General features: G+C 69.3%; 214 protein-coding genes, 1 tRNA gene, 4 pseudogenes and 1 riboswitch (1 of these 220 running past the window's edge). Of the genes and pseudogenes, 80 read left to right on the top strand and 139 right to left on the bottom strand.

The window, feature by feature from the left end:
* Positions 1 to 365: 365 nt before the first annotated feature.
* The 18 genes from murA to EBN03_RS15650 form a co-directional block, all read right to left on the bottom strand.
* Complete coding sequence (gene murA, locus EBN03_RS15565) at positions 366 to 1,637, bottom strand: UDP-N-acetylglucosamine 1-carboxyvinyltransferase (RefSeq protein ID WP_122188770.1); 1,272 nt, start codon at positions 1,635 to 1,637, stop codon at positions 366 to 368.
* Positions 1,638 to 1,647: 10 nt separating this feature from the next.
* A complete protein-coding gene (locus EBN03_RS15570) occupies positions 1,648 to 2,265 on the bottom strand; it encodes a cob(I)yrinic acid a,c-diamide adenosyltransferase (RefSeq protein WP_122188771.1) in 618 nt (205 codons plus the stop codon).
* Between the two features lie 27 nt (positions 2,266 to 2,292).
* Positions 2,293 to 2,712, bottom strand: a complete 420-nt coding sequence (locus EBN03_RS15575; protein WP_199742795.1) for a DUF2550 domain-containing protein — start codon at positions 2,710 to 2,712, stop codon at positions 2,293 to 2,295.
* A 253-nt stretch (positions 2,713 to 2,965) separates the two neighbouring features.
* A complete protein-coding gene (locus EBN03_RS15580; protein ID WP_122188773.1) occupies positions 2,966 to 3,343 on the bottom strand; it encodes a F0F1 ATP synthase subunit epsilon in 378 nt (125 codons plus the stop codon).
* A 6-nt stretch (positions 3,344 to 3,349) separates the two neighbouring features.
* Positions 3,350 to 4,798 (bottom strand): F0F1 ATP synthase subunit beta, encoded by a 1,449-nt coding sequence (atpD, locus tag EBN03_RS15585; RefSeq protein WP_122188774.1) that lies wholly within the window; start codon positions 4,796 to 4,798, stop codon positions 3,350 to 3,352.
* A 28-nt stretch (positions 4,799 to 4,826) separates the two neighbouring features.
* Positions 4,827 to 5,792: a F0F1 ATP synthase subunit gamma gene (locus EBN03_RS15590; protein ID WP_122188775.1), complete on the bottom strand. Its 966-nt coding sequence runs from the start codon at positions 5,790 to 5,792 to the stop codon at positions 4,827 to 4,829.
* A 56-nt stretch (positions 5,793 to 5,848) separates the two neighbouring features.
* Complete coding sequence (atpA, locus tag EBN03_RS15595) at positions 5,849 to 7,483, bottom strand: F0F1 ATP synthase subunit alpha (protein WP_122188776.1); 1,635 nt, start codon at positions 7,481 to 7,483, stop codon at positions 5,849 to 5,851.
* Positions 7,484 to 7,531: 48 nt separating this feature from the next.
* Positions 7,532 to 8,341 (bottom strand): F0F1 ATP synthase subunit delta, encoded by an 810-nt coding sequence (locus EBN03_RS15600; protein ID WP_122188777.1) that lies wholly within the window; start codon positions 8,339 to 8,341, stop codon positions 7,532 to 7,534.
* A 14-nt stretch (positions 8,342 to 8,355) separates the two neighbouring features.
* Positions 8,356 to 8,913 (bottom strand): F0F1 ATP synthase subunit B, encoded by a 558-nt coding sequence (locus tag EBN03_RS15605; protein ID WP_122188778.1) that lies wholly within the window; start codon positions 8,911 to 8,913, stop codon positions 8,356 to 8,358.
* Complete coding sequence (locus EBN03_RS15610) at positions 8,913 to 9,164, bottom strand: ATP synthase F0 subunit C (protein WP_122188779.1); 252 nt, start codon at positions 9,162 to 9,164, stop codon at positions 8,913 to 8,915. The genes EBN03_RS15605 and EBN03_RS15610 overlap by 1 nt, the downstream gene beginning before the upstream one ends.
* Positions 9,165 to 9,236: 72 nt before the next feature.
* Entirely contained in the window at positions 9,237 to 10,088 is an 852-nt protein-coding gene (gene atpB, locus EBN03_RS15615) for a F0F1 ATP synthase subunit A (RefSeq protein WP_199742797.1), read from the bottom strand.
* A gap of 252 nt (positions 10,089 to 10,340) precedes the next feature.
* Complete coding sequence (locus EBN03_RS15620) at positions 10,341 to 10,799, bottom strand: hypothetical protein (protein ID WP_199742798.1); 459 nt, start codon at positions 10,797 to 10,799, stop codon at positions 10,341 to 10,343.
* A 63-nt stretch (positions 10,800 to 10,862) separates the two neighbouring features.
* On the bottom strand, positions 10,863 to 12,065 hold the full coding sequence (locus tag EBN03_RS15625; RefSeq protein WP_122188780.1) for an MraY family glycosyltransferase: 1,203 nt from the start codon (positions 12,063 to 12,065) through the stop codon (positions 10,863 to 10,865).
* A gap of 11 nt (positions 12,066 to 12,076) precedes the next feature.
* Positions 12,077 to 12,742 carry an L-threonylcarbamoyladenylate synthase gene (locus EBN03_RS15630; protein WP_122188781.1) on the bottom strand — a complete coding sequence of 222 codons (666 nt, stop codon included), beginning with the start codon at positions 12,740 to 12,742 and terminating at the stop codon, positions 12,077 to 12,079.
* A 138-nt stretch (positions 12,743 to 12,880) separates the two neighbouring features.
* Positions 12,881 to 13,723, bottom strand: a complete 843-nt coding sequence (locus EBN03_RS15635) for an ABC transporter permease (protein WP_122188782.1) — start codon at positions 13,721 to 13,723, stop codon at positions 12,881 to 12,883.
* The gene (locus EBN03_RS15640) at positions 13,683 to 14,501 is read right to left on the bottom strand and encodes an ABC transporter ATP-binding protein (protein ID WP_122188783.1); all 819 of its coding nucleotides are present in this window, start codon (positions 14,499 to 14,501) and stop codon (positions 13,683 to 13,685) included. The genes EBN03_RS15635 and EBN03_RS15640 overlap by 41 nt, the downstream gene beginning before the upstream one ends.
* Complete coding sequence (locus tag EBN03_RS15645; protein ID WP_122188784.1) at positions 14,498 to 14,968, bottom strand: MarR family winged helix-turn-helix transcriptional regulator; 471 nt, start codon at positions 14,966 to 14,968, stop codon at positions 14,498 to 14,500. The genes EBN03_RS15640 and EBN03_RS15645 overlap by 4 nt, the downstream gene beginning before the upstream one ends.
* A 97-nt stretch (positions 14,969 to 15,065) precedes the next feature.
* A complete protein-coding gene (locus EBN03_RS15650) occupies positions 15,066 to 15,704 on the bottom strand; it encodes a TetR/AcrR family transcriptional regulator (protein ID WP_158675632.1) in 639 nt (212 codons plus the stop codon).
* Between the two features lie 78 nt (positions 15,705 to 15,782).
* Between EBN03_RS15650 and EBN03_RS15655 the strand changes: the two genes are divergently transcribed.
* Positions 15,783 to 17,180 (top strand): amidase, encoded by a 1,398-nt coding sequence (locus tag EBN03_RS15655; protein ID WP_122188786.1) that lies wholly within the window; start codon positions 15,783 to 15,785, stop codon positions 17,178 to 17,180.
* Between the two features lie 178 nt (positions 17,181 to 17,358).
* Here EBN03_RS15655 and prmC read toward each other — a convergent pair whose 3' ends face one another.
* The 9 genes from prmC to argS form a co-directional block, all read right to left on the bottom strand.
* Positions 17,359 to 18,270 (bottom strand): peptide chain release factor N(5)-glutamine methyltransferase, encoded by a 912-nt coding sequence (gene prmC / locus EBN03_RS15660; protein ID WP_122188787.1) that lies wholly within the window; start codon positions 18,268 to 18,270, stop codon positions 17,359 to 17,361.
* 2 nt (positions 18,271 to 18,272) lie between these two features.
* Positions 18,273 to 19,352, bottom strand: coding sequence for a peptide chain release factor 1 (gene prfA, locus EBN03_RS15665; protein ID WP_122188788.1), 1,080 nt, complete (start codon positions 19,350 to 19,352; stop codon positions 18,273 to 18,275).
* An 87-nt stretch (positions 19,353 to 19,439) separates the two neighbouring features.
* Entirely contained in the window at positions 19,440 to 19,673 is a 234-nt protein-coding gene (gene rpmE, locus EBN03_RS15670) for a 50S ribosomal protein L31 (RefSeq protein ID WP_122188789.1), read from the bottom strand.
* 188 nt (positions 19,674 to 19,861) lie between these two features.
* Positions 19,862 to 21,889, bottom strand: coding sequence for a transcription termination factor Rho (gene rho, locus EBN03_RS15675; protein WP_122188790.1), 2,028 nt, complete (start codon positions 21,887 to 21,889; stop codon positions 19,862 to 19,864).
* A 319-nt stretch (positions 21,890 to 22,208) separates the two neighbouring features.
* Positions 22,209 to 23,156, bottom strand: coding sequence for a homoserine kinase (gene thrB / locus EBN03_RS15680; protein WP_199742799.1), 948 nt, complete (start codon positions 23,154 to 23,156; stop codon positions 22,209 to 22,211).
* A 22-nt stretch (positions 23,157 to 23,178) separates the two neighbouring features.
* Positions 23,179 to 24,255, bottom strand: a complete 1,077-nt coding sequence (gene thrC, locus EBN03_RS15685; protein WP_122188792.1) for a threonine synthase — start codon at positions 24,253 to 24,255, stop codon at positions 23,179 to 23,181.
* Between the two features lie 28 nt (positions 24,256 to 24,283).
* Complete coding sequence (locus EBN03_RS15690) at positions 24,284 to 25,603, bottom strand: homoserine dehydrogenase (protein ID WP_122188793.1); 1,320 nt, start codon at positions 25,601 to 25,603, stop codon at positions 24,284 to 24,286.
* Between the two features lie 38 nt (positions 25,604 to 25,641).
* A complete protein-coding gene (gene lysA / locus EBN03_RS15695; protein ID WP_122188794.1) occupies positions 25,642 to 27,063 on the bottom strand; it encodes a diaminopimelate decarboxylase in 1,422 nt (473 codons plus the stop codon).
* A 4-nt stretch (positions 27,064 to 27,067) separates the two neighbouring features.
* Positions 27,068 to 28,726, bottom strand: coding sequence for an arginine--tRNA ligase (gene argS / locus EBN03_RS15700; protein WP_122188795.1), 1,659 nt, complete (start codon positions 28,724 to 28,726; stop codon positions 27,068 to 27,070).
* 112 nt (positions 28,727 to 28,838) lie between these two features.
* Here argS and EBN03_RS15705 point away from each other — a divergent pair, with 112 nt between their 5' ends.
* From EBN03_RS15705 to EBN03_RS15720, 4 genes are all read left to right on the top strand, one after another.
* Positions 28,839 to 29,855 (top strand): DUF3105 domain-containing protein, encoded by a 1,017-nt coding sequence (locus EBN03_RS15705; RefSeq protein ID WP_122188796.1) that lies wholly within the window; start codon positions 28,839 to 28,841, stop codon positions 29,853 to 29,855.
* On the top strand, positions 29,856 to 30,566 hold the full coding sequence (locus EBN03_RS15710) for a DUF305 domain-containing protein (protein WP_122188797.1): 711 nt from the start codon (positions 29,856 to 29,858) through the stop codon (positions 30,564 to 30,566).
* Positions 30,567 to 30,631: 65 nt separating this feature from the next.
* Positions 30,632 to 30,707: transfer RNA gene (locus EBN03_RS15715), tRNA-Arg, on the top strand.
* A 185-nt stretch (positions 30,708 to 30,892) separates the two neighbouring features.
* Complete coding sequence (locus tag EBN03_RS15720; RefSeq protein WP_158675633.1) at positions 30,893 to 31,360, top strand: gamma-glutamylcyclotransferase family protein; 468 nt, start codon at positions 30,893 to 30,895, stop codon at positions 31,358 to 31,360.
* Between the two features lie 734 nt (positions 31,361 to 32,094).
* On the opposite strand, the gene EBN03_RS15725 is transcribed toward EBN03_RS15720, so the two are convergent.
* Positions 32,095 to 32,358 carry a hypothetical protein gene (locus tag EBN03_RS15725; RefSeq protein WP_122188799.1) on the bottom strand — a complete coding sequence of 88 codons (264 nt, stop codon included), beginning with the start codon at positions 32,356 to 32,358 and terminating at the stop codon, positions 32,095 to 32,097.
* A 305-nt stretch (positions 32,359 to 32,663) separates the two neighbouring features.
* Positions 32,664 to 33,068: a nuclear transport factor 2 family protein gene (locus tag EBN03_RS15735; protein WP_122188800.1), complete on the bottom strand. Its 405-nt coding sequence runs from the start codon at positions 33,066 to 33,068 to the stop codon at positions 32,664 to 32,666.
* A gap of 71 nt (positions 33,069 to 33,139) precedes the next feature.
* Between EBN03_RS15735 and EBN03_RS35845 the strand changes: the two genes are divergently transcribed.
* Positions 33,140 to 33,385 carry a helix-turn-helix domain-containing protein gene (locus EBN03_RS35845; protein ID WP_122188801.1) on the top strand — a complete coding sequence of 82 codons (246 nt, stop codon included), beginning with the start codon at positions 33,140 to 33,142 and terminating at the stop codon, positions 33,383 to 33,385.
* Here the strand turns inward: EBN03_RS35845 and EBN03_RS15745 are convergent.
* On the bottom strand, positions 33,376 to 34,548 hold the full coding sequence (locus EBN03_RS15745) for an FAD-dependent oxidoreductase (RefSeq protein ID WP_122188802.1): 1,173 nt from the start codon (positions 34,546 to 34,548) through the stop codon (positions 33,376 to 33,378). The genes EBN03_RS35845 and EBN03_RS15745 overlap by 10 nt on opposite strands.
* Positions 34,549 to 34,653: 105 nt before the next feature.
* Here EBN03_RS15745 and EBN03_RS15750 point away from each other — a divergent pair, with 105 nt between their 5' ends.
* From EBN03_RS15750 to EBN03_RS15765, 4 genes are all read left to right on the top strand, one after another.
* On the top strand, positions 34,654 to 35,232 hold the full coding sequence (locus EBN03_RS15750) for a TetR/AcrR family transcriptional regulator (protein ID WP_122188803.1): 579 nt from the start codon (positions 34,654 to 34,656) through the stop codon (positions 35,230 to 35,232).
* Positions 35,233 to 35,438: 206 nt separating this feature from the next.
* The gene (locus tag EBN03_RS15755; RefSeq protein ID WP_122188804.1) at positions 35,439 to 36,407 is read left to right on the top strand and encodes an AraC family transcriptional regulator ligand-binding domain-containing protein; all 969 of its coding nucleotides are present in this window, start codon (positions 35,439 to 35,441) and stop codon (positions 36,405 to 36,407) included.
* A 10-nt stretch (positions 36,408 to 36,417) separates the two neighbouring features.
* Complete coding sequence (locus tag EBN03_RS15760) at positions 36,418 to 36,954, top strand: MarR family winged helix-turn-helix transcriptional regulator (protein ID WP_122188805.1); 537 nt, start codon at positions 36,418 to 36,420, stop codon at positions 36,952 to 36,954.
* A 96-nt stretch (positions 36,955 to 37,050) separates the two neighbouring features.
* Entirely contained in the window at positions 37,051 to 38,130 is a 1,080-nt protein-coding gene (locus EBN03_RS15765) for an acetate and sugar kinases/Hsc70/actin family protein (protein ID WP_122188806.1), read from the top strand.
* A gap of 46 nt (positions 38,131 to 38,176) precedes the next feature.
* Here EBN03_RS15765 and EBN03_RS15770 read toward each other — a convergent pair whose 3' ends face one another.
* From EBN03_RS15770 to EBN03_RS15790, 5 genes are all read right to left on the bottom strand, one after another.
* Positions 38,177 to 38,683 carry a DUF3558 family protein gene (locus tag EBN03_RS15770; RefSeq protein WP_158675634.1) on the bottom strand — a complete coding sequence of 169 codons (507 nt, stop codon included), beginning with the start codon at positions 38,681 to 38,683 and terminating at the stop codon, positions 38,177 to 38,179.
* Between the two features lie 4 nt (positions 38,684 to 38,687).
* Positions 38,688 to 39,200: a DUF3558 family protein gene (locus EBN03_RS15775; protein WP_158675635.1), complete on the bottom strand. Its 513-nt coding sequence runs from the start codon at positions 39,198 to 39,200 to the stop codon at positions 38,688 to 38,690.
* A gap of 16 nt (positions 39,201 to 39,216) precedes the next feature.
* A complete protein-coding gene (locus tag EBN03_RS15780) occupies positions 39,217 to 39,993 on the bottom strand; it encodes an enoyl-CoA hydratase (RefSeq protein WP_122188809.1) in 777 nt (258 codons plus the stop codon).
* 144 nt (positions 39,994 to 40,137) lie between these two features.
* Complete coding sequence (locus tag EBN03_RS15785; RefSeq protein ID WP_122188810.1) at positions 40,138 to 41,202, bottom strand: enoyl-CoA hydratase/isomerase family protein; 1,065 nt, start codon at positions 41,200 to 41,202, stop codon at positions 40,138 to 40,140.
* Positions 41,202 to 42,347, bottom strand: a complete 1,146-nt coding sequence (locus EBN03_RS15790) for an acyl-CoA dehydrogenase family protein (RefSeq protein WP_122188811.1) — start codon at positions 42,345 to 42,347, stop codon at positions 41,202 to 41,204. Before EBN03_RS15790 ends, EBN03_RS15785 begins: the two co-directional genes overlap by 1 nt.
* Before the next feature lie 232 nt (positions 42,348 to 42,579).
* On the opposite strand from EBN03_RS15790, the gene icmF reads away from it, so the two are divergent.
* Positions 42,580 to 45,804, top strand: a complete 3,225-nt coding sequence (gene icmF / locus EBN03_RS15795) for a fused isobutyryl-CoA mutase/GTPase IcmF (RefSeq protein ID WP_122188812.1) — start codon at positions 42,580 to 42,582, stop codon at positions 45,802 to 45,804.
* A 134-nt stretch (positions 45,805 to 45,938) separates the two neighbouring features.
* The gene (locus tag EBN03_RS15800) at positions 45,939 to 46,697 is read left to right on the top strand and encodes an SDR family NAD(P)-dependent oxidoreductase (protein WP_122188813.1); all 759 of its coding nucleotides are present in this window, start codon (positions 45,939 to 45,941) and stop codon (positions 46,695 to 46,697) included.
* A gap of 66 nt (positions 46,698 to 46,763) precedes the next feature.
* On the opposite strand, the gene EBN03_RS15805 is transcribed toward EBN03_RS15800, so the two are convergent.
* From EBN03_RS15805 to EBN03_RS15820, 4 genes are all read right to left on the bottom strand, one after another.
* Positions 46,764 to 47,201: a hypothetical protein gene (locus EBN03_RS15805; RefSeq protein WP_122188814.1), complete on the bottom strand. Its 438-nt coding sequence runs from the start codon at positions 47,199 to 47,201 to the stop codon at positions 46,764 to 46,766.
* Between the two features lie 13 nt (positions 47,202 to 47,214).
* Positions 47,215 to 47,964 carry a hypothetical protein gene (locus tag EBN03_RS34150; RefSeq protein ID WP_158675636.1) on the bottom strand — a complete coding sequence of 250 codons (750 nt, stop codon included), beginning with the start codon at positions 47,962 to 47,964 and terminating at the stop codon, positions 47,215 to 47,217.
* A gap of 462 nt (positions 47,965 to 48,426) precedes the next feature.
* Positions 48,427 to 49,200, bottom strand: coding sequence for an SWIM zinc finger family protein (locus EBN03_RS15815; RefSeq protein ID WP_122188815.1), 774 nt, complete (start codon positions 49,198 to 49,200; stop codon positions 48,427 to 48,429).
* Complete coding sequence (locus EBN03_RS15820) at positions 49,197 to 52,073, bottom strand: DEAD/DEAH box helicase (protein WP_122188816.1); 2,877 nt, start codon at positions 52,071 to 52,073, stop codon at positions 49,197 to 49,199. The genes EBN03_RS15815 and EBN03_RS15820 overlap by 4 nt, the downstream gene beginning before the upstream one ends.
* A 117-nt stretch (positions 52,074 to 52,190) precedes the next feature.
* Between EBN03_RS15820 and EBN03_RS15825 the strand changes: the two genes are divergently transcribed.
* From EBN03_RS15825 to EBN03_RS15835, 3 genes are all read left to right on the top strand, one after another.
* Positions 52,191 to 52,553: a hypothetical protein gene (locus EBN03_RS15825; protein ID WP_122188817.1), complete on the top strand. Its 363-nt coding sequence runs from the start codon at positions 52,191 to 52,193 to the stop codon at positions 52,551 to 52,553.
* Between the two features lie 44 nt (positions 52,554 to 52,597).
* Positions 52,598 to 53,317, top strand: coding sequence for an HNH endonuclease family protein (locus EBN03_RS15830; protein ID WP_407671157.1), 720 nt, complete (start codon positions 52,598 to 52,600; stop codon positions 53,315 to 53,317).
* Positions 53,318 to 53,479: 162 nt separating this feature from the next.
* Positions 53,480 to 55,213 (top strand): DUF3556 domain-containing protein, encoded by a 1,734-nt coding sequence (locus tag EBN03_RS15835; RefSeq protein WP_122188818.1) that lies wholly within the window; start codon positions 53,480 to 53,482, stop codon positions 55,211 to 55,213.
* A 21-nt stretch (positions 55,214 to 55,234) separates the two neighbouring features.
* Here EBN03_RS15835 and EBN03_RS15840 read toward each other — a convergent pair whose 3' ends face one another.
* The gene (locus EBN03_RS15840) at positions 55,235 to 56,044 is read right to left on the bottom strand and encodes a sulfurtransferase (protein WP_199742837.1); all 810 of its coding nucleotides are present in this window, start codon (positions 56,042 to 56,044) and stop codon (positions 55,235 to 55,237) included.
* Between the two features lie 182 nt (positions 56,045 to 56,226).
* Here EBN03_RS15840 and EBN03_RS15845 point away from each other — a divergent pair, with 182 nt between their 5' ends.
* Positions 56,227 to 56,673: an SgcJ/EcaC family oxidoreductase gene (locus EBN03_RS15845; protein ID WP_122188819.1), complete on the top strand. Its 447-nt coding sequence runs from the start codon at positions 56,227 to 56,229 to the stop codon at positions 56,671 to 56,673.
* A 450-nt stretch (positions 56,674 to 57,123) separates the two neighbouring features.
* Here the strand turns inward: EBN03_RS15845 and EBN03_RS15850 are convergent, their stop codons facing one another.
* From EBN03_RS15850 to EBN03_RS15865, 3 genes are all read right to left on the bottom strand, one after another.
* The gene (locus tag EBN03_RS15850) at positions 57,124 to 57,378 is read right to left on the bottom strand and encodes an IPT/TIG domain-containing protein (protein WP_122188820.1); all 255 of its coding nucleotides are present in this window, start codon (positions 57,376 to 57,378) and stop codon (positions 57,124 to 57,126) included.
* 618 nt (positions 57,379 to 57,996) lie between these two features.
* On the bottom strand, positions 57,997 to 59,211 hold the full coding sequence (locus EBN03_RS15855) for a benzoate/H(+) symporter BenE family transporter (RefSeq protein WP_233608439.1): 1,215 nt from the start codon (positions 59,209 to 59,211) through the stop codon (positions 57,997 to 57,999).
* Positions 59,212 to 59,769: 558 nt separating this feature from the next.
* Positions 59,770 to 60,264, bottom strand: a complete 495-nt coding sequence (locus EBN03_RS15865) for an Lrp/AsnC family transcriptional regulator (protein WP_122188823.1) — start codon at positions 60,262 to 60,264, stop codon at positions 59,770 to 59,772.
* Positions 60,265 to 60,430: 166 nt separating this feature from the next.
* Between EBN03_RS15865 and pdhA the strand changes: the two genes are divergently transcribed.
* Genes pdhA through EBN03_RS15880 form a run of 3 tightly spaced genes read left to right on the top strand, consistent with a single transcriptional unit; the run spans position 60,431 to position 63,896 of the window.
* Positions 60,431 to 61,501 (top strand): pyruvate dehydrogenase (acetyl-transferring) E1 component subunit alpha, encoded by a 1,071-nt coding sequence (pdhA, locus tag EBN03_RS15870; RefSeq protein ID WP_122188824.1) that lies wholly within the window; start codon positions 60,431 to 60,433, stop codon positions 61,499 to 61,501.
* Positions 61,498 to 62,478 (top strand): alpha-ketoacid dehydrogenase subunit beta, encoded by a 981-nt coding sequence (locus tag EBN03_RS15875; protein WP_122188825.1) that lies wholly within the window; start codon positions 61,498 to 61,500, stop codon positions 62,476 to 62,478. The genes pdhA and EBN03_RS15875 overlap by 4 nt, the downstream gene beginning before the upstream one ends.
* Before the next feature lie 53 nt (positions 62,479 to 62,531).
* Complete coding sequence (locus EBN03_RS15880) at positions 62,532 to 63,896, top strand: dihydrolipoamide acetyltransferase family protein (protein WP_199742800.1); 1,365 nt, start codon at positions 62,532 to 62,534, stop codon at positions 63,894 to 63,896.
* 96 nt (positions 63,897 to 63,992) lie between these two features.
* Here the strand turns inward: EBN03_RS15880 and EBN03_RS15885 are convergent, their stop codons facing one another.
* Positions 63,993 to 64,397, bottom strand: coding sequence for an acyl-CoA thioesterase (locus EBN03_RS15885; RefSeq protein WP_233608440.1), 405 nt, complete (start codon positions 64,395 to 64,397; stop codon positions 63,993 to 63,995).
* Between the two features lie 106 nt (positions 64,398 to 64,503).
* Here EBN03_RS15885 and EBN03_RS15890 point away from each other — a divergent pair, with 106 nt between their 5' ends.
* Positions 64,504 to 65,976 (top strand): MFS transporter, encoded by a 1,473-nt coding sequence (locus tag EBN03_RS15890; protein WP_122188826.1) that lies wholly within the window; start codon positions 64,504 to 64,506, stop codon positions 65,974 to 65,976.
* A gap of 54 nt (positions 65,977 to 66,030) precedes the next feature.
* On the opposite strand, the gene EBN03_RS15895 is transcribed toward EBN03_RS15890, so the two are convergent.
* The 4 genes and pseudogenes from EBN03_RS15895 to EBN03_RS15910 all read right to left on the bottom strand — a co-directional run.
* Positions 66,031 to 66,357 (bottom strand): hypothetical protein, encoded by a 327-nt coding sequence (locus EBN03_RS15895; protein WP_122188827.1) that lies wholly within the window; start codon positions 66,355 to 66,357, stop codon positions 66,031 to 66,033.
* A gap of 193 nt (positions 66,358 to 66,550) precedes the next feature.
* Positions 66,551 to 67,963 carry an NAD(P)(+) transhydrogenase (Re/Si-specific) subunit beta gene (locus EBN03_RS15900; protein ID WP_122189069.1) on the bottom strand — a complete coding sequence of 471 codons (1,413 nt, stop codon included), beginning with the start codon at positions 67,961 to 67,963 and terminating at the stop codon, positions 66,551 to 66,553.
* A gap of 17 nt (positions 67,964 to 67,980) precedes the next feature.
* A complete protein-coding gene (locus tag EBN03_RS15905) occupies positions 67,981 to 68,280 on the bottom strand; it encodes an NAD(P) transhydrogenase subunit alpha (protein WP_122188828.1) in 300 nt (99 codons plus the stop codon).
* A 23-nt stretch (positions 68,281 to 68,303) separates the two neighbouring features.
* Positions 68,304 to 69,518, bottom strand: a pseudogene (locus EBN03_RS15910) (Re/Si-specific NAD(P)(+) transhydrogenase subunit alpha); the annotation flags it as partial.
* A 236-nt stretch (positions 69,519 to 69,754) separates the two neighbouring features.
* On the opposite strand from EBN03_RS15910, the gene EBN03_RS15915 reads away from it, so the two are divergent.
* The 5 genes from EBN03_RS15915 (at position 69,755) to EBN03_RS33765 (ending at position 73,235) form a co-directional block, all read left to right on the top strand.
* On the top strand, positions 69,755 to 70,201 hold the full coding sequence (locus tag EBN03_RS15915; protein ID WP_199742801.1) for an HIT family protein: 447 nt from the start codon (positions 69,755 to 69,757) through the stop codon (positions 70,199 to 70,201).
* 55 nt (positions 70,202 to 70,256) lie between these two features.
* Positions 70,257 to 71,078: a maleylpyruvate isomerase family mycothiol-dependent enzyme gene (locus EBN03_RS15920; RefSeq protein WP_122188830.1), complete on the top strand. Its 822-nt coding sequence runs from the start codon at positions 70,257 to 70,259 to the stop codon at positions 71,076 to 71,078.
* A gap of 6 nt (positions 71,079 to 71,084) precedes the next feature.
* Positions 71,085 to 71,735, top strand: coding sequence for a Type 1 glutamine amidotransferase-like domain-containing protein (locus EBN03_RS15925; RefSeq protein ID WP_122188831.1), 651 nt, complete (start codon positions 71,085 to 71,087; stop codon positions 71,733 to 71,735).
* A gap of 281 nt (positions 71,736 to 72,016) precedes the next feature.
* Positions 72,017 to 72,967, top strand: coding sequence for a LysR family transcriptional regulator (locus tag EBN03_RS15930; RefSeq protein ID WP_122188832.1), 951 nt, complete (start codon positions 72,017 to 72,019; stop codon positions 72,965 to 72,967).
* Between the two features lie 82 nt (positions 72,968 to 73,049).
* Entirely contained in the window at positions 73,050 to 73,235 is a 186-nt protein-coding gene (locus EBN03_RS33765; RefSeq protein WP_147471603.1) for a hypothetical protein, read from the top strand.
* A 147-nt stretch (positions 73,236 to 73,382) separates the two neighbouring features.
* Here the strand turns inward: EBN03_RS33765 and EBN03_RS15935 are convergent, their stop codons facing one another.
* A complete protein-coding gene (locus tag EBN03_RS15935; protein WP_122188833.1) occupies positions 73,383 to 73,964 on the bottom strand; it encodes a TetR family transcriptional regulator in 582 nt (193 codons plus the stop codon).
* A 131-nt stretch (positions 73,965 to 74,095) separates the two neighbouring features.
* Here EBN03_RS15935 and EBN03_RS15940 point away from each other — a divergent pair, with 131 nt between their 5' ends.
* Complete coding sequence (locus EBN03_RS15940) at positions 74,096 to 75,547, top strand: MFS transporter (protein ID WP_122188834.1); 1,452 nt, start codon at positions 74,096 to 74,098, stop codon at positions 75,545 to 75,547.
* A 106-nt stretch (positions 75,548 to 75,653) separates the two neighbouring features.
* Here the strand turns inward: EBN03_RS15940 and EBN03_RS15945 are convergent, their stop codons facing one another.
* From EBN03_RS15945 to EBN03_RS15950, 3 genes are all read right to left on the bottom strand, one after another.
* Positions 75,654 to 75,854, bottom strand: coding sequence for a hypothetical protein (locus EBN03_RS15945; RefSeq protein WP_122188835.1), 201 nt, complete (start codon positions 75,852 to 75,854; stop codon positions 75,654 to 75,656).
* A gap of 80 nt (positions 75,855 to 75,934) precedes the next feature.
* Positions 75,935 to 76,093 (bottom strand): hypothetical protein, encoded by a 159-nt coding sequence (locus tag EBN03_RS34155; RefSeq protein WP_158675637.1) that lies wholly within the window; start codon positions 76,091 to 76,093, stop codon positions 75,935 to 75,937.
* Positions 76,094 to 76,515: 422 nt separating this feature from the next.
* Entirely contained in the window at positions 76,516 to 76,836 is a 321-nt protein-coding gene (locus tag EBN03_RS15950; RefSeq protein ID WP_122188836.1) for a GroES family chaperonin, read from the bottom strand.
* Positions 76,837 to 76,890: 54 nt separating this feature from the next.
* Between EBN03_RS15950 and EBN03_RS15955 the strand changes: the two genes are divergently transcribed.
* Together EBN03_RS15955 and EBN03_RS15960 are read left to right on the top strand one after the other, a co-directional pair.
* Positions 76,891 to 78,249 carry an FAD-binding oxidoreductase gene (locus EBN03_RS15955; RefSeq protein ID WP_122188837.1) on the top strand — a complete coding sequence of 453 codons (1,359 nt, stop codon included), beginning with the start codon at positions 76,891 to 76,893 and terminating at the stop codon, positions 78,247 to 78,249.
* A 55-nt stretch (positions 78,250 to 78,304) separates the two neighbouring features.
* Complete coding sequence (locus tag EBN03_RS15960; RefSeq protein WP_122188838.1) at positions 78,305 to 78,592, top strand: GNAT family N-acetyltransferase; 288 nt, start codon at positions 78,305 to 78,307, stop codon at positions 78,590 to 78,592.
* Between the two features lie 34 nt (positions 78,593 to 78,626).
* Here the strand turns inward: EBN03_RS15960 and EBN03_RS15965 are convergent, their stop codons facing one another.
* From EBN03_RS15965 to EBN03_RS15980, 4 genes are all read right to left on the bottom strand, one after another.
* Positions 78,627 to 78,950, bottom strand: coding sequence for a hypothetical protein (locus EBN03_RS15965; protein WP_122188839.1), 324 nt, complete (start codon positions 78,948 to 78,950; stop codon positions 78,627 to 78,629).
* 271 nt (positions 78,951 to 79,221) lie between these two features.
* Positions 79,222 to 79,677, bottom strand: coding sequence for a hypothetical protein (locus tag EBN03_RS15970; protein WP_147471604.1), 456 nt, complete (start codon positions 79,675 to 79,677; stop codon positions 79,222 to 79,224).
* A gap of 223 nt (positions 79,678 to 79,900) precedes the next feature.
* The gene (locus EBN03_RS15975) at positions 79,901 to 80,536 is read right to left on the bottom strand and encodes a hypothetical protein (protein WP_122188841.1); all 636 of its coding nucleotides are present in this window, start codon (positions 80,534 to 80,536) and stop codon (positions 79,901 to 79,903) included.
* 252 nt (positions 80,537 to 80,788) lie between these two features.
* Entirely contained in the window at positions 80,789 to 81,325 is a 537-nt protein-coding gene (locus EBN03_RS15980; protein WP_122188842.1) for a hypothetical protein, read from the bottom strand.
* 424 nt (positions 81,326 to 81,749) lie between these two features.
* On the opposite strand from EBN03_RS15980, the gene EBN03_RS15985 reads away from it, so the two are divergent.
* Positions 81,750 to 82,049 carry a hypothetical protein gene (locus EBN03_RS15985; protein WP_147471605.1) on the top strand — a complete coding sequence of 100 codons (300 nt, stop codon included), beginning with the start codon at positions 81,750 to 81,752 and terminating at the stop codon, positions 82,047 to 82,049.
* Between the two features lie 244 nt (positions 82,050 to 82,293).
* Here EBN03_RS15985 and EBN03_RS15990 read toward each other — a convergent pair whose 3' ends face one another.
* From EBN03_RS15990 to EBN03_RS16015, 6 genes are all read right to left on the bottom strand, one after another.
* A complete protein-coding gene (locus EBN03_RS15990; protein ID WP_122188844.1) occupies positions 82,294 to 83,454 on the bottom strand; it encodes an acyl-CoA dehydrogenase in 1,161 nt (386 codons plus the stop codon).
* A gap of 167 nt (positions 83,455 to 83,621) precedes the next feature.
* Positions 83,622 to 84,290: a TetR family transcriptional regulator gene (locus EBN03_RS15995; protein ID WP_233608412.1), complete on the bottom strand. Its 669-nt coding sequence runs from the start codon at positions 84,288 to 84,290 to the stop codon at positions 83,622 to 83,624.
* Positions 84,291 to 84,434: 144 nt separating this feature from the next.
* Complete coding sequence (locus EBN03_RS16000) at positions 84,435 to 85,811, bottom strand: trypsin-like peptidase domain-containing protein (protein ID WP_122188845.1); 1,377 nt, start codon at positions 85,809 to 85,811, stop codon at positions 84,435 to 84,437.
* A gap of 457 nt (positions 85,812 to 86,268) precedes the next feature.
* Entirely contained in the window at positions 86,269 to 86,475 is a 207-nt protein-coding gene (locus EBN03_RS16005; RefSeq protein ID WP_122188846.1) for a hypothetical protein, read from the bottom strand.
* On the bottom strand, positions 86,468 to 86,980 hold the full coding sequence (gene purE, locus EBN03_RS16010; protein WP_122188847.1) for a 5-(carboxyamino)imidazole ribonucleotide mutase: 513 nt from the start codon (positions 86,978 to 86,980) through the stop codon (positions 86,468 to 86,470). The genes EBN03_RS16005 and purE overlap by 8 nt, the downstream gene beginning before the upstream one ends.
* Positions 86,973 to 88,178, bottom strand: a complete 1,206-nt coding sequence (locus tag EBN03_RS16015; protein ID WP_325052083.1) for a 5-(carboxyamino)imidazole ribonucleotide synthase — start codon at positions 88,176 to 88,178, stop codon at positions 86,973 to 86,975. The genes purE and EBN03_RS16015 overlap by 8 nt, the downstream gene beginning before the upstream one ends.
* A gap of 208 nt (positions 88,179 to 88,386) precedes the next feature.
* Between EBN03_RS16015 and EBN03_RS16020 the strand changes: the two genes are divergently transcribed.
* Complete coding sequence (locus EBN03_RS16020) at positions 88,387 to 88,953, top strand: GtrA family protein (protein WP_122188849.1); 567 nt, start codon at positions 88,387 to 88,389, stop codon at positions 88,951 to 88,953.
* Between the two features lies 1 nt (position 88,954).
* On the opposite strand, the gene EBN03_RS16025 is transcribed toward EBN03_RS16020, so the two are convergent.
* The 7 genes from EBN03_RS16025 to EBN03_RS16050 all read right to left on the bottom strand — a co-directional run bounded on the left by EBN03_RS16025 (position 88,955) and on the right by EBN03_RS16050 (position 93,720).
* The gene (locus EBN03_RS16025; protein ID WP_122188850.1) at positions 88,955 to 90,262 is read right to left on the bottom strand and encodes a HAMP domain-containing sensor histidine kinase; all 1,308 of its coding nucleotides are present in this window, start codon (positions 90,260 to 90,262) and stop codon (positions 88,955 to 88,957) included.
* Positions 90,263 to 90,268: 6 nt separating this feature from the next.
* A complete protein-coding gene (locus tag EBN03_RS16030; protein ID WP_122188851.1) occupies positions 90,269 to 90,946 on the bottom strand; it encodes a response regulator transcription factor in 678 nt (225 codons plus the stop codon).
* 9 nt (positions 90,947 to 90,955) lie between these two features.
* A complete protein-coding gene (locus EBN03_RS16035) occupies positions 90,956 to 91,567 on the bottom strand; it encodes a PH domain-containing protein (protein ID WP_122188852.1) in 612 nt (203 codons plus the stop codon).
* A 94-nt stretch (positions 91,568 to 91,661) separates the two neighbouring features.
* Positions 91,662 to 92,462: a biotin--[acetyl-CoA-carboxylase] ligase gene (locus tag EBN03_RS16040; RefSeq protein ID WP_233608413.1), complete on the bottom strand. Its 801-nt coding sequence runs from the start codon at positions 92,460 to 92,462 to the stop codon at positions 91,662 to 91,664.
* A gap of 105 nt (positions 92,463 to 92,567) precedes the next feature.
* Positions 92,568 to 92,735 carry a hypothetical protein gene (locus EBN03_RS34160; RefSeq protein WP_158675638.1) on the bottom strand — a complete coding sequence of 56 codons (168 nt, stop codon included), beginning with the start codon at positions 92,733 to 92,735 and terminating at the stop codon, positions 92,568 to 92,570.
* 218 nt (positions 92,736 to 92,953) lie between these two features.
* Positions 92,954 to 93,292, bottom strand: coding sequence for a hypothetical protein (locus EBN03_RS16045; protein WP_122188853.1), 339 nt, complete (start codon positions 93,290 to 93,292; stop codon positions 92,954 to 92,956).
* Between the two features lie 2 nt (positions 93,293 to 93,294).
* On the bottom strand, positions 93,295 to 93,720 hold the full coding sequence (locus EBN03_RS16050) for a DUF1707 SHOCT-like domain-containing protein (protein ID WP_122188854.1): 426 nt from the start codon (positions 93,718 to 93,720) through the stop codon (positions 93,295 to 93,297).
* Positions 93,721 to 93,896: 176 nt separating this feature from the next.
* Here EBN03_RS16050 and EBN03_RS16055 point away from each other — a divergent pair, with 176 nt between their 5' ends.
* Both EBN03_RS16055 and EBN03_RS16060 read left to right on the top strand, forming a co-directional pair.
* Positions 93,897 to 95,699, top strand: a complete 1,803-nt coding sequence (locus EBN03_RS16055) for a serine/threonine-protein kinase (protein ID WP_158675639.1) — start codon at positions 93,897 to 93,899, stop codon at positions 95,697 to 95,699.
* Between the two features lie 214 nt (positions 95,700 to 95,913).
* Positions 95,914 to 100,293: a serine/threonine-protein kinase gene (locus EBN03_RS16060; RefSeq protein ID WP_122188856.1), complete on the top strand. Its 4,380-nt coding sequence runs from the start codon at positions 95,914 to 95,916 to the stop codon at positions 100,291 to 100,293.
* A 107-nt stretch (positions 100,294 to 100,400) separates the two neighbouring features.
* Here EBN03_RS16060 and EBN03_RS16065 read toward each other — a convergent pair whose 3' ends face one another.
* Positions 100,401 to 102,191 carry an acetyl/propionyl/methylcrotonyl-CoA carboxylase subunit alpha gene (locus tag EBN03_RS16065; RefSeq protein ID WP_122188857.1) on the bottom strand — a complete coding sequence of 597 codons (1,791 nt, stop codon included), beginning with the start codon at positions 102,189 to 102,191 and terminating at the stop codon, positions 100,401 to 100,403.
* 107 nt (positions 102,192 to 102,298) lie between these two features.
* Complete coding sequence (locus EBN03_RS16070; RefSeq protein WP_122189073.1) at positions 102,299 to 103,234, bottom strand: sulfurtransferase; 936 nt, start codon at positions 103,232 to 103,234, stop codon at positions 102,299 to 102,301.
* A 157-nt stretch (positions 103,235 to 103,391) separates the two neighbouring features.
* Between EBN03_RS16070 and EBN03_RS16075 the strand changes: the two genes are divergently transcribed.
* Complete coding sequence (locus tag EBN03_RS16075) at positions 103,392 to 104,207, top strand: helix-turn-helix transcriptional regulator (protein WP_122188858.1); 816 nt, start codon at positions 103,392 to 103,394, stop codon at positions 104,205 to 104,207.
* Here the strand turns inward: EBN03_RS16075 and EBN03_RS16080 are convergent.
* From EBN03_RS16080 to EBN03_RS16100, 5 genes are all read right to left on the bottom strand, one after another.
* Positions 104,094 to 104,786: a Maf family protein gene (locus EBN03_RS16080; protein WP_122188859.1), complete on the bottom strand. Its 693-nt coding sequence runs from the start codon at positions 104,784 to 104,786 to the stop codon at positions 104,094 to 104,096. The genes EBN03_RS16075 and EBN03_RS16080 overlap by 114 nt on opposite strands.
* A 3-nt stretch (positions 104,787 to 104,789) precedes the next feature.
* A complete protein-coding gene (locus tag EBN03_RS16085) occupies positions 104,790 to 105,104 on the bottom strand; it encodes an acyl-CoA carboxylase subunit epsilon (RefSeq protein ID WP_122188860.1) in 315 nt (104 codons plus the stop codon).
* A gap of 228 nt (positions 105,105 to 105,332) precedes the next feature.
* Positions 105,333 to 106,967 (bottom strand): acyl-CoA carboxylase subunit beta, encoded by a 1,635-nt coding sequence (locus EBN03_RS16090; protein ID WP_122188861.1) that lies wholly within the window; start codon positions 106,965 to 106,967, stop codon positions 105,333 to 105,335.
* A 123-nt stretch (positions 106,968 to 107,090) separates the two neighbouring features.
* Positions 107,091 to 108,443, bottom strand: coding sequence for an L-lysine 6-transaminase (gene lat / locus EBN03_RS16095; RefSeq protein WP_122188862.1), 1,353 nt, complete (start codon positions 108,441 to 108,443; stop codon positions 107,091 to 107,093).
* 65 nt (positions 108,444 to 108,508) lie between these two features.
* Positions 108,509 to 108,961 (bottom strand): Lrp/AsnC family transcriptional regulator, encoded by a 453-nt coding sequence (locus tag EBN03_RS16100; protein ID WP_122188863.1) that lies wholly within the window; start codon positions 108,959 to 108,961, stop codon positions 108,509 to 108,511.
* A 91-nt stretch (positions 108,962 to 109,052) separates the two neighbouring features.
* On the opposite strand from EBN03_RS16100, the gene amaB reads away from it, so the two are divergent.
* The 4 genes and pseudogenes from amaB to EBN03_RS16120 all read left to right on the top strand — a co-directional run bounded on the left by amaB (position 109,053) and on the right by EBN03_RS16120 (position 116,335).
* Entirely contained in the window at positions 109,053 to 110,582 is a 1,530-nt protein-coding gene (amaB, locus tag EBN03_RS16105) for an L-piperidine-6-carboxylate dehydrogenase (protein WP_122188864.1), read from the top strand.
* A gap of 82 nt (positions 110,583 to 110,664) precedes the next feature.
* Positions 110,665 to 112,491: pseudogene (locus EBN03_RS35995) on the top strand (DEAD/DEAH box helicase); the annotation flags it as partial.
* A gap of 363 nt (positions 112,492 to 112,854) precedes the next feature.
* A pseudogene (locus EBN03_RS36000) lies at positions 112,855 to 115,551 on the top strand (Lhr family ATP-dependent helicase); the annotation flags it as partial.
* A gap of 31 nt (positions 115,552 to 115,582) precedes the next feature.
* Complete coding sequence (locus EBN03_RS16120) at positions 115,583 to 116,335, top strand: DNA-formamidopyrimidine glycosylase family protein (protein WP_122189074.1); 753 nt, start codon at positions 115,583 to 115,585, stop codon at positions 116,333 to 116,335.
* Between the two features lie 14 nt (positions 116,336 to 116,349).
* Here EBN03_RS16120 and EBN03_RS16125 read toward each other — a convergent pair whose 3' ends face one another.
* Together EBN03_RS16125 and EBN03_RS16130 are read right to left on the bottom strand one after the other, a co-directional pair.
* Positions 116,350 to 117,132, bottom strand: coding sequence for a hypothetical protein (locus EBN03_RS16125; protein ID WP_147471606.1), 783 nt, complete (start codon positions 117,130 to 117,132; stop codon positions 116,350 to 116,352).
* Positions 117,129 to 117,428 (bottom strand): PadR family transcriptional regulator, encoded by a 300-nt coding sequence (locus EBN03_RS16130; protein WP_122188866.1) that lies wholly within the window; start codon positions 117,426 to 117,428, stop codon positions 117,129 to 117,131. Before EBN03_RS16130 ends, EBN03_RS16125 begins: the two co-directional genes overlap by 4 nt.
* 125 nt (positions 117,429 to 117,553) lie before the next feature.
* On the opposite strand from EBN03_RS16130, the gene EBN03_RS16135 reads away from it, so the two are divergent.
* Positions 117,554 to 118,552, top strand: a complete 999-nt coding sequence (locus EBN03_RS16135) for a hypothetical protein (RefSeq protein ID WP_122188867.1) — start codon at positions 117,554 to 117,556, stop codon at positions 118,550 to 118,552.
* A 19-nt stretch (positions 118,553 to 118,571) separates the two neighbouring features.
* Here the strand turns inward: EBN03_RS16135 and EBN03_RS16140 are convergent, their stop codons facing one another.
* From EBN03_RS16140 to glpD, 3 genes are all read right to left on the bottom strand, one after another.
* Positions 118,572 to 119,546: a quinone oxidoreductase family protein gene (locus tag EBN03_RS16140; RefSeq protein WP_122189075.1), complete on the bottom strand. Its 975-nt coding sequence runs from the start codon at positions 119,544 to 119,546 to the stop codon at positions 118,572 to 118,574.
* 183 nt (positions 119,547 to 119,729) lie between these two features.
* A complete protein-coding gene (locus EBN03_RS16145) occupies positions 119,730 to 121,010 on the bottom strand; it encodes a COG4705 family protein (protein WP_122189076.1) in 1,281 nt (426 codons plus the stop codon).
* A gap of 123 nt (positions 121,011 to 121,133) precedes the next feature.
* On the bottom strand, positions 121,134 to 122,879 hold the full coding sequence (gene glpD / locus EBN03_RS16150) for a glycerol-3-phosphate dehydrogenase (protein ID WP_122188868.1): 1,746 nt from the start codon (positions 122,877 to 122,879) through the stop codon (positions 121,134 to 121,136).
* Positions 122,880 to 123,154: 275 nt separating this feature from the next.
* Between glpD and glpK the strand changes: the two genes are divergently transcribed.
* On the top strand, positions 123,155 to 124,651 hold the full coding sequence (glpK, locus tag EBN03_RS16155) for a glycerol kinase GlpK (protein ID WP_122188869.1): 1,497 nt from the start codon (positions 123,155 to 123,157) through the stop codon (positions 124,649 to 124,651).
* On the opposite strand, the gene EBN03_RS16160 is transcribed toward glpK, so the two are convergent.
* The 4 genes from EBN03_RS16160 to EBN03_RS16175 form a co-directional block, all read right to left on the bottom strand.
* A complete protein-coding gene (locus tag EBN03_RS16160) occupies positions 124,636 to 125,826 on the bottom strand; it encodes an aminotransferase-like domain-containing protein (protein WP_122188870.1) in 1,191 nt (396 codons plus the stop codon). The genes glpK and EBN03_RS16160 overlap by 16 nt on opposite strands.
* Before the next feature lie 109 nt (positions 125,827 to 125,935).
* Positions 125,936 to 127,144, bottom strand: coding sequence for a hypothetical protein (locus EBN03_RS16165; RefSeq protein ID WP_122188871.1), 1,209 nt, complete (start codon positions 127,142 to 127,144; stop codon positions 125,936 to 125,938).
* Positions 127,145 to 127,233: 89 nt separating this feature from the next.
* Positions 127,234 to 128,520: a hypothetical protein gene (locus tag EBN03_RS34565; RefSeq protein WP_199742802.1), complete on the bottom strand. Its 1,287-nt coding sequence runs from the start codon at positions 128,518 to 128,520 to the stop codon at positions 127,234 to 127,236.
* A gap of 213 nt (positions 128,521 to 128,733) precedes the next feature.
* On the bottom strand, positions 128,734 to 130,134 hold the full coding sequence (locus tag EBN03_RS16175; protein WP_122188872.1) for an NAD(P)H-quinone dehydrogenase: 1,401 nt from the start codon (positions 130,132 to 130,134) through the stop codon (positions 128,734 to 128,736).
* A gap of 321 nt (positions 130,135 to 130,455) precedes the next feature.
* Here EBN03_RS16175 and EBN03_RS16180 point away from each other — a divergent pair, with 321 nt between their 5' ends.
* Positions 130,456 to 130,926: a gamma-glutamylcyclotransferase gene (locus tag EBN03_RS16180; protein WP_122188873.1), complete on the top strand. Its 471-nt coding sequence runs from the start codon at positions 130,456 to 130,458 to the stop codon at positions 130,924 to 130,926.
* 66 nt (positions 130,927 to 130,992) lie between these two features.
* Here the strand turns inward: EBN03_RS16180 and EBN03_RS16185 are convergent, their stop codons facing one another.
* The 4 genes from EBN03_RS16185 to EBN03_RS16200 all read right to left on the bottom strand — a co-directional run bounded on the left by EBN03_RS16185 (position 130,993) and on the right by EBN03_RS16200 (position 135,216).
* Positions 130,993 to 132,138, bottom strand: coding sequence for a M20 family metallopeptidase (locus EBN03_RS16185; protein WP_199742840.1), 1,146 nt, complete (start codon positions 132,136 to 132,138; stop codon positions 130,993 to 130,995).
* 155 nt (positions 132,139 to 132,293) lie between these two features.
* Positions 132,294 to 133,523 carry a M20 family metallopeptidase gene (locus tag EBN03_RS16190; RefSeq protein ID WP_122188874.1) on the bottom strand — a complete coding sequence of 410 codons (1,230 nt, stop codon included), beginning with the start codon at positions 133,521 to 133,523 and terminating at the stop codon, positions 132,294 to 132,296.
* Between the two features lie 41 nt (positions 133,524 to 133,564).
* On the bottom strand, positions 133,565 to 134,278 hold the full coding sequence (locus tag EBN03_RS16195; RefSeq protein ID WP_122188875.1) for an enoyl-CoA hydratase-related protein: 714 nt from the start codon (positions 134,276 to 134,278) through the stop codon (positions 133,565 to 133,567).
* A gap of 20 nt (positions 134,279 to 134,298) precedes the next feature.
* Positions 134,299 to 135,216, bottom strand: a complete 918-nt coding sequence (locus tag EBN03_RS16200) for a ribonuclease Z (protein WP_122188876.1) — start codon at positions 135,214 to 135,216, stop codon at positions 134,299 to 134,301.
* A gap of 232 nt (positions 135,217 to 135,448) precedes the next feature.
* On the opposite strand from EBN03_RS16200, the gene EBN03_RS16205 reads away from it, so the two are divergent.
* Both EBN03_RS16205 and EBN03_RS35095 read left to right on the top strand, forming a co-directional pair.
* Complete coding sequence (locus EBN03_RS16205; protein ID WP_122189078.1) at positions 135,449 to 136,228, top strand: purine-nucleoside phosphorylase; 780 nt, start codon at positions 135,449 to 135,451, stop codon at positions 136,226 to 136,228.
* A gap of 113 nt (positions 136,229 to 136,341) precedes the next feature.
* Positions 136,342 to 138,057, top strand: a complete 1,716-nt coding sequence (locus tag EBN03_RS35095) for a phospho-sugar mutase (RefSeq protein ID WP_233608441.1) — start codon at positions 136,342 to 136,344, stop codon at positions 138,055 to 138,057.
* Positions 138,058 to 138,065: 8 nt separating this feature from the next.
* Here EBN03_RS35095 and EBN03_RS16220 read toward each other — a convergent pair whose 3' ends face one another.
* Together EBN03_RS16220 and upp are read right to left on the bottom strand one after the other, a co-directional pair.
* Positions 138,066 to 138,338: an EamA/DMT transporter family protein gene (locus tag EBN03_RS16220; RefSeq protein ID WP_199742803.1), complete on the bottom strand. Its 273-nt coding sequence runs from the start codon at positions 138,336 to 138,338 to the stop codon at positions 138,066 to 138,068.
* 38 nt (positions 138,339 to 138,376) lie between these two features.
* Positions 138,377 to 139,000 (bottom strand): uracil phosphoribosyltransferase, encoded by a 624-nt coding sequence (gene upp / locus EBN03_RS16225; RefSeq protein WP_122188877.1) that lies wholly within the window; start codon positions 138,998 to 139,000, stop codon positions 138,377 to 138,379.
* A 150-nt stretch (positions 139,001 to 139,150) separates the two neighbouring features.
* On the opposite strand from upp, the gene EBN03_RS16230 reads away from it, so the two are divergent.
* The 5 genes from EBN03_RS16230 to EBN03_RS16250 are packed head-to-tail and all read left to right on the top strand — an operon-like array spanning position 139,151 to position 142,541.
* Positions 139,151 to 139,477 carry a type VII secretion target gene (locus tag EBN03_RS16230; RefSeq protein ID WP_233608415.1) on the top strand — a complete coding sequence of 109 codons (327 nt, stop codon included), beginning with the start codon at positions 139,151 to 139,153 and terminating at the stop codon, positions 139,475 to 139,477.
* Positions 139,474 to 140,583 (top strand): bifunctional WXG100 family type VII secretion target/C40 family peptidase, encoded by a 1,110-nt coding sequence (locus tag EBN03_RS16235; protein WP_122188878.1) that lies wholly within the window; start codon positions 139,474 to 139,476, stop codon positions 140,581 to 140,583. Before EBN03_RS16230 ends, EBN03_RS16235 begins: the two co-directional genes overlap by 4 nt.
* Complete coding sequence (locus EBN03_RS16240) at positions 140,580 to 140,924, top strand: hypothetical protein (RefSeq protein WP_122188879.1); 345 nt, start codon at positions 140,580 to 140,582, stop codon at positions 140,922 to 140,924. The genes EBN03_RS16235 and EBN03_RS16240 overlap by 4 nt, the downstream gene beginning before the upstream one ends.
* A gap of 4 nt (positions 140,925 to 140,928) precedes the next feature.
* Positions 140,929 to 141,276: a YbaB/EbfC family DNA-binding protein gene (locus tag EBN03_RS16245; RefSeq protein WP_122188880.1), complete on the top strand. Its 348-nt coding sequence runs from the start codon at positions 140,929 to 140,931 to the stop codon at positions 141,274 to 141,276.
* A gap of 14 nt (positions 141,277 to 141,290) precedes the next feature.
* Entirely contained in the window at positions 141,291 to 142,541 is a 1,251-nt protein-coding gene (locus tag EBN03_RS16250; RefSeq protein ID WP_122188881.1) for a primosomal protein, read from the top strand.
* A 60-nt stretch (positions 142,542 to 142,601) separates the two neighbouring features.
* Here EBN03_RS16250 and EBN03_RS16255 read toward each other — a convergent pair whose 3' ends face one another.
* The 3 genes from EBN03_RS16255 to EBN03_RS16265 form a co-directional block, all read right to left on the bottom strand.
* Positions 142,602 to 143,696, bottom strand: coding sequence for an adenosine deaminase (locus tag EBN03_RS16255; protein ID WP_122188882.1), 1,095 nt, complete (start codon positions 143,694 to 143,696; stop codon positions 142,602 to 142,604).
* 152 nt (positions 143,697 to 143,848) lie between these two features.
* Positions 143,849 to 145,141, bottom strand: a complete 1,293-nt coding sequence (locus tag EBN03_RS16260; RefSeq protein WP_122188883.1) for a thymidine phosphorylase — start codon at positions 145,139 to 145,141, stop codon at positions 143,849 to 143,851.
* Between the two features lie 105 nt (positions 145,142 to 145,246).
* Positions 145,247 to 145,654: a cytidine deaminase gene (locus tag EBN03_RS16265; RefSeq protein ID WP_122188884.1), complete on the bottom strand. Its 408-nt coding sequence runs from the start codon at positions 145,652 to 145,654 to the stop codon at positions 145,247 to 145,249.
* 335 nt (positions 145,655 to 145,989) lie between these two features.
* Here EBN03_RS16265 and sdhC point away from each other — a divergent pair, with 335 nt between their 5' ends.
* The 7 genes from sdhC to EBN03_RS16290 all read left to right on the top strand — a co-directional run bounded on the left by sdhC (position 145,990) and on the right by EBN03_RS16290 (position 151,122).
* Complete coding sequence (gene sdhC, locus EBN03_RS16270; protein ID WP_122188885.1) at positions 145,990 to 146,391, top strand: succinate dehydrogenase, cytochrome b556 subunit; 402 nt, start codon at positions 145,990 to 145,992, stop codon at positions 146,389 to 146,391.
* A 7-nt stretch (positions 146,392 to 146,398) separates the two neighbouring features.
* A complete protein-coding gene (locus EBN03_RS16275; RefSeq protein ID WP_122188886.1) occupies positions 146,399 to 146,833 on the top strand; it encodes a succinate dehydrogenase hydrophobic membrane anchor subunit in 435 nt (144 codons plus the stop codon).
* Between the two features lie 34 nt (positions 146,834 to 146,867).
* A complete protein-coding gene (sdhA, locus tag EBN03_RS16280) occupies positions 146,868 to 148,637 on the top strand; it encodes a succinate dehydrogenase flavoprotein subunit (RefSeq protein WP_199742841.1) in 1,770 nt (589 codons plus the stop codon).
* Positions 148,637 to 149,410, top strand: a complete 774-nt coding sequence (locus EBN03_RS16285; protein ID WP_122188888.1) for a succinate dehydrogenase iron-sulfur subunit — start codon at positions 148,637 to 148,639, stop codon at positions 149,408 to 149,410. The genes sdhA and EBN03_RS16285 overlap by 1 nt, the downstream gene beginning before the upstream one ends.
* Before the next feature lie 143 nt (positions 149,411 to 149,553).
* On the top strand, positions 149,554 to 149,694 hold the full coding sequence (locus EBN03_RS34165; protein ID WP_158675640.1) for a hypothetical protein: 141 nt from the start codon (positions 149,554 to 149,556) through the stop codon (positions 149,692 to 149,694).
* Between the two features lie 156 nt (positions 149,695 to 149,850).
* The gene (locus tag EBN03_RS34170) at positions 149,851 to 150,027 is read left to right on the top strand and encodes a hypothetical protein (protein WP_158675641.1); all 177 of its coding nucleotides are present in this window, start codon (positions 149,851 to 149,853) and stop codon (positions 150,025 to 150,027) included.
* A gap of 210 nt (positions 150,028 to 150,237) precedes the next feature.
* The gene (locus tag EBN03_RS16290; RefSeq protein WP_122188889.1) at positions 150,238 to 151,122 is read left to right on the top strand and encodes a phenylalanine 4-monooxygenase; all 885 of its coding nucleotides are present in this window, start codon (positions 150,238 to 150,240) and stop codon (positions 151,120 to 151,122) included.
* A gap of 16 nt (positions 151,123 to 151,138) precedes the next feature.
* Here EBN03_RS16290 and EBN03_RS16295 read toward each other — a convergent pair whose 3' ends face one another.
* The 7 genes from EBN03_RS16295 to EBN03_RS16325 form a co-directional block, all read right to left on the bottom strand.
* On the bottom strand, positions 151,139 to 151,573 hold the full coding sequence (locus EBN03_RS16295) for a hypothetical protein (RefSeq protein WP_158675642.1): 435 nt from the start codon (positions 151,571 to 151,573) through the stop codon (positions 151,139 to 151,141).
* Positions 151,570 to 153,636: a galactose oxidase early set domain-containing protein gene (locus EBN03_RS16300; protein ID WP_199742804.1), complete on the bottom strand. Its 2,067-nt coding sequence runs from the start codon at positions 153,634 to 153,636 to the stop codon at positions 151,570 to 151,572. The genes EBN03_RS16295 and EBN03_RS16300 overlap by 4 nt, the downstream gene beginning before the upstream one ends.
* Positions 153,633 to 155,468, bottom strand: coding sequence for an ArnT family glycosyltransferase (locus tag EBN03_RS16305; RefSeq protein WP_122188891.1), 1,836 nt, complete (start codon positions 155,466 to 155,468; stop codon positions 153,633 to 153,635). Before EBN03_RS16305 ends, EBN03_RS16300 begins: the two co-directional genes overlap by 4 nt.
* Positions 155,465 to 157,060 carry a glycosyltransferase gene (locus EBN03_RS16310; protein ID WP_122188892.1) on the bottom strand — a complete coding sequence of 532 codons (1,596 nt, stop codon included), beginning with the start codon at positions 157,058 to 157,060 and terminating at the stop codon, positions 155,465 to 155,467. The genes EBN03_RS16305 and EBN03_RS16310 overlap by 4 nt, the downstream gene beginning before the upstream one ends.
* Before the next feature lie 289 nt (positions 157,061 to 157,349).
* Entirely contained in the window at positions 157,350 to 158,297 is a 948-nt protein-coding gene (locus EBN03_RS16315) for a glycoside hydrolase family 6 protein (protein ID WP_122188893.1), read from the bottom strand.
* A gap of 65 nt (positions 158,298 to 158,362) precedes the next feature.
* Positions 158,363 to 158,995, bottom strand: a complete 633-nt coding sequence (locus tag EBN03_RS16320) for an acyl-CoA-like ligand-binding transcription factor (protein ID WP_233608416.1) — start codon at positions 158,993 to 158,995, stop codon at positions 158,363 to 158,365.
* Complete coding sequence (locus tag EBN03_RS16325; protein ID WP_122188895.1) at positions 158,985 to 160,511, bottom strand: MFS transporter; 1,527 nt, start codon at positions 160,509 to 160,511, stop codon at positions 158,985 to 158,987. The genes EBN03_RS16320 and EBN03_RS16325 overlap by 11 nt, the downstream gene beginning before the upstream one ends.
* Positions 160,512 to 160,661: 150 nt before the next feature.
* Between EBN03_RS16325 and EBN03_RS16330 the strand changes: the two genes are divergently transcribed.
* Positions 160,662 to 161,972: a D-alanyl-D-alanine carboxypeptidase family protein gene (locus tag EBN03_RS16330; RefSeq protein WP_122188896.1), complete on the top strand. Its 1,311-nt coding sequence runs from the start codon at positions 160,662 to 160,664 to the stop codon at positions 161,970 to 161,972.
* A gap of 17 nt (positions 161,973 to 161,989) precedes the next feature.
* On the opposite strand, the gene EBN03_RS16335 is transcribed toward EBN03_RS16330, so the two are convergent.
* Positions 161,990 to 162,544: a phosphatase PAP2 family protein gene (locus EBN03_RS16335; RefSeq protein WP_158675643.1), complete on the bottom strand. Its 555-nt coding sequence runs from the start codon at positions 162,542 to 162,544 to the stop codon at positions 161,990 to 161,992.
* Between the two features lie 123 nt (positions 162,545 to 162,667).
* Here EBN03_RS16335 and EBN03_RS16340 point away from each other — a divergent pair, with 123 nt between their 5' ends.
* Positions 162,668 to 163,108: a hypothetical protein gene (locus EBN03_RS16340; protein WP_122188898.1), complete on the top strand. Its 441-nt coding sequence runs from the start codon at positions 162,668 to 162,670 to the stop codon at positions 163,106 to 163,108.
* 61 nt (positions 163,109 to 163,169) lie between these two features.
* Positions 163,170 to 163,364 (top strand): hypothetical protein, encoded by a 195-nt coding sequence (locus EBN03_RS33770; RefSeq protein WP_147471608.1) that lies wholly within the window; start codon positions 163,170 to 163,172, stop codon positions 163,362 to 163,364.
* Between the two features lie 99 nt (positions 163,365 to 163,463).
* Here the strand turns inward: EBN03_RS33770 and yhjD are convergent, their stop codons facing one another.
* The 3 genes from yhjD to EBN03_RS34175 all read right to left on the bottom strand — a co-directional run bounded on the left by yhjD (position 163,464) and on the right by EBN03_RS34175 (position 165,879).
* Entirely contained in the window at positions 163,464 to 164,483 is a 1,020-nt protein-coding gene (gene yhjD / locus EBN03_RS16345) for an inner membrane protein YhjD (RefSeq protein ID WP_122188899.1), read from the bottom strand.
* Between the two features lie 37 nt (positions 164,484 to 164,520).
* Complete coding sequence (trpS, locus tag EBN03_RS16350; RefSeq protein ID WP_122188900.1) at positions 164,521 to 165,546, bottom strand: tryptophan--tRNA ligase; 1,026 nt, start codon at positions 165,544 to 165,546, stop codon at positions 164,521 to 164,523.
* A gap of 162 nt (positions 165,547 to 165,708) precedes the next feature.
* Positions 165,709 to 165,879 (bottom strand): hypothetical protein, encoded by a 171-nt coding sequence (locus EBN03_RS34175; RefSeq protein WP_158675644.1) that lies wholly within the window; start codon positions 165,877 to 165,879, stop codon positions 165,709 to 165,711.
* A 717-nt stretch (positions 165,880 to 166,596) separates the two neighbouring features.
* On the opposite strand from EBN03_RS34175, the gene EBN03_RS34180 reads away from it, so the two are divergent.
* Complete coding sequence (locus EBN03_RS34180) at positions 166,597 to 166,740, top strand: hypothetical protein (RefSeq protein ID WP_158675645.1); 144 nt, start codon at positions 166,597 to 166,599, stop codon at positions 166,738 to 166,740.
* Between the two features lie 266 nt (positions 166,741 to 167,006).
* Here EBN03_RS34180 and EBN03_RS34185 read toward each other — a convergent pair whose 3' ends face one another.
* Both EBN03_RS34185 and EBN03_RS16355 read right to left on the bottom strand, forming a co-directional pair.
* The gene (locus EBN03_RS34185; RefSeq protein WP_158675646.1) at positions 167,007 to 167,180 is read right to left on the bottom strand and encodes a hypothetical protein; all 174 of its coding nucleotides are present in this window, start codon (positions 167,178 to 167,180) and stop codon (positions 167,007 to 167,009) included.
* A gap of 322 nt (positions 167,181 to 167,502) precedes the next feature.
* Entirely contained in the window at positions 167,503 to 168,435 is a 933-nt protein-coding gene (locus EBN03_RS16355; RefSeq protein ID WP_122188901.1) for an oxygenase MpaB family protein, read from the bottom strand.
* A gap of 240 nt (positions 168,436 to 168,675) precedes the next feature.
* Here EBN03_RS16355 and EBN03_RS16360 point away from each other — a divergent pair, with 240 nt between their 5' ends.
* Positions 168,676 to 169,311: a TetR/AcrR family transcriptional regulator gene (locus tag EBN03_RS16360; RefSeq protein ID WP_233608418.1), complete on the top strand. Its 636-nt coding sequence runs from the start codon at positions 168,676 to 168,678 to the stop codon at positions 169,309 to 169,311.
* Positions 169,312 to 169,479: 168 nt separating this feature from the next.
* Here EBN03_RS16360 and EBN03_RS34190 read toward each other — a convergent pair whose 3' ends face one another.
* The 3 genes from EBN03_RS34190 to EBN03_RS16370 are packed head-to-tail and all read right to left on the bottom strand — an operon-like array spanning position 169,480 to position 170,945.
* Positions 169,480 to 169,650 carry a hypothetical protein gene (locus EBN03_RS34190; protein ID WP_158675647.1) on the bottom strand — a complete coding sequence of 57 codons (171 nt, stop codon included), beginning with the start codon at positions 169,648 to 169,650 and terminating at the stop codon, positions 169,480 to 169,482.
* 39 nt (positions 169,651 to 169,689) lie between these two features.
* Positions 169,690 to 170,160: a ribonuclease domain-containing protein gene (locus tag EBN03_RS16365; RefSeq protein ID WP_122188903.1), complete on the bottom strand. Its 471-nt coding sequence runs from the start codon at positions 170,158 to 170,160 to the stop codon at positions 169,690 to 169,692.
* Complete coding sequence (locus tag EBN03_RS16370) at positions 170,157 to 170,945, bottom strand: exodeoxyribonuclease III (RefSeq protein ID WP_122188904.1); 789 nt, start codon at positions 170,943 to 170,945, stop codon at positions 170,157 to 170,159. The genes EBN03_RS16365 and EBN03_RS16370 overlap by 4 nt, the downstream gene beginning before the upstream one ends.
* 102 nt (positions 170,946 to 171,047) lie before the next feature.
* On the opposite strand from EBN03_RS16370, the gene EBN03_RS16375 reads away from it, so the two are divergent.
* Both EBN03_RS16375 and EBN03_RS16380 read left to right on the top strand, forming a co-directional pair.
* The gene (locus tag EBN03_RS16375; protein WP_122189081.1) at positions 171,048 to 171,890 is read left to right on the top strand and encodes an alpha/beta fold hydrolase; all 843 of its coding nucleotides are present in this window, start codon (positions 171,048 to 171,050) and stop codon (positions 171,888 to 171,890) included.
* A 454-nt stretch (positions 171,891 to 172,344) separates the two neighbouring features.
* On the top strand, positions 172,345 to 172,587 hold the full coding sequence (locus EBN03_RS16380; protein ID WP_147471609.1) for a hypothetical protein: 243 nt from the start codon (positions 172,345 to 172,347) through the stop codon (positions 172,585 to 172,587).
* 95 nt (positions 172,588 to 172,682) lie between these two features.
* On the opposite strand, the gene EBN03_RS16385 is transcribed toward EBN03_RS16380, so the two are convergent.
* Together EBN03_RS16385 and EBN03_RS16390 are read right to left on the bottom strand one after the other, a co-directional pair.
* The gene (locus EBN03_RS16385) at positions 172,683 to 173,900 is read right to left on the bottom strand and encodes an NADP-dependent isocitrate dehydrogenase (RefSeq protein ID WP_122188906.1); all 1,218 of its coding nucleotides are present in this window, start codon (positions 173,898 to 173,900) and stop codon (positions 172,683 to 172,685) included.
* Positions 173,901 to 174,156: 256 nt separating this feature from the next.
* Entirely contained in the window at positions 174,157 to 175,683 is a 1,527-nt protein-coding gene (locus tag EBN03_RS16390; protein ID WP_122188907.1) for an MFS transporter, read from the bottom strand.
* 181 nt (positions 175,684 to 175,864) lie between these two features.
* On the opposite strand from EBN03_RS16390, the gene EBN03_RS16395 reads away from it, so the two are divergent.
* Together EBN03_RS16395 and metX are read left to right on the top strand one after the other, a co-directional pair.
* Positions 175,865 to 176,599, top strand: a complete 735-nt coding sequence (locus EBN03_RS16395) for a TetR/AcrR family transcriptional regulator (RefSeq protein ID WP_122188908.1) — start codon at positions 175,865 to 175,867, stop codon at positions 176,597 to 176,599.
* Positions 176,600 to 176,636: 37 nt separating this feature from the next.
* Positions 176,637 to 176,748: riboswitch (SAM riboswitch) on the top strand.
* Between the two features lie 167 nt (positions 176,749 to 176,915).
* Positions 176,916 to 178,076 carry a homoserine O-acetyltransferase MetX gene (metX, locus tag EBN03_RS16400; RefSeq protein WP_199742805.1) on the top strand — a complete coding sequence of 387 codons (1,161 nt, stop codon included), beginning with the start codon at positions 176,916 to 176,918 and terminating at the stop codon, positions 178,074 to 178,076.
* A 15-nt stretch (positions 178,077 to 178,091) separates the two neighbouring features.
* Here the strand turns inward: metX and EBN03_RS16405 are convergent, their stop codons facing one another.
* Complete coding sequence (locus EBN03_RS16405; RefSeq protein ID WP_122188909.1) at positions 178,092 to 178,337, bottom strand: DUF3017 domain-containing protein; 246 nt, start codon at positions 178,335 to 178,337, stop codon at positions 178,092 to 178,094.
* A 121-nt stretch (positions 178,338 to 178,458) separates the two neighbouring features.
* Here EBN03_RS16405 and EBN03_RS16410 point away from each other — a divergent pair, with 121 nt between their 5' ends.
* Positions 178,459 to 178,923 (top strand): tRNA (cytidine(34)-2'-O)-methyltransferase, encoded by a 465-nt coding sequence (locus EBN03_RS16410; RefSeq protein WP_122188910.1) that lies wholly within the window; start codon positions 178,459 to 178,461, stop codon positions 178,921 to 178,923.
* A gap of 16 nt (positions 178,924 to 178,939) precedes the next feature.
* Here EBN03_RS16410 and EBN03_RS16415 read toward each other — a convergent pair whose 3' ends face one another.
* The 3 genes from EBN03_RS16415 to EBN03_RS16425 form a co-directional block, all read right to left on the bottom strand.
* The gene (locus tag EBN03_RS16415; RefSeq protein ID WP_122189083.1) at positions 178,940 to 179,170 is read right to left on the bottom strand and encodes a DUF167 domain-containing protein; all 231 of its coding nucleotides are present in this window, start codon (positions 179,168 to 179,170) and stop codon (positions 178,940 to 178,942) included.
* Between the two features lie 201 nt (positions 179,171 to 179,371).
* On the bottom strand, positions 179,372 to 180,070 hold the full coding sequence (locus EBN03_RS16420; RefSeq protein ID WP_122188911.1) for a hypothetical protein: 699 nt from the start codon (positions 180,068 to 180,070) through the stop codon (positions 179,372 to 179,374).
* Positions 180,067 to 180,348, bottom strand: coding sequence for a hypothetical protein (locus tag EBN03_RS16425; protein WP_122188912.1), 282 nt, complete (start codon positions 180,346 to 180,348; stop codon positions 180,067 to 180,069). Before EBN03_RS16425 ends, EBN03_RS16420 begins: the two co-directional genes overlap by 4 nt.
* 602 nt (positions 180,349 to 180,950) lie before the next feature.
* Between EBN03_RS16425 and EBN03_RS34195 the strand changes: the two genes are divergently transcribed.
* Complete coding sequence (locus EBN03_RS34195) at positions 180,951 to 181,922, top strand: hypothetical protein (RefSeq protein ID WP_158675648.1); 972 nt, start codon at positions 180,951 to 180,953, stop codon at positions 181,920 to 181,922.
* On the opposite strand, the gene EBN03_RS16440 is transcribed toward EBN03_RS34195, so the two are convergent.
* Together EBN03_RS16440 and EBN03_RS16445 are read right to left on the bottom strand one after the other, a co-directional pair.
* Entirely contained in the window at positions 181,923 to 185,282 is a 3,360-nt protein-coding gene (locus tag EBN03_RS16440) for an error-prone DNA polymerase (RefSeq protein WP_122188914.1), read from the bottom strand. It abuts the gene before it with no gap.
* Between the two features lie 116 nt (positions 185,283 to 185,398).
* A complete protein-coding gene (locus EBN03_RS16445) occupies positions 185,399 to 186,760 on the bottom strand; it encodes a flavin monoamine oxidase family protein (RefSeq protein WP_122188915.1) in 1,362 nt (453 codons plus the stop codon).
* Between the two features lie 287 nt (positions 186,761 to 187,047).
* Here EBN03_RS16445 and EBN03_RS16450 point away from each other — a divergent pair.
* Positions 187,048 to 188,031, top strand: a pseudogene (locus tag EBN03_RS16450) (SDR family NAD(P)-dependent oxidoreductase); the annotation flags it as partial.
* Between the two features lie 210 nt (positions 188,032 to 188,241).
* On the opposite strand, the gene EBN03_RS16455 reads toward EBN03_RS16450, so the two are convergent.
* Positions 188,242 to 189,162: a sucrase ferredoxin gene (locus EBN03_RS16455; RefSeq protein WP_407671163.1), complete on the bottom strand. Its 921-nt coding sequence runs from the start codon at positions 189,160 to 189,162 to the stop codon at positions 188,242 to 188,244.
* Between the two features lie 114 nt (positions 189,163 to 189,276).
* Between EBN03_RS16455 and EBN03_RS16460 the strand changes: the two genes are divergently transcribed.
* Positions 189,277 to 189,939 (top strand): hypothetical protein, encoded by a 663-nt coding sequence (locus EBN03_RS16460; protein WP_122188917.1) that lies wholly within the window; start codon positions 189,277 to 189,279, stop codon positions 189,937 to 189,939.
* Between the two features lies 1 nt (position 189,940).
* On the opposite strand, the gene EBN03_RS16465 is transcribed toward EBN03_RS16460, so the two are convergent.
* On the bottom strand, positions 189,941 to 190,708 hold the full coding sequence (locus tag EBN03_RS16465; RefSeq protein ID WP_233608420.1) for an alpha/beta fold hydrolase: 768 nt from the start codon (positions 190,706 to 190,708) through the stop codon (positions 189,941 to 189,943).
* A 129-nt stretch (positions 190,709 to 190,837) separates the two neighbouring features.
* On the opposite strand from EBN03_RS16465, the gene EBN03_RS16470 reads away from it, so the two are divergent.
* Positions 190,838 to 191,713, top strand: a complete 876-nt coding sequence (locus tag EBN03_RS16470; RefSeq protein WP_122188919.1) for a hypothetical protein — start codon at positions 190,838 to 190,840, stop codon at positions 191,711 to 191,713.
* On the opposite strand, the gene EBN03_RS16475 is transcribed toward EBN03_RS16470, so the two are convergent.
* The 4 genes from EBN03_RS16475 to EBN03_RS16490 all read right to left on the bottom strand — a co-directional run bounded on the left by EBN03_RS16475 (position 191,704) and on the right by EBN03_RS16490 (position 196,392).
* Positions 191,704 to 192,549, bottom strand: coding sequence for a DUF1266 domain-containing protein (locus EBN03_RS16475; protein ID WP_158675649.1), 846 nt, complete (start codon positions 192,547 to 192,549; stop codon positions 191,704 to 191,706). The two genes, EBN03_RS16470 and EBN03_RS16475, sit on opposite strands and share 10 nt — an antisense overlap.
* Positions 192,550 to 192,639: 90 nt before the next feature.
* On the bottom strand, positions 192,640 to 193,653 hold the full coding sequence (locus EBN03_RS16480) for a TIGR03617 family F420-dependent LLM class oxidoreductase (RefSeq protein ID WP_122188921.1): 1,014 nt from the start codon (positions 193,651 to 193,653) through the stop codon (positions 192,640 to 192,642).
* 116 nt (positions 193,654 to 193,769) lie between these two features.
* On the bottom strand, positions 193,770 to 195,392 hold the full coding sequence (locus tag EBN03_RS16485; RefSeq protein WP_233608421.1) for a DNA polymerase Y family protein: 1,623 nt from the start codon (positions 195,390 to 195,392) through the stop codon (positions 193,770 to 193,772).
* Positions 195,379 to 196,392, bottom strand: a complete 1,014-nt coding sequence (locus EBN03_RS16490) for a hypothetical protein (RefSeq protein WP_199742806.1) — start codon at positions 196,390 to 196,392, stop codon at positions 195,379 to 195,381. Before EBN03_RS16490 ends, EBN03_RS16485 begins: the two co-directional genes overlap by 14 nt.
* 194 nt (positions 196,393 to 196,586) lie before the next feature.
* On the opposite strand from EBN03_RS16490, the gene EBN03_RS16495 reads away from it, so the two are divergent.
* On the top strand, positions 196,587 to 197,726 hold the full coding sequence (locus EBN03_RS16495) for a serine/threonine-protein kinase (RefSeq protein ID WP_233608422.1): 1,140 nt from the start codon (positions 196,587 to 196,589) through the stop codon (positions 197,724 to 197,726).
* Here EBN03_RS16495 and EBN03_RS16500 read toward each other — a convergent pair.
* The 3 genes from EBN03_RS16500 to EBN03_RS16510 form a co-directional block, all read right to left on the bottom strand.
* Complete coding sequence (locus EBN03_RS16500; RefSeq protein ID WP_122188924.1) at positions 197,723 to 197,962, bottom strand: hypothetical protein; 240 nt, start codon at positions 197,960 to 197,962, stop codon at positions 197,723 to 197,725. The genes EBN03_RS16495 and EBN03_RS16500 overlap by 4 nt on opposite strands.
* 179 nt (positions 197,963 to 198,141) lie before the next feature.
* Positions 198,142 to 198,789 (bottom strand): response regulator, encoded by a 648-nt coding sequence (locus EBN03_RS16505; RefSeq protein WP_122189085.1) that lies wholly within the window; start codon positions 198,787 to 198,789, stop codon positions 198,142 to 198,144.
* Positions 198,790 to 198,949: 160 nt separating this feature from the next.
* Positions 198,950 to 200,260 (bottom strand): ATP-binding protein, encoded by a 1,311-nt coding sequence (locus EBN03_RS16510; RefSeq protein WP_122188925.1) that lies wholly within the window; start codon positions 200,258 to 200,260, stop codon positions 198,950 to 198,952.
* Between the two features lie 354 nt (positions 200,261 to 200,614).
* On the opposite strand from EBN03_RS16510, the gene EBN03_RS16515 reads away from it, so the two are divergent.
* Both EBN03_RS16515 and EBN03_RS16520 read left to right on the top strand, forming a co-directional pair.
* On the top strand, positions 200,615 to 201,223 hold the full coding sequence (locus tag EBN03_RS16515; RefSeq protein WP_122188926.1) for an MspA family porin: 609 nt from the start codon (positions 200,615 to 200,617) through the stop codon (positions 201,221 to 201,223).
* A 62-nt stretch (positions 201,224 to 201,285) separates the two neighbouring features.
* Positions 201,286 to 205,488, top strand: coding sequence for a WD40 repeat domain-containing protein (locus tag EBN03_RS16520; protein WP_147471610.1), 4,203 nt, complete (start codon positions 201,286 to 201,288; stop codon positions 205,486 to 205,488).
* 73 nt (positions 205,489 to 205,561) lie between these two features.
* Here the strand turns inward: EBN03_RS16520 and EBN03_RS16525 are convergent, their stop codons facing one another.
* Positions 205,562 to 206,101, bottom strand: coding sequence for a YaeQ family protein (locus tag EBN03_RS16525; RefSeq protein WP_122188928.1), 540 nt, complete (start codon positions 206,099 to 206,101; stop codon positions 205,562 to 205,564).
* Between the two features lie 52 nt (positions 206,102 to 206,153).
* Positions 206,154 to 206,702, bottom strand: a complete 549-nt coding sequence (locus EBN03_RS16530; protein WP_122188929.1) for a TetR/AcrR family transcriptional regulator — start codon at positions 206,700 to 206,702, stop codon at positions 206,154 to 206,156.
* A 90-nt stretch (positions 206,703 to 206,792) separates the two neighbouring features.
* Here EBN03_RS16530 and EBN03_RS16535 point away from each other — a divergent pair, with 90 nt between their 5' ends.
* Positions 206,793 to 207,971: an FAD-dependent monooxygenase gene (locus EBN03_RS16535; protein ID WP_122188930.1), complete on the top strand. Its 1,179-nt coding sequence runs from the start codon at positions 206,793 to 206,795 to the stop codon at positions 207,969 to 207,971.
* 31 nt (positions 207,972 to 208,002) lie between these two features.
* Here the strand turns inward: EBN03_RS16535 and EBN03_RS16540 are convergent, their stop codons facing one another.
* A complete protein-coding gene (locus EBN03_RS16540) occupies positions 208,003 to 208,524 on the bottom strand; it encodes a pyridoxamine 5'-phosphate oxidase family protein (RefSeq protein ID WP_122188931.1) in 522 nt (173 codons plus the stop codon).
* A gap of 251 nt (positions 208,525 to 208,775) precedes the next feature.
* Between EBN03_RS16540 and EBN03_RS16545 the strand changes: the two genes are divergently transcribed.
* Positions 208,776 to 210,281 carry a PspC domain-containing protein gene (locus EBN03_RS16545; RefSeq protein ID WP_122188932.1) on the top strand — a complete coding sequence of 502 codons (1,506 nt, stop codon included), beginning with the start codon at positions 208,776 to 208,778 and terminating at the stop codon, positions 210,279 to 210,281.
* Positions 210,274 to 210,507, top strand: coding sequence for a hypothetical protein (locus tag EBN03_RS16550; protein ID WP_122188933.1), 234 nt, complete (start codon positions 210,274 to 210,276; stop codon positions 210,505 to 210,507). Before EBN03_RS16545 ends, EBN03_RS16550 begins: the two co-directional genes overlap by 8 nt.
* 277 nt (positions 210,508 to 210,784) lie before the next feature.
* On the opposite strand, the gene guaA is transcribed toward EBN03_RS16550, so the two are convergent.
* Positions 210,785 to 212,350: a glutamine-hydrolyzing GMP synthase gene (gene guaA, locus EBN03_RS16555; RefSeq protein ID WP_122188934.1), complete on the bottom strand. Its 1,566-nt coding sequence runs from the start codon at positions 212,348 to 212,350 to the stop codon at positions 210,785 to 210,787.
* A gap of 208 nt (positions 212,351 to 212,558) precedes the next feature.
* Here guaA and EBN03_RS16560 point away from each other — a divergent pair, with 208 nt between their 5' ends.
* Positions 212,559 to 213,401, top strand: a complete 843-nt coding sequence (locus tag EBN03_RS16560) for an alpha/beta fold hydrolase (protein WP_122188935.1) — start codon at positions 212,559 to 212,561, stop codon at positions 213,399 to 213,401.
* Positions 213,402 to 213,564: 163 nt separating this feature from the next.
* On the opposite strand, the gene EBN03_RS16565 is transcribed toward EBN03_RS16560, so the two are convergent.
* Positions 213,565 to 214,698, bottom strand: coding sequence for a GuaB3 family IMP dehydrogenase-related protein (locus EBN03_RS16565; protein WP_122189086.1), 1,134 nt, complete (start codon positions 214,696 to 214,698; stop codon positions 213,565 to 213,567).
* 244 nt (positions 214,699 to 214,942) lie between these two features.
* Complete coding sequence (gene guaB / locus EBN03_RS16570) at positions 214,943 to 216,484, bottom strand: IMP dehydrogenase (RefSeq protein ID WP_122188936.1); 1,542 nt, start codon at positions 216,482 to 216,484, stop codon at positions 214,943 to 214,945.
* Positions 216,485 to 216,886: 402 nt separating this feature from the next.
* Between guaB and EBN03_RS16575 the strand changes: the two genes are divergently transcribed.
* Entirely contained in the window at positions 216,887 to 217,300 is a 414-nt protein-coding gene (locus EBN03_RS16575; protein ID WP_122188937.1) for a DUF5319 domain-containing protein, read from the top strand.
* Positions 217,301 to 217,391: 91 nt separating this feature from the next.
* Here EBN03_RS16575 and EBN03_RS34570 read toward each other — a convergent pair whose 3' ends face one another.
* From EBN03_RS34570 to EBN03_RS16590, 3 genes are all read right to left on the bottom strand, one after another.
* Positions 217,392 to 218,525 carry an anti-sigma-D factor RsdA gene (locus EBN03_RS34570; protein WP_199742807.1) on the bottom strand — a complete coding sequence of 378 codons (1,134 nt, stop codon included), beginning with the start codon at positions 218,523 to 218,525 and terminating at the stop codon, positions 217,392 to 217,394.
* Positions 218,518 to 219,096 carry a sigma-70 family RNA polymerase sigma factor gene (locus tag EBN03_RS16585; RefSeq protein ID WP_122188938.1) on the bottom strand — a complete coding sequence of 193 codons (579 nt, stop codon included), beginning with the start codon at positions 219,094 to 219,096 and terminating at the stop codon, positions 218,518 to 218,520. The genes EBN03_RS34570 and EBN03_RS16585 overlap by 8 nt, the downstream gene beginning before the upstream one ends.
* Positions 219,097 to 219,219: 123 nt before the next feature.
* Entirely contained in the window at positions 219,220 to 220,098 is an 879-nt protein-coding gene (locus EBN03_RS16590) for a hypothetical protein (RefSeq protein WP_122188939.1), read from the bottom strand.
* Positions 220,099 to 220,758: 660 nt separating this feature from the next.
* Here EBN03_RS16590 and EBN03_RS16595 point away from each other — a divergent pair.
* The 3 genes from EBN03_RS16595 (at position 220,759) to EBN03_RS16605 (ending at position 222,311) form a co-directional block, all read left to right on the top strand.
* Positions 220,759 to 221,052, top strand: a complete 294-nt coding sequence (locus EBN03_RS16595) for a WhiB family transcriptional regulator (RefSeq protein ID WP_122188940.1) — start codon at positions 220,759 to 220,761, stop codon at positions 221,050 to 221,052.
* Positions 221,053 to 221,407: 355 nt separating this feature from the next.
* Positions 221,408 to 222,001 carry a sigma-70 family RNA polymerase sigma factor gene (locus tag EBN03_RS16600; protein ID WP_122188941.1) on the top strand — a complete coding sequence of 198 codons (594 nt, stop codon included), beginning with the start codon at positions 221,408 to 221,410 and terminating at the stop codon, positions 221,999 to 222,001.
* A 1-nt stretch (position 222,002) separates the two neighbouring features.
* Entirely contained in the window at positions 222,003 to 222,311 is a 309-nt protein-coding gene (locus tag EBN03_RS16605; protein WP_199742809.1) for an RskA family anti-sigma factor, read from the top strand.
* A 69-nt stretch (positions 222,312 to 222,380) separates the two neighbouring features.
* Here EBN03_RS16605 and groL read toward each other — a convergent pair whose 3' ends face one another.
* On the bottom strand, positions 222,381 to 223,988 hold the full coding sequence (groL, locus tag EBN03_RS16610; protein ID WP_122188942.1) for a chaperonin GroEL: 1,608 nt from the start codon (positions 223,986 to 223,988) through the stop codon (positions 222,381 to 222,383).
* Between the two features lie 124 nt (positions 223,989 to 224,112).
* Positions 224,113 to 224,415, bottom strand: coding sequence for a co-chaperone GroES (gene groES, locus EBN03_RS16615; protein ID WP_122188943.1), 303 nt, complete (start codon positions 224,413 to 224,415; stop codon positions 224,113 to 224,115).
* Between the two features lie 589 nt (positions 224,416 to 225,004).
* Between groES and EBN03_RS16620 the strand changes: the two genes are divergently transcribed.
* On the top strand, positions 225,005 to 226,444 hold the full coding sequence (locus EBN03_RS16620; protein WP_122189087.1) for an Hsp70 family protein: 1,440 nt from the start codon (positions 225,005 to 225,007) through the stop codon (positions 226,442 to 226,444).
* A gap of 144 nt (positions 226,445 to 226,588) precedes the next feature.
* Here the strand turns inward: EBN03_RS16620 and tsaD are convergent, their stop codons facing one another.
* A protein-coding gene (gene tsaD, locus EBN03_RS16625) for a tRNA (adenosine(37)-N6)-threonylcarbamoyltransferase complex transferase subunit TsaD (protein ID WP_122189088.1) crosses the window boundary here: on the bottom strand, positions 226,589 to 227,486 show its 3' portion. It continues 137 nt past the right edge of the window; the window shows 898 of its 1,035 coding nt (coding positions 138–1,035); the start codon falls outside the window, past its right edge; it ends in the stop codon at positions 226,589 to 226,591.

Here is a 227,486-nt window from a genome sequence, read left to right on the forward strand (position 1 = left end):
ACGCCAGCAAAAGTATTTGCTGACTAAATGTCCGACACCCTCACGGGGGTGAAAGGTATCGGAACCAATAAATTATTGGCACTGACATTCATCGACACACTGTTGAGTTCTCAAAGAACACACGCACACACCATCTCGCCGGAGTGAATCCGGTAGATCGGTGAGGCAACTTCCAAAGCTTAGCTCAGCGGCTCGCTCCGAACCAAATCGGTGCTCTACCAGCTGAACCAGTGTGATCGTCAGGCGCTCTTCGTCCTACCTCGTTTCCCTTGGCCGCTGGCCCCGGGTTGGTGTCCGTGTCGCTCTGACTTGGATAAAGTTACGCAGGCATTGATCAGAAGTCAAATCGGCTGGTCACAGCGTGTTTACCCCGCCTTCACCGCAGCGCCGACTCGCTCCACATCCGCACCGAGTCCGCGCAGACTCTCCACGAAATCCGGATAGCCCCGGTCGATGTGGAAGACATCGTGCACTTCGGTCACCCCGTCGGCGACCAGACCGGCCAGCACCAGGCCGGCGCCGGCGCGGATGTCCGACGACCACACCGGCGCACTCGACAACCGCGGAATACCGCGCACCACAGCGTGATGCCCGTCGGTGCGTGCGTCGGCACCCAACCGGATCATCTCCTCGACGAACCGGAAGCGCGCCTCGAAGACGTTCTCGGTGATCATCGAGGTGCCCTCGGCGATGGTCGCCAGGCCGATCGCCATCGGCTGCAGGTCGGTCGGGAACCCCGGGTACGGCAGCGTCGAGAAGTTCACCGCGCGTGGGCGTTCCGCCTGCACGACCCGGAAACCCTCGGCCTCGAACGAGATCCGCGCGCCGGCCGAGCGCAGCTTGTCCAGCACCAGGGACAGGTGCGACGGGTTCACGCCCTGCACGGTCACGTCGCCCATGGTCATCGCCGCGGCGATCCCCCAGGTGGCGCCGACGATCCGGTCGCCGATCACCCGGTGCGTGGTCGGCGACAGCTTCGACACCCCGGAGATGGTCAGCACCGAGGTGCCGGCGCCCTGGATGCGCGCGCCCATCTCGTTGAGCATCGTGCACAGGTCGACGATCTCCGGCTCGCGGGCGGCGTTGTCGATCACGGTCTCGCCCTCGGCGAGCACCGCGGCCATCAGGATGTTCTCGGTCGCGCCCACCGACGGGAAGTCGAGCCGGATCCGCGCGCCCTCCAGCTTCTCGGCGCGCGCCACCAGGCAGCCGTGCTCGATCTCGCTGGTCGCGCCCAGCAACCGCAGCCCGGCCTGATGCATGTCCAGCGGACGCGAACCGATCGCATCGCCACCGGGCAACGCCACCACCGCGCGCTTGCACCGCGCCATCAACGGGCCGAGCACACACACCGACGCCCGGAACTGGGTCACCGCCGGGAAATCCGCGTGGAACTCGGGCTCGGCGGGCGTCGTGATCGCCACCTCGGTGCCGTCGATCCGGACGTCACAACCAAGGCCGCGCAGGACGTCACCCATCAGGGGTACGTCGAGGATGTCGGGGCAGTTGGTGATGACCGTCGTGCCCTCGGCCAGCAGGGCGGCTGCCATCAGCTTGAGCACGCTGTTCTTGGCACCGCCCACAGTGACCTCACCGACCAGCCGACTTCCCCCGGTCACCAGAAACCGTTCACTCACGGGGGTCAGCCTAGTGGTCCGGGTCGGCGATCGCGGACTCTCCACCCGGGTCTGTTGCGCCACCCGCACCCGGCTGCCACAGCACATCACCGCCGGGGTTGGCGACCCGACCCAGAATGAACAGCAGATCCGACAGGCGATTCAGGTATTTGGCCGGCAGCACCGAGGTGTCGTCGGGGTGCGCCTCGACCGCGGCCCACGCCGCCCGTTCGGCGCGGCGCACCACCGTGCGTGCGGTGTGCAGCAGCGCCGCGAGCGGCGTGCCACCGGGCAGGATGAACGAATTCAGCGGCGCCAGTTCGGAATTGAACTCGTCGCACCAACCTTCGAGGCGGTCGATATAGGCCTGGGTGATCCGCAGCGGCGGATACTTCGGCTCGGCCACGACCGGCGTGGACAGATCGGCGCCCGCGTCGAAAAGGTCGTTCTGCACCTGGCGCAATACCGCCAGCAGCGCCGGCGCCGGGTCGCCCAGCGCGACCGCCACACCCAGCGCGGCATTCGCCTCGTCACAGTCGGCATACGCGATCAGCCGCGGGTCGGTCTTGGACACCCGGGAGAAGTCGCTCAGCCCGGTGGTGCCGTCGTCCCCGGTCCGGGTATAGATCCGGGTCAAATGCACACTCATGATCGGCTGCTCACCTTCGTGTCGCGATCACACCGGCCGCCGGCGGATCCGTTCGGAGGGGCGCGACTCCACCCAGGACTGGAACGCGGCCAGCGCGCCGCGGTCGAGCGCGAGCTCGTAGTGCGCGTCCCCGTCGGTGATCGCCAGCACGACGATCCCGTCGGTCATGATGTCGTGTTCGTCGCCGATCGGGGTGCGGCGGACACCGACCTCGGTGCCCAGCCGGCGTATCGTCGCGTCGGCACCCAGGCGCAGGCTCGTCAATTTGAAGAAGACCAAACGATCTTCCCCGTAGCGGATCAATCCGTGCCGCCAACCCTGGCCACCATTGGCAGGTAGTACCCGCAACAGCGCCGCGGTGCCACCACGACGCAGCATCATGAAGCGGTATATCGACACCAACGCCAGGGCCACGAGCAGCAACACCAGAATGATCAGAAGCACCATCCCGGTCTGCAATCCAGGTCCGTCCCTTCGCTAAGCCCCTGTGCTGTCGCAAAAGCGCCGTGCCATCCCGAACAAAGCGACTTTCGGGCGAGTCTACAAACCTTTGCCCGGAACGCCGCGCCCGCGGTTCGATCTCGGGCCCGTACTCGATGGTAACCGCGGCCCGCCCATCCGGAAAGGAAAAGCACGACCGGCGGCCTCCCCACTGGGAGACCGCCGGTCGTGTTCGTGAATATCGTCGGCTACGGCGCGATTACGCCTTCGCCGCGTCCACCGCCCGCAGGCGGCCGCGAGCCGCGAGCACGCGCCGCTCGTCGGACGCCGCCCCCTCGGCCAGCACGGCCTGCTCGGCGGCGACGTCCACATCCTGCGCGAAATCGGCTGTCTCGGCCAGGATCCGCACGGTGGTCGCGGTCACGGAGAAGAAACCGCCGTGCACCGCGGCGACGATGCGCTCGTCGTCGGTGCTGACGATCGTCACCGTGCCACCCTCGACCAGCTGACCCAGCACGGGCTCGTGCCCGGGCAGGATACCGATCTCACCCTCGGTGGTCTGGGCGCGGACGAAACTCGCCTGCCCCGACCACAACCGCCGCTCGATGGCGACCAGGTCCACTGACATCTCAGCCATGGTGGACTACTTTCCGGCGATCTTCTTGGCAGCAGCCTCGACGTCGTCCAGGCCACCGCAGGAGTTGAACGCCTGCTCGGGCAGGTGGTCGAACTCGCCCTTGCAGACGCGGTCGAAGTCGTCGATGGTCTGCTCCAGCGGCACGACCGAACCCGGCTGACCGGTGAACTTCTCGGCCACGATGAAGTTCTGGCCGAGGAACTTCTCCAGCCGGCGCGCACGGCCGACGAGGACCTTGTCGCCTTCGGAGAGCTCGTCCATACCGAGGATGGCGATGATGTCCTGCAGCTCCTTGTACTTCTGCAGGATCCGCTTGACCTCGTTGGCCACCTGGAAGTGCCGGTCACCGACGATCGAAGCCTCGAGGATCCGAGAAGTCGAGGTCAGCGGGTCGACGGCGGGGTAGATACCCTTCTGCGAGATCGGGCGGGAAAGCTCGGTCGTCGCGTCCAGGTGGGCGAAGGTGGTCGCCGGCGCCGGGTCGGTGTAGTCGTCGGCGGGAACGTAGATCGCCTGCATCGAGGTGATCGAACGACCACGGGTCGAGGTGATCCGCTCCTGCAGCTGACCCATCTCGTCGGCCAGGGTCGGCTGGTAACCGACGGCCGAGGGCATACGACCCAGCAGGGTCGAGACCTCGGAACCGGCCTGGGTGAACCGGAAGATGTTGTCGATGAAGAGCAGCACGTCCTGGTTCTGCACGTCACGGAAGTACTCGGCCATGGTCAGGGCCGAGAGGGCGACGCGCATACGCGTCCCCGGCGGCTCGTCCATCTGGCCGAAGACGAGGGCGGTGTCCTGGAGGACGCCCATCTCTTCCATTTCCAGGTGCAGGTCGGTGCCCTCACGCGTGCGCTCACCGACGCCGGCGAACACCGACGTACCGGAGAACTCACGCGCGATACGGGTGATCATCTCCTGGATCAGAACGGTCTTGCCGACACCGGCACCACCGAACAGACCGATCTTTCCACCCTTGACGTACGGGGTCAGCAGGTCGATGACCTTGACACCGGTCTCCAGGATCTCGGTCTTACCCTCGAGCTGGTCGAAGGCGGGCGGCTGGCGGTGGATGCCCCACTGCTCGCCGTCGCGGCCCAGGCCGGGGGTGTCGAGGCAGTCGCCGAGGGCGTTGAACACGTGGCCCTTGACGACGTCACCGACGGGCACCGAGATCGGCTTGCCGGTGTCGCGCACCTCGACGCCACGCACCAGACCGTCGGTCGGCTGCATGGAGATGGTGCGAACGATGTTGTCGCCCAGGTGCTGAGCGACCTCGAGGGTCAGGGTCTTGGCGACCGACGGCAGCACGATGTCGGCGTGCAGCGCGTTGTACAGCTCGGGAATCGAGCCCCGCGGGAACTCGATGTCGACGACGGGGCCGATGACCCGGGCGACGCGGCCAGTGCCAGCGCCCGCCCGGCTCGTGTTTTCAGTAGTGACAGCAGAGGTCATTATTTCTCTCCGAGTAATGGGCTGGGGGCTAGTCCGACTCCGCCGCCAGCGCGTTCGCGCCACCGACGATTTCCGTGATTTCCTGCGTGATCTGCGCCTGCCGCAACGAGTTCGCGATACGCGTCAGGTTGCGCTGCATCTCGTTGGCGTTGTCCGTGGCCGCCTTCATGGCGGTACGGCGCGCGGCCGACTCGGAGGCGGCGGCCTCCAGCAGCGAGGAGTAGATCCGGGCGCTGACATACTTCGGCAGCAGCGAGCCCAGCAGCTTCTCCGCGTCGGGCTCGAACTCGTAGAGCGGGTGCACGTCGGCGTCCGGAGAATCCGAGAACGCGTCCTCACCCTGCTTGAAGTTCTCGTCCACGTAGGTGACCTGGATCGGAGCCAGGCGGCGAACCTCAGGCTGCTGCGACAGCATCGACACGAAGCGGGTGTAGACGATGTGGAGCTCGTCCACACCCTCCATCGTCCCGACCCCGTTCGGCGCCGCGACCTCACCCTCCGAGCCGGCCATGAAGGCCTCCACCAGGTGGTTGCACGCACCCGACGCATCGGTGTAGTTCGGCTGCTGCGAGAAGCCGGTCCACGCCGTCTGCACCGACCGCTTGCGGAAGGTGTAGTACGTCAGGCCCTTGGCACCCATCACGTACAGCAGGGGCTCCTTGCCCTCGCTGCGCAGGGTGGTCAGCAGCTCCTCGGTGCGCTTGAGCACGTTGGAGTTGTAACCACCACACATCCCGCGGTCACTGGTGATGACCAGGACCGCGGCACGACGGGCGTTCGGCCGCTCGGTCAGCAGCGGGTGGTTCAGGTTCGCCGAGGCGGAGGCCAGCTCACTCAGGACCTTGGTGATCTCCTCGGCGTACGGCTTGGCCGCGGCGACGCGGGCCTGAGCCTTGGAGATACGCGAGGTCGCGATCAGCTCCTGAGCCTTGGTGATCTTCTTGATCGAACTCACCGAACGAATGCGGGAGCGAAGTTCACGCACACTTGCCATGTCACTCTCCCTTCATTCGCTCGTTCTCAGTGATTGCTCGCATCAGATACGGCCGATCACTTCTCGACGTGCTTGCGCGACACCGAAACCGACTCGACCTCTTCGTGGTCGAGCGGGCCGGCCTCGGCCTCGACGACGGGCTTGCCCTCCGACGTCAGGAAGCCCTGCTTGAACGCCTCGGTCTGCGTCTTGATGTCCTCGGCGGCGTCGTCCTTGAGGACCTTGCCACCGGCGATCGCGACGAAAGCCGACGCCGCGGTGCGGTGCAGGTGCTCGAGCAGTTCGGTATTGAACTTGCGGATGTCCTCGACCGGGACCGAGTCGTAGTAGCCGGCGTCGACCAGGAAGATCGAGACGATCTGGTCCTCGACGGCGACCGGGGCGTACTGGTCCTGCTTGAGCAGCTCGACCCAGCGGGCACCGCGCTCCAGCTGCGCCAGCGAGGCGGCGTCCAGGTCGGAGGCGAAGGCGGAGAACGCCTCCAGCTCACGGAAGGAAGCCATCTCCAGACGCAGCGAACCGGCGACCGCCTTCATGCCCTTGGTCTGCGCGGCACCACCGACACGGGAGACCGAGGTACCGACGTTGATCGCCGGGCGGACACCCTTGTTGAACAGGTCGGACTCGAGGAAGACCTGACCGTCGGTGATCGAGATGACGTTGGTCGGGATGAACGCCGAGACGTCGTTGGCCTTGGTCTCGATGATCGGCAGACCGGTCATCGAGCCCGCGCCCATCGCGTCGGACAGCTTCGCGCAACGCTCCAGCAGACGGGAGTGCAGGTAGAAGACGTCACCCGGGTACGCCTCGCGGCCCGGCGGGCGACGCAGCAGCAGCGAGATCGCGCGGTACGCCTCGGCCTGCTTGGTCAGGTCGTCGAACACGATCAGGACGTGCTTGCCCTGGTACATCCAGTGCTGGCCGATGGCCGAACCGGTGTAGGGGGCCAGCCACTTGAAACCGGCCGAGTCGGAGGCCGGGGCCGCGACGATGGTGGTGTACTCCATCGCGCCGTGCGCCTCGAGGGCGGCCTTCACGCCGGCGATGGTGGAACCCTTCTGACCGATCGCGACGTAGATGCAGCGCACCTGCTTCGACGGGTCACCGGTGGCCCAGTTCGCCTTCTGGTTCAGGATGGTGTCGACGCAGACCGCGGTCTTACCGGTCTTACGGTCACCGATGACCAGCTGACGCTGACCACGGCCGATGGCGGTCAGGGCGTCGATGGCGGTGATACCGGTGGCCATCGGCTCCTCGACCGGCTGGCGCTCCAGCACGGTGGCGGCCTGCAGCTCGAGCACGCGACGCTCGTCGGCGACGATCTCGCCGAGGCCGTCGATCGCCTGACCCAGCGGGTTGACCACGCGGCCCAGGAAGTTGTCACCGACGGGAACCGAGAGCACGTCGCCGGTGCGGCGGACCTGCTGGCCCTCCTCGATGGTGTCGAACTCACCCAGGATGACCGCACCGATCTCGGTGTCCTCGAGGTTCAGCGCGACGCCGAGGACGCCGCCGGGGAACTCGAGCAGTTCGTTGGCCATCGCGGAGGGCAGGCCACTGATGTGGGCGATGCCGTCGCCGGTGTCGGTGACGACACCGATCTCTTCGATGGAGGTCTCGGGGGTGTAGGCCTGGGTGTAGCTCTCGATAGCGCTACGGATCTCATCGGGGGAGATCGTCAGCTCCGCCATGTTGTTCCTGCTCTCGCTGTGGTCTGGAATGTCGGGGTGGTAGGCCGGTCAGGCCAGGGTCTGGCGCAGGCGCTGCAACCGGCCCAGTGCGCTGCCGTCGATGACGTCGTCGCCCACTCGGACGACAACGCCTGCCAGCAGGCTCGGGTCCACCTGAACGTGCACCGTGATCGGCCGGTCGTAGAGGCGCTGCAGCGAGCCGGCCAGGCTCTCCCGCTGCTGCGGTGTCAGGTCGATCGCGGCACGCACGTGCGCGACGATCTGCTTGCGCAGCGACGCCGCCAGGTCGGACAGGTGATCGAAGACCACGCTCACGTCGCCGTGCGACCGCGTGACGGCCTGTTCGACGAGTTGCGCGGTAACGTCCTCGACCTTCCCGGCGAGCAGGCGCGCGACCAGCGCGCGCTTGGCGTCCGCGGGCTTGCCGCGATCGGCCAGGGACTGCTCGAGGTCCGGGTTGTCCTCGATGATGCGGCCGAGCCGGAAGAGCTCGTCCTCGACAGCGGTGATGCGGCCACGGTCGGCGGCGGCGCGCAGTAGCGCCTCCCGTCCGAGCAGCTCCAGCGTGTCGACCAGGTCCCGGGTCCGGGACCAGTCCTGCGCCACCGCGGTGGTCAGCACGGCCTGGGTGGCCGCGCTGACCTTGCCGCCGAAGACACGTTCGGCGAGTTCGGCGCGCGCCGAACTCGACACCGACTTGTCCGCGAGCGCTACACGCAGCGAACGCTGGTCGTCGAGGACGGCGACAACGGCGAACAGTTCGGAACCCGTCGCCGCGGCGACGGTGTCACTTCCGGTCAGAGCGGCCGAAAGAGCCTCCCGCGCACGGGAACTCGCCTCACGGCTCGCTGCGTACATGCTTCGCACAGTGGTTACCTTCCGACCCCGATGCCGGCCTGCTCGTCCAGTTCCGCGAGGAACCGGTCGATAGACGCGGCCTGCTTGGCCTGATCCGACACGGACTGGCCGATGATCTTCTCGGCCAGGTCGACAGCGGTCCGGCCGACCTGCGACCGCAGCTCGGTCACGATCTGCTGGCGCTGGGCCTCGAGCTGGGTGTGGCCGGCGGCCACGATGCGGTCCGCCTCGGCCTGAGCCTCGGAACGGAGCTGAGCCAGGATCTGCTGACCCTGGGTGCGTGCCTCTTCCCGGATGCGCGCGGCTTCCAGGCGGGCGTCGGCCAGCTGCTGCTGGTACTGCTGCAGCGTCTCCTGCGCCTCGGCCTGCGCGGCCTCGGCGTTGGCGATACCGCCCTCGATCTTCTCCGAACGCTCGTTCAACACCTGGGTGAGGCGCGGAATGACGTACTTGTAGAAGACCGCGGCGATGATCACGAAGCAGACGGCCGACCAGACCAAGTCGTAGGACTCGGGAATGAGCGGGTTGTGGTCGCTGCCTTCGGCGAGCAAAGTCATGGCGGTCATCGTCATCAGAAGATGAAGCCGGCGACGATACCGATCAGGGCCAGCGCCTCGGTGAAGGCGATACCCAGGAACATGTTGGTCCGCAGCTGACCGGCCAGCTCGGGCTGACGGGCGATGCCCTCGATGGCCTTACCGACCACGATGCCGATACCGATACCCGGGCCGATGGCGGCCAGACCGTAACCGATGGCACCGTAACCCTTGGAGGTGGTGGTGACGTTATCGGCCAGGAACTGGGTAGCCGCAGTGAGGCTCATGAGATTTCTTCCCTTTCTGTTGCCCACTCGCGGAAGCGTGTGGGGCAGTTCTTGTTCGGTAGTGCGTGAGGTCTAGTGCGAGTCGGCGTGCTGCGACTGGCCGATGTAGACGGCCGTCAGCAGCGTGAAGACGTAGGCCTGCAGGAAGATCACCAGCAACTCGAAGAGGGTGAAGGCGAATCCACCGAGCAGCGAGAAGGGCGACAGACCCTTCATCCAGGACGCGTCGGCGTCGAGGAGGAAGAAGCTGGTGGCGCTGAAGAACAGCACGAGCATGATGTGCCCGGCCAGCATGTTGGCCATGAGACGGACGGTCAGCGTGAACGGCCGCAGGATGAAGGTCGAGAGAAACTCGATCGGGATCAGCATCACGTGCATGGCGGCCGGCACATTCGGCACCACAGTGCTGTGGCGGACGAAACTGAAGAATCCGTACTTCTTGATACCGACGCCCACGAATGCGACGTAGGCGACTGCGGCGAGCACGATCGGCATACCGATTCGCGCGTTCGGCGAGATGTTCAGGCCGGGAATGACACTGCTCAGGTTCATGAACAGCACCGCGAAGAAGATCGTGGACAGCAGCGGCAGGAACTTCTTTCCGGATTCCTTGCCCAGGATCTCGTCGGCGATCTGCTCACGGACGAACTGCACGCCGATCTCGGCGACGTTCTGCAGGCCACGCGGAATGATCTTGGGAGCGCGGAAAGCGACCACCATCACCAGGCACAGCACCAGCGTCATCAGGATACGAATCAGCATGACGCGGTCGAGTTCGAAGGGCGTCCCCTGGAAGAGCACGGCCTTCGGGAAGAAGTCATCCAGTGACGGCGGCGTGAAATCGGCCGCCAGTACGTTGACGCTCAGCGTTCTCTCCCGTGTTCGGGCCACAAGCCCGGGGTGGCTTGCGGTTCGATCGGACATTGACGATCTGGGGGTCGACTGAGTCGGCTCGATGTTCGTCAGCAGCTGCGCGGGGAAACCCGCCGTGGCGTCTGTACGTCGGCGACATCGTCGACGGTGCAGAGCCGGAAGTGTCCTCACGGAGACTCCGGCACGGCTGCAAGCATAACCTGCCCTGGGGTGATCCTTGCACCTACCCCATGACTCGTCGGCTTACGGTAAAGAGTTTACCAAGCCATCTACGACACCGTGTAGGGGGTACCGGAATTCGATTCAGCGATCTTGATCAGTGGGCTCGACAGGCAAATCGACGATCGGAACTCGTTGCCGCAGCAGACCGTAAGTCTCCGCGCCGAGGACGATCAGCAGAGCACCGACAACCGTGCAGAACAGGGTCGGCCGGCTGTAGAAATCGAAGTGCTTGATCGCGGCAACCACGATCATCACGACCAGAAGTTTGCCGACCCAGCTGGCGAGCATCACCATGCCCTGGATTCCGGTATCCAATTTCGCGGTGAACAGCACCAACATGACCGTGGTCAGAATGAAGAACCCGCCGATTGCGGCACCGATCAGCGCGCCCCACACGCCCGGCCCGCCGGCGAAGATCCCACCGGCCACGGTCGCCACGATCACCAGCACGACCAGGCCCGCGATCCCCCAGCGCAGGGCGGCGCGCAGCGCCTCGTCGGCGGCCGTGCGGGGTGCGGGTTGCTGCGAAGACGTGCTCACGGCCCCGAACTCTACCGACCGCGATCTCGCCCGGAACGGGCGGCCCGCGGCGTCACATCCGGGTCAGGCCGCGTGCTCGGCGTCGTCGGCCGGTGCCTTGACGGGCCGGCGCCGCAACGCCGGCACCGCGGTGACCACCAGCGCGACGATCAGTCCGGCACCGAACATGAGCAACACCACCCGCCGGTCCATCAGCGAACTGCCGACCGCCCCGAAGGCCAGCACACCGACCCAGAGATAGATCAACAACGCGACGCGACGCTGGGAATGACCGATCTGCAGCAGCCGGTGATGCAGGTGCATCTTGTCCGGCGTCGAGAAACTCACGCCCGCGCGCAGCCGGCGGATCACCGCCAGCACGAGATCCAGCACCGGAATGAACATCACCGCGCCCACCAGCAGCAGCGGCGAGAGCAGGCCGACGATGTCGCGCGGACCGTAACCGGTGAGCGGGATCCGGCCCGACGCGCCCGTGGAACACGCGGCCAGCATCAGGCCGATCAGCATGGAACCGGTGTCGCCCATGAAGATTCGCGCCGGATGGAAATTGTGCGGCAGGAATCCCAGGCATGCGCCGGCCATCGCGGCGGCCAGCATCGCCGGCGGATAGGTGTTGACGTCACCGGACTGGCTGTAGAGCAGGCCGATGGTGAACACCAGGACCGCGGTACTGGCGATCAAGCCCAGGCCGGCGGCCAGTCCGTCGAGGCCGTCGACGAAGTTCATGGCGTTGATCATCACGACCGTGAAGGCGATGGTCCCCACCACGCCCTGCACCGTGTCGAGCACGACGGTGGTCTGGCTGAACGGGTTGTAGATCACCACCCAGCTCAGGCCCAGCAACGCCATGACCAGGGCGGCGGTCACCTGACCGCTCAGTTTGGTGAGCGCGTCCAGCCCCCAGCGGTCGTCGATCATGCCGACCAGCACGATGATCGTCCCCGCGATCAGCACGGCGGGAATGTCGGCACCGAATTCGAAGCCGCGGCGCAGCGCGGGCAGCTGGTGCGCGAACAGCACCGCCACCATCACACCGAAGTACATGCCCAGGCCGCCCCAGCGCGGAATCGGCTTCACGTGCACGTCACGTTGCCGTGGCACGGCCACGGCACCGACCTTGATGGCCAGCACCCGGACTCCGCCGGTGGACAGCAATGTCACCACCGCCGATACCAGCAGCACGAGCATCAGCTCGCGCAGCGGTACCACCGCGCCCTGACTGAACACGGCGTTCTGTTGGGCCAGTACGGCCGTGTGGTCGAACATCTAGCAGGCCGTCACCGAGCGGTCTGCGGGGACAGGTCCGCCGGATCGATCCCCAGCACCTCCGAGATCTGCGCGGTGGTGACGGCACCCTCGCGCAGGATCCGCGGCACGTCGCCGGTGAGATCCACGATGGTGGAGGCGACGCCGTGCTCTGCGACACCGCCGTCGAGGTAGACGCTCACCAGGTCGCCGAGCTGGTCGCGGGCCGCGGCGGCCGTGGTGGCGGGCGGCTGTCCGGAGACGTTGGCGCTGGACACCGCCAGCGGGCCGACCTCGCGCAGCAGTTCGAGTGCGATGGGGTGCAACGGCATGCGCAACATCACCGTGCCGCGAGCGTCACCGAGGTCCCAGGCCAGCGACGGCGCCTGCTGCACGACCAGGCTGAGCCCGCCCGGCCAGAACGCGCTGATCAGGTCGCGGGCGTTGCCCGGCACCGAGAACACGAGCCCGTCGATCGTGGTCCAGGATCCGACCAGTACCGGCACCGGCATATCGCGACCGCGGCGCTTCGCGGCCAGCAGCGAGGCGACCGCGGCGGAATCGAACGCGTCGGCCGCCAGGCCGTACAGCGTGTCGGTCGGGATGACGGCCAGCCGTCCGGATTTCAGCGCGGTGCGCGCGGCCGTCAGGCCGGCGGCACGGGAATCGGGATCGGAGCAGTCGTAGACGGTACTCACGCGGCAGAGTCTAGCCTGGGCCGGTCAGCGGCCGAAGGCGGCGGCGGAGGGTGAGCGCGCAGGCCGCCCGGTCCGGGCTCGTTCTTTCCGGCCGGTCGCGGGACCGCGGTCGCCGCCGCCCGGTGGCGGCTCGCGTTCTCATCGGGTCAGGCGACCCAGAACCGATGCGGCGCAGGCGATTCCGATCGCGGCGGCCGCGGTCAGCACGCCCAGGTCCAGCCCCAGCCGGTAGCTGCCGCCGACCAGGAGCCCGCGCAGTGCCTCCACCTCGTAGCTGAGCGGATTCACGTGACTGATCACCTTCAGCCAGCCCGGCATGACCGCGATCGGGTACAGCGCGTTGGAGGCGAAGAACAGCGGCATCATTATCGCCTGGCCGATACCCATCAGGCGGTCCCGCTTCACCACCAGCCCGGCGATCGTCATGGACAGGCAGGCGAAGAACGAGGTGCCCAGCACGACCGCGAGGATCGCGGCCAGCAGTTTCAGCGGATTCGGGGTGATGTGCACGCCCATCAGCACCGCCAGCACCACGATGATCAGCACCTGCGCGATCGCCCGGACCCCGGCGGCGAAACATTTGCCGGTGATCAGGGCGGCGCGCGGGGTCGGCGTCACCATGAGCTTGTTGAGGATGCCGGCGTCGCGGTCCCAGATCAGCAGGATGCCGTAGAAGATCGCGATGAACAGCGCGGATTGCGCGATGATGCCCGGCGCCAGGAAGTCCAGGTACGGCATGGACCCGGTGGGGATCGAGCGCAGCCGCGAGAACGTGGTGCCGAAGATCAGCAGCCACAGCGCGGGCTGGATGGTCCGGGTGACCAGTTCGCTGCGGTCGGCGCGCAGTTTCTGCAGCTCGACCAGGGCGAACGTGGCGATGCTCGAGCCCAGGGCGCCGATCCGGGCGAGCCCGGTAGGCGCCAGGCGCAGCGGCGGGTACTCAGCCGGCGCGCTGAGCGGTTCGACGGGTGTTGCGGACACCGGTCAGTCCTCCCTCGGTGGCGTTGTCGTCGGTGAGGGCGGCTCCGGCGTGGTGGCGGAACACGTCCTCGAGGGTCGCGTCGGGTCCGATCGCGGCCTTCAGTTCGGCGGGCGCGCCGACCGCGCGCAGTACTCCCTTGTGCAGCAATGCGATTCGATCGCAGAGCACGTCGGCCTCGTCCATGTAGTGGGTGGTGAGCAGCACCGTGGTGCCGTATTCGGCACGCAGCCGGGCCACTCGGGCCCAGACGCTGTCGCGGGCGATCGGGTCCAGGCCGACGGTGGGTTCGTCCAGGATCAGCAGCGCCGGGCGGTTGACCAGGGCCTGCGCGAGTTCCAGGCGCCGGACCATGCCGCCGGAATAGGCGGCGGCGGGCCGGTCGGCGACGTCGAGCAGGTCCATGGCGTCGAGTGCCTCGTCGACGCGGGCGGCCCGTTCCCGGCGCGGCACGTCGAGCAGCCGCGCGAACCAGGCCACGTTCTGCCGCCCGGTCAGCGCGCCTTCGATGGACAGCTGCTGCGGGACGTACCCGAGGTTGTAGCGAATGTCGGTGTCGCGCTGCCCGACCGGGAAGCCGAAGACGCGGACCGTGCCCTGCTGCACCGGGGTGAGGGTGGCGAGCAGGCGGATGGTGGTGGTCTTGCCCGCGCCGTTGGGCCCGAGCAGCCCGAACGCCTCGCCGCGTTCGATGCGCAGGTCGAGGTGGTCGAGGACGGTGTGCTCGCCGTAGCGATGGGTGAGGCCGTGACACTCCACGGCCGCTACGGGTTCGTTCACGCGGTACTCCCCTGTTCGTGCCGGTGCAGCCGGTCGGTCAGTTCGCTGACCACGGCCAGACCGCGTTCCAGTTCGGTTCGTTGCTGTGGAGTCAGTTCGGCCAGCGCGGCACCCAGGGCGGTGTGCCGGACCTGCCGGCGTTCGTCGACCGTGCGTTGCACGGCCGGTGGCAGGCTGAGCCGGCCGACCCGCCGGTCCTGCGGATCCGGTTCGCGGACCAGCAATTCGGCTTGGACCAGCGCGGTGACGAAGGTCGACACCGAGTTGGGAACCAGTCCGAGTTCGGCCGCGGCCGCCTTCACCGAGATGCCGGGGTTGCGGCCGACGAGCCGCAGGAACTCCGCCTGCGCCCCGCTGATGCCGGGCTGCTCGAAGGATCGCCCGGCCAACCGGGTCAACTGCCGACGGAACCGGCCGAACACCCGGACCAGCGTGAGGGCGAGTTCCGCGTCGGTCGTTTCTTCCACCCTGACAGAATACCTCTGAATCAGAGGTATCTCACGAGTTGCGATCGCCCTGATCGCAACGGCCGGCAGCCGATCGGGCGAGGAGTCGCGGACCGGGTTACGCCTCGGGCGCGGGTTGGCGGCGTAGTTCCATGGCCAGGTCCACGTGGCCCGCGTCCAGCAGGAATCCGAGGAACAGGGCCCGGAACGCCGAGTCGAAGTACTCCGGCGGCACGGAACCGGGCACCGCGAGTTCGTGCAGCGCGAATCCGTGGGCGACCGCGGCGAAGGCGGGCGCGACCGCTTCCGGATCGGGCGCGCCGGCGGCGCGCACCGCCGCGGCCGACACCTGCCGGCTCATGGCGAGGGCGTCGGCGACCGCGTCGCGGAATTCGGGGTGCCGCGCGGCGTGCAGGTACGCCTCGAGCATCGCGAGGGTGTCCGGGAATCGGGGTGCCACGGCCGGAGTGAAGGCCGCGACCACTTCTTCCGGCGAGCTGTGGGCTTCGGCGAGCGCCTCGGCCAGTTCCTCCTGGACGGCGGCGTCGGCGGCGACCGAGTCCCGCAGCGCCTCCTCGATCAAGGCGCCGATCGAGTCGAAGAAGTAGCTGACCGTGGCCAGCGGCAGGCCGGCCCGTTCGGTGACGGCGCGGTGCGTGATTCCGGCGACCCCCTCGGCCGCCGCGACCTCGACGGTCGCCCGCAGCAACGCGGCACGCCGCGCCTGAGCGCTGGGGCGATGGCGGCGTTCGGTCACAGCGCCCATCCTACGAGTCTGGAAGATCTTCCAGAGATTCCTGCCCAAAGTCTGGAAGACCTTCTAGACTTTTCGCTCATGAAGTCTGTGCACGCGTTCCGCGACGACGCTCTCGGCGACCACGACGCGGTCGCCCTCGCCCGCCTGATCCGCACCGGCGAGCTGAGCCCGCAGGAGCTCGCGACCGCGGCCATCGCCCGCGCCCGCACCGTCGACCCCGAACTGAACGCAGTCGAACTGCCCGCCTACGACACGCCGCGCTACGCGCACAGCCCCGCCGGCGGCCTCTACGGCGTGCCCACCTTCATCAAGGACAACACCGACGTCGCCGGCCTGCCCACCACCCACGGCAGCGAGGCGTTCCGCGCCCGGCCCGCCGCGAAAGACGGCCAGTACACGGCCCAATACCTCGGCACCGGAATGACATTCATCGGCAAGACCCGGATGCCGGAGTTCGGGCTCAGCGCCTCGACCGAGTTCATGACCGGCCTGCCCACCCGCAACCCGTGGAACACCGAGTACTCGATCGGCGCCTCGTCCGGCGGGTCGGCCGCGCTGGTGGCGGCCGGCGTCGTGCCGATCGCGCACGCCAACGACGGCGGCGGCTCGATCCGGATCCCCGCCGCCTGCGGTGGGCTGGTCGGCCTCAAACCCAGCCACGGCCGCCACATCGACGGCGAACAGGTCCGGCAGTTGCCGATCAAGATGATCTCCGAGGGTGTGGTGACCCGCACCGTGCGCGACACCGCCGCGTTCGTGGCCGCCATGGAAGACCGTTGGCGCAACCCGAAACTCGCGCCCATCGGGCTGGTCCAAGGCCCCGCCCAGCGGCAGCTGCGGGTCGGCCTGATGATGGAATCGGTCAACGACGCCACCGTGGACGCGCCCACCCGCGACGCCGTGGAACGCACCGCCGCACTACTGGAACAGGCCGGACACATCGTCGAGCCGGTCGCGCCGCCGGTCACCCCGCAGTTCGCCGAGGACTTCGTCCAATACTGGGGTCTGCTGGCCGATCTCGCGGTCAGCACCGGAAAGCTGATCCTGGACAAGTCCTACGACGCCGGCAAATCCGACGGCCTGGCGCTGGGCCTGCGCGCCCACCACCGCCGCAACCTGAGCCGCACCCCCGGCGCGTTGCTGCGCCTGAACCGGGCCGCGGCCGCCTACGCGCGGCTGTTCACCCGCCACGAGGTCGTGCTCTCCCCCGTGCTGAGCCACACCACCCCGAAGCTCGGTCACCTCGCACCGACCCAGCCCTACGACCAGCTGATGGACCGCCTCCTGCGCTACTGCGGCTACACGCCGCTGCACAACATCACCAAGACCCCCGCCATCTCGCTGCCGATGGGCCGCACCCCCGAGGGCCTTCCGGTCGGCGTGATGCTGTCGGGCGCCTACGGCGACGAGCGCACCCTGCTGGAGGTGTCGTTCCTGCTGGAGGAAGCGCAGCCCTTCGCCCGCATCCAGGACTGAGCGCGGCCGATCCGCGCCGGGCTGCCCTTCGCCGGCGGCCCGGACAGTTCGCCCGTTCCGGGATGCGCTGCGGTGGAACAGAATTCATCGCAGCTCGGCAGGCAACAAGTGTGGAGCCGTCGCCCGCATCCGGGGCCGACGGGTCCACGAGAGGCCCGGGCCGGTAGGGGGCCCGGGCCTACCAGGCCGTTCGGCCGGAACCGCCGCAGCCGGACGTACGGCGGACGGTGACGAAGCGCGGCTTTCCGGCGAGGTCGGGATGTTCTGTCACCGAACCGAATTCACCGCGATCACGGAACAGTGCCGCGACCCCGGAACCGTTGGTGTCGTCGTGTTCGACCGCGGCCACCCCGCCCGGGCGCAGCAGGCGGGCGATCGTGCCGACCATCGGGCGGATCACATCCAGGCCGTCGACGCCGCCGAACAGCGCGAGATGCGGATCATGGTCGGCCACTTCGGGATCCAGGACGGCGTCCACCGGAATATAGGGCGGGTTGGCCACCACGATGTCGACCTGACCGGACAGCGCGGCGAGAACCTCCGGGTCGGTGACGTCGCCCGCGTGCACGGTGATCGGCGTATCACCTTCGGCGGCTTGCCGATCCGCGTTGCGCCGGGCCCAGCTCAGCGCGTCCGGGTCCAGTTCGACGGCGTGCACCTGCGCATCCGGGCGCGCGTGCGCGATCGCCAGCGCCAAAGCGCCCGAACCGGTACACAGATCCACCACCACCGGCTGCGGATGCCACACGGCCGCGACTTGTTCCAGCGCCCAAGCGAATACGAGCTCGGTCTCGGGTCGCGGCACGAAGACACCGGGGCCGACCTCGAGGTCGATCTCGCCCATCCCGGCCACCCCGGTCAAGTGCTGCAACGGAATTCGTGTAGCCCGCTGCGCCACCAGAGCCCGGAACCGTTCCAGCTGATCGGGTTCGAAGCTCGGGGTCATCGCCAGCCAGCCCCGTGCGACACCGAGCACATGCGCCGCGAGCAGTTCCGCGTCGGTCTGCGGACTGTGCACGCCGGCCGCGGCCAGCCGGGCGGCCGCCGCCACCACCTCGGCCCGCACCCGGGCCGGTTCCGCCGCACCCACGATTACTCCGCGGCCATCCGGGCGGCTCGGTCGGCCTGGCCGAGGGCGTCCAGCAGCGCGTCCAGGTCGCCGTCGAGCACCGAGTCCAAGTTGTGCGCCTTGAACCCGATGCGGTGGTCGGCGATCCGGTTCTCCGGGAAGTTGTAGGTGCGGATCCGCTCGGACCGGTCCACCGTGCGGATCTGCGAGGCGCGCCCGGCGGCCGCGTCCTGGTCGGCCTGCTCCTCGGCGAGCGCCTGCAACCGAGCCGCCAGCACCTGCTTGGCACGAATCTTGTTCTGCAACTGGGACCGCTCGTTCTGGCAGGTCACCACCAGACCGGTGGGCAAGTGCGTGATGCGCACCGCGGAGTCGGTGGTGTTGACGCCCTGACCGCCCTTACCGGAGGACCGGTACACGTCGATCCGCAGATCCTTCTCGTCGATCTCGACCTCGGCGACCTCGTCGGGCTCCGGGTAGACCAGCACGCCGGCCGCGGAGGTGTGGATGCGGCCCTGCGATTCGGTCACCGGCACCCGCTGCACGCGGTGCACGCCGCCCTCGAACTTCAGCCGCGACCACACCCCGTCGCGGGTGGGTTCCTTCGCCTTGATCGAGAAGCTGGCTTCCTTGTAACCGTCGAGGTCGGAGTAGGTGACGCCGAGCACCTCGACCTTCCAGCCGTGCCGCTCCGCGTACCGGATGTACATGCGGGCCAGATCGGAGGCGAACAATGCCGACTCCTCGCCGCCCTCCCCCGACTTCACCTCGAGGACGACGTCGTCGGCGTCGTGCGGGTCGCGCGGGGCCAGCAGGTCGGTCAGCTGCTTCTCCAGCTCGGTGACCTGCTCCTCGAGCACCGGCACCTCGGCCGCGAACGTGGCATCGTCACCGGCCAGTTCGCGCGCGGCCTCCAGATCGTCGCGCGCGCTCACCAGCTTGGTGTAGGTCGACATCACCGGCGCCAGCTCCGCGAACCGCTTACCCACCCGCCGGGCCTCGCCCGGGTTGTTGTGCAGCGCGGGATCCGACAGCTGCAGCTCGAGTCCGGCGTGCTCGGCCAGGATGTCGTCGATGGCGGAAGGGGCGTTGTGGTCGGCCATCTGGGCGGGGCTCCTCGGGTAAGTCAGGCGGTCACATAAACGCGCCGACGCCCGGCCTGCGCTGCAGGACGGGCGTCGGGAAACCAGCTACTTGGCTTCGTCGCTCTTCTTGGCCGGGCGCTTGCCGTACCGGGCCTCGAAGCGGGCGACGCGGCCGCCAGTGTCGAGGATCTTCTGCTTGCCCGTGTAGAACGGGTGGCACTGGGAGCACACCTCGACCACGATGTGGCCGGACTCCTTGGTGCTGCGCGTCTGGAACGTGTTGCCACAACCGCAGACCACGGTGGTGTCAACGTAGGTGGGGTGAATCCCTGCCTTCATGGGTGTCCTTTCGATGGCGCCGGGTCGCCCGCACAGCGGACGTGAACCGGAACCGACTCAGGCATTGTTGCCGACGGACCAGTATAAGCGCAGTCCACGCGGCAATTATTCCGGGGGTTACACGACGACGGCGGCCCTGCCGAAGCAGGACCGCCGTTTCCGAATGCTCAGGGAATTACCCCCGGGCATCACTCGTCGCTGCCGCCCAGGGCGGTCTTGGAGACCGTCATGAGGAACTCGAGGTTGTTCTTCGACTTCTTCAGCCGGTCGATCAGCAGGTCGATCGCCTGGTGCGAGTCGAGGCCGGACAGCACACGCCGCAGCTTGTGCACGACCGCCATCTCGTCGGGCGACATGAGCAGCTCGTCGTGCCGCGTGCTGGACGGGTTGATGTCGACCGCGGGGAACACCCGGCGTTCGGCGATCTTGCGGTCCAGCTTCAGCTCGGCGTTACCCGTGCCCTTGAACTCCTCGAAGATGACCGTGTCACCGGTGGAACCGGTCTCGACCATCGCCGTGGCGATGATGGTCAGCGAGCCACCGTTCTCGATGTTGCGCGCCGCGCCCAGGAACCGCTTCGGCGGGTACAGCGCGGTCGAGTCGACACCACCGGAGAGGATGCGGCCCGACGCCGGCGAGGAGTTGTTGTACGCACGACCCAGACGGGTGATCGAGTCGAGCAGCACCACGACGTCCTGGCCCATCTCGACCAGGCGCTTGGCCCGCTCGATGGCGAGCTCGGCGACCGAGGTGTGGTCCCCCGGCGGCCGGTCGAACGTGGACGCGATCACCTCGCCGCGCACGGAGCGCTGCATGTCGGTGACCTCTTCCGGACGCTCGTCGACCAACACGACCATGAGGTAGCACTCGGGGTTGTTGGTCGCGATCGCGTTGGCGATGTCCTGCAGGATCGTGGTCTTACCGGCCTTCGGCGGCGACACGATCAGCGCACGCTGACCCTTACCGATCGGCATGATCAGGTCGATGATCCGGCCGGTCAGCTTGTTCTGCGTGGTCTCGAGCCGCAGTCTCTGGTTCGGGTACAGCGGGGTGAGCTTGCCGAAATCGGGCCGGTTCTTGGCGGATTCGACCTCGGCGCCGTTCACGGTGTCCAGGCGCACCAGCGGGTCGAACTTCTGCCGCTGGCTGCCGGCCTCGCCCTCGCGGGGCGCGCGGACCGCACCGGTGATGGCGTCACCGCGGCGCAGACCGTTCTTGCGGACCAGGTTCATCGACACGTACACGTCGTTCTGCCCGGCCAGGTAGCCGGAGGTGCGCACGAACGCGTAGTTGTCGAGCACGTCCAGGATGCCGGCCACCGGCTGCAGGACGTCGTCCTCGCGGATCTCGACGTCACCGCCGCGGGCGTCGGACATGCCGTCGCGGTCGCGGCCGCGGCGACGCTCACGGAAGCGGCGGCCCCGACGGCCACCACGCTCGTCGTCGTCACCGGCGTTGTCGCGGTTGTCGCGGCGGGCCGAGCCGTTCTGCTGGCCACCCTGCTGACGCTCGCCCTGCTGGCGGTCGCCCTGCTGGCGGTCGCCCTGCTGGTTGCGCTCGCGGCGACGCTCGCCGCCCTCGGATTCGGGCTTGGCCTCACCGGTGGCCTCCGCCGACCGGGATTCGTCGCTGCCGCCACCACGCTGGTCGCGGCCACGGCGCTGCCGGCCGCGGTCGCCGCGGTTGCGCTCGCCGCGCTGCTGACCCTGCTCCTCGCCGGAATCGCCACTGCGCGCAGGGGATTCGGCACCCTCACGGGCGGGCTGCTCGGTGCGGGGCTCGTCGGTGCGGACGGATGCGGTCTCGGTCTTGGCCGGCTGCTTCTGCGTCTCGCGCGCGGACTGCTTGGGCGCCTCACGCTTCGGCTCGGCCGGCGCCTCGGCGGGCGCGGTCGCCGCCGCAGCGGGCGCGGCCGGGGCGCTCACCTCGGCCTTGGGCTCGTCGCCCTTGCCGCGGGCCGGCTTACCGGCCGCTGCGGACTGATTCTCCTTGATGGCGGCAATCAGATCGCCTTTGCGCATCCCCGAGGTGCCCCGGATACCGAGTTCCCCGGCGAGCGCACGCAATTGCGGCAACAACATTCCAGTCAGCCCCGATCGTGCGACGTCGGTGTGTTCGCTCATCTTCGAAATCTGTCCGGATTCACTTTCGCGTCGGCCCGAGGGACTGGCGTCGGATTCCACCCCGGGTGTCGCGAGCAGGTCCGTATCTGTCACGGAAATCCTTTCCTTCCCTCGAGTGCCGTGTGCATTGTTCGAGGGTTTTGTTCCGACGTTCGGTCACTGTGCCGAACTCGGATGCCGTACGCCTGCCCCCTGCCGGACCGGCCGCTTCATACGCTTGGTCACTGCCACCAGTGCACAAGAGTGGGAGAGATCATTCCAGTCGCTGTTCGCGGGAACTCGAGCCTGAGCGGGAGCTGCTGGAGCGAAATGCCCTGATGAAGCACCGGCGTCTGACGCGCACGATGTACGGACTCGCTCAGGATAGCCGCCCGATCTCAGGTCAGCAAGACTGGCACGCCCGGCACACCACTCACAACACCTGGACGCCGGCGGAAATTTCCGGCTCCAGCACGCGCAGGCCGTCGGCTTCGGCGAGTTTCCGCAGCTCGGCTGGGAAATCGCCGGTGCTCAGGGCCAGCACGGTCGGTCCCGCACCGGACACCGTCGCGGCGATTCCGGCGGACCGCAGGCGCTCGATCCAGGTGGTGGTCAGCGGCAGCGCCGAGGCCCGATAGCCCTGATGCAGCCGGTCGGCCGTCGCCGGGATCAGCAAGTCGGGGCGCTGGGTGAGCGCCACGACGGCCAGCGCCGCACGGCTGGCGTTGAAGGCCGCGTCACCGTGCGGCACCAGCTCGGGGAGCAGGCCGCGGGTGTGCGCGGTCGACGAACGTTCCTGCGGGATCAGGACCGTCGCGCGCAGCGCCGGATGCGGTTCCAGCCGGACCGCGCGGTACTCGCGCACCGGGCCGGTCGCTTCGGCGTCGAGATCGCCGGTGTCGGTCCAGGACACGACGATGCCGCCCAACACGCTGGCCGCCGCGTTGTCCGGGTGACCCTCGAATTCCGAAGCGAGCTGCACCAATTCGGCGTCGGTGCCGGAGAGCGCCGAGTCGAACCGGGCCGCCAGACCGCGCCCGGCCGCCAGACCGCCGACCACCGCCGAGGCCGAGGAACCCAGGCCCCGCGAGTGCGGGATCACGTTGCGGCACACCACGTCCAGGCCGTCGGACCAGACACCGGCCGACTCCAGGCCACGTTCCACCGCCCGCACCACGAGATGCGAGGGGCCCCAAGGCACGTCGTCCGCGCCCTCCCCCTCGACGCGCACCGTGAGCCCGGAATCGGTAGTGGTGACCACGATCTCGTCGTAGAGCCCCAGCGCGATACCCAGGGAGTCGAAACCGGGACCCAGGTTCGCGCTGGACGCCGGCACCCGGGCCGTCACCGTGATCCCGGGCGGCAGGGTACGGGTCTTCACCTGCCCGTCGCTCTGGTTCAACTCAGGCCAGCTCGAGTTCACGGGCCACCGCGACCGGGTCCACAGCGATCGCCTGCACCTCGCCGATACCGAGCAGCGCGGTATCGGGGTCCTTGAGACCGTTGCCGGTGACCGTGCACACCACGGTCAGGCCCGGTTCCATCCAGCCCTCGGCGCGCGCGGCCAGCAGACCGGCGACGCTCGCGGCGGACGCGGGCTCGACGAACACCGACTCCTTGCTCGCGACCAGGCGGTACGCGGCCAGAATCTCGTCGTCGGTGGCGGCCCGGAAGGCCCCACCGGACTCCTCCTTGGCGGCCACGGCCTGGTTCCACGACGCCGGGGCGCCGATCCGGATGGCGGTGGCGATGGTCTCCGGGTTCTTCACCGGAGCACCGTTTACCAGCGGCGCGGCACCGGCGGCCTGCACACCCAGCATGCGCGGGCGCACCGTGGTGATGCCGTCGGCGTAGTACTCGCTGTAGCCCCGCCAGTAGGCGGTGATGTTGCCCGCGTTGCCGACCGGCAGCACGTGCACGTCGGGCGCCTTGCCCAGCGCGTCGGCGATCTCGAAGGCGGCGGTCTTCTGGCCCTCGATGCGGGCCGGGTTGACCGAGTTCACGAGCCCGACCTCGGGGAATTCGGCGGTGACCTTGCGGGCCAGCTCGAGGCAGTCGTCGAAGTTGCCGTCGACCTGGATGATCTCGGCGCCGAGCATGACGGCCTGGGCGAGCTTGCCCATCGCGATCTTGCCCTGCGGGATCAGCACCGCGCAGCGCAGGCCGGCGCGGGTGGCGTAGGCGGCGGCCGAGGCGGAGGTGTTACCGGTGGAGGCGCACAGCACCGCCTTCTTGCCCTGGTACTTGGCGTCGGTCATGGCCACGGTCATGCCGCGGTCCTTGAACGAGCCGGTCGGGTTGGCGCCTTCGACCTTCAGGTACACCTCGCAGCCGGTCAGCTCGGACAGGTGGTGTGCCGGGACCAGCGGGGTTCCCCCCTCGAACAGCGTGACCGGCTCCCAGTCGCCGGCGCCCGCGATGCGGTCGCGGTAGGCCGCGATCAGCCCCGGCCAGGGGGTGTGAACAGCGGTCGTGCTCATTGCTGGGTCCCTTTCGAATACCGGCCGCTCATTCGGCCGTTCCTTCCAATCGCAAAACGCTGGTCACAGCGGTGACAGCCTCGAGTTCGGTGACCGCGGCCACCGTATCGGCCAGCGCCGACTCGTTCGCCAGATGGGTCACCACGACCAGACGGGCGCCCTCGCCATGGCCCTCCTGGCGGACCGTGGAGATGCTGACCCCGTGGTTGGCGAACTCGCTCGCCACCGCCGCGAGGACACCCGGACGGTCGGCGACCTGCAGGTTCACGTGGTAGCGGGTCGGTGTGTCACCGATCGGGGCCACCGGCAGCTCAGCATAGACGGATTCGCCCGGCGCGCGCCCACCGTAGAACTTGTTGCGCGCGGCCATGACCAGGTCGCCCATCACCGCGGACGCGGTGGGGGCGCCGCCGGCGCCCTGGCCGTAGAACATGAGCCGGCCGGCGTTCTCGGCCTCGACCACGACCGCGTTGAACGCGCCGGTCACCGCGGACAGCGGGTGCTTGCGTGGGATGAGCGCCGGGTACACCCGCACCGAGACGCGGTCCTTCTCGCCGTCGCCGTCGACGCGCTCGCAGATGGCGAGCAGCTTGACCGTGCAGCCCAACGCGGACGCGGTCTCCAGGTCCTCGGCGGTGATCTTGGAGATGCCCTCGCGGAACACGTCCGCGGCGGTGACGCGGGTGTGGAAGGCCAGCGACGCCAGGATCGCGGCCTTCGCGGCGGCGTCGTAGCCCTCGACGTCGGCGGTCGGGTCGGCTTCGGCGTAGCCCAGGCGGGTCGCCTCCTTCAGCGTCACCTCGTAGTCGGCGCCGGTCTCGTCCATCGCGGAGAGGATGAAGTTCGTGGTGCCGTTCACGATGCCGACGACCTTGTTCACCCGGTCGCCCGACAGCGACTGGATCAGCGGCCGCACCACCGGGATCGCACCGGCCACCGCGGCCTCGAAGTACAGGTCGGCGCGGTTGGCCTCGGCGGCGGCGGCCAGTTCACCGGTGTAGTCGGCGAGCAGCGCCTTGTTCGCGGTCACCACCGACTTGCCGGCTTCGAGCGCCGTACGGATCAGTTGCCGGGCCGGGTCGATCCCGCCCATGACCTCGACGACCAGGTCGACGTCGTCACGGGCGACCAGCCCGGCGGCGTCGGTGGTCAACAGTTCCGCCGGGATCCCGCGGTCGATGTCGGTGCGGCGGACCGCGACCCCGCGCAGCACCACGGGCGCGCCGACCCGCTGCCGCAGGTCGTCGGCCTGGTTCTGCAGGATCCGCACCACCTCGGTCCCGACATTGCCCATTCCGAGCACGGCGACACCGATCGGGTGATCGGTGTCGAATCCGGCCTTGGTCATGCTGGTTCCTTTCGCTACCGCCCCGGCACCCGACCCCGTCATGCGGTCACTTCCAGGCTCACTAGATCCTCGACTGTCTCACGCCGCAGAATCAGCCGCGCAGACCCGTCCCGAACAGCGACCACGGCCGGCCGGGTCAGCATGTTGTAGCGACTGGACATCGAATAGCAGTACGCGCCGGTCGCGGCCACGGCTACCAGGTCACCGGGCCCGACGTCGGCGGGCAGCCAGGTGTCGCGGATGACGATGTCGCCGGATTCACAGTGCTTACCGACGATGCGGGCGACGACCGGACCGGCGGTGCTGCCGCGCGAGACCAGCCGGCAGTCGTAGTCGGCCTGGTACAGCGCGGGCCGGATGTTGTCGCTCATCCCGCCGTCGATGCTGACGTAGCGGCGCTGCGCGCCGGCGTCGAGCGAGACGTCCTTGATCGTGCCGACCTCGTACACGGTGACCGTGCCGGGTCCGGCGATGGCGCGGCCGGGCTCGATGGCCAGGGTCGGCATCGGCAGTCCGGCGCGGGCCGCCTCCTCCGCCACGATGGTGCGCATCCCGGCCGCGAATTCGTCCAGCGTCGGCGGGTCGTCGCTCGGCAGATACGAAATGCCCAGGCCGCCACCGAGATCCAGGGTGTGGATGGCGGCGGTGCGTTCGGCGCCGAACTTGTCGACCGCTTCGCGCAGCAACCCGAGCAGGCGGCGGGCGGCGATCTCGAAGCCGGCGACGTCGAAGATCTGCGAGCCGATGTGGCTGTGCAGGCCTACCAGGCGCAGGTGCTCGGCCTCGAGGACGCGGGCCAGTGCCTGCATGGCGTCGCCACCGGCCAGCGAGAAGCCGAACTTCTGGTCCTCGTGCGCGGTCGAAATGTATTCGTGGGTATGGGCTTCCACGCCGACGGTGATCCGGATCAGCACGTCGGTGACCACGCCGGCCGCGGCGGCGACCGCTTCGAGGCGCTCGATCTCGATCAGCGAGTCGATCACGATGTGCCCGACGCCCGCGGCGACCGCCTGCTCCAGCTCGGCGACCGATTTGTTGTTGCCGTGCAAGGCGATTCGCTCGGCCGGGAAGCCGGCGCGCAACGCGACGACCAGCTCGCCGCCGGAACAGACGTCCAGCGACAGGCCCTCGTCGCGCACCCAGCGCGCGACCTCGCCGCACAGAAAAGCCTTGGAGGCGTAGTGGACTCGCGTCTCGGCGCCGAAGGCGCGCACCATGTCCCGGCAGCGGGACCGGAAGTCGTCCTCGTCGACCACGAACAGTGGGGTGCCGTATTCGGCGGCCAGCTCGGTGACCGGCACCCCGGCCACGGTGACCACGTCCCCGGCGTCGCGGGCGGCGTTGCGCGGCCACACGTGGGCGGGCAGGTCGATCAGCTGGCGCGGATCTGCCGGGCGCTCCGGCAGATTCGGCGCGTGCGCGATATCCGCGTGGCGCGGACCAGCGGGATGGGCGTTCATATTGTCACATCCGTTCCGGGGCCGAGACACCCAGCAAGCCGAGGCCGTTGGCCAGGACCTGCCGGGTGGCGCGGACCAGTTCGAGGCGCGCCGCGTGCAGCGGGGTGACCGGCTCGTCGCCCTTGGGCAGCACGCGCATGTCGTCGTCGGACTGGAACGGGTGGTAGGCACCGGCCAGTTCCTCGAGGTAGCGCACCACACGGTGCGGCTCGCGCAGTTGCGCGGCGAGCGCCACCACGCGCGGGTATTCGCCGAGGGTGCGGATCAGTTCGCCCTCACGGGCGGAGTTCATCAGCGACAGGTCGGGAGTCACCGCGGCGAAGTCGAAGGCCGCGGAGTTCTCCATGATCCGGCAGGCGCGCGCGTGCGCGTACTGGACGTAGTAGATCGGGTTCTCGCTGTCGGCGCGGGTCCACAGATCCAGGTCGATGTCGATGCTGGAGTTGACCGAGGACCGCACCAGGGAATACCGGGCCGCGTCGACACCGATCGCCTCGACCAGGTCGTCGAGGGTGACCACGGTGCCCGCCCGCTTGGACATCTTCACGGCTTCCCCGTCGCGGACGAGGTTCACCATCTGGCCGATCAGCACCTCGACGGTGGCCGGGTCGTCGCCGAAGGCCGCGGCGGCGGCCTTGAGCCGGCCGATGTAGCCGTGGTGGTCGGCGCCCAGCATGTAGATGCACAGGTCGAAGCCGCGCGAGCGCTTGTTCTGGAAGTAGGCGATGTCACCGCCGATGTAGGCGGAGTTGCCGTCGCGCTTGATGACGACCCGGTCCTTGTCGTCCCCGTACTCGGTGCTGGCGATCCACCAGGCGCCGTCCTTCTCGTACAGGTTCCCCGAGGCCTTGAGCGTGGCCAGGGCCTCCTCGACGGCACCGGAGGCGAACAGGGCGCTCTCGTTGAAGTACACGTCGAAGTCGGTGCCGAACTCGTGCAGGGTGCGCTTGATGTGCGCGAACATCAGCTCGACGCCCTCGGCCCGGAACAGTTCGTGGCGGGCCTCGGGTGCGAGTTCCTTGGCTTCGGGGTGCGCGGCGACGATGGTGTCCGCGATCTCGACGATGTAGGCGCCGGCGTACCCGTCCTCGGGCGTCGGCTCACCGAGCGCGGCGGCGACCAGGGAGTTCGCGAAGCGGTCGATCTGGGCGCCGTGGTCGTTGAAGTAGTACTCGCGGGTGACGTCGCCACCCTGTGCGAGCAGGATGCGGCCCAGGGCGTCACCGACGGAGGCCCAGCGGGCACCGCCCAGGTGGATCGGTCCGGTCGGGTTCGCGGACACGAACTCCAGGTTGATCTTGGTGCCGGCGAGGGTGTCCGCGGTGCCGTAGGCGGTGCCGGCGGCCAGGATCTTCTCGACGATCGCGGCCTGCGCGGCGGCGGCGAGCCGGATGTTCAGGAAGCCCGGGCCGGCCACCTCGGCGGCGTCGATCCCGTCGGTGGCGGTGAGCGCGGCAGCCAGGCCCTCGGCGAGATTCCGCGGGTTCAGTCCGGCCTTCTTGCCCACCTGCATGGCCAGGTTCGTGGCATAGTCGCCGTGTTCGGGGTTGCGGGGCCGCTCGACCTTGACCTCGTCGGGCAGGATCGCGGGGTCGCATCCACGTTCGACAAGCACCTTCGCCGCAGTGGCGCGAAGGAGATCTGCAAGGTCAGCTGGAGTCACAGGTATCTATCCTATGGTCTGAACAGGCGCCCGCTCCCAGTGGGCACCTGCGGGCAGCACTCCAGCTTCCACGCCAGGACCATCCGACACGTCGATAGAGAGCACATCCAGGATGCCGAACACCAGCGCCGAAACTCCGCCGGCCCGGCCACAACGGTCCGCACAATCGGCGAAGGCGATCCGCGCCGCCGCCAAATCGTCGCCTGCCCGCAAGGGTGGCCGGGGCGGCAAGCTGCCGCAGAAGCGCCAGATTCCGTGGATGACGATCGCCGCCTTCGCGGTGATCGTGGCGCTGATCGGTGCCCTGGCCATCTATCTGGTACCGCTGTACCAGAAGAAGGCGGATGCCGAGAAGTACACCCCGAGTTCGACGAACAAGGACCCGTCGCTGGCCATCCCCGGCGTCGTGCACAAGGAGTTCCCCGCGGGTCTGCACGTGCAGGCCTCGCAGCGGGTCGCCTACGACTCGTTCCCGCCGATGGGCGGCCCGCACGATGCCAGCTGGGCGGTGTGCAACGGCGTCGTCTATCCGAAGGCGGTGCGCAACGAGAACATGGTGCACGCGCTCGAGCACGGCGCGGTGTGGATCGCGTACAACCCGGACAAGGTGAGCGGTTCGGCCCTGGACACGCTGAAGGACAAGGTCACCGGCCAGCCCGCGATGATGCTGTCGCCGTACCCGAACCTGGACCAGCCGATCTCGCTGCAGTCGTGGGGGCACCAGCTCAAGCTGTCCGACGCGGACGACAAGCGGATCGACGAGTTCATCACCTCGCTGCGGCTGAACTCCAACGGCGTGTACCCCGAGGTCGGCGCCGACTGCGCGAACCCGACGTTCGACACCAAGAACCCGCCGGCCTTCGACCCGAGCACGCCGGGTCCGGACGCGATCCCGATGGACGGTAAGGGCCTGCAGCAGGACACCTCGGAGACCATGGGTGGTGGTCTGCCCGGCGGTGGCCTGCCTGGTGGTATCCCGGGTCTGCCGGGCATGCCCGGTCAGCCGGTTCCGGGTCAGCCCGGCCAGATCGCTCCCGGGGAGCCGGCGCCGGGTGAGCCCGTGCCGGGTTCGCCGGACCAGTCCGGGGCCACGGTTCCGGGCGGCGAGCAGCCCTCGGCGGGGCAGTAGATGGCGGCCGACGCCACCGCGGCGGTTCCCGAGCCCGATCCGGTCGCGGGCGCGCTGCGCCGCAAGCGACTGCTCATGGCGGCCCTGGCCTTGATCGCGGTGCTGTGCACCGGCATCGCGATCGGGCTGATGCTGCGAGTTCCGTTGCAGGACAGCAGTGCCGCGCCGAACGCGGTGGATGTCGGCTTCTGCCAGGACATGTCGATCCACCACACCCAGGCGGTTCAGATGTCGGCGTTCGAATTCGCCGGTGGCAGTGACCCGGACGTGAAACGGCTGGCCTACGACATCATGACCACGCAGGCCAACCAGGCCGGGCGGATGCAGGGCTGGCTGCAGCAGTGGAACAAGCCGGTGGCCGCGGTGGGCGGCTACATGGGCTGGATGACGGTCCCCATGAGCGGGCACGACATGAGTGGCATGTCCGGGACCGGCACCCACCCGGTTCCGCGCATGCCGGGCATGGCCTCCGACGCCGAGATGGAGCAGTTGCAGAAGCTGACCGGCCCGGCCCAGGACACGCTGTTCCTGCAGCTCATGCTGCGCCACCATCAGGGCGGCCTGCCGATGATCACCGACGCCACCGACCACGCCGACACCGATGTGGTGCGCTCGCTGGCGGCCAGCATGGCCAAGACCCAGGCGGGCGAGATGCAGACCATGACCCAGATGCTCACCCAGCGCGGCGCAGCCCCCCTGCCCATGAACTGATCCGACCAGGTCCGACCCGCTTTTTGGTGCTCGCGGTGTGATGCGATAGGCTTTCCGCATTCCCCGCCTTCGTAGCTCAGGGGATAGAGCGTCTGCCTCCGGAGCAGAAGGTCGCAGGTTCGAATCCTGCCGAGGGCACCACCGAGAAAGGCCCCCAGACCAGCGATTTCGCGGTCGGGGGCCTTTCTGGTTCTCGAAATCAACTGGCCTCGGTGTCACCGAATGTCACAACCTCGGCCAAAGTCGTTGCCGCCTCACGCAGAACGTCGCCCTGCGGTGGGATGTTGAACATATCGAGCGACAGAGCTAGCCCAGGAGGAACCCGCATGTCTTCAACCGCCTCCCGCGGGCACGAGGACCGCTCGGACATCTTCGGGCCCGATGGCCAATCCTCCATGCCCCTGTTCGCATATGGCACGCTCCAGGCCAGCGAGGTGATGAAGACGCTCATCGGGAGGGTTCCAGACCATCGGCCGGCCGAACTCGAGGGCTGGACAGCTGCCCGTCTCCCAGATCGGGTGTATCCCGGTCTAGTCCGCCGTGCCGGTCAGCGCATATCGGGACAGCTTGTCACCGGCCTGACCCCCGCCGAATGGATGCTCCTCGACCGATTCGAAGACACCGACTACGTCCGTGAGCTTCTGCAGCTCACGGACGGCACCAAGGCGTGGACGTACGTCTGGCAGCGCGACACGGAGGCCGCGGTGTGGGACCTTGACGAGTTCCTGCGCTCGGATCTGCCCGACTACGTTGTGCGCTGCTCCGCGTGGCTCACCCGGGACCGAGCCCGATAGACCGTCCCCACCTACTCCTTTCCGCCCAGTCTCTGAATCGCTCACTCTTGCAACGACGAAGCCGTTCCCGACTTGCTCTCCCGCGGCCTCGCATCCGATCCGCCGGCACCAGCTTTCGGCCTGGCCGTGGTCCGGGCTACCGAACCGCGGTCCCAAGCCGGCCGGGGGTCTTCACCATCGAGATAGCGCAAGCGTGGCGGTATCGGTGAGCCGATAATGACGGACTATCCAGCCGGTGCCGTCCGGCATAGGCTTGAAGCAGCGTTCTTGCCGTTTCAAGTGGTTACCTGATCCATCCCCGACTTTGGTGGTGTGTGATGACGGATCCTGAAGATCCCGAGGTAAAAGCCGGACTGCACGAGGGGCGCCCGAAACACTGGTGGCAGCGACTCAACCTGGCCAGTCTGGGGAGCTTCCCCAATCCGAAAGGGTCGGGGCGGACGAGGGGGTCGGGCTGGAGGCCGCCACGTGGCTACCCCGACCCGCCACGCCGAAACGTCCCCCCGTCCCAGCAGGAAGATCGCTGGCACAGGGAGCACGAAGGGTAGCCTGTCCCGCTCACCAGTCCCGATAGCGCTTACTCGCTGGTCGGCGCTGGTGGGGTTCGCCCAGCTCGATCAGGACATCACCGTGGCACGGCCCGTGCAGTCCGCAGGAACACGTCTCGGCTGCAGGGCAGGGGCCCCAGGAGAAGAGCAGTCGGGTTTCGTGTTGTCCTGGTGACGCAGGACCAGCTACCCGGCTGACAGGGAAGCGCCCTGGATCAGAAACGCGGCACTTCCGCTCGGGTGGCATGGAGAGGCGGCCGGGCCATCTCCCAGGCACCCACCAGGCAGGTTCATGGCCAGTACGGCCGAACCGACTCGCGCGATCGAGAGGACGTCGATTGTGGCGCTGCCGGTCGACGTGTCGGCGGATGCGGTGCCCGAGAGCGCGGTAGTGATGGCGACCCCGGCCAGGATGCCGAGGGTGGTGCGAATGTGGACGGATCGGGTCATTGCGGGGACGGTAATTCGGTCCAGGCGTGCCTGCATGCCCCCAAAAGTGGGGGCCACCTATGCCTCCCAAGCGGGGCGTGCTGGCATCGCTCGATGTCACCGCGATGTCACAAGTGACATGGACAGGCCCGGACAACCGGATACCTGGCCACATGGTTTCGCCAGGTCGGTGACCGGTCTCAGGTTCCCGAAGACGGCCCCGGGCCGCCTCCGGAGCAGAAGGTCGCAGGTTCGAATCCTGCCGAGGGAACCACCGAGAAAGGCCCCCAGACCAGCGTTTTCGCGGTCGGGGGCCTTTGTCGTGTTCAGCGCAAGGGTTGCAGGACGCGTTCCACCAGGGCGGTGTCGCAGTATTCGACGATTTCGGTGATGCGGCCGGCGGCGAGGCGCATGATCAGGCAATAGGTTTGCGGGTAGAGGGTGCCGGCGAGGGTGGTGCCGGTGGCGTGGGCTCGGACGACGACGCGGTCACCGGTGGCGAGGATATCGTCGGCGGTCATGCGGTAGTCGCCGGCGAACTGGGCCAGCAGAGGGCGCAGGAGGCCCTGTACCACAGCCGATTTCGGCCCCCAGGTGCCTGCCCACGACCAGCTGCCGGGGAAGGTCCAGGTGCAGTCGTCGGCCATGGCGTCGGTGAGGGCGCGGCCGTTGCCGCGGGCCAGTTCGGCGAAGACGGCGGTGATCAGCGCGTGATCGGTATCGGTGCTCATATCCGCGAAACTACGAGTCCGGCAGGCATGCGACCAGCGAGTATCTCGCATGCCCGGTATCGGTTTCTCGCATGGGTGAGTTCACCGTCGTCGGGTTGCGCGTCGTGCGGGCGGCGGCGCGGACCGGATCGTCCACCCGGGCCGCCGAACGGTTGCGCTACACCCAGTCGGCGGAATCGCGGCAGGTCACGCTCGTGGAGCACGACTGTACGGGCCGCAGCCCTAGCCGACACAGCCACGAAAGGCCCCCGAGCGGTGAATTCGCTGTCGGGGGCCTGGCATTCGGGTGCGAGAACGGCTGTCCGGTTCAGCGGTAGCCGAGTTCGGAGAGGACGAAGGCGAGCTTTTCGCGGACGGCCGGGATGCGGGTCACGGTGGACAGCACCAGGTTTCGGACGGCGCGGGCGGGGGCGGCGCTGAGGGTGGCCATCTTGGTCATGCGGTCGGTCATGGCGACCACGCTCTCCGCGACGGGGCGGCGGGTGGTCTCGTAGTCGTCGAGGAGGGCGGGGTCGGCGCCGCGGGTGACCTGGGCGAGCAGGCCGCCCAGGTAGGCGGCGTCCTGGATACCGGTGTTCATGCCCTGGCCGCCGGCGGGGCTGTGGACGTGGGCGGCGTCGCCGGCGACGAAGACGCGGCCGGCGCGGTAGCTGGTGGCGAGGCGGTGGTGGACGCGGAAGCGGCTGCTCCACAGCACCTCTCGCACCTCGCCGCCGCCGGCGGGACGGCGCTCGTCCAGAATCGCCTGTACCGCAGCGAGATCCGGCTTCTCCGGCGCCTCGGCCACCTGGGCGACGATCCGGTACCGGTCGTGTTGCTCGTTGGGCAGCGGGGCGACGAGCATGAAGCCCTCGGGCGAGAGGTTCAGCGAGACCTCGTCGCGCGGTGCGGGCCATGCCATCCGGACGTCGGCGAGCACGAACGACTCCGGGTACTGGGCGCCCTCGAATCCGATACCGACGGCGTCGCGCACGGTGCTGTACATGCCGTCGGCGCCGATCACGTAGTCGGCGCGGATCGAACCGGCGGTGCCGTCGGGGCCGGTGTAGCCGACGGTCACACCCGACTCGTCCTGGGTCAGCGACGCGACCGCGTACGGCCGCAGCACGTCGCCGCCGGCGGCCCGCAGCCGCGCCAGCAGGATCGATTCGGTGACCTCCTGGCCGACCATCACCGTGTAGGGGAATTCGGTGGGCAGGTCGCCGAAGGAGACCCGCGCGAGTTCCCGGTCGCCGTCGAGGGCCACGAAGGTCGGCACGATCAGGCCCTGGTCGCGCAGTTGCGCGGTGACACCGAAGGTGTCGAGTACCTCGAGCGTGCGGGCGTGGATGACCACGGCCCGGGAGGTGTTGGCCCCTTCGGCCTGCCGGTCGAGCACCACGACGTCGACACCCGCGTCGGCGAGGGCGATGCCGGCGGTGAGGCCGACCGGGCCGGCACCCACGACGACGACGGAAGCGGTGGTGGGAACGGTGGTCATGACAACTCCCTCGATCTTGCCAACATTCGTTGGCCAACAACTGTTGACTTAAAGATAGGCTCGCCGCGATGGCATGTCAACACTTGTTGGCCTACAGTTGTTGACATGACCGACGCACCCCGCCGTTCCGACGCGACCCGCGCCGCGATCCTCGACGCCGCCCGCAAACGATTCGCCGAGGACGGCTTCCGCAAGGCCACGATCCGGGCGATCGCCGCCGACGCCGGTATCGATCCGTCGATGGTGATGCGGTACTACGGCAACAAGGACGGCCTGTTCGCTGCCGCCGTCGACGTCCGCCTCGACCTGCCGCAACTCGACCCGGCGAACGGTTCGATGGGTGAGGTCCTGGTCGGCCACTTCCTGCGCCTCTGGGAACAGCCCCCCACCGACGAGATCGTGCTGACCCTGCTGCGCACCGCGGTGATCGACGATTCGGCGACCGAACGAGTCCGCACCCTGTTCGCCGAACAGGTGCTGCCGGCCGCACTGAGCGTCGGCGACCCCCGCGACGCACCCCATCGCGCCGGGCTCGTGGCCAGCCAGCTGCTCGGAATCGCGTTGTGCCGCTATATCTTGCGACTGCCACCCGTGGTGGCCCTCACCGCCGAGCAATTGATCGCCGACATCGGACCGACCATCCAGCGCTATCTGACCGACTCGCCGGCCACAGCCGGCGCTTGAACCCGCCCGCCCGAGCGCGGCGCCGCTCGGCGCGCCGGACCCGAGATCCCGCGCGCCGGACCTGGCGCACATGAGCCGGAATATGAGTCGCGCGAGCCGCTGTCATCGGTCAAGATCTACCGCACCGGGCAACCGGCACGACAGGACCGAATGCGACTTTCCGGAGCGATATCCGGCGCATCCAGTGCTCGAGAGGAGAGCGCGCCGTGTACAGCACCCTGCTGGCGAACATGGTGATCGCGGCCGGCGGCGAGACCGGCGGGCGGCGGATCGCAACCGCGGCTGGCATCCCCGGCACCCTGCCGTCCAAGCAGATGATCACCAGCGAGCAGTACCACCGGCTGTGGGAGCTGGCCGAATACGAGTACGACGTACCGGATCTCGCCTGGCACGTGGCGAACAGCCACCGCCCGGGCCTACTCGGCATGCAGGACTACCTGTTTCGCACCGGATCCACGATCCGCAGCGGATTGGCCGCCTGCGTAAGGCATTCCAGAGTGCTGACCACCAATCACGCTGCGCTGCAAGAGACCTACGCCGGCACCGAACCGGGTCAGACGACGGGCTATCGGCTGGTCGACGGCGGCGGGCACGGCACCGATCTGGCGGCGGAGTTCTGGATCGGCCTGGCGGTGAAGCGATTACGGGAGGCGACCGGGGAACCGATCGTGCCCATGCACGTCACGCTGCGCAAGCGGCCGCCCCGTCGTCACCGCTACCTGTTCGACATCCTCGGCGACTGCCGGATCGACTTCGACGCTCCGGCAATCACTTTCACCATCAAAGCCGAGGATCTCGACCGACCGCTGGTGACGGCCGATCCGATGCTGGCCGCCATTCTCGACAAGGCCGCCGCGGCGGTGCCGCCGGCCCCGGAGCGAGCGGTCGCCACGAATTGGCCCGACCGAGTGCAGGAGATCCTGTCGCACACCCTCGGAACCGGCGACTCCTCCCTGGAGGCGGTGGCCCGTCGGCTCGCGGTCGGACCCCGCACACTGCAACGCCGGCTCGCCGCGTCCGGTACGTCCTGGCGCTGCGAACTCGATCGCGCCCGCCGACTGCGCTGGGCCGAGAACGCCGACCGCAGTGGCGATGTCCGGGCCCGGCAACTCGGATATTCCGACGCCCGCGCCCTGCGCCGCGCCACCCGCCGCTGGACCGGCGCGGGAACATAGAATCCACCGCATGCCACCTTCTCACCCGCTGCGGCTCGACCCGATCGCGGAGGCCCATCGCCAGTGGACCGCGCACGGTTGGGACGAGGTAGCCGACGGGATGGCGGCGGTGACGTCGCTGGTGCGGGCGCAGCAGATCGTGATGGCACGGGTGGACGAGGCCCTGCGGCCCTCGGGTCTGACGTTTTCCCGCTACGAGTTGCTCATGCTGCTGAATTTCAGCAAGTCGGGCGCGCTGCCGATGGCGGTGGCGAGCGCCCGGCTGCAGGTGCACCCGACCAGTGTCACCAATACGGTCGACCGGCTAGAGGCCGCGGAACTGGTTCGGCGCGTACCGCACCCCAGCGACCGGCGAGCCACCCTGATCGAAATCACCGATACCGGACGGGAGCTCGCGGCCACCACGACCGAGCAGCTCAATGCGCGGGTGTTCGCGAATCCGGGCCTGCCCCCGGCACGACTGCGGCTGCTGCTCGACCTGCTGGCGGAATTCCGCGCCGGCGCCGGCGACTTCGATTCGGGCGAATCACCCACGCACTGGGCGTGATACACGTCACATTCGCGTCCGGCAGGTGGCCGAACAGCATCCACTCGGCGACATTCCAGCGCAACCGTCTTGGCATCGGCGGCCAAAAGGTTCACCATGGAACGCATGGTGCTGGTCCTGGGGGTTTCCGCGGGCGCGGGAGGCGCGCGCGCGATGCTCACCCATTCCGATCAGCCCCACCTGCCCCCGATCGATCTGTGCGCGATTCCCAGGCGTGCCGGAGCGGGGGTGGAGGAACCGGTGTTCCAGGCCGTGCGGATGATGCGCCGCGCCGCCGCGCATCGAGACGAGTGCATCACCGGTATCGCCGTCACCACCCGCAGTTCGCTGCATGCCGACGCGATCCGCGACGCGGCCGGCCGTAGCCGCCTCACCATCGTCGACGAACCGCTCGCCCAGCTGCGCTACCTGCGCTTTTCGGGTCGGCTGCCCGATTCCGGCTCGGTCCTGCTCTACGATCTCGGCTCCTCGGGCCTCACCATCACCCAGGCCGACTGCCGCACCGACGCCATCCTGGGCAGCCGGCACAGCACGGTCCTCGGCGGCGACGGGCACGACGCGCTGCTGCGCTGGATGCTCGCCCGCGACGAGATCGAGATCGACAAGCCGCACAGCCGGCAACTGAAGGAGGCGCTGAGCTCCTCCCCCGTGCAGACCGTGATCGATCCGGTCACCGGCCGCCGGCGGGTGGTGACCCGCTGCGACTTCGACGATCTGGTGTCCGCGGGCCTGCACCATTCGGCGTCCTTCGTCCGGCAGCTCCTGGAGGAGACCGGTACGGCACCGGAGGCGGTGGTGTTCCTCGGCGGCTGTGTCCGCAACCCCGGCATCCGCAGCGCCCTCACCGATCTGCTCGATCTGCCGGTGATCTACGACCAGGAACCGGAAGTGGTGTCCGCCCGCGGCGCGGTCCTGATGGCGACGCCGCAGCCGACCGCCGCCCGGCTGATCCGAGGTGTACGGCTGGCGCCCATGTCGGCGCTGCGGGTCCGCCGTGCCGAGCCGGTCTCGCGCCGAAAGGTGGTGGCGGCCTTGGCTGTTACCGCTTCACTGGGCGCCACGGTCGCGGGATTGCTACTGACGGAACAGAATCCGGATCGTGCCGGACACCACGGCCAGATGCCGGCACCGGTGGAGATCGCCGGGACCCCGTCGAACCCCGAGGGCCCCAAGTAGATCCGCGTCCCGTCGATCCACGACGGCAGCCGCATCCGAGTCGCGCTCAGACGCCGTCGATGTCGAGGGTGGCCTGGAGCAGGGCCAGCGCCGCGGCGCACGGCTCGGGCGTCGCGCTGTGGTCGCGATTCTGCACCCACCAGGTGAGGGTGCCGGAGTCGGCGGCGGTGACCGCGCAGCTGCCCGGGTCGCGCGGATCCCGCCAGTACATCGCCCCGAATCGCTTCAGGATCAGTTTGTCGGTCCGATAACCTTGCGCGGCAGCGACTTCGGAGTCGCGCAGCAGGGTGTCGTGCTGCAGCCAGGCATAGGTGAGGTCGGCGGTGCCGCCACCGGTGAAGGTGACCCGCCAGGTGCACACGGTGGGCGAGGTCTGCGGCGCGACGGTCGCGGCGAGCGCGGCGCCGATGTGGCTGTCGTCCAAGGGACCACAGCCGGACAGCAGGTTCGGGTCGACGGCGGCCCGCACCGGCGCCGGCGCGGACCCACCGGAACAGCCGGCGACCAGGCCGGCCGCCAGCAACGCGACCACTGCCGTGACTACGCTTCGCACGATGTCAGCCTGCCTTGGCCAGGGTCGCCGCGGCGAGCCGGGGCAGCGCCGCGCACGGGGAGCCCGCAGCCGCCGCACCCGCGGTGACGGTCCAGTCGATGAAGTCCCCGCCGCCGGAACCGGCCGCGATCTCACAGCCCTGCGCACCGGACCAGGTGAACCCCGGGTGCCCGGCGATCCGCACGTCGACGGCCGGTCCGAGCGTGACCTGGTCCCGGCGTTCGGTCAGCGAGCTGCCGCGGAACCAGGCGAACACCACGGCGTAGCCGCCACCGCCGGTCTCCCAGCCGCAGCGCAGCGGATTGGCCGCCACCTGCCGCAGCCCGGGCAGCCCCAACATGCCGGACAGATCGTCCTCGGTCATGGCCGCACACTGCGGAAAGTTCAGCGGCGCACCGGAATCCGCCGGCGCGGGCGCCGCCGAGGTGGCGGCCGGCCGATCCGCCGTACCGCCGCACCCGGCCGCCGTCACCCCGACCGCGAAGGTGGCCGTCGCCACCGCAACCCGCTTCCACACCCGGCCCACGCTACCGTCAGCGGTGCTTGAACTCCGGTGCCCGCTTGCCGACGAACGCGGCCATGCCTTCCTTCTGGTCCTCGGTCGCGAACAGCGAGTGGAACACCCGGCGCTCGAAGCGCAGGCCCTCGCTCAGCGTCAGTTCGTAGGACCGCTCGACCGCCTCCTTGGCGATCATCACGGCGGGCAGCGAGTAGCCGGCGATGGTCTCGGCCACTTCGAGCGCGGTGGCGATCAGTTCGGCGGCGGGCACGATGCGCGCGACCAGACCGGCCCGTTCTGCCTCCTCGGCGCCCATGTTGCGGCCGGTGAGGATCAGGTCCATGGCCTTGGCCTTGCCGATCGCGCGGGTGAGCCGCTGGGAGCCGCCCATGCCGGGGATGACACCGAGCTTGATCTCGGGCTGCCCGAAGGTGGCGTTGTCGGCGGCGATCAGGATGTCGCACATCATGGCCAGTTCGCAGCCACCGCCGAGCGCGTAGCCCGCGACGGCCGCGATCAGCGGCTTGCGGAACGCGGCGACCTGCTCGTAGCCGGCGAAGAAGTCGGCCAGGAACATGTCCATGTAGGACTTGTCGGCCATCTCCTTGATGTCGGCGCCGGCCGCGAAGGCCCGCTCGGATCCGGTGAGCACGACCGCGCCGACCCCGTCGTCACTCTCCAACTCCTGCAGCGCTGCCCGAAGGTCGGCCAGGACCTGCGAGTTCAGTGCGTTGAGCGCCTTCGGCCGGTTCAGCGTGATCAGCGCGACGCGCCCCTTGCGCTCGAGCAGAATGGTCTCGAAGTCGGTCACAGTGGGTGTCCCTTTCTCACATGTTTCGCCGGCCGTACACCGGTGACGATAGCGGAGACCGGGCCCGTACCCGCCGTAGCGGACGCGGCCCCGGGACCCGGAACCGCAGCTGATCGGCGGGCCGGGCGCGTGCTGCGGGGCAGGTCAGCCGAGGTTCAGTTCGTCCGGTCCGAGATCGGCGAAATAGGGGGCGATGTCGGATTCGGTGACGTCGGCCAGGGTGCGGGGGGACCATTGCGGGTTGCGGTCCTTGTCGATCACCTGGGCGCGGATGCCCTCGACCAGGTCGTGGGTACGCAGGGCGGCGACCGAGGTGCGGTACTCCTGGTTCAGGACCGCTTCCAGGGTGGGCAGTTCGCGGGCGGCGCGCAGGGCGCGCAGCGTGACCTTCAGTGCCACCGGGGATTTCGACAGCACGTCGGCGGCGGCCTGGCGCGCCGCGGGGTTCTCGTGCGCACGCAGCCGGGCGACGATCTCCTCCACGGTGTCGGCGTTGTAGCAGGCGTCGATCCAATCCTGCTGGGCGACAAGGTCGGAGGCGGGGGCGGTGGTGGCGAACTTGGCGATCGCGATATCGGGTTCGGTGGTGGCCAGTGCCTCGATCAGCGCCGGAATGTGTTCCGCCGGAACGAAATAGTCGGCGAAGCCGGCCGCGATGGCGTCACCGGCGGACATCCGCGCGGTGGTCAGGGCGACGTGGGTGCCGATCTCGTTGTGGCCGTCCGGGCCGCCGGTGCGCGCGAGCAGATAGGTCCCGCCGACGTCGGGGACGAAACCGATTCCGGTCTCGGGCATTCCGACCTTCGAGCGTTCGGTGACGATGCGGTGGCTGCCGTGTCCGGACAGGCCCACACCGCCACCCATCACGATGCCGTCCATGACCACCACGTACGGCTTCGGGTAGCCGCCGATCAGCGCATTGAGGATGTACTCGTCGCGCCAGAACTCGCCGGACGGCGAATGCGCGCCGCCCACACCGCTTTTCGCGTCATTATGGATGGCGACGATATCGCCGCCGGCGCACAGACCGCGCTCCCCCGCTCCGGTCACCACGACGGTGCGGACCGCGTCGTCGTCCGCCCACGCGCGCAGCGCGGCCAGAATCGCCAGCGCCATCGGATGATTGAGCGCGTTGATGGCCTTGGGCCGGTTCAGGGTGATCAACCCCAGCCCGTCGCGGGTCTCGATCAAGACTTCGGCGTCGCTCATCAGGATGCTCCTACCACTGCGCGGGCGACGACCACCCGCATGATCTCGTTGGTGCCTTCGAGGATCTGGTGCACACGCAGATCCCGGACGATCTTCTCCAAGCCGTATTCGGTCAGGTAGCCGTACCCACCGTGCAACTGCAGCGCCTGGTTCGCCACCTCGAACCCGGCGTCGGTGCCGAACCGCTTCGCCATGGCACACAGTTCGACCGCGTCGGGTGCGCCGGCGTCGAGCGCGGCGGCGGCCCGCCACAGCAGGGTGCGTGCCGCTTCCAGCGACGTGCGCATGTCGGCGAGCCGGAACTGCAGAGCTTGGTTGTCCAGCAACGGTTTTCCGAACGCGGCGCGTTCCCGCAGGTAGGGCACGGTCCGTTCGAGCGCTGCCTGCGCGCCGCCGACCGAGCAGGCGGCGATGTTGAGCCGGCCGCCGTTGAGGCCGTGCATGGCGATCCGGAAGCCGTCACCCTCGGCGCCGAGCCGGTTGGCGACCGGCACCCGGGCACCGGTGAGGATCACCTGCCGGGTGGGTTGGGCGTTCCAGCCCATCTTCTTCTCGTTCGGCCCCACCGTCAGGCCGGGGGTGTCGGCGGGCACGATCAGCGCGGAGATGCCGCGGGCACCGGACGCGTCGTCGCCGGTGCGGACCATCATGACGTAGACGTCGGTCGAGCCGGCACCGGAGATGAACTGTTTGGTCCCGTCGAGGATGTAGTCCTCGCCGTCGCGGATCGCGCGGGTGGTCAGGGCCGCCGCGTCGGATCCGGCGCCCGGTTCGGTGAGGGCGTAGGAGGCCAGCAGGTCCATCGAGGTGAGGCCGAGCAGCCAGCGTTCGCGCTGCGCGTCGGTGCCGTAGGCGTCGATCATCCAGGTGGCCATGTTGTGGATGGAGATGTAGGCGGCGATCGCGGGGCAGCCGGTGGCGAGTTGTTCGAAGATCCGTACCGCGTCCAGCCGGCGCAGCCCGGAGCCGCCGCCGTCCTCGCGGACGTAGATGCCGCCCAGGCCGAGACCGCCGGCCTTGCGCAGGACGTCGATCGGGAAGTGTTTGCGCTCGTCCCAGTCCAGCGCGTTCGGTGCGAGGTACTCGTCGGCGAACCCGCGGGCGGTGTCGCGGATCGCGGCCTCGACCTCGTCGAGTACGAACATGCTCAGTCCAGATCTTGTCGGGCGCGGTACGGAGACCGCACGGTACGCGGTCATCATAATGTCGGACATCCAACTATCTCGACTCGGGCAAGTGTGATTGCGGCCACCGATCACGAGCCACGTGCCGGGGATCACAGTAGAATGGTTGGACGTCCAAATATTGGGCGACAATCCATTATGTCCGGATCTCCGGCCGAGCCCGGAACCGGCGTCGCTGCGGCGGAGGGCAATCATGGCCGACCTGCACGTACCCGTTCACCCGGTCCGGCTGGTGACCGCGGCCGCACTCTTCGACGGCCACGACGCGGCCATCAACATCATGCGGCGCATCCTGCAGGCCCAGGGCGCGGAAGTCATCCACCTCGGGCACAACCGATCGGTCCGCGAGGTCGTCGACGCGGTCGTCACCGAGGACGTCCAGGGCGTCGCGATCAGCTCGTACCAGGGCGGGCACATCGAATACTTCGAGTACCTGGCCGCCGCGCTCGCCGAGGCCGGCGCCGGGCACGTCCGCATCTTCGGCGGTGGCGGCGGCGTCATCGTCGCCCCCGAGATCGCCCGCCTCGCCGAATCCGGGATCACCATCTTCTCCCCCGAGGACGGTCAGCGCCTCGGCCTGCCCGGCATGATCAACCAGCTCATCCGCGCCTGCGACACCGACCTCACCGCGCACCCGGCCACCCCCGAGGCGGTACTGGCCGGTGACCGGAACGCCTTGGCCCGCACCCTCACCTGCCTGCAAGCCGGCACCCTGCCCGAACCCGATCTGGCTACGCTGCGCGCCGCCGCGGCCGCCCGCACCGTGCCGGTCCTCGGCATCACCGGCACCGGCGGTTCCGGAAAGTCCTCGCTCACCGACGAATTGGTGCGCCGGCTGCGCACCGACCAGCAGGACAAGCTGCGGGTGGCGATCCTCGCGGTGGACCCGAGCCGGCGCCGTGGCGGCGGCGCGCTGCTGGGCGACCGGATCCGGATGAACACCCTCGACGGCGACCGGGTGTTCCTGCGCTCGCTGGCCACCCGCACCGGACACGAACTGCCCGCGGGCATCGACGATATGGTGGCGGCCTGCCGGGCCGCCGGCTACGACCTGATCATCCTGGAGACCCCCGGCATCGGCCAGGGCGATGCGGGCATCGTCGACCACGTCGACATCGCAATGTATGTCATGACACCGGAATTCGGCGCCGCCTCACAGCTGGAGAAGATCGACATGCTCGACTTCGCGGATGTGGTGGCGATCAACAAGTTCGAGCGGCGCGGCGCGGAGGACGCGTTGCGCGACGTCTCCCGCCAACTGATCCGCAACCGGGAGGCGTTCGGTGCCGCACCCGAGGACATGCCGGTATTCGGCACCAGCGCAGCCACTTTCGACGACGACGGGGTCACCGCGCTCTACCAGCACCTGATCGGCGCGCTCGGCGAGCGCGGACTGCCGCTGGTCCAGGGCGTGCTGCCGCGGGTGGACACCAAGGTTTCGACCCGGTTCTCCCAGCTGGTCACGCCGGCCCGCAGCCGCTATCTGGCCGAGATCGCCGACACCGTACGCGCCTACCACCGCGAGACCGAACGACAGGCCGACGCCGCGCGGCGGGTGCAGCGACTCGACGCCGTCATCGCCGAACTACCCGCCGAAACCGGTGACACCGCAGCAATACTCACCACACAGCTCGATGCCGCCCGCCGCGAACTGAGCCCGGACGCGGCCGCCCTGCTCGACGACTGGCCCGCGCTCGCCGAGTCCTATCGCGGCGAGGAACAGGTGGTCCGGATCCGCGACCGCGAACTGCACACTCCGCTGCGGCGAACGACCCTGTCGGGCAGTTCGATTCCCCGCGTCGCCCTCCCCCGGTACACCGATCACGGTGAGCTGCTGCGTTTCCTGCGCGCGGAGCACCTGCCCGGCCGCTTCCCGTTCACCGCCGGGGTGTTCCCGTTCAAGCGGGACAACGAGGACCCGGCCCGCATGTTCGCCGGTGAGGGCGACGCCTTCCGCACCAACCGCCGCTTCAAGGTCCTGTCCGAGCACGCCGAGGCCACCCGGCTGTCCACCGCCTTCGACTCGGTGACCCTGTACGGCCACGACCCCGACGAGAGTCCCGACATCTACGGAAAGGTCGGTACCTCAGGCGTTTCCATCGCCACCGTCGACGACATGCGAGCGCTGTACGACGGATTCGACCTGACCGCGCCGGACACCTCGGTGTCGATGACCATCAACGGCCCCGCGCCCACGGTGCTGGCCTTCTTCCTCAATACCGCGATCGACCAGGCCACCGACCGGTTCCGCGCCACCAACGGCCGCGACCCCGACCCAGCCGAAGCGGAACAGCTTCGGGCACAGACACTCTCGACCGTGCGCGGCACGGTGCAGGCCGACATCCTCAAGGAGGACCAGGGCCAGAACACCTGCCTGTTCTCCACCGAATTCAGTCTGCGGATGATGTGCGACGTCCAGGAATGGTTCGTGCGCAACAACGTCCGCAACTTCTACTCGGTGTCGATCTCCGGATATCACATCGCCGAGGCGGGCGCGAACCCGATCAGCCAGCTGGCGTTCACCCTGGCCAACGGATTCACCTATGTCGAGGCGTATCTCGCGCGCGGCATGCTGATCGACGACTTCGCGCCCAACCTGTCGTTCTTCTTCTCCAACGGCATGGACGCCGAATACTCGGTGATCGGCCGGGTGGCCCGCCGGATCTGGGCGATCGCCATGCGCGACCGCTACGGCGCGAGCGAACGCTCACAGAAACTCAAGTACCACGTGCAGACCTCCGGCCGCTCGCTGCACGCACAGGAGATGAGCTTCAACGACATTCGCACCACCCTGCAGGCCTTGATCGCGATCTACGACAACTGCAACAGCCTGCACACCAACGCCTACGACGAGGCGGTGACCACCCCGACCAGCGAATCGGTGCGCCGCGCCCTGGCCATCCAGCTCATCATCAACCGGGAATGGGGAGTGGCCATGAACGAGAATCCGCTGCAGGGCAGCTTCCTGTTCGACGAACTCACCGATCTGGTCGAGGCGGCCGTGCTCACCGAGTTCGAGCGGCTGTCCGAACGCGGCGGTGTGCTGGGGGCCATGGAGACCGGCTACCAGCGTGGGCGTATCCAGGACGAGTCCATGCGCTACGAGCAGCGCAAACACGACGGCACCCTGCCGATCATCGGCGTGAACACCTTCCGCAACCCGAACACCGAGCCCGAACCCGAGCCCGAACTGGCACGCGGCACCGAGGCCGAACGCAGCTCCCAGTTGCGCCGCACCCGCGCCTTCCGCGAACTGCACCGCGACGAATCCACCGCGGCGCTGCGCCGGCTGGAGGCGGCGGCCCGCAACGGCGACAACATGTTCGAGGTGCTGATGGACGCCGCGCGGGTGTGCACGCTGCAGCAGATCACCGACACCTGTTTCGCGGTCGGCGGCCGCTACCGGCGCACCGTATAGGCACCCACCGCGCACGCTCCGCCCGGAACCCGGCGCTCGCGACGGATCGGGCGTAGCGTGTGCGCTGAATTCGGCCGCATTCCGGTGCATTTCTACAGTCACGCGGCCGGAGCGGCAGACAGTGGGGAGTTCACATGCGGCTCAATCCGTTCGGCGGAACCCGCCGGTCCCGGCAGGCCGACGCGGTGGTGATCGGCGCGGGCAGCGGCATCGGCCGGGCCGTGGCGGTGGAATTGGGGCGGCGGGGCGGACGGGTGATCTGCGCCGACGCGGATACCGAGACCACACGGGAGACAGTCGATCTCGTGGAAGAGGCGGGTGGGACCGGCCTGGAGGTCGCCTGCGACGTGACCCGGATCGAACAGGTCTCGGCCCTGGCCGATATCGCCGAGCAGTGGTTCGGCGCGCCGCCGGGCATCGTGTGCAACAGCGCCGAGGCCGACACCGCGCCCGGTGTCGTGGGCAGTATTCCGCTCTCGGAATGGCACCAGCTGGCCGAGGTGAACATCTGGGGTGCGATCCACGGCTGCCACGTCTTCGTGCCGCGGCTGTGCGGGGCCGGCCGGGGCACCATCGTCAACACCGCGTCGGCGGCCGCGTTCGGGGCGACACCCCGCACCGCGCCCTACAACGTGACCAAGGCGGCCGTGATCTCGCTGTCGGAAACCCTGTCGGCCGAACTGTCCGGAACCGGTGTCTCGGTGACCGTGCTGTGCCCGGCGCTCGGCGGCGGCCACCCCGAGCCGCTCGCGCGCGCCGCGCTGGACGCCGTGGACAGCGGCACGCTCTATGCCCTCCCGCAGGTCGAGGCCCGGCTGCTGTGGCAGTCCAAGCGGCTGATCCCCGGCACCTACACCCGTGCCCTGGGGATGCTCGACCAGCTGGTCCGCTGAACTGTCCCGCCGGCGGCGTGAGTGCGGGCGCCGGCCGGCGGGACAGTTCCCGCGCTCGCGAACCGGTCAGACCCGGCCGATGTCGCGAACGATCCGGCGGGTCTGCGCGAACAGCATCCCCACGTTCACCGTCTTGCGGCAGACCACGACCACGACGATGTCGTCGCGCCCGTCGAGCCGCACGAACAGGTGGGCCAGATTGTGGCTGTTGACCAGGATCTCCTGGAAGTAGTGCTGGTTGTCGCGGACGCCACGCCGCTCCTTCCAGATGTCCTCGATGGTGACCACATTGCGGCCCTGGAACAGTTCCAACGTGGCCGCGGCCAGCAGGTCGAGCACCTCGGCGGGATGGTTGTCGACGGTCTGCACCGCTAGCAGCATCCCGGTGGCCATGTCGATGGCGCCGGCCGCGATGCAGTCGGGCACATCCGAGCGCAGGGTCTTGATCAGCAGATCCAGTCGCTCGCTCATGTTCTGCGGTGCGGCGCCGGAGGGCAGGGTCATGTCGGCCTTTCGATCAGGGTGTACTGGGCGGATAGAGCTCGTTGATGCCGCTGGCACCGCGGCGGCGGTGTGGCAGCGGCGCCGCGCCCGTCTGCGGTGCGGCGACCGGACGGCAGGTCCGCGCGGTCGCCGGAACCACCGCGTTCTCCGCCAGCAGCCGCACCACCTCGACCGTGACCGGGTACAGGCAGCGTCCGAGCCGGAACGCGATATCGCGGCAGCTGCGCCGCCCGTCGATGTGGGTGAGGATGTCGCGGCGCTGCCCGGCGTCCGAACTGTCGCGCAATGCCCGCCCGTAGTCGGTGAGCGCCAGCCGATTCCGGTGCGGCGACAGCCCGCGCGCCGGCAGCGCGAACAGCCGGCGTCGGGTCTCGGCGATCACCTCGGCGGGATCGAGCGCGAGCCCCCGCGCGGCCGGTTCGGCCGCGTCGGCGTGCCCGCTTTCGGTTGCGTCCCAGACACATTCGTCGATCCGGCCGGACGCGATGGCGAAACACGCGTCCAGCGCGGCCATCTCCTCGATCGCCCGCAGCTCGGTCCGGCCCGGACAGGACCGCCCGGGCCGGGCGAGCAGGTCGAAAACACCTGGCGCGCCGGGTGATTCGATGGCGATCACCAGACCACCGCGCAATCGCAGCCCGCCGCCGGGATCACCCAGAACGTGCAGCATGCCGGTACGGCCGGTGCCGCGCGCACCGGCCAATTCGCTGACCACATCGGGTACGGGCAGCGGTGCCACCGGGGGCAGGGGGTCGATCGTCATGGCTCGAACTCCACGATTCGCAATACTGCCAACGCAATCGGTGAACAGGTTCCGATTCAGCAATATTCACGCGAACCACCGGAACGGCCGTCGACGGATTCCCAGGAATCGCCTGGTACCCGGCCGCGACCTGGCATTGAAAGCACTCCGACCTGGTCAAACCCCCTTGACCCGGGCCCCGGGCGACACAACTGGAACAGGTTACAGCTACCGGAAATTCGGCCGCGCCGGTCCACTCCGCGCCTCGACTGTCGCAAGAATGCGTTCTACCGACGCGGGTCCCGGTCGGCGGCGCGCAGCTGCGACACGTCGCGTCGGCACGAGCGAAATCCGATACTCCTGGCAGGCGACGAGATCACCCGGGCGGGAAGGTGTTTCCGCGTGCCCGCCGGTCCTGGTGCCGACCGCCCGCCCCGACGACGCCTGGTCATCCGGCCGGGCGCTGTCCGGCCGGGCAGCCGTTCATCGCGGCAGGCGACCGTACAACGCGCGCAGGTCCCGCAGCCCCGCCTCGGCCGTGCGCTCGTCCTCGGCCGTGGACCGCAGGGCCTGCCGCAGCGGCACCGGATCCAGATCGTCCAGGGCAGAACGGAATTCGGGGTCGGGCAGCGCGGGCAGTTCGATCGTGGCACCGTACAGGTCGTCGGACACCGTCGGCCCGGCCGCCCGCGCCACCCCACCGATCAGCTCGTCCAGGTCGAGCCCGCGCAGCGTCAGCATCAGCGCCGGCTCGGTGTCGAGGCGCTCGGCCACGATGTAGCAGACGGCCGCGACGTGCTTGCACGGCCAGCCGGAATCGGGGCAGGTGCAACCGAAGTCGAGTTCGGATGCGGTGGCGGGCAAAAGCAGCGGGCCCAGCTCCGGCGCCAGGTCACCGGAGGCGATCCGGGCCAGCATCCCCGGCGTGGCCCGCATGAGCTCGACCACCTCGTCGAGCCGCTCGTCGCGCAGCTGCCGCAGCCGCAGCACCGCGGTGAACGGCCGGGGCTGGCTGCCCTGCACCTCGGCGGTCACCACGCCCGGTTCCAGGTGATAGTTCACCACCTGTCCGGCCCGCGCGTAGGTCCGGCCGCGGGTGAGCCGCCCGGCGTCGGCCACCCCTTCGATCGCCGCCAGGAACGACCGCCCCCACCAGCTGCGCGCGAAAGCGCCACTGCGGCTGCGGGTCTCGACGCCACCACGCACCGGACGGCGCTTGCCGAACTGGCTGTAGTCGACATAGGCGCGCTCGGTCATTCACCCACCGCCTCGGCACCCAGGGCGAACAGGTCGCGCAGCTCGTCGGTGCTCAGCTCGGTGATCCAGCGTTCGCCGGTGCCCACCGTGAGATTCGCCAATTCCTGTTTGCCGCTGATCATCTCGTCGATGCGTTCCTCGACGGTGTCCACACACACCAGTTTCCGGACCTGTACGTCGCGCCGCTGGCCGATCCGGAAGGCGCGGTCGGTGGCCTGGTTCTCGACCGCCGGATTCCACCAACGATCCAGGTGTACCACGTGATTGGCCGCGGTGAGATTCAGCCCGGTGCCACCGGCTTTGAGCGACAACAACATCAGCGGAGGTCCGTCCCCGGATTGAAACTCCTCCACCATGGCGTCCCGCCCGCGCTTGGCGACCCCGCCGTGCAGGAACGGCACCCGGGTGCCGAAACGCTCGTCGAGATACGGCGCAATCAGGTCGCCGAACTCGCGGAACTGGGTGAACAGCAACGCCTTCTCCCCGTCGGCCAGCACCGATTCGAGGATGTCCTCGACGAGCGCCAGCTTCCCCGAGCGGTGCTGGGCGCGGCGCAACACCGCGGAACCGTCGCCCAGGTAGTGGGCCGGATGGTTGCACACCTGTTTGAGCCGGGTCAGCGCGCCCAGCACGACCCCGCGCCGGGCCATATCGGACGGATTCTGCTTGGCCTGCCGCAGCTGGGCGAGCATGTCGTCGACCACGGCCTGATACAGCGCGGCCTGTTCGACGGTGAGGTTGGCCCGCACGGTCAGCTCGATCTTGTCCGGCAGATCGGAGATCACCGCCGGGTCGGTCTTGACCCGGCGCAGCACGAACGGCCCGGTGAGCGCCTTCAACCGGCCGACCGCGTTCGGGTCGTGCTCGCGCTCGATCGGCACGGCGAAGCGCGAGTGGAACTCCGACGGCTTGCCCAGCAGCTTGGGCACCGCGAAATCCATGATCGAGCGCAGTTCCTCGAGCCGGTTCTCGACCGGAGTTCCGGTGAGCGCCACCCGCTGTCGCGCCGGGATCGCGCGCGCGGCCCGCGCCTGCCGGGTGGCGGCGTTCTTGATGTGCTGGGCCTCGTCGAGCACCACCCGCTGCCAGGGCTGGCGTTTGTGGTCGTCGACGTCGCGGGCCAGCAGGGCGTAGGTGGTCAGCACCAGATCCGAATCTGCCACCGCCGCATCGAATTCCGCGCCGGAGATCCGCTTCGGGCCGTGATGCACCAGGACCCGCAGCCCCGGCGCGAAGCGCTGCGCCTCCCGCTGCCAGTTGCCCACCACCGACATCGGGCACACCAGCAGGCTCGGCCCCACCGCGGCGGTCCGCTCGCGCTCGTGGACCAGCAGGGCGAGGATCTGCACAGTCTTCCCCAGGCCCATGTCGTCGGCGAGGACGGCGCCGCAGCCCAGGCGGCTCATGGTGGCGAGCCAGTCCAGGCCGCGCTGTTGATAGGGGCGCAGGTCCGCGCGCAGCCCGGCCGGCGCGGGCACCGCGGGCGCCTCCCGCCCGGCCGCGAGCAGTTCAGCGGCCCAGCCGGTCGCGGTGATCTCCTCGATCGGCACCCGCGCGACCGCGGCCGCGCCCAGTTCGCCCAGCGCCCGGCCCAGCGAACCGAGGGTCTCGTCGGTGCGTTCGTCGAGGTACGCGGCGGCCGCGGCCAGGGCGCGCTGATCGGCCTGCACCCATTCCCCGCGCAACCGCACCAGATCCGACTTCGCCCGTACCAGCCGGTCCATCTCGGCCTTGGTCAGCACCGTGTCGCCGAGCGCGAGTTCCCAGCGGTAGGACACCAGGCCGTCGAGACCGACCGCGGTCTCGGTGGCGGCCGGACTGGTCACCTGCAGCCGCATGGTCGGGGTCAGGATCCGCCAGCCGCGCGGCAACATCAACTGCACGCCGGCGGCGCGCAGCGCGTGCGCACCGTGCGCGACCAGGTCCTGCACCACTTCGGCGGGCAGCAGGAAATCCATGCCGTCCGGATCCCGGGGCACCTGCTGCAGACGGGGATACGCCTGCAGGGCGACCGCGACCCGGGTTCCCGCCGACCGAATCGAGGTGGCATCGGTGGACGCCGAAACAGGTTGCGGTGCTTCACCTTCGGACCGCATACACACCTGCAACCGCCACAGCACGGGCAGGTCCGGATCGGTATCGCCGCCGGCGGGATCCTCGGGGTCGGGTTCGCTGAGGCGCAGCACCAGCTCGGGCTCCCCCGCCGTCAGGCTGGTGCGCCACGCCTCCAAAGCGGCGGCCACTCGATGGGATCCGGAGTCCAGCGGGGTGTCGTCGAGCAGTGCCGTCACCAGCGGATGTGCTTGCCGGGCACCGGTTGCCGCCGTGAATCCCGTTGCGGTACCCGGACTCTGCGTGCCCAACGCTTCGCGGGTGATCGGGTCCGCCAGCTCGGCGATCAGGTCGTCGAGCACCGCCGTCGCGGTGCCCGCCGCGCGCAATGCCGGTGGCATGAGGTTGGCCAGTTCGGCCTGCCAGGCTCGCTGCCGGCGCCCGCCGATCAAACGCCAGCGGACCCACCACTCGCCGTCGGCGCGGCGCAGTTCGGGCACCACCCGACCGGCGCGCACCCAGCGGTCCACCCCCTTGGCCACGTGACCGAGGAAGCGCAGATCGGCCCCCGCCCGATGCGGCGGCAGCTCCGCCAGCAGCAACCGGGCCGCAGTCGGCGGCGCCAGCGCGTGAGCGGGTACCTGGACCGGATCCGGTTCACCGGGCAGCAGTACCCGGGCCCGGTGCCGGAACTTGGCCGCGGCCAGGACCGCGTCCAGCACGTCGTGGGAGTGCGCGGGGCCGGGGCCCTCAGGCTGTGCGACACCGTCCGGGCGCCACAGCAGCAACCCGGAGCCCGGTGACCACAGCCCGTGCAACACCCGCCCATCAAAGCAGGCGGCACCGACAGCATTCGCGCCGGACCGGCAGCCCTTTCCTTTTCGCCGCAACAGGCCGAGAATGGAATAACCGCTGTTCACGGGCTACGGAGGTCCATCATGACCATTCTGCTCCAGGCAATCGAGCAGAGCTTCACCCCGACCACTCCGTGGGAGCGACGCAGATTCACCTTCGTCGACACCGCGAAAATCGTCGGCATGCGCCTGGACGGCCAGGCGGGTGTCTGGCTCGATCTGTCGCGGCCCGGCGAGTCCCACCGGCTCGCCCAGACCGAAGACCCGAAAGACGCCATCACCTTCCTGCTCACCGCCTTCGCGCGGATCGCCGAATGCGAAGAACGGGGCGGCTCCTGGCTGATCGGCCACGACGGTGCGCAGCCGGCCTCGCTGGTCGCCACGCGTTTCCCGCCGCTGGGCGCCGAACGGCTGGGTGAAGAACTGCTCACCCACGCCTGGTTGTAAACGGCTCTGGACAATTCACCACCCCCGCGCGTACACCTGGACCGGTGCGCGGGGGCGGGGCGTTACGGGTCGCGGCCGGGCTGGCGGCGGCCGGCCTGGCGGTACTGGCCGGTGTGGCGGGCGGCTGTGGCGGGCCCGGTCCCGATCGGCCGGCCCCGGGCAGCCCGACCCGAGCCGAGCTGGACCGGCTGCTGGCCACGGTCCGGGTGGTGCCGCTGCGGCCACATCCCGGCGGTTACGACCGCGGCTGCGGGGCCGATCAGTCCTGTGTGTTCGGCCCCGCCTGGACCGACGATCACGACGGTCCGGGCGGACGTGACGGCTGCGACACGCGCAACAGCGTGCTCAGCCGCCAGTTGTCGGCGGTGCGCTTCCGCCCGGGCACCGGCCGCTGCGTCGTCGAATCGGGCACCATGGTCGACCCGTACACCGGGCGCCGGCTGGCCTTCGACCATGCCCGCGCCCGCACGATCCAGATCGACCACATCTATCCCCTCGCCGCCGCCTGGGATCTCGGCGCCGCAAACTGGCCTGTGGCGCAACGCATCCGGTTCGCCAACGACATCGACCTGAACCTGCTGGCCGTGGACGGCAGCACCAACCAGGACAAGGGCGACCGCACCCCGGCCGACTGGCTGCCCCCGGCCCGCCTCTACCGCTGCTTCTACGCCGGCAAGTACCTCACGGCCGCCACCGCGTATCACCTGCCGGTCACCGCCGCCGATCACCGCGCCCTGCGGGCCGTCGCCAGCGGCTGCCCGTGACCCGATCCGGCACCGATGGTCGCAGTGTTTCGATTCGAAGCCCATGATCCGAGCACCCGTACGAGAATGCTGTGCAGACAGCTGTACACCACGCGGGGCGTACGGGATCGAACGCGCTCGACAGTCGGCAGCGAGAGCTCGAAGCGCAGATTGGAGTGACCGATGGGCTTCTTGAAGCAGGAAGTCCCGGAGATCGACTTCGAGCAATGGAGCAAGGGCACCCGGGCGCAGAAGATCGAGCCGATGGCCCGGCATTGGGCCGAGGTCGGGTTCGGCACACCCGTCGCCCTGCACCTGTTCTACGTCGCGAAGGTCGCGCTGTACGTGCTCGGCGCGTGGCTGATCATGCTGAGCACCAACGGAATCGACAGCTTCACCGACGTCGGGCAGTGGTACGCCGAGCCGATCGTCTTCGAGAAGGCCGTGCTGTACACGATGCTGTTCGAAGTGGTCGGCTTCGGTTGCGGCTTCGGCCCGCTGAACAACCGCTACTTCCCCCCGATGGGGTCCGTGCTGTATTGGCTGCGCCCCGGCACGATTCGACTCGCGCCGTGGCCGAACCGGATCCCGCTGACCGGAGGCGACCACCGCACGCCGGTGGATGTGCTGCTGTACGCGGCGCTGCTGGTGACGCTGACGACCGCGTTGTTCTCCGACGGTACGGGCCCGAGGCCGGCGCTCGGCACCGCGATCGGGGTGCTGCCGGCGTGGCAGATCTGGACCGTGCTGGGGCTGCTCGCGGTGCTCGGCCTGCGCGACAAGGTCGTCTTCCTCGCGGCCCGCAGCGAAGTGTACGGGTCGTTCACCGTGGCCTTCCTGTTCGCGGGCTACGGGGTGGACCTGATCCTCGCGGCGAAGCTGGTGTGTGTCGTCATCTGGTTGGGTGCGGCAACATCCAAGCTCAACAGGCATTTTCCGTTCGTCATCGCCACCATGATGTCCAACAATCCGGTCTTCCGGCCGCGGTGGATCAAGCGGCGATTCTTCCGGCACTTCCCGGACGACCTTCGCCCGAGTCGGATTGCGCGCTGGTTGGCACACGTGTCGACCGCCGTCGAGATGGCGGTGCCACTCGGACTGCTGCTCGCGCACGGCGGCCGACCCACGTGGGTGTTCGCGATCGTCATGCTGCTGTTCCATTTCGGGATCCTGTCCGCGATCCCCATGGGCGTGCCGCTGGAGTGGAACGTCTTCATGATGTTCGCGGTGGTGGCGCTGTTCGTCGGACACCCTGACGTGGGACTCGGCGACCTGACCTCGCCGCTGCCCCTGCTGCTGCTCGCGGTGCTGGTGGGTGTCGTTGCCGTCGGAAACCTGTTCCCCCGCAAGGTTTCCTTCCTGGCGGGCATGCGGTATTACGCCGGCAACTGGGATACCACCCTGTGGTGCGTGCGGCCGTCGGCCTCGGCGAAGATCGAACGGAACATCGTGTCCATCGCGAGCATGCCGGCCGCCCAGCTGGAGCGCTTCTACGGCAGCAAGGAAGCCGCGCAGATCCCGATGTACATGGGATATGCCTTCCGCGCCTTCAATACTCACGGCAAGGCCCTGTTCACCCTGGCGCACCGGGCGATGGCCGGGCGGAACGAGGACGACTACGTCCTCGTCGACGGTGAACGGCTGGTCTCCACCGTGCTCGGCTGGAACTTCGGCGACGGCCACATGAGCAACGAACAACTCGTCGCCGCGCTGCGGCAGCGCTGCGGATTCGAACCGGACGAGGTCCGCATCGTGATGCTCGACGCACAACCGATCCACCGGCAGTGTCAGCACTACCGCCTGGTCGATGCGGTCACCGGCGAATTCGAGCGCGGCCGAATCGATATCGCCGAGGTCGTCGACCGCCAGCCCTGGGACGACACGGTCCCGGTGTCGGTGGAGTGGAGCCGGGCTTGAGATCCGGCGACCGAATGCCGGTCAGACCGTGGCTACCGGGCGCTCCGGATCGTGGGCCCACTGCGACCACGACCCCGGGTACAGCGCGGCCCGGATGCCCGCGACCTCCAGGGCCGCGATCTGGTGTGCGGCAGTGACTCCCGAGCCGCAGTACACGGCCACCGGACCGGTGCCCAGCGCCTCGAACCGGGCGCGCAGTTCGGCGGCGGGCCGGAATGTGCCTTCCGGAGTGAGGTTTTCAGCCGTCGGGGCACTGATCGCGCCCGGAATGTGCCCGGCCCGTGGGTCGATCGGCTCGACCTCGCCCCGATAGCGTTCGCCCGCACGGGCATCCAGCAGCAGGCCGGTCCACTCGGCGGCCTCCTCGGCATCGATCACCGGCAGCGCACCCGGGGACAACACCACGTCGCCCTGCTTCGGCTCCGCCTCGGTCCCGACCGCGATCGGCCCGCCGGACCGCTCCCAGGCCGGCAGCCCGCCGTCGAGAATCCGCACATCGGAAACGCCACCCCAGCGCAGCAGCCACCACGCCCGGGCCGCCGCCATGCCGCCGGTGGCGTCGTAGACCACCACCGGCTCCCCGGTGGTGACACCCCAGCTCCGCGCGCACCGCTGCAGCTGCTCCGGCGCGGGCAGCGGATGCCGCCCGCGCGCGGGCGAGGGCGGCGCGGCGAGCTCGGTCTCCAGATCGACGAACACCGCACCGGGAATATGGCCGTCGAGATAGTGCTGCGGACCGTCGGGATCACCCAGCGCCCACCGCACATCGAGAAGGCACACTCGGGACTCGTTGCCCGACAACAAATCCCGAAGCTCACCCGGAGAGATCACAACCGCGGCCAAACCCAGCTCCTCTGCCAGAAATCCACACCCGGTCACGCGATGATGCCCCCACCCTACGACACCCCGGATCCGGGGTCCCGAGTTCCGCCACCCACGCGGGAGCCGACCGGCCCGAGTCGCGACCCGGGTGGGTTGACCTCGAGGGAACTCGAGGTTGAACACTGTGTGGCATGAGTTCGAGCAACAGCGCAAAGCCCACCACGACCGAGGGCACGCCGCCCCTCTCGATCGACGACGAGCGTGCCATCCGTGACCTGGTAGCCCTCGCCGACCGTTCCCAGGCCGACGCCGATGTACTACCCGGCCTGCACACCGACACCACAGCAATCGTCAACTTCTACGGTCGCCGAATCCTCGGCCGCGACACCTTCGAGGCGGCGATGAGCGCGGGCCTGGGCAGCGGGCTCGGGGCTATCCGCACCAGCGTCGAGGTAATCGACATCCGGCCACTCACTGGCGACGCAGCCCTCGTCAGCTGCATCAAGACGGTGTACGACGAGCGTCCGGAAGCTGGGCAGGTCCCGCCGGCCGCCGGTGCACTGACCTACGTGACCGTACGGACCCCGACCGGGTGGCAGATCGCTCTGGCACAGACAACCCCCATTGTCTCGGACTGACAGCCAGAGCCTGCTGCCCCGCAGCCCAGGACTGCCGCGCAGCTACGATCGGCTCTGTGGAACACCCTCCGTGGTGACGTCACTTTTCGCCGTCCCGGCTCTCCGCATATCCCACAACAATTTTCGCTCGCTGAAGGCATTGCGAACCGGTCCGGATCCGCCTTGATCTCCGATAGCGGAACCCGCATCCGTTAGTGCCCTCCGTCACCGGTCGGCTCCTGGTTCGGGGCCGCAAACCGTGGCCGGCACCCCGATTCTCGAGCTGATTCCTACCCGCATAATTGTCTGTACCGTCCTTTGCGGTGCGCGGCCTTCGAGACCATAATGCGGTGGCCGCATGGTGCATTCCGCGCCCCGGCTGAACATCGACAGCCGGCCCCGATATCTTCGGCCGCAACGCGATCGGGCCGTCAGCAGGCAGAACCCGCCGACGGCCCGCTGCACCAGCCGTCACACGTAGGTGAATGGCAGTCCGTTGCTGGTGCCGTCCAGCTCCGCCTTGACGGTAACCTGCACCGTGCCCGTCCCAGTCGGCGAGATAGCCGTGATCTGGGTATCGGAGTCGATGGTGAATGTGGTTGCCTTGGTACCGAAGAACACAGACAGAGGACCGACATTACTGAAACCGGAGCCGGTGATCACCACCGAGCTGAATGTGGTCGCAGGGCCCGAAGCGGGGGAAAGGGAAGTGAGGACAGGCGCCATGATCTGACTCCAATTCGAATAAATTGAAAATAATTATTGTGCAACGGATTACGATCATCGTGCGACAACCGCTGCATAACAAGTATGCCTCCGGTGACGGCACTTCGGCAATGGATCCACAGTAATCCAGATTTCATTCGAGCACGTGTGATCATGTGCCGGAAAAGGATTCGACCGTTCGGTCTCAGTGGATCCGGGCGAGCGGGCGCGCTACGCATAATAACTCCATTCGCAATCCGACGCCGCCTCCGGAGGATTCCGATCGAGCCGCGAATCGCCGTGTGCCAGGCCAGGACCGGCCCACACCGCGCGGATACCGCCGGCGCGAGCAGCCCCGCCGGAAATGGCCACCCTCGCGTCATCGAGAAGCCGCGGCGGTCCGATTGCCGAAAGGTGATCAATGACCGGACACTCCGGGTGAGGGGTTTCTACCCCGGCCGGTGCGGGAGACCTGACGACGATCCCGAAGCCGAACGACCGCGGCCTGAACTGGCACGCCGGCGGCGAAAGCGTCGCCGAAGCTCCCAGCCGGGGTGGCCCTGGACGCCGAGAGCAGTCGGGCGACCACCGCAGCCAGTGGAGATGCGGCTCCGGCCGGGTCGGTGATCGTCGACCCGATCAATCCCGTTGCGGTGGCAACGCCCAGCGAATGGCGAGCCCCGCCAGTAGAGCCCAGAAGGCGTCGCCGATTCCCAGCAGGGTGACTCCCGATGCCGAGATCACCAGGGTGGCCGCGGCAGCGAGCGGAGATGTGTGGGCCGCAGGGGTGGGTCCGGCGGGATCGGTGCCCGCCGGTCGGCTCGGGGCGAATGCCGCCGTCAAGGCCGAGGCGAGGGTGCCCAGCAAGGCAAGGCCGGCAACGGATTCCAGCACGCCGGGTGGTGCGGCGGCCACCAGGGCGACCAGCGCGGCCGAGGCGAGGGCGAGGGCCAGGTAGGTGGCGCCGGTGGTGCACGCGGCGGTCCAGCGGCGGCGCGGGTCGGGATGGGCCGGCGGTGCCGCGGCGAGCGCGGCGCTGATCGCGGCCAAGTTGACGACGTGGCCGCCGGAAGCCGCGCCGGCCACTGTGCCGAGTCCGGTCACCGTCATCGCGGCCCGCCACGGCACTCGGTAGCCGAAGGAGCCGTGGACGGCGACGCCGGGAATGTTCTGCGCGGCCATGGTCACCACGTACAGCGGTAGCGCGATGCCGATCGCCGCCTGCCAACTCCAGTGCGGCACAGTGAATTCCAGCCTCGGAACCAGTCCGTGCAGCGGCCGCCCGGCAACTGCGACGTCGACAGCGGCACCGAGTGCCGCGGTCAGGAACGCCACCGGCACCGCCCAGCGCGGCCGGTACCGCTGCAGCACCAGCCACACCACGAGCACCGGCACCACGAGCCCCGGACTGCTCGCGACCGCCCGTGCCGGCGCGGTGCAGATCGACACCAGCACCCCGGCCAGCATGGCCTGCGCGATCTCGGCCGGAATCGCGGCGATGATCCGCCCGAGCCGCTCCCACAGTCCGGTCACCACGATCAACACCCCGGTGACGACGAACGCGCCGACCGCCACCGGCCAGCCCCCGGCCGGCGCGGCGGTACCGGCCAACAACGCCGCCCCCGGTGTCGACCACGCCAGCACGATCGGCATCCGGTACCTGCGACTGAGCACCATCATCCCGACGCCCTGCACGACACACACCGTCAGCAGCCCCGACGCCGCCTGCGCGGGCGTCGCCCCCATCGCGGCGAGTCCGGCCAGCACGACCGCGAAGGTACTGGTGAACCCGACCAGCGCTGCCACCACCCCGGCAGTGATCGGCCGCGTCAACGACACACCGCCGGGTGACAGCTCTGCGCCCGGAGTCGCCGCACCACCCGGCGCCAGTGCACCACCCGACGTCAGCACACCACCCGGCGTGAGCGCACCACCCGACGTGAGCGCACCACCTGACGTCGCCGCGCCTCCCGACATCGCCGCATCATCCGAGGTCGGCGAGACGTCCAGCGTCGGCGAGACGTCCAGCGTCGGCAAGGCGTCCAGCGTCCGAGAGACGTCCGGCGTCGGCGAGACGTCCGGCGTCGGCGAGACGTCCGGCGTCGGCGAGACGTCCGGCGTCCGCGAGACGTCCAGCGTCGGCGAGACGTCCAGCGTCCGAGAGACGTCCGGCGTCGGCAAGGCGTCCAGCGTCCGAGAGACGTCCGGCGTCGGCGAGGCGTCCGAAGAAGCACCGGACGGCGCACTGGTAGAGCTCATACCGGAATAGTCGCGGCTGACCACGACGCCCGTCACCAGCCAATCCGGCGAAACTGGCCTGAATCTCCCCGTCCGCGAACCGCGCGCAGGCGGCTGGTTATCGCGGGTGTAGGTCGTGTCCCAGGGTTGGTGGGAGCCCGATGCTGTTGCCGGTCAGCGTAATCCGGCGATGCGTTCGAGTAGGGGCGCGGTGCGCGGGCCTACGAGCTGCTGCATCACCAGGGACATGTTGGTTCGCACTACGCCGGGGATCTTCAGGATCGCGCCGGTGATGCGGTAGAGGTCGTCGGCGTCGCGGGCTACGACGCGCACAGTCAAGTCGGTGGGGCCGGTGATGCCGCAGACCTCGGTGACCTCGGGTACTTCGGCGAGTTCGGCGACCACTTCGGCCAGCCGATGCTGGTCCACGGTGACCGCGACGAAGGCGGCGAGCGGGTAGCCGAGAGCGCGCGGGTCGACTCGGCGGTCGAAACCGGCCAGGACGCCGGCGGCCTCCCACCGTGCCAGGCGGGCTTGCACCGTGTTGCGGGAGAGGCCGAGGCGGGCAGCCAGTTCCACGCCGGTGGCGCGGGGGGTCGCCGCCAGTTCGAGCAGCAGCCGGGCGTCGGTGGCGTCGACCGCGGCAGCAACGGGCTCTTGACTGGTCATACAACGCAGTATGACAGTGCGTTGGCGGCTTCGATCGAGCATATTGCACAGCCCGCGTGTCACAGCTTGCGCAGTCAGCGCAACGGAGGATGCTGTGAGGTACACGACATGCACCCGCCGCGCCGGCCGGCGATCCCGATCGGCGCACTGCCCAGGAGGCCGGACCATGGCGAAGAAGAGCACCTACCCGGTGCAGTTGATCCAGCCCGACGGACGCCGGGTGCACGACCCCGAACACGCGGCGCTGGTCGCCGACGTCGACGGCGCGCAGTTGCGCCGCCTCTACCGGGACATGGTCGTCACCCGCCGCCTCGACACCGAGGCCACCGCCCTGCAACGGCAGGGCGAACTCGGCCTGTGGCCGCCGCTGCTCGGCCAGGAGGCGGCGCAGGTCGGATCCGCGCACGCGCTGCACCCCGACGACTACGTCTTCTGCAGTTACCGCGAGGCGGCCGTGGCCTACTGCCGCGGCGTCGACCCCGCGGTGCTGACCCGCCTGTGGCGCGGCGTATCCCACCACTGCTGGGACCCGGCCGCGGTCAACATGACCAATCCGGCGATCGTGGTCGGCTCGCAGGGCCTGCACGCCACCGGGTACGCGTTCGCCGCGCATCTCGAAGGCGCCGAGATCGCCGTTGTCACCTATTTCGGTGACGGCGCCACCAGTCAAGGTGATATCGCCGAGGCCATGGGCTTCGCGGCCGGCTGGGCGGCGCCGGTGGTGTTCTTCTGCCAGAACAACCACTGGGCGATCAGCGTGCCGGTGCGCGTCCAGAGCGCGACCCCGATCGCGCAGCGGGCCGTGGGCTACGGGATCCCGTCCGTGCAGGTCGACGGCAACGACGCGCTCGCCGTGCTCGCGGTGACCCGGCAGGCCACGGCCCGGGCGCGCGCCGGCGGTGGCCCGTCGTTCATCGAGGCCATCACCTATCGCATGGGCCCGCACACCACTGCCGACGACCCCACCCGCTATCGCGACGCCGCCGAACTCGAGCTGTGGCGGCGCCGCGATCCGATCGACCGGCTACGCCGGCTGTTGGAGCGGGAACAGTTGTGGGACAGCGACTTCGAGCGCTCGGTCGCCGAGGACGCCGACGATGCCGGCGCCCGGCTGCGCGCCGCCACCCGGACGCTGCCGGACCCGGAACCGGAAGCGATGTTCGACCACGTGTACGCCACCGAGCACCCGCTGATCACCGCGGAGCGCCGGTCCGTAGTAGAAGGAGCCCGGTCATGACCACCACCTTCGCGGCCGCGTTGAACGCCGGACTGCGCCGCGCACTCGAGGACGACCCCCGGGTGATCCTGATGGGCGAGGACATCGGCCGCCTCGGCGGAGTGTTCCGGGTGACCGACACCCTGCAGAAGGACTTCGGCCCCAATCGGGTCGTCGACACCCCGCTGGCCGAATCCGGCATCATCGGAACGGCTTTCGGTATGTCGTTGCGCGGCTTGCGGCCGGTGTGCGAGATCCAGTTCGACGGTTTCGTGTACCCGGCCTTCGACCAGATCGTCTCCCAGGTGGCCAAGATCCACTACCGCACCGGCGGCCAGGTGAGTGCGCCGCTGACCATCCGGATCCCGTTCGGCGGCGGTATCGGTGCCGTGGAACACCACTCCGAGTCGCCGGAGGCGTATTTCGCGCACACGGCCGGCCTGCGGGTGGTCTGCCCGAGCAATCCGGCCGACGCGTACACGATGATCCGCCAGGCGATCGCGCTGGAGGACCCGGTGATCTTCTTCGAGCCCAAGCGCCGCTACTGGGACAAGGCCGACCTGGATTTCGCTGCCCTGGAAGCGAATCCGTATCCGCTGCACCGGGCGCGGATCGTACGGCCGGGCATCGACGCCACGATCGCCTGCTACGGCGGCACCGTCGCCACCGCACTGCACGCCGCGGAGATCGCTGCCGGCGAAGGACATTCGCTCGAGGTGGTCGACCTGCGCAGCCTGTCCCCCATCGACTTCGACACGTTGGCCGAGTCGGTGCGGCGCACCGGGCGGCTGATCGTGACCCACGAGGCGCCGGTGTTCGCCGGTCTGGGCGCCGAAATCGCGGCCCGGATCACCGAGATGTGCTTCTATCAGCTCGAGGCGCCGGTACAGCGCGTCGGAGGCTACGACATCCCCTATCCCCCGGCTAAGCTCGAGCGGCACCACCTGCCCGACCCCGACCGCGTGCTCGACGCGGTCGACCGCACGCTCGCCGCCTGACCGCTCTGCTCCGCCCTTCGTGCCTGCAACCCGCTCAGACAGAGGTGCCCGTCGTGGATGTACCTGACAAGACCGTGCTCGAATTCCGGCTGCCCGACCTCGGCGAGGGTTTGACCGAGGCGGAACTGGTCTCCTGGACGGTCGCGGTCGGCGACCGGGTGGAACTCAATCAGACGATCGCCGAGGTCGAGACCGCGAAGGCTCAGGTGGCGTTGCCGAGCCCGTATGCCGGCCAGGTGGCCGAACTGTTGGCCGCACCCGGGGACACGGTGCCGGTGGGTGCGCCGCTGATCCGGTTGTCGGTCAGCGGACCGGCCGAGCAGGCCGAGCAGCGCACCGCGGTGCTGGTGGGCTACGGACCCGAGGGCGAGTTCACCTCGCGGCGACGGCGTCCCGAGGCCGTCATGCACGCCGAGTCGGGCCACCCGCAGGATCCCGACATCACGTCGGACGGTTTCTCGTTCGCCGATTTCCCGGGTCGGCGGGCCGCCACCCCGGGCGCCCGGAAGCTGGCGGGGGAACTCGGGGTCGCCATCGATCACGTGCCCGGCTCGGGTCCCGGCGGCGCGGTCACGGTGGACGATGTCCGGCACCTGGTGCCGGTCGCGGAACCGCTGCGCCGGACCAGTCCCGAGGAACAGGCGCTGGTCGGGCCGCGGCCCACCCCGCCGCCGGTGCCCGCGATGCGCCCCGACGCCGGGGCTCTGCGTGCGGCACCGGCCGACCGTGAAACCCGCACGCCGGTCAGCGGCGTGCGCAAGCGGACCGCGGCGGCCATGAACGTGAGCGCCACGATCCCGCAGGCGACCGTGTACGCCACCACCGATGTGACCGCGTCCCTGGAGTTGATGGACCATCTGCGCGGCACCGAGACCTTCGCGGGCCTGACCCTGAGCCCGCTGGCCCTGGTCGCCCGGGCCGCGCTGGCCGCCCTGGAGGAGTTCCCGGGCATCAACTCCTCGTGGGACGAGGAACGGCACGAGATCGTCACCAAGCACTTCGTGAACCTGGGGATCGCGGTCGCCACCGAACGCGGCCTGCTGGTGCCGTCGGTGAAGGAGGCGCAGGCACTGAGCCTGCGCGAACTGTGCCGGGAGATCGGCTGGCTGGCCGACGTGTGCCGGGCCGGCTCGGCGACCCCGGCCGACCTGCGCGGCGGCACCTTCACGATCAGCAACATCGGCGTGTTCGGCGTGGATACCGGTGTGGCACTGGTCAATCCGGGTGAGGGTGCGATCCTGAGCCTGGGCACCATCCGCAAGCGCCCGTGGGTCTACCGCGACGAACTGGCGGTCCGGTGGGTGACGACCCTGGGCGTCAGCTTCGACCACCGCATGATCGACGGCGAACTCGCGTCCCGCTTCCTCTCCTCGATCGCGGCGTCCCTGGAAGACCCGCTCACCCTGCTCGGCCGCTGAATTCCGCCTCGTAACCTGTCGCAGACGGTCCGGGCATCGACCGCATCCGCAGCGGGCTGCCCACGGGTCACGCTCGGCCTCGCGCCGCGAACCGGCTCAGGCGGAAGCGCTCTCGACGACCAGGGCCTGCGCCGCGGTTCGCACGATGTCGGGGATCTCCACCGGCTTGCGGGTAGCGTGGTCGACATAGACGTGGACGAAGGTGCCGGTGGCGGCGAGTTCCAGATCGCCATCGGCTACCCGGAACACCGCGAGCTCGTAGGTGATGCTCGAGCGGCCCAGGCGTGTGACTCGCAGGCCGACCCGCAGGTCGTCGGGGAAGCTGATGGATCCCAGGTACTTGCAGGAGGTCGTCGCGACCACGCCGAGCGCCGGGAGCTCGCGGATGTCGACCCCGGTCGCCTGCATCAACCACGCGTTGACCGCGGTGTCGAAGTAGGCGTAGTACGTCACGTTGTTGACGTGCCCGTAGTGGTCGTTGTCGGCCCACCGGGTCGGCATCGGCCAGAGCACGGGATAGTCCTGCTGCGTCGTCACAGGGGTTGACGATACGTGGCAATCGCGGTCATCGAAGGTCCCCGCCTGCGCCGCCGGTACCGTCGAGTGGATGGACACGGCGGGGATCATGCGGCAGGCGCGGCGGGCTCGGGTCGCGGTGTTCGGCGTCTTCGGGCTCAACGGGTTCCTGGCCGCGATGTGGGTGGTGCACATTCCGGCGATCACCGGCCGGACGGGGGTGTCCCACGCGGTGCTGGGGGTGTTGATCCTGGTGATGGCTCTCGGCGGGATCGCGGGCATGCAGGCGGTCGGTCCGGTGGCCGATCGGTTCGGGAGCCGGGCGGTGGTGGCCGCTGCGCTCGGCGCCCTCGCGGTGACCGTGCTGGGCCCGGCTCTCGCGACCGGGCCGGTGGCGCTGGGCGCCGCCCTGCTCGCGTTCGGCGCCGCCAACGGCGCCCTGGACGTATCGATGAATGCCCAAGCCGTGCACGTGGAACGGGTCTACGGTCGGCCGATCATGTCCGCGTTCCACGGCGCGTTCTCCTGCGGGGGTCTGGCGGGTTCACTGCTCGGCGCGGCCGCGCTGCGCGCGAACTGGGCGCTGCCCGTGACCTTCACCGCGACAGCGATTCTCGGCGCCCTCGCCGCCTGCATGCTCACCCGTCACCTACTGCCAGCTGGATCTCACACCGGCACAACGATTCCGGGCACCGGAACCACGCCCACACCGCGCAGCCCCACCGAGGCCACGGATTCTGATGCGGCGCAACCGCATCGGCCCACAGCCGCGTCGGCCGCGACCGGACCGGACGCTGCGGCCGCAGCCACTGCGGCTCAGCCACATCAGCCCACAGCCGCGTCAGCCGCGACCGGACCGGACGGTGCGGCCGCAGCCACTGCGGCTCAGCCACATCAGCCCGCAACCGCGTCGGCCACCGGTGCGGCCGCAGCGGGTTCGGTCAACCCCGCGCGGGGTCGGCGCGGACCCTGGCGGCGGGTCCTCCCGCTGGCGGTACTCGCCTTCGCGGTGCTGATGACCGAAGGGGTGGCCAATGATTGGAGTGCGCTGCAGGTGCGCGAGCATCTGCGTGTCAGCTCGGCGACGGCGGCGCTGGCGTTCGGCGCCTTCTCCACCACCATGACGCTGGGCCGGTTCACCGCCGACCGGATCTGCGCCCGTATCGGCCGAGTCGCGGTGGTGCGCTGGGGAACCCTGCTGGCGGCGGCCGGACTGGGGCTGATCATCGCCGTGCCGTGGCTGCCGACCACACTCGCCGGGTGGGCCTTGCTGGGCGCCGGGCTGGCGGGAGCAGTCCCGCAGATCTTCACCGCCGCAGGGAATCTCGGCAGTTCGACACCGACGACGGACATGTCGCGGGTGTTCGGCATCGGTTATCTCGGTTTCCTGGCCGGCCCTTCGGTGATCGGCCGGCTCAGCGAATCCAGTTCCCTGACAATCGCACTGCTGTTCCCGCTGGCGGCGGTTCTGCTCTGCGCGGCCGGCGCCGGTGTCGTGGTCCCGCCCGGTGACGAGCCCGCAGGGCCGGTTCCGGCACGAGCACAGGATCAGCCCGCTACCTAGCCGGCCCATCGCGGCCATCGCTCGCGAACCGGCCCGAGCCGCAACAGGTCCCGGTCAGCTGTCGCAGGAGTGCAGGGCCGCCAGGCCCTTCGCGGACAGGTCCGGCCACGGTGGGCGGCGCAGCACGGCCGCGGCGCCGAACGTGGCCGCGACCAGGCCGACCGCGATGCCCAGGCGGGCGACGCGAGTGTCGTCGGCCGTGGGGACGAAGGTGGGCTCACCGTCCGCGATCACGAGGATGCCGAGCGGACGGTCGGGGCGCAGCCAGCCGCCGGGGCTGGTCACGGTGATGACGGTGACGCCGGTGTCGGTCCGATGTGGTTCACCGAAGACCGGGACGTGGCCCGGTACCAGCTGGGCGAACTGCTCCCGCAACGTCACTCCGACTCCCCTCCCACAGGTGATCACCGGTTGTTCCCGCCTACCCTACGCGGAACGACCGCCCGCAGCGCGTAGCGGAGACGACCGATCCACCACGCTGATCGGACCGCGGGCGCCGCGGGCATTCGCGGGCCGGGAAAACGCGACGCCCGCACCACGGGCTCGTGGTGCGGGCGTCGCGAGATGTGCTTTCCTACAGCGCCTTCAGTTCCTCGGTGACCTCACCGACGGACTTCTTGGCGTCACCGAACAGCATCGAGGTGGTGTCGGCGTAGAACAGCGGGTTGTCGATACCAGCGAAACCGGAGTTCATCGACCGCTTCAGCACGATCACGCTCTTGGCCTGGTCGACGTTCAACACCGGCATGCCGTAGATCGGGGACGAGGAGTCCTCACGGGCGGCCGGGTTGGTGACGTCGTTGGCGCCGATGACCAGAACCACATCGGTGCGGGCGAATTCGCCGTTGATGTCGTCCATTTCCTTCATCGCGTCATAGGACACCTCGGCCTCGGCGAGCAGCACGTTCATGTGCCCGGGCATGCGGCCGGCGACCGGATGAATCGCGTACTTGACCTCGACACCCTTGGTCTCGAGCAGCCCCGCCATTTCCTTGACCGCGTGCTGCGCCTGCGCGACGGCCATACCGTAACCGGGAACCACGATCACCTGGTTGGCGTAGGCCATCTGGATCGCGGCGTCGGCGGCCGAGGTGGCCTTGGCCTGCTTCTGCTCCCCGCCCGAAGCGCCGGGAGCGGTTCCGCCGCCACCGAATCCACCGGCGACGATGGCCGGGATGGACCGGTTCATGGCCTTGGCCATGAGGTTGGTGAGGATGGTGCCGGACGCGCCGACGATCATGCCCGCCACGATCATGGCGGTGTTGTTCAACGCCAGACCGGCGGCCGCGGCGGACAGACCGGTGAGCGCGTTGAGCAGCGAGATGACGACCGGCATGTCCGCGCCACCGATCGGCAGCACGACCATCAGGCCCAGCACACCGGCCAGCACCAGCACGCCGATCATCCACGCCTGCGGCACACCGTCTTTCGAGGCGCCCAGGCCGACGACGACCGCGCACGCGATCGCGCCGACGAGCAGGATCAGGTTCAGCGGCTGCTGCAGTTTGCCGACGCCGAGCGGGCGGCCGGGCAGGATCTCCTGCAGCTTGCCGAACGCGATCAGCGAGCCCCAGAACGACACCGAGCCGATCACCGCGGCGAACAGCGAACCGATGATGATGTGCACGTTCGGCTGCTCGGCGACCCGCGAGAAGCCCTTGGTGTCGAGGAATTCCGCCCACGCGATCAGCGCGACCGTGCCACCACCGACACCGTTGAACGCCGCGACCAGCTGCGGCATCTCGGTCATCTTGGTGAACTTGGCCGGCGGAACACCCAGGGCCACACCGACGACCAGGCCGGCGACGATGAGGATCCAGTTGCTGGTGTGGCGCACCGAGATCAGGGTGGCGATCACCGCGATGGCCATACCGACCGCGGCGATCTGGTTACCGCGCACGGCGGTCTTGGGGCCGGTCAGCCCCATCAGGCCGTAGATGAACATCGCGAACGCCACGATGTAGAGGCCGTTGACCAGGTAGGTCATGTTGTCGACGGTGTGCATCACTTGGCCGCCTTCTTACCCTTGAACATGCCCAGCATGCGGTCGGTCACGACGAAGCCACCGATGACGTTCAGGGTTCCGAACACGACGGCGATGAACAGGATGACCTGCACCAGGATCGAGGGATCCTTGACGTTGCCCAGGGTGACCAGCGCACCGAGGACGACGATGCCGTGGATGGCGTTGGTACCCGACATCAGCGGGGTGTGCAGGGTGTTGGGGACCTTGGAGATCACCGCGAACCCGACGAATCCCGACAGCACCAGGATCGCGATATTGGCCAGCAGTTCGGTGTACATCAGTTCTCCACCTCGGTGTCGGTCGCGGATTCAGCGGCCGGCTCGGCGGTCTCGGCCACTGCAGCCTCGGTCGGCTCGGCCGCTGCAGCGTCGGTCGGCTCCGCCGACGTGGGCACGCCGGTGACGCAGGAGTCGGCGAGCACCTGGTCGCCGAAGTCGGGCGCGAGCGTGCCGTCGACCAGCATGAGTTCGAGCAGGGCCGCGATGTTCTTGGCGTAGAGCTCGCTGGCGTGTTCGGGCATGGTGGCCGGCAGGTTCAGCGGCGAGGCGATGGTGACACCGTGCTTGACGACGATCTCGCCGGGCTCGGTGAGTTCGCAGTTACCGCCGGTCTCGCCGGCGAGGTCGACGATCACACTGCCGGGCTTCATGCCCTCGACGGCGGCGGCGGTGACCAGGCGCGGCGCGGGCCGGCCCGGAACGAGCGCGGTGGTGATCACCACGTCGAAGCCCTTGATCGCGTCTTCCAAAGCCTGCTGCTGGGCGGCCTTTTCGTCGTCGGTGAGTTCACGGGCGTAGCCGCCCTCACCGGCGGCGTCGATGCCGAGGTCGAGCCACTGGGCGCCGACGGACCGGACCTGGTCGGCGACCTCGGGGCGCACGTCGTATCCGGTGGTGCGGCCGCCGAGCCGCTTGGCCGTGGCCAGCGCCTGCAGGCCCGCGACACCGACACCGAGCACGAGCACGGTCGCGGGCTTCACGGTCCCGGCGGCGGTGGTCAGCATGGGGAAGAACCGGGTCGACTGCTCGGCAGCCAACAGCACGGCCTTGTATCCGGCGACGTTGGCCTGCGAGGACAGCGCGTCCATCACCTGGGCACGCGAGATACGCGGGATCGCCTCGACGGCGAAGGCGCGGACACCGGCCTCACGCAGAGCACCGATCTTGTTGTCCGCGTTGCGCGGTGCGAGGAATCCGATCAGGGTCGTACCGGAGCCGAGCTTGGCGATCTCGGCGTCGGTGGGCGGCGCGACCTTGACCACGACGTCGGCCTTCCACGGGTCACCGATCTCGGCACCCGCATCGATGTATGCCTCGTCGGGGATCAGGGCGCCGAGCCCGGCTCCCGCCTCCACGACGACGTGCACTCCGCTCTTCACCAGGCTCGGGATGATCTTGGGTACCAGCGCGACACGGCGCTCGCCTGCATTGGTCTCTCGGACCACGCCGACCCGCGTCCCCGCGGGGTCACGCGGCTGCGTGCCCAGCGGCGCGTCGGCGCTCTGAGTAGTCTCCACTGGCAACTTCCTTACTCGTGGTGGCAGCTGGCCCCCGACTGTGCGGTGGACCGCCTCGATCCGGCCGCGAATCCCCCGAACTTACTCACTGGTAAGTTCGCGAGAATCCTCGCAACCATACCGGGTCAGCGGTGAGCGTAGCGGAGAGCAACATCACAATGCGAAGCGAGAAGCACATTCACTTCTCTTTTCGCCGATGCCGACGGCGAATCCCCTTACCCCGTAAAGTCTCACCGGTGACCGCCTGCATCTTCTGTGCGATCGTCGCCGGGACCGCCCCGGCCACGGTCGTTCACGAGGACGAACACCTTATCGCCTTCCTGGACATTCGTCCAATTACGCGGGGCCACACCTTGATCGTCCCCAAGCGGCACGCCACGAACCTCGACGACCTCACACCCGCCGACAGCGCCCGCATCTTCGCGTTCGGACATCGGCTCGCCCGGGCCCTGCGCCGAGGTGAGCTGCACGCCGACGGCGCGAACCTGGTCCTGAACGACGGCAGCGCCGCCTTCCAGACCGTTCACCACGTCCACCTGCACGTCGTGCCCCGCCGCCGGGGCGACACACTCGGCTTCGCAGCCGGATTCCTGCTGCGCAGACCGCACGACCCGATCGCCACCGCCGCCGCGATCCGCGCCGGACTCGACCGTCACACCGACACACCGGAGCCGCAGTCATGAGCGAACGAATCAGGTACGCGCGCATCGCCGCGCCGAGCGACAGCGAGGCGCAGCGATGAGCATCGCACCCGATCAGGGCCGGACCACAGCTTTACTGACCAGTCAGTGGGAGGCGATCGCGCGCCTGGTCACAGACCTGGACGAGGATACGTGGCGTACCCCCGCCCCGTTGCCGGGCTGGACCGTATTCGACGTGGTCGCCCACATCGTCGGCACCGAATCCATGCTGCTGGGCATCCCCACGCCCGAGTCCGAATCGGACGTGACCGCACTCCCGCACGTGCGCAACGAGATCGGCGCCTTCAACGAGCTCTGGCTGGAGGCCCTGCGGCCGCTGTCCGGCGCCGAACTGCTGGCGCGCTACACCGACGTGGTCACGCGGCGCGCGGCGGCACTGACCGCCATGGACGACGCGGCGTGGACGGAACCGGCGCAGTCCCCCATCGGCATCGTGCCCTACGGCCGGTTCATGGAGGTCCGGCTGTTCGACTGCTGGATGCACGAACGCGATATCGCCGACGCGCTCGGCGTCGCGATGGACGAGGACACCGACCGGGGCGCAACGGCTTTCGGCCAGCTGACCGCGACCCTGGGCCGCTCGATCGGCAAGGGCGCGCAGGCGCCGGACGGGTCCCGGATCACCGTCGAGCTGACCGGGCCGCTCGGCCGCACCCTGCACCTGGCGGTGGGCGGCCGCGCCGAACAGGTCGCCGAACTCGACGGGCCCGCGACCGTCACCCTCGCGATGCCAGCGGACCTGTTCGCCCGGCTGCGCGGCGGCCGCACCTCCGCGAGCGCCCGGACGGACGAGATCACGATCACCGGCGACACCGCACTGGGCGAACGGATCGTGGCCAACCTGGGCTTCACCATCTGATCCGGGATGCGATTGTTCCTGTCCAGCTACCGATTCGGCGACCACTACGACCGGTTCGCCGAACTGGCGGGCGGGCCGGGGCCGATCGCGGTGATCCCCAACGCCTGTGACGCCTGGCCACGAGCCTGGCAGGCCGCGGTGACCAGCGATCTGGTGCCGTTGCGCCGCCGAGGCTTCCGGCCGGAGGTGCTGGATCTGCGCGAATTCGCCGGGCGCGCAACGGAACTGGAACGCCGACTGCGCTCCTACCCTGCGGTGTGGGTGCGCGGCGGCAACACCTTCGTATTGCGCGCCCAATGTGCCCGCAGCGGAGCGGATCTCGTGCTGCCCGCGCTGCTCGCCGAGGACGCGCTGCTCTACGCCGGCTACAGCGCCGGCGCCTGCCTGCCGACCCCGGATCTGCACGGCTTGGAGAGCTCGGACGACCCGGACGAGGTCTTGCCCACCTGTGGTGTCGAACCTCGGTGGGACGGACTGGGCTTGGTCGACCACCGCATCGTGCCCCACGTCGATTCGCCCGGTACGGATCCCGACGGTCACGGCACGCGGCTGGCGGCCGAGTTCCGCGCCCGGGGCATCCCGCACTGGGCTCTGACCGACGCCGACGCGGTGGTCGTGGACGGCGCGCGAACCGACGTGCTGGCTGCACGGAACTGAGCGGAGCGCGCGGCGCCCGAATCCGGCCCGACCGGGCGTCGTCGCGCGCACACCGCGATCTCGCGGGCCGAGACCCACGCCGTCCGGACCGCCCGGAGACCAATTTGTTTCTGGCACCGAAATACCCCGTCCGATTTTCGGCACACGACATCAGGGCGCCGTGACGGGAATACCGCAATCCAATTTCCTCGCCTTACTGACAAATTCAGGTTGTGAATCGCGCATTTCCCGATCGCCGAAACCGCCGAGTGGAGTCCGATTTTCGCCATAGGATACGCGGCATGGAGGTTCACACCCGGCAGTTGCAGTACTTCATAGCGGTAGCCGAGGAGCTCAGCTTCACCCGGGCGGCCCAGCGTCTTCACGTATCCCAGCAGGGCCTGAGCGCGCAGATCAAACAGCTGGAACACGTGATGGATGTGGTCCTGTTCTCCCGCACCACGCGCTATGTCGAACTGACCGCCGCCGGCGAGGTTTTTCTCCGGGACGTCCGGGGCACGCTGAACAGCCTGGACGCCGCCGTACAGCGGGCGCGAGCCACCCACCGCGGCCAGCAGGACCGGCTGGTGCTCGGCGCGCTGGAGGGTGCGGCGCTGACGCTGACCGAGCCGATCCTGTCGACGTTCCGGGAGCAGCATCCGGGCGTCACAGTGGAACTGCGCCAGTTCACCTACCAGGACCCGTCGGCCGGCCTCAGCACCGGCGCGGTGGACGTGGCGTTCACGCGGCGGCCGTTCGTCGACGACGGGGTTCGGTTCGAATCGCTGTTCGCCGAACCGCTGATGGTGATGGTGCCCTCCAGTCACCGGCTGGCCGGGCGCACCGAGGTGTTCGCCCGGGATCTGCTGGGCGAACCGCTGCTCGGCGCGGTCACGACCGACCCGGTCTGGAATGCGTTCTGGGAATTGACCGACCACCGCAACGGTGTTCCCGCGCCGGTGGTGTCACGGTCCAATTCGCTGCTCGAGGAATTGCACAAGGTGGCCACCGGCGTCGGCATCGTGCTCACGGTGGCGTGCGCCCGATGGATTCCGTTTCCCGGAATTCGATTGGTGCCCATTGCCGACGTGCCGCCGAACGAGGTGGCGGTCGGGTGGCGCGGCAGCCACGAAACACCCCTGGTCCGGTCGTTCGTCCAGGTCGCACGCTCGATCCGGGATGCGCATCCCGAGCTGGTCGAGCAACTACAGAAGCCCGATTTCACGGACTGCACGGTACCGCCGCACCTGTAACTCTCGTTCGACAACAAAATGTTGTCGCTGCCCAGAAAACAGTGGTTTCTCTTCCATTTCCCTCCGCCCTACTGTTTTCGGGGTGAGCAGCGGCGCTCACGACAGCGGCGAACTCGTGCCTCCGATATTCGGGCCGGAGCTCGATATTCGCCGATGTAAGTTCGAACGAAGGAGAAACACGATGGGTTCCGTGGAACAGATGCTGCTGCAGGCCCTGCTCAGCCAGCTGACGAAGTCGCTGAGCGGCGCCGCCGGCAGCCACGCCTGACCGGTCGCGATGAGCAGCCGCCGCACCCCTCCCATGTGGTCATCATCCCGGGGTGCGGCGGGCTCGCACAGCGTCGCGCTCGCCGCCGCGAGAGCACGTACGCTACGTACCCGAACCTTCTTGCATTCGATTCTATTGCGCGGCAGTCTATTTCGGCGCGAGCATGCGTCGGGCGGCGTCCTTGATCACGGAACGCTGCCGGTCCGGGCTCCAGTCGGGGCCCACGGCGAACCGCAGCACCTGCGGAACCGCGTTGGGGTAGGTGACCAGGCTCAGCAGCAGGATCAGCACCTGCTCCGGCGGTAGGTCGGCGCGGATGAGGCCGCGGCGCTGCGCGTCGGCGATCTTGCCCGACTTGGCCGCGTAGCGCGCCACCCGGTACTCCGCCGCGGTCTCGGATTCGGGGCCGATCTCCAGGGCTTCCCACAGGGTGAGCCGCAGAAATTCCGGGTGGTCCCGGAGGTAGTCGAGGTGGCCGTCGAGCCAGGCGTCGAGGTCCTCGATATCGATACTGACCGCGGCCGCGACCTCCTGGACGGCGCGTTCCAGCACCTGCTCGAACAGCTGCTGCTTGTCGCCGAAATACGCATAGATCAGCTGCTTGTTGGCCTTGGCGGCCTTGGCGATCCGGTCGATCCGCGCACCCGCGATGCCGAAGCCGGCGAACTCGGCCGTGGCGGCGGCGAAGATGCGCGCCTTGGTGGCCTCGGGATCGCGGGTCGCGGACATTCGACGATGGTAACCAACTATCCGGTTGACAACGGCCGGGGCGGCGCTGGAATATCTCCAACCAACTAGTTAGTTACCTTCTTCGAGGTGCAGCGCCGCACCGAAACACCCGCGACCGCACGGAGATCGCCATGTCAGTCCTCCAGACCCGCACCCACCCAACGACTCCGACCCCACCCGCCCCCTACCCCGACCGCTGGCGGGTCCTGCCGGTGATCCTGTCGGCGATGTTCATGGCGATGTTCGACTGGTTCGTGGTCAACGTGGCCGCGTCCTCGCTCCAGCACGACCTGCACGCCGGGCAGGCCGCCCTCGAAATGATCATCGGCGGTTACGGATTCGCCTACGCCTCGGCCCTGATCACCGGCGGCCGGCTGGGCGACCTGTACGGCTACCGCACCCTGTTCGTGCTCGGCATGCTGAGCTTCGGATTCGCCTCGCTGCTCTGCGGATTGGCCTCCGGCGCCTGGATGCTGGTGGCCTTCCGCATCCTGCAGGGCGCGACCGCGGCCCTGATGGTGCCGCAGCTGCTGGCCCTGATCAACACCCTGTTCCCGGTCACCGAACGGCCCAGGGCGATGGCGGCTTTCGGCGCCACCATCGGGCTGGGCGCGGTGTCGGGCCAGGTGCTGGGCGGCGTACTGCTCGACGCCGACCTGTTCGGCTGGGGCTGGCGCACCATCTTCTACATCAACGTTCCGATCGCCGCGGTGGCCGCGCTGCTGGCCGCGCGCTGGCTGCCCGCCCAGCGCGCACCCGAACGCCCGAGCCTGGATCCCATCGGCGCCCTGGGCATCTCGACGGCGCTGGCCGCGCTGCTGGTTCCGATCACGGTCGGCCGCAGCACGGGCTGGCCGCTGTGGACCTGGGTGAGTGCGGCCGCGTCGGTTCCGCTGTTGGCGCTCGTGCTGCGCTACGAGCGGCGCCTCGCCGCCCGGGGTGGGCGGCCGGTGCTGGACACAGCCATGATCCGCGAGCGGGTATTCGGCGCCGGGATGGTCATCTCGGGCGGCTACCTGGCCTTCTTCGCCGGATTCATGCTGTGCCTGACCCTGCTCCTGCAGGACGGCCTGCATCTGACACCGCTGCGGGCCGGGCTCACCTTCGCCCCGCTGGGCATCTGTTTCGCGAGTTCGTCGCTGCTGCTCGCCCGCCGGGTCGCGGCCCGGTTCGGCAACCGGGTGATCGTGATCGGCACCCTCACCTCGCTCACCGGGACCGTGCTGACGCTCGGGGTGCTACTGGCCGCCGGACCCGGAATCACCGCCTGGGCACTGGTTCCCGGCATGATGATCGTCGGTCTCGGCAACGGGATGACCATTCCCTCGGCACTGGGCGCGGTGCTGTCGTCGGGTATCCGCCCGGAACAGGCGGGCATGGCGGCCGGCGCGCTCACCACCGCCCAGCAGTTCGGTAATGCGGTGGGCGCCACGGTGATCGGCACCATTTTCTTCTCGGTTCTCGGAACCGCTACCGCCACCGGTGATTACGTGACGGCCATGGCCGCCGCGACGGCGGCCGGTCTGGTGATCCTGGCCGTGGTGCTCGCCGCGGCCTGGGCTCTGCCGCGCCACGCCGCGTGAACGCGACACCGCGCCCGGCCGCAGGCGCGGACGGGCGCGGTGCAGTGAACCGCGCGCTACCGCCGAACCGAAGAGTGTGCAGAAGCTCCGGCGGCTACGCGGAGGCTCAGGACAGCGCGAGCGGGGTGGACGACAGTCCGCCGACCACGCCGAGCGCACCCGCGCTCTGGCTGATCAGCAGGCTGCCGACGGCGGAGCCCGCGCCGGTCAGCGCGCTGGAACCGGCGTCCGCGCCGGTCACCAGGGCCTGCAGGCCGTTGCTGGTGAGGAGGATTCCGAGATTGGTGAAGGTGGCGACAGAGCCCATTGTCAATTTCCTTGCTTGTTTGGAACAGGTATCGGGTCGGTGATCGCGGGCCGCGAACGCACCGGCGTTCGCGCGATCGTTCAGGAGGCCGAGGCGCTGCCGGTGAAGAAGGCGCGGCCCACGCCGGACACCGAACCGGCCAGCGTGGCCAGAAGCAGAGTGACGGTGCCGGAGGCACCGTCGACCAGGGTGGCGCTGGCGGGCGCGATCGCATCCGCCGAGGTCGGGTTGGTGATCATTCTGTTCTTCCTCACTTTTTCGGGTCGGCCGATCGACGCGGATCGGCCACACACTGCGCGCGGGCGGGCCCGTTGCCGCCGGGGCCGAGGTACGGCCACGGTCGGTATTCGCCCTCCCGCATACCCCGATTCCAGCCATCTGAAGTATTTGCATTTCAGATTTGCCCACACCACTGGCGGTAGCCGATGCGGACCCGGAGAGAAGCGACCCGCCGCGATCATCCCATGAATTTTTCGACAGACCGGGGCGGGAGGCATCCCGGCCCGGAGTGGCGGTCGCCCACCACCCCGATCCTCGAGATGGTCCCACCCTAGTCATCCCATGACTTGTAGTACATGGTTTCTTGCTAATCGATGCGGCAACGGCAGATGCGTTCCGCATACATTTCAGCTATCAGTCAGCAATGACGCTCGCGGGCGAGCTAGAGGTAGAGGCCGGTACCGTGCTCGGGACGCTCGTTGGCGACCGCGTGCAGGTCACGCTCGCGCATCACCAGATACGCGTGCCCCTGCACCTCGACCTCGAACTGCTCCTCGGCATTGAACAGGACCCGGTCCCCCAGGCTCACCGCCCGCACATGCGAACCAACCCCGCACACCTCGCCCCAGGTCAGGCGCTTGGCCACCTGCGCGGTCGCGGGAATGAGAATGCCGCCCGTGCTCCGCCGCTCGCCGGCCTCCTGGGACACGCGAACCATGACCCGGTCGTGCAACATCTGGATTTCGAGCTTGGGATCCGACACCGCGGCAGTCTACTGCGGGCCGCATACCGCCCGGACCCGCAGTAGGTTCGTAGCGTGGACCTGAAGACCCTGGAAGACCGGCTCCCCGCCGGAACCGTCGTCACCGATCCCGACATTCTGGCCGGTTACCGGCAGGATCGCGCCCTCGACCCCGCCGCCGGCACGCCACTGGCACTGGTCCGGCCGCAGACCACCGCCGAGGTGTCGGCCGTCCTGCGCTGGGCCTCGCAGCACGGGGTGCCGGTGGTGCCGCGCGGCGCCGGGACCGGGCTGTCCGGCGGCGCGACCGCGCAGGACGGCGCCCTGCTGCTGAGCACCGAGCGGATGCGCGCGATCACCATCGACCCGGTCACCCGGACCGCGGTGACCCAGCCGGGCCTGCTGAACGCCGAGGTCAAGCGCGCGGCCGCAGCCGAGGGCCTGTGGTATCCGCCGGACCCGTCGTCGTTCGAGATCTGTTCCATCGGCGGCAACGCCGCCACCAACGCCGGCGGCCTGTGCTGCGTGAAGTACGGCGTCACAACCGATTACATCCTCGGGCTGGAGGTGGTACTCGCCGACGGCACGGTGGTCCGGCTCGGCGGCCCGCGATTGAAGGACTCCGCCGGGCTCTCGCTGACCAAGCTCTTCGTCGGCAGCGAGGGCACCCTCGGCGTCATCACCGAACTCACGCTGCGGCTGCTGCCCGCCCAGCCGCCCCAGGCCACGGTCGTCGCGAGCTTCCCGACGGTGGAAAGCGCCGGCGCGGCCATCCTCGCCGTCACCGGGCAGCTGCGGCCGTCGATGCTGGAATTCATGGACGCGGTCGCGATCGGCGCGGTCGAAGACGAGCTGCGTATGGGCCTGGACCGGTCCGCCGCCGCCCTGCTGGTCGCCCGCTCGGACGCGCCCGGTGAATTCGCCGCCGCCGAAGCGGCCGTCATCGAGGCCGCCTGCACCGAGGCGGGCGCCACCGAGGTGTTCCGCACGCTGGATCCCGAAGAGGGCGAGGCGTTCTGCGCGGCCCGGCGCTTCGCGATCCCCGCGGTCGAACGCAAGGGACCGCTGCTGCTCGAGGACGTCGGCGTGCCGCTGCCCCGGCTCACCGAGCTGGTCACTGGGATCGCGGAGATCGCGCGGCGGCGGGACGTGCTGGTGTCGGTGATCGCGCACGCCGGCGACGGCAACACCCACCCGCTGATCGTCCACGACCCGAACGATCCGGACGAGACCGCCAGGGCCAACCAGGCGTTCGGCGAGATCATGGACCTGGCCATCGCGCTCGGCGGCACCATCACCGGTGAACACGGCGTGGGCCGGCTCAAGAAGGCCTGGCTGCCCGATCAGCTGGGCCCCGACGTGATGGCCCTGACCCAGCGCATCAAGGACGCCCTGGACCCGGCCGGGATTCTCAATCCCGGCGCGGTGCTGTAACAATTCTCACCCAGGGCCACGGATGTATTCCGCGGCCGAAGGAGTTGGACCGGACATGACGACGCGACTCGAGCACAACAGCGACGCGAACCGCTACGAACTGTATGTCGACGATCAGTTGGCTGCCTACGCGGACTACACGGAGAACACCGGACGCAAGGTCCGCGATTTCGACCACACCGTGACGGTTCCCGAATTCCGGGGTCGCGGACTCGCCGGCCGGGTTGTGGAATTCGCATTGCAAGGATCGCGCGCGGACGGATTCACCGTCCTGCCGTCGTGTTCCTATGTCGAGAAATTCGTGACCGAACATCCCGAGTTCGACGACATCCTCGCTCGCTGACGCGTGCCGCTGAGCCGGGCCGCCCGCGACCGGCTCAGCGGGTGGCGTCGCGGGACGCGCGGCGCCACACCGAGTACTGCTGATCGCTGGGTGTCCGTAGTGCCTGGATCACCCGCTGGTTGTCGAATCCGGGCAGGGCGGACAACCTGCTGCGGAAAGCCCGGTCCGCGGCGGAATTCGGTACCACACATCCGTTTCCGCGCACGCCGATGAGCACGAAGAAGACCCCCTCGGTGAACGGCCCATCCGACGTCGTGATGATCCGCACCTCGTGAAGTTCGTGCCACAGAACCTCTTCGATCCGCCCGTTGTCCAACGTGCGCCGGACGAAGCTGTCGTTGATCTCGACCCCGGCCATGCCTCCATATTGCTCCGCGCACGCGCACACGCCTAGCGTCCGAATCGGACAAAAATGAATGAGATTACAGGTGCAAGAACATCATTCGCGCACATCCACCGCACCGGGTGCGCTGCGCACCGTCGAAATCACGTTGACCAGCAGATTGTGCCCGAAGCAAGGCCCCGGACGGATGCGGCATTCGCTCGTGGCGAATGACACGGTCGCCGGGGCGCCGAAGTAACAGCGACTTGCCGTCTCACCCGGCGAGCCGGGCATTTCCGATCATGGGTCAGTTCGCGGACGCGGTTCCGTTGAGTACCCGGCCGATCCACACCGAGATGTTTCCGGTCACGACCGAACCGGTTCCGGCACTGCCGATCGCGTTGCCGGCCGAACCGGGTGTCACGTTGCTCGACGCGGTGGCCGCGCTGCCGGCGAGCGTGCCGCCCAGCTCGATCGCGGACTGCGGGTTCAGCAGCGCGGCAGCCGAACCCGGGTTCGCCGAACCCGCCGCCAGCAGGTCGCCGAGCGCGGTGGTGGCGGAGCCGAGGATGCCGGGGGCGCCGTTGGTGCCGGCGGCCGAGACCGGGCTCAGCAGCAGGGCGGCGGCGCCGTCGATCGCGGCGGAACCGGTGTTCACGGTGGTTCCGTCAGCGGACGCCGGGCCGGCGGCAATGGTGGCGACGGCGGACGTGGCAATGAGCGCCAAGCCCAGTCGGACGGTGGTGGATAAACGTGTTGTCATGCCACGCAACATAGTGAATCGCGACCGTTTCAAACATATCCGGATTGTGAACGTTATACTACCGTGATCCAAATAAATGGTCACTTGTCCAAAAAGTACGAATGACCAGCCGCCGGGTCACGGAATGAATCTTTCAGAATGACGAATCGAAAAGGGCCCGCAGGCACGGAAAAGGGAAACCTTCACCGCGCCCCACGGGCCGCGTTTACCGGGAATTCGGTTGTCAGGGAACCGGAACGGGGATGACCGAACCGGGGATCAGGCCCGCCGAACCGGTGACACCGGTACCGGCGGCGACGGACCCCGCACCCGCCGCCTTCACCAGATCGGCGACCGAACCCGTGCTGACGTTGGTCCAGCCGATCGACGAGAGCGAGCCCAGGATGGTGGCGGCCGAGCCCGGGTTCAGGTTGGCCGACAAGGTACCCAGCACCGTCGCGGCCGAACCCGGATTCAGCTGGGCCGACAGCGCGCCCAGCGCGGTCTCGGCCGAACCCGGGTTCAGGTTCGACGACACCGTGCCCGAGAGGCTGGTGGCCGAGCCGGACCCGAGCGCGTTCCACAGCGCGGCGAGGAAGGCGCCGGCGGCGGTGCAGCCGGCGTTGGCGCCGAAGCCGGAGGCCGGGCTCAGGAAGAAGGCCGCGGAACCGTCGATCCCGGCGGAACCGGTGTTGATCGTCGGCCCGGGGGTGCAGTCGCCGGTGCCGGCGGTATCGGCCGGGGCAGCCGCATCGGCAGTGGCGACAAGGGGTGTGCCCGCGGTCGGGTCGGCGGCCGCCGAGCCGGCGAAGGCCACCGCGGCGGCGGTGCAGCCGGCCAGGGCGAGGCCCAGGATGGAAGTGGAAGTGCGTGCGCTCATACCTGGCAATTTAGTGACTCAAGCCCGTTTCAGATACGTGTTTCGGTGCGCGAGTGTCGTTCAGGGGACTGGAGTCCTACTCAGCGGTAACCCGCGTAACGAGCGGCCGCGGATCGCGATATCGCCGAAATCCACCCCGGACCGGGAACGGCCCGATGGCACGCCGAGAGAACCTCGGGGGCCACCGGGCCGTACTCGACGTGCGGAAACCGCCGGCGGGCAGCGAACCTCACCGCCCGCCGGAGCGGACGATCAGGGAACCGGAACGGGGATGACCGAGCCCGGGATCAGGCCGGCCGAACCGGTGACGCCGTTGCCCACGGTGACCGAACCCTGGCCGGCGGCACCCACCAGCGCGCCGATCGAGCCCGTGCTCACATTGGTCCAGCCCAGCGACGACAGCGAGCCCAGAATCCTGGTGGCCGAGCCCGGGTCGAGGTTGGAAGACAGCGTGCTCGAGCCGTTCGCGGAACCGGAACCGAGCGCGGTCCACAGCTGCGCGAGGAAGGCACCGACCGCGGTGCAACCGGCATTGGCACCGAAGCCGGAGGCCGGGCTCAGGAAGAAGGCCGCGGCACCGTCGATTCCGGCGGAACCGGTGTTGATCGTCGGTCCGCTGGAGCAGGTGGGGGTGGTGCCGGGGAGGACGTCGATGTCGGCGGCCGTGGCGGCCGCCGGGGCGGCGGTACTGGCGTCGGCCAGTGCGGGTCCGGCGGCGGCGATGGTCGCGGCCGCGCAGCCCACGAGGGCGTAGCCCAAGCGGAACGAGGTGGAGGTGCGTGCACTCATACCCCGCAACCTAGTGAATCGATAACGTTTCAGACAAGACTTTCGCGGCGAAACTATCGGTTCCGTCCACATAGTCCTACTGAGCGGTAATCGGTGTAACGAAAGCCGGACCACAGCGATCGCGGCACCGCACCGACAAATGACCGATGGCCCGCAGGCTCTCGAGCATAGCGCTCACGAGCCTGCGGGCCACAGAATCGGCGGGGATCACCCACCCAGCGGGATCAGCCGCGCAGCAGCGCCCGCGACATCACCAGCCGCTGAATCTGGTTGGCGCCCTCGTTACGACGACGAGCTGATCACCCGGCGTCAGGCTCTGTAGCATCCGGTGCGGCTGGCATAGCATCAGACGTGTCGTGGAATGTCAATGATCAACAATCGACCGGTGAGGTCCGTGCGAACTCGCCGGAAGAAGGTGATGATGATGACCAACAAGACGCACCGAACTGCCACGTGTCGGCTGCTCGCGAATGTCGCGCTCGTTGGAGCCGCGATAGCGGTTCCGATGACGGCGGTGGTTCCCGCCATGGCTGCGACGACGCCCTTGCCCGGTGTGGTGCAGAGCGATCACGCTGGGTACGGCGGCGATGACGGCAACGGTCAGGGCGGTGACCGGGGTAATGGTGGTGGGAACCACGGTGGCTGGAACCACGGCGGTTGGGCCGATGGCGATTGGGGCGACTTCGGCGATTGGGGTAGTGGCGACTTGTTCGGCAGTGGCTAACCGAACGGATCTGCGCAGGATAGACCGCCACACCAATCCGGCTCGAAGCCGATCGACAACGGCGATGCCAGCTCCCCAACGAGTGATCCGTTCAACTGGATACCCGAAGCAACTTGCACCGCTCGCGGATAGGTCGTCTGTCCGCCTCACCGGTGTTGAAGCGGGCGGCCTGAAACCGGCCGACGGCCTGGAGGTGGCCTGAGATGGGATCTCGGCACACGACCAGGCCGTCAGGATCGGGGAATCAGCCCCTGAGCAGGGCGCGGCTCATGACCAGCCGCTGAATCTGGTTGGTGCCCTCGTAGATCTGCGTGATCTTCGCGTCGCGCATCATCCGCTCCACCGGGAAGTCGGTGGTGTAGCCGGCGCCACCGAACAGCTGCACCGCGTTGGTGGTGACCTCCATGGCCACGTCCGAGGCGAAGCACTTGGCGGCCGCGGAGATGAAGCCCAGGTTCTTCTCGCCACGCTCGGCGCGGGCCGCCGAGGTGTACACCATCAGGCGGGCGGCCTCGACCTTCATCGCCATGTCGGCCAGCATGAACTGGGTGTTCTGGAAGTCGGCGATCGCCTTGCCGAACTGCTTGCGGTCCTTGGTGTAGGCCAGCGCGGCGTCCAGGGCACCCTGCGCCAGGCCGACGGCCTGCGCGCCGATGGTCGGGCGGGTGTGGTCCAGAGTCTGCAGCGCGGTCTTGAAACCGGTGCCCTCGGCGCCGATGATGCGGTCGCCCGGGATGCGGCAGTTCTCGAAGTACAGCTCGGCGGTCGGCGAACCCTTGATGCCCAGCTTGTGCTCGAGCGGGCCGACCACGAAGCCCTCGTCGTCGATGTGGACCATGAACGCGGAGATGCCGTTGGCACCCTTCTCCGGGTCGGTCACAGCCATCACGGTGTACCAGGAAGACTTGCCGCCGTTGGTGATCCAGCACTTGGAACCGTTGATGATCCAGTCGTCACCGTCGCGGCGGGCGCGGGTGCGCATGCTCGCGGCGTCGGAGCCGGCCTCGCGCTCGGACAGCGCGTAGGAGGCCATCTTGCCGGCCACCAGGTCGCCCAGCACCTTCTGCTTCAGCTCCTCGGAGCCGTTGAGGATCAGGCCCATGGTGCCCAGCTTGTTCACCGCCGGGATGAGCGACGAGGAACCACAGACGCGCGCCACCTCCTCGATCACGATGCAGGTGGCGACCGAGTCGGCGCCCTGCCCGCCGTACTCCTCGGGCACGTGGACCGCGTTGAAGCCCGAGGCGTTCAGCGCGTCGAGCGCCTCCTGCGGGAAGCGCGAGTTGCCGTCGACGTCCTTCGCGTAGGGCGCGATCTCCTTTTCACAGAGCGCGCGGATGGCCTCACGCAGCTCGTTGTGCACGTCGTCGAGCTGAAAGAGACCGAAATCGGGATTACCCGCCATGGAACACTGCTCCTGAATCGTGGGTGGAATCTCCGTGGAGGCTAACCACCAGCATCTCGGCACTGAGTGCCACTCGCATCCAGTATAAAGCCCACCCAATCCGGCGCGCCTCGGGATGTTCGCCACACAGCGTGGCACTCAGTGTCAGGTGAGGCGTGTGCCCCGCATCACAGATTACCCAGGCGCTCGGCCAACAGATCGGCAACCCGGCGGGGCGACATGTTCCCGGGCACCACCGCCACCACCAGCTCCTCCGCCGGCCCGCGCGGGATCGCCGCCAGCGCCGCCCGCAACTCCCCCGGCCCCGCCTCCGCCTGCCCGCGCAGCATCCGCCGCAACAGATAGTTGTGCGTGGCCGTCACCGCCGCGGTGAACTGGATCAGCCGCAGATCCGCCACCTCCGGCCGGCGCTCCCGCAGGAACTCGGTGAACAGCCGCTCGTACCGGAACACGGTGACGATCTCCCGATCCCGCAGCGCCGGCACCTCCCGCACCACCTGATACCGCCGCGCCGCCAACTCCCGCGTCTGCGTGAACCGCTCGAACAAGCCGACGATCGCCTCACACACGGCATCCCACGGATCCCCTTGCGCCGCACCGAGATACCCCCGAGCCCAGGCCAGCTGCGCCTCGTGATCCGCGAAGACCACATCCTCCTTCGACCCGAACTGCCGAAAGAACGTCCGTCGCGAGATCCCCGCCGCCGCCGCGATCGCGTCCACCGACGTCGCCTCGTACCCCTGCTCGGCGAACAACCGCAGCGCATGGTCGATCACCCCGAGCCGAAACCTGGCCGCCTCGTCGCCCGCCGCCAAGGGCACCTGTGCCTCACTCACAGGTCAACGGTAGCGACCGCCCCCGCATCCGCCCCGGTTCGCCACCGGCGCGCACTGCTTCCCCACGGTTCCACCGCCCGTCGACGGCCGAATCACTCGGGCCGGGGCGGCAATCCGCCCCGGCCCGGGCATCGGTCGAGCAGTTCAGCCGAGCGCGTGACCGCAGTTCCGGCAGAATCGCTCACCCTCGTGGCGTTCCGTACCGCAATTGGCGCAGAAGTGCGCGACCTCCGTCAGCGTCGATTCCGGGGCTACCGCCTCCGGTCCACCAACCGGACCCGGCGGCGGCGCCGCGGTCACCCCCGGTTCGGCCGCCTCATCCGATACCGCTGCCGTGTCGGCCGACGGCGTCGCGATGGTCACCGACTTCCACTGCTCGGCCATCGGCGGTGCGGTCGACGGCGCCCGGCCGAAGGCACTCGCGGTAGTGGGTTCGCCCGGCTGCGCCGAAGCTCCCGAAGGCGTTCCGGACACCGGCTGCACCGGGCCCGCTACCGGCGGCGGGCCGCCACGGCGGCGCAGGAACGATACGGCCGCGGCCAGACCCAGAACCAGTGCGATCCCGGCGCCCAGCAAGTACCACTTCCAATTACTACTGCTACCCGCGGCCTGCGGCCCGGCGATGTCGACGTTGTGGGACTTCAAGAACGTCACCAGATCGTCGGTGTCGGTGATGAAGTTGAAGTTCGCATCACCGGTGCTCTTCAACACGTTCACCCCGACGACATCGCCGTTCTTGTCGACTGTCGGCCCGCCGGACATGCCGCCGCTGAGTTCGGAATTGACCTCCAGCTGCACCACACCGGACGGCGAGACCTGCTGGCTGGAAATCGTTCCCGTCTTGAAGGACGCTCGGGCGATCTGGCTCTGATCCGCACCGCCCCGCAGCTGCGCCGGGAAACCGATGGAGGTGATCTGATCGCCCTGCTTCGGCGTGCTCGACGCGATGCTCAGTGCCGGGGTCGGCTTGGACATGTTGGGCAGCTTCAGCAACGCGACGTCACCCTTGTCCGGCGAGCGGAAGTCGACGACCTGCACGGTGGTCGGGCTCGTGATGGTAGCGCCGTCGACCCCTTGCGGCTGAACGGCTTCCACATTCGAGATGACCGGGCTGCCCTTCTCCTTACCTTCGACGGTCCACGTGTCGACCGCCTCGTTGTACAAGTTCATGGCGTTCTGGTCGGTCAGGAACTGCTGCAGGACGGCGGTACGTCCCACCGCCGGATCCACGCAGTGACCCGCGGTGACCATCTGCGCGGACCCGCTCACGTAGAAGGCGGAACAGGTCGAATACGTGGCGACCGCGTCGGGGGTCCAGGTGTCGTGGCCGTTGCTGGCGTATTTCGCGGGGATCAGGATGTTCCCGATCCACTGGGTCTCGAGCAGCACGACGGACTTCTCGAGGGCCGCGTCGTTGACAGCCTGGGCGTGCGTGATCGGTGCGCCGGCGAGCATGGGCCCGACGAGCAGTAGCGCTGCGGCCGCGGAACGGGCCGCTGGGGTGACAAGCGTGGTCTTCATGGGAGTTCCTCGCCTCGGATGCGCGGGCAGGACAACGCCGCATACCCACGCTGTGAGTACCTACGGATCGAATGCGCCGGACCTCCTTCCGCCGAACAGAAGGTGGCTGCTCCGAAGGGACACAGAGCCGGGGAGTTGCGGCGCCGGGCCGGTCGGGCCGGCACCACCTCGGGTATCCGGATCGGCGCCGAACGCAGCTGCAGCGGTTCGAATATCGAGAACCGCCGGCTCACCCTCCCGGCCGATGACCGATCCCGCCGGCCGCGGAAGCACGCTGCGCACGGGACCTCCTGGAAGCCTGTCCGCCCTCCCCGTTCAGCCCGCTTACCAGATCAGTATGATCTCCGGCCCGGCTCTCCGGAACTCCCGTGCGCAACCGAGATCATCCGGCGACCGGAGCGCAGCGCAGCGGTGACGGCACCACATCCGGCGGGCGCGGGCGCTGATGCCCGCTACATCAGGAGTAGAAGTTCTGTCCCCACTCCTGCGGGCCGACGGTGAACCGTTCCGGGTGCTCGCGGCGCAGCAGCTGATATCGCTCGCTCACCGCGTCGATCCCCTGGTGGATCGAATATCCGTAGGCGTCGCGCAACGCCTTGATCGCCGCGACGACTCGGCCGGCGTAGATGTCCTCGTCGCCCGGCTCGGATGCGATGTCAGCCAAGGAGTTTCGTGCGCAGAGCGTCGTCCTTCGCCAGCACCAGCTGCTCCAGGTTCGCCTGGAACTCCACCATGCGGGTGCGCAGCGCCGGGTCGGACGCGGCGAGAATGCGGACCGCGAGCAGGCCGGCGTTGTGGGCGCCGCCGATCGACACGGTGGCGACCGGGACACCGGCCGGCATCTGGACGATGGACAGCAGGGAATCCATGCCGTCGAGGTGCTTGAGCGGGACCGGGACGCCGATGACCGGCAGCGGGGTCGCGGAGGCGACCATGCCGGGCAGGTGAGCGGCACCGCCGGCGCCGGCGATGATCACCTTGATGCCGCGGCCGGCAGCCGACTTCGCGTAGTCGAGCATGCGCTGCGGGGTGCGGTGGGCGGAGACCACACCCACCTCGAACGGGATGTCGAACTCGCCGAGCGCGGTGGCGGCGGATTCCATTGTGGGCCAGTCGGAGTCACTGCCCATGATCAGGCCGACCAGCGGTCCGGACACATTCTCAGCCATGATGCGGATCCCATCCGTCGGTCCATTCGGCGTGCGACATCCAGTGCGCCGCACGCTCGGCCTTCTCCCGTACCACGGCGACATCGTCACCGAGGATGTTGATGTGCCCGATCTTGCGATCCGGCCGCTCACCCTTGCCGTAGAGGTGCACCTTCGCCTCCGGCATCCGGGCCAGCAGATGGTGCAGCCGCTCGTCCATCGACATCTCGGGCGCCTGCGCGGCACCGAGAATGTTCGCCATCACCGTCACCGGCGCCAGCGGGCGGGTGTCACCGAGCGGGTAGTCCAGCACCGCGCGCAGATGCTGCTCGAACTGGCCGGTCACCGCGCCGTCCATACCCCAGTGCCCGGAATTGTGCGGGCGCATCGCCAGCTCGTTGACCAGCAGCTCGCCGTCGGTGGTCTCGAACAGTTCCACCGCCATCGCACCGGTCACCCCGAGTTCGGCGGCCAGCCGCAACGCCAGCGCCTCGGCCTGGGTGGCGAGCTTGTCGGGCAGGTCCGGCGCGGGCGCGATCACGACCGCGCACTGGCCGTGCCGCTGCACGGTCTCCACCACCGGCCAGGCCGCGGCCTGCCCGTACGGCGAGCGGGCCACCATAGCCGACAGTTCCCGGCGCAGGTCCACCTTCTGTTCGGCCATGAGCGTGGCACCGTGCGCGAGCTGGTCGGCGACGATCCGCTCGACCTCGGCGGCGTCGTCGATCATCCACACGCCGCGCCCGTCGTAGCCGCCGCGCACGGCCTTCAGCACCAGCGGCCAACCGTGCGCGTCACCGAAAGCGACCGCGTCGGCGACGGACTCGACCGCGGTGAACGGCGGCTCGGGCACATTCAGCTCGGCCAGTTTGGTCCGCATCACCAGCTTGTCCTGCGCGTAGATCAGCGCGGACGGCGGCGGCTGCACGTTGACACCCTCGGCGACCAGCGCGCGCAGATGCTCGGTCGGCACACCCTCGTGGTCGAAGGTCAGCGCGTGGGATCCGACCGCGGCCTTACGCAGCGCGGCGAGATCGGTGTGCGAGCCGAGCACCACCTCGGGTGTGACCTGGGCGGCCGGGTCCTCGGGCCGCTCCGCGAGCACCCGGAGTCGCTGCCCGAGCGCCACGGCGGCCTGATGCGTCATGCGCGCCAGCTGCCCGCCACCAACCATGGTCACCGTCGGCATGGCGTACGAATCGAAAGAACGTGCCCTCACGTTCGACTATGGTGTCATCCCCGCCGCGCGGGTCCGGAGCCAGGGCATCATTGCCGCATTCACGCGTCGTCTCCCGGGCCGTCGCGCCGCGTTCACCGGCGCGTCCGGGCCCGGAAATACCGCCCGAACTGTGCGTTTCCCCACCGCACAGCCATCCGGTGTCGGGGTTCTCAGATGTTTGCCACAATGAGCAATTACACTCGCGCGAGTGTCATTTCTCGACGACGTGGTCAACGTCCTTCCCAGATCGCTGCGGGACATGGCGTACCGCCACCGCGAGCTGATCAAGTTCGCAATCGTCGGTGCGACCACGTTCGTGATCGACAGCGGCATTTTCTACGGCCTGAAATTGACGGTCCTCAGCGAGAAGCCGATCACTGCGAAGATCATTTCCGGTGTGGTCGCGGTCATCGCGTCCTACGTGCTCAACCGCGAGTGGTCGTTCAAGGGCCGCGGCGGCCGCGAACGCCACCACGAAGCACTGCTGTTCTTCGTGGTCAGCGGCATCGGCGTGCTGCTGAGCAACCTGCCGCTGTGGGTGTCGCGGTACATGCTGCACCTGCAGGTGCCCCACGTCAGCCTGACCGCCGAGAACATCGCCGACTTCGTCAGCGCGTTCATCATCGGAAATATCCTGCAGATGATCTTCCGATTCTGGTCGATGAAGCGCTGGGTCTTCCCCGACGAAATCGACGCGCTGGTCGAGGAATTCGAAGACCTCTACGAAGAAGAGCACAACGCGGGGCACACCGGCCGAGTCGCGCAGGCCGACTGAATCAGCGCGGTTCACCGACCGCGGCCGGCAACGGCCGGGCGGTCACCTTTCCCAGGAAGATCGCGAACAACGCGGGCCGGCGTCTGTGCAGTTCCAGGCGCCCGCCGTCGGCCTCGACCAGCGCCCGCGCCAGCGCCAGCCCCACACCCGTCGAACCGGCGGCCGAGAACCCGCGATCGAAGATGTGCGGCGCCAGCTCGTCGCTGACCCCCTCGCCCTCGTCGGCGACCTCCACACACACCAGCGGCTCCCGATCCCGGCCGCCGTACACCGTGCGCACCGACACCGTGCAGTCACCGTCACCGTGCTGCAGGGCGTTGTCGACCAGCACCGCCACCGCCTCCCGCAGCCGCGACCCGGTCACAGGCGCGCGCAGCATCGGATCCCCGGACAGGATCAGCTTGCGGCCGGCATCGGTGAACGGGTGCCGCCACTCCCCGACCACGCCGCGCAGTTCGTCGATCACCGCGACCGGGTCCCGGTCGGCGGTGCCGTCGTCGCGGGAAGCCCGGACCAGCTCGTCCATCGCGTCGGTGAGCCGGTCGACCTGCTCCATCGCCTCCTCCGCCTCGTGGACGACGTCCGGGTCGCTGTGCGCGGACAGTTCGTCCAGGCGCAGGCGCACCGCGGTCAACCGGCTACGCAGCTGATGCGACACATCGGCGACCAGCGCGTGCTCGCGCTGCAGCCGGCTCGCGATCTCGAGTGACGCGGAATCCAGCACATCGGACACCCGATCGAGTTCGGAGATGCCGTGCCGACCCGGTTCCACCCGGAAGTCGCCCATCGCCAGCCGGGCCGCCCGATCCGCCACCTCCCGCAGCGGGTCCGCGACCCGGCGAGCGGTCACCATGGCCACCCCGGCACCGGCCGCCAGCGATGCGAGCGCCACCAGCGCCACCGCGCCCACCGCCCGCTCCTGCAACTGATGCATCGCCCCCGACGGCACCTCCAGCCGCAGCGACCCCGAGGTACCCATCGACAGCGATTCGACCACCGGGTTGCGCACCTGCGCGACCCCGACATCGATGCGGGACGCCGCGTCCTCCGGCGTCGGATACACGATGGTCAGCCGGCCACCGGCCGGGATCAGCGGCCGCACGGGCAGCAGGTCGAGGCTGCCGTGCACCAGGCCGTCGTCGCGCTCCTGCGCCTGGATCTCCCCCGACATCCGGTCCAGTCGGCTGCGCAGATCACCGCGGGTGGTGTCGGCCACCCACTGCCAGGCCGTGAACGCCAGCGGGATGCCCAGCACCACAGTGGTGAAGGTCAGCGCGACCAGCATCGACAGCAACAACCGTCGCCGCACGCCGCGTCAATCCGTGTTGAAGCGGAATCCGACACCGCGCACGGTGACGATCCGCCGCTCGGCTACCGGGCCCTCGTCGCCGATCTTGCGCCGCAACCAGGACATGTGCATGTCCAGCGTCTTGGAGCCGCGCAGGTCGGCGTCGCCCCAGACCTCGCGCAGGATGGTCTCGCGCGACACCACCTGCCCGGCCCGGTCGATCAGGACCTTGAGCAGCTCGTACTCCTTGTTGGCCAGGTTCACCTCGTGGCCGTTGACCATCACCCGGCGCGCCTGCGGTTCCAGCCGGACACCGCCGAATTCGACTGCCTCGTCCCCGATTCCGCTGCGCCGCAACAGGGCTCGCACCCGGGCCAGCAATTCGGCCAGCCGGAACGGCTTTCCGACATAATCGTCGGCACCGGCATCGAGACCGACGACGAAATCGACCTCGTCGGTGCGGGCGGTGAGCATCAGTACCGCCAGGTCGGCCCCGCTGGCCCGGACCTGGCGACAGACTTCCAACCCATCCATGCCGGGCAGCCCGAGGTCGAGGATCAGCAGATCGTGTTCGCCCTGCAGGGCCCGCTGCAACACAGCAGGCCCGAAGCTCTCCACGGTTACCGAATATCCCTCGCGCCCAAGGGCTCGCGACAGCGGGGCGGCGATGGCCTCGTCATCTTCGGCGAGCAGTACGGCGGTCACGGATTCAGGTTAACGGCCACGGTCGGGCCGATGACCCGGTTGGAGGTCCAATGGCTGTGTGTAAGTTTTCGTGTCGTGCTGCGGCGGCTGCGGCGCGGGTTGATCTCGGTCGAACCGCGGGTCGTAACGTTCGCGGTCGAAGACCTCGTGATAAAGGAGCGCGTGCACCTTCTGCACGTCGGGGATGTCGTCGTATTCCAGCGGATCACCCGACGCCGCGTCGATGATCAGCGTGCCGGTCCCCAGCATCCGATCGAGCAGACCGTGCCGGAACTGCACACTCGAGATGCGGCTCATCGGGATATCGATGCCGGTGTGGGTCAACAGGCCCTCACGGACCAGCACCCGCCGATCGGTGATGATGAAATGCGTACTCTTCCAGCGCAACAGTGGATGCGCGCACCGCAGGATCAGCGCGGCCAGCCAGATCACCGCGATCGCGATCAGCGCCACCTCGCGGCCCACGCCGGAGGTGTGCGGATAAGCCTCCCCGCCGGCGAAACCCGCTACCACAGTGGCCAGCACGAAAGTCACGCCGGGCCAGAACAGCATCTTCCAGTGCGGGTGACGATGCAGCAGCAACTGCTCTTCGGGTGCGAGCAGTTCCTCCGGATATCCCATGTGCCGCAGACTACCTGCCGAAGGTGACGATTCGGCACCGTCGAACCCATTCCCCACCACCCGAACCGAATTCGCGGTCGGTGGCCGAATGCGGCTAGTACTGGCCGTGCAGGTGCGTTACGTCACCGGCCGATACCGGGCGGCCGCCGATCAGCAGGCGGCCGTGGGCGTCGATGTCTTCGGCGGCGCCGGTCAGGGTCTGTCCGCCGGGAAGTTCGGCGCGTACCTCCACCCCGAGCGTGCTGCAGCGGGCACGGTAGTCACCGATCAGGCTCGCCACCGACCAGCCCGCCGCCGACCACTGTGTGTACCGGCGCGCGAATTCGGTCAGCACCAACCGCAGCAGCTCGGTGCGGTCCACGTCCGGGGCGCCCGCCAGCGCCAGCGAGGTGGCGTGCGGCACCGGCAGTTCGTCCTGCGTCAGGCTCACGTTGAGGCCGATCCCGACCACCACGGTGGGGCCGTCCGGGCCGGCGCTCACCTCGGCGAGAATGCCGGCCACCTTGCGGCCGGCGATGAGAACGTCGTTGGGCCACTTGAGATTCGCGTCCAGACCGGTGACGGCACGGACCGCGTCGACCACCGCGACACCGGTCAGCAGCGGCAGCCAGCCCATCGCCTCGGGCGCGATACCGCGCGGGCGCACCGAGATCGAGAGCGCCAGCTGCGCCCGGGGCGGGCTCACCCAGACCCGGTCGTGCCGACCCCGGCCACGATCCTGGCTCTCGGCCACCAGGACCCGGCCGTGGGCACCGGTGTCGGCGGCCTTCGCCAGCAGGTCAGCGTTGGTCGACCCGGTCGAATCGACCACATCTAGTTCGGAATAGAACGACAACCGCGGGTCTTCGGCGACCGCGCGCCGCAGCAGCTGGGTATCGAGCGGGGGCCTGTTCACCTCCGGCACGTTACCCGCGCCGCCGGGGACGGGACTGGAACGGGGCGGGCGAATCGCTCGCCCGCCCCGTCGCCGCCGATCCGGTACGTCGGCTGACCGGCGCGGTCAGCCGATCAGCTCGTAGCCGTCCGCCGGATTACCGTCCGCGTCGGCGCGATCGCATTCGGCGGCGAACTCCGCCTCGGTGATCGTCGGCCGCGGTTCGGTGACCGGCCGGTGGTGAAAGGTCGCGGCAGCCGCTCGTTCGGCGACATGCCTGCTCCACTCGAACATGATGAAACCCCCTGGTTCGGACCGTCGTGGCCGATCGATTGCCCAGGTACCTCGGACCGCGGCCGCGGGTGCGGCCTACAGCCCGGTCACGCTCCGGGCGTCGAAATATGAACGCGTAGAACGGATTCCGAATACCACATGCGAACCTCCCCTGTATCGATGTGACACTTCGAGCCTAGACGGCGCGCATCGAGAGGGAAAACGAATTTCCTTGGGGCTCAGACGGGTTGCAGGCCGAGCGCGCCGACGACGAAGCGCTGCACCGCCGCCAGACCGGCATCCAGCGCAGGTGCGTGCCCCACCCGGCACCACCCCGAGATATCCGCTGTGCGATCGGATTTCGGCGTCACCACGATCTCCGCGACCAGTTCGGCCGTCGTCGGCACGCACACCGCCCACGAATAACGGGACTCCTCCGCCCATTCCCGGTTGCGCCGTTCGACATAGGACGGATCGACGATCCCACCGTCGGCGAGCGCCGGCCGGTCGTCGATGCGCTCATCGGCCCGCAACGCCCGCAGATACCAGCCGCCGGCGTTGATCTCGATCGGTTCCATCTCTAGCGTCCCAGCTCCCTGCGCCGCTGCCGGCGCTCACGACGTCGTTCCCGCGGGCCCCGCCCGCTCAGCACACCGACCACCGGCCCCGCCACCGCGAACATCAGATACCACTCCCAGTACCCGGTCCAGCTCGCCAACCCCACCGCGGCCACCGTCACCACCGCCATGACCGGGCCGGCCAACCGCGGACCGGGCGCCTGCGACGCCGGACCCGCCGGCTCGACCGCGGCGGCCGTGACGGTCGGCTCCGGCAGATCGGCGAAGATCGGCGCCAGATCGCCGCGCGTGACCGCGGCCGCCACCGCGGCACTGCGTTCATCGAATTCGGCGACCGACAACCGGCCGGCCGAGAAGTGATCCGACAAGCGCGCCATGGCCTGCTCGCGCTCCGCGGTCCCGATGCGGATGTCGGGGGTGTCAGGCATGGGTTCGAGGGTAGCGCGCCCGGCTGGCACACCGGCCCGGGCCGGTACAGGTTGTCGTCCACACCACACCCCGTCGCCGACCCCGGCCGACGGTGTCGGAACGGGCCCGTTCGCCGGTATCTTCGGAACCGCACCGCCGGGCCTCGGCCACGGGGTGGAAGCACAGGAGGATGTGGATGGACCTCGCCGAATTCGCCGGCTACCGGCTCGAGGAGCTGGTCGGGCGCGGCGGTATGGGCGAGGTCTGGCGGGCCCGCACCCCGGACGGGCGGACGGTCGCGGTGAAGATCCTCGCCTCGACCCTGTCCGGTGACCCGGAGTACCGGCAGCGGTTCGAGCGGGAGGCCCGGCTCGGCATGCGGCTGCGCGACCCGCACCTGGTTCCCATCCACGACTTCGGCGAGCACGACGGCAGTCTGTTCCTGGTCATGGATTTCGTCGAGGGCACCGACCTGGCGCAGCGGTTGCGCGGCGGACCGCTCGAACCGGCGGCCGCGGTCGCGGTGCTCACCCAGCTGGCGGCGGCGCTGGACGTGGTGCACGCGGCGGATCTGGTCCACCGCGACGTCAAGCCGGCCAACGTACTGCTCGACCGGGCCGGATCGGCCTACCTCATCGACTTCGGTATCGCGCGTGCCGGCGACACCACTTCCTTGACGGCCACCAATATGGCCGTCGGCACGTGGGCCTACATGGCGCCCGAGCGGTTCACGGGCACCGTCGACGCGCGCGCCGACATCTACGCCCTGGGCTGCGTGCTCTACGAATGCCTGACCGGGTCCCGCCCGTACGGCAACGGCGATCCGGCCCAGCAGATGCACGGCCACCTGATGTCCGCGCCGACACCGGCATCGGCGGTGAATTCCGCTGTCCCGCTTGCCGTCGACGCCGCCCTGGCGTCGGCGCTGGCCAAGGATCCCGCTGACCGGCCGCCGACCGCGGGGGCGTTCGCGACCGCCGTACGTCAGGCGTTCGACGGTGAACCTGTTGTGTGGCACCAGGTTCCTCCGACAACCGGGCGCGAGTCCAGCAGTAGGCAATCTGATGTGCGGCAACAGGTCCCGTCGGCTGCTGCCGGTACAGGCGGGACTGAGGTGCGGCAGGACTTCAACGGCGCACAACCCGGTGCGAGGCAACAGGTTCCGCTGGCCACCGGGGCAGGTACGGTGTGGCCGGCCGGCCCGGCGCCGACAGCGCAGCTACCGCCGACTGCACTCGATCACAGTGGTGGTCAACGTCTTTCGAACGGTGGCCCGTTTCCGGGCGGAGCCGGACCGGCACCCACCCGCGCGTTCGCCGCCGACAGCGCCGGATGGCCGGTCGAGGCACCATATGCCGGCGGCTATCCGGCGGCCTATGCCACTGCGCCCCGGGCCGATTCGCGGCGTGGGCGGCTACTGGTCCCGCTCACGGCAATCGCCGCAGTCGTGGTGCTGATCGTGATCGGGATCGCCACCCTGTCCCGCCACGCCCGGACCACCGACACCGCCGGGAAACCGGCCGGGACGACGACGCGCGTGGTGGCCGGGCAACCGCCGACCACCGGACGCGCCGCGCCGCCACCGAAACCGGGCAGTGCGATCCAGGCGCCCGGGCTGCACACGCCGGTGCGCAGCGGTGGGCTCGAATTCACGGTCACCGCAGTCGAATCGAATGTGCCCACCATCGGCCGCGCCAAGGCCAAGGGCGGTTTCGTGGTCGTCACCGTGAATGTCACCGACGTCGACGACATCGCCGCGAACTTCTTCACCGGCCTGCAGCAGCTGATCGACTCCGGCGGCCGCGTCGTCGACGAGGACATCAAGGGCGAGAACGCCTACCGGACCGCGCATTCGGCCACCGATCGCATGTTCGGGATCGATCCCGGCCAGACGGTCACCGCCCATCTGGTCTTCGACCTGCCGGCCGGGGCCGCCCCTGGTTATCTGCAGCTGCGCGACGGTCCCGTCCATCCCGCGGTCATGGTCGCATTGAACTGACGTCGGCCGGGCCCGCTGAACAGGCACGACACCGCGTTCCGGCGTGTCGGCGCCGGTGCGCCATTGTCCGAAGGTCCAGCTCGTCGGCCTTTCGGATTAGGGTCTTGGGCATGTTCCAGCGCTGCGTTCTCGCACGGCGCCGCGATACCCGGATACCGGGACCGGCCGTGCACCTCCTCGCTCCGTCCGGCCCGGCAGCGGAGGAACAGTAACGATGGCAGAAGAATTCGGCCCCTACCAGCTGGAACGGCAGATCGGCCGCGGCGCGACCGGCGAGGTGTGGCTGGCGCACGACACCGCGCACGACCGGCGGCTGGCGGTCAAGATCCTGTCCGCGTCCGCGGCCGTCGACCGCGACTACCGGCGCCGCTTCGAGCGCGAGGCCCAGATCGGTTCGAGGCTCGACAGCCCCCACCTGGTGCCGATCTACGACTTCGGCGAGATCGACGGCCGGCTGTTCCTGGCCATGGCCCACATTCCCGGCATCGATCTGGCCGCCCGGCTGCGCGGCGCGGCGCTCGGTGTCCAGGAGTCCGCGGACCTGATCGCCCAGATCGCGACAGCCCTCGACCCGGTGCATGCGGCGGGGCTGATCCACCGGGATGTCAAGCCCGCCAACATCATCGTGCACGCCAGCGGGTACGCGTACCTGATCGACTTCGGCATCGCCCGGGTCCCGGATCAGGCCAATATCACCGCGACCGGATTCACTGTCGGCACCGCCGCCTACATGGCCCCGGAACGTTTCGCCGGCGAAGCCGACCCCCGCTCCGACATCTACGCCCTGACCTGCGTCCTCTACGAATGCCTCACCGCCGAAAGGCCGTTCGGCGAGGGCGGCCCCGGCCGTCAGCTGCGCGCCCACCTGCACACCCCGCCGCCTCGCCCCAGCGAACACGACCCCGCGATCCCCACCGCCCTCGACGACGTGATCGCCCGCGGCATGGCCAAGGACCCCGACGACCGCTACCCCGACGGCGCCGCCCTCGCCGCCGCCGCCTGCGCCGCCGTCGGCCTCCCCGGCCCCCTCGACCGCGTCGCCCCCGACCTCCACCGCAGCGCCCGGCCGATCACGCCCCGCCCCGCGAGCCCGACGCCCCCACCGGCACGCACCCCGGCCCCCTCCGCCCGGGCCGCCAAACCCGCTGCACCCCAAGTCCCGTCGGCCCCCCAGCCGAATTCCCCCGACCACCCCGCCAACCCGGCCGGTCCTTCGTTCAACCCCACCCCACCCCCACCCGCCACCCGACCGGTGCGCCCCGCACCCGCCGCCGGTCTCACCCCGCCACCGGCACCACCCCGCCCCGCCACCGGGCCCACCCCACCACCGGCCCCACCGACCCGCAAACCTGTCCCCGGCAGCGCCTTCGTCGGACCCATGCCCCCACCCCCACCGGCAGCTTCTCGACCCACCGCGGCCACGCCGCCACCGGCACGCAAACCAGCTGCGGGCGGACCCACTCCACCACCCCGACCGGCTGGTCCCCTGCCCGCGGCCGGCTCGGCCACGCCGCCGCCAGCACCAGCCCGCAAACCTGCCCCCGGCGCCGCCTTCGTCGGGCCCACTCCGCCACCCTCACCGGCGGCTTCTCGACCTGCCGCCAGCTCGACCACGCCACCAGCACAAGCTCGCAAGCCTGCCCCTGGCAGCGCCTTCGTCGGACCCACCCCGCCACCCCAACCGGCAGCTTCTGGACCCGCCGCCGACCCGACCGCGCCGCCACCGGCACGCAAACCAGTTGCGGGCGGACCTACTCCGCCACCCCCACCGGCAGCTTCTCGGCGCGCCGCCGGCTCGACCACGCCACCACCCAGCAGGTCTGCGCCTGGCAGCGCCTTCGTCGGGCCCACTCTGCCGCCTCAACCGGCAGCTTCTCGACCCGCCGCCGACCCGACCGCGCCGCCACCCGCACGCAAACCAGCTGCGGGCGGACCCACTCCACCACCCCCACCAGCTGGTTCTCGGCCAGCCGCTGGCGCGACCACGCCGCCGCCAGCACCAGCCCGCAAACCTGCCCCCGGCAGCGCCTTCGTCGGGCCCACTCCGCCGCCTCAACCGGCAGCTTCTCGACCCACCGCCGACCCGACCGCGCCGCCACCCGCACGCAAACCAGCTGCGGGCGGACACACCCCGCCGCCCCCACCGGCTGGTTCCCGGCCCGGCGCCGGTCCGAACCCGCCGCCACCGGCCCGCAAGCCGGCTGCGGGCGACGCCACTACGCCACCGCCCTCACCCACGCGGCCCACTGCGGACCCCACCTCACGACCGGGTCGTGGTCCGGTGCCTGCCGCCAACTTCACTCCGCCGCCACCCCCGCCACCTCGCCGGGCACCGGCGACCCCGCCGCGCCCCGAGTCTCAGCGTCCGGCAGCGCAATTCGACGAAACAACCGTCTCGGTGTCCGGTATACCGTCCGCACCCGGCGTCGACCGGCGACCCGCGCCGCCGAAGGCGACCACACCGGTACCCCCGGTCGCGCCCGGTCCACCGGCAGCACGCACCGCGACCCCGGTCACGACCGGCGCGAACCGGTCTGGGGTGTCGGCGCCGACCACGAAGGCCGGCTCGGCCGCCGAGGATGCCCCCGCCGACGGCGAAACCTCGGTCCTCCCGGCTGCCATCGGCACCGCAGCGGAAACACCTGCCGCCGAGGCACTCTCGGCCCCGGCGACGACCGGCAACACCGAGCCGAACAGCGGCACCGAGGGCAAGCCCGCAGCTCCGGACGCCAGCGGCACCGAACCCGAGGCCGAGTCCAGCACCGCCACAACGCCGCCGGCGGCCGCGGACCTGGTCGTTGACGAGAGCAGTGCCGAAACCGAAGGCACCGAACCGGGCTCCCCGGAAGCCTCGGACCAATCCGAGGCGGAACAGACCGACGCCGCGGACGACGAATCTGCCGAGGCGGCATCCACCCCCGACGACGCCGACACCTCCACCGTGGGCAGCGCCGAATCAGCGCTCCCCGCAGCAGAGCAGCCCGTGGACGACACCGTGCCCGCCTCCAACCGTGAAGCACGGGACTCGGACGCAACCGCCAGTTCGGCCGAATCACAAAGCCCTGCAGCACAATCCACCGAAGTGGCCACCCCCGGATCCGAACCGGCCACGTCTGCGTCTACGGAGTCGCCTGCGTCCGCGGACGCAGACCGCGACACAGACACAGACCGCGACACAGACACAGACCGCGACACAGACACCGACCGCGACGCAGACGCAGACGCAGACGCAGACGCAGACGCAGACGCAGACGCAGACGCAGACGCAGACGCAGACGAGGATGCCGTCTACTCGGATGATCAGCCAACGGCCGCAGAGAGCCACGACGCCGCGGCTGCAGGAAGCTCGAGCGCACAGGCCGAAGCTGAACCGAACGAGGCAGCCCCGGCGGATGCGGCGGCTGTCTACGCGGACTCCACCGACGCGGCACCAACCGGGACAGAATCCGCCGCCACGCCGTCAGCCGAGACAGCCGCGCCGGACGACTGGTCACCGGAAGACGAGACGGGCAGCGCCACAGCCTCATCCGATTCCGCTGCGAACACCGCCGATGCCGACCAAGTGCCGGGGTCCGGCGACGAAGCTGCCGAGGCATCCGCAGTGGACGACACTTCGACCGGAGCCGAGAACCCCAGCGCCGCAACCTCTGCGGGCCCGCCTGCGGCGAATATCGAAGGCGCCCAGTCCGAGGAATCGTCCGCGCCGGCCACGGCTGCCGACGTGGAACCAGCCGTCCGGGCAGCGACCGTCACAGCCGACGAAACAACCGGCGACGGCGAGTCGAGTGAACCCGAGACGCCCAGCGCCACAAGTCCTCCGACTACAGCCGCAGCGAATATCGAAGGCGCACAGGCTGAAGCGTCAGCCACAGCGTCGGCACCCGTCCAGGACCCGCCATCGGACACAGCCGACGACGGCAAGCCGAGCGCGACCGAGAAGCCCAGTGCCGCAGCACCGCCCGCGCGCGCCGGCGGCATCTCGGCCGCACCCGAGGAGACCGTCGTACTCCGGCGGCCCACGCCGCCCGCGGCGACTCCCGCGGCGGCGCAGGCGGATTCGGCCTCGAACGAAACCGTGGTGATCCCGCGGCCGAAACAGGCAGCCTCGAAGCCCCCGGCGGCCACCGAGCCTGCGGCGCCCAAGCCCTCCGACCCGGAACCGACCACCGTCGTGGTCCCGCACCCTGCACGCAAAACCACACCGCCACAACCGATTACCGGTAGGTCACCGGCCGCGAACCCACCGCCCAGCGAGGACCCCACCGAGATCGTCCGGCTGCCCGGCACCACCGACACCGACCCGGAACCCAAATCCCGGGCCTGGCAGATCACCGCGGCCGTGATCGGTGTCCTCGCCGTACTCACCGGTGTCGGGGCGACCCTCGCCCTGTTCGCCGGATGCGACGGTCCACGCTCGTCGACCACGGTCACGACGCCTCCGGCGATCGTGACCACGACCGCCGCGGTACCGACCACCGCGGTGCCGACCACCGCTGTCCCGGAGACGACCAGCCGCGGCCCGCACCTGCCGTTCACCGTGCCCACTCTGCCTCGGCCGCACCACAACAACCACAACGACCAGAACGGCGGCTGACCCGTAGCGCGGTGACCGCCGCATGCCGGATCGGCCGCGCGGGGTACAGACAGCACGACGGCCCGCTCCCGGAAGGGAGCGGGCCGTCGAAGTCCCCGGTGGGACTACTACTTGATCTCGGCCAGGACGGTGCCCTGGGTGATCGCGGCGCCGGCCTCGACCGCCAGACCGGTGACCACACCGGACTTGTGGGCGTTGACCGGGTTCTCCATCTTCATGGCCTCGAGCACCGCGATCAGGTCACCGGCCTCGACCGACTGCCCCTCTTCGACGGCGACCTTGACGACGGTGCCCTGCATGGGCGCGGTCACGGCGTCACCGGACGCGGCACCGCCACCGGCGCCACCACGCTTGCGCGGCTTCGGCTTCTTGCGGATCACACCGTTGCCACCGGCCGCGGGCGCACCGACCGAGAACTGGCCCGGCAGCGACACCTCGACGCGCCGGCCACCGACCTCGACGACCACGGTCTGACGCGGCTCTTCCTCGTCGGCCTCGATCGGCTGACCACCGGTGTAGGGCTCGATCGGGTTGACCCAGTCGTTCTCGATCCACTTGGTGTAGACCTCGAACTTCTCGCCGTCGCCGACGAACGCCGGGTTCTCGACGATGTGCCGGTGGAACGGCAGCACGGTGGCCAGACCCTCGATCTGGAACTCGGCGAGCGCGCGCCGCGACCGCTCCAGCGCCTGCTGCCGGTTCTCACCGGTGACGATCAGCTTGGCCAGCATGGAGTCGAACTGCCCGCCGATGACGCTGCCGGCGACCACACCGGAGTCGACGCGCACACCCGGGCCGGTCGGCTCGGAGTAGACCACGACCGGGCCGGGGGCGGGCAGGAAGCCGCGGCCCGCGTCCTCACCGTTGATCCGGAACTCGAAGGAGTGGCCGCGCGGGGTCGGGTCCTCGGTGATCTCCAGCGCCTCGCCGTTGGCGATGCGGAACTGCTGGCGCACCAGGTCGATTCCCGCGGTCTCCTCGGTGACCGGGTGCTCGACCTGCAGCCGGGTGTTGACCTCGAGGAAGGACACCGTCTCGCCCTGTACCAGGTACTCGACCGTGCCGGCACCGTAGTAGCCGGCCTCGCGGCAGATGCGCTTGGCGGAGGAGTGGATCTTGGCGCGGACCTCGTCGGACAGGAAAGGCGCGGGCGCCTCCTCGACGAGCTTCTGGAAGCGGCGCTGCAGCGAGCAGTCGCGGGTACCGACGACGATCACGTTGCCGTGGGTGTCGGCGAGGACCTGCGCCTCGACGTGGCGGGCCTTGTCCAGGTACTGCTCCACGAAGCACTCACCACGACCGAACGCGGCGACGGCCTCACGGGTGGCGGACTCGAACAGCTCGGGGATCTCTTCGATCGAGTGCGCGACCTTCATGCCGCGGCCACCGCCACCGAAGGCGGCCTTGATGGCCACCGGCACACCGTAGGTCTTGGCGAACTCGACGACCTCGGCGGCGTTCTTGACCGGGTCCTTGGTGCCGGCCGCCATCGGGGCCTCGGCGCGCTGCGCGATGTGGCGCGCGGTCACCTTGTCGCCCAGGTCGCGGATGGACTGCGGGGAGGGGCCGATCCAGATCAGGCCGGCGTCGAGCACGGCCTGCGCGAAATCGGCGTTCTCGGAGAGGAATCCGTAGCCGGGGTGGATGGCGTCGGCGCCGGACTTCTTGGCGGCGTCGAGAATCTTGTCGAAGACGAGGTAGGACTCGGCCGAGGTCTGGCCCCCGAGCGCGAACGCCTCGTCGGCGAGCTTGACGAAGGGCGCATCGGCATCGGGCTCCGCGTACACGGCGACACTGCCGATGCCGGCGTCGCGCGCGGCCCGGATGACGCGAACTGCGATCTCGCCGCGGTTAGCGATCAGGACCTTGGTGATCTGCGCGCTGGCATGGCTGGGCACTGAGCCTCCTGTGCTCTAGACAACTACATCTCGGGCGAGTTTAGGCATGGTGCCTGAGGCCGCCGAAGGGGGATGGGGCTACTGCACAGTAGCGTCCAGGCGGTGATCTACGCGACAGAGTCCGTTGCGGAGGGGGTCGCAGCGGTCGATGTCGGTGCTGAACCGGGCTCTGCGCCGACCGCGATCGGGGTTCGCACGGCGTTTGCCCATTCGGTCCAGGATCCGTCGTAGGTCCGGACGTCGGCGAGCCCGAGCAGTTCGGTCAACACGAACCAGGTGTGCGCGGCGTGCTCACCGACGCGGCAGTAGGTGACGACCCGGTCGGGGTTGCCGGCCAGCGCGGGGGCGTAGATCTGCGCGAGTTCGGCGCGGGTGCGGAAGCGGCCGTCGGCGGCGAGCGCGGCGGTCCAGGGCACGTTGGCCGCGGTGGGGATGTGCCCGGCGCGCAGCGTCTGTTCCTCGGGCCGGTCGACGATGCGGGTGACTTCGCCGGTGTATTCGCCGGAGCTGCGGACGTCGACGAGGGCGACCGTGCCGAGTTCGCCGCGCAGTTCGTGGATCAGGACGCGACCGGTGTGGTCGGCCCGTTCGACGACGGGATAGTCGCCGTAGGCGACCAGCGGCACCTCGAAGGTGGTGTCGCGTTCCTCGGAAATCCACGCCTCGCGCCCGCCGTCGAGCAGCCGCACGTCGGCGTGCCCGAAGAGACGGAACAACCAGACGACGGCGGCGGCGGTGCCGTTGAGTTTGTCGCCGTAGCAGACCACCGTGTCGTCGCGCCCGATACCTTTAGTGCGCATCAATTCGGCAAATCCTGACCCGTCGATCCAGTCGTGGGTCGTTCGATCGGTAAGCTCGGCTCGCCAGTCGATCTTGATGGCTCCCGGGACGTGCCCGACGTCGTAGAGGAAGGTGTCCTCGTCCGCCTCGACGATCTTCACACCGGGTGCACCGATGTTTGCCGACAGCCATTCAGTGGTTACCACTCGGGAGGCGTCCGCTACCGGACCGAGGGTTGAGTGAGTATCCGCAGAGACGGGCACTGGTTTGTCCTTCACGCGTGGTCGGCGATGGTGTTCGGTTCCGTTCCGATCGTAGGCGCGCGGCGTTACAGCAAGTGGATCCACATTACGAATCGGGTGAAGAAGCGAATAAGTCGCAGCCACATCCGATAAAGTCTCCCGGAAGGAGGGGTGAGCCTTGTCCGATTCCTGGCCACGACGGCGGCTGCTTGCGATCCTGCGCGGCGCCAGCGAGCCTCTCGATGCCCAAGAACTGGCCAAAGTTACCGGCCAGCATGTCACGACGGTTCGCTTCCACCTGGACGTTCTCACCCGTGAGTCCCTGGTTCGGCAGTTCCAGCAACCACCCCGCGGCCGGGGCCGCCCCCGCATCGGCTATACAGCCGTACAGCGATCGGTCGGCTATCAGGATCTGGCGCAGGTTCTCGCCGACCAACTCGGCAGCGATCCCCGCCGGCGCTCGGACGCCTCGATCGCGGCGGGTCGCGCCTGGGGTTCGAAGCTCGAGGCACTGGAAGAACCCATCGACACGCTGGGCGCGGCCAAAGACGTCACAATGACGATGATGTCCGAATTGGGCTTCGCACCCGAGCGCGAGCCGTCCACCGAGACCGCCGACCAGGTGATGATCCGGCTGACCGCCTGCCCGCTGCGCGACCTGGCCCGCACGCACTCCGAAGTGGTGTGCGGTGTGCATCTGGGTCTGTTGCGCGAAATTCTCGACCGCAACGGTGCCCGCGACTCCGTCACGGTACGGCTGCACCCGTTCGTCGAACCCGAACTGTGCGTGGCCCGGCTCGAACACCTGCGCGGAATGATCGTTCCCGAGCCGTCGGAGCAGCCGGAGGTCCCCGGCGACCAGCCGCGGCTGGCACCGCCGTCAGGAATTCGCGTCGGACCTCAACTGCGCAGCACCGACCCCGTCGCCCCCGGCAGCACCGAGCCACAACTGCGGAATACCGACACCCACATCGCGCAGCAGCCGGCGCAGTAGCGGCAGGCCGATCCCGATCACGCTCGACGGGTCACCGTCGATCCGGTCGACGAACCAGCCCCCTCGGCCGTCCAGCGTGAACGCGCCCGCGACCTGCAACGGTTCGCCGGTGGCGATGTAGGCCTCGAGTTCCTCGGGTTCCGGCGACGTGAAATGCACTGTCGTCGAACTGCAATCGGATGCAGTGGCGACCACGGCACCGTCGCGCAGCCGCAACACCGAATGCCCGGTCAGCAGTTCCGCGCTCCGGCCGGCCTGCGCCGCCCAGCGGGCCCGGGCCACCTCGGGAGTCTTCGGTTTCCCTTGCAGCACACCGTCGACGAGCAGCATGGAATCGCAGCCGACGATCGTGCCGTCGAGCGCCGCGGGTGAGGCGTCCGCGACGAGGGCCGCGGCGACGTCACGTGCTTTGGCCTCCGCGAGTGCGATCACGACCTCGGCCGGGCCGGTGCCCGGCGGCAGCGCCGCGGCGACCGCGTCCTCGTCCACCTCCGACACCCGGACCGTGGGCGACAAGCCGGCGGCACGCAGGACCTGCAGCCGGGCCGGCGACGCCGAACCCAGCACGAATTCGGTCATAGGTCAGCGCAGGTGTGACAGCTGGGGATAGCTGTAGGGCACCACCGGAGACGTGCCGCGGTGCATATCGGTGGGCAGACCCCACAGGTCGAGCGGGCCCCGGGCCGGCGCCTGGCCGCCCGCGGCACTCGCGGCGGCGAACACGCTCACGATCGCGGCAATGTCCTCGTCGGTGGGCGAGCCCTTGACGATCCGGATCATCGGACCGGCCACGACATCGGTCGCCGGAGCGGTCGGCTCCGCGGCGTCGACGAGTTCGCCGACGGCCAAGTCCAACTCGGCAGCGCTCAAAATCACATCGTCAGCCACGGCTGTCACGGCGCCAACTCCTGTCCTCGTTTCCGGGTCCAGTGGCCCGGCGGCCTGTGGCGATCGGATCGCTCCGGCGCCGCAAGCGGCATTTCTCCTGACACTTACCGAGAAGTGCCTCATACAATTTTTGCCCCATTGAGGCAAAAGTGCGCGAGATGGTGCATCTTCTCACACCCGGCGCCTCATACTTGCGCATCCGGCGCCGGGTGTCCTCGTAACCGGGTTATCGCCGCGTCACAGCGGAATGTTGCCGTGCTTCTTCGGCGGCAGGGCCACCACCTTGCGCTCCAGCAGCCGCAGCGCCGAAACGATCTGGCCGCGGGTGTGCGACGGCGGGATGACCGCGTCGACGTAACCACGCTCGGCGGCCACGTACGGGTTCACCAGCGTGTCCTCGTACTCGTTCTGCAGCTCAAGGCGCAGCGCGTCGACGTCGGCACCGCTCTCGGCCGCTTCCTGCAGCTGCTTGCGGTAGACGAAGCCGACCGCGCCCGAGGCACCCATGACCGCGATCTGAGCGGTCGGCCAGGCCAGGTTGACGTCGGCGCCCATGTGCTTGGAACCCATGACGTCGTACGCGCCGCCGTAGGCCTTGCGGGTGATGACGGTGATCTTGCCGACCGTGGCCTCACCGTAGGCGTAGAGCAGCTTGGCGCCGCGGCGGATGATGCCGTTGTACTCCTGGCCGGTGCCGGGCAGGAAGCCCGGGACGTCGACCAGGGTGATGATCGGGATGTTGAACGCGTCGCAGGTGCGCACGAACCGCGCGGCCTTCTCCGAGGCGTCGATGTCGAGGCAGCCGGCGAACTGGGTGGGCTGGTTGGCCACGAACCCGACGCTGCGGCCGTCGATGCGGGCGAAGCCGACGATGATGTTCATCGCGCGCTCGGCCTGCACCTCCAGGAACTCACCGTCGTCGACCAGCGCCTCGATGACCTCGTGCATGTCGTAGGGCTGGTTCGGCGAGTCCGGGACGATGCTGTCCAGGGCGAGGTCGTCCTCGGTCAGCGCGTCCTCGATCGCACCGGGCAGCGCGGTCGAGGGGTAGCGCGGCGCCTCGGCCCGGTTGTTGCTGGGCAGGTAGCTGAGCAGGTCCTTGACGTAGTCGAGGGCGTCCTGCTCGCCGGAGGCGACATAGTGCGCCACACCGGATTTCGTCATGTGGGTGTGCGCGCCACCCAGGTCCTCCATGGTGACCTCTTCACCGGTGACCGTCTTGATGACGTCCGGGCCGGTCACGAACATCTGCGAGGTCTGGTCGACCATGACCACGAAGTCGGTCAGCGCGGGCGAGTACACGTGACCACCGGCGGCCGGGCCCATGATCAGCGAGATCTGCGGGATCACGCCAGAGGCCTGGACGTTGCGGTGGAAGATCTCGCCGTACAGGCCGAGCGAGACCACGCCCTCCTGGATGCGCGCGCCGGCGCCCTCGTTGATGCCGATCAGCGGGCGGCCGGTGGTGATGGCCAGGTCCATGACCTTGACGATCTTCTCGCCGTAGACCTCACCGAGCGACCCACCGAACACGGTGACGTCCTGGGAGAACAGGCAGACGTCACGGCCGTCGATGGTGCCGTAGCCAGTGACCACACCGTCGCCCAGCGGCCGGTTGTTCTCCAGGCCGAAGTTCACGCTACGGTGCCGCGCGAGCGCGTCGAGTTCGACGAACGAGCCCTCGTCCACCAGCGCAAGGATCCGCTCACGGGCGGTCATCTTGCCCTTGGCGTGCACCTTGTCGACCGCGGCCTCACCCATGGGGTGCTTGGCCTCGTCGAGCCGGTTGCGCAGGTCGGCCAGCTTTCCGGCGGTGGTGTGGATATCGGGGGTTCCCGCCGAACCCGGCGTGGACTGCTGGACACTCGTCATGTCCCGGAGTGTAACGAGTGCCACCACCCGGGGGAACTTCAGTAGCCACTACCCACCGGTATGCAATGCCCGGTCAGGACCGGAAAGATGCCGGTCGGTAATACTGCTCACCGCGCGCGCGAATCAGGCCGAATCGCGCAAAATACCCGGTCGAGCGACGTCCAGTACCCGCGCCATGGCCTCGACCGCCCGATCCAGTTCGTCGTCGGTGACGGTCAGCGGCGGCCGGAACCGGATGCCGCGTTCGCCGGTTCCGAGCAGCAATATTTTCTCGTTCTCGCGCAGTGCGGTGACCACCGCGTCCCGCACCGCGGGCGAGGGCAGCGTCACCGCGCACAACAGCCCGCGACCACGCGGCTCGGTGATCAGCTCCGGGAACTCGGCGGCCAGCGCGGTCAGCCGGGCCAGCAGGCCCGCACCCATCCGCGCCGCCCGCCCGGCCAGATCCTCGGACTCGATCACCTCGAGAATCCGGCGCGCCCGGACCATGTCGGCGAGGTTGCCACCCCAGGTCGAGTTGATCCGCGAGCTGACGTGGAACACATTGTCGGCGACCTCGTCGATCCGCCCGCCGGCCATCACGCCGCACACCTGTGTCTTCTTGCCGAACGCGACCAGGTCCGGGGTCAGGCCCAGCTGTTGGTAGGCCCAGTTGGTGCCGGTCGCGGCGACGCCGGTCTGCACCTCGTCGACAACGAACAGCGCGTCGAATTCCCGGCACAGCTCCTGGATGCCTTGCAGGAACCGCGGCCGCAGGTGCCGGTCGCCACCCTCGCCCTGGATCGGCTCGGCGATGAAGCAGGCGATGTCGTGCGGGTGTGCCTCGAACGCGGCGCGGGCGGCCGCGAACGCGGCGTCCTCCTCCGCGGTGAGGTCGGCGCCGGGCCGGATGTAGGGCGTGCGCAGCCGCGGCCAGTCGAACTTCGGGTAGCGATCGGTCTTCACCGGGTCGGTGTTGGTGAGCGACAAGGTATATCCCGACCGGCCGTGGAAGGCGCCGCTGAGGTGCAGTACCCGGGTGCCGAGTTCCCTACTGCGACCGTGCATCTCGTTGTGCCGACTCTTCCAGTCGAAGGCTGCCTTGAGCGCGTTCTCGACCGCGAGCGCGCCGCCGTCGACGAAGAACAGATGCGGTAGTGCCGGATCGCCCAGTACGCGCACGAAAGTGTCTACGAACCGGGCCATCTCGACGGTGTAGATGTCGGAGTTGCTGGGCTTGTTGAGTGCGGCCGTGGTCAGTTCGGACCGGAACTGCTCGTCCTGTGCCAGCGCCGGGTGGTTCATGCCCAGTGCCGACGACGCGAAGAACCCGAACATGTCCAGATAGGACGTGCCGTCGCGGGCGTCGACCAGGTATCGACCGGTCGAGGACTCGGTGTCCAGGACCAGGTCGAATCCGTCTGCGAGCAGGTGCGCGGCCAGGATCGGGTGGACCTGGCCCGGGGTGACCTGCGGCACCTCGAGTTCAACAGTCACACCCTCAGGCTAAGCAAATTTTTACGACATAGCTACGCCGACACAGTAAACATTACGAGCTTTACTCATCTGTCATAGAATGTCTGCAGGATGATGGTGCTGCGTGTTCGGACATTGGCCGTCGCCCGGATCTCTTGCAGCAGTTGCTCGAGGCCCCGCGGCGACGCCACACGGACCAGCAGCACATAGCTCTCCTCGCCGGCCACCGAATGACATTCCTCGATACCGGGAATGTGCTGCAGGCGGGCCGGCGCGTCGTCGGGCTGGGACGGATCGAGAGGGGTGATCGCGACGAACGCCGACAACGGCTGCCCCAGGGCCTCCGGGTCCACCTTCGCCGTGTACCCGCGGATCACACCGCGCGCCTCCAGGCGCCGCACCCGCGACTGCACCGCGGACACCGAAAGATTGGCTTTCTCGGCAAGATTGGACAGCGTCGCTCGGCCGTCGTCCATCAGTTCGCGGATCAACAGCCGATCGATATCATCCAGAACAGGTTTCGCCACCGCATCCGCCATGTTCCGAAAGATAACGCAGCGAACCTGACTCGTGGCACGAACCGATCGTCGTATCCCAGTTGCCGGACAGCGAATCGAAGCGGAGCACGACATGACATCCACGCTCGGCATTCCCACCACCGCAGACCTGCGCTCGCGGGCCGCCCGGGCACTGCACGCGCTCGGCGCCGATCTGCCCGAGCCCGGAAAGCTGCCGGCGCGCACCCCGATCACCGGCGGCACCCTGGCCACGCTGCAATACAGCGACCCGAGCGCCGTCGACGCGGCGATCACCGCTGCCGACAACGTCTTTCGGGAATGGCGCACCGTGCCCGCCCCGCGCCGGGCCGCCGTCGTGCGCCGCCTGGGTGAGCTCCTGGTGGAACACCAGGCCGCGCTGGCCGACCTGGTGACCTTGGAGGCGGGCAAGATCGGCGCCGAGGCCCGCGGCGAGGTGCAGGAGATGATCGACGTCTGCGAGTTCGCGGTCGGGCTCTCCCGGCAGCTGTACGGCCGGACCATCGCCTCCGAGCGGCCCGGGCACCGGCTGTCGGAGACCTGGCATCCGCTGGGCGTGGTCGGCGTCATCTCCGCGTTCAACTTCCCGGTCGCGGTGTGGGCCTGGAACACCGCGATCGCCCTGGTCTGCGGCGACACGGTGGTGTGGAAGCCGTCGGAGACCACGCCCTTGACCGCGCTGGCCTGTCATACCCTGCTGCGCCGGGCCGCCGTCGAAACCGGATTCGATCCGGGGATCCATCAGCTGGTTCAGGGTGGCGCCGATGTCGGACGGCAGCTGGTCGACGACCATCGGATCGCCCTGCTCAGCGCGACCGGTTCGACCCGGATGGGCCGCACGGTAGCGCCCCGGGTCGCGGCCCGGTTCGGCCGCTGCCTGCTGGAACTGGGCGGGAACAACGCCGCGATCGTCACCCCGTCCGCGGATCTGGAACTGACCACTCGGGCGGTGGTGTTCTCCGCGGCCGGGACCGCGGGGCAGCGGTGCACCTCGTTGCGCCGGCTGATCGTGCACGCCGATATCGCCGGGCCGCTGCTGGAACGGCTCGACCGCGCGTATCGCCAACTGCGCGTGGGTGATCCGTTCGCCGACGGCGTCCTGGTGGGCCCGCTGATCAACGGCCAGGCCTACCAGGGAATGCAGGCGGCGATCGAGCGCGCCCGTGCCGACTACGGCGAATTGCTGTGCGGCGGTGAACGAGTCGACGTCGCCGGGGACGAGTCCTACTACGTCCGCCCGGCCGTGCTGCGCATGCACGCCCAGACCGAGGTGGTGCGCGAGGAGACGTTCGCACCCCTGCTCTACGTCATGACCTACCGCGACTTCGACCTGGCGATCGAGATGCACAACGCGGTCTCCCAGGGCCTGTCCTCGTCCATCTTCACCACCGATCAACGCGAAGCCGAACGCTTCCTCGCCCCCGACGGCTCCGACTGCGGCATCGCCAACGTCAATATCGGCACGTCCGGTGCCGAGATCGGTGGCGCGTTCGGCGGCGAGAAGGACACCGGAGGCGGCCGCGAATCCGGCTCCGACTCCTGGAAGGCGTACATGCGCCGGGCCACCAATACGGTCAACTACTCGAGCGAGCTCCCGCTGGCCCAGGGCATCGTCTTCGGCTGACATCTGGGTTCCGCCACCACAGGACGCGGGTGGAACGCCGCGCGACCACATTCTGTCGGTGCCTCGGTGCACACTGAACCTCGTGCAGCAGTTCTCCCGGGCGACTCAGGAGTGGTTCGACGGTGCCTTTCCGGCGCCGACGGCCGCTCAGCTGGGCGCGTGGGCGGCGATCGCGGCCGGGGAGAACACGCTGGTCATCGCGCCGACCGGGTCGGGGAAGACGTTGTCGGCGTTTCTGTGGGCGATCGACCGGCTGGCGGTGCGGGAGGAGAAGCCGCAGCGCAGCAGTTCGGTGCTCTACATCTCGCCGCTGAAGGCGCTGGCGGTGGACGTCGAGCGCAATCTGCGGGCGCCGCTGGTCGGGGTCACACAGACGGCGATCCGGTTGGGGCTGGCGGCGCCGGAGATCACGGTGGGGGTCCGCTCGGGTGATACCACCGCGGCCGCGCGACGCACGCTGGCCCGCACTCCGCCCGACATCCTGATCACCACACCCGAGTCGCTGTATCTGATGTTGACCTCGGCGGCGCGGGAAACGCTGCGCGGCGTGCACACCGTGATCGTCGACGAGGTGCACGCGGTGGCCGGCACCAAGCGGGGTGCGCATCTGGCGTTGTCGCTGGCCCGGCTCGACGCGCTCACCGAACGCCCGGCGCAGCGCATCGGGCTGTCGGCGACCGTCCGGCCGGCCGCGGAGGTGGGCCGGTTCCTGGTCGGCTCGGCGCCCATCACGATCGTGCGGCCGCCGGCGCCGAAGACCTTCGACCTCTCGGTGCGGGTGCCGGTCGCCGACATGACCGAACCCGATGCGGGCGGCGACGACGAGGCCACCGGTTCGATCTGGCCGCATGTCGACTCCGCGATCGTGGATCTGGTTCTGGCCCAGCGTTCTTCGATCGTGTTCGCGAATTCGCGGCGGCTGGCCGAACGGCTCACCGCCCGCCTGAACGAGACCTACGCCGAGCGGATCGGCGCGGCGGTCGATCTCGACCACCCCCCGCCGGCCCAGCAGGGCACCACCGAGGCCAATCACGGTGCGCCGCAACTGTTGGCCCGTGCCCATCACGGCTCGGTCAGCAAGGAACAGCGCGCCGTCATCGAGGACGATCTCAAGAGCGGCCGGCTGCGGTGCGTGGTCGCCACCAGCAGCCTGGAGCTGGGCATCGACATGGGTGCGGTCGAGCTGGTGGTGCAGGTCGAGGCACCGCCGTCGGTGGCCAGCGGCCTGCAGCGGGTCGGCCGGGCGGGCCATCAGGTCGGCGAGATCTCGCGCGGCGTGCTGTTTCCCAAACATCGCACCGACGTCATCCACTCCGCGGTCACCGCCCAGCGCATGGTCACCGGGCAGATCGAGGAACTGAAGGTCCCCGCCCATCCGCTGGACGTGCTCGCCCAGCAGACCGTTGCGGCCTGCGCCCTCGAACCCCTGGACGTCGACGCCTGGTTCGACCTCGTCCGCGGCACCGGCAATTACGCCACTCTCCCCCGCTCGGCCTACGACGCGGTCCTCGACCTGCTCGCCGGGCGCTACCCCTCCGACGAGTTCGCCGAACTGCGCCCCCGCGTGGTGTGGGACCGCGACGCCGGGACCCTCACCGGCCGCCCCGGCGCGCAGCGGCTCGCGGTCACCTCCGGTGGCGCCATCCCGGATCGTGGCCTGTTCCCCGTCTTCATGGTCGGCGAAAAGGCTTCCCGGGTAGGCGAACTCGATGAGGAGATGGTCTACGAGTCCCGCGTCGGCGACGTGTTCGCGCTCGGCGCCACCAGCTGGCGCATCGAGGAGATCACCCACGACCGTGTCCTGGTCACCCCCGCCTTCGGCCTCGCGGGCCGGCTCCCGTTCTGGCACGGCGATTCCCTGGGCCGCCCCGCCGAATTGGGTGCTGCGCTGGGCGAATTCGTGCGCACCGCCGGGCAGGCCATCGAGAGCGCGCCCGCCGCCTACTTGGAGTCGTTGGTCGCCGCGGTACCGGCCGCGCCGGCCGCCGAGCCGCTCCGGCTGGGCGAACTCCTGGCCGCGTTGCCGGGGGACGGGCGATCGGATTCGCTTCCCGAGAGCAGTTCACCGCCCGAGAGCGCGTCCGAGTCCGCCTCCCGCACACCACGGAAGACCACCGCCGGAGACACGACCGCAGCTGGAACACCCGAGCGCGCACCGCGGAAGACGGCGGGCGGCGGTACCGCGGCGCCCGGTCGGCGGAAATCCGGTAGCAGCTCGACGCGACAAGCGACCGGGAGCACCGGAAGCGACCTCAGCGAGCTCGAACGGGTCGTCACCGCGGCCGGTCTGGACCGCTTCGCGACCGCGAATCTCGTTGCGCTGCTGAGTGAACAGCGGCAGGCGACCGGGCAGTTGCCGACCGATCGGACCCTGCTGGTCGAGCGGTTCCGCGACGAACTCGGTGACTGGCGGCTGATCCTGCATTCGCCGTACGGCATGCCGGTGCATGCGCCGTGGGCGCTGGCGGTCGGTGCGCGGCTGCGGGAGCGGTTCGGGATGGACGCGGCACCCAACGCGTCCGACGACGGAATCGTGGTGCGGCTGCCGGACACCACCGACAGTCCGCCCGGCGCCGAGCTGTTCGTGTTCGAACCGGACGAGATCGACGACATCGTCACCGAACAGGTGGGCGGGTCGGCGCTGTTCGCCTCCCGGTTCCGCGAATGTGCCGCGCGCGCACTGCTGTTGCCGCGCCGGGACCCGGGCCGGCGCACCCCGCTGTGGCAACAGCGGCAGCGGTCGGCGCAGCTGCTCGACGTCGCGCGCAAGTATCCGGAGTTCCCGATCCTGCTCGAGACGGTCCGCGAATGTCTGCGCGACGTCTACGATCTGCCCGCGCTGCGCGAGCTGCTCGGTTCGGTGGCCAAGCGCAAGGTGCGGCTGGTGGAGGTCGAGACGGCGACCCCGTCCCCGTTCGCCAACGCCATGCTCTTCGACTACGTCGAACAGTTCATGTACGAGGGCGACTCACCGCTGGCCGAACGACGTGCCGCCGCACTGTCGTTGGACTCGACCCTGCTGGCCGAACTGCTGGGCCGGGTGGAGTTGCGGGAACTGCTCGACCCGGAGGTCCTGGAGCTCACCGAGCGCGAACTGCAACGGCTCACGCCCGAACGCCAGGCCCGTGATCTCGAGGGTCTCGCCGACCTGTTCCGCCTGCTGGGTCCGCTCACCCCGCAGGAGGCCGCCGACCGCAGCACCGACGACCCGGCACCCTGGTTCGCCGAACTGGTTCGATCCCGGCGCGCTCTGGAGGTCTCCTACGCCGGACAGCAGTGGTGGGCCGGTATCGAGGACGCCGCCCGACTGCGCGACGCCCTGGGCGTCCCGCTCCCGATCGGCGTTCCGGCCGCGTTCATCGAACCGGTCGCCGACCCGCTCGGCGACCTGATCGCTCGCTACGCCCGCACGCACGGCCCGTTCACCCTCGGCGCCGTGGCGGCCCGATTCGGGCTGGGCCCGGCCGTCGCGGCCACCGCACTGCATCAGCTGAGCAGTGAAAAGCGTGTGGTGGCAGGGGAATTCACGCCCGGCGGGAGCGGCTCGGAGTGGTGTGACACCGAGGTCCTGCGCCGGCTGCGGCGCCGGTCGCTAGCGGCCGCCCGCAAGGAGGTCGAACCGGTCGCCACCACCGCGCTGGCCCGCTTCCTGCCCGTCTGGCAGCACGTCGGCAGCGGCGAACTGCACGGCGTCGACGGCGTGGCCGCGGTGGTGGAACAGCTTGCCGGCGTGCCGATTCCGGCCTCCGCGTGGGAGTCGCTGATCCTGCCGCCCCGCGTCCGCGACTACAGTCCCGCCCTGTTGGACGAGCTGCTGGCGTCCGGTGAGGTGGTGTGGTCAGGCCACGGCTCGATCACCGCCAAGGACGGCTGGATCGCCCTGCATCCGGCCGAACTGGCACCGTTCACCTTGCCGCCGCCCGACGAACTGGATCTCACCGAGATCCAGACTCAGTTGCTGATCGCCTTGGGTGCCACCGTGATTCCCGATCCGACCGGCAAGTCCACGCCGCAGGTCGCCGCCGGGTCCGGCGGCGCCTACTTCTTCCGGCAGCTCTCCGACGGGCTGCAGGGCCCGAGCGGCGGCGCCCTGCTCGACGATGCGGCGGCCGCCGCGGCACTGTGGGATCTGGTGTGGGCCGGGCACGTCGCCGGCGACACCTTCGCACCGGTCCGCGCGCTGCTGTCCGGCACCACCCGCAGCACCACCGCGCATCGCACGCCACGCCGCACGCCCCGCGGCCGGGCGTACCTGCCTCGCACGACGCTGCCCGCGCGGTCGGGCCCGCCCGCGGTGGCCGGACGCTGGTCGCTGCTGCCCGAGCGCGCGGCCGATCCCACCGTCCGCGCCCACGCCACCGCGGACACCCTGCTGGAGCGCTACGGCGTGGTCACCAAGGGCGCGGTCCAATCCGAAGGTGTGCCAGGCGGTTTCGCTCTGATGTACCGGGTGCTCACCGAGTTCGAGGACCGGGGCCGCTCCCGCCGCGGCTACTTCGTCGACACGCTCGGCGGCGCTCAGTTCTCCACCACCGACGTGGTCGACCGCCTGCGTTCCTTCGACACCGACCGGTCCGAGCGGAAGCCGGCCCAGGTGGCGCTGGCCCTGGCCGCCTGCGACCCGGCCAACCCGTACGGCGCCGCGCTGCCCTGGCCGAAGGAGGCGACCGCCGGCTCCGGTCACCGCCCGGGCCGCAAGGCGGGTGCGCTGGTCGTCCTGGTCGACGGCGAACTGACCCTCTACCTGGAGCGCGGCGGCCGCACCCTGCTCACCTTCACCGAGGATCCCGACGTCCGCGCCCTCGCCGCCGGCACCCTGGCCGGCCTGGTCCGCGATCGCCGCGTCGACTCCCTGGTCATCGACAAGGTCGACGGAGAATCGGTGCACGGCAACACCTTCGCCACGTTCCTGACCGAGGCCGGCTTCTCCGCCACCCCGAACGGATACCGGCTTCGGAGCAAACCGTGATTGCGCCGATACTCCCCAGGAGGTGCACCGGATGCCCGAAGGTGACACCGTCTATCTGACGGCGGCCAGGCTGCGGGCAGCTCTGGCCGGAAAGACCCTCACCCGCAGTGATTTCCGGGTGCCCCGGTACGCGACTCTCGACCTGGCCGGGCAACCCGTCGAGGAGGTGGGCAGCTACGGCAAGCACCTGTTCGTCCGCACTCCCGACCTCAGCATCCACACTCATCTGAAGATGGAGGGTGAGTGGCGGATCTACGAGCCCGGAAAACGCTGGGACAGACCGGGTTACCGCGCCCGCCTGGTCCTGGCCAACGACAGTGCCGAAGCGGTCGGATTCACGCTGGGCACCGTCGAGGTCCTGCGCCGCGCCGACGAACACACCGCCACCGACCACCTCGGCCCCGACCTGCTCGGCCCGAATTGGGATGCGGCCGAAGCGGTCCGGCGCCTGCTGGCGCACCCCGACCGCCCCGTCGGCCTGGCCCTGCTCGACCAGACCAATCTGGCCGGCATCGGCAACATCTACCGCAGCGAGATCTGCTTCCTGCAACGTGTCGACCCCCGCCTCCCCGTCGGCACGGTCGCCGACCTCCCCGCCCTGGTCGACCAGGCCCACAAGGTCCTGCGCGCCGCCGCCCACACCCCACCCTGGCGCCCCTACGTCTACCAACGCCACCGCCGCCCCTGCCGCCGTTGCGGAACCCCGTTGAGCCTCACCATGATCGGCGAAGGCCCCGACTCCGAACGCGCCCTGTACTTCTGCACCGGCTGCCAGGCGCGGTGATCGATATTCGCTGGTCAGCGCGACGGCGAGTCGTTCGTCAGCGCGGGTAGTTCCCAGACCGCACCGGCGAGGGTGACGGCGAGCGCGAGCAACAGGGCACCACAGATGGCGGCGGCGGCGTCGAATTCCGCGGTGGCGATCGCGAATACGATCAGCACGGCGGCCGATACCATCGTCGCGGCCGTCAGCACGGCTGTCCCGGCGATCGAGCGGCGGTGGCCTGGTGCGATCACGATCTCCGGGCCGGCGTTCGCCACGATCCGGCAGCCGTTCGCGGCCAGCGCCAACCATGCGCCCCACCAGATCCCGAGCACGCCGTAGCGGAGGACGGGTGTGGCGGTTGCGGGGACGAGACCGGAGTGGACCAGGAACACCACGCCGGCGATGAGTACGGCGGGTGGTACGAAGCCGCGCACACCACGCCGCAGCAGGACGCCGAGCGCGACGCGATCGAACCTGGGGCGCGGGGCCACCAGCAGGAGTCCGACGGCCAGTACCGCTCCGCAGACGCGCAATACGGGCAGATAGCGGCCGTCCCCGTCCTCGGTGATCAGGTTCGCGACGAACCAGCCGTCACCGGCCACGGTGATCGCCATGGCCGCGGCCCGCGCGAGGCGCCGGCTGTCGTCGCGCGCCGGCCACACAGCCGGGTGCAGCCACATGTCGACAGCACCGACGAGAACGTTCGGCCAGGAACGAAATCCACTGGCGTGGACCGATTCTCGCAGATCCTCGCCCCAACGCTCCCGCCACGGCTTCGGGTACAGGCGGATCAGCCCGGCGATCACAGCCCTCATGCGGGATTCACCCCGAGTCGACGCAGTCCGGTCGATGCGAGGTTCGCCATCGAGCGCAGTTCACGTTCGAGCAATTCCCTACCGGGCGTGGTCAATCGGACCGGCCGCTGCCGGCCGACACCGTCGAGGGTCTCGATCAGGCCCTTGGCCTCCAGCCGGGTGAGCGCCCCGTAGAGGCTTCCAGGCCCGAGGCGCTCGCCGGTGAGCTGTTCGACCGAGGCGTTGATGGCATAGCCGTGGGACGGGCCCTGGGCGAGGGCCCACAGGACCAGCAACTGAGCGTCGTTGGCGAGCATCGCCGAACCTCCTGAATTCCGGTCGATCTCATACAGTAGTACATTCTGTGTAGTACGCACAACGTACTACGCATCGCGTACTATGAATGGCGTCCGAACGGCTAGTCGACGAGAAGGTGGTTGGGATGACGGATTCGACACTCGGCCGGGGCGAGCAGCGCGACCGGACGATCCGGTTGGTGTTGCACCTGTCGCTGGCCCTCGCGGCGGGTTTCGAGACGTTCGCTTGGATCACCACGCAGGTGAAGCCGGTCCGCGCCGCGAGCCCGTGGCAGAACGACCCCTACGACGTGGTCGTGTCGTTCACCGAATTCCTGGTGCCGGCCCTGGCCTGCCTGATCGCCCTGCGAATGGTGTTGTGGCGCGGGAAGAAACAGCAGCCGCCGCATCGCACCGCGCAGCTGCTGCGTGCCGCTACCGCGAGCACCGTACTGGTGACCGCGACCATCGCGGCCGACTGGATCGCACTGGCGGTACGGGCGAACCGTCCCGCCTGGTCGCTGCCCGCCACCGCGATCCTCGCCGCCGCACTCGTCCCGCTCACCGCGGCAGCGGTGGCGAACCTCTGGATGCGGTACTCGCTGCTGCGCCGTCTGCCGGTGGAACAGATCCACGGCAGCGACTGGCTCGACGATCTGCCACCGCTGCTGGCGCTCGCGACCGGCGGCGACCGCACCACCTGGATCCGCCGCTGCACACCGATGCTCACACTGATCCGCGGCCATTTCCTCGCCACCACGGCACTCGTCGCCCTGACCGCCGCGCTGAGCCTGGCCGGCATCGAAGCCCACGGCGAGAAGTGGACCGACCCCATGCTTTTCGTGTTCGCGGTCGTCGTGGCCGCCGGCGGATTCTTCGCGGCCGCGGTCCTCGGCAACCGCTACCTGGTCATCGTGGCGCAGCCTCCGGCACCCGGGCGCGTCCGCCGGGCCTTACGGCTCGCCGTCGGGTACGGGGCCTTGTGCCTACCCGCGACCGTCGCCGTCCGCGGTGAGATCCTGCACCTCGTCGGCGACGACCACGACAACTCCCCGGCCCACTTGCTCCTGCTGATCGTCGTCAGTGCCGCCGCGACCGCCACCGCAGTTTTCACCGCCGCGCTGGCCCGCCGTCAGGCGGCATGAGCGAGCGTCGGCTGCCTTCTCAGAGCGTGAAAACCGAGGAGCCGATGGTCGCGCCGGACTCCAGCTCGTGGTGGGCTCGCACGGCATCGGACAGGTCGTAGCGCTGGTTGACCTCCGGGGCGATCCGTCCCGCCGCGATGTGGCCGAACAGTTCACCGGCCAGCTCCGCCCGCTCGGCCGGGTCGGCGATGTAATCGGCGAGGCCGGGTCGGGTGAGGAACAGCGAGCCCTTGCCCGTCAACGTCATGGGGTCGACGGGGGGCACCGGGCCGGAGGCGGCTCCGAACGACACCAGCAGTCCACGACGCGACAACGAGTCCAGCGATCCGTCGAAGGTGGTAGCGCCGATGCTGTCGAAGACCACCGGAACACCGGTACCGCCGGTCAGTTCCCGCACCCGTGCGGCCACATCCTCGCGAGTGTGGATCAGCACGTGATCGCAGCCGTGCGCGGCGGCGATCTTCGCTTTCTCCTCGGTCGAGACTGTCCCGATGACGTTGATACCCAACAGCTTCGCCCACTGCGCGAAAATCAGGCCCACGCCTCCGGCCGCCGCGTGGAGCAGGACGGTGTCCCCGGCGCGCAGAGGGTGGATGCGGCGCAGCAGATAGGCGGCCGTCAGGCCGCGGGTGGTTGTCGCCGCCGCAGTGACGGAGTCGATCTCGTCCGGCAGGCGGATCAACTGCGCCGCGGGCAGCACCCGCTCACTGCTGTAGGCGCCCAGTGGGCTGCCGGTGTAGGTGACCCGGTCGCCGGCGCGAAAGCCGTCGACCTGCGGGCCGACGGCCTCGACCACGCCCGCAGCTTCGACCCCGAGGCCGGCGGGCAGCGTGACCGGGTACCGGCCGCTCCGATAGTAGATATCGGCGAAGTTCAGCCCGACCGCATGATGCCGGACGCGTACCTCGCCCGGCCCGGGCTCACCCACTTCGATCTCGACCCGGTGCAGTACCTCCGGACCACCGGTCCGGTCGAAGCGAATAGCGAACGCCACCATCAATCTCCTCGATTCGCACCGTCTATACAGCTCACCACCGTGCCGTGAGCTGCTCGCTATCGTGCCGATCGCGGTGCGGGCAGTCCAGTAATGCGGTCACGCACACCGAATGGATTGCGGTACGGGTCGGATTGCGGTAGCAGCGTCGGAGAAACCGGGTGGCCGGGTTCGGCAGCGGCCCTACCCCAGCGCGGTGAGCAGGTCGTCGAGGGCCTGCGTTTCGGCGGCCGAGTCGGGAGCCTTGGCACGCAACGCTTTCAGCGCACGGTCGATTTTGCCGTCGAGCACGTCCCAGTCGGACCCGTCCATCGGCTGCAGGGTGTCCTGGTCCTGATCCCAGGCGGTCTCCAGATCCTTGATCCGAGCCGTCGCCGCCGCCTGCTGACCGGACTGCACCTTGGACAACGTGTCCTGCGTGACGGTCCGGAACTTTGCGATCTCCGCGGCCGGGAAATGCGCCGACGCCGATCGGCCGGGTGCCAGGGTCACCGACGCCGGCGCCGCGGCCGGCTCGTCGCTCACCGAGGCATGCGGCTGCGCGGACGCCCACACCAGCAGCGACGTCGCCGCCACCGCGACAACCGCGTAGTACCCGAGCATCACGCGCTCGCGAGCCTGATCGGTGGTCACCACCGGGACCGAGTTCCGCTCCGGATCGACAATGACGTCACTGCGGGAGAAGGTCAGATATCCGACCACCGCCAGAATCGCGGCCAGGAAGACGACGCTGGTGATCGAGGTGCCGACACCGAGACCGTGATCCGAAGCGGGCGAAGCGAACCAGTCCCCCAGGTTGGCACCCAGCGGACGAGTCAGGATGTAGGCCAGCCAGAACGACAGCACCGCGTTCGCACCGAACCGCCACCCCACGACGACCGCCACGATCAGGCCGGCGGGCAACAACACCGAAGTACCCGGCCCCCAGCCGGTCAGCTGCAGCGTCCAGTCACCGGCCGCGGTGCCGAGCGCGAAGGTGACCAGAACCGCCAGCCAGTAGAACAGTTCTCGCGGCAGCGTCACGATCGAGTGGATCGACAGCGTCGCCTCGCGGGCGTACCAGATACCGAACACCACCGCGAGCAGCACCGCGAACACGCCGGTGCTCGCCGCGAGCGGCACATTCAGCTGGTCGGTGAGGATATCGGTGTACAGCGTGCCGGTCACACTGACCACGACCACGGCGAGCCAGTAGACGAACGGCACGTACCGGCTCAGCCGCAACTGCCACACCATCACCGCGGCCAGCACCACTGTGAACAGCAGCGCCGTCGCCACGAGGCCGAAGCCCAGTGAGGTGTCGATCCAGTCGGCGAACGTCTCACCCACTGTGGTGCACAGGATCTTGATGATCCAGAACCACACCGTCACTTCGGGGACCTTGCTCAGCGTGCGCCGCGCGACGCCGGCCCGCACTGGTGTTACCTCGGCTGTGCCGGTTGCTCGCTCGCTGCGCTCACTCATGCGGTGGACCATAGCCAGCACACACTGTGGCGACGCTGAGAAAGGGCGGCGGTCATCACGACCTCGGTCGCTCGGGTCGCCGCCGACCTGCGAACGGCCGACGGTGCCGCGCCGCCGCGGTGCTCAGCCCTCGATCGGCTCCAGAATCTGCGCCCGCGGTTCCGGCGCCGCCAGACGCAGCGCGTCCGCCGACACGTCGTCCGGCTGGGTCTGCGACAGCTTCTCCGCCTCCACACGCGCCCGGTAGGTCTCGACCTCGCGCTTCACGTCCGGGTCCTCCCAGCCGAGGACGGGCGCCACCAGCCGGGCGACCTCCTCGGCACAGTCGGTGCCGCGGTGTGCGTATTCGATGGAGATGCGGGTGCGGCGGGCCAGGATGTCGTCCAGGTGCAGCGCGCCCTCGGCGGCCGCGGCGTAGATCGCCTCGACCCGCAGGTAGCTGGGGGCCGCGCCGATCGGTTGCAGCAGTTCGGGTTTGCCCTCGGCGAGGTCGAGCACATCGGTGACCAGGGCGCCGTAGCGGTTGAGCAGGTGCTCGATGCGGTACGGGTGCACGCCGTAGGCCTGGGCGAGCTGCGGTGTCTGGTTCAGCAGGGCGAAATAGCCGTCCGCGCCGAGCAGCGGCACCTTCTCGGTGATCGACGGTGACACCCGCTGCGGGATGTCTCCGGCGGCGGCGTCGACGGCGTCCTCGGCCATCACCCGGTAGGTCGTGTACTTGCCGCCGGCGATGGCGATCAGGCCGGGGGCGATCCGCGCGACCGCGTGCTCACGCGACAGCTTGGAGGTCTCGTCGCTCTCACCGGCCAGCAGCGGGCGCAGTCCGGCGTACACCCCCTGGATGTCGTCGGCGGTCAGCGGCGTCACCAGCACCTCGTTGACCTTCTCCAGCAGATAGTCGATATCGGCCTTGGTGGCGGCCGGGTGCGCGAGGTCCAGGTTCCAGTCGGTGTCGGTGGTGCCGATGATCCAGTGGCTGGTGTTCCACGGGATGACGAACAGCACCGAGGTCGGGGTGCGCAGGATGATCGCGGTGTCGCTGGCGATCCGGTCGCGCGGGACCACGATGTGCACGCCCTTGGAGGCGCGCACGTGGAAGCGGCCGCGCTGCTGGGCCATTCGCTGGATCTCGTCGGTCCACACCCCGGTCGCGTTGATCACGACCGAGCCGCGGACCTCGCCGCGGCGGCCGTCCTCGCTGTCGCGGATCTGCACGCCGACCACCCGGTCGGCCTCGCGCAGGAAGCCGACGACCTGAGTCGAGGTGCGGACCACGGCGCCGTAGTGGGCGGCGGTGCGGGCCACGGTCATGGTGTGCCGGGCGTCGTCGACCACCGTGTCGTAGTAGGTGACACCGCCGATCAGGGCATTGCGACGCAGCCCCGGCGCCAGCCGCAGTGCGGCCGAGCGGGTCAGATGATGCTGTCCCGGAACCGATTTCGCGCCACCGAGGGTGTCGTAGAGCATGATCCCGGAGGCCACGTACGGTCGCTCCCACACCCGGTGGGTGAGCGGGTACAGGAAGCGCAGCGGCTTGACCAGGTGCGGAGCGAGCGTGGTGAGCGCAAGTTCGCGCTCCCGCAACGCTTCTCGCACCAGACCGAACTCCAGCTGCTCGAGGTAGCGCAGCCCGCCGTGGAACATCTTCGACGATCGGCTGGAGGTGCCCGACGCGAGGTCGCGGGCCTCGATCAGCGCCACGTCGAGGCCACGGGTCGCCGCGTCGAGCGCGATACCGGCGCCGACCACACCGCCACCGACCACGACGACGTCGAACTGATCCTTGCCCAGCCGATCCCAGGCGGCCTCGCGTTGCGCGGGGCCGAGCGCCCCGGTGGGCTGGTACTGCGGTTCCGGCTTCTTCGTCATTCGACCCAAACTCCTCGGCACGAAGGCATCGTTCCGGCGCCCGACTCGGGTCCTACCCGGCCCATGGGGCGTACAGGTGCGGCCGGGGCGGCCGCCCGATTTCGGTCTCGAGCCTAACCGCTCGCCGGGCCGGTATCGAGCTGACATGCGGAAACGGTATCGGGCGACAAACACCCGCTACCAGCGGTTGTGTCGGGTGACAAGATTGCCGGGCCGCCGGCCCGGGGGCGCCGTGTATCCGCCCCGAGCGTTGTCCGTTTTAGTAACCTGCTGCAATGCCACGCTTCGTAGCCGCCATCGATCAGGGCACGACCTCCACCCGTTGCATCCTCTTCGACCGCTCCGGCCGGGTGGCGGGGATCGCCCAGCGTGAGCACGAACAGTTGTTCCCGCAGCCGGGCTGGGTCGAGCACGACGCCGAAACCATCTGGCGCAATACCGAATCCGTGATCGCGGGCGCACTGGAGAGCTGCGGCGCGACGGCCGCGGACATCGCCGCGGTGGGGATCACCAATCAGCGCGAGACCACGGTCGTCTGGGATCGGGCGACGGGCGTACCGGTGGCCCCCGCGATCGTCTGGCAGGACACCCGTACGGCGGCGTTGTGCGAGGAACTGGCCGGTTCGGCCGGGCCGAACCGGTACGCCGACCGCACCGGACTGCCGCTGAGCACCTATTTCTCCGGTCCCAAGCTGCGCTGGATCCTCGACAACGTGCCCGGTGTGGCCGAGCGCGCCGCGGCCGGGGAGCTCTGCTTCGGCACCATGGACAGCTGGATCCTGTGGCGGCTCACCGGCGTCCACGCCACCGACGTGACCAACGCGTCGCGCACCATGCTCATGAATTTGACCACCCTGCAATGGGATCCGGAGATCTGCGCCGAATTCGGGATCCCGGTCGCGATGCTGCCGCAGATCCGCAGCTCCTCGGAGGTGTACGCGGAGATCACGTCCGGCCCGCTGGCCGGCGTGCCGGTGGCCGGCATCCTGGGCGACCAGCAGGCCGCGACGTTCGGCCAGGCCTGCCTGGTCCCCGGCGAAGCCAAGAACACCTACGGCACCGGCAATTTCATGCTGCTCAACACCGGCACCACCCCGGTCTTCAGCAAACACGGCCTGCTCACCACCGTCTGCTACCGGCTCGGTGACCAGCCGGCCGTGTACGCCCTCGAGGGTTCGATCGCGGTGACCGGGTCACTGATCCAGTGGTTGCGCGACAACCTCGGCCTGATCGATTCCGCAAGCGAGGTGGAAGGTTTGGCGGCCAGTGTGGCCGACAACGGCGGCGCCTACATCGTGCCGGCCTTCTCCGGCCTGTTCGCGCCGCGCTGGCGGCCGGACGCCCGCGGCGTGATCACCGGCCTGACCCGCTTCGTCACCAAGGCCCATCTGGCCCGAGCGGCCTTGGAGGCCACCGCATTCCAGACCCGCGAGGTGCTCGACGCGATGCGTGCCGACGCCGAGGCCGAGGCGCTGGACCTGGAACTGACCGCCCTGAAGGTGGACGGCGGCATGGTGGGCAACGAACTGCTGATGCAGTTCCAGGCCGACATCCTCAACGTGCCCGTGGTGCGCCCGGTGGTCACCGAGACCACTGCACTGGGCGCCGCCTACGCCGCGGGCCTGGCGACCGGAATCTGGTCCGGCACAGACGAACTGCGCGCCAACTGGGCCGAGGACAAGACCTGGCGGCCGGCCATGTCGGACGACGAGCGCGCCGCGCGCTACGCCGCCTGGAACAAGGCCGTCGAACGCACCTACGACCGCGACTGAGGCCGGCCGTCCGCGGCACGGCCCAGTCGCTCGATCGCCTCGGTCAAGGTGGTCGTGTCCGAGGTGACGAACGACAGCCGCAGCGAGTTCTCGTGCCCGGCGCCGACCGCGAACGCCGCGCCCGGCACATAGGCCACGCCCTGCTCGATCGCCCGGGGCAGCAGCGCGGAAGTGTCTGTGCCGTCGGTGAAGTCGACCCAGACGAACATGCCGCCCGCGGCGTCGGTGCTGACCACGCGGTCGCCGAACCGGCCGCGCACGGCGGCGACCAGTGCCTTCGCGCGTTCTCCGTATACCGCGCGCACGGAGTCGACATGGGCGGTGAACCAGTCGGTGTCGGCGAGCAGGTCGGCCGCGATCTGCTGGGTGAGCGCCGAACCGCACAGGTCCGCACCCTGTTTCAGTAGTTCGACGGCCCGGCACACCGATTCGGGTGCCACCATCCAGCCGACGCGCAGGGTCGGGGCCAGTGTCTTGGAGGCGCTGGACAGCCGGATCACGTTCGGCGCGTAGGTGGCCACCGGGTCCGGGCTGGGCCGCTCGAACCACAGTTCACCGTACGGGTCGTCCTCGACGACCCAGAAGCCGTGCGCCACAGCGAGTTCCGCGAGCCGACGGCGGCGTTCCGGGCTCATCGTGACCCCGCGCGGATTGTGGAAGTTGCTGACCGTGTGCACCACGGCCGGGCGCTCGCCCCGCGCCAGCAGTTGTTCGACGACGTCGACGCGCATGCCGTCGGCGTCCAGCGGGACCGCCACGATGCGGGCACCGGCGGCCCGGTACACCTGCAGGGCGCCCACATAGGCCGGGTCCTCGACCAGCACCAGCGCGCCCGGATCGAGCAGCACCTCGGCGAGTAGTGACAGTGCCTGCTGGGAGCCGTGTGTGACGAAGACCTCCCCGAGCGGCACCGTCCGGCCCAGCCGTGCGGACTCCCGGGCGGCCAGCACCTCGCGCAGCGGGATCCAGCCGGCCGACTCGGTGTACTGCAGCCGGGACCGTCGCGCGAGCGCGGCGTCGGCAGCCGCGGCGATCTTCTCCTGCGGCATGAGCTGCTCGTCGGGCAGGCCACCGGCCAGGCTGATGATGTCGCCGCGCGAGGTCAGCTTCAGCAGATCGCGGATGGCGGAGCTCTGCAGACCGGACAGGCGGGCGGCCAGCGGCGGCAACGACATGTTCGACCTCCGGGACGGTGACGAGGCGGTATGCCCCAACTGTCGCACATGCCGACCAAGATCTGAAATGCCTATCCCACAATTTGAGAATTGTGGGATAGGTCGCGACTCAGCGCGAGACGATCGAGAAGATCGCCCAGCGCCCGTCCCGGTTCACCGTGCGCACCACCTGCGGGTACCGCTGGTTGGTACCGTCCGGCCGGTGCTCGGTCACGTCCACGTCGAACGAATCCGGCGCACGCTGATCGATCCGCACACAGTAGGTGGTCCCCGGCGGAATCTGCTGGTCGATCCCCTGCTGGATCACCTCGGGAGCCGAGATGTCCGCGGCATCCGGCGCCACGAAATCGCGCGCGCGGAATCCGCTGCGCTCCACATAGAAAGCGTGCTGGAAGCCGAAGATCACGCCCGGACCGGAGCTGGTGTCACCCGGGCCGTTGCCGGTCATGACCGAACCGGAGGTCTGCTGCACACAGGTCGACGTCGGCGTCGCCGAGATCGAGGTGGTGATGGGCGGCGGTCCCGCGTTCGGACTCGGCGCGGGCTTGCGCCCGGCGAACACCACAGCGGCGGCGATACCCCCGAGCACCACCAGCACAGCCACCACCGCACCGACGATCGGCAACAGCCGGCGCTTCTTCGTCGCGGTCTCCTGCGCCGCGGCGGCAACCGACTTGGGTGCCAGCTTGCGGGCCAGATCGTCGTCGTCCCACAGCGAGGACGACGGCTTGCGGGACCGCGACTCGTCGCCGCCGGCACCCGACTTCGGTACCAGGCTGCGCGCCAGTTCGTCGTCGTCCCACAGCGACTTACGCGGCCGCGACTCCGCGGCGTCGGCATCGGCCGGCGGGGACACCGGCGCTCCGGATCCGCCAGGCACTCGGACCGTCTGCTCCACGTCCGCGGGACCGGCCTCCGGCGCCCGCATCGGTTGCGGCTGAACCGGATTCGACCCGGTGACCGGGCGCCAGCCGAGATTCCGCGACGGTCCCGAGACCGGCGCCCACGACCCGGTCGGCGGCCCGAACCCGCCCTCCTCGGCGGCCGGCGCCTGCCCGAACGGCGCGGCGGCGGGGTCGGCGCCGGCACCCACCGCCGGCCCGAACGCGGAACCTTCCGCGGCCCCGGCCACCGGCCCGAACGGCGCGGCCGCGGGGTCGACACCGGCACCCACGGCGGGCCCGAACGCCGAGCCACCGGCGGAACCGGCGGCCGGAGTGCCGGATGCCTGTGCGGGATCGGTCCCGGGCCCGAACGGTCCCCCGACCGCCGGACCGAAGGCGCCGCTACCCGGCGTCACGTCGTCTTGTGAACCCATCCCCGTCCCTCTTCGGTGACAGACGAGTGGGGCGGTCGAGTTCCGACCGCCCCACTCGTCATCGTTCTCGTCTCCAGCCTACGGCGACGTCAGTACTGGGCAGTCCCGCCCCACTCCGCGGTCACACCGGCAACATCGACCGAGACCGGCGCGATGTCGCCCTGCGGCAGCCGGCCGATCTGCGCGGCGGCCTCCAGCGCGGCCACGCCGCCCGGCTGCTGCCGGATCCAGCCCTCGACCGCGGCCTTGGCCAGGTTGGCCTGGGTGGTGTCGATGACGAACTCGCCCGGCTGGGCGTCGGGGGCACCCGAGTTGTGCACGTAGGTGCTGACCTTCACCTGGTTCGGCGTGGTGTAGTCCAGCGAGATACCGGCGTCGCCGGAACCGTTCGGGGTGGTGTACCCGATGGTGCCGACGTAACCGTCGAGGCTGCTGAAGTGGTGGGTGTTGGCCACGTAACCGGGCAGCACCGCACCACCGTTGGCGTCGGCCGCGATCTCGGTGTGCGGGCCGGTGAACGCGACGACCGGCGCGGCGGGCGCGGCCTGCATGCTCGGCGCGGTCCACTGCTGCGGCGCCTGCTGCTCCTGCGGGGCCTGGTTGCCGGTCAGCGTGTCGCCGCCGTTGTGGGTCTGCGGACCGGTCGCCTGCTGGCCCGGCGTGGTGCCCTGCGGGTTGGTGTCGGCCGGCTTGGGGGCCGTGGTGACACCCGGCTGCAGCGGCTGGCCCGGCTGGTTCGGGGTGGCCGCGGGCGCTCCGCCCGGCAGCGTCTGGCCGCGCTGGCCGGGGACCGGCAGCGGGGCGAGCCGCGGCGCGGTCACGCCGGGCTGGCTCGGCGCGACGGCCGGGTCACCGGGCTTCGGCGGGTTGTTGGAGACACCCGGCTGCGGGGTGGTCACGCCCGGCTGGGGGTTCGAGACACCCGGCTGGTCGGTCTTGGGCGCGTTGCCGGTGCCCGGCTGGGTGCCGGTACCCGGCTGGGTACCCGTGCCCGGCTGGGTACCGGTGCCAGGCTGAGTGCCGGTACCCGGCTGGGTACCCGTGCCGGGCTGAGTTCCGGTGCCGGGCTGAGTTCCGGTGCCGGGCTGGGTGTTACCCGTGCCGGGCTGCTGGGCGTCGCCCGGCTTGCCGCTGTTGTCGTTGTCCCCCTGCTGTGCACCGTTGTCGGCCGGTGCACCGTTCTCGGTGGTCGCGGCGGCGCCGTTGTCGGTGCCCGGCTGGTCGGCCGGAGTGGCCTGCGGCGCCTCGGCGGGCGTGGTGGCCGGCGCGGCGGGCGCGGCGCCGGCCGGACCCGCGGCCAGAATGGCGGCTACCGCAGCCGCTGTGGCCAGCGGCAGCGAGGTGGCGACCCGGCGATTCGGCTTTCGATGATTCACTGCTCGCAGTCCCTTTCCGAGACCGGCCCGCCCCCGTGCGGCTGCCGACCGAATCCAGCATTCTGATCTTGAAGTGGGTCACCCCAGAAGGCGCCGGATGATACCCATTGTCCGGCACTATCTCTCGTCGCACATGGAATCACATGAACAAGATTCCGGCAAGACGGGCGGAACCCGCAGCGGCACAGCGGAACCCCGCTGTCAAATCGACGCTCAGTCCAGGTCGTCGTGCCGCATCAGCTGCCGCGCGGCCTCGGTGATCGATCCGGACTGCGACGGGTACACCGAGAACGTCTGAGCCAGGTCGTTCACCGTCAGCTTGTTCTGCACCGCGATCGCGATCGGCAGGATCAGCTCGGAGGCGATCGGGCCCACCACCACACCGCCGATCACCACACCGGTCGCGGGCCGGCAGAAGATCTTGACGAAACCCCGACGGACACTGGACATCTTGGCCCGCGGGTTGGTGCCCAGCGGCAGCATCACCGTGCGCGCGGGCACCTCACCGTTGTCGATCGCGGTCTGCCCCACGCCGACCGTCGCGATCTCGGGACGCGTGAACACCGCGGACGCAACGGTTTTCAGCCGGATCGGCTGAACCCCTTCGCCCAGTGCGTGATACATCGCGATCCGCCCCTGCATGGCGGCCACCGAGGCCAGCGGCAGCAGCCCGGTACAGTCGCCGGCCGCGTACACCCCGGGCACCGAGGTCCGCGAAACCCGGTCCACCCGAAGGTATCCGCCGCGGTCGAGTTCGACGCCGACCCGCTCCAGGCCCAGGCCCGCCGTGTTCGGCGTGGAACCGACCGTCATCAGCGCGTGCGAGCCGGTCACCGTCCGGCCGTCGGACAGCTTCACCACCACACCGTCGGCGGTGCGCTCCACGGCCTCGGCGCGGGCGTGCTTGACCAGCTCCACACCGCGCTCGGCCATCACCTCTTCCAGCACCAGGGCGGCGTCGGCGTCCTCGCCCGGCAGCACCCGGTCGCGGCTGGACACCAGCTTCACCGAGACACCCATCTCGGTGTAGGCGGACACGAATTCCGCACCGGTGACACCGGATCCGACCACCACCAGGGTTTCGGGCAGCACCTCGAGGTCGTAGAGCTGACGCCAGTTGAGGATCCGCTCACCGTCGGGTTCGGCGCCCGGCAGTACCCGCGGGCTGGCGCCGGTCGCGATCAGCACCACCTCGGCCTCGATCACCTGTTCCCGGCCGTCGGCCAGCTGGGCGCGCACCAGATGGGTTGCCAGCCCGGCACTCTGGTCGATCAGCTCACCGCGGCCGGTCAGCACCTCGATTCCGGCGGCCTGCAGTTTGGCGCGGATATCGGAGGACTGAGCCTGAGCGAGCGCCTTGACCCGGGCGTGCACGTCGGGCAGCCGCACCGCGACACTGCCCTCCAGCGTGATCCCCAGGTCGCTGGCCCGGCGCAGATCGGTCCGCACCCCGGTGGAGGCGATGAACGTCTTCGACGGCACACAGTCCCACAGCACACAGGCCCCGCCGATACCGTCGGCGTCGATCACGGTGACCTGGGCACCGTACTGCGCCGCGACCAGGGCCGCCTCGTAACCGGCCGGGCCGCCACCGATGATGGCAATGCGGGTCATGGGGATACCTCTCCGTCGGTGCCGTCAGGGGCCAGAGGCGGCAGCGCGGTGTAACCACGCAGGCCCCGGCAGCGGCGGCAATGTCGTTGTCGGTGCCGTCAGGGGCCGGAGGCGGCAGTGCAGGCCCCGGGCAGCGGCGGCAATGTGTCCGCGTCAGCGATCGAATCCACGCAAACCGGTGTCTCCGGCTGCCTACATACGGTATAGGGCCGTGGGCCGGAGTTCGCGCCGACGTCCGGCTGGGGACGCATCGGACCGGATTCACCGAACGCACCGGTGGGCGGGCCACGATCCGGCCCGGTAACCCGCTACGCTTCCAGGGTGCCGATATACGCCGCCTACGGGTCCAACATGGATCCCGAGCAGATGCTCAAGCGCTGTCCGCACTCCCCCGTGTACGGAACCGGCTGGCTCGAGAACTGGCGCCTGACCTTTGCCGGTGACGACATCGGCTGGGAGGGACCGCTCGCCACGGTGGTCGAGGATCCGGGATCGCGCGTGTTCGTGGTGCTCTACGACGTGTCCGCGGAGGACGAACAGAGCCTGGACCGCTGGGAAGGCTCGGATTTCGGTATCCACAAGAAGATCCGGCTCCGCGTCACCCCCAACGCCGGTACCGCGGCGAGTCCGCTGCTGGCGTGGCTGTACGTCCTCGACGCCTACGAGGGTGGCCTGCCGTCGGCGCGCTACCTCGGCGTGATCGCCGACGCCGCCGAAAAGGCCGGGGCCCCGGACGAATACACCCACGCCCTGCGTACCCGCAACAGCAAGAACGTCGGTCCGGGTTCGTAGTACCGCCACTGCGGCCGGTCCGTTCGGTTTCCCGCCGAACGGACCGTCGGCGACAGCGGATTCAGCTCAGGCCGTGGCGTTCAACACCAGACTGGTCATGACCCGCACGCCGATCGCGAGGGCGCGTTCGTCCAGATCGAACGTGGGCTGGTGCAGATCGAGCTGCACACCCTCGCCGGACCAGACACCCAGGCGGGCCATCGCCCCCGGCACATCCTCCAGGTACCACGAGAAGTCCTCGCCGCCACCGGATTGCGGCGTGTCGGCGAGCGCGTCCGGGCCGATGCCGCGGATCGCGTCCTCGAACATGCGCACCGCGTGCTCGTCGTTGACGACCGGCGGTACACCGCGCCGGTAGTTCAGCTGGTAGCGCACCCCGGTCGGCGCCAGCAGCCCGTCGACGATCTCGCGGACCAGTGGTTCCAGTAGCTCCCAGGTCGCGTGGTCGCCGGTGCGGACCGTCCCGGTCAGCATGCCGGTCTGCGGAATGGCGTTGGGCGCCTTGCCCGCCGACACCGCACCCCACACCATGACGGTGCTGGTGCGCGGGTCGACCCGGCGGCTGAGCAGGCCGGGCAGGCCGGTGATCACGGTCCCGATCGCGTACACCAGATCGCTGGTCAGGTGCGGACGGGAGGTGTGGCCGCCGGGCGAGTCCAGCACCAGTTCGATGGTGTCGGCGGCCGAGGTGATGGCGCCGACGCGCAGGCCGACCCGGCCCACCTCCAGCCGCGGGTCGCAGTGCAGCGCGAACATCCGGGACACACCCTCGGTGGCACCCGCGGCGACCATGTCGATCGCGCCGCCGGGCATCACCTCCTCGGCGTGCTGGAACACCAGGCGCACCCCGACCGGCAGCCGGTCGACCGTGGCGAGCGCGAGCGCGGTGCCGAGCAGAACGGAGGTGTGCGCGTCGTGGCCGCAGGCGTGCGATACGCCCGCCACCGTGGAGGCGAACGACAGGCCGGTGTACTCCTGCATGGGCAGCGCGTCCATGTCGGCGCGCAGGCCGATCCGCGGGGTGTCGGGGCCGATATCGCAGATCAGGCCGGCTCCGGTGGGCAGCTTGCGCGGTTCGAGCCCGGCCTTGGTCAGCCAGGACTCGACGAATTCGGTGGTGGCGAACTCGGCCCGCGACAGTTCCGGATTGGCGTGCAGATGCCGCCGGAAACCGATCAGATCCGACTGGTGCTCGCGCAGCCACGACTCCACCGCCGCGTGCCCGTCGGCCACGCTCGGCGCCGCCTGCCCGAGGCCCCCGCCGGGGACCGTGGTTCGGGATCCCGCGTCCAGGTTCGCGTGCCTGTGCCGCGCGCCGGGGACGGAATCCCTGGCGGTCTCCGGGTCGGCGGACCGGCCGGTTGTGCTCACCGAATATCCTCCTGTCGTCGAAAGCTTCGCTCCAACAACCTGTTCCTGTGCTCGTCGTTCGTCGCGACCATGATCGCCGTACGGGCCAGCGCGGTCGCGCCGTCGAGCACGGCCCGGTCCGCCGAGGCGGTCACGCAGGCCGCGGCGAATTCCGGCTGATGCGTCACCGCACCGCCGGCCTCGAGTCCGATGACGGGATGGATACCGGGGATGACGTTGGTCACATTTCCCATATCGGTGCTGCCCAGCGGATGTGCCGCCTCGAGTTCCGGCGCCAACGGCACCCGGCCCAGATCGGCGATCTGATCGCGGTACACAGTCAGCAACACCGGATCCGGCGTCAGCTCCGTGTACGTCGGCGCGAGCGTCCGGACCCGATGGGTACAGCCGGTGGCCAGGGCTCCGGCTTCGAAACAGGCCGATGCGCGTCGCATCAGGTCGTCGAGCGACTCGGAGTCGACTGCCCGCAGGTAATACAGCAGTTCCGCACGATCGGGCACGATGTTCGGGGCAACGCCGCCCGAGAAAACTATACCGTGCAGTTGCTGCCCCGGCCGGAGATGCTGACGCAGCAATCCGAGAGCTACCTGGGCGACGGTGACCGCGTCACCGGCATTGCGGCCCTGCTCGGGGGCGGCGCTCGCGTGTGCCGCGCGGCCGTAGAAGTCGACCGCGAGGTCGGAAAGCGCCAACGAGCGGGCACCCACGATGTCGGCGGGACCCGGGTGCACCATCATGGCCAGCGCCGTGCCGTCGAAAACACCGCGGTCGAGCATCAGCACCTTGCCGCCGCCGCTCTCCTCCGCGGGGGTGCCGAAGACGCGGACCGTGATCCCGAGCCGGTCCGCCACTTCGGCCAGCGCCAGCGCCGTGCCCACCGTCGACGCGGCGATGATGTTGTGCCCGCACGCGTGGCCGATCTCGGGCAGCGCGTCGTATTCCGCGCACAGGCCCACCACAAGGTCGCCGCTGCCGTAGTCGGCGACGAACGCGGTATCCAGATCGGCCACCCCGGTGCGGATCTCGAAGCCGCGCGCCCGCAGCGGAGCCAGGACCTTCGCGACGCTCCGGGTCTCGGCGAAGGCCAGCTCCGGCTCGGCGTGGATCGAGTGGGACAGCGCGATCAGCTCGTCGCCCGCGGCCGCGAGGACCGCGTCGGCCGCCGCCACGCACTCGCGCCGGTCGGCCGGAGCCCGGCCCGCCGCTACACGCTGCTCGGATGGCATGGGCACAGTCTTGCACTGCGTCCCCGAGCGTGCGCAACGGGTTAAATACCGGCGAACGCACCCAGGTTGTCGGCGGTGGTCTCGACGGCCAGCGCCTTCAGCAGCCGGGCGTGCAGCGCCCGCTTGATGACCGCCAGGTTCGGCTTGTGGTTGGCGGCCAGCGCGGCGGCACGGGTGACCGCGTCCGGCAGCACCGACGCCTCGTCGGCGACGGCGTCCACGATGCCGGCGGCCAGGGCGTCGGCACCGCTGTAGCGGCGGCCGGTGGTCATGGCTTCGACCGCGACCTGGTTGGTGAGCCGCGAGCGCAGCAGCGAGTTCATGGCGGGCGCGAAGGTCATGCCCAGGTTGACCTCGGGCAGGCACCAGAAGCCGCGATCGGACCGCATGACCCGGAAGTCGTGGGCGGTGGCCAGCATGGCACCGGCACCGAACGCGTGGCCGTTGATCGCGGCGATGGTCGGCATCGGGAAGGCGACCAGGCGGGCGTACACCGCGTGCACGGTGTCGAGGTAGCTGTAGAGCTTGTCGACGTTGCCGCCGCCGAACAGCCAGTCGGTGTCCAGGCCGTTGTTGTAGATCTTGCCGGTCGCGGTGGTCACCAGGGCGGCGGGACCTTCGGCCTTCTCGACCTGGTCGAGCAGGTCGTTGACGGTCGCGATCCAGTCGGGGTGGAAGCGAATGTCCTTGTCGGCCTCGCCCTCGTTCCCGAGGTTCAACACGAACACGTCCCCGTTACGTTCCAAATACGGCATGGACCCGACTGTAGGGCAAGTTACCGGCGAGTCGGAACCGGCACCCGCTGCAAGTCGGTGGCGACCACGAGTTCGCCGTCGAAGTACTCGGCGGCCTCGGCGCGGTGCCCTTCCAGGTCCGGATATCGCTGCGAGAAGTGGGTGAGCACGAGCGTGCGCACTCCGGCGGCCTGGGCCGCGCGGGCGGCCTGGGCGGCGGTGAGGTGCCCGAAGTCGTGCGCGAGGTCCGCGTCGCGGTCCAGGAAGGTCGCCTCGATCACCAGCATGTCCGCCCGATCGGCCAATTCCTCTACGCCGGAACACATTCGGGTATCCATGACGAAGGCGAAGCGCTGCCCGGGCCGGGGCACCGAGACCTGGTCGAGGGTGACGGCGGCCCCGGAGGCGGTGGTGATCACGCCGTCCCGCTGCAACCGCCCGACGGCGGGCCCGGTGATCCCAGCGGCCGCCAGCCGCTCCGGCAGCAGCCGCCGACCGTCGGGTTCGCGCAACCGGTAACCGAAGGTCTCGACTCGATGGTCGAGCCGGACCGCCTCCAGCGCGAACGGCTCGGCACCGGCACGCACCGGGCCCGAGGTGCTGATCGGGTGCTCGCGCAGACCCGGGAAGGGCAGCACCACGTCCCGCAGCCGCTCGTAGAAGTCCTGGCCGGCGGCCGGGTAGTACATGTCGACCGGATGGGCCACCTGGTCGAGGGAGAACCGCGCGAGCATGCCGGGCAGGCCCAGGCAGTGGTCGCCGTGGAAGTGGGTGACGCAGACCGCGCCGATGCTGCTCGCGGTGACACCGGCGTGCAGCATCTGCCGCTGCGTGCCCTCGCCCGGATCGAACAGCACCCCGGAACCGTCCCAGCGCAGCAGATAGCCGTTGTGGTTGCGGGTGCGTGTCGGAACCTGGCTGGCGGTCCCGAGGACGACCAGCTCCCGCGCTGTACTCACCTTGCGCTCCTTCGCGCCGGGTCGGCTGTCGTGTGCCGGCCTGCGAACCGGCCCGAATCAGCGCGACGGTATCAAGGCCCGGTGACACCGTCATCTCGATAAGCGGCGCCGGTCGCCCGCTCGGCACGGCGGACACGGCTCGACGAACTACCCGATCGATCGCGCCCGACAGCAGACGCCGTCGGTGCGACCGGCGGGCACGGCCGCGGCACCGCGGACTATCGTGTGCCCCATGCTTGCCGAACAGGCCGCTACGGCGATCGCCAGTGCAACGGGAATGCCGCGTCACCGCATCGCGGTGGTGCTCGGATCCGGGTGGCAGGAGGCGGCCGCGGAGATCGGGACGCCGGTCGCCACGATCCCGATGGCCGACCTACCCGGCTTCGAATCCCCCAGCGCGCAAGGACATCAGGGCACGGTCGTCTCGGTCCAGGTCGGCGACTCGCCGGTCCTGATCATGATGGGCCGCCGCCACCTGTACGAGGGCGCCGAGCCCGCCCAGGTCGTGCACCCGGTGCGGACCGCGATCGCGGCCGGCGCCGAGATCGTGCTGCTGACCAACGCGGCCGGCGGCATCGGTGCCGCCACACGGGTCGGCGAACCGATGCTGATCAGCGACCACATCAATTTGACCGGCCGAACCCCGTTGACCGGAGCCACTTTCGTGGATCTGGTGGATGCCTGGGACCCGGAACTGCGGGCCCTGGCCCGCGAGGTCGATCCCGCGCTCACCGACGGTGTGTACGCCGGACTCACCGGCCCGCAGTACGAGACCCCCGCGGAGATCCGCTGGCTGGCGACGATCGGCGCCGATCTGGTCGGCATGTCGACGGTGCTGGAGGTGATCGCCTGCCGGGAGGCGGGCGCTCGGGTACTCGGCATCTCGCTGGTGACCAACCTGGCCGCCGGCGTGACCGGCGCCCATCTCTCGCACGCCGAGGTGCTGGCCGAAGGACAGGCGGCCGCGCCACGATTGGGCAAACTGCTGCGCGGCATCCTGGAACGGGTGTAGTCCGCGGTCCGTGCGGTCGTGGCGGGGTGACAGCCGCCGACAGAGAGGATGTTGCCGTGCTGCGATTCGGAACCGCCGGGCTGCGCGGGCCGTTGCGCGAGGGCCCGGACGGGATGAACGTCGAGACGGTGTCGCGGGCGACCGCGGGTCTGGCCGCCTGGCTGCGGGACCGCTGCCTGGGCGGCGGCTTGGTGCTGGTCGGCCGCGACGCGCGGTACGGCTCGGCCGAATTCGCCACCGCCACCGCGGAAGTCTTCGCGGCGGCGGGCTTCTCGGTGCTGGAGCTGTCCCGGCCGCTGCCCACGCCGATCGTCGCGTTCGCGGTGCGGGAGCTGGGTGCGGTGGCGGGAGTGCAGATCACGGCCTCGCACAACCCGGCCACCGACAACGGGTACAAGGTGTACCTCGACGGCGGCTCCCAGCTGATTCCCCCGGCCGACAGCGAGATCGAGGCCGCGATCGACGCGGTCACCGGTCCGGTCCCGCGTACCGACGTCGCGGCTTCGGCACCGTCGCCGGCGGTGTTGGGGTTGCCCGGCGACGCGACGGCCGACGACTGCACGCAGGAGCTCATCCGCCGCTATCTGGCGCGAATCACCGTGCTGCCCACGCTTTTCGACGAGCGGAACCCGGCCGAGCAGACACCGGCCACGGTTTCGGAAGCGAACGCGTTCCAGCGCGAGGACTCCCGGGCGGGCGGACCCGAGGAGTCGGCACCCGGTGACGATGTCGCGGGCGTCCCGATTCGACCGGTCGGCGGCGACGATTCACCGGACCGGCGGTACACGGCCGATCCTGCCGGTGCCGCCACCGCGCAGCCGGCGCGTACGGCGACCGCACGCTCGAATCACCGCCCACTCACCGGAATTCGCATCGCGCTCACCCCGATGCACGGTGTGGGCGGCGAGCTGGCCGTGGCCGCGCTGCACGCCGCGGGCTTCACCGATGTGCACGTGGTCGAGGAACAGTTCCAGCCGGACCCGGACTTCCCGACCGTGGCGTTCCCGAACCCGGAGGAGCCGGGTGCGTCGGATCTGCTGCTGGCCCTGGCCGAGAAGATCGGCGCCGATCTCGCCGTCGCCCTGGACCCGGACGCCGACCGCTGCGCGGTGGGCGTGCCGGGCCCGGACGGCTGGCGCATGCTGCGCGGCGACGAAACCGGTGTCCTGCTGGGCGATTTCGTGCTGCGCGGCGCGCCGTCGGACGCCTTGGCCGCCACCACGATCGTGTCGTCGCGCCTGCTGAGCAAGCTGGCCCCCGCGCGCGGCGCCCGCTACGCCGAAACCCTGACCGGCTTCAAGTGGCTGGCTCGGGCCGGCGCGGGCCTGGTGTACGCCTACGAGGAGGCGATCGGGCACTGCGTGGACCCGAACACGGTGCGGGACAAGGACGGTATCTCCGCCGCCGTCGCCGCCGCGCTGCTGGTCACCGAGCTGCTCGGCGAGTCCCGCACCGTCACCGACCGGCTCGACGATTTCGCCTTGGAATTCGGCCTGCACGCCGGCGATCAGGTCTCGCTCCGCCTGGACAGTCCCGCAGCAGCCGCCGAAGTCGTTGCCCGGCTACGCAATTCGCCGCCGCAGATGATTGCCGGCGCACCGGTCACCTGCACCGACCTGGCCACGGTCCGCGGCCCGCTCCGCACCGACGCCCTGATCTTCGAGTCCTCCACCCAGCGCCTGGTCGTCCGGCCGTCGGGCACCGAACCGAAACTCAAGTGGTACTTGGAGGTCGTCGAACCGGTCGCCGACCGCGCGGACCTGCCGGCCGCCGCGACGACTGCCCGAACCCGGCTGGCGGAACTCCGGGCGTTCTGCGAATCGGCCTGAGCCACAGTTCAACTCCCGGTCAGCTGCCAGCCACTGAAGGTGGCCGGCGAGACTCCGGCGGGACGGCCCCAGCGCTTGGTCAGCACGATGCCGACCGCCATGGACGCGGCACCGAGCGGCCCGGCCGCCACCCCGATCGCGTCGATTCCGGCGTGCGGCTGCAGTACCAGCATGGCCACGCGGGCCGCGCCGAGCACGCAGGCACCGATCTGCCGGGCCCGGTTGGGTTCCCCGAGCACCAGGGCGCGGGCCGTTCCCGCGCGGCGGCCCGGTTCGTCCACCCTTGCGCCCCAGCCGGTTCCGCCGCGGCGATCTCGTGTTACCGCGGCCCGAACTGCCGGTCCCCCGCGTCGCCCAAGCCCGGGACGATGAAGGCGTCCGCATTCAGCCCCCGGTCGATCGCCGCGGTCACCAGCCGCACCGGGAGCCCCGATTCCTCCAGCGCCGCAATGCCTTCCGGTGCCGCGACGACGCAGATCGCGGTGATGTCGGTGGCGTTGCGGTCGGCCAGCAGGCGCAGGGTGTGGATCATCGAACCGCCGGTGGCCAGCATCGGGTCGAGCACGAAGACCGGCAGGCCGGTCAGGTCGTCGGGCAGCGATTCCATGTAGGCGACGGGGCGATGGGTCTTCTCGTCGCGAGCCAGGCCGACGAATCCCACGCGGGACTCCGGGATCAGCGCGCTGGCCATGTCGACCATGCCGAGGCCCGCCCGCAACACCGGAACCAGCAGCGGCGGCAGGGCCAGCCGGGCCCCGGACGTCACGGCGACCGGGGTTTTCACCTCGAACGAGGCCACCGGCGCATCCCGGAGCGCCTCGTAGATCAGGCAGTTGGTCAAGTCCCGCAACGCGGCCCGGAACACCGAGTTCGGGGTTCGTTCGTCACGCATGGTCGTCAGCAGGGTCGCGGCGAGCGGATGGTCCACAAGGTGCGTGCGCATGAAAAGACGATAAGGTTCCGGATGGGTTCGATCCGTCCGTGTCGCGAATTTCGCATGGGTGCGCGTCGGATCGCAAGGGGAACCGATTCGTGACCGGGCGCGTCGTAGTAGTCGGATGACATAATCGGCGGCGACACCGGCCTATGGGGGATGTTGATGCAGCAGATCTCGGTGAATCCTGAAGGGGTGGCGGCTTTCGGCGCGTCGGCCACCGGACTGTCCGGCGAGATGGCCACCGCCGCAACGGGCGCGGCGGCCGCCGGCCCGGAGCAACTGGGCCCGCTGCTGGGTCTGATCGCGGGCGACTTCATGGCCGCCTACTCCGCCGCGCACGCCGGCCATGTGGCCGGGATCAGTGAGCTGTCGGCGGTGCTCGCGTCGATGGGCACCGATGCCGCCGGCGCGGCAACCACGTATGTCGAGCAGGACCTGGACCGCGCGGCCGCCACCGCGGCCGTCGAGAGCGAGCTGGCATGACCGCCCCGGTCGTCGATCTGTCCGGTCTGGCGCAGCCGATCGTGGCGCTGCTGGAGAGCTTCGGCAGCGGCCTGCTCGGCGGTGACGGCCCGGCCGACGCGCTGCGTGGTGTCTCCGGTGTCCTCGACGGAATCCAGCAGGCGGGCAGTACCGCCGTCACCCAACTGTCCGACGCGTGGTCGGGCGGCGCGGGCGACGCCGCCATGGACCAGGCCATGAAGGTGCAGAACTCGGCCGCGAACCTGTCCGACCGCGGCAACGACATCGCCGACGTGGTCACCCAGGCCGCCGCGACCGTGCAGACCGGGCAGCAGAAGCTCGACGCGGTCCTGCAGTCCTTCGTGAGCTCGGTGACCGACCTCGGCCCGGCAGCGCTCACACCGCCCGGCATCGCGGCGGTCGTGTCCTCGGCCATCGACCATTTCGGCCAGGCCCTGCAGATCGTGGGTGAGACCCGCGCCGACCTCGACACCCACACCGCCGCGATGAGCCAGCTGATCCCGGCACCGTCCACGCCGTCGGTGAGCGGGTCACTACCGGATGTGTCGAGCCTGGCCGGCACCGCGAATTCCGGTCTGCAGCAGGCCGGCAGCCTGATCGGCGAGCTGATCCAGGCCGCGGAGAGCGCGCTGAACCCGTCCACCACCACCGGCTCGACCCCGAGCACGACGACCCAGGCACCGACCGGTACACAGACCGGGTCGCACGGCGGCGTCATGGTCACGCTGCCCGACGGCACCCAGGTCGAGGCCCCGAACCAGCAGGCGGCCACCGCGGTCCAGACGGCGCTGAAATGCGTCGGCACGCCGTACGTCTGGGGTGGCAATACGCCGGGTTCCGGGCTGGACTGCAGCGGGCTCACCCACTACGCCTACGAACAGGCCGGAGTCGAGCTGCCGCGCTTGGCCGCCGACCAATCACAGGGCGCGATGCGGGTATCGGCAGGTGACGTGATGCCGGGCGATCTGGCAATCTGGGACGGCCACGTCGCGATGGTCGTGGGCAACGGGGAGATGGTCGAGGCCGGTAATCCGGTCCAGGTCAGTGCAATTCGAACGGAGAATTCAGGGATGGGGTTCCACGGCTTCTACAGGCCCACCACATGACGGCGCCGCAGCAGCCGCCGAATGTGACGGTCGCGGCCAGTTCGAATCGTTCGGGCACCATCACCGTGCGCGCCACGGATCAGGGGATGCCGGTCGAGATCACCATCGACCGCAGCGAATATCGGTACGGCGCAGAGGCTCTCGCGGCCGAGATCCTGCGCCTGACCAAGCGCTCGACGGTGGTGGCCCGGGCCCGTCGCCGCGAACTGCTCGCCGAGATGGGCATGGCGCCCGAGACGCTGGACCGGCTGGGCCTGCCGACCCGGCAGGCGGCGGTCGACGAACTCGACCGGATGGACGACGAGGACACCGGTCCCACCAGCTGGATGCGAAGGGTGTAGGGGTATGAGCGCGGAAATGGACGCTCTGGTCGCCCAGGCGACCGAGAAGCTCGAGGCGCTGGAGGCGGCGCTGTACGGCCTGAAGCAGATCCGGGGCCGGTTCACCACTCAGGACGGTTCGATCACCGCCGAGGTGGACAGTGACGGCGCCCTGGTGGGCCTGAATCTGGCCGAATCCATCACCTCGCAGCCACCGGCCGAGGTCGGCAAGGCCATCATCTGGGCCTGCAAACAGGCGGCGGCACAGGCCGGTGCCCAGCGCTCCGCGGTCGTGGCGACACTCAATTCGAGTTTCACCGGCGCGTCGGGAGATGTTGGGGGCGGGCCGAATAGTGCGGAACACTCGGGCTAGCTAGGCTTCCGGTCATGGCTTCTGGAGACATCGTCCCGATCGAGCTCGGTCTCACCGACGGCGATCTGGTCACCCTGTGGGCACCGCGCTGGCGAGACGGTGACGACGAGTGGGAGGCATTCCTCGGTCACGAGGACGCGCTGTACGGGTTCGACTCGGTCGCCGAGCTGGCCGCCTTCATCCGCGGCAACGACGACAACGACCTGGTCGACCACCCGGCGTGGAAGGTCGTCGCCGGGCTGTCGGCCGCCGAGCTGGAGCCGGACGAGCGGCACGTCTACGACCTGGTCGGTGTCCCGGAGCTGGCTGCCGGCGACCCGGATCCGGAGACCGTCGCCGAACTCGAGGAGACCCTCGAGATGGTGAACACCATCGGCGAGGTGTGCGAGCTCGACGTGGTGACCAAGTTCTTCGGTTCGCACCCGGTGCTGGGCGCGCTCCCCCGCGGGGTCAGCGCGTTCGTCGGCCGCGAGGGCGAGGAGCTGTGGGACCAGATCGGTTCCGCCATCGCCAAGGGCTGGGACAAGGTCGTCGACGCCATCGACTCGGTGGTGCAGTCCCCGGAGGTCGACGCGAAGGCCGTGGCGGTGGCCGAGGCCGAGCTGCTGGCCGCCGAGGAGAACATCGTCGACGCCGACGACGTCGCCGAGACCGACGACGACACCGACTTCGAGACCGTCGACCTGGACGCCGAGGACGAAGAGGACGAGGAGGAGGAGACGTTCTGGAACGAGGTCGGCATCGACCCGATCAAGATCGTCACCGCGGAGGGCACGTTCTTCACTCTGCGCTGCTACCTCGACGACGAGCCGGTCTTCCTGGGCGCCGACGGCACCATCACGGTGTTCACCTCCGAGCGGGCGCTGGCCCGCTACCTGGCCGACGAGCACGAGCACGACCTGGCCAAGGTCAGCACGTTCTCGACGGTCCGCAGCGCGGCCAACGGCGGTGACCTGGAGATCGAGGTCACCGAGGAGAACATCTACGTGCTCACCGGCCTGGCCCAGGATCTGAGCTCCGGCCCGGACGCGGTCGACATCGAGCAGCTGGACCTCGCGGTCGAACTGCTCAGCGACGCCGCCGAATACGTCGGCGACACCGCGGTGGAGAAGGCGCTGGCCAAGGCGACCCCGCTGGGCTGGTACGTCTCCTACCTGCTCGACCAGGACACCAGCCGGATGGCCCCGAGCCCGCCGTTCCAAGCCGAGGCCACGCAGTGGCACGCGCTGGAAGAGGCGTTCGAGGCCCGCCTGACCCAGGCCTGAGCCGCAGCGAATTCCGGGCGCGGGCCCGGCGGCACTGTGCCGCCGGGCCCGCGCTCGCGTTCAGCCGATGAGCACCGCGTAACCGGGCTTGATCACCTCGTCGATGAGCCGCAGCCGGTCCGGGAACGGGATGAACGCCGACTTCATCGCGTTGATGGTGAAGCGTTCCAGATCGGTCCATCCGTAGCCGAACGTCTCGACCAGTTTGAGCATCTCGCGGCTCATATCGGTATCGCTCATCAGCCGGTTGTCGGTGTTGACGGTGACCCGGAACCGCAGCCGCGCCAGCAGGTCGAAGGGATGCTTGTCCATCGACGGCACGGCACCGGTCTGCACGTTCGACGACGGGCACAGTTCCAGCGGTATGCGCTTGTCGCGCACATAGGCGGCGACCGTACCGAGCACGGGCGCGAAGCCTTCACCGTCGGTGATGTCGTCGGTGATGCGCACGCCGTGCCCGAGCCGATCGCAACCGCAGAAAGCCACGGCCTCGTGGATGGACGGCAGGCCGAACGCCTCGCCGGCATGGATGGTGAAGTACCCGCATTTCGCGCGCATGTACTCGAAGGCGTCGAGGTGCCGCGACGGCGGGAATCCGGCCTCGGCGCCGGCGATATCGAAACCGCCGACCCCGCGCTCGCGGAAACGGATTGCCAGCTCGGCGATTTCGCGGGAGCGGGCCGCGTGCCGCATGGCGGTGAGCAGGCACGTCACCAGGATCGGGTGGCCGGCTGCGGCGGCCAGCGCCTCGCCCTCCCGGAATCCCTGGAGCGTGTGTTCGACGACTTCGTCGAGGGTCAGACCCTGTTCCAGGTGCTGTTCGGGCGCGAACCGCACCTCGGCGTAGACGACCCCGTCGGCGGCGAGGTCGAGGGCGGCTTCCCGGGCGACGCGGCGCAGCCCCTCCGGGGTCTGCATGACGGCGACGGTGTGGTCGAAGGTTTGCAGGTACAACTCCAGCGACCCGCTGTCGGCGGCGTCCCGGAACCAGTGGGCGAGGGCTTGCTCATCGTGGGCGGGCAACCCGTCGTAACCGCACTGTGCGGCCAGCTCGAGAACAGTCGCGGGCCGTAGCCCGCCGTCGAGATGGTCGTGCAGCACCGCCTTGGGCGCCTGTCGGATCGAAGCAAGTGTCAAGGGCATCGGTCCAGTCATCTTTCGACGTTAGTCCTGTGCCACGGCCCGCACACCGGAGTTGCTCTCGTGTCGGCTCGCCGCCGGGCGAATGTCACAACCCCGTAGTGCTCCCTACACTTTCGCGCCGGACCGGCGCTCCCGGTGTCGCCGATCCCTGTGCCGGGCGCGGGTCAGCGGGCGATTCGGTCCAGGATCAGCGGGGCCGGGGCGATCGGGGTGGCGCCGCTCTCGTACGCGCCGGTCAGGGCGGTCAGGGCGGGAGCGAACGCGTCCGGGGTGTCGGTGTGCAGCGTGAACAGCGGCTGACCGGCGGTGACGGGGTCGCCCTCTTTGGCGTGCATTTCGACGCCGGCGCCGCATTGGATCGGGTCGCCCTGGCGGGCGCGGCCCGCGCCGAGGCGCCAGGCGGCCAAGCCGACGCCCATGGCGTCGAGCCGGTTCAGATATCCGGACGCGGGGGCCGAGACGATTTCGGTGGCGGTGGCGCGCGGGAGTTCGGCGTCGGGGTCGCCGCCCTGGGCGGTGATCATGGCGCGCCAGTGGTCCATGGCCTTGCCGCGGGCCAGCACGTCGGCCGGGTCGATGTCGCGGATTCCGGCCTGCGCCAACATTTCTCGCGCCAGGGCGAGGGTCAGTTCGACCACGTCGGCCGGACCGCCGCCGGCGAGTACCTCGACCGATTCGGCGACTTCGAGTGCGTTGCCGGCGGTCCGGCCGAGTGGGGTGTCCATGGCAGTGAGCAGTGCGACGGTGGCGACTCCGGCGTCGGTCCCGAGGTCGACCATGATGGTGGCGAGTTCGCGGGCCAGTTCGGGAGTTTTCATGAACGCGCCGGTGCCCACCTTGACATCCAGTACCAGCGCACCGGTTCCCTCGGCGATCTTCTTGCTCATGATCGAACTCGCGATCAGGGGCACCGATTCGACCGTGCCGGTGACGTCGCGCAGGGCGTAGAGCCGCTTGTCGGCGGGGGCCAGGTCGGCGCCGGCCGCGCAGATCACCGCGCCGATTCCGGGGTCGGCCAGCATCTTTCGCATTTGCACGACCGGAATGTCGGCCCGCCAGCCTGGGATCGATTCCAGCTTGTCGAGGGTGCCGCCGGTGTGCCCGAGCCCGCGGCCGGACAGCTGCGGTACGGCGGCGCCGCAGGCCGCCACCAGCGGCGCCAGCGGCAAGGTGATCTTGTCTCCCACACCGCCGGTCGAGTGTTTGTCGACCGTGGGGCGGGTGAGGCCGGTGAAGTCCATCCGCTGCCCGGAGGCGATCATCGCCGCGGTCCACCGGGCGATCTCGCGCCGGTTCATGCCCCGCAACAGGATCGCCATGGCCAGCGCGGACATCTGTTCGTCGGCGACCTCGCCGCGGGTGAAAGCGTCCAGCACCCAGTCGATCTGATCGTCGCTGAGCTCACCACCGTCTCGCTTGGTAGCGATCACCGACACCGCGGAGTTGAGGTTCGCCATGAAGAAACGATCTCAGATCGAAAGCCGTGGATCGGATCCGGCCTCACCGCAGAATGTTCGGCTCCGCCGGGCAATTCTTGTCGCGTCCCGGCGATGATTGTGCGCTCAGGCCGGGGCCTGTCCGGCAGCCAAATCATCGATTCCGAACGCGTGGGGCAGCAGCTCGCCCAGAGTGATCGGGCCGTCCGGGTGGTCGACGAGGATCGCGGCCCCGCCGTGCTCGTACAGCACCTGCCGGCAGCGCCCGCACGGCATCAGAATCTCGCCCCGGGAATCGCATACCGCAACGGCCACCAAACCGCTGGATCCGGCGGCGCGAAGGTTACCGACCAGTACACATTCGGCACACAGGCCCAGCCCGTATGAGATATTTTCCACATTGCAACCGCTCACAATTCGGCCGTCCGCACTGAGAGCCGCGGCGCCGACGGGGAAGCGGGAGTACGGCGCGTGCGCGTGTGCCATGACTTCGAATGCCTTGCTACGCAGCACATTCCAATCAATTTCCGACATTCGTTACCTCCCTGGGAGCCGGGTGCGGGTGGGCCCGCGACACCGGATACGGGCGTGTCGGCCGCCTAGGCAAGGCAACCCTAATCCTCGCCATTTCGGCACAACGTACGGCACGCCGAATTAGTTCCGCCATACACCGGGCATTAAAGTCCATCGCAGATCGGTTCAGGTTCCCCCGGCGGCGGGACGATCACTGCCCGACGGGCGTGTCGGCCCTGGGCACGAGCTGGTGTTCCACCGGATCGAGGTCCAAGTCCGCGCCGAAACCGCGACCGGATCCGGCTGCCGGCTCGCCCGGCGGGTCCATCGACGACGTTGGAGAGGCACCGCACTCTATGACCACACTGGAAGCTCCGGCCCAGCCGAAGCGGAAATCCCTGTACCGCGGCGACCCCGGCATGTGGTCCTGGGCGCTGCACCGGATCACCGGCGTGACGATCTTCTTCTTCCTGTTCGTGCACGTCCTCGACACCGCCATGGTGCGCGTCGGCGCGAACTCCTACGACCGGACCGTCGCGGAGTACAAGAACCCGCTGGTCGCGCTCATGGAGATGGGCCTGGTCGTGGCGGTGCTGTTCCACGCGCTGAACGGCATCCGGGTCATCCTGGTCGACTTCTGGTCCAAGGGCCCCAAGTACCAGCGCCTGATGCTGTGGATCGTGCTGGGCGTGTGGGTGCTGGTCTCCGCCGCCGGCGTCGGCCGTCAGCTCTTCCTCATGATCACCACGGAGCTCTGAGGCAACCATGACTGCACCCGTTCTCGGCACCTCCTACGACCGCCCGGCGAGCCTGGACGCGCCCGGCGCTCCCCGCCGCGCCTCCGGCAGCAACTTCGAGAAGAACGCGTGGCTGTTCATGCGCTTCTCCGGCGTGCTGCTGCTGGTCCTCGTCATCGGCCACATGACGATCATGCTGATGCTCGACGGTGGCGTGAAGCGCATCAACTTCGCGTTCGTCGCCGGCCGCTGGTCCTCGCCGTTCTGGCAGATCTGGGACCTCACCATGCTGTGGCTGGCCCAGCTGCACGGCGGTAACGGCCTGCGCACCATCATCGACGACTACGCCCGCAAGGACAGCACCCGGTTCTGGCTGAAGTCGCTGCTGGTGATCTCCATGATCCTGGTCGTGGTGACCGGCACGTACGTGATCTTCACCTTCGACCCCAACATCCACGCGTAAGGACAGGCCACCTTAGATGAGTGAATCGCGACCGATTCAGGAACACCGCTACGACGTCGTCATCGTCGGTGCCGGTGGTGCCGGGATGCGCGCGGCCATCGAGGCCGGCCCGCGGGTCCGCACCGCGGTGCTGACCAAGCTGTACCCCACCCGGTCCCACACCGGCGCGGCCCAGGGCGGCATGTGTGCCGCGCTGGCCAACGTCGAAGAGGACAACTGGGAGTGGCACACCTTCGACACCGTCAAGGGTGGCGACTACATCGTCGACCAGGACGCCGCCGAGATCATGGCCAAGGAGGCCATCGACGCGGTGCTCGACCTGGAGAAGATGGGCCTGCCGTTCAACCGGACGCCCGAGGGCAAGATCGACCAGCGTCGTTTCGGTGGTCACACCCGTGACCACGGCAAGGCGCCTGTGCGTCGCGCGTGCTACGCCGCCGACCGCACCGGTCACATGATCCTGCAGACGCTGTACCAGAACTGCGTCAAGCACAACGTGGAGTTCTTCAACGAGTTCTACGTGCTGGACCTGCTGCTCACCGAGACCGACCGGGGTCCGGTCGCGACCGGTGTGGTGGCCTACGAGCTGGCGACCGGCAATCTGCACGTGTTCCACGCCAAGGCGATCATCTTCGCCACCGGTGGTTCGGGCCGCATGTACAAGACCACCTCGAACGCGCACACGCTGACCGGTGACGGTATGGCGATCGTGTTCCGCAAGGGCCTGCCGCTCGAGGACATGGAGTTCCACCAGTTCCACCCGACGGGCCTCGCGGGCCTGGGCATCCTGATCTCGGAGGCCGTGCGTGGTGAGGGCGGCATCCTGCGCAACGCCTCCGGTGAGCGCTTCATGGAGCGTTACGCCCCCACCATCAAGGACCTCGCGCCGCGTGACATCGTGGCCCGCTCGATGGTGCTCGAGGTGCGGGAGGGCCGCGGCGCCGGCCCGAACAAGGACTACGTGCTCATCGACGTGACCCACCTCGGTGAGGACGTGCTCGAGGAGAAGCTGCCCGACATCACCGAGTTCGCCCGCACCTACCTGGGCGTGGACCCGGTGAAGGAGCCGGTGCCGGTCATGCCGACCTGCCACTACGTGATGGGTGGTATCCCGACCCGGATCCGTGGTGAGGTGCTGCGCAACAACACCGACGTGGTTCCCGGCCTGTACGCCGCGGGCGAGTGCGCCTGTGTGTCGGTGCACGGCGCGAACCGTCTGGGCACCAACTCGCTGCTGGACATCAACGTGTTCGGCCGGCGCGCGGGTATCGCCGCCGCCGAGTACGCGCAGCGCGCCGAGTTCGTGGAGCTGCCGGAGGAGCCGGCCGCCTACGTGCAGACCTGGCTGGACAGCCTGCTGTCCGAGCACGGTGACGAGCGCGTGGCCGACCTGCGCACCGAGCTGCAGAACGAGATGGACGACAAGGCCGGTGTGTACCGCACCGAGGAGAGCCTCAAGTCCATGCTGGGCATCATCCACACGCTCAAGGAGCGGTACGCCCGGATCACCGTGCAGGACAAGGGCAAGCGCTACAACAGCGACCTGCTCGAGGCGGTCGAGCTGGGCTTCCTGCTGGAGCTGGCCGAGGTCACCGTCGCCGGCGCCTACAACCGGAAGGAATCGCGCGGCGGCCACGCTCGCGAGGACTACCCGAACCGCGACGACGTCAACTTCATGCGCCACACCATGGCGTACAAGACGATCGCCGAGGGCGCGAGCAACGCCGAACTGATCGCCGACATCCGGCTGGACTTCAAGCCGGTGGTGCAGACCCGCTACGAGCCGATGGAGCGTAAGTACTGATGACTGCTGTTACCGACGCCCCCGCCGGGCCCAAGCCGGCTCCGGTACCGGCCGGCTCGACCATGGTGAACGTCAAGGTCGCGCGGTTCACCACCGAGAACGACAAGGGCGCCTACTGGGACACCTTCCAGGTCCCGGTGCTGCCCACCGACCGGTTCCTCAACGTCCTGATCTACATCAAGTCGTACCTGGACGGTTCGCTGACGTTCCGGCGTTCCTGCGCCCACGGTGTGTGCGGCTCCGACGCCATGCGCATCAACGGCGTCAACCGCCTGGCCTGCAAGATCCTGATGAAGGACATGCTGCCCAAGGACGGCAAGACCATCACCATCACCGTCGAACCGATCCGCGGCCTGCCCGTGGAGAAGGACCTCGTGGTGGACATGGAACCGTTCTTCGACGCGTTCCGCGCGGTGAAGCCGTACCTGATCACCTCGGGTAACGAGCCGACCTACGAGCGCATCCAGTCCCAGGCCGACCGCCACCGTTTCGACGACACCACCAAGTGCATCCTGTGTGCCTGCTGCACCACGTCGTGCCCGGTGTACTGGAACGACGGCAGCTACTTCGGCCCGGCCGCGATCGTGAACGCGCACCGCTTCATCTTCGACAGCCGCGACGAGGGCGCCCGCGAACGCTTGGACATCCTCAACGACGTCGAGGGTGTGTGGCGCTGCCGCACCACCTTCAACTGCACCGACGCCTGCCCCCGTGGCATCGAGGTCACCAAGGCCATTCAGGAAGTCAAGCGCGCGTTGCTGTTTGCCCGCTAGGTTCCGAAAGCCATATCCGAAGGCCGCTTTCGTCATCGACGGAGGCGGCCTTCGGCGTCCGCGTGGAATTGCGGTCGGGGTTGCGTGGAAATCCCAACTGCTGCAAGCTCTTCCGATAGTCCTCGGAGCGAGGGAGAGCAGTCGTGAATACTCATCTGACCGGGTCCGCGTTCTTCACCGGGAATCCGCCGGGGGTCGTCAGTGCCGATCTCGTGGGGAACCCGGTGTCTACCTTGGGGTTCGTATTGGGGAACCTGTTCGATGCGGTGACGGGATCGCTGTAGGGAGCACGCTGCGGCGTGTCGAAAGGCGTGTTGCGCGAATCACTCCCACCTGATGGGCCTGCGGTGGAGTGGACCGAGACCGAAATGTAACGTTGGGGCGAGTCCGGCCGATGTGCAGGTCGACATTACGTTTTTCGGTATTGACAGGAGTTAGCCTTGAACTTCGGACCTGGTAGTGCCGGCGCCGGCATGGACACCGGCTCGTCTGCCCTCTCCTCGGGCTTCCCCAGCCCGTTCTCGGCTGCGGTTCAGGGCGCGCCGTTGAGCGTCATCACCCAGCTGGTCGTGATCGCGGACCTGTTCATCAGCAACCCGTCGAGCATCGCGGTCTAGTCCGCGCCGGGCTCGACGAGGGCCGCCACCGCTGTCGACGCGGAGGCGGCCTTCGTCGTTTCCAGTACCCTCGACATCAGGTCGCCGAATATTAGCCACATCGGCCCCGGAAGTGGCCGGACCGCGCCTCCGGCAATGGCCTACTAGACAATTTGCCCAGGTGCGGCGCGGTTTGTTGTCGCGCGCGCACAGTGGTGATTGGCTCTCACTATGTTCACTGAGGGTCAGCTCTACTCGCCGGTGACCACGACCGCCGACGGGGACGTGACCGTGCACCTGAGCGATGTGCATCCCGGTGTGGGCGACCCGGAGTACCGGGCACGCCGCAATGCGATCGCGGCCCTGGCCCTGGCCTACCGCCCCGGGCGGAAGCTGCCGCGCATCGACTACACCGCCGAGGAACATGAGGTCTGGCGGATCGTCTCGAAGGAACTGGCCCGCAAACACGAGCACTTCGCGGCCGGCGAGGTGCGCGAGGGCGCAAGCCGGCTCGGGCTGCCCGCCGACCACGTCCCGCAGCTCGACGAGGTGACCGCCCGGCTGGTTCCGCTGACCGGCTTCCGCTATGTGCCGGCCGCCGGGCTGGTGCCGCTGCGCGACTTCTTCGGCGCCTTCGCCGAGCGCACGTTCCACTCGACGCAGTACCTGCGCCACCATTCGGCACCGCTGTACACCCCCGAGCCCGATGCGATCCACGAGATCATCGGCCATGCCAACCAGCTGGCCGCGCCCCGGTTCGCCGACATCTACGCCGCGGTGGGCGCCGCCGTCGGCCGCTTGGAAACCGATGTGGCACTGCACTTCCTGGCGAACGTCTTCTGGTTCACCATGGAGTTCGGCGTCCTGCGCGAGCAGGGCGAGGTGCGCTGCTACGGCGCGGGCCTGCTGTCCTCGTTCGGCGAGATCGAGGAGTTCCGCACCGCGGACCTGCGCCCGCTGAACATCGCCGAGATGGGCACGGCGCGCTACGACATCACCCACTACCAGCCGATCCTGTACTGCGCGGACTCGATGGACCAGCTCGAGGACGTGGTCGGCAGCTTCTTCGACACCATGACCGACGACGACGCCGCCCGGCTGAGCAGACCGGCCTGAGCACGGTACGGGCCGTCTAGCGCTCGCAGGCCTTCCCGTGGTGGCTCTTGTCCAGGCCGTGCCGATCGCGACCGTGGACCGGAATGTTCTGCAGACCGTGCGCAGCCAGCCAGGCACAGCGGTCGGCCGGTTTCACGCTCGGCGGGAAGTTCCACGGAATGCATTGCCCCACCCCGCCGTACGCGTGGTCGCAGCCGTCGATCCCCTCGGGGATCACGGCATTCGGTTGCGGCCCGGCCGGAAGTCGTTCGGGCGCTTTACCGGTGGTCGCGAACGGCAGCACGTGCGGGGCGGGGGTGGTGCGGCCGCCGGGCTGGGGTGTGGGCGCGGCCGGTGGCCGGGGTGGCGGTGCCGCGGGCGCACCGGCCGGGTGCGGTCCCCCGGTGAGGACGGCGAAGGTGGCGGCGAGCGCGGCCGCGGCAAACGCCAGGCGGCGGGTGTGCGACATCATGACAGGTGAACCCACTGTGCGATCGACGGCACGCCGGCCGCGTTGACGACGAAGAGCATGTACCAGCCCGGTGGTGCGAGATTCGGGTTGGTGGTCACGTTGAGCTGGATTCCGTTGGTCTGCACGCTGATCGGCAAATCGACGAAGCGCTGGTTGGGGTCCGAGGAGTGGGTGACGGCGGCCGGACGGATCAGCTCGGCCTTGACGATCGTGCTGTCGACCGCGATGGACTGAGCGCTGCCGTAGGTCCAATTCTGGTTTGTGACAGCCGTGATCGCCGGGCGCGTGCCGTGGAACAGGTACGGCGGAGAGTAGATGGAGATGCGAGTGTCGAAACTGCCGTCGCCCGGGTTGTTTCCGACCGCCATGATTCGGCCGTCGGCCAGCAGGAACGCCGAGGAGTGGTAGGTGCGCGGCACCGGATCGGTCGCCATGCCCGGGGTGAAGGCGTTGGTGGCCGGGTCGAACATCGACGCCTCGAATACGGGGTCGGCCCGATTGTGCAGTCCCCCGCCGGTTTCGAATACCTTTCCGTCGGGCAACAGGACGGCGGAGACGTACATCTTTCCCTGGGCGGCGGTCTCGGCGGTGCCGTCGGTCATGGTGCCGCCGGGCAGCATCGGGCCCGCCTGGTAACTCAGGCTGCCCTGTTTGAGGTCGATGATGTCGGTCAGCCGGTCGGCGTCGACGTTGGTGACGATATTGCCGCCGCCCATCGTCATCACCCGCTGGTCCTGGGCCGGCGGCAGCATGACGCTCATCGACTGGTCGCGGGCATCCTTCTGTTGCAGCCCGGGCACATCGGTGATCGTGCTGGCGTTGTAGTCGTAGATCGAGGCGCCCGCGCCGGGCAGGCCGTTGCCGAAGACGTGGCTGCCGGTGTAGAACAGCCGTCCGTCCTGCATGAGCACCATCGACGGGTACAGGCCCCAGTAGGACCAGGTCTGGTGGGCCTCGTTCAGCCCGAGCCACCGCCCCTGGGCCAGCGAATAGTATTCGGTCGCGACGGTTCCGCTGGAGTCGGCGCCCAGACCACCGAGCGAGATCACGTCACCGTTGCCCATCTCGGTCGCCGACGGATACCAGTGCCCGGCGTTGAGATCGTTCGCCCTGGTGTAGGTGTCGGTGGCGGGATCGAAGATGTAGGAGCTGGCCAGCCCCTCGTACCCGTGACTACCGTCCGCGGCGGGATAGTCCTTGTTGCCGCCCATCACGAGCAGCCGGCCGTCGGGGAGCTGGACATGCCCGGCGCAGAAGAAGTCCGCCGGGGTCGGGATGTTCGTGAACCGGTTCGTGCTGGGGTCGAACAGGGTCGAGGTGAAGGTCCCCGCCGCGAAAGCCGTTGGATCGTTGCCGGATCCGGCGATCAGTAGCACCTTGCCGCCGGGCAGCATCGCGGAGTGGATGGCCCGCACCGGCGACTGGAAGGTCTGTACCGTCCAGGAGCCCTTGCCGCAGGCGGCGGCGCTGCCGGTGCACGGCGGCGGCTGCGTGCCGGCCGCGTCGGTCATCGAATAGTCGTCGGTGACCAGCGTGCCGACGCCGTAGATCGTGATGCCCCAAGTGATCTGGTCGGTGTTCGGCGGCACGACCGGGGTCATGACCTGGCCCTGCCGGTAGCTCGTGGTGACCGGCAGGGTGGCGCCGTCGGTCCAGTACTGCCAGCCGGCGGTGGTGTCGTGCCGGAACATGGTGAACACGGTGTCCGGTGTGTTCGTGGTGTACCAGACCGACAGGCTGTACTGGTGCCCCGGCGTGACCGCGGGTGCACAGGTCGGGTTCTCGAACATCATGGCCTTGCGATCACCGCTGGTGATCCGGGTGATCGCGATCTGCATGGCGTTCGACCCGCTGTGCGCGGCGTTGGTCACCCCGAAGGTGTAATCGCTGTCGCCCCAGCCGGATCTCTCCCAGCACTGCGGAAACCCTTGCCCGTCCAGGCTTTCCAGCCCGGGGTTGATCACCATATTGGCGTCGGCGTGCGCTCGGGAGACGGTCAGGAACATGGCGGTCAGCGTGAGAATGACTGCACGGCAGAGAAAGACGGTGAATCTACGGATCATTTTCGCACCTTCAGGACGGTCACTCGGTCGTCGCCGATACCGAACGTGGTCACGATGTCCGCGTTCCGGATCGCATCGAACACCCAGGGCATGGTGGCCTGGGACTCGGAGGTGAGGGTGGCGTGCGACAACGCCAGATAGTCGATGTTCTGCCAGCGCCCGAGCTGCCGCTGCACCGCGGGGTCACTGTCCACCTTGTAGACCCACACGTTGTTGGCGTGCGCGAAACCGGCGTCGTGCAGGTCGAGCCACAGCTCGCCCTCGGACACCAGCACCGCGTCGTGCGGCACGCGGGCGCCGAGCCAGTCGACGACCGCGCGCTCGGACCGATCGTCGTCGGCCGACCACTGGTGGTTCAGGGTGGGCGTCCACCGGCTCACCGCCGCGGTCGCCAGTCCCCCGCTGCCGACCAGGACGAGGACCGCACCGGCGAGCGCGAGCAACGGCCGTGCGCGGCGGTAGCCGGCGGCTGCCGAGAAGCTGCGGGGGCGCCCAGCGGCTGATTCCGGAGGTGGCACCACCGACAGTTTCGGCGGCCCGGCGGTCGCCGCGCGAGTTCCGCTGCCGGGCAGCAGGCGAGGAACGAAACCGGCGAGCGTCGGCAGCACCTGGGTCGCGGGGTCACCGGACCTGCGGCGATCGACCCAAGACCGCAGGCGCACAACGGTGTCGGTGACCCGGGCGGGCAGCTCCCGCGTCGAGCGCGGCCACAGGGTGTCGCCGAGCCCGGCCACCGCGAGTGCCATCAGCGGTAGCAGCGCGTCGATGTACATCGCGGGCAGGTAGCCGGGCCGCAGCAGCGCGATCACCTGCGACAGCAGCGCCACCATCACCGGCCGGAAGCGCGGGCGCACCATCAGCACGGCGGCGGCGATCACCCCCGCGACCGGTAGCAGCGGATCCAGATGCAACCAGAGGTGCACCAGGTTGTAGGCGTCGCTGTGCGGGTCGAAGACGCTGCCGCTGGGCTTGCGCGCGGACAGCTGCCAGCCGATGGTCCCCACCAGCGACACGTGTCCGGGCCCGGGGATCAGCTCGTTCTTCAGGATCGCGTACAGCGGATACAGGCCGACCGTCCCGGCGAACACGATCGCGAACGACACCCAGGCGTAGTCCCGGTTCGAGGCCCGGCGGTAGTTGCTCCACAGCTGGTAGAGCAGCGCCGGCGCCGCCACCGCCATGGTCTCCTTGGTCGTCACCGCGAACGCGAAGCAGACCGCGGATCCGACTGCGGCGCCCCAGGTCCGGCGTGGCGACAGGGCCAGAGCGAACGCGGCCAGCAGCCACGGCAGCGCGATGTTGTCCAGCAGCACCAGCCGCCCGTAGTGCATCGCCGCCGGGCTCAGAATCCACATCGCGACCGCGATCCCGGCCCAGAAACGCCGCATGCCGAGTCGGCGCGCGAGTACGAACAGCAACGCGCACACCGCGATTCGGTCGACGACCATGAACTCCCGGCCGGCGACGGTCGTGTCGTGCGCCCACCGGCCGAGGCCGTCGGTCAGCTCGAACCAGGCCGAGAGCTGCAACCAGCCCAGCGGCGGATGGTCGTACCAGTAGGTGTAGTGCGACAGCGCGTGCTCGTTCGGAACCGCCCACGCCTGAGCCACATACACGCCCTCGTCACCGAAACGGATGGGATAGCCGGCCAGGTTCACCGAGGTGGCGACCAGGCACAGCAGCGCCAGCCCGCCGACGATCGCCAGGCCGTGCCGGTGCCCTGCGGTGTGCGCCCACAACTTTCGGATGATCGATCCGGCTCGCCCTGCGGCCGTGGCGGTTTCACCGCTGGATGCGATCACCTGTTCCGGCGGGTCGGCGAGCAGCGTCATGCCGCCGCCTCGGCCGCGACCTGCTCTTCGAAGTGATCGCCGACGTGCGCGGTCTTGTCCCAGCCGAGCCGGCCCAGGCCGTACCAGACCATCGCCTGTACGGCGGCGAAGGACAGCACCAGCTGATACGGGAAGAAGGTGACCACGAACAGCACGTAGACATACCACGGCACCCGCCGCCCGAACCCGCGGCTGTATTCGCGGAGGTGCAGCAGTTGCAGCGCCACCGACAGGGCGATGGGGACGAGCGGGATCCACCCGGCCACCGCCAGCGGCGCCGGGGTGTCGATCCAGAACATGGTGACCAGCACCAGCGGCAGTACCGCCAGCGACAGCGCCTGGAACAGGCTCATGGACAGGATCTGCGCGGCGATCACCCGCTGCCGCAGGGTGGGCAACGACCGCCAGTTCCCGGCGACCAGACTCTGCAGGAACCCGATGTTCCAGCGCCGACGCTGTTTGATCAGGGTGGCGAGGCTGGGCGGGGTCTCCTCGCGGGTGGTCAGGCGCGGGTCGTAGAAGGTGAGGGTGCGCGCGCGGTGGATCGCGGTGGCCCGCACGCCGAGTTCGCAGTCTTCGGTGAGCGACATCGGCCAGGCCTCGGTGCGGGCCAGGAGCTGTGCGCGCAGGAAGATGGTGTTGCCGCCCAACGGCATGAAGCCGCGGTCGGACTGGTAGCGCATCTGCGAGGAGAACCAGCGCTTGTACTCGAGCAGGTTGTGCCAGGCGTACCAGCGGTGCAGGCGACGGCCGATCCGTTGCCACCGGCTGCCGGTGATCTGCGGGTCCATCAGCTGGATCCCGCCCTGGATGATCTCGACGCCCGGGTGGTCCTGGAAGGCCTGGTCCACCGCGCGCAGCAGTCCCGGTGCCGCAATGGATTCCGCGTCCAGCACGGTGAACACCGAGAACGACTCGTGTAGCCGCCAGAACGCGTAGTTCAACTGCTGCGGCTTGTTCGGCGGCCGGTTGCCCAGCGGGTAGACGATCAGCTGCAGTGGTCCGGGTGGCACGGTGGCCGCCAGCCGGTTCGGGTCGCGTTCCGGCGCGGCCTCGCGGGCCAGGGCGGTGTGCAGTTCCGATCGGATCTGCTCGTACGAACGATCTTGTGCCACAGCGAGGTTCACTACGGTGGCGGTGCGGGCGGCGACGCCCGCGGTGTCCGGGTCGTCGTCGTTCACGATGGCGAAGACGGTGTGCGCGGGGTGGTCCCGCTGGGTCCACATGGTGTTCAGCAGGGTCTCGGCCAGCACGTCGGTCTCGTGCCGGGCAGGAATGAGGACGGCGAAGGTCTCCGCCGACGGGCCGTTCGGAACCGCGGGGAGCAATTCGTCTCCGATCCCGGATTCGCGCTGCATGTAGACCAGCGAGACCAGCGAGACCGAGCTCATGATCAGCACGTAGCCGGAAAATATGGTGGCGCAGGCGATCAGGAAGTTGTCCAGCTCGCCGCAGAGGACGTACAGCCCGCCCAGCGCGACGACGACGACTCCAAGACCCGCGAACATGGCTGTGCGAGTGATCTTTCGATTGTGCGCACCGTGCACGAGATGGATCGAGCGTGACTGCGGCGGCGGAACCTCGACATACATGATCGATCACACCCCAATGCGCGGAAGAGGATACGAAGTCGTAACAGCAATCCGACCGCAGCCCCGATGCCCCCGATGCCGGACCACGCGATCGTACCGCAGTAAATGCGCAAGTGCGCCAATGTCATTCGAAGGTAAAGCAGCAGTAGCACGGAGGTTTCCGGCGGCTCCCAGTGTGACGTACACATGAATTCGTCGCGCTTTCAACAACTTCGACATGCATGGTTCGGGATGCCGATAGAGGTTTCGAAACGCGTTCCAGAAAATGCCTGGTTACTACCGGCCGGTATCAGCGCGCGCCGACGAGCGACAGCGCATAATCCGGCCACCACTGCCCCGCCGCGGGTTCGCCACGGCCACAGGCACCGTCGGATTCGCCGGGTGGTTTCACCCACAGCAGCGCGTCGGCGTACGCGGCACCGCGCACCGGTCCGGGCCGCGCTCCGATCCGGCGGTCCGCGGGATTGCACCAACTCTGCGGGCCGTCAGGTGGTGGCCCGGCACCGTTGCGCGAGGTGTCGACGACGTAGTGGACGTCGTGCGCCGGCGACGACAGCAGGCGGGCCACAGTGTCGCCGTACGCACGGGAGTCGTCGGTGCGGTAGAAGTTGGCCACGTTCACGCTGAATCCGCGGGCGCGGCCCACATCAACCGCCCGCAGGCGCCGCGCGAGTTCGGCGGCGGGCAGCCAGTGCGCGTTGCCACCGTCGACGTACACCGTGATCCGCGGCGCGCTCAAGGCGTCGACCGCGTAGCGCAGCAGGTCCAGCCGCTCGTTCACCAGCTCGGGCGCCAGACAGCCGGTGTTGGCCAGCGCATCCGGTTCCACGACGACCACCGCCCGGCGGGATCCGATCGCCGCCGCAACCGCCGCGACCCAGGCCCGGTAGGCGGCTGCCGTCGGCGCGCCCCCGGCCGAGAACTGACCGCAATCACGGTGCGGCACACCGTAGATCACCAGGACAGGGAGCGCGTTCGCGGCGGCAGCGGCGGTGACGTAGGTGTCGACCCGCGGCCTGGACGAGTCCGGCTCCGCGTAGTCGAACCAGCGCGCGGCCGGCTGCGCCGCGATCGGCGCGAGCCGGGAGTCCTGCCGTGCGGCCACCACCGCCGGAGACACGGGATCGCGGTAGAGCTGTTGTCCGGCAAAGGGATCGGTGTCGGGCCGGACATCACCGGCGGTGACCAGCAGGGCCGAACCGAGGAGCAGGGCGGTGCGGCGTAACCACCTGTTCATCGACCACCCCGCCTCCGCGCTGACAGGGCAGCACTGTAGCCCGCGAGCGGTGTTGTCGCAGTGTGTTACTCGCCGCCGCGCGAGGGCAACGGCATACCCGCCTGTAGGAAGTCGAGGACCTCCGTGAGGCGCTCCTGGTCGAAGACGCCGTCCTCGAAGACCGCCATGATGGCGCCGGTCAGCGCGCCGGCGAAGGCACGGACCGGCATCGAGTCGGCCGGCGCGCCCGTCCGCTCCGCGGTCAGCTCGGCGATCAGGTCGATATTGCGCTGCAGTTCCTGCGCGACGACCCCGCGCAACTCGGGCACGGTGTAGACCAGTTCGACCCGGTCACGTTCGAATTGGTATTCCGCCGCGTCCAAGCCGCCGAAGACCTCGGCGGTGGCGGCCCGGAACGCCTCGAGCGGCGACAGTTCCGCCGGCTGGCTGCGCAGTGAGCGGATGACGAGCGGGTCCAGGTCGTCGGCCAGGACCACCATTTCCTTGGAGGGGAAGTAGCGGAAGAAGGTGCTCGGCGAGATGTCCGCGGCCGCCGCGATCTGCTCGACCGTGGTCTCGGCGTAACCCTGTTCGTGGAACAGCCGGAAAGCCTCGGTCCGGATCGTGTGGCGTGTGCGCTCCTTCTTGCGCTCGCGCAGGCCCGCCCCGGGGTCGGATCCGGGACGGGCCTGCGCGACGGGGTTCGAGTCAGCCGACATGCAGCGATTCTCCCGCATCCTCGGGTTCGTCCGCCGCGGGTGTACCAGTAGTGGTGACCAGCGCCGCGAGTACGGCGGCGACCACACAGAGACCGGCACAGACCCAGATCATGGCCGACATGCCGCCCATGAAGGCCGTCTGCACCACGTGCAGCAGGTCGGCGTCGTGCAGTTTGCGGGCGACGGCGACGCCTGTGTTGACGCTGTCGGAGACCGGGCCGTGGTCGGCGGCGCCCAGGCCCGAGCGGTACCGGGTGGCCAGGACGGTGCCCAGAATCGCGGTGCCGATCGTGCCGCCGGCCTGGCGCAGCGCCTGCATCAGGGCCGATCCGGTACCGGACCGTTCGGCGGTGAGATCCTCCATCGCCATGCCCATGGCCGCCGGCATCACCAGGCCCATGCCGACGCCCAGCAGGGTGATCCAGGCCGCCACATAGCCGTAGCCACTGGTGACGGTGGTCAGCGCGCCCAGCGCCAGCGCGACGGCGAGGACCGGGAATCCGGTGACCAGCACCGCCTTTCGGCCCAACCGCGCCATGAGGCGGTCGGCGATCCGGGTGCCCACGATCATGCCGCCGATCAGCGGGAGCAGGCGCAGTCCGCTGCCGAGCGCATCGGCGCCGAGCACCGCCTGGAAGTACTGCGGCACGGTGAAGAACAGCCCGAACAACGCGAAGTTGACCAAAATCGAGAACAGGGTGCCGAAGCGGAATCCGTTGCCCCCGAACAGTCCGAGGTCCACCAGCGGGGTGTGGGTGCGGCGCTGCCAGGCGAGGAAGGCACCCAACAGGGCGGCGCCGACGGCGGCCACCGCCCAGGCCGCGGTGTTGCCCCAGCCGTCCTGGCCGAGCCGGATGAAACCGTAGGTGAGACCGGTCATTCCGGCGGCGGACAGGGCCACGCCGGGCAGGTCGATCCGGAAGTTGTTCTCGCTGCGGGATTCCGGCACCAGCCCGGCGACGGCGATCAGGCCCACCAGCACCAGCGGCACGTTGATCAGGAACACCGATCCCCACCAGAAGTGCTGCAGCAGATAGCCGCCCACGATCGGGCCGAGCGGCAGCCCGATGGCGGTGGAGGTGACCCAGACGGTGAGCGCGCGCTGCCGTTCGGCCGGTGCGGGGAAGAGGCTGGGCAGCACGCCCATCGACAGCGGCATCATGGCCGCCGCCGCGACGCCGAGCAGGGCCCGGGCTGCGATCAGCGCGACGGCTGTGGTGGCGAGCGCGCATGCGGCGGAAGCGATTCCGAACAGGGCGAGCGCGGCCAGCAGGAACTTCTTGCGGCCGTAGCGATCCCCGAGCGCACCCGCGGGCAGCATCAGCGCGGCCAGCGCGAGGGTGTAGGCGGTGGAGAACCACTGCAGGGCGGAGGTGTCGGCGTGCAGGTCGACCGCCATGGTCGGCAGCGCAACGACGAGCACGGTGATGTCGAGGCCGATGGTGAGCATGGCGACGGCCAATGCGCCCAGCGCCAGCCAGCGGGTTCGGGTTTCCGGTGGATTCCGATCCATCATGACATGTCCAATCATTTGGATTATTCAGTCATATGAGAGCGTCTCTCATTTTGTAGAAGCTGTCAATACGCGATGTCATGTACACGCCACACCCCCATGCGGGTCGGACCTTTCACCCATAGGACCGCGCGCGGCTTAAGCTCGAAAACGATGAGCACCCGAAGCCCGCACCGACGCGCACTGCCTGCAGGCAGGGCAAATGTGTTTCGTTCCGTCGCTGCCGCCGCGATCACCGCCGGCTTGCTCGGCATCACCGCCGCCACCGGGCTCGCGGGCGCCCAGCCGCCTACGCCGCCCCCGCCGGTGTGGCAGACCCCGAACACCGACGACTGCCCGAACCGGACCGCACCGCCGCCGGCCATCGACGCCTCCGAGGTACCCGTCCCCGGCGAGACCGCGCCCTCCCCGCTCCCCGTGCCCTCACCCCCGGTCGGCGGCCCGAAGCTGGGCGGCTGCGGGCTCGTGCTCCCCGACGGCGCGCCGCCACCGCCGCCGGAGATCTCCGCGACCGCCTGGCTGCTCGCCGACATGGACTCCGGCAAGGTGCTCGCCGCCAAGGACCCGCACGGCCGCTACCGGCCCGCGTCGATCATCAAATCGCTGCTCGCCATCGTCGCGCTGTCCAACCTGCACATGGACACCGTCGTCACCGGCACCCAGGACGACGCCAACGCCGACGGCACGCGCGTCGGCATCGGCCCCGGCGGCAAATACACCAACCTGCAGCTCATGCACGCACTGCTCATGCACTCCGGCAACGACGCCGCGCACGCCATCGCCGCCCAGCTCGGCGGTGACGAGGCGACCGTCGCCAAGATGAACGCCAAAGCCAAGGAACTCGGCGCCCTCGACACCCGGGCCGCGACCCCGTCCGGACTGGACGGTCCCGGCATGAGCACGTCCGCCTACGACATGGCGACCATCTTCCGGGCCGCCATGACCATCCCGACCTTCGCCGACATCGTCCACACCGAGCAGTACGACTTCCCCGGCTATCCCGCCAACCCCACCGTCCCCGGCGACCAGGACCACCCCGGTTTCCCGATCGCCAACGACAACCAGCTGCTCTACGACTACGACGGCGACCTCGGCGGCAAGACCGGCTTCACCGACGACGCCCGCCAGACCTTCGTCACCGCCGCCGAACGCGGCGGCCACCGCCTGATACTCACCCTGCTCAAGGCCGACGTCCGCCCCATCCGCCCGCCCGAACAGGCCACCCGCCTGCTGGACTACGGCTTCGCCCTGCCCGCCGGCGCGAACATCGGCACCCTCCCCGGCGCCCCGGCCGCCACCGCCCCCGGCGCGGAACCCCAGGTCGCCATACCGCCGACAACGGTCGCGGACAAGCCGGCCGCCACGCACAGCACGCTGTACACGATCCTGTTCATCGTGGGGCTGGGTGTGTTGGTCGTGGTGATCATCGGGACGTGGCTGAAACTGAGCGCCCGCCGCCGATAGGTGCGGTTGTCGCCGGATCAGTCGCTTCGCGCTGCTCGCAGCAGTAGACCGCGAAAGACGGTCCGCGACAACCGAATCACGATGAACCCGACGAGTGCGCCGACGCACCACCCAGCGAGCACATCGGTCGGCCAATGAGCGCCGAGATAGACCATCGCGCAAGCGATCACACCTAGGCCGGTGACGAGCAGGGCTGCGGCGTACGGCCGGAATCCTCTGCGCCACTGAACGACCGCGTACAGAGCTACCGCGAGGGCAGCGGTCATCGCGGCGACGGTCGAAGGCATCGAGTACGCCCCGACCTGGACGGCCGCCAGGTCCCCGGGCGGACGCGGCCGCGCTACGACCTGCTTCAAGGCCCGGGCCACAGCCTGGGCCAGCAGCACCGAGACGCCGATGGTGAAACCCGCTCGCCACCACCGCCCGACGACCACCGCCGCCACGAACAGCACAGCCAGGACCGCCATCCCGGGCTCGCCCGTGCCGAGTTCCATCGCCCAGCGCGCCGCCGTGGTGAGCACCGGCGTGCGATGGCCGGCGAACCAGGTGACGATGTCGCGATCGAAGCTCACCGGATCCATCCTGCCAACGCCGCGTCCCCCGTACGCCACGGTCCGGCCTGAAACAGCCGGGAACCCGGCGGAGTCCCGCTACGTCGAAAGGGTTGAGGCGCAGGCCAACGGGAGGAGCCAGTCGTGTTCACACGAGATGCCGGGGATACCGGCGACCCTGCGGACCTGTGGGATCAGGTGCACGCGAAGACCTTTCGCGTACGAACCGAGACCGCGGTCCGATGCGCACGGCACTACCAGGGGGTCGGCGACTCCCTACAGCAGTTCTTGATCGCCGCCGACCTGGGCCAGGTCCCCGGCACAACCACGCCGGCTCGGCTGAACGCCCCGGCCTTGCCGACACCGCTCGCCCCGGCCTTGCCGACACTGCGGGACGACCCGGCTGAAGCTACCGACTTCGCCGGGCTCACAGCTCACCACGCCCACACAACCTCTGCCCCTCACGCTGTGCTCACCATCCAGCGGTCCGTCTACCGCATGGCAGCCGCCTACCTCCGCGCCGGTGGTGCGAACGCGGAAGCCGACCGCATGAATCGCCTCGCCCTCTCGACCACAACCGACTGACCGGGCCCTACCCGACCTGTCCTGTCCTGCCCTGTGTGTCCTGCCCTGAGGAGATGACCGAATGACCCACCATGCCCGCATCATCCGTCTGATGAATCGAACGGTGCACGAGCGCAGCAAGTTTCACCTTTCGGCAGCGGAAGGTGCGCACGCACCGGATTCGCTTCCTGGTTCAACCCGCCACATCAGCCCGGGCAATCCGGTCCGCCACCGCACCTGCGGGTTGCTCGGCCGCTCCAACCTCACCGTTCCTTGAGCATTCGGCGCCGAAGTCCCTCGATGATTCTGCCGGGGACGAATATCGAAGAAGCGCAGCGACCTTCAGGCTCCTGGGCTCCGGCCGGAGGATTTCACTTCAGCGCCGAGAACCCCGCCGCATGCCCCCGAGCAACGCCCCGACAATCGCGCCGAGGCCGAACAGGACGGTTCCGGTCATCGCTGGTGCGCCGGTGGTGACGCGGGGGCGGATGATGGCCGGGCCGGGAACGGGAACCGGTTCTTCGGTCATGTTCTCGGTCGCGGTCGCCGCCCAGGCGGTGGCGAACAGGACGATGCGGGCGGTGTAGAAGGCGAACACCATGAGGCCGATGATCGGGCCGAATGTGGCGCCGGCCGGGCTCTTCAGCACGATCTGCAGGTAGATGGTGGCGACCTTCTTCCACACCTCGAACACCAGGGCCGCGAGCAGGGCCGCGCGGGCGGCGCTGGCGAGGGTCAGCGGTTCGTGCGGCATGCGGGCGATGATCCAGACGAACAGCGCCCACGACGCCAGCACGGCCAAGGCGGTGGACAGCAGCCGCAGCAGCTGCGGCACCAGGGGTGCTTGATCGAGGTGGATCGAGCGCAGCACGACCTCGCCGAGACTGCTGTCGGCGACCGTGGACAGGCCCACCGACACCACCATCGCGATACCCAGCCCGACCAGCGCACCCAGGTCGGAGAACTTGCGCGCGAACCAGTTCCCGGTGTCGGACTGCTGTTCCCATTGCTCGGTCAGCGCGGCCCGCAGGTTCGCCACCCAGCCCAGCCCGGCGTATGCGGCCGCCACCAGACCGAACACCCCGACGCTCGCTCGCGAGGCGATGGCGTGATTGACCAGGTCGGTCAGCTGTGACCCGAACGCACCGGGCATGTTCTCCAGGATCTTGCGGTGCAGGTCGGCGAGCAGGCCGGGCTTGCGGGACAGGACGAAACCTGCCGCCGCGAATCCGACCATGGCCAGCGGGAACAGGGCCAGCACCGTGTAGTAGGTGATGCCGGCCGCGTAATAGTCACCGCGTTGCCGCTGGTAGCGCCCTCCGGCCCGCACCAGATGGTCGAGCCACGGCCGTGCCTCGACATTCCGCTCGATTCGGCTCTTGATGCCGTCGAACACCTGTCCTCCCGCACGTGCAGCTGTCCCGCCACGGATGTCAGCGGGCCAGGAAACCGACCCGGTCGTAGACCTGTGCCAGCGTCTTGCCCGCGATCTCGCGGGCACGTTCGGCACCGGCCGCGATGATCCGGTCGAGTTCCCCCTCGTCGGAAAGATACTCCGCGACCTTCGCCTGGACCGGTGTCACGAACTCCACCAGCGCGTCGGCGACGCCGGACTTGAGGTCGCCGTATCCCTTACCGGCATAGTCCTGTTCGAGGGTGACGATCGGGGTACCGGTGAGCGAGGACAAGATGACCAGCAGATTGCTGACGCCCGGCTTCTGCTCCGGGTCGTAGCGGATCTCACGTTCGGTGTCGGTGACCGCCGACTTGATCTTCTTGGCCGAGACCTTCGGATCGTCGAGCAGGTTGATCAGGCCCGCGTCGGAGGTCGCGGACTTGCTCATCTTCGCGGTCGGGTCCTGCAGGTCGTAGATCTTGGCGGTGCCGGACACGATGTACGGCTCGGGCACGACGAAGGTCTTCTTGAAGCGAGTGTTGAAGCGCTGCGCCAAGTTCCGGGTGAGCTCGAGGTGCTGGCGCTGGTCCTCGCCGACCGGCACGAAGTGCGGGCGGTAGAGCAGGATGTCGGCGGCCATCAGCACCGGATAGGTGAACAGGCCGACCGTGGTGTTCTCGGCGCCCTGCTTGGCGGACTTGTCCTTGAACTGGGTCATCCGGCCGGCCTCGCCGAATCCGGTGATGCAGTTCAGCACCCAGGTCAGTTCGGCGTGCTCGGGCACCTGACTCTGCACGAACAGGGTCGACTTCTTCGGGTCGATGCCCAGGGCGATCAGCTGCGCGACCGCGCGCTTCGTGCGCTGCCGCAGCGCCTTCGGCTCCTGCGCCACGGTGATGGCGTGCAGGTCGGGAATGAAGTAGAGCGCGTCGTAGTCGTCCTGGAAGTTCTTCCAATACTGCAGCGCACCGAGGTAGTTACCGAGATGGAAGGAGTCGCTGGTCGGCTGGATCCCGGAGAGGACCCGCTGCCTGGGCGCTTCGGCTGCTGCAGGGCTGGACATGCGTCGATCTTCGCATGCCGGTCCAGCGGGTTATCCGCGACGCCCGGCCCGGGACCTCGCCGGGCCGAACGGGATTCCCGCAGGCACGGAAACGGCCCGGTTCCTTTCGAATTCGATCGAAAGGAACCGGGCCGTCCCAGGGAAAGTCCGAGGCAGTACCTATCAGTGCGGCAGCAGCGGGACGACCGCGGCGCCCGCACCGACGATGGAAGCGACGGTGCCGACCATCGTCGCCGCTGTACCGACCCCGGCGACGCCGAGGCCGAGGAGAGCGACAGCGCCGGCGAAAGCCGGAGCACCGAGGATGGCCGAACCAGCAGCAGCAGAACCCATGAGAAAACTCCTACGACAAGGGGCGCACGGTGCGCCTTGGAACAACAGGAGCAAACGTATCAGCTATCTCGTTTCGATAACGTTAACGAAGTGGAGTGAATATATACACCCCATTTACGTTGATTGAATTACATTGCAAGACAATGCAATTCGGAGTGCGTACTTATCTCCAGCACGATTTGTGACCATCGCCATCTTGCAATAGGCCGATCTCGGCTAACTTCTAGCACATTATGTGGCGAACGCCCGGTCATGGCGCTGATCCAGCATCGACCATCGGCACCGCGCGGGCCCGGATCCGAGATCCGCGCAGGTGACCCGAAGCACAACGAACCTACAGCGATGCGGAAGTCCCACGCCGACTCCGGACCGCCGCCGCCCACCGAAGTCGTTCAGCCAGCCCCACCTCCACCAACGGCAGATCCACCGCGGATCACCATCCACACCCGCCCAGCCTGATCGCCGACCTGCACAGAATGCCCCCGGACCCCGGCACCGCCGCCAGCGCAATGACCGAGCCACCCCAGAGGCGCCCGGCAGCGCAGGGCCGACGCCCGTAAACCGCCCCGCCCCGGCCGAGCCGACGCGAGACAGCCACAGATCCTCGAATTCGTATATCTATTCCTAAACGCCAGCGAGATTCCGCTTTACCGGCCGGAAACGGCCCGGCCGATACCTTGAACGCGTTGTAGTTCCACCCAATCAAAGGAGTTTCCTATGGGTTCCTGTGCCGCCCTTTCCGCCGCCCTGCCGGCCGGTACCGATCTCGTCGGCTTGGGCTCTGCGGCCCTCAGCCTCGTAGGTACGGTCACGGGCATCGGTGCCAGCATCATCACCATCGCAGGCGCACTCCCGCACTGACCCGTTCCGGGCGGACTACCCGAGGTCGCGCTCCATGTTCGGTACCCGGGCGGCAGATATCACAGATCCGGCCCCGGAATGAAGTTCCGGGGCCGGATCGGTGATCAGCTGTTGCCGGCGCTGTACGCCGATAATTCCGCAACGGTGGAACTATCGACTACTGCAACACCGTTCAGACGGAAAATTTAGAAAAGAACCGAAACGACCCGGGCCCCATTCGATTACTCGAATGGAGCCCGGGTTGTCAGTCAGCTACTGAAGATCAATTAGCCCGCAGCCGGCGGGTTGAGGATCGGACCGAGCGCAATGCCGGTGCCGATAAGGGCGGCGCCGGTGCCAATGAAGGTCAGCAAGCCGACGAAAGCCGGGTCACCAAAAGTGGCAGCAGCCGAGCCAGCGAGGCCGGAACCAGAAGCGGCGGCGAGAGCGGTAGAACCCACGGAAACTCCTACAGGGGGGCGGAACAACAACGACAAGAACGTACCATCGGTACGGTTTAAAACAGGACCATACGAACAGTATCGATACCGGATGGACCCACGGAGTTAACACGAAACCGACTGCCCAGCAGCGGTTTTGGGCCAGCGGGCCCCAAAATGCATGTCAGGGCCTGTGATACATATCACCGCGCCCGAATTGTCGTTGTGAGCTATTGTTTCGGCTATGTTACGTCCGTTTACACATTCATTACGGCTCGTGTCATTCACTTTACGCGATTAGTACGCACGTCGCATTTCGGGGAGTTGCGGGGTCGAAACCGGCTCAACCGGCATGCCGCTCACGGTAATTCCGCGGGTCCACCCCGGGCATGCTCTCCTTGCCCGCGGCGACCAACCGCTTCTCCCCCACCGCCAGGCGCCGGTACAGCGCGCTGCTCGGCCCGGCCAGGAACGGCTGCAACGGTCGGGGCAGCAGCGGGGGCGTGACATGTGCCGCGCGGACCGCGGCGACCAGCGACCGGAACGCGAGCTCGTCGGTGATGTCCCATGGCATCCGGTACAGCTCGCGCACGCGGGGCGGCAGGCTGCCCTGGATGAGCAGGGCCATGCCGGAGGTGAGGCCGCGGGTCGGGAGCGGGAGGCGGTGGGCGACTCGCTGACCGGACAGGTATTCGCCGACCAGGCGGGCCTCGGCGGTGAGGTGCGGGAGGTCCGAGGCCAGGTAGACGTCGAATTCGGCACGGAAGGAACGGTGGTCGGCGGGGGCGGCGGCGCGGGGCATGCCGAAGAGTTCAGCCCAGCGGACGAAGTCCTGGTAGAGGTCGGCGCGTTCGGTCGCGGTGAGGCGGCCGACCAGCAGGTCGTGGGTGGCCTCGACGGAGTCGAAGGTGAAGGCCATGGTCATGAACATCAGGTTCGGGTCCAGCGCGGAGTATCGGGTGCCGGCCGGATAGGCGCGGCCCGCGTCCTCGGGCAGCGCTCCGGACACCGTCGCATGCTTGCGGCGGGTGAAGGCGAGGGCGCGGTCGGCCTCCTCGCGGGTGCCGAGGAACACCGCCTCGAACAGCCGGCCGGTGAGCGCCAACCGGGTGTACGGGGTGCTGCGGTGCTGCGAGTTCTCGGCGGTCCCGACGTACAGCAGCGGGTGGACCGCGCCGATCACCAGCGCACGGGTGCCGTAGGTGAGCCCGACCGCCCGCTTGCGCATCACCCGCCGCAGCATCGAATCGTCGGAGAAGTACCCGGTCTGCGGCATCGTCGCCTCCTGTCGAGCTGTCCGTCCGCGTGCGACGGCGTCCCCGCGCCGGATTGCTTCCCGCGCGCGATGCCCAGCCGCCGGCCCGCCGAGCCGGCAGGTCGCCGACCGCGAGCGAACGCGTCGCGGCGGGAACCTACCGGCGGAGCAGGCCCACTCGGGCATCTGGCAACAGCATCCTCCAGATCGGCGATTCTGGCAATACTCACATCCAGAATTCCGTCGTGCCAGAATCGGTACGTGACCGGGCAGCGGACCTACGGCGGGGTGTCAGCCGACGAACGACGGGCGCAGCGACGAGCGGCCCTGCTGTCCGCCGCACTGGAGATAATCGGCACCCAGGGGCTGGAGAAACTGACCGTCGCCGGGCTGTGTGCCGAAGCGGGGTTGAACGAGCGCTACTACTACGAGCAGTTCGACAGCCGCGACGCCGTCCTCACCGCGCTGTTCGACGAGATCGCCACCGAACTGGCGGCCGCGGTCACCCGCGACGTCTCGCAGACCCGCGGCGACACCCGGGCCACCGCGCGCGCCGCGATCGCGGCCGGCATCGGCGTCCTCACCGACGATCCGCGCAAGGCTCGGGTGGCCCTGATCATCAGTGCCGCAACCCCGCAACTGCGCGCCCGCACCGCTGCCACGAACACCGCCTTCGCCGCACTGGTCGCCACCCAGGGCGTCGACTTCTTCGGACTCGGTGCCGCCGAAGCGAATCCGGCGATCAGCTTCCGGGCCACCTACCTGGTCGGCGGCCTGGTGCAGGCCTTGACGAGCTGGCTGCACGGCGACCTGCCGATGACCCGCGACGAACTCGTCGAGCACATCACCGACGTATTCGTGCTGCTGGGCGAGGATCTGGTCCACCCGCGCGATTGACCGCAAGCCACCCGCAGCACGTCACCTCGAACTCGCTCCTGCCGGAACGAATCTCGAATCCGAGCCACTGCCGGGCGGCCACGCGCATCTTCGGGCCCGCCGAACTCGACACTGCCGCAAGGGACTGTCGCGCAATGGCGACCCGCCCATCGTCGCGCACCGGAGCGCTCACAGTGTCGCGACCACGTCGAAGTCGACGCCCGCGGCGGCCCCCATGAACAGCCGCTGATGCGCGACCCCGCCACGGAATTCGACTGTGCCGTGCGGACTGTCGTAGGCGAAACCGTCGAGCGACGGTGGCGTCCTGGCCCAGCAACAGCATGAGCACGGCGTCCGCACCGGACCCGGCCACCTTGTCCACTTGAACTGCGCCGCAGGTCAACGCATTCGGGTGAATGTCTGGTAATGGTCCCCGGTGTAGTACGCGTCACCGATGTTGTCGGTGATGATCCGCTGAGCGTCCCGGGTCTGGCCCGGCCGCTTCGGATTGACGTCCCATTCCTGATAGCTGAGCGTTTTCCCGCTCGGATCCGTCCGCGGCAGCTGCCCGCTCCGGTTCATCCAGGGATCACCGCCGTGCGTACCGGGCGCGTTCGCCGACCCCGGCCAGCGGCCGGCATCGATCTCGGCCAACGTGACGTAGGCGCGATCCGGCACCCCCGGCGCGTGCGCGGTGACCGGCGGCGCGGAAGTGAACGCCGGCTTGGTCGCCGACACCGAACTGGCCGCCCGCGGAGCCGAACTCGACGAATGCTGTTCCCGCAGCAGCCCGGTCACCGCGAACCCGATCACCACCAGCAGGCCGATGACCCCGAATATCGCGCGGATCCGCTTGTCCGAGAGGTTCATCGGTACTGCACCGTCACCGGCGCGTGGTCGGACCAGCGCAGTGCGTAGGTCGACGCCTTCTCCACGACGGCCTGCTTCGCCCGCGCCGCGATCGCACCCCGGGCCAGGTGGTAGTCGATGCGCCAGCCGGTGTCGTTGTCGTAGGCGCGGCCGCGGTACGACCACCAGCTGTACGGGCCCTCGACGCCGGGATGCAGCTGCCGGACCACGTCGACGTAACCGGCCGCGAGCATGCGGTCGATCCACGCGCGTTCGCCGGGCAGGAAGCCCGCGTTCTTGATGTTGCCCTTCCAGTTCTTGATGTCGAGTTCGGTGTGCGCCACGTTCCAGTCGCCGCAGATCACGAAATCTCTTGTCTGCGCGGTCATGTGGGCGCCGACCTGATCGAGGAAGCGGTACTTCTCGTCCTGCATGGGCGTATCCGCCTCACCGGTGTGCACGTAGATGCTTGCCACCGTGACCTCGTCGAACTCGGCCTCGACGTAGCGACCCAGCCCGTCGAATTCGGCACTGCCGAAACCGATCCGGGTCGCCACCGGTTCCCGCCGGGACAGGATTCCCACGCCCGCACGGCCTTTCGCGGCCGGTTCGGCATGGGTCAGGTGCCAGCCCGCGGCGAGCACCGGGGCCAGGGCCGCCCGGGTCTGCTCGTCGGTCGCCCGGGTCTCCTGCAGGCAGATGATGTCGGCTTCGGTCGTCGCGAGCCACTCGAGCATCCCCTTGCCCGTCTTCCCGGTCGCCGCGCGGATGCCGTTCACGTTGATCGTGCTGATGATATTGGGCACGGCTCACCGTACAATGCGGATAACACCATTCCGCGCGGGCGCAGGCGTTCGCCGGTCCGGACCAGCACTGTTGCTGGATTGTTCTCGGAAGAGGTGATGACGATGACGTCATCCACCGGTCGGCACGAGCCGATCACCGCCCTGCACACGGGGGCGGGCGATCCGCTCCTGCTGCTGCATCCGTTCATGCTCTCCCCGCACTGTTGGCACCGCGTCGCGACCCGGCTGTCGGACCGGTGCGAGGTGTTCGCTCCCGCCTTGGCCGGACATTGGGGCGGTCCGCCGCTCAACGGCCGGCTGGTGGACACGAGCCGGCTGGCCGACGTCGTGGAGGGGCAACTCGACGAGCTGGGCTGGCGCACGTGCCATATCGCGGGCAACTCGCTGGGCGGCTGGGTCGCGTTCGAGCTGGCTCGCCGCGGTCGCGCCCGCACACTTACCGCCATCGCGCCGGCCGGCGGCTGGAACCAGACCTCGGTGATCCAGTACTGGCTGGGCGTGCAGTTCCTGGGCCTGGTGCCGATCACCGGGCTGGGCCGGTGGGTCCCGGAGGGCCTGCGATCGGGCAGTATCGCCCGGCGCGCGGCGGGACTGGCGATCGCCAAGCATTTCGACGCGGTCCCGCCCGAGGATCTGGTCGCCACGATCACCGCGGCGACCAACTGCGCTGCGCTGCTGCCGTTGCTGGCGGGCAGTATCCGCTATCCCGGTCTCGGTGATCTGCGCGAACTGGCCGTCCCGACCCGGCTGCTGATGTGCGAGTACGACCGCGTCATCCCCAATCGCCGGTATGCCCGGCACTTCCTGCGCAATCTGCCGGAGTCGGCGGACCGCATCCTGGTCAACGGTGTCGGGCATGTGCCGATGCTGGAGGCGCCGGACCGGATCGCCGCCCTGATCGCCGAGCACATGCAGGCCGGGCGTCCCCACCTGCGCGCGGTCTGAACCGGAACGGAAAAGGGGCCGGACATCGTTGTCCGACCCCTCCGGGTGCGGGCCGAGATGGCCCGCGGGCTCTGCGTTGGTTCCACCATCAAACTACCAGCTAATGATTCTGTACAGAATTGTTTCCCTGGGGATGCAAGGCGGTCACGCGACCATCACGTCGAGCGAATTCCACAGTGCCACAGGAGTTTACGACCAGAGCGGGCGTCGGCACCAGCCCCCGATCGGCATCCGAGGTGGCCGAATTCATACCGATCCGATGCGTCACGTCACTCACCCGATGGCGTCGACCCGAACTTCGGGCTACCGAACTTCGCGCTTTACTTCCGATCGGAACGACTGTAGGTTGTTGATAGCTACTCGTTAGCTATTCGTGATTCCCGATCGCATACCGATCACGGCCAGCCGCCGCACCGCCGGTGCCCGCGCCCGGCGGCAAACCAGAGGAGGAACCGTGAAACCCGACAACATCGCATCCATCCGACAGCCCGGCCGCGACACCGAACTCGCGCCGCTCGGCATCCCCGCCATCGTCGTCGGCATCGGCATGCTCGTGGCCTGCCTGGCCACCCTCCCCCGGCTCCACAGCTGGATCGAGAGCTACGGCTCGATGGTCAGCGTCGCCTTCGTCGTGCTCGTGGTCCTCGCCGCCGGCTTCTGCCGCTGGGGCTGGATCGTCGCCCGCAGCCCGAAATAAGACCGGAAACACTTCGGGCACCCGCCTACCACCGAACCGGTGGTTGCGGGTGCCCGTCGTCGTCCGCGGCCCGCGATTCGGGCCGCGCGGTGCACTCAGCGCAGTGCGCGCGCCAGGTTCACATCCAGCGCACCGAGGAACTCCTCGGTGGTCAGGTAGCCCTGGTCGCCGCCGACCAGCAGCGCGAGGTCCTTGGTCATCTGACCGCCCTCGACGGTCTTGATGACGACATCCTCGAGCGACTGGGCGAACCCGATGACCTCGGGGGTGTTGTCCAGCTTGCCGCGGTGCGCCAAGCCCCGGGTCCACGCGAAGATCGAGGCGATCGGGTTCGTGGAGGTCGGCTTGCCCTGCTGGTGCTGCCGGAAGTGCCGGGTCACGGTGCCGTGCGCGGCCTCCGCCTCACAGGTCTTCCCGTCCGGGGTCAGCAGCACCGAGGTCATCAGACCCAGCGAACCGAAGCCCTGCGCGACCGTGTCGGACTGCACGTCGCCGTCGTAGTTCTTGCAGGCCCAGACGTAGCCGCCCTCCCACTTCAGCGCGGAGGCGACCATGTCGTCGATCAGCCGGTGCTCGTAGGTCAGGCCGGCCGCGTCGTACTGATCCTTGAACTCGTTCTCGAACACTTCCTGGAAAGTGTCCTTGAACATGCCGTCGTAGGCCTTGAGGATGGTGTTCTTGGTCGACATGTAGACCGGGTAGTTCTGCTGCAGTCCGTAGTTCAGCGACGCCCGCGCGAAGTCCTCGATCGACTTCTTGAAGTTGTACATACCCATGACGACACCGCCGTCCGCGGGCATCTGCACGACCTCGTGCACGATCGGCTCACTGCCGTCGTCGGGGGTGAACTGAATGGTCACCGTGCCCGACTGGAAGACCTTGAAGTCGGTGGCGCGGTACTGGTCGCCGAAGGCGTGGCGGCCGATGATGATCGGCTTGGTCCAGCCCGGCACCAGGCGCGGCACGTTGGAGATGATGATCGGGGCCCGGAAAATCGTGCCACCGAGAATGTTTCGGATGGTGCCGTTCGGCGATCGCCACATCTTCTTGAGGCCGAACTCTTCGACGCGGGCCTCGTCCGGCGTGATGGTGGCGCACTTGACGCCGACGCCGTGCTCCTTGATGGCGTTCGCGGCATCGATGGTGACCTGGTCATCGGTCTTGTCCCGGTATTCGATGCCGAGGTCGTAGTACTCGAGGTTCACATCGAGATACGGGTGGATCAGCTTGTCCTTGATGAACTGCCAGATGATCCGGGTCATCTCGTCGCCGTCGAGCTCTACGACGGTGCCTTCAACCTTGATCTTGGACATGGATCTTCGTGTCCTCCTAGGAAGGGTGCTCCCATTGCGCGGCAGGGGAGCTTGTGAGCGGACCCCTAGCTGTTCAACAGACAACGTATACGCCCCGTGTTGTCCACGTGACATGTGGTGCCAAAGCATGACAAGCGTACTGCTACGACCGTTCTCACCGGAAGCGATCCCCCCTCGGCGAGGTCGCGCGCAGCCCCGGACCCGGCGAGAGCCGGAACCCTTTGCGGGGTCCCGGCTCTCGCGAATCAGGTTGCGGTCAGACGCCGATCGCGACGTGCTCGGCCCCCTCGAGCAGGTTGCTCGGCTTGTCCCGCACCATCAGCGCGACGATCAGCCCGGCCGCCAGGAAGAACCCGGCCCCGATCAGGAACGCGACGTCGTAGCTGTGGATCGAGGCCCGCTGCATCAGCTCGTGCGGGCTCATCCCGTCACCGGCGTGGTTAGTGACATACCGCTTGGCCACCTGCACCGAGATCGTGGTCAGCAGCGCGGTACCGATCGCGCCACCGACCTGCTGCGCGGCGTTCAACAGCGCACTGGCCACACCCGAGTCCTTCGCCTCGACCTGGTGCAGCGCGGTGGTCTGCATCGACACGAACAGCATGCCCATGCCCAGCGCGATGATGATCATCGCCGGCATCACGTGCGCCACATAGCTGTCACCGAGTTCCAGCTGACCCATGTAGAGCAGGCCGGCGATACCGAACAGCGAACCGGCGATCATCAGCGGCCGGGGACCGACCTTCGGCAGCAGCGAGCTGGCGACACCGGCGGAGACCATGATCCCGGCCGGGAACGGCAGGAACAGCAGACCGGTCTTCAGCGAGGTGTAGCCCAGGGTGACCTGCATGTAGTAGCTGAGGTTGATGAACATCGCGAACATCGCGATCGGCACCAGCAGCGCCACCAGATACGAGCCACCACGGTTGATCTCACCCGGGATGCGCAGCGGCAGCAGCGGGTGCGTGGACCGGTTCTCGATGACCACGAACAGCGCCAGCAGCACGGCACCACCGATCAGCAGGGCCAGGGTCGAGGGCGCGGTCCAGCCGTTGTCGGCGGCCCGGCTGAAGCCGTACACCACCGAGATCAGGCCCAGGGTCACCGTGACGGCACCCGGGATGTCGTAACCACCGGTGCGCGGCGCGGGCACGTCCTTGATCACGAAGAGGAAGGCACCGACCATCGCCAGCAGGGCGATCGGGGTGTTGACCAGCAGGGTCCAGCGCCAGTTGGCGTACTCGGTGAGCGCGCCACCGATGATGAGGCCGATCGCCGCGCCACCGGCCGAGACGCCGGCGAAGACACCGAACGCGCGGGCACGTTCCTTGGGCTCGGTGAAGGTCACCGAGATCAGCGACAGCGCGGCCGGGGCCAGGACCGCCGCGAACGCGCCCTGCAGGGCACGACCGGCGAACAGCTCGGTTCCGGACTGGGCCAGACCGGCCAGCGCGGAGGCACCGGCGAAGCCGACCAGGCCGATCAGGAACATCTTGCGCCGGCCGAGGTAGTCGGCGAGGCGGCCGCCGAGCAGCAGCAGACCACCGAAGATCAGTGTGTAGGCGGTGAGCACCCACTGTTTGTTGCCGTCACTGATGTGCAGGTCGCGCTGGGCGAACGGCAGCGAGATCGTGACGATGGTGGCGTCGAGCACCACCATGAGCTGGGCCAGGGCGAGGACGCCCAGTGCCCACCAGCGCGCGGAACCGGACTTGCCGGTCGTCGACTCGGCGGTGCCGGAATCGACTGGGAGATCGAGATCAGCGGTCTCGGTGATGGTCATGGGAGGCACTTTCCGAAGAGGAATTGCTGGGAATGGGAGTCGCTCCGGCGTCCGTGACGGAGTTCGATCAGCACTGTTGTCATCCTGGCACTGCCCGACAATTGGCGTCAAGAGAAATTTGTCGCAGTGAGACATTTGACAACTTCGGACACTACGCTCTCAGTCGGGCTACCATAGGGATGTGTTCGATTCCACGTGTCGCTCCGCAGCACCCGGCCTGCGTGAGCGCAAGAAGCTGCAGACCCGGCGCCGGATCGTCGAGGTCGGACTCGCCATGTGCGACGAGAACGGGTTCGAGGCCACCACCGTCGAGCAGATCGCCGAGGCGGCCGACGTGTCCACCCGGACCGTCAACCGCTACTTCGAGCTGAAGGAAGACATCGTCCTCGGGCCGATCGAAGACTTCACCGCGGCGATCGCCGCCGAACTGCGCAAGGTTCCGCCCACCGAGCAGCAGCTCGACGCCCTGCGCATCGCGTACATGAACGTGGTGCTGCACGCCGACGAGCCCGGCAGCCAGGTGCCGTTCACCTGGTTCCAGCGCATGCAGCGGATCGTGCAGGCCGCGCCGAGCGTGAAGCGCCGCAGCCTCGACTACACCGACACCAAGAGTCGGGCGCTGTGCGCCGTGGTCGGCGAGCGGATGAGCCTGCCGGCCGATGCCGTACAGGTGCGGCTGCTGGTGTCGATGTGGAACTCGATCGTGCACACCGGCATGAACTGCGAAGCCTTCGTCTGCGGACAGAAGCCGGTGACGCCGGAATCCTCGGTCGCCGAGGTCCAGATCGCCTTCGACGAGTTCTTCCGGCTCGCCGCGATCCCCCGGGCCGACACCGGCTCGGGCGAACTCACCACCGCGATCCCCGCCGACCTCGGCACCATCCCCGTGCATCCGGATCCCGTTCCGGCCCCCTGATATCCGGCGGTGCCCGAATCGGTTACCATGCGATCCAGGTCATGAGCGCCAGCGCCAAGCCCCGGCTCGCTGGACGGCAACCCTCCTTGTAGCGGCGGGGTGCTCCGGGTGATGACCGGGCTCTCGACGGCCGAGAGCAAGCGCGACAGTTCTTGGAGGTCCCCGGCATGCGTGATCGCTGTCCCCATTTCAGGTGCCGGAACAGGCATGACGCTAATATCGGACAGGTGTTGCCCACTCTCGTTCACCCGGCGTCCCGTACGCATTCACGACGCGCGGCGTCGCAGTGCCCGGCCGGCGTGACGGCGGCGGCACTTTGATCGTGAGTACCGACGCGAGCGTGACGCAGCGCACGGCGGCCCTGTTGCCGCCCTCGGACGGCCGGCTGGGCACCATCGAAATCGGCGACATCCGGTTGGAGAGCGGGGTCGTGATCCCCGATGTCGTTCTCGCCGTTCAACGTTGGGGTGAGCTGAACCCCACAGCCGACAACGTCGTACTGGTCGAGCACGCCCTCACCGGCGACTCCCACGTCATCGGCAGCGCCGAGGACGAGAACGTCGCCTCCGGCTGGTGGGAGGGTGTCGTCGGCCCCGGCGCGCCCGTAGACACCCGCGAGTGGTGTGTCATCGCCACCAATGTGCTGGGCGGCTGCAAGGGCAGCACCGGGCCGACCTCGACCGCGCCCGACGGGCTGCCGTGGGGCGCGCGCTTCCCCACGGTGACCGTGCGTGATCAGGTGAACGCCGAGGTCGCGCTGTTCGATCTGCTCGGTATCGAGCGGATCGCGGCGGTCGTCGGCGGCTCGATGGGCGGCATGCGGGTGCTGGAGTGGATCGTCGGGCACCCCCAGCGGGTGGACGCCGCGTTGGTCCTGGCGGTCGGCGCCCGCGCCACCGCCGACCAGATCGGTACCCAGACCACGCAGATCGCGGCCATCCAGGCCGACCCCGACTGGCAGGACGGGCAGTACCTCGGGACCGGCCGGATCCCGACCACCGGTATGGGCATCGCGCGGCGCATCGCGCACCTGACCTACCGGACCGACTTCGAGCTCGATCACCGGTTCGCCAATCGGGCCCAGGGCGAGGAGAACCCCGACACCGGGGGCCGCTACGCGGTGCAGAGCTACCTGGAACACCAGGCCGACAAGCTGATCCGGCGCTTCGATCCCGCCACCTACGTACTGCTCACCGAGGCCATGAACCGGCACGACGTGGGCCGCGGCCGCGGCGGTATCGAGGCCGCGCTGCGCGCGACGCCGGTGCCGTGCATCGTCGGCGGCGTCGACTCCGACCGGCTCTACCCGCTGAACACCCAGCAGGAACTGGCCGATCTGCTGCCGGGCTGCAAGGGTCTGGAGGTCGTGCACTCCCGCGACGGGCACGACGGGTTCCTCACCGAGACCCAGGCCGTCGGCAACCTACTGACCGAGACCATGGACCTGGCCCGCCAGGCCCGTGCCGCCCGGGCCTGACCCGCCGCTACGAAGTCAGACCACCCCGAGGGAATTGATGGTGCCGGCCACCGAGATGATCGCCACGCCGAGCACGCAGTAGGCGCCGACGTCGAACCCGCGACTGCGCACGGCCAGCAGGCCGACGCGCTCGGCCGGCAGGCACAGCCGCAGCACGGACGCCCCGACGATCGCCGCGCCGATCACGTAGGCACCGCGCCGCCAGTGGTCCTGCCACACCAGCACCGCCGCCACCACCAGCACCGCGGCGACCAGCAGCATGGGCAGGTACTCCCGGCAGAACTGTCCGAAGCGGCCCGGTGCATGCGGTGCGGAGGTGGGAGTCGCGGAGGTGTCTGGCACGGCCCGATTCTCGCAGAAGGCCCCGTGCCATGCTTGAGCCGTGCTGCATCTCGTGTTCTTCGAGCCCCGGATCCCACCGAACACGGGTAATGCCATTCGGCTGGCCGCCGGCACGGGATGCCGGCTGCACCTGATCGAGCCGCTCGGATTCGACCTGTCCGAACCGAAACTGCGCCGGGCCGGACTCGACTACCACGACCTCGCCTCGGTCACCGTCCACCCGGACCTGACCGCCGCCTGGACCGCGATCGAGCCGGAGCGGGTGTTCGCGTTCACCGCACAGGGCAGCCGCTGGTTCACCGACGTCGAATACCGAGACGGCGACGCCCTGCTGTTCGGCCCGGAACCGACCGGGCTGCCCACGGACGTGCTGGCCGATCCGACGGTCACCGAGCAGATCCGCATCCCCATGCTGCCCGGGCGGCGGTCGATGAACCTGTCCAACGCGGCGGCGGTCGCGGTGTACGAGGCGTGGCGGCAGCTCGGCTTCCCCGGCGGCGAATAGCCGCGGTGGCCGCCGGTCAGTCGTCGATCTCGAATCGCTTGAAGCGGGATGTGGCACCGGCGGTCAACCGGACTGTGCTCTTGGGTACGCCGAAGTGCGCGGCGAGCAGTTCGCACGCGGCCTTGTTGGCCTTGCCCTCCACGGCGGGCGCCCGCACGTAGAGCTGCAGGGTGCCGTCCTCGAGGGTCTGCACCAGTGGCCCCTTGGCACTGTTCGGTTTGATCGTCGCGCGGACCACCCGTGCCACCGCCCGTTCCTCCCGATCCTCGATCCGCCGGTCCAGTGGATTCTGGCACGGCCGCACCGCACCGGGTCGCTGGCGGCGGTCTGCGCCGGCGCGGGTGTGCGCTGGTTGCTCTGGCAGCGCCGACGGGCGCGGGCGCAAGCCTGAACCGAGCACCGCGACCGTGGCGCGCGGCGGCCGGATCGCCGGACCCGGTCGACCGGTTCAGCACCTCCCGTCTGCGTCGCCGACGCATGTTGTCGCGGGCGGGCCGCTCGAATACATGCCGGCATCGGGAAGGTCGGGCATATCCTCTTGTCCCGCAATGTCTTTCGCGGTCGATCCCGTGGTGGCCGCCCGCACGCCCGCCGCGAGCGCGCCGGCGGCCGCGGGAAAGAGCCCGAGCCGGTCGAATTCCGCGGACAGCGCCGCGATGGCGAGGCCGGCGTCGCGCACCGCGACCCGGCTGCGTTCGTCGGCACGATCGACCGCCCGGACACCCTCGGCGATCACCTCGGCCCATTCCTCCGCGACGGCGGTCTGCGCCGCATCAGGTATCGGGGCAGCCGGCAGCACCGACCAGTCGTCGGCCACCAGACAGCCCGTGTCCTCGGCGTCGGCGACACAGTCGAGCAGCGCCTGGGCGGTGTAGTACAGAGCCGACAGCGTCCTGGTCCCGGCGTCGCACAGGGCTTCCACTTCGTCGCACAGCAAACGGGTGCCGCGGTGGGCCGCCTCGATGTAGGCCACCAACCGGTCGTAAGCCACGCCATGCCGATCCGGACCCGCCAGCTCGTGGCAGGCCGCCCGGACCTCGGCGCTCGTGCGATCCAGATCGGCGGTGTGGCGGCCGAATTGGACTCCGACCAGCTGAGCCGTGGCGAGCGCGCGCCAGGACTCCAGCACCGCCCGAGGCGGGGTCATGCGAGCACCCCGGTTGCGGCAGTGGCGAATACACCGTCGGCCGCGGCAGACTCGGCGATCGCGCGGTCCACCCGCAGGGCGAGCAGCTCGAAGCAACCGGCCAGCCGCTGCACCAACTCCGCGGTGCAACAGGCCGATTCGCACCACGCCGGAAGGGCCGCGCTCTGCGGGACCAGTTCCGAGATCCGGACCACCACATCGAGAGCGGCCACCGGTTCCAGCTCCCGCCCGGCGCGCCGCACCGTCGCCGCGAATCGCCGCAACGCGTCGAGCTCCACCGGATCCGCAGCGGCACCGGGACTCTCGACATCGCCCGCGCCCGATCTCTCGGTGCTCTCGGTCGGTCTCCCACCGGGCCGGTTTCCGATATCCGGACTCTCGGCGCCCCGACTCGCAGCATCCGAGCTCGCAGTGCTCCTGCGGCCGACAGCCGATTGCCCGGCGCAACTCTCCGCACCCGAGCTCGCAGCGCCCCGGCCACCGACAACCGATTGCCCGGCGCAACTCTCCGCACCCGAGCTCGCAGCGCCCCGGCCACCGACAACCGATTGCCCGGCTTGCCGACTACCCTGCTCCGATCTCCTAGTACCCCATCCCTCGGCGGCCGATAGCTCAGCATTGCGGCGCCCGGCGGGGCGCTCGGTCCCCCGGTTCGCTGCCAGCGGATTCGTGCCCATTCGATCCCCCGATCCTGGTAGTCCGATCCGACTCTGCGACGGTATCCAGCCAGTTCAGGCCGTGTCACGCTCGTTCGCACAGCCGCACACCTGGGCATCGATGTGGTGTGCGGCTACTCCGGCATTCCGGACCTCTGTCACAACCGTGGCGTACGCTCGCGACGGCGGGGGCCAGACAGGTCCCCATACCCAGGAGGTGGGGTATGGCCAGGCGGCTCATGGTTCTGCTGGCGATGGTGGCCGGGGTGTCGATGCTGCTGGCCGGTCCGGCGGCGGCCGGTCCGGTCACGCTGCACGACGACTCACACGTGCTCGACGCCGGCAAGGTCACCCAGGCCGGTAACGCGCTGCCGGATCCGGTGCAGATCTTCACCACCGAACTCAACGCCACCGACAACGCGGCATTCGATTCCGAGGCGACCAAGCACGTCACCGGCGCCACGGATGTGGTGATCGCGATCAACACCAAGTCGCACCACCTGGCGATCCGCACCGGCGGCAACTCGCACATCAAGGACACCGCACCGGCCAGTACCGCGTTCAAGAACGCCTACGGCAACGGCGATTACACCGGCGCCACGGTCGCGGCCTTGCAGTCGCTGACCACCGCGTACGGCCAGGGCGCCCCGACTCCGGCGCCGAACCGGCAGCCCGCACCAGCCCCGGCGCACAACAACTCCGGCCACAGCGGGTTCAGTCTGTGGAGCCTGCTGTGCCCGCTGATCCTGATCGGCGGTATCGCAGCGGCCGTGTTCGCGGTGATCCGGCGCCGGCGCCAAGGCGGCGGCGGGTTCCCGACCGGCGGCGGCATGCCCGGCGGCGGCATGCCGGGCGGTTACGGTACCGGCGGCGGCTACCCGGGCGGCTATCCCGGCGGTGGTTACCCCCAGGGCGGCCGGGGGATGAGCCCCGGTATGGCCGGTGGCCTCGGCGCGGCGGCGGGTGCCGTGGGCGGCGGGCTTCTCGGCTACGAGCTGGGCAAGCTGGAAGGTGAGCGGGAAGCCGACCGTGGCGGTTACGACGGTGGTTACGACGGCGGCAACCAGGGCAGCTACGACGGCGGCGGTTACACCCCCGACTACGGCGGCGGCGGAAGCGATTCCGACTTCGGTGGCGGTTCCGACGGCGGGTTCGACGGCGGCGGGTTCGACGGCGGCAGCAGCAGCGACTTCTGATCAGCGGAAGTCGCGGGACGGGGTGGTCACCCGCAGGTCCATTCGCTGGACGTGCTCGGCGACCACACTGGCCGCGCCCTCGGCGTTCTGCAGCCGGCCCCGGATCAGCAGCGCGGACGCGCCCTGCACCAGCCGCCGGTAGCGCTGCCACAACCCCACCGAGCACACCACATTCACCATCCCGGTCTCGTCCTCCAGATTGAGGAAGGTGACCCCGGCGGCGGTGGCCGGCCGCTGCCGGTGCGTGACCGCCCCGCCGACCAGTACCTTCGATCCGTCCGGCAGACTCAGCAGCCGGTCGGCGGGCACCACACCGAGGGCATCCAGGCGCGGGCGCAGGAATTCGGTCGGATAGCTGCCCGGCGACACCCCGGTCGCCCAGACGTCGGCCGCGGCCAGTTCCAGCTCGCTCATCCCCGGCAGCGCGGGTGCGGCGGTCGCCGCGCCGGTGCCGGGCAGCCGGTCGGAGCGTTCGCCGGCCGCGGCACCGGCCGCCCACAGTGCTCGGCGCCGACTCAGGCCGAGACTGTCCAGGGCGCCGCCGGTGGCGAGCGCTTCCGCCTGCGCCACCGAAAGTTCCACGCGCCCGGTCACATCCAGGAACGAGGTGTAGGGCCCGGCCGCGCGGGCGGCCACGATCCGCTCGGCCACCTCGCTGCCCAGTCGGCGCACCGAGCCCAGCCCCAGCCGCACCTCGGTCCCGCCGGCCTCGAGCGTGGCGTCGGCCAGACTGTGGTTGACGTCCGGGCCGTGCACCACCACGCCGTGCCGCCGGGCGTCGGCGACCAGGGACTGCGGTGAGTAGAACCCCATCGGCTGGGCGTTGAGCAGTCCCGCGCAGAACGCCGCCGGATGGTGCAGCTTGAACCAGGCCGAGTAGAACACCAGCGAGGCGAAGCTCTGCGAATGGCTCTCCGGGAAGCCGAAATTGGCGAAGGCGTAGACCTTCTCGTAGATGCGGTCGGCCAATTCCCCGGTGATGCCGTGTAGTTCGCGCATCCCGGCGTAGAACCGGGCGCGCAGGCGCTCCATCTTCTCCGGGGAGCGCTTGGAGCCCATCGCCCGCCGCAGCTGATCCGCTTCCGCCGCACTGAATCCCGCGACGTCGACGGCCATCTGCATGAGCTGCTCCTGGAACAGCGGGATCCCCAGCGTACGTTCGAGCGAATTCCGCAGCGACTCATGCTCGTAGGTGACCGGCTCCTTCTTGTTGCGCCGCCGGATGTAGGGATGCACCGACCCGCCCTGGATGGGTCCCGGCCGGATCAGCGCCACCTCCACCACCAGGTCGTAGAAGTTGCGCGGCCGCAATCGGGGCAGGGTCGCCATCTGCGCCCGCGACTCCACCTGGAACACACCGACCGAGTCGGCGCGCGTGAGCATCTCGTAGACCGCCGCCTCCTTCAGGTCCAGAGCGTGCAGTTCGACGACCTCGCCTTTGTGCTCGCGGACCAGATCGATCATGTAGTGCAGTGCCGACAGCATGCCGAGTCCGAGCAGATCGAACTTCACCAAACCCACTGCGGCGCAATCGTCCTTGTCCCACTGCAGCACGCTGCGGCCGGGCATGCGGGCCCATTCGGTCGGGCACACGTCGGCGATGGGCCGGTCGCAGATCACCATCCCGCCGGAGTGGATGCCCAGATGCCGGGGCAGGCCCTCGATCTCGCCGGCCAACGCCAGTACGGGGGCGGGAATGTCGGTGTGTTCCTCGGCGGAGACGCCGGTCCAGCGGCTGACCTGTTTGCTCCAGGCGTCCTGCTGTCCGGGCGAGAACCCCAGGGCCCGAGCGGCATCGCGGACCGCGGACTTGCCGCGATAGGTGATCACATTGGCCACCTGCGCGGCGAACTCGCGGCCGTACTTGGCGTAGACGTGCTGGATGGCCTCTTCGCGGCGGTCGGACTCGATGTCGACATCGATATCCGGCGGCCCGTCCCGCTCCGGGGACAGGAAGCGTTCGAACAGCAGTTGATTGGCGACCGGGTCGACGTTGGTGATGCCGATGGCGTAACAGACCGCCGAGTTGGCCGCGGAACCCCGGCCCTGGCACAGGATTCCGTTCTTCCGGCAGAACTCGACGATGTCGTGCACGACCAGGAAGTAGCCGGGGAAATCGAGGTCGGCGATGACCAGCAGTTCGTGTTCGAGCTGCTGATAGGCGGCCGGATTACCGGCACGCGGACCGTACCGGCGCGCGGCGCCGCGGTAGGTGAGTTCGCGCAGCCAGGAGTTCTCGTCGTGCCCGGGCGGGACGTCGAACGGCGGCAGTTGCGGCGCGATCAGGCGCAGATCGAAGGCGCATTCCGCGCCGAGTTCGGCGGCGTCGGTCACCGCCCGCGGGCGGGCCGGGAACAACCGGGCCAGTTCGGCGCCGGACCGCAGGTGCGCGCCACCGGTGGGCGGAAGGTGACCGGCCATGTCGTCGAGGCTGCGGCGGGCTCGGATCGCGGCCAAGGCCATGGCCCGGCGCCGCTGCGGCGGTGCGGCGAAATGGGCTGCGGTGGTAGCGATCACCGGCAGCCCGGCGCGGTCCGCGAGGGCGATGAGACGGGCGTTGCGTTCGTCGTCCTCGGGAATGCCGTGGTGGGTGAGTTCGACCGCGACCCGGTCGCGGCCGAATCGGTCGACCAGTTCGCCGAGGGCGGCCGCCGCTGCCGCGTCGCCGTGCTGCAGTGCTTGGCGCACATGGCCTTTGCGGCAGCCGGTGAGGATCTGCCAGTGCCCGCCGGCGGCTTCGGTGAGCCGGTCCAGGTCGTAGCGCAGGATTCCTTTCTCTCCCGCGACCATGTGCGCGGCCGCGATCTCGCGGGACAGTCGGCGGTATCCCTCCTGTCCGCGGGCCAGGACCAGCAGGTGCGGCCCGGACGGATCCGGGGTGCCGGCGCGGGGTTCGGAGTCGGGCGGGCCGGGGCGCGCCGGGCGGGCGGGACCGCGCCGGGCGGTGTGCGCGCTCGCCCGGGCGGCCGTCCCGAGTGAGAGTTCGGCGCCGAACACGGTCGGCAGCCCCCATTCGGCGGCCGCCTCAGCGAAGCGCACCACCCCGTAGAACCCGTCGTGGTCGGTGAGGGCCAGGGCGCGCAGACCCAGCCGCACGGCCTCTTCGACCAGGTCTTCGGGCTGGCAGGCGCCGTCGAGGAAGCTGTAGGCGGAGTGGGTGTGCAGTTCGGCGTAGGGCACGGAGGGCTCGGCGGCGGGGCGGGGACCGGCCCGGTAGGGCTCGCGCTTGCGGGACCAGGCGGGGCTGTCCCCGCCGTCGCCGGGTGGGGCGGCGTCGGCGGGGACGGGTGCGGCGCCGGGGCGGCCGGAGAGCACCCGTTCCATTTCCGCCCAGCTCGGCGGCCCGTTGCCCCAGCCCATCCCTCACCTCCCTCGATGTCCGACCTGTATCGAACATACATTCGAACCTCGATGGGAGGTGTAGCGGGTGCGAAACTGTGACCGCACCACGTGACGGCCACAGACCGCGGCAGATCTCAGACCGCGGCCAGTTGGTGCTGCTGCACTTCGCTCGCGGCGCGTTCACCCGAGCGGACCGCTCCGTCGACCCAGCCACACATGACGGCCGAGCTCTCGGTTCCGGCCCAGTGGACGCGGCCGCAGGGTTCGCGCAGCGCGTGGCCGAATTGGGTGAGCACACCGGTCGGCGTGTGGCTCAGCATCCCGCCACCGGAATAGCGCTCGGCACTCCAGTCCTGCTCGACGAAGTCGACCGGGGAACCGGCCCGGTCACCGAATCGCGTGACCAGTTCGCGGAGTATCGCCGTCCGGCGTTCGGCGGCATCGAGCCTGCCGAGCTGCCGAGCGACAGGCCCCTCGGAAATGACACACAGGATCCCGGGCCGCCCGGTGTCGGTGCAGGCGTCGATGGTGATCGTGGCCGGCGACCCTGGCGCGGCCGATTGCCCCGACAATCCGTCACGCCGCCAGAACGGCTCGTCGTACAGGACGGAAATCTTGATGATCGAGCCGCTTGGCACCCGCTGATGCAGTAGCGAGCGATCGACCGGCAACATCGGCTCGTATCGGATCTGACCGGCGATCGCCAGGGGAACAGCCACGATCACCCGCCGCGCACGCAGCGTCGCTCCTCTCGTATACACAGTCACACCGTGCGCATCCTGCTCGATACCGTGCACCGGCTGCGACAGGTGGATCGAGTCGCCGAGCTCGGCCGCCATCGGCCCGTAGATCGCGCCCATACCGCCGACGGGCCGGGCGTCCTGGGAGCCGCCCACGATGCCGAACACAAAGTTCGGCCCACCTCCCGACGCCATCTGATACAGCGCGAACAGCATCGACACTTCCGAGGCGGCAGAGGTGTAACTGCCGGCGATGGCGGTCTCGAGCAGATCGTGGGCGGGCTTGGACCAGACGCTGCGATCCAGCCACTGCGCCAGGCTCATCTGGTCCCACTTGCCGGCCTTCTTCGCTTCCCACGGTGCCTCGAGCGGGATCGACTTGCACATGTGCCCCAGCTCGGCGAAGCTCGCGCCGAGATTCATCGACGCCCACGGGCTCATCGTCCACGGGATCGTGCCGGTGTAGCGATGTTGCTTACCGTCGAGGACCATCATGGCCTCACCGTCGGTGTACTGCCGGTAACTCCGCACCCCGAACTCGTTCATCAGGGCGTGGATCCGGTCCTGTCCCGGCCCGATCCATGCGCCACCACGGTCTATCCAGCAGCCGTCCGCGCGCATCTCGGTGAACGTGCGCCCGCCGAGCCGGTCACGAGCCTCCAGCACCGCCACCGATCGCCCCGCCTGCTCGAGCCGCAACGCAGCCGTCAACCCCGCGAATCCGCCACCGACCACGCAATAGTCGAAGTCTGTCATCGAGAGCCGCCTTCGTCCTGAAGTTCTCCTGGCCACCATCGAGCCGAGGCGCCGCTCGCACCCACGGCTCCTCGGCTACGAATCACCTTCGATCAGGCCGACACTCCAAATCAGCAATTCTATAGCAACTTTGCCGGCCGATCGCCCCACCGAAGGTTGTGACGCGTAGGCGCGGACGTGAGGTCCCATTACGGCGCACACCCCTGGCCGCCAATCTTACTTTGGAGTAAGTTCTTGCCTGAAGGCATGCAAAGGAGCAGCGAGTGAGCGAGAAATCCACCAGCCGACGGGCCCGCCGACAACTGGCGGGCAAACATGTCGTCATCACCGGCGCCTCCTCCGGCATCGGCCGCGCCGCCGCGCGGGCGGTCGCCGCCAAGGGAGCGGTCGTGCTGCTGCTGGCCCGCCGGCCCGACGAACTGGCCGCCGCGGTCGAGGAGATCACCGCCGCCGGCGGCCGGGCCTACGCCTACCGCTGCGACGTCACCGACGCCGAATCGGTCGAGCAGACGGTCGCCGCGATCCTGGCCGAACACGACCACGTCGACATGCTGGTCAACAACGCCGGTCGGTCCATCCGCCGGGCCGTGCACCGCTCCACCGACCGCATGCACGACTTCGAGCGCACCATGGCGGTCAACTACTTCGGCGCGGTCCGGATGACCCTGGCGCTGTTGCCGCACATGCGGTCTCGCGGCGGCGGACACGTGGTGAACATCTCCAGCGCCGGAGTCCAGGCCGCCACACCACGATTCGCCGCCTACCTGGCCAGCAAGGCGGCCCTCGACATGTTCACCGACGTGACGGCCGCCGAAATGCTCGCCGCCGGAGTCACATTCACCACCGTCCACATGCCGCTGGTGCGCACCCCGATGATCGCGCCGACCGGGCGCCAGGGCCCCACGAAGTCCCCCGAGTGGGCCGCCGCGATCGTGGTCCGCGCACTCACCCGCCGCCCCAAGCGGATCGACACCCCGCTGGGCACGCTCGCGGACTACGGCAGCATGTTCACCCCGCGCATCAAGGACGCGATCATGCATCGCTACTACCGCATGCTCCCGGACTCCCCCGCGGCGAAAGGGGAACTCGCCGTATCCGATTCGGAAGGGACGCCCGAGGTGACCACCGCGGGCGGCTCGGCCGCGGCCACCGTCGAGACCACGCAACAGCCTGCCCCGCAGCGGACTTCGCGCCGCCGGTTCCGCAGCACCCGGGTCACTCGCTCCACCCTCACGGTCCTCGCCGCCGTCGTACCCGGCGCCAACTGGTAGCCCGGGCAAACAGTCCGCGGTCCTCGGTAACCACGACCCCCGAGGACCGCGGCGGATTCCACGCTGCCGCTGGACTTCTCGCCGCGTCGCCCAACGCCGACCGGTAAGCGGCTCGGACAAGGTCGATGTCCCGGTGAACTGCCGCAGCGGCGGGCCACCGCACTCACACGGCTCGCCGCGCGATTCACCGGCGGCCGACCGGTAAGCGGCTCAGCCTAATTCGACAACATCGGTGGCCACGACGGCCGAAGCCGCCTTGGCCGGGGCACCGCAACTCGCCGGGCGAGGCGGATAGCCGACCACACCGGCGGTGACCCGCCACCGACGACCGTCGTGGTGGACGACCTCGGCGGTGCCCGCGTAGGCCGGATCTTCCGGGTCGGACTCGGCGGGTAGCGGAGTCACCGTGAGTGCGTCCGCGGGCGCCGAGATCCGTTCCCGCACTGCGATCTCCGCGACCTGCTGTACCGGACCGTGTCCGCTGCGCCCGCGAAAACCAGTGAGCGACAGCATGTTCAGATCGAGGGCCGCGACGGCGGACAGGGCGGCGTCGCCGTCGATCCGGCCGTAGGTCAGCCCGGACGGCAGCAGCACCATGGCGGGAGCGAACCGGTGCCCGCCGGTGTGCGAACACTCCCAGACCCGCTCCGGGTAGACCTCGGCCAGCCGGGCCGCGATCGGGCGGCCCAGCCGGGCACAGCACTGGTCGCGTTTACCGTGCGCGCAGACCAGGACGGGCGTGTCCTCGCCGGTCAGCGGTTCGCCGAGGCCGGGAGCGGGCCCGTTCAGCAGTTGCAAGTCCAGCTTCAGCAGTTCTTCGAGATCTTCGATCTCGAGCCGCTCACACCAGGCCTCCCCGGGCCGGGCGGCGGCCAGCAGGACGGTGCGCGGCCCGGTCATCAGGTGCCGTCCGGGCCGGCGGATGAGGGTCGGGCGCACCCGCGCCGCCTTGGTGCGGGCCGCCAGTTCGGTGGTGATCTCGGCACCCAGCACCTGGTCGGCGAGCACATCACGCCCCCAGGCGCCCGGCTGTTCGACACACAACCATCCGGTCACGTGTGTCGCGCTACCCGGCAGCGGAATATCCGCCGCGGCCTCCGAACACGCCAGCCCTTCGAACACGCTTTTCACAATAGGTGCCACCGGACAGCGGGCGCTTTCCGCCACCACCGGAACTGTGAAAGTCTCCGGTAGCTCGTAAGATCCGGACTCAGTCGACATTTCGGTCACAGTGGGGGGTTCGGTATGCCATCGAAGCGGGTTCGCGGCCGCACGCTGCTGGTCGCCGTAGCGTGTCTGGCGATCGCCGGCTGTTCCAGCGGTACGGCTCCGAGTCCGGATCCGGCCGCCGCCCAGGCACCCGCCACCACCGCCGCCCCCGGCCCCGACCGGCAGATCGACGAGCTGGTGGCCTGGATCGCCGCCGCACCCGCGGCCGACCCGAACGGCTACAGCACCTTCACCGACCAGAACGGCAAAATCGTCCCGGTGGAACCGGTCGGACCCGCCGGGTACGTCTTCGACAGCCCGACCGGGAAGATCAAGTGCTACCTCGGCACACCCGACCTGCTCGACTGCCGGGTCCGCTACCGGAATCCGGCGCCCGAGCCACCGAACGGGCACCTGAACTGGCTGCCGTCGGCGACCGAATACACCGGCGACCGCGCGGACGCCGGAGAATTCCGCGGCGGCGCGGCCTCGGTCGACATGGGCAACGGCAACCCCCTCGGCTACGGCGCCCGGATCACGGTCGGAAACTACAGCTGCCGGATGGACGTCACCGGCCTCTACTGCACCCGATCGGGCTCGAAGTCCGGAGTCCAGCTCAGCGATCAGGGCCTGGTGCCCTACGGCTGCCTGAAGAAGCAGCCGGCGGCGGCCGGTGAGCCACCCACCTACAAGTGCTGAGTCAGTGCCCGAGAAAGGGCAGCGTGGCGGCCGTGAACTGCTGGAACCGGTCGCGGTGGATGCTGTGACCGCAGTCGAACGCCACGACCGTGCAGTCGGGGACCGCGGTGCGGAAGTGCTCGAGCCGGTGCGGGTCGACCATGCCGCCGGGACCGCCGCGTAGCTTCAGCGTCGGCGCGGTGATCGCGGGCAGGCCGTTCCACCAGGCCGGATTCGGGGTGCGGAACTGTTCCAGCGCGCTGCGGGTCATCGACCGATCGAAGGCCATGGCCGCGCCCGGGTGCCGGAGCAGGCTCGTGGTGGCGTGCCACAGTTCCGGGACGGTCGGCATCCGGCGGGTAAGGGTCGCGGGCTCGTCGTGTGAGCGCAGCGGCAGCGGCTGTTCCTCGAGCACCAGCCGGCGCACCAGCCCGGGCTGCTCGATCGCCGCGCACGATGCCGCGTAACCGCCCAGCGAATGCCCGACCAGATCCACCGATCGCAGATCCAGCCGCTCGCACAGCCGCAGCAGGTCGGCGCCGAAGGCCTCGAACGGGTAGGTGCCGGTGCGGGCGCTGCGGCCGTGGCCGCGCAGGTCCGGGACGATCACGCGACGTCCCGACCGGGTCAGGGTCCGGGCGAACCGGTCCCAGGTGTGGCCGTCGCCGCCCATTCCGTGCACGAGCAGCACCGGGACGTCCCCGAGTTCGTGCTCGACCCGGGGACGTCCGTAGTCTCGGTAGGCGATCAGCACGCCGTCGAGTCGCACCCGGGCGTGCGTCGTCTCCACAGCGATCGATGCTACGGAGCCGGTCCGCGCGCCGCCGCTGGTTGTGCGTAGTGCCATACCCACCCACCGCGCCGTTAGAATTCGTTTCAGCTCGGATCCGGCCGTGGGGCGCCGGGTGGGGAGGAACTGATGCCGCACGAACTGTGGAGCCGCCGGATCGCCGTCCGGTATGCCGACGGCCACCTGAGCACCACACCCCTGCAGGCCGACGACGCCGTCGCGCTCGAGGTACCGCTGCACGAGCTGCGCATGGTGCGGCTGGCCCCCACCGACGACGGACAGCTCGCCCTGCTGCTGTTCTTCCGTTCCCCCGACCAGCTCGCCGGGGGTACCGCCACCCACTATCACCCGGTGCCGATCCACCTCGACCCCGAGCTGGAAACGCAAGCACGCGAACTGGTCCGGGTGATCGAGGGCGACCTGCTGACCGCCCGGCGGGTGCAGCGCTCCCGGCCCGACCACACCCCGCCGCCGGGCCCGATCCGGGCCGACGTCACCGCCGCCGCCGACCGAATTCGCAGCGACGACACCGTGATCCGCCAGATCGGCGCCCTGCACCACTTCGCCCGGTCCGACGAATACGTGCTCGACGTCGCCCCCGCCACCTACGCGGGCACGGCGGGACTGCTGGCCGTCACCACACTGCGGCTGCTGTTCGTGAGTGCCGGTATGTGCCACGAGTTCCCGGTCTCGGCGATCGAGAGAACCGATGCCACAACCACTTCCGGTTCCGAGGTGAAGATCACCGTGACCGCGGGCCCGGACGTCGAGCTGGAGTTCACCGGCACCGAACGCGACGACCTGGCCCGGCTCACCCGCTCGGTACATCTGGCCTGCGAGATGGAGCACGTCGACGGTTCGGTCGTCCCGTCCCGGCCCACCTCGGCGGACCTGTTCGGCCAGTGGCAGTCACTGGTGGAACGCCACGAACTCGGAATGCTCTCCGACGACCCGTTCCAGCACCACGCCACCGGCATCCTGTCGGCCATGCCGAGTCAGAACTGATGACGCGCGGAAATCCCGTACACCGGCGCGCCCGGATGCAGCGCCACCCGGCGCCAGGGGCTCGACGGGCGTAACTGCAAGCCCAGGACCACTTTTCGGCGCCGCATCACCTGCTCCCGCACGGTGGCGAGGTCCCGGGTGGCGGCCCGGAAGACGGCGCCGGTCAGGAAGCCGGCGGCGAACTGGCGCCAGTTGCGGTAGTGCTGTTGCGCCTGCGCCAGACCGGCTTCCAGGAAGGTCCAGGACTCGTCCTCGTCCAGGTATCCGGCGGTGTGCGCGGCCCGGACGACGAACACCGCCCGCGCCAGATCCCACGCGGTGGCGTCGGTGTGGAGCGGCCGCGGCAGCAAGTCGACGATGCCGAATTCGATGGCCTGCCGCCAAGCGTCGTAGTCGTGGTCCAAGCCGCCGTCGTCGCCACGGAATTTCGAGAGTGTGCGCAGGAATTCGCGATGGTCGGGTCCGGAGTGGTCGACCCGGACCTCGCTGCCCGCGGCCGCGGCGGCCAGCGGGTGCACGAGCGTGAACAGTGGGGCGTGCAGTCCGGCCAGCAACCGGCCGACGGTGTCCCGGGCTCCGGCCGCGTCGTCGACACCCCACGATGCGTGCAGGCGCTCGATCGCCTGCTCCCGCCGGGTCTCCGTCGCACCGTCGAGTTCGGGCAGAAAGGCGACGGTGTCGTTGTAGGAGTCCCGGTCCCGGCCGTAGTACGCGCCGATCGCCAGCGCCCGGATCCGGTCGTCGGGCAGCTCCGCGCCCGACCAGCGGTCGGACGTCGAATCCGCCCCGGTCCCAGGAAAACCCGTCACCGGCGGCAACCAAGCTTCCGCGGCCACCACACCCCCTATGCCACGCGACGGCGCGGATACGCGCCTCGTCCGGATCATAACCAGCGGCGGCGCATACGGTTTCGGTGCGGTGACCGGTCAGGGCGTCCGGTGCAGCGCCGCAACGAGATCCGCGATATCACCGGCGGACGGCCGGTAACCGGGGAAATAGCAGCACACTTCACCGGCGTGGGCACCGAATCGGCGGCCGATCTCGGCCGCGCACTCCTGCGGGGTGCCGACGATGCCGATGGTGCGGACCATGTCGTCGCTGATCAGCGCGCGCATGCCGGCGTAGTCACCGGTCTTGGACATGGCGTTCAGGACCGGCTGCAACTCGGCCCATCCCTCGGTGTCCAGGACCGGCCGGTACGCCGGGGTGGATCCGTAGAAGGCGATCAACGTCGCGACCCCGTCGATCGCCGCCCGCAGGTCGGCGTCGGTGCGGCCCACCGCCACCATGGCCTGGCCGATGATCTGCAGGTCCGCCGGGGTGCGGCCGGACCGGCGCAAGCCCTCGTCCACCGCCGCCATGGTGCGCTCCGCGAAGTGCCGGGCACTGTGGAACGGCATCACCAGGAGCCCGTCGGCGACCTCGGCGGCGGTGCGCGTCATGATCGGCCCCAGCGCACCCATGAGCACGGCCGGCGGGCCGTAGGGGTTGGGTCCCGGCACGAAATTCGGTGGCATCAGGGTGTGGGTGAAGTACCGGCCGCGAAAGTTCAGCGGCGCCTTGCCTTCCCAGCAGTCGAAGATCGCCTTGATCGCGCCGACGGTCTCCGCCATGCGCTCGGCAGGCTTGGACCACTGTGCACCGTAACGCTTTTCGATATGCACCCGGATCTGCGAACCCAGCCCCAGACGGAACCGGCCGCCGCTGTACACCTGCAGGTCGTAGGCGGCATGCGCCAGATGCAGCGGGCTGCGCGGGCCGGCGATCGCGACATTCGTCATCAGGCCCAGCTCGGCGACACCGGCCGCGATCACCAGCGGCTGGAACACGTCGTGCGGCCCCTCGAAGCTGAACACCCCGTCGGCACCGATCCCGGCCAGCTCCCGCGCATGTTCGGCGGCCCGCTGCGGTGCCCCGTCGATCTGGAGTTGCACACGCATGTCTGGACCTTCTCCGGCCGGTACGAATCGAAAACCGGTGTTTTCCTATCGCATCGGCGTGCCGCTGGCAAGCCTGCTCGACAGCGCGCGCCGCACTCGCGGGAATCGAATCGGGTTCACTCGTACAGCCCTTCGACGTGCCACGTACCGGCGTAACCCAACAGCAGCAGCACCCTGGTGTCGCCGTCGAGCTGGATCTGTACCCGCACACTGCCTTCGACGGGAGCGGCGTCGGCTTCGGTGGGCGTGGCCCACCAGCGGTCGTCGAGCGGCCAGGGGCCGGCCCAGCCGGTGACCGGCCATTGCTTGCTCCCCCAGCGCAGCCGGGCCGGTTCGGCGGTGAACAGGCCGCGGTCGCAGACCCAGACCCCGGTGCCGTCGGCGGCGGTGAGTTCGACGGCCGGCTGGGGGCCGAGCACCACCGCCGGGGCGGGCTGCGGCAGTTTCCCCGGCCACGGGAGGGCCGGGTCGGCGGCCGGGACCCGTTCGTCACCGAAGGGCACCAGGGTGATCCGCTCGACCGGGCCGCGACCGCCGCTGAGCACCCCGATCCGCACCGAGTCGCCGCCGAGCAGCCCCTGGACCCGCACCAGCGCCCGGCGGGCCCGCTCGTCCTCCTCGCCGACCCCGCCCCACAACCCCAGCTGCAGTGCCGCGGCGGCCACGACTTCCACTGGCTCCAAGCGCAATCCGACGATGGTGGACCCGGTCGGATCGAGGTCGGGGTCGTGATCGGGATCCGGGTTGCGCAGGGCGCGGTGGGTCAGCCAGCCGTCGAGTTGCCAACGGACGCGGTCGGCGGTGCTGTCGGCGGTGAGCGGTTCGGCGCAGCGCCAGATCCGGGAAAGCTGTTCCCCGGAAGCGGTTTCGGCGACCACCAGCAGCCGGGTACAGGCGGCCACGGCGGCGGCCAGCCGCTCGTGCAACCGGACCGCGAGCAGACGGCCCGCGAAGGCCGCGGCGTCCACCCGGTCGATCGGCGGATCGCAGACGTAGTCGACGGCCAGATCCGGTGCGGGCCGGTCGGCCGACGGCGGGCGTTCGGGCTCGGCCCGGGCGCACCGGTGTGCGCGGATCGCGTCGGCGCCGAACCGGGAGGCCACCTCGGCCGGGGTGAGCGCGGCGAAGTCGCCGATCCGGCGTAAACCCAAGCGGTGCAACAGATCCACCAGTTCGACGCGTTCCGGTGCGGCCAGGGCCGGTTCGATCGCCAACTCGCTCACCGGCAGCGGGGCCAGGAACGCCGCCCCCTCCCCCGCCGGCACCAGTGCCGCCCGCCGGGCCGCCAGCACCGCGGTCGACAGCTCGTCGGCGGAACCGATCCGGCACCCCACCCCCACCGCCGACACCGCATCGGAGATCTGCTCGGCCGCAACCTCTTCCGACCCGAAGTACCGCGCGGCACCGCGGGCGGCGAGCACCAGCAGCCCCGGGCGCAGCACCTCGACACCGGGCACCGTGGCCGCCACTGCCGCCACGACCGGTTCGAACGCGCGCGCGTCGCGATCCGGATCTGCCTGGGCCACATGCAGTTCCGGACAGCGCGCCTGCGCCTCCCGGCGGCGCAGCCCGCGCCGGATCCCGGCCGCCCGCGCCGACGCCGAGCACGCCACCACCCGGTTCGCGTGCAGCACCACCACCGGATGCAGTGGAGCCAGCCGGGCCGCGGCGGCAGCCGCCGCCGCCGGCCAGTCCGGGCACCACACCGCCAGCACCCGGCGATCCTCAGGAGACGGCACGGGCCACCTCGAACTCCGGCCCCGAATCACCTTGAGCCATATCGTCATCGCGAATCGAGTCGTCGTGAACCACACGGTCACCGCCGCCGTCCATGCCGTCGCCGTGAGCCGCACCGTCGCCACGAACCACACGGCTGCCGCGAATCACGCTGCCTCCCTGGGCAACCGCGCCGTCCCACGTGGCGGCATCGTCGCGAGCCGCGGCCCACTCCACCCCCGTCACAGCCGGATCCGCTCCCGCCGCGGGCCGCAACGTGAGCTCACCCCGGCGCGGCGGCGCCGAGCGCCCACGCACCGAGACGTCCAGCCGGACCGTGCGCAGCCGGCCGCACCCTCGGCCCAGCCCCTCGTACCCGGCCACCCGGGTATCGATGCGCAACGCGGAGCCGGCCCACGAACCACCCGTCACCACCAGCGTGGCCGCGCGGCTGCGGGCGCGGGCGGCCAGCACCCGGGTGCGGCTGAGCGGCACCGCCCGGCCACCGAGGCCGAGCACCACCAGGTCCAGCCCCTCCAGCAACACCGCGGCCACCTCCACCGGATCCGGACCCGGATCGGGCACGACCGCCAGCCGTTCCAGCTGCGCACCCATCTCGGCCGCCGCCAGCAACCCCAGCCGGGGCAGGCCGATCGCCGCGGCGTACCCGCCGCTCGCGGTGACCGCGGCCAGCAGCCCGGTCAACAACGACCCGGCCCCGGCGTACTCGATCACGGTGCCCTTCACCAGCCCACCGTCGGGCAGCAGTTCACCCAACGGGCCCGGTACCGGCAATATTTCCCGCCGGAAACGGGTGTCGTCGACATGGCGTGCCCGCCGGTTCCCGGCAGCGGGCGCGGACGGCACGAGCTCCGGGGCGTGCGCGCGGGCGGCCGCCGGTTCGGACACCGGAAGCGCCCGCGTCGCCGCTCCCGCGCCGCGGGCCGGAATCGCGGCCATCCGCCGCCGCAGTTCCTCGATCTGTGCGTGTTTCTCCGCTCGCACCGCCCCTGCCTCGCCCATCCTCGACCACCCGTCTCCGCCGCGGACGCCTCAGCACCGATCCAGCTATCGATACCGATATCGAATATACGTTCGATACGTGTCAAGTAGAAGCCCGACCCCCCGGACATGTCGATAGCCCGGGGCGGATGTTCGCGGAAGTGCGGCGAAGGCTAAACAGGTCGGTACAGTCGGTTTTCCGCTATCCTGCGCCCGTGACCGAACGCGCACGACCCATCGTCGGCCCCGACTATCTCGTAGCCGGCCGATACCGCCTGCAATCCAAACTCGGCGGCGGGGGCATGGGCGCGGTCTGGCTGGCCCACGACCGACTGATGAACCGGGATGTCGCGATCAAGCAGGTCCTGACCACGGCCGGGCTCAGCGAAAGCCAGGCCAAGGCGGTGCGCGACCAGATCATGCACGAGGGCCGGATCGCGGCGAAGCTGTCGCACGAGCACGCCATCGCCGTCTACGACGTGGTACTCGAGGCCGGTGAGCCCTGGCTGGTCATGGAATACCTGCCGTCCCGCAGCGTCGCGAAGGCGCTGGCCCTGGCGAACCGTCTGTCCCCGGTCGAGGTCGCGCAGATCGGCGCGCAGGTCGCCGACGCCCTGGCCGCCGCGCACGCCGCGGGAATCGTCCACCGCGACATCAAGCCCGGCAACATCCTGGTCGCCGACCGCGGCAACGAGGTGGGCATGGCCAAGCTCAGCGACTTCGGTATCTCCGCGGCCGTCGGCGCCACCGACGAACCCGACGACGTCATCACCGGCACCCCCGCGTACCTGCCGCCCGAGATCGCACGCGGCGCGCAGCCCACGGCCGCCAGTGACGTGTACTCGCTCGGCGCGACCCTCTACACCGCGATCGAGGGGCACCCTCCGTACGGCTTCAGCGAGGAGGGTGAGGACGAGATCGTCCAGCGCGCCGCGATGGCGCAGATCATCCCGCCGGAGCGTTCCGGCGTGCTGACCCCGGTGCTGATGCACATGATGGAGCCCGCCCCGCAGCGCCGCCCCACCATGGCCGAGGCGCGCAACGAGATCCTCACCGCCGCTTTCGGTCCCGGCACCGGCCCGTACATCCTGGGTGCGCCGGTCCGCACCGACGACGGGACCATTCCCGCGTGGGCGGCCCGCAATTCGGCGTCCGGTCTGCGCAGCCCGCATTCGAGCCCGCTGCCCCGTCCGCAGCGCGCGGTCGCGCCCAGCGCGGCACCGGCGGCGCGCAAGAAGCCGAGCGGCGGCATGTTCGATCTGAGCAGCCTGGGCCCGAACGCCGCGCCCATGGCCATCGCCGTGGGCCTGCTGATCGGGCTGGTGATCCTGATCGTGCTGGTCGTGGCGCTCTAGCGCTGTGGCCGGCGGCCGCCCCGGAAGGCGTTGACGAAGTCGCCCATGCGGTCGAACCGCGGGCCGGGCAGGGTGGTCCGGGCCGGGTCGGCGAGTTCGGCCGGCTGCCGGTCGAATTCGGCGAGCGCCGCCGAGATCCGCGGCTGCTGCGCGGAGAGTTCGCGGGCGGCGGACCGAACCGATTCGGGGCTGCGGATATCGGCGAACCGAACATCCTCACCTTCGACAAAGATCATCACTGGAGGGATGTCTTCAGGCACGAGCTCCGCCTCCGGAATAGCGTGAGAATACGAGAATCGTTGTATCCCAGGGGATTTCACCGTTCTCCGCCCGTCCGCCCCTATATGCGAACGGGATACCTCACCCTATAGGGCGCAAACCGAACCCGAAACCCGTTTCCTGCTTCCGGCCGGAATCAGTCGATCCGGCGCCGATGCGCCCAGCGGGTGAGGGCATTGCGATTGGACTGCTGGGTCTTGCGCAGCACATTGGAGGCGTGGGTCTCCACCGTCTTCACCGAGATGAACAGGTTCTCCGCGATCTCCCGGTAGGTGTAGCCGCGCGCCAGCAGCCGCAACACCTCCAGCTCGCGCGGGGTCAGCGAATCCAGTTCCGGATCCAGCGGCGGCTCGGGTGCCGGCGAGCGACCGGTGAACGAATCCAGCACGAAACCGGCCAGCCGCGGGCTGAACACCGCGTCACCACCGGCCACCCGGCGGATCCCCTCCGCCAGCTCCGAACCGGAGATGGTCTTGGTCACATAGCCGCGCGCACCCGCCCGGATCACCGCGATCACGTCCTCGGCCGCGTCGGACACACTGAGCGCCAAGCACACCGGGCCGGACTCGAGCCGGTCGCCGATGCCCTGCAGCACCGCTACCCCACCACCGTCGGGCATGTGCACGTCCAGCAGCACCACATCCGGACGGGCGGCACCGATCCCCGCGATCGCCTCACCGACCGCACCGGCCTCACCGACCACATCCATATCGGCTTCCCGGCTCAGCTCCGCCCGGACACCGGACCTGAACACGGCATGGTCGTCGACCAGGAACACCCGAATGGTCACTGCGCTGCTCCGCCTCTCGAATTCCGGACGGCGCGCAGCCGCCGGTCGCCCGGCCGGCCCGGCAGCCGGCCGCCGCACCGAGTGTAGTTCGGGCCGGCGACATGCCCGGCGCACGCGAAACCGGTTGCCGCCGATGCGTTCCCCCGCACCGGCGCTAGCCCGTGGTCTCGGCGTCGTCGGCCACCGGATCGACCGGATCGGCCGGATCGTCGGAGTCGGTGCGGGGCAGGATGATCCGGATCTCGGTGCCGCGGCCGGGAGCCGAGATCACCTCCACGGTGCCGCCCCGCCGCTCGATCCGGGCGTGGATGGACTTGGCCAGGCCCTGCCGATCGTCGGGGACATCCGCCGGATCGAACCCCGCGCCGCGGTCGCGGACGAAAACACTGACCTGATGCGGTTCGACCTCCGCGAACAGGTCGATAGCCGGGACACCGGCGTGTTTGGCCGCGTTCACCAGCGCCTCCCGGGCAGCACCCAGCACCGCGGTGAAATGTTCCTTCGGCAGGCCGTGGCCGGTGTCGCCGGGATCCATCGACACATCGCCCACCGTCACCGGGGTGACCTGCACACCGTACTGGTCCTCCACCTCGCCGGCGATGGTGCGCAGCGCGGCGGTGAGACTGGATTCGACGAGCACCTCCTCCTCGAACAGCCAGCGCCGCAACTCCCGCTCCTGACTGCGCGCCAGGCGCGTCACCTCCTGCGAGTCGTCGGCCACCCGCTGGATCAGCGCCAGCGTCTGCAGGACCGAGTCGTGCAGGTGGGAGGCGATCTCCTCGCGCTCCTCGTTGCGGATCCGGGCCGCGCGCTCGGCATTGAGCGCGCGCATCATCCGCAACCACAGCGGGACCGTGAGCAACCCGACCCCGACCAAGGTGACCGCCACCGCGATCAACGCCGAACCCAGCGAGCTGACACTGATCCGGCCCAGCACCACCACACCCAGCCCGACCACGATCAAGGTGGCGCCCGCGACGATCCGGGTCCAGGTCAGCACGCCCGGGCGGGCCGGCAAGCCCAGCATCGAGCGCGGCCCGTCGGCGTCGAACTCGCGCCAGACCAGGGCGGCACCGACCGCGACCACCACGATCGGCGCCACCGCCTTGGCCGCCGTCCCGCTGAACAGCCAGGACATGGACACCGCCAGCGCCAGGCCGAGCAGCACCAGCCCCACACCCTGGCGCCGCTCGACCGACGTCGGCTGGGCGGCGTCGGCACCGGTGGAGGTGAACACCCACAGCAGTCCGTAGGCGACGATGCCCGCTCCCATCAGCGCCGACAGGAGTACGAACGCCATGCGCACCTGGAACACGTCGACACCCAGATGGTCGGCGATCCCGCCGGCCACCCCGCCGACCACCCGGCCCCCGGCCCGGCGAACCAGCCGGGGCGCCTCCGGGCCCGCGTCGACGGCACGCGTCTCGAGCCCGCGACCGTCGAAGGCCAAGAAGGGTGGGTACATACCTCGATACTGGCACGCCCCTCCGACACGAAACATCGGGAAGAACCCCGATTCCGGCCCCGACCGGCGGGGGTCGGGGGTGATCGGCGTCCGGGCTGTCCGGTCCGGACAGAAAAGCAGGGTCTACCTGCGCGAAAAGGTTCCGTCGGCAAATCGGCGGCCGACTCGCGAACCTGCCGGGCCCGACCGGCCGGGCAACCCCGGGCCGCCGGACCGGACATTCGGTCGCAGCCCTGCTACCAGCATCGATACCTGCCCCCGGCCGGAAAGGGGCTCGGCCGTCACCCCGTCCGCTTCCTACGTTGATGTCAGTCGCTCGAACCGAGCGGAACACCACTTCGGGGGAGAAACCACATGTTCATCCAGACCGTCACCGCCGCCGTCGCCGCACTGGGAATCGGCCTCGGCTCCGCGGGACCCGCACCGCTGGCACCGCACGAGAAGGTCGTCACCACACCCGACGGCACGAGCGTCACCGCCGGCCTCACCGATGACGCCGTCCGGCCGGTGGCACCGCTGGACTTCATGCCGACCACTCGGGAGGCCTACCTGGACAACACCTCCTACGGACGGATCGACCGAGGCAACGGTTCGCTGCACAGCGGGTTCTTCCTCGCCTGTGCCGTCGACCTGAACGTTTCGGTGCGGCTCGGCGCCAACGCCGGGCTCAGTGCCGATCTGATGGCCGGCGCCGCCCCCGGCATCATCCCCACGCTCGGCGCGACCTTCGGGGTCGACCTGTCGATGCAACCCGGCAAGGTCGTGGACCTGAAGCTGCCGCCGGAGATCAGCGACAAGGCACTGACCGCGGGGAGCACCGACTACATCGCCACCCGCGACTACCGGCTGACTGTGCAGGGCTGTGCTGGACCGTTGACGGTGCAGGCCTACACCGTCGTCCTGGCCGAGTCGCCGCAGGCGAACATCGCCCAGTACGTGCTCGGCGATCCGACCACGATGTAGGACGGGCCGGGCCACCGGCCGCTGTTAGGGGATCACAATGTGCGGCCGGTACTTTGACGATCATGACCGCGGGGGAACAACCGAATACCGAACCGGTGGCAGCGGCGGGGGCAGCCCTGCCACCGGGTCCCGCCTCCTCACCGCGCGCGCTTTTCGCGCAGCGATTCACCGAACTCTATGTAGCAGCGGGGAATCCGACGCTGCGTCGAGTCGCGACAGCCGCCGGGGCCCGGATGCGGGCCGCCCAGGGCAACCGCCCCGGCGGCGCGTCCGCACAGCGCATCAGCGACTGGAAGGCCGGGCGAAACGTCCCGGCCCGCTTCGAATCCCTGCTGCCGGTGGTGCTCGTGCTGGTGGAGCTGGCCCGCAAACGGAGCGCTGCCGTCACGCGTCCGCTGGCGGATCCTGCGGAGTGGCAACGGCTCTGGCGGGCGGCCACCACCTGGGCGCCGGAGAGCGAGGCCGAATCACCCTGCCCCTACCTGGGGCTCACGTCCTACCGGCCGCAGGACCGCGCCCTGTTCTTCGGTCGGACCCAGGCCACGACCGAACTCACGGCCCTGGTCGCCGCCGCCGAGAGCATCGTGGCGGTGATCGGTGCCTCGGGGGCGGGCAAGTCGTCCCTGCTGGCAGCTGGACTGATTCCGGCCCTGTCCGACTGGGAGACAGTAACTTTCACACCGGGCGCCGACCCGCTCGGCAATCTGTCCGCGGCTCTGGCCGGTGCTGCACCGGACCAGGCCGATCCGGTAAGCGACACCGCGCCGGACGCGGCAGCACCAGAGGCGGTGACGAGCCGCGACAGTGGCACAGACCGGGTGTCCACACCGTCCGGCGCCGGGCCGGCTGTCTCCACGCCCGACACCGATCCAGCGGAATCGACGTCCGGCACCGCATCGGAGCCGGCGCAACCACCCAGCTCCGGCACCGAATCCGGCCTGACCGCAGGCAGTTCCGCGGCATCCAGCGCCCGACGCCGCCTGCTCGTGATCGACCAGTTCGAGGAACTGTTCACAGCCTGCACCGACAATCGCGCGCGAGACGAATTCCTCACCCTGCTGGACGGATACGCTTCCCACACCGAGGATCCGATCACTGTGGTCGTGGCGATGCGGGCCGACTTCTACGCCCACTGCCTCGACCATCCGGTGCTCCGATCCGCCCTGGAACAGCGCAGCTTCCTGCTCGGTCCGATGCGCATGGACGAACTCGCCCAAGCGATTTCGGGACCTGCGAAGGCGGCCGGGCTGGAGCTCGAACCCGGCCTGGAGGAACTTGTCGTCACCGAACTCTGTGGTGCCGGCAATCATGCCGACCGTCCCAGCTACGACCCCGGCGCGCTGCCCCTGCTCTCGCACGTCATGGCCGCGACCTGGCAGCACCGCGAAGGCCGCCGCCTCACCGTCGCGGGCTACCGCAAGGCCGGTGGAGTGGTCGGATCGGTCGCCGAGACCGCCGAAAACGCTTGGAACGAACTGACTCCCGCGCAGCAGCGAGCCGCGCAGGACATTCTGCTCGGCCTGGTCACCGTCGGCCGCGACGACCGCGACACCCGCCGCACCGCCGGCCGGGCCGACCTGCTCGATCGCGCCGCCGACCCCGAAGACGCCACCGCCGCACTGGAAATACTGTCCCGCACCCGCCTGATCACCCTCGACGCCGAGTCCGTCACCCTCACCCACGAGATCGTCCTCACCGCCTGGCCGCGCCTGCGCGGCTGGATCGATCAGGACCGCGTCGGCTATCTGATCCGGCAGCGTCTGGAATCCGATGCGGCGGACTGGGACAGCCAGCAGCGCGACCCGTCGCTGCTCTATCGCGGCACCCGCCTACAGCAGGCGAGCGAGCACGCCGGGTCGACCGCCGTCGCTGCCCTGGCACGCGAATTCCTCACTGCGGCAACGACCGCTCACAGCCGGACCCGAAAGCGATCCTCCCGAACCAAAGCGGTCCTCGCCGTTCTCGGTGTCGCACTGCTGCTGCTCGGTTCGGCCGTCTACTCCGAGAGTCGGCTCGCCGCGCAACGGCGGGCCGACTCCGCCTTCGCCGCTGTGCTGGCCGAGGCCGACCAGAAGCAGGCGACGGATCCGGCCCTGGCCGCCCAACTCGACCTCGTCGCCTGGCGAATGCGACCGGGTGATTCCGATGTTCGTTCCCGGCTGCTGAAGACACAGAAGTCCGCTCTGCCGTCGACAGTCGATACCGGTGACCCGTACAACATCACCGAAATCCGACGTTCGCAGGACGGCAAGCTGATGGCATCGCTGTCCGCGTCCAACGGCAGGCTGCGTTTGTGGGACACCTCGGACGCACTTCGGCCGCACCTGCTCGGACCCGGCATCGACACCATCACCGCCATGGATCTCAGTCCGGACGGCAGCCTCATGATCACGACTGCGGGCAGCGACGCGGCCGACTCCCGGACCACACTATGGGACGTCTCGACCCCATCGACACCGCGGCGGCTTTCGGATCTGTCCGGTCCCTCTGAATCACCCTCGGCCAGTGTGGCTTTCGCACCAGACGGCAAGTCGGTCGCGGTGTCGAGACCATCGCGGCTCGAGTTGTGGAACGTGACCGATCCCGGCACACCCACTCCGATCGGGGCGCCGGCTGCCACCGCGGCCAACCCGTTCCGAACGACGATCGTCTTCAGTCCGCACGGTGGACTTCTCGCCGCCGTGGAATTCGATCGCCACCGCACACCATCGACCACGATCCAGCTCTGGGACACAACCGCCGGCGGCCCGGTGCTCGTCGCGCCGTCGGTCGGCGACCCGCTCACCGTCAACCCTGACCTCGCCTTCAGCTCCGACGGTGCCGTGCTGGCGGTAGCCGACACGGACCCGAGCCGGCCGACCGACCAGAACGGCACGACCGTACAGCTCTGGAATGTCGCCGACCCGGCGCATCCCCGCAAGGTATCCACAGTGAACCCCGGTAGCGGTCGGCATGCCCTTGCGTTCGCGCCGGGCGCAGCCGTGCTGGCGACCGCGGGCACCGACGGCGCGACCCTGTGGAACATCGAGGATCCCGCCACTCCGGTTCACCTCACCGACGCGCTGTCGATGAGCCCGGCACTCTGCGCCGTCGGCACCGACATCCAGCCGTGCATGTTCACTGCGAACTCGATCGAATTCGGCCCGGACGGCCGCACCCTCGCCATGGGCGGTTCCGGCGGCGAGATCCGGGTATGGTCACTGCCGCCGGCCGTCCTGACCGACCACTCGGGTGCGATGTCCACGCCCGCATTCGATGCGGCCGGCGACCGCATGGCCACCGTGTCCGACGAGGGCCGCGTCCGACTGTGGAGTATTCGAAACTCGGAGCAGCCGCAGCGAATCGGGGAATACCAGGTACCGGCCGGCCACGGCAGCATCACGATGTCGCCGGACGGCAGCACACTCTTGTTGCAGCGACTCCTGCTGCCCGACTACCACTGGCAGCGGACGCTGCTGGACCTGACCGATCCGGGTCACATCCACCCGCTCGGGGATTGGGATCTACCGCAGGCCACGACAACCGCCTCGATCAGCCCCGATTGGCGGATGCTCGCGACATCGACCGGTGATCATGCGATGCAGCTGTGGGACCTGTCGGATCGGCTGCGGCCCAAGCCGATCGGTGTTCCCTTCCCGACGGCGCCGACCGCGAGCGCCACCTTCGGGCCCGGCAACCGCACTCTGCTCACCCAGGAGCAGATCCTGGTGGACCGCCAGGCCCGGACCAGCGTGGTCGAGTGGAATATCTCCGATCCCACCCACCCCCAACGGGTTTCGGAGCTGTATCACGAGACCGATCGAACGATCGGATTCGTCTCGATCGGCCCCGACCAGAGCGCGACCGTCGTATCCCGCGACGCGATCCAGAGCTGGGATATCAGCGGCCCGTCGCCACGCCGGATCGGCAAACCCCTTGTCGCTGACACATTCCCGGTGATATTCATCGGTATCGACACCGACGGCCGCACCGTTGCCACGAACGGCTTCGACGGCGCTGTGCAGCTGTGGGACTTCCACGACCGGCGCCACCCGGAGCGAATCGCCGACCTGACCGGGTCCGAGGACAACGGCAGTTGGACCGTCGCCCTCACACCCGACGGCCGCGGGCTCGCGACGGCGTCCCGATCCGGTGATGTCCGCTTCTTCGACCTCGATCTCCAGCACACGACCGGCCGCATCTGCGTCGCAACAGGCAGCATGTGGACCGAGGACCTGTGGCATCGCTACCTGCCCGGCTTCGACTACGCTCCGCCGTGCCACTGACCGGTCACGCTGGGACGACAGCATCGTGCGCGAAGCGGCCGGTCCGCCGCTTCGCGCAAATGGACGGCACAGGTCACCCCAGCATCCGCTCCCCGACCACTGTGCTCACGTGAGTCCCGTTGATATCCACAAAAACCTGCCGCTCGGTGACGGACACCGTCACCGTGTTGCGCCGGTCGATCGCCGCGACCGCCGCGTCGACGAAGTCTCGGTCGAAGCTGTAGAGCGGGATGGTTTCGGCGCGATGGATCCGCTTGCCCGCGTACTGGGCCAGCACCTTCTCCGGGTCGCGGTGGGTGTAGACGGCGGCCCGGCCCGCCAGCTTGCTGCCGCGATGGATCCGCTCCCAGTCGGGGGCGCCGACCTCGATCCAGGCGGTGATGCGGCCAGTGAGATCGCGCACCAGCACCGCGGGGTCGTCGGTGGCCGAGATCCCCTCGCTGAAGGCGATGCCGTCCTCGTATTCGAGGCAGTAGGCCAGCAGCCGGGTCAGCATGTATTCCGCGGTCTCGGACGGGTGCCGCGCGACCCGCAATTCCAGATCCTGGTAGACGCCCCGATCGACATCGGCCAGCTGGACGGAGAAATTGTGCAGGGTCGCGCTCTGGGCCATAGCTGCCAGAGCCTAGACGCGGCAGTCGGGCTCGACTCCGGCGGTAGGTCGGTCAGGGGCCGACGGCACGCAGGCCGTCGAGCATGATGTCGACGACGCGATCGAGCCCTTCGCCGTAGATCTGGACGGTCATGAGCCGGAAGATGTCTTGCGGGTCGATATCAGCGCGCAGAGCACCGTCCGCTTGGGCGGCGACGGTCATGGCAGTGACGTGATCGACCACGGCGGAGCGGGCGTCGACGAGCGTCGGGTCGGCCTTGATCCGTTGGTGCAGCGCCGGTTCGATGGCGGATGCCAGTGCGCCGAGCCGCATTTCGGCACAGTCGCGGAGGAATCGGCACAGGGCGGACCAGTTGTCCGGCGCCTCGCGCCGGATCGTCGCGGCCCGTTCGGCGAGGTCGGCGAGGTGCGCGTGTGCGGCCGCCGCAATGAGGGTGTCGCGATCGGGGAAGCGCCGATAGAGCGTGCCGACGCCGACTCCGGCGCGGTCGGCGATCTCCTTCATCGCCACGTCGATTCCCTGCTCGCGGAACAGGATCAATGCCGCGGCGAGGATCTGATCACGGTTGCTGCGTGCGTCGGCCCGCAAGGTCTCGGGCATCACACCTCCACATCTGGACGAAATTCTTCCGCTTAGGTTACGCTGCGCAAGCGGACGAAATTCGTCCGGTTCAATGCAGAGGATGTACTCATGAGCAAGACAGTGCTCGTGTCCGGCGCGGGCGTCGGCGGATCAACGGTGGCTTACTGGCTGGCCCACAACGGATTCGAGGTCACCGTGGTCGAACGCGCGCACGCGCAACGCTCCAGCGGAAATCCCGTGGACGTCAAAGGGCCCGCGATCGAGGTGGCCGAGAAGATGGGGATTCTGGACCGGCTACAAGCAGCCGGATCGGCGGTGAACCGGATGACCTTCGTCGACGCCCACGGCCGGCCGACCGCACACATCGGGCTGGAACTCTTCCAGGGCGGTGCCGGTGACCGCGAGGTCGAGATACCCCGGGCGGACCTCGCCGCCATCCTGCTGGACACCGCTCGGGAAGCCGGAATCGAATTCCTGTGGGGCGACACGATCACCGGCCTGCGACAGGATCCCGACGGCGTGGCGGTCACCTTCGCCCACGCCGGCCCACGCCGCTTCGACGCGGTGATCGGCGCCGACGGCCTGCACTCGAACGTGCGGCGCCTGGCCTTCGGTGCCGAGGCGGAATTCGTCCGGCACATGGGCGTGTATGTCGCGACAGTGCAGCTGGACCGGCCGTTCGGCGCCGACACCGAGGTACTCGTCCACAACACCCCGGGACGTGCGGTCACGGTGCATCCGTCGAAAGGCCGTGCGGTAGCGGCGTTCATGTTCCGGTCCGCTGCCGTCCCCGGGTTCGACCACCGTGACCTGGACCAGCACAAGCGGCTGGTCACCGAAGCCTTCCCGGAGCCCTCGTGGCGGCTGCCGGAGCTGGTGGAGCGGGTGCGCGCCGCCGACGATCTCTACTTCGATTCCGTGAGCCAGGTTCGGATGCCGAGCTGGTCGACCGGCCGCATCGTGCTGCTCGGCGACGCCGCGTCCTGCCTCTCGCTGTTCGGCGACGGCTCGACGCTCGCGATGACCGGCGCCTACACGCTCGCCACGGCAATGGCCGCCACCGACGACCCGGCGGAGGCGTTCCGCCGGTACGAGCGGCAGCATCGCACCCTGGTCGAGCCCAAGCTGAAGGGCTTCTCGGCCGCGACCATGCTCCTGCTGCCCGCCACCCGCGCCGGCATCGCCGCACGCAACGCCTTCACCCGCGTGCTGCCCCTGGTCACCACGATCGGCGCGGCCCGCCGACGGCGAAACGGCGCAGCCGCGACGTCCGGCGACCGACGATGACCCCGGGTGCGCGCGAACACGGCAGCCGGAGTCAGTGCGCGAAGTGCCACCTGGTCGCCCCGTGCGGTTCGGTGAGGGCGACACCGACCGCGGCGTGCGGGGTGAACCGGAACAGTTGCCACGGTGCGGGCCCCGCGCTCTGCGCACTGTAGGGCGCGGTGACCGCGTCGCCGGATCGTTCGGCGGGCCAACCGCCGGCCCGGTACACGCCGGTCACCCGGTCGAGCTCGTCCGGGTCGACGGCCCGCTGGGCGGCGCCGGAGAACACCAGGTCGACATCCGGGAAGCGAAAAGACAACGTGCAGAACGGATTCGCCGCCAGGTTCCGCGACTTCCGAGTACCGGGACCGCTGGTGAAGTAGAGCCACCCGGCGGATTCGACACAGCCGATACCCGCCGAACTCGGGTGCCCCGCGGCCCCGGCCGTGCCGAGGAAGGCCGGCGTCTCGGGCAGTCCCAGCCCCGCCGCCATCGCCGCGCGTGCCCGATCCCACGGCAGCGTCGCGTCACCGTAGATGTTCAGGTCCTGAGCCGAAATCGGATCCGCGAGCATCGTTCCTCCGCTGGTCGGGGACAAGGACACCGCTCGGCTCGCCCGATCGACGGAACCGAGCCCACGGCAGCGGGGTTCGGCCGCCGCGACACGATGCCGGAGCGCTCCGAGCGTAATGCAGCGCTTGCCACGGTGGCCGTCGCCGAGGCGGCGTGCCGGGACGTTTCCCGAGCCCCTGGCGGCCCGAGTTCAGGGAACCGATCAGGGTGTCCCCCGATGCGATTCGAACCGCGCGAGCCGACTATAGGACCATGACCAGAGCGGGCGGGACCAGCCGAACGGGATTCAACGAACAACTGCAGCACCTGTGGCAGACGCGGCCGGTACGGCTGCCGCGGCGCGGACCGATCGCCGGCGTGGCCGCCGGGTTCGGGCAGCGGTATGCGGTGGATCCGGTGCTGATCCGGGTGGCGTTCGTGGTGTCGACGATCTTCGGCGGCGCCGGCGTGGTGCTGTACCTGCTGGCCTGGCTGCTGCTGCCCGCCTACGGCGACGAGGTGTCACCGACCGAGGGACTGCTGGGCCGCGGCCGCACCTCGCAACGTCCGGTGCGCACGGTGGTGCTGCTGGTGGTGCTGGGGATCGCGGTCAGTACGGCCGGGCCGATCGGATTCGGCACCGACGGCGCCGGTCTGATCAGTTTCATGCTCATGCTGGCCGGGTGGTGGCTGATGTTCCGGCGCGAACCGAACCCGCCCGCCGGGGTGCCGACCGCGACCACCGACTACCCCGCGCCCGCCATGCCGGAGACGGTCGGCTGGTACCCGACCGGATACGGCCCGTACACAACACTTCCCGACCACTACGAGCCGGACCCCGCTGCGGCACAGACCGTTCCGGCCTCGGCGGTGCCGCAGGACGCGCCGGAATCCGAATCCGCGGCCGCGCAATCGAATCCGACCGCGCCCGAATCGGCTGCCGTGCAATCGGATCCGTCGGACCAGGCCAAATCCGCTGCCGCAGCGGCAGATTCCACCGGCCAGGCCGGACCCGGAACCGCCACGCCGCAGGACACACCGGACGGCCCGCGCACCGTGCCCCCGCGCACCGCCGTTCCCGACCCGACCCGGTTCGGCGCGATGCCCCCGGGCTGGGACCCGCTCGGCGTCTCGCCCCTGGCCTGGGAGCTGCCCGAACCACGCCCGGCCCAGCCGACCGCCGTGACGCCGCCGGTGAAGCAGCCGCGATCCAAGCTCACCCCCATCGTGATCTTCCTGGCGATCCTCGCGGCGGCCGGCGCCACCGCGGCCGCCTTCTCCGGCCAGGACTGGCTGCTGACCCCCGGCCGCATCGGTGCCGTCGCATTGGCGGTGCTCGGGCTGGGCATGGTGGTGGGCGCGTTCCTGCGCCGCGGCTACGGGCTGATGACGCTGGCGATCCCGCTCGCGGGCTTCGTCGTCCTGGCCTCGCAGATCGGCCCGGTCGACCTGAACGACGGTGCCGTGGCGAGCGAGCGGACCTGGAGTCCCGCCACCACATCCGATCTCGCCCAGCCGTTCCGGGTCACCATGGGCTCGGGCGAGCTGGACCTCCGTCAGCTCGCCCTGAACTCGGACGCCACCGTCGACGCCAAGGTCCGTATGGGCGAACTGCGGATCGTGGTCCCGCCCTCGATGCGGGTGGACACCCGCTGCGACACCCGGCTCACCGACCCCGCCGACTGCGTACCCGGCCTGTCCGGGCCGCCGACCGGCCCCCTGCTGACCCTGAACATCGACGTCCGTGCCGGACACGTGGAGGTGGATCGCCGTGGCTGACAACGAAACTCGCGAGACCTGGCGGCGCGGCCCGTCACTGCCGATGCTGCTGGCCGGTGTCCTGGCCCTCCTGATCAGCGTGTGGGCCCTGCGCGGCCCCGACACCTGGCCGGCCCACCACCACGTCGTCCACTTCGGCTGGATCGCCATCGCCTTCGCCATCGTGGTGGGCATCAGCATGGTCGCCGGCCCCAGTCGGCACCGCCGCCGGCGCCGGCACCGCTAGCCCCCCGCCCCGCGCTTCGCGGCGCAGCTCGGGTGCCGTCCAGCCGGACCCGCTCGGCGCCGGTAGGAATGCACGGCGATCCTCGGCGCACCGCCGAGTCGCCCCCGACCGGACTGCCGTACACGCCGAGGGCCTGGGATCCGATTCGGATCACAGGCCCTCGAATGCTGTTCCGGGAGTAGCTAATTCACTCCCATTCGATGGTCCCCCAACGAGCTCAGCCTCGTCACGTCCATCGAACTAACTCACTCCCATTCGATGGTCCCCGGCGACTAACTCACTCCCATTCGATGGTCCCCGGCGGCTTGCTCGTCACGTCGAGCACCACGCGGTTGACCTCCGCCACCTCGTTGGTGATGCGAGTGGAGATCCGTTCCAGGACGTCGTAGGGCAGCCGGGTCCAGTCCGCGGTCATGGCGTCCTCGCTGGAGACCGGGCGCAGCACGATCGGGTGGCCGTAGGTGCGGCCGTCGCCCTGCACGCCGACGCTGCGCACGTCGGCCAGCAGCACCACCGGGCACTGCCAGATCTGGCCGTCCAGCCCGGCCGCGGTCAGTTCCTCGCGGGCGATGGCGTCGGCCTGGCGCAGCAGCTCCAGCCGGTCGTGGGTGACCTCGCCGACGATGCGGATCGCCAGACCCGGGCCGGGGAACGGCTGGCGGCCGACGATCTCCTCGGGCAGCCCGAGCTCGCGGCCCACCGCGCGGACCTCGTCCTTGAACAGCAGCCGCAGCGGCTCGACGAGCTGGAACTCCAGGTCGTCAGGCAGGCCGCCGACATTGTGGTGGCTCTTGATGTTCGCGGTGCCGGTACCCCCACCGGACTCCACGACGTCCGGGTACAGGGTGCCCTGGACCAGGAACTCGACCGAATCATCGGTCGTGCCGGTGGTTTTCACGACCTCGGCGACCGCGTCCTCGAAGGAGCGGATGAACTCCCGGCCGATGATCTTGCGCTTCTCCTCCGGGTCGCTGACGCCCTTCAGCTCACCCAGGAACTTGTCCACCGCGTCCACGGTGACCAGGTTGGCGCCGGTGGCGTTGACGAAGTCGCGCTGCACCTGCTCGCGCTCCCCGGCCCGCAGCAGGCCGTGGTCGACGAACACACAGGTCAGCCGGTCGCCGATGGCGCGCTGCACCAGCGCGGCCGCCACCGCCGAGTCCACACCGCCGGACAGGCCGCAGATGGCGTGGCCGTCACCGATCTGCGCGCGCACGCCCTCGATCAGCGCCTCGGCGATATTGGCCGGGGTCCAGGCGGCCGGGATACCGGCCAGCTCGTGCAGGAAGCGGCTCAGCACCTGCTGGCCGTGCGGCGAATGCAGCACCTCCGGGTGGTACTGGACGCCGGCGAGTTTGCGGGCCCGGTTCTCGAAGGCCGCGACCGGCGCGCCCGCGGTGGTACCGGTGACCTCGAAGCCTTCGGGCGCGTCGGTGACCGCGTCCCCGTGGCTCATCCACACCGGGTGCACGGTCGGCAGGCCGCCGTGCAGCACACCGCCGTCGATGTTCACCTCGGTGCGGCCGTATTCGCGGGTCCCGGTGTGGGCGACGGTGCCGCCCAGCGCCTGCGCCATGGCCTGGAAGCCGTAGCAGATACCGAACACCGGCACGTCGAGGTCGAACAGCCGCGGGTCCAGTTGCGGTGCGCCGTCGGCGTACACGCTGGACGGTCCGCCGGACAGGATGACCGCGGCGGGCTGCCGCTCGGCGATCTCCTCGACGGTCATGGTGTGCGGAACCACCTCGGAGTACACGCTGCATTCGCGCACCCGCCGCGCGATCAACTGCGCATACTGCGCCCCGAAGTCGACGACGAGTACTGGACGCTGAGAATCTGCCACCGGGACAGTCTAGGCGGGTCCGAGTCCGGGGCCGGAGGCGGTAGCGAAGCGTGACCACGCAGGCCCCCGCGGGACCGTCCGAGCGGGCGCAGCGGGCTCGCGCGGCGGCCCGGAGGTGATAGCGGAGCGTTCGCAGCCCGCAGCACTCGGGTCCGAGAATTACTCCGAGCCTCGAGCGATGTCGGCATGTGCAAGTACACTCGGCGCCGTGCCATTCGCCCGTGCGATCGATGCCGAAATCCATTACGAGGACAGCGGTGGCACGGGTCCGGTCGTCTTACTCGGGCACGAATTCTGTATGGACGCGACCATGTTCGTCGCGCAGACCGCCGCGCTGGCACCCGAGTTCCGGGTCGTCGCGTGGGATGCCCGCGGGCACGGGCACACTCGCGACGAAGGCCTGCCCTTCACCTATTGGACCGCGGCCCGCGACGCGCTCACCGTCCTGGATCAGCTCGGCGTCGAACGGGCCGTGATCGGCGGCACCTCCCAGGGCGGCTTCAGCGCGCTGCGCACGGCCCTGCTGGCACCCGACCGGGTCGACGGCCTGGTCCTCATCGCCACCGAAGCGCACGGCGCCACCGAGGAGGAACTCGAGTCGGCCCACCGCTTCCTGGATCGCTGGCACGAACCGGGCGCCCGCCGCGCTCTCGCCGAGTACCTGGCCGAATGGCTGATCGGCGACGATGACTGGTACCGCGACATCTGGGTCCGCCGCTGGCTGATCCGCAACCCCCTGGTGAGCGAGGCCGCCGCCGGCTGCCTGCTCGGCCGCGACTCGATCGTCCACCGCCTCAACGAGATACGTTGCCCCGCACTGGTAATCCATCCGACCCGGGCCGGCATACCCCACGACCACATCCAAGCGCTCGCCGCCGGTCTGGTCGGCTCCCGCTACCTGGAAGTCGCCGATGCGCACCAGGCAGTCACCATGACCCATCCAGAGGTGATCAACACCGCCCTGCGCGCCTTCCTGCGCGATACGGTCCCACCGGCCCAGCGCTACAACCCGACGACCGGCAACCTGCCGATAGTCCAAAGCACCGACTGACGGAACCCGAGCGTCTTCTCCCCGAACGCAACAACTGATTTCGTGCGGGCCGGGTAACTCCCCGGGTACGCCCGAAATCGCCGTCCATTCAAACCGCCGCCGAGCGTGCCCGACCCCAAAGGCACCCGAGCCGCGCCAAAAACGCGGGGAGGCGGGCAGGCGCTCAGGCGCGGACGCTGAGGCCGACCTTCTGGAACTCCTTCAGCTCCTGATACCCCGCCTTCGCCATCGACCGGCGCAGACCACCGACCAGGTTGGTCGACCCCCACGGGTCGCTGGAGGGACCGAACAGCACCTGGTGCAGCGACGTGCGCTCGTCGGCGTCGGCGTACTTCAGCAGCGCACCACGCGGCACCGACGGATGCGCGGCGGCGGACGGCCAGTACCAGCCGCGGCCGGGCGCCTCGGCGGCCAGCGACAGCGGCAGACCGAGCATGGCGGCGTCGGCACCGCAGGCGATGGCCTTGGCCAGCTGCCCGGAGGTGACGATGTCGCCGTCGGCGATCACGTGCACGTACCGGCCGCCGGTCTCGTCGAGGTAATCGCGGCGGGCCGCGGCGGCGTCGGCGATCGCGGTCGCCATCGGCACACCGACACCGAGCACCTCACCGGTGGTGGTAGCGCCCGGGGTCGAGCCGTAGCCGACGATCACGCCGGCGGCACCGGTCCGCATCAGGTGCAGCGCGGTGCGGTGGTCACTTACCCCGCCGGCCACCACGGGCACGTCGAGGTCGGCGATGAAGGTCTTCAGGTTCAGCGGCTCGCCCGCGCCCACGTGCTCGGCGGAGATCATGGTGCCGTGCACCACCAGCAGGTCGATCCCGGCCTGCACCAGCGACGGGGTGAGCGCCTGGGCGTTCTGCGGGCTGACCCGCACCGCCACGGTCACCCCGGCGGCCCGGACCTGGGCCACGGCGGCGGCCAGCAGTTCCGGCTGCATCGGCGCGGCGTGCAGCTCCTGCAGCAGCTTGACGGCGGCCTCGGCGCCTTCCTTCTCGTCGACCTCGATCAGGCGGTCGATGCAGCCGGCCACGTCGGCGTGCCGGGCCCACAGGCCCTCACCGTTGATCACACCCAGGCCGCCGAGCTTGCCGAGCTCGATGGCGAACTCGGGCGACATGAGGGCGTCGGTCGGGTGCGCGACCAGCGGGATGTCGAACCGGTAGGCGTCGAGCTGCCAGGCCACCGACACCTGCTGCGACGACCTGGTCCGGCGCGAGGGGACGATGTCGACGTCGTCCAGCTCGTAGGTACGCCGAGCGGTCCGGCCCATGCCGATCTCGACCATGTCGCGCACGTGGATCTCCTGTGTTCTGGCCACCCTCGTGGCGGAATATTCGTTCGCGGCCGGCAACCGGCGCGCAGCCGTGTGTCGCCGGAGCGCACAGCCGTGCAGCCCGGTAGGACACCCTCGAGCACTCTTGCCGATCGGGCACCTCGATGACTACCCGCGATCGGATTCGGTCACACCTGCGCCCACGGCCGTCCTCGGCCGCCACGCCGCTCACCTGCGGTCGCAGGCGCGGCGTACCGGTCACATGTTACTGACGGCCCGTGTAGTTGGGCGCTTCCACCGTCATGGTGATGTCGTGCGGGTGGCTCTCCTTCAGACCCGCGGCCGTGATCTGCACGAACTGCTTCTCCTGCAGATCGGCCACGGTCTGCGAGCCGGTGTAGCCCATGGCCGCCCGCAGGCCGCCGACCAGCTGGTGGATGACCTGGTTGACCGGGCCCCGGAACGGCACCCGGCCCTCGATGCCCTCGGGAACCAGCTTGTCCTCGTTGAGCACGTCGTCCTGGAAGTAGCGGTCCTTGGAGTAGGACTTGGCCTGGCCGCGGCCCTGCATGGCGCCCAGCGAGCCCATGCCGCGGTAGCTCTTGAACTGCTTGCCGCCCACCAGGATCAGCTCGCCCGGCGACTCGGCGGTACCGGCCAGCAGCGAGCCCAGCATGACCGTGGAGGCACCGGCCGCGATGGCCTTGGCCACGTCACCGGAGAACTGGACGCCACCGTCGGCGATCACCGGCACACCGTGCGGCTTGCAGGCCGCCACAGCTTCGAGGATCGCGGTGATCTGCGGGGCACCGACACCGGCGACCACGCGGGTGGTGCAGATCGAGCCGGGGCCGACCCCGACCTTGACCGCGTCCACACCGGCCTCGACCAGTGCGGCCGCGCCGCCCCGGGTGGCGACGTTGCCGCCGACGATCTGGATCCGGTCGCCGACCTCGGCCTTGAGCTTGGCCACCATCTGCAGCACCTGGACCTGGTGGCCGTGCGCGGTGTCGACGATCAGCACGTCGACGCCGGCGTCCCGCAAAGTCATTGCGCGCGACCAGGAGTCCTCACCGACACCGACCGCGGCGCCGACGAGCAGCCGGCCGTCGCGGTCCTTGGTGGCGTTCGGGTACTGGTCGGTCTTGACGAAGTCCTTGACGGTGATCAGCCCGCGCAGGCGGCCGTTGCCGTCCACGATCGGCAGCTTCTCGACCTTGTGCCGGCGCAGCAGGCCCAGCGCGGCCTCGGCGGTGACGCCCTCGCGCGCGGTGATCAGCGGCGCCCGGGTCATGACCTCTTCGACCCGGCGATCCTGGTCCACCTCGAAGCGCATGTCGCGGTTGGTGATGATGCCGACCAGCTCACCGGTCTCGTCGACGACCGGCAGACCCGAGATGCGGTAGCGGGCGCACATGGCGTCGACCTCGGCGAGCGTGTCGCCGGGACGGCAGGTGACCGGGTTGGTGACCATGCCGGCCTCGGAGCGCTTCACCGTCTCCACCTGGGCGGCCTGCTCGGCGGCGGACAGGTTGCGGTGCAGCACGCCCATACCGCCGGCCCTGGCCATGGCGATCGCCATCCGCGCCTCGGTGACGGTGTCCATGGCCGAGCTGACCAGGGGGGTACGCAGCGTGATCTCGCGCGTCAGCCGGCTGGAGGTCTCCACCGAGCTCGGGATCAGGTCGGAGGCGGCGGGCAGCAGCAGCACGTCGTCGAACGTGAGGCCCAGCATCGCGATCTTGTTGGGGTCGTCGCCACCGGTGTGGGGCCGGAGAGCGTGTTCGCCCACCACGGGACTAGTCATCGGATCGACCCCTCCTGGACCTCGAAAGCAACGACCCGGGGCGCTCCGGATCGTGGACAGCTACACGGATAGCGGACGACCGGACACGTGGCCCGGTCTCTGCTTCGACAATGGTATCGGCCCGGAAATTCCGGGAGTCAGCGGCCGGGAACCGGTGTTGCCTCGGCCACACCGCAACCGTACCCAGCCCGAAACGGTTTCGGGCAAACCAGTGGCCGACGGGCCACCGCCGCGCGCGTCCCGCCGGACGGGACCGGCATCGTCCCTGCACAGACGCCGATCGGGGTGCCGCCACGCGCGGACAGCAAATCTCGGGCACCATGACCTGCGCAACCGGACAAGGTGGCGGCAAATTGACTCGAGCGCTGGCGCAGAGCCCCCTCGGATGCGTACCGTGGGACTGTGCGTGACCATCTACCACCTGGCCTGCCGCCGGATCCGTTTGCCGGAGATCCCTCCGACCCGTCGGCCGCGCTCGATGCCATCGAGCCGGGGGAGCCGCTGGATCCACACGAGCGGCTCGCCGTCGAGGAAGATCTCGCCGATCTCGCGGTGTACGAAGCGCTGCTCGCACACCGGGGCATCCGCGGTCTCGTGGTCAGCTGCGAGGACTGTCGGCAGGATCACTACCACGACTGGGACATGCTGCGGGCCAACCTGCTGCAGCTCCTGGTCGACGGCACCGTGCGCCCGCACGAGCCCGCCTACGACCCGACGCCCGAGGCGTACGTCACCTGGGACTACTGCCGCGGTTACGCCGACGCGTCGATGAACGAGGCGCTGCACGGCGGTGACTTCGACGGCTTCGAGGTCTGACACCCCCCACAGTCACGACGAAGGCCCGACCACCATCGGTGGTCGGGCCTTCGTCGGTTGCGGCGGAAGGTTCCGCCCGGGTCGGCGCCCGTTAACGCGGAGCGATGTCCGGCATGAGGTTGCTGATCGACGGCACGGTGGTCGGCACGACCGAATGCGTAGCCGGCGAATCTCCCGGGGCCGGCGCGGGTGCCGGAGCCGGCGCCGGTGCCTCGCTCGGGGTCGACGGCTTGGCCGGCACCGTGGCCTGCGACGGGGTGGCCGGCGAACCGGGCCCCCCGGACGGCAGGTCGACGCTGGACGACGGCAGCGGAATCGGAGTGTGCGGCAGCGGGTTGGTGGGGCTGCCCGGTTCTACGCCGCCGGTCTCCGATCCGGGCAGCGCCGGATTGGACGGCTCGCCACCGGACATCACCGACGCGTCCGTCGAAGGCTTGCCGCTCGGCGTGGCCGCGGGATTGGGCCGGCCCGAGGAACCCGGGACGTTCGGCGTGGTCGCCACCGGCGAGGTCACCGACGGTGTCGTGAACAGCGGGGGCAGCGCCGCGGCCGCCGCCGGTGCCAGCGACTGCAACTGCTGGCGGATCTGCGCCCAGCGGTCGCCCAGTTCCCTCTTGCGGTTGCCGTCGTTGATCTGGGTCGCGTTGTCGGCCGCGCTCTCCATGGCGGCCTGCGCCTGGTCCGCGTGGCCGGAGTCGATCATGGACTGCGCCCGCGACATGTCGTCGTCGGCGCGCTGTGCGATGGTGGTCTGCGCCTGCTGGCTGAAGACCACTTCCTTGACCCGCCACAGCGGGTCGCCGGGGTTCGCGTTGTAGGAGAAGGCGGTCATCCCGCCGGCGATCAGAGCCACTGCCGCCGCAGCACCCATCAATGGCCGGACCAGTCGCAGATGGCTGCCTCGATCGGCGCCGATCCGCGCCTGCCGGGCGCCGATCTCGCTCGTGACCGCGGCAACGATCGCGTCCAGATCCGGCGCTGCCGGCAACGGCTCGTCGACGATCTCAGCCCGCCAGTTGGCCAACAATGTGGCCAGCTGGTATTCCTCGGTGCTGTCGGTCGCGACCGGCCCGTCCCCGGCTATCGCATCGATCAGAGCATCGTCGCGGCGTACCGCCATGATGTCGACCGGCGCGTCATCCGGTGCTTCGGCGTAGGGATCGCCGTTCTGCGATCCGAGCCGCGCTTTCCAGTCGCCCCGACCGCGCTCGCCATCCCTAGCCATACATTTCACCTGCCCTCGCCACTTGTGACTTCAGTTTCGCGAGTGCCCTGTGTTGGGCAACTCGAATGGCACCCGCCGTACTGCCCACGGCGGCTGCGGTTTCTTCTGCTGACAGACCCATCACCAGGCGGAGGATCAGAATCTCTCGGTGTTTCTCCGGCAATGTGCCGAGCAGACTGTTCATCTGCCGGCTCGTTTCGGATTCGAGAGCGCGCTGTTCCGGCCCCTGGTCGGTGGATATGACATCTGGTACTTCGGCCATGGCGTCCGCCTTGTTACGGGCGGCATTGCGATGGGCATCGGCAACCTTGTGCGAAGCGATGCCATAGACGAAGGCCATGAAAGGCCGACCCTGATCCTGATAGCGGGGCAGGGCTGTCATCACGGCCAGGCATACCTCCTGAGCAACATCGTCGGCGGAGAGCTGCCCACGCTCCGCGGACCCGATCCGCGCGCGGCAGTAACGCACCACCAGCGGACGGATTGCCTCCAGTACCTGGGCTAGAGCCGAACGATCGCCCTGCGCGGCGGCAGCGACGGCTACGTCCAACTCCTCACCCGCATATGTCATCGTCAGAGAGATTCCTGGCGTTACAAGTGGCACGGCCGGTCGCCCCGGACAGTGCTTCCGCCGATCGACGGAACGCGAACCACAATAGCCGCTCTGTCACCGCCGTCACGCAACAAGGGTGATCTAGTGGCGGGCGAGAACATCGGGGCCGGAACGGAAGCGGCCGCCCCGAAGCGCCAGCGTATGGGCACACTCGGCGGCTTCGGCGCCGGCGGCCGCCGCGGCGCCGGGCGCGGCCGCGATCCCCGCGCGGAGCATCGCGGCCGCCCACCGCAGCGGCACCAGACCGTGCTCGGCGCAGCCGCTCGCGACCTCCTCGGCCAGTGTCCGCGAACGGGCCAGGTCCCCGGCGGCGGCCGCGGCGGCCGCGACCAGCAGTGTCGACTTGATCCGGTGGCGCACGGAGGAACTCGCGTCGGCGAGTGCGAGCGCGGCCTCCGCGTGCGTGCGCGGGTCGACGCCGGGCAGGCCACCGGCCAGGGCCGTCTCGGCGGTCACCCAGTGCCACCGCAGCAACACCCGGGCACCCACCGGCTGCGTGTCGATCAGCCGCCGGCAACGCTGCAGCAGTCGCGCCGACAGGTTCGGCCGACCGGTCCCGAGACCGTCGGCGGCCAGCCCGGTCAGCGCGTCGCAGCGTGCCTGGGCGGCCGCGAGCGAATCCGGCGTCACCACCGCTAGCGCGGCGGCCGGGCCGTCCAGCACGGCGGCCCGGCCGTGCCAGCCGAGCTGCCGCCACAGTGAGGCCTCGGTGCTGGTCGCCAGGGAGCGCAGCGACGGGCCGACGGCGGGCGCGCGGCGCAGTTCGGCGAGTTCGGCGCGGGCGGCCGCATAGTGACCCTGACCACCCAGGACCACGGCCCGCAGCCACGATTCCGCCGGGTTCACGGCTACCGGCAATTCCGCAGCAGCGCAGCCGGGCCGGGCGCCGAAGGCGGCCGCCACGAGCTCGGGACGCACCTGATCAGCCGGTACGGCGGCCGGGAGGAAGGACAGATCCATTGCCGTACCCTATCGGGCCCGATTCGAACCCCCGGAATTCCCGCCGAAGAATGCGAATAGCAATCGGACAGCATCCCGGATGGACCGCCGGGTTTCGGGCGGGTAAATCTCAGCTGGCAACGGACCGGCGCGGTCAGCGAGAATTCGTACGATTTTCTGACAATTAACCTGATGGCAGCCCGACGGCTACTTGTGGCGGCCGTCACCGCGCTCGACCAGTGCTCTAGATCACATCTCGATGGATCGGCTATCAGCGCCGCGCGGCGCGGATTCGCGACGAAACAGCTTATTACCTGGGCAAATACGAAGTACTCCCAGAATCGGGAAGTCCGCCCGCAGGCCGCCAACCGATCAGTATGTCCGCGCTGATCCGGAAAGTACATAGCTAGAAGGTAAAACCTGCACGGTGAACATTTTTGAATCGTCGATCAGCAAAGTATTGACGCCAATTCGTTACCCGTCATAACGTACGTCATCGCCGATGTCGGCGCCGCTCGAGAATTGCGGTACCGACATCACAGCGAAATCGCCGGAAGCCAGCCGGCGATACCAGGTCCGAGCCCAACCTCGGCGCGGTCGTCCCGACCACGCCCGTGGGCCGGGCGACGTTGCTGCCACCCGCTCGACAACGCCGACGAGCTCGCACTCGAGGAGTTCACCATGCCCATGCCCACTCACCTGCCCGGACCGAACGCCGACGTCTGGGACTGGCAGATGCGAGGGTCCTGCCGCGGCGTGGATTCCTCGGTCTTCTTCCACCCGGACGGCGAACGCGGCCGCGCCCGCACCCAGCGCGAGCTGCGCGCCAAGGAGATCTGCCGGTCCTGCCCCGTCCTGGCCCAGTGCCGCACCCACGCCCTCAAGGTCAGTGAGCCGTACGGAATCTGGGGCGGCATGTCCGAGACCGAGCGCGAGATGCACGCCCGCCGCAACCGCCGGCGCGTAGCCGTCTGAGCACCATCGGCCGCCTACATCGTGCGGCCACCCAGCTCCGTTACAGCTGTGGGGAAATCCCTCCCATCCGGATCCGGCGGTGCGCCGAATGCCTAGCAAATACTTGGCCACTCGAAGATCGTCACCACGCACCCGGCGTGTCCGCCTAGCGGTCGGCGCGTCGACGGCGTGTTGCCGCAGGCACTCTCGGCGCGTCTCCATCGCTCCGAGGGCGGCCGAGTCATTCGTGCCCCCGGCTACGAGGAGGTGATAGCGGCCCGCTACGGTAGTGGCCGATGACACAGAACGGAGCGTTGTGACTACGCGGCCGCCGGCCGCAGGGGGCGGCTCGTTCCAGCAGGCAGCCACGTCCACTGTGGTTGCGCAATCGAGCGCCGACTCCGCGGTATCGGCACGCGTCGCTGAAGGTATCGAACTCGCCGCCCTGTTGGAGCGGTGCGGGGACTCGGATCAGCAGGCGTTCGCCGAGCTGTACGACCGCACCAGCGCCCGGGTCTACGGGCTGGTGCTGCGGGTTCTGCACGACCCGGGCTACGCCGAAGAGACCACCCAAGAGGTGTACCTGCAGATCTGGCGCACCGCAGCCAATTTCGACTCGACCAAGGGTTCCGCGGTCACCTGGCTGATGACCCTGGCGCACCGCCGCGCGGTGGACCGGGTACGCGCCGAGCAGGCACACGCACAGCGCGAGGTCGCCTACGGCACAGCCACTCTCGGCAACGAGTTCGACGAGGTGACCGAAGAGGTAGGACGCCGGCTCGATCAGCAAGCCGTCCGGGAGGGACTGGCGACCCTGACCGAGACGCAGCGCGAGGCTATTTCGCTCGCCTATTTCGGCGGGCGCACCTACGCGGAGGTCGCGGCCCATCTGGGAGTAGGCCTGCCCACCGTGAAGTCCCGGATTCGGGACGGTTTGACACGACTGAAGAAGAGTTTGGGAGTGACCTGAAATGAACGAGAGCCAGATCGATCTCGCGCATGCACTCGCGCTCGGATCGATCGGCGACGAGGATCAGCGCGCGACGGCCGACCTGCTGGACAGTGGTAATGCGATGTTGCGCGCGGACTTCGCGAAGGAGGTGCAGCTGACCAGGGAAGCCCTCGCCGAATTCACCGCAGCGGCCGCGATCGCGCCGCCTGCGTCGCTCCGCGATCGAGTCCTCGCTGCCATCGCCGCCGACGCCGCCCCGGCCGTCGGCCACCCGCGTGGCCCGGTCCACGGCAGTTCCTCGCTGCACACCGGCCAGTACGGCGGATAGCCCCCGACAACGAAAAACGATGGCCCACACACCGATCGGTGTGTGGGCCATCGTCGTATCGGGCTGCGATCAGTGCGCGTGACCGTGGTGACCGGCCGGCTCTTCCTCGGCCGGCTTGTCGGTGACGGCGACCTCGGTGGTGAGAACCATCCGGGCCACCGACACGGCGTTCACGACCGCCGAGCGGGTCACCTTGACCGGGTCGATGACCCCGTCGGTGACCAGGTCGCCGTAGGCGAGGGTGGCGGCGTTGAAGCCGTCCTTGCCGTCGGCGACCTTGCTGACCACGACCGCGCCGTCGACGCCGGCGTTGGTGGCGATCCAGAACAGCGGGGCCTGCAGGGCCTTCGCGACCACGTCGACACCGATGGCGGCGTCACCGGTCAACGAGGCGCGCAGGTCGGCCAGCTTGGTGGCGGCCTGCACCAGCGCGGTACCACCGCCGGGCACGATGCCCTCCTCGACGGCGGCCTTGGCCGCGGAGACCGCGTCCTCGACCCGGTACTTGCGCTCCTTGAGCGCGGTCTCGGTGGCCGCACCGACCTTGATCACCGCGACGCCGCCGGACAGCTTCGCCAGCCGCTCCTCGAGCTTCTCGCGGTCCCAGTCGGAGTCGGTCGCCTCGATCTCGCCGCGCAGCTGCGCGACGCGCGCCTTGATGGCGTCGGCGGTGCCGGCGCCCTCCACGATCGTGGTGTTGTCCTTGGTGACGACCACGCGCCGGGCCTGGCCCAGCAGGTCGATGCCCGCGTCGCGCAGCGTGATCCCGAGATCGGGGTTGATCACGGTGCCACCGGTGACGACCGCCAGGTCGTCCAGGAACGCCTTGCGGCGGTCACCGAAGTACGGCGCCTTCACCGCGACGACCTTGAGGGTCTTGCGCAGCGCGTTGACCACCAGGGTGGACAGCGCCTCGCCCTCGACGTCCTCGGCGATGATCACGACGGACTTGCCGGCCTCGGCGACCTTCTCCAGCACCGGCAGCAGGTCCGGCAGCGAGGAGATCTTGTCGCGGTGCAGCAGGATGTACGGGTCGTCGAGCGCCGCTTCCTGCTTGTCGGGGTCGGTGACGAAATAGGCCGACAGGTAACCCTTGTCGAACTGCACGCCCTCGGTGACGACGAGTTCGGTGTGCAGCGTGGAGGACTCCTCCACGGTGACCACACCGTCCTTGCCGACGGTGGTGAGCGCCTTGCCGACGATCTCGCCGATCTCCTCGTCGCGCGAGGAGACGGTGGCGACCTGCGCGATGGCCTGCTCGCCGGAGACCGGCTTCGCGGCCGCCAGCAGCGCCTGCGCCACGACGTCGGCGGCCTGGCTCATGCCGGCGCCGAGGCCGATCGGGTTGGCACCCGCGGCGACGTTCTTCAGGCCGCCCTTGATCAGGGCCTGGGCCAGCACGGTGGCGGTGGTGGTGCCGTCGCCGGCGACGTCGTTGGTCTTAGTGGCGACGCTCTTGACCAGCTGCGCGCCCAGGTTCTCGAAGGGGTCCTCGAGGTCGATGTCACGCGCGATGGTGACACCGTCGTTGGTGACGGTCGGGCCACCGAAGGCCTTGGCCAGCACCACGTGCCGGCCGCGCGGGCCCAGCGTGACCTTGACGGCGTCGGCGAGCTTGTCGACGCCGCGCTCCATAGCCCGGCGAGCGTGCTCGTCGAACTCGATCTGCTTTGCCATGAGTGAATTCCTGTGTCTTCAGGCGACTCCCGGGCCCGGCCCGGGTGTGCGGAGGGTGTCGTAACGACCGCTGCCCCGGCGCCCACGAGTGGGTACCAGGGCAGCGGCGTCGGTTACGACTGGGTCACTTGTTGACGACAGCGAGGATGTCGCGCGCCGACAGGATCAGGTACTCGCCACCGTTGTACTTGATCTCGGTGCCGCCGTACTTGCTGTAGATGACGGTGTCGCCCTCCGCGACATCCAGCGGAATCCGCTTGGAGCCGGCGTCGTCCCAGCGGCCGGGGCCCACGGCGATGACGGTGCCCTCCTGGGGCTTCTCCTTCGCCGTGTCGGGAATGACCAGACCGGAGGCGGTCGTCGTCTCGGCCTCACCGGCCTGGACGAGGATCTTGTCCTCGAGCGGCTTGATGTTCACGCTCGCCACGTTGAGCCCTCCAAATTCAGGGGATCGGTCGTCCGGGGCGGTTCCCCGGACTCACGGTTTGGGTCAGGTGCTGACTCTGCGCGAAGCCCCGTCGTCGCGGGTGCCGGGACCCCAGCTCAGGCACCTTGATCTGGCACCCGAGCACTGCAAGTGCCAACTAGCACTCTATACATGAGAGTGCCAGTCCTCAAGGCCGGGGGCACCCGCGAAACACCGTGGATCCGACACGCCGAAAGCGTGGAAAGTGATCTCCGAAATCTGTAACGTTCGGATAACGGTATGTGACACTATGGACGTCGACGCCGTGACGTTCCGCACCGGGACCAGAAGCACAGGGGGCCGGTACTTCAACGGGGTCGATCACCGAGTACGCACCACCTGCTTCACCCGCGCGCGAGCAGCACCCGCGCACGCCTGAGACGAGAGCTAGAGCACACGTGATCACCGGCCGCGCCCGACACCGAAACGGATTCGGGCACAGCCGGAGCTGGATCTGCCGCCCGGGCCGGCCGCACACCGTGCCGACACCCGGACAGACCGTTCGCGATGGTCGGCAACGCCACGACCATCCGCGCGAAGGGAGGTGAAGATGCGTACATCCCTGGGTATCTCGGCCGGGAAAGAGGTCGTGTGCTCGGCACTGGTCACCACCGCGCCCAACGGCGCACAGAGCTTCGACTACCGCATGGTCTCCGCGGACGTCGCGCACTCCGACCTCGGCGACCTCGTCGCATCCTCCATCGAGCTGATGACCACCCAGATGCCGCGAGATGTCGCACACCTCACGGGATCTCACCACCACTCCGCCTCCGGTATCCCGTCGCGCAGCGAAGCCACCGGGCCGCCAGGGGCCATCGCGGTGGCCTACCGGGACCGGGAACAGGCCGTCGCCATTCGCTCGGCCGTCGGCCGCCGCCGCGATGTCCAGTTGATCGACGAGGGCACCGCGGCACTGACATACCTGCGGCACACCGGCCTGCTCGACCAGCACGAGACCGTCGCCATCATCGACTTCGGTGCTACCGGAACGAGTGTCACCGTCGCCGACCTCGCCGAGGAGGCCGTACTGCGCTGCGAGCGCACGCCCACGGTGAGCGGCCGCGCCATCGACGAGCTCATCTACCACCACCTGCTCGACTGCCACTTCGCCCGGCGCGGAACGCGTCCCAACCGCAGCATGCTGATCAACCGCAGCCGCGCCGCCAAGGAGCACCTGTCCATCTCCCCCGCGGTCACCATCGACCACGTGGCCGGGCGCCCGCTCAAACTGACCCGCGCCGACTTCGAGGAACTCATCCTCGACCTGCTGCACGAGTCGGCGAATTTCGTTGCGGGCGTGTTCAGCCGGGCCCCCAAGAGACCGCGCGCCGCCGCGGTCATCGGTGGCGGCGCGAACATCCCCGCGGTCGCCGCCAGTCTCCGGCATCTGCTCGACATCCCGGTGCTCACACTCGCCGAGCCCGAGGCGATCACCGCGAAAGGCGCTGCGCTGGTTGCGGATGCGATGCAGCCCACGGCCGCCGGCGGCCGCAGCGACGCACCGGGCATCACCTTCGGCAAGCTCGTCGGCACCTTCGCCGGCGCGGTGGCCGTGGTGGGGCTCGTCGTGGGTTACGGCGTGAAGGAGCTCAGCTCGACGGGCAACCACGACTTCAGCCCCGTCGGCACCAGCAACTCCGCACCGCTCACCACACCGCCGACCACCGTCGACCCGGCGCCGAGCACCCTGAACAGCGCCACTCACCAACCGCCGCAATACAACACACCGTCCAACGGCGGCGCCGACGCCTCCCCGCAGAACACGGTGCCGCTGCGCCCCGACCCCAACCTGCCGCAGATCCCGTTCCCGGACCTGCCGCACCTGCTGGGCCCACTACTGAACCTGGACAACAACGGCAACCACGGCCAGAACCAGGGCCAGGATCACGACTGGAACGGCAACTATGGGAACAACGGGAACAGCCCCGGCGCCATGCACGCCGACAGCCAGAGACCGCGCCTGAATTCGGGCTCCCCGCACGGACGTTGAGCGGGGGCTGCTTCGGCCGGCCACCCGGGGAAGCGGGCAGGCGGACCGCCTGAGGGCCTGCGGGCCCTGCGTCGAGGTGAGCAGTCCCGTTCCAGGCCGATCGGATTCCGCCAGGCAGCCCGCCCGCACGGCAAGCAGCCCGGCTCAGGGCAGGCGGCTGACCGAGACCGGCAGGCCGGGGTCGGTGGCGACCGAGAGGTCGGAAGGCTCTGCCCCACCGGCGATCACGTGCGCACCCAGCGTCGCGATCATGACGCCGTTGTCCGTGCACAGTCGCGGCTTCGGCACCCGCAAGCGGATACCCGCCGCGGTGCAACGCTCTTCGGCCAGTGAACGGATCCGGGAGTTCGCGGTGGCACCGCCACCGAGCACCAGGGTGTCCACGCCGGTCTCCCGCACCGCGCGAATCGCCTTCAGCGTCAGCACATCCGCGACCGCTTCCTGGAAGGACGCGGCGACGTCGGGGATCGGGATCGGCCGACCCTCGCGCTGCGCGGATTCGACGTAGCGGGCCACCGCCGTCTTCAGGCCGGAGAAGGAGAAGTCGAACAGCGGGTCCCGCGGCCCGGTCATCCCGCGCGGGAACGCAATCGCCTGCGGATCACCCTGCGTGGCAGCCGAATCCAGCGCCGGTCCACCCGGGTAGCCCAGGCCGAGCAGGCGCGCGACCTTGTCGAACGCCTCACCGGCGGCATCGTCGACGGTGCTGCCGAGCTCCACGATCGGCGCCGCCAGCTCACTGACCTGCAGCAGATGGGTGTGGCCGCCGGACACCAGCAGCGCCACCGCGGGCGGCATCGGACCGTGTTCGAGAGTGTCGACCGCGACGTGGCCGCCCAGGTGATTCAGCGCGTACAGCGGGATATCCCACGCCGCCGCATAGGCTTTCGCGGCCGCGACCCCGACCAGCAGCGCGCCGGCCAGTCCCGGGCCGATGGTCACGGCGATCGCGTCCGGTTTGCCGATCCCGGCGGCGGCCAGCGCCCGCCGCATGGTCGGCCCGATGGCTTCCAGGTGCGCCCGGGACGCGATCTCCGGCACC

Source organism: Nocardia stercoris, assembly GCF_003696265.1.
Taxonomy (GTDB): domain Bacteria; phylum Actinomycetota; class Actinomycetes; order Mycobacteriales; family Mycobacteriaceae; genus Nocardia; species Nocardia stercoris.

Bases quoted from the DNA above. Each gene is read 5' to 3' on its own strand.
- EBN03_RS15875 (WP_122188825.1), top strand. From the start codon at position 61,498: ATGACCACCACCTTCGCGGCCGCGTTGAACGCCGGACTGCGCCGCGCA.
- EBN03_RS16500 (WP_122188924.1), bottom strand. From the start codon at position 197,962: ATGATCTTTGTCGAAGGTGAGGATGTTCGGTTCGCCGATATCCGCAGC.
- EBN03_RS16585 (WP_122188938.1), bottom strand. From the start codon at position 219,096: ATGACATATGCGGGTGAGGAGTTGGACGTAGCCGTCGCTGCCGCCGCG.
- EBN03_RS16160 (WP_122188870.1), bottom strand. From the start codon at position 125,826: ATGTCGTTGCCGCCGCTGGCCGCCCGCCTGTCCGGTCTGCAGAGCTCC.
- atpD (WP_122188774.1), bottom strand. From the start codon at position 4,798: ATGACCTCTGCTGTCACTACTGAAAACACGAGCCGGGCGGGCGCTGGC.
- EBN03_RS16045 (WP_122188853.1), bottom strand. From the start codon at position 93,292: ATGGAACCGATCGAGATCAACGCCGGCGGCTGGTATCTGCGGGCGTTG.
- EBN03_RS15805 (WP_122188814.1), bottom strand. From the start codon at position 47,201: ATGACCCTGCCCTCCGGCGCCGCACCGCAGAACATGAGCGAGCGACTG.
- EBN03_RS16245 (WP_122188880.1), top strand. From the start codon at position 140,929: ATGAGCGCGGAAATGGACGCTCTGGTCGCCCAGGCGACCGAGAAGCTC.
- EBN03_RS16055 (WP_158675639.1), top strand. From the start codon at position 93,897: ATGGACCTCGCCGAATTCGCCGGCTACCGGCTCGAGGAGCTGGTCGGG.
- EBN03_RS16000 (WP_122188845.1), bottom strand. From the start codon at position 85,811: ATGAAGACCACGCTTGTCACCCCAGCGGCCCGTTCCGCGGCCGCAGCG.
- EBN03_RS15600 (WP_122188777.1), bottom strand. From the start codon at position 8,341: ATGTACGCAGCGAGCCGTGAGGCGAGTTCCCGTGCGCGGGAGGCTCTT.
- EBN03_RS16365 (WP_122188903.1), bottom strand. From the start codon at position 170,160: ATGAACCTCTCGGACAAGCGGATCCGCGCGATATTCGGGGTCATCGGC.
- EBN03_RS15655 (WP_122188786.1), top strand. From the start codon at position 15,783: ATGAAGTCTGTGCACGCGTTCCGCGACGACGCTCTCGGCGACCACGAC.
- EBN03_RS15785 (WP_122188810.1), bottom strand. From the start codon at position 41,202: ATGAGCGACGCCGAAGTCTTGATCGAGACCCGCGACGGGCTGGGGTTG.
- EBN03_RS15965 (WP_122188839.1), bottom strand. From the start codon at position 78,950: ATGGCCGGGGTCGAGATCAACGACAGCTTCGTCCGGCGCACGTTGGAC.
- EBN03_RS16490 (WP_199742806.1), bottom strand. From the start codon at position 196,392: ATGGGCGAGGCAGGGGCGGTGCGAGCGGAGAAACACGCACAGATCGAG.
- EBN03_RS16190 (WP_122188874.1), bottom strand. From the start codon at position 133,523: ATGCCATCCGAGCAGCGTGTAGCGGCGGGCCGGGCTCCGGCCGACCGG.
- EBN03_RS16355 (WP_122188901.1), bottom strand. From the start codon at position 168,435: ATGCCGCAGACCGGGTACTTCTCCGACGATTCGATGCTGCGGCGGGTG.
- EBN03_RS15690 (WP_122188793.1), bottom strand. From the start codon at position 25,603: ATGACCAAGGCCGGATTCGACACCGATCACCCGATCGGTGTCGCCGTG.
- EBN03_RS16320 (WP_233608416.1), bottom strand. From the start codon at position 158,995: ATGTCGGCTGACTCGAACCCCGTCGCGCAGGCCCGTCCCGGATCCGAC.
- EBN03_RS16265 (WP_122188884.1), bottom strand. From the start codon at position 145,654: ATGTCGGAAATTGATTGGAATGTGCTGCGTAGCAAGGCATTCGAAGTC.
- EBN03_RS16470 (WP_122188919.1), top strand. From the start codon at position 190,838: ATGCCGCACGAACTGTGGAGCCGCCGGATCGCCGTCCGGTATGCCGAC.
- EBN03_RS15720 (WP_158675633.1), top strand. From the start codon at position 30,893: ATGTCTTCAACCGCCTCCCGCGGGCACGAGGACCGCTCGGACATCTTC.
- EBN03_RS16120 (WP_122189074.1), top strand. From the start codon at position 115,583: ATGCCCGAAGGTGACACCGTCTATCTGACGGCGGCCAGGCTGCGGGCA.
- EBN03_RS16135 (WP_122188867.1), top strand. From the start codon at position 117,554: ATGACGGATTCGACACTCGGCCGGGGCGAGCAGCGCGACCGGACGATC.
- EBN03_RS15815 (WP_122188815.1), bottom strand. From the start codon at position 49,200: ATGACCGAGCGCGCCTATGTCGACTACAGCCAGTTCGGCAAGCGCCGT.
- EBN03_RS34195 (WP_158675648.1), top strand. From the start codon at position 180,951: ATGGCCAGGCGGCTCATGGTTCTGCTGGCGATGGTGGCCGGGGTGTCG.
- EBN03_RS16035 (WP_122188852.1), bottom strand. From the start codon at position 91,567: ATGGGATATCCGGAGGAACTGCTCGCACCCGAAGAGCAGTTGCTGCTG.
- EBN03_RS15790 (WP_122188811.1), bottom strand. From the start codon at position 42,347: ATGTTCGTACTCGACGAGGTCGAGGCCGCGATCCGCGACACCGCCCGC.
- EBN03_RS16530 (WP_122188929.1), bottom strand. From the start codon at position 206,702: ATGCCCGAGACCTTGCGGGCCGACGCACGCAGCAACCGTGATCAGATC.
- EBN03_RS15760 (WP_122188805.1), top strand. From the start codon at position 36,418: ATGCCACCTTCTCACCCGCTGCGGCTCGACCCGATCGCGGAGGCCCAT.
- atpB (WP_199742797.1), bottom strand. From the start codon at position 10,088: ATGTCCGATCGAACCGCAAGCCACCCCGGGCTTGTGGCCCGAACACGG.
- EBN03_RS34175 (WP_158675644.1), bottom strand. From the start codon at position 165,879: ATGGGTTCTGCTGCTGCTGGTTCGGCCATCCTCGGTGCTCCGGCTTTC.
- EBN03_RS15945 (WP_122188835.1), bottom strand. From the start codon at position 75,854: ATGGGCTCTGTCGCCACCTTCACCAATCTCGGAATCCTCCTCACCAGC.
- EBN03_RS15725 (WP_122188799.1), bottom strand. From the start codon at position 32,358: ATGACCCGATCCGTCCACATTCGCACCACCCTCGGCATCCTGGCCGGG.
- EBN03_RS16440 (WP_122188914.1), bottom strand. From the start codon at position 185,282: ATGGGCTGGGGCAACGGGCCGCCGAGCTGGGCGGAAATGGAACGGGTG.
- EBN03_RS16145 (WP_122189076.1), bottom strand. From the start codon at position 121,010: ATGAGTGAGCGCAGCGAGCGAGCAACCGGCACAGCCGAGGTAACACCA.
- EBN03_RS16060 (WP_122188856.1), top strand. From the start codon at position 95,914: ATGGCAGAAGAATTCGGCCCCTACCAGCTGGAACGGCAGATCGGCCGC.
- EBN03_RS16205 (WP_122189078.1), top strand. From the start codon at position 135,449: ATGCTTGCCGAACAGGCCGCTACGGCGATCGCCAGTGCAACGGGAATG.
- EBN03_RS15590 (WP_122188775.1), bottom strand. From the start codon at position 5,792: ATGGCAAGTGTGCGTGAACTTCGCTCCCGCATTCGTTCGGTGAGTTCG.
- glpK (WP_122188869.1), top strand. From the start codon at position 123,155: ATGCCACGCTTCGTAGCCGCCATCGATCAGGGCACGACCTCCACCCGT.
- EBN03_RS16080 (WP_122188859.1), bottom strand. From the start codon at position 104,786: ATGACCGAATTCGTGCTGGGTTCGGCGTCGCCGGCCCGGCTGCAGGTC.
- EBN03_RS15940 (WP_122188834.1), top strand. From the start codon at position 74,096: ATGTCAGTCCTCCAGACCCGCACCCACCCAACGACTCCGACCCCACCC.
- EBN03_RS34180 (WP_158675645.1), top strand. From the start codon at position 166,597: ATGGGTTCCTGTGCCGCCCTTTCCGCCGCCCTGCCGGCCGGTACCGAT.
- EBN03_RS16620 (WP_122189087.1), top strand. From the start codon at position 225,005: ATGCGTACATCCCTGGGTATCTCGGCCGGGAAAGAGGTCGTGTGCTCG.
- EBN03_RS15890 (WP_122188826.1), top strand. From the start codon at position 64,504: ATGGACACGGCGGGGATCATGCGGCAGGCGCGGCGGGCTCGGGTCGCG.
- EBN03_RS16515 (WP_122188926.1), top strand. From the start codon at position 200,615: ATGTTCATCCAGACCGTCACCGCCGCCGTCGCCGCACTGGGAATCGGC.
- EBN03_RS15570 (WP_122188771.1), bottom strand. From the start codon at position 2,265: ATGAGTGTGCATTTGACCCGGATCTATACCCGGACCGGGGACGACGGC.
- EBN03_RS16605 (WP_199742809.1), top strand. From the start codon at position 222,003: ATGAACGAGAGCCAGATCGATCTCGCGCATGCACTCGCGCTCGGATCG.
- EBN03_RS16240 (WP_122188879.1), top strand. From the start codon at position 140,580: ATGACGGCGCCGCAGCAGCCGCCGAATGTGACGGTCGCGGCCAGTTCG.
- EBN03_RS16300 (WP_199742804.1), bottom strand. From the start codon at position 153,636: ATGATCCGTAGATTCACCGTCTTTCTCTGCCGTGCAGTCATTCTCACG.
- pdhA (WP_122188824.1), top strand. From the start codon at position 60,431: ATGGCGAAGAAGAGCACCTACCCGGTGCAGTTGATCCAGCCCGACGGA.
- EBN03_RS15835 (WP_122188818.1), top strand. From the start codon at position 53,480: ATGGGCTTCTTGAAGCAGGAAGTCCCGGAGATCGACTTCGAGCAATGG.
- EBN03_RS16520 (WP_147471610.1), top strand. From the start codon at position 201,286: ATGACCGCGGGGGAACAACCGAATACCGAACCGGTGGCAGCGGCGGGG.
- EBN03_RS15705 (WP_122188796.1), top strand. From the start codon at position 28,839: ATGCCGAACACCAGCGCCGAAACTCCGCCGGCCCGGCCACAACGGTCC.
- EBN03_RS15750 (WP_122188803.1), top strand. From the start codon at position 34,654: ATGACCGACGCACCCCGCCGTTCCGACGCGACCCGCGCCGCGATCCTC.
- EBN03_RS15865 (WP_122188823.1), bottom strand. From the start codon at position 60,264: ATGACCAGTCAAGAGCCCGTTGCTGCCGCGGTCGACGCCACCGACGCC.
- EBN03_RS15765 (WP_122188806.1), top strand. From the start codon at position 37,051: ATGGAACGCATGGTGCTGGTCCTGGGGGTTTCCGCGGGCGCGGGAGGC.
- EBN03_RS16325 (WP_122188895.1), bottom strand. From the start codon at position 160,511: ATGATGGATCGGAATCCACCGGAAACCCGAACCCGCTGGCTGGCGCTG.
- glpD (WP_122188868.1), bottom strand. From the start codon at position 122,879: ATGACGAAGAAGCCGGAACCGCAGTACCAGCCCACCGGGGCGCTCGGC.
- EBN03_RS15850 (WP_122188820.1), bottom strand. From the start codon at position 57,378: ATGGCGCCTGTCCTCACTTCCCTTTCCCCCGCTTCGGGCCCTGCGACC.
- rpmE (WP_122188789.1), bottom strand. From the start codon at position 19,673: ATGAAGGCAGGGATTCACCCCACCTACGTTGACACCACCGTGGTCTGC.
- EBN03_RS16420 (WP_122188911.1), bottom strand. From the start codon at position 180,070: ATGACCCCGCCTCGGGCGGTGCTGGAGTCCTGGCGCGCGCTCGCCACG.
- EBN03_RS15710 (WP_122188797.1), top strand. From the start codon at position 29,856: ATGGCGGCCGACGCCACCGCGGCGGTTCCCGAGCCCGATCCGGTCGCG.
- EBN03_RS16460 (WP_122188917.1), top strand. From the start codon at position 189,277: ATGCCATCGAAGCGGGTTCGCGGCCGCACGCTGCTGGTCGCCGTAGCG.
- EBN03_RS16525 (WP_122188928.1), bottom strand. From the start codon at position 206,101: ATGGCCCAGAGCGCGACCCTGCACAATTTCTCCGTCCAGCTGGCCGAT.
- EBN03_RS16090 (WP_122188861.1), bottom strand. From the start codon at position 106,967: ATGACGAGTGTCCAGCAGTCCACGCCGGGTTCGGCGGGAACCCCCGAT.
- EBN03_RS15745 (WP_122188802.1), bottom strand. From the start codon at position 34,548: ATGACCACCGTTCCCACCACCGCTTCCGTCGTCGTCGTGGGTGCCGGC.
- EBN03_RS16315 (WP_122188893.1), bottom strand. From the start codon at position 158,297: ATGAACAGGTGGTTACGCCGCACCGCCCTGCTCCTCGGTTCGGCCCTG.
- EBN03_RS16100 (WP_122188863.1), bottom strand. From the start codon at position 108,961: ATGGCGGATGCGGTGGCGAAACCTGTTCTGGATGATATCGATCGGCTG.
- EBN03_RS15960 (WP_122188838.1), top strand. From the start codon at position 78,305: ATGACGACGCGACTCGAGCACAACAGCGACGCGAACCGCTACGAACTG.
- EBN03_RS15930 (WP_122188832.1), top strand. From the start codon at position 72,017: ATGGAGGTTCACACCCGGCAGTTGCAGTACTTCATAGCGGTAGCCGAG.
- EBN03_RS16590 (WP_122188939.1), bottom strand. From the start codon at position 220,098: ATGGATCTGTCCTTCCTCCCGGCCGCCGTACCGGCTGATCAGGTGCGT.
- EBN03_RS16130 (WP_122188866.1), bottom strand. From the start codon at position 117,428: ATGCTCGCCAACGACGCTCAGTTGCTGGTCCTGTGGGCCCTCGCCCAG.
- EBN03_RS34155 (WP_158675637.1), bottom strand. From the start codon at position 76,093: ATGATCACCAACCCGACCTCGGCGGATGCGATCGCGCCCGCCAGCGCC.
- EBN03_RS16375 (WP_122189081.1), top strand. From the start codon at position 171,048: ATGACGTCATCCACCGGTCGGCACGAGCCGATCACCGCCCTGCACACG.
- lysA (WP_122188794.1), bottom strand. From the start codon at position 27,063: ATGAACGCCCATCCCGCTGGTCCGCGCCACGCGGATATCGCGCACGCG.
- EBN03_RS16405 (WP_122188909.1), bottom strand. From the start codon at position 178,337: ATGCTGCTGGTCGCCGCGGTGCTGGTGGTGGCGGCGGTGCTGGTGTGG.
- EBN03_RS15975 (WP_122188841.1), bottom strand. From the start codon at position 80,536: ATGAGCGCACGCACTTCCACTTCCATCCTGGGCCTCGCCCTGGCCGGC.
- EBN03_RS15845 (WP_122188819.1), top strand. From the start codon at position 56,227: ATGAGTTCGAGCAACAGCGCAAAGCCCACCACGACCGAGGGCACGCCG.
- EBN03_RS35095 (WP_233608441.1), top strand. From the start codon at position 136,342: ATGAACGTCGAGACGGTGTCGCGGGCGACCGCGGGTCTGGCCGCCTGG.
- EBN03_RS15800 (WP_122188813.1), top strand. From the start codon at position 45,939: ATGCGGCTCAATCCGTTCGGCGGAACCCGCCGGTCCCGGCAGGCCGAC.
- EBN03_RS16540 (WP_122188931.1), bottom strand. From the start codon at position 208,524: ATGCTCGCGGATCCGATTTCGGCTCAGGACCTGAACATCTACGGTGAC.
- EBN03_RS16230 (WP_233608415.1), top strand. From the start codon at position 139,151: ATGTTGATGCAGCAGATCTCGGTGAATCCTGAAGGGGTGGCGGCTTTC.
- EBN03_RS15610 (WP_122188779.1), bottom strand. From the start codon at position 9,164: ATGAGCCTCACTGCGGCTACCCAGTTCCTGGCCGATAACGTCACCACC.
- icmF (WP_122188812.1), top strand. From the start codon at position 42,580: ATGGCCGACCTGCACGTACCCGTTCACCCGGTCCGGCTGGTGACCGCG.
- EBN03_RS16175 (WP_122188872.1), bottom strand. From the start codon at position 130,134: ATGACCCGCATTGCCATCATCGGTGGCGGCCCGGCCGGTTACGAGGCG.
- EBN03_RS34150 (WP_158675636.1), bottom strand. From the start codon at position 47,964: ATGACGATCGACCCCCTGCCCCCGGTGGCACCGCTGCCCGTACCCGAT.
- sdhC (WP_122188885.1), top strand. From the start codon at position 145,990: ATGACCACACTGGAAGCTCCGGCCCAGCCGAAGCGGAAATCCCTGTAC.
- EBN03_RS16260 (WP_122188883.1), bottom strand. From the start codon at position 145,141: ATGGCGAACCTCAACTCCGCGGTGTCGGTGATCGCTACCAAGCGAGAC.
- EBN03_RS16125 (WP_147471606.1), bottom strand. From the start codon at position 117,132: ATGAGGGCTGTGATCGCCGGGCTGATCCGCCTGTACCCGAAGCCGTGG.
- EBN03_RS16445 (WP_122188915.1), bottom strand. From the start codon at position 186,760: ATGACAGACTTCGACTATTGCGTGGTCGGTGGCGGATTCGCGGGGTTG.
- EBN03_RS15605 (WP_122188778.1), bottom strand. From the start codon at position 8,913: ATGACGATGACCGCCATGACTTTGCTCGCCGAAGGCAGCGACCACAAC.
- EBN03_RS15825 (WP_122188817.1), top strand. From the start codon at position 52,191: ATGACCATTCTGCTCCAGGCAATCGAGCAGAGCTTCACCCCGACCACT.
- EBN03_RS35845 (WP_122188801.1), top strand. From the start codon at position 33,140: ATGGGTGAGTTCACCGTCGTCGGGTTGCGCGTCGTGCGGGCGGCGGCG.
- EBN03_RS15625 (WP_122188780.1), bottom strand. From the start codon at position 12,065: ATGTTCGACCACACGGCCGTACTGGCCCAACAGAACGCCGTGTTCAGT.
- EBN03_RS15575 (WP_199742795.1), bottom strand. From the start codon at position 2,712: ATGGTGCTTCTGATCATTCTGGTGTTGCTGCTCGTGGCCCTGGCGTTG.
- EBN03_RS15925 (WP_122188831.1), top strand. From the start codon at position 71,085: ATGCGATTGTTCCTGTCCAGCTACCGATTCGGCGACCACTACGACCGG.
- EBN03_RS16310 (WP_122188892.1), bottom strand. From the start codon at position 157,060: ATGTATGTCGAGGTTCCGCCGCCGCAGTCACGCTCGATCCATCTCGTG.
- EBN03_RS16275 (WP_122188886.1), top strand. From the start codon at position 146,399: ATGACTGCACCCGTTCTCGGCACCTCCTACGACCGCCCGGCGAGCCTG.
- EBN03_RS16545 (WP_122188932.1), top strand. From the start codon at position 208,776: ATGACCAGAGCGGGCGGGACCAGCCGAACGGGATTCAACGAACAACTG.
- EBN03_RS16305 (WP_122188891.1), bottom strand. From the start codon at position 155,468: ATGACGCTGCTCGCCGACCCGCCGGAACAGGTGATCGCATCCAGCGGT.
- EBN03_RS33770 (WP_147471608.1), top strand. From the start codon at position 163,170: ATGACCCACCATGCCCGCATCATCCGTCTGATGAATCGAACGGTGCAC.
- prfA (WP_122188788.1), bottom strand. From the start codon at position 19,352: ATGGCCGACCACAACGCCCCTTCCGCCATCGACGACATCCTGGCCGAG.
- EBN03_RS16195 (WP_122188875.1), bottom strand. From the start codon at position 134,278: ATGCCGTATTTGGAACGTAACGGGGACGTGTTCGTGTTGAACCTCGGG.
- EBN03_RS15970 (WP_147471604.1), bottom strand. From the start codon at position 79,677: ATGACAACACGTTTATCCACCACCGTCCGACTGGGCTTGGCGCTCATT.
- EBN03_RS15580 (WP_122188773.1), bottom strand. From the start codon at position 3,343: ATGGCTGAGATGTCAGTGGACCTGGTCGCCATCGAGCGGCGGTTGTGG.
- EBN03_RS16290 (WP_122188889.1), top strand. From the start codon at position 150,238: ATGTTCACTGAGGGTCAGCTCTACTCGCCGGTGACCACGACCGCCGAC.
- EBN03_RS34570 (WP_199742807.1), bottom strand. From the start codon at position 218,525: ATGGCTAGGGATGGCGAGCGCGGTCGGGGCGACTGGAAAGCGCGGCTC.
- EBN03_RS16480 (WP_122188921.1), bottom strand. From the start codon at position 193,653: ATGCGTGTGCAACTCCAGATCGACGGGGCACCGCAGCGGGCCGCCGAA.
- trpS (WP_122188900.1), bottom strand. From the start codon at position 165,546: ATGTCCAGCCCTGCAGCAGCCGAAGCGCCCAGGCAGCGGGTCCTCTCC.
- EBN03_RS16385 (WP_122188906.1), bottom strand. From the start codon at position 173,900: ATGTCCAAGATCAAGGTTGAAGGCACCGTCGTAGAGCTCGACGGCGAC.
- EBN03_RS15935 (WP_122188833.1), bottom strand. From the start codon at position 73,964: ATGTCCGCGACCCGCGATCCCGAGGCCACCAAGGCGCGCATCTTCGCC.
- EBN03_RS15990 (WP_122188844.1), bottom strand. From the start codon at position 83,454: ATGGCGGGTAATCCCGATTTCGGTCTCTTTCAGCTCGACGACGTGCAC.
- thrC (WP_122188792.1), bottom strand. From the start codon at position 24,255: ATGAGCACGACCGCTGTTCACACCCCCTGGCCGGGGCTGATCGCGGCC.
- EBN03_RS34160 (WP_158675638.1), bottom strand. From the start codon at position 92,735: ATGTTCGAGTGGAGCAGGCATGTCGCCGAACGAGCGGCTGCCGCGACC.
- EBN03_RS16510 (WP_122188925.1), bottom strand. From the start codon at position 200,260: ATGTACCCACCCTTCTTGGCCTTCGACGGTCGCGGGCTCGAGACGCGT.
- EBN03_RS16235 (WP_122188878.1), top strand. From the start codon at position 139,474: ATGACCGCCCCGGTCGTCGATCTGTCCGGTCTGGCGCAGCCGATCGTG.
- EBN03_RS15900 (WP_122189069.1), bottom strand. From the start codon at position 67,963: ATGACCTACCTGGTCAACGGCCTCTACATCGTGGCGTTCGCGATGTTC.
- EBN03_RS15905 (WP_122188828.1), bottom strand. From the start codon at position 68,280: ATGTACACCGAACTGCTGGCCAATATCGCGATCCTGGTGCTGTCGGGA.
- EBN03_RS15980 (WP_122188842.1), bottom strand. From the start codon at position 81,325: ATGAGTGCACGCACCTCCACCTCGTTCCGCTTGGGCTACGCCCTCGTG.
- amaB (WP_122188864.1), top strand. From the start codon at position 109,053: ATGACATCCACGCTCGGCATTCCCACCACCGCAGACCTGCGCTCGCGG.
- EBN03_RS15985 (WP_147471605.1), top strand. From the start codon at position 81,750: ATGACCAACAAGACGCACCGAACTGCCACGTGTCGGCTGCTCGCGAAT.
- EBN03_RS16250 (WP_122188881.1), top strand. From the start codon at position 141,291: ATGGCTTCTGGAGACATCGTCCCGATCGAGCTCGGTCTCACCGACGGC.
- upp (WP_122188877.1), bottom strand. From the start codon at position 139,000: ATGCGCACGCACCTTGTGGACCATCCGCTCGCCGCGACCCTGCTGACG.
- EBN03_RS15920 (WP_122188830.1), top strand. From the start codon at position 70,257: ATGAGCATCGCACCCGATCAGGGCCGGACCACAGCTTTACTGACCAGT.
- EBN03_RS16595 (WP_122188940.1), top strand. From the start codon at position 220,759: ATGCCCATGCCCACTCACCTGCCCGGACCGAACGCCGACGTCTGGGAC.
- EBN03_RS16165 (WP_122188871.1), bottom strand. From the start codon at position 127,144: ATGGGTTCACAAGACGACGTGACGCCGGGTAGCGGCGCCTTCGGTCCG.
- purE (WP_122188847.1), bottom strand. From the start codon at position 86,980: ATGGCTGAGAATGTGTCCGGACCGCTGGTCGGCCTGATCATGGGCAGT.
- EBN03_RS16535 (WP_122188930.1), top strand. From the start codon at position 206,793: ATGAGCAAGACAGTGCTCGTGTCCGGCGCGGGCGTCGGCGGATCAACG.
- EBN03_RS16295 (WP_158675642.1), bottom strand. From the start codon at position 151,573: ATGATGTCGCACACCCGCCGCCTGGCGTTTGCCGCGGCCGCGCTCGCC.
- EBN03_RS16285 (WP_122188888.1), top strand. From the start codon at position 148,637: ATGACTGCTGTTACCGACGCCCCCGCCGGGCCCAAGCCGGCTCCGGTA.
- EBN03_RS16050 (WP_122188854.1), bottom strand. From the start codon at position 93,720: ATGCCTGACACCCCCGACATCCGCATCGGGACCGCGGAGCGCGAGCAG.
- EBN03_RS15885 (WP_233608440.1), bottom strand. From the start codon at position 64,397: ATGCCGACCCGGTGGGCCGACAACGACCACTACGGGCACGTCAACAAC.
- atpA (WP_122188776.1), bottom strand. From the start codon at position 7,483: ATGGCGGAGCTGACGATCTCCCCCGATGAGATCCGTAGCGCTATCGAG.
- guaB (WP_122188936.1), bottom strand. From the start codon at position 216,484: ATGACTAGTCCCGTGGTGGGCGAACACGCTCTCCGGCCCCACACCGGT.
- EBN03_RS15735 (WP_122188800.1), bottom strand. From the start codon at position 33,068: ATGAGCACCGATACCGATCACGCGCTGATCACCGCCGTCTTCGCCGAA.
- groL (WP_122188942.1), bottom strand. From the start codon at position 223,988: ATGGCAAAGCAGATCGAGTTCGACGAGCACGCTCGCCGGGCTATGGAG.
- EBN03_RS16255 (WP_122188882.1), bottom strand. From the start codon at position 143,696: ATGACTGGACCGATGCCCTTGACACTTGCTTCGATCCGACAGGCGCCC.
- EBN03_RS16390 (WP_122188907.1), bottom strand. From the start codon at position 175,683: ATGACCATCACCGAGACCGCTGATCTCGATCTCCCAGTCGATTCCGGC.
- EBN03_RS16330 (WP_122188896.1), top strand. From the start codon at position 160,662: ATGAGCACCCGAAGCCCGCACCGACGCGCACTGCCTGCAGGCAGGGCA.